Source organism: Halomonas sp. DP8Y7-3 (genome assembly GCF_019801675.1).
Classification (GTDB): Bacteria; Pseudomonadota; Gammaproteobacteria; order Pseudomonadales; family Halomonadaceae; genus Halomonas; species Halomonas litopenaei_A.
In genome coordinates this window covers 115,343-340,673 of the sequence record NZ_JAHVIO010000014.1, presented here as the reverse complement: position 1 = coordinate 340,673, position 225,331 = coordinate 115,343, and the positions used below count along the sequence as shown (strand labels likewise).

The 225,331-nt window shown below is 61.9% G+C and carries 210 protein-coding genes, 1 other RNA gene and 1 pseudogene (2 of these 212 cut by a window edge); 136 read left to right on the top strand and 76 right to left on the bottom strand.

What is annotated here, in order from left to right; genetic code table 11:
• The 3 genes in view from KUV86_RS16080 to KUV86_RS16070 are tightly spaced (at most 2 nt apart) and all read left to right on the top strand, a layout consistent with a single transcriptional unit that may run on beyond the window.
• Window positions 1-159 carry the end of a cupredoxin domain-containing protein gene (locus tag KUV86_RS16080; RefSeq protein WP_224852041.1) on the top strand. Its footprint begins 240 nt before the window's first position, so the window shows 159 of its 399 coding nt (coding positions 241-399); its start codon lies beyond the left edge, outside the window; the stop codon is at window positions 157-159.
• The gene (locus KUV86_RS16075) at window positions 156-995 is read left to right on the top strand and encodes an FTR1 family protein (protein WP_222485563.1); all 840 of its coding nucleotides are present in this window, start codon (window positions 156-158) and stop codon (window positions 993-995) included. Before KUV86_RS16080 ends, KUV86_RS16075 begins: the two co-directional genes overlap by 4 nt.
• 2 nt (window positions 996-997) lie before the next feature.
• Window positions 998-2,425: a 4Fe-4S binding protein gene (locus tag KUV86_RS16070; RefSeq protein ID WP_222485711.1), complete on the top strand. Its 1,428-nt coding sequence runs from the start codon at window positions 998-1,000 to the stop codon at window positions 2,423-2,425.
• A 27-nt stretch (window positions 2,426-2,452) separates the two neighbouring features.
• On the opposite strand, the gene bioA is transcribed toward KUV86_RS16070, so the two are convergent.
• The 13 genes from bioA to KUV86_RS16005 all read right to left on the bottom strand — a co-directional run bounded on the left by bioA (window position 2,453) and on the right by KUV86_RS16005 (window position 12,886).
• Complete coding sequence (gene bioA / locus KUV86_RS16065) at window positions 2,453-3,727, bottom strand: adenosylmethionine--8-amino-7-oxononanoate transaminase (protein WP_222485561.1); 1,275 nt, start codon at window positions 3,725-3,727, stop codon at window positions 2,453-2,455.
• Between the two features lie 95 nt (window positions 3,728-3,822).
• The gene (locus KUV86_RS16060; RefSeq protein WP_206937188.1) at window positions 3,823-4,347 is read right to left on the bottom strand and encodes a hypothetical protein; all 525 of its coding nucleotides are present in this window, start codon (window positions 4,345-4,347) and stop codon (window positions 3,823-3,825) included.
• A 63-nt stretch (window positions 4,348-4,410) separates the two neighbouring features.
• Complete coding sequence (locus tag KUV86_RS16055) at window positions 4,411-4,680, bottom strand: HPr family phosphocarrier protein (protein WP_222163229.1); 270 nt, start codon at window positions 4,678-4,680, stop codon at window positions 4,411-4,413.
• 2 nt (window positions 4,681-4,682) lie between these two features.
• Window positions 4,683-5,564 (bottom strand): RNase adapter RapZ, encoded by an 882-nt coding sequence (rapZ, locus tag KUV86_RS16050; RefSeq protein WP_222162993.1) that lies wholly within the window; start codon window positions 5,562-5,564, stop codon window positions 4,683-4,685.
• 231 nt (window positions 5,565-5,795) lie between these two features.
• Window positions 5,796-6,278: a PTS IIA-like nitrogen regulatory protein PtsN gene (ptsN, locus tag KUV86_RS16045; RefSeq protein ID WP_206937193.1), complete on the bottom strand. Its 483-nt coding sequence runs from the start codon at window positions 6,276-6,278 to the stop codon at window positions 5,796-5,798.
• A gap of 6 nt (window positions 6,279-6,284) precedes the next feature.
• Window positions 6,285-6,593, bottom strand: coding sequence for a ribosome hibernation-promoting factor, HPF/YfiA family (gene hpf / locus KUV86_RS16040; protein ID WP_206937196.1), 309 nt, complete (start codon window positions 6,591-6,593; stop codon window positions 6,285-6,287).
• A gap of 180 nt (window positions 6,594-6,773) precedes the next feature.
• On the bottom strand, window positions 6,774-8,186 hold the full coding sequence (locus KUV86_RS16035) for an RNA polymerase factor sigma-54 (RefSeq protein WP_222162995.1): 1,413 nt from the start codon (window positions 8,184-8,186) through the stop codon (window positions 6,774-6,776).
• A 194-nt stretch (window positions 8,187-8,380) separates the two neighbouring features.
• Window positions 8,381-9,106: an LPS export ABC transporter ATP-binding protein gene (gene lptB, locus KUV86_RS16030; protein ID WP_206937201.1), complete on the bottom strand. Its 726-nt coding sequence runs from the start codon at window positions 9,104-9,106 to the stop codon at window positions 8,381-8,383.
• Window positions 9,106-9,636, bottom strand: a complete 531-nt coding sequence (gene lptA / locus KUV86_RS16025) for a lipopolysaccharide transport periplasmic protein LptA (RefSeq protein WP_222485559.1) — start codon at window positions 9,634-9,636, stop codon at window positions 9,106-9,108. Before lptA ends, lptB begins: the two co-directional genes overlap by 1 nt.
• Before the next feature lie 44 nt (window positions 9,637-9,680).
• Complete coding sequence (gene lptC / locus KUV86_RS16020; protein WP_206937206.1) at window positions 9,681-10,256, bottom strand: LPS export ABC transporter periplasmic protein LptC; 576 nt, start codon at window positions 10,254-10,256, stop codon at window positions 9,681-9,683.
• Entirely contained in the window at window positions 10,253-10,819 is a 567-nt protein-coding gene (locus KUV86_RS16015) for a KdsC family phosphatase (RefSeq protein WP_222485557.1), read from the bottom strand. The genes lptC and KUV86_RS16015 overlap by 4 nt, the downstream gene beginning before the upstream one ends.
• Window positions 10,820-10,903: 84 nt before the next feature.
• Window positions 10,904-11,911 (bottom strand): KpsF/GutQ family sugar-phosphate isomerase, encoded by a 1,008-nt coding sequence (locus KUV86_RS16010; RefSeq protein ID WP_374107028.1) that lies wholly within the window; start codon window positions 11,909-11,911, stop codon window positions 10,904-10,906.
• Window positions 11,912-11,944: 33 nt separating this feature from the next.
• Window positions 11,945-12,886 carry a calcium/sodium antiporter gene (locus KUV86_RS16005; RefSeq protein ID WP_206937222.1) on the bottom strand — a complete coding sequence of 314 codons (942 nt, stop codon included), beginning with the start codon at window positions 12,884-12,886 and terminating at the stop codon, window positions 11,945-11,947.
• A 247-nt stretch (window positions 12,887-13,133) separates the two neighbouring features.
• On the opposite strand from KUV86_RS16005, the gene KUV86_RS16000 reads away from it, so the two are divergent.
• The 9 genes from KUV86_RS16000 to hisD all read left to right on the top strand — a co-directional run bounded on the left by KUV86_RS16000 (window position 13,134) and on the right by hisD (window position 20,177).
• Window positions 13,134-13,943, top strand: a complete 810-nt coding sequence (locus KUV86_RS16000) for an ABC transporter ATP-binding protein (RefSeq protein ID WP_206937225.1) — start codon at window positions 13,134-13,136, stop codon at window positions 13,941-13,943.
• The gene (gene mlaE, locus KUV86_RS15995; RefSeq protein WP_206937228.1) at window positions 13,940-14,722 is read left to right on the top strand and encodes a lipid asymmetry maintenance ABC transporter permease subunit MlaE; all 783 of its coding nucleotides are present in this window, start codon (window positions 13,940-13,942) and stop codon (window positions 14,720-14,722) included. The genes KUV86_RS16000 and mlaE overlap by 4 nt, the downstream gene beginning before the upstream one ends.
• Window positions 14,723-14,739: 17 nt before the next feature.
• Window positions 14,740-15,204, top strand: a complete 465-nt coding sequence (gene mlaD / locus KUV86_RS15990; RefSeq protein WP_206937232.1) for an outer membrane lipid asymmetry maintenance protein MlaD — start codon at window positions 14,740-14,742, stop codon at window positions 15,202-15,204.
• A gap of 33 nt (window positions 15,205-15,237) precedes the next feature.
• On the top strand, window positions 15,238-15,888 hold the full coding sequence (locus tag KUV86_RS15985) for a phospholipid-binding protein MlaC (protein WP_222162998.1): 651 nt from the start codon (window positions 15,238-15,240) through the stop codon (window positions 15,886-15,888).
• The gene (locus tag KUV86_RS15980; RefSeq protein WP_222485555.1) at window positions 15,885-16,220 is read left to right on the top strand and encodes a lipid asymmetry maintenance protein MlaB; all 336 of its coding nucleotides are present in this window, start codon (window positions 15,885-15,887) and stop codon (window positions 16,218-16,220) included. Before KUV86_RS15985 ends, KUV86_RS15980 begins: the two co-directional genes overlap by 4 nt.
• Window positions 16,221-16,481: 261 nt before the next feature.
• Window positions 16,482-16,736, top strand: a complete 255-nt coding sequence (locus tag KUV86_RS15975; protein ID WP_206937239.1) for a BolA family protein — start codon at window positions 16,482-16,484, stop codon at window positions 16,734-16,736.
• A 13-nt stretch (window positions 16,737-16,749) separates the two neighbouring features.
• Window positions 16,750-18,012, top strand: a complete 1,263-nt coding sequence (gene murA, locus KUV86_RS15970) for a UDP-N-acetylglucosamine 1-carboxyvinyltransferase (protein ID WP_206937242.1) — start codon at window positions 16,750-16,752, stop codon at window positions 18,010-18,012.
• 75 nt (window positions 18,013-18,087) lie between these two features.
• Window positions 18,088-18,738, top strand: coding sequence for an ATP phosphoribosyltransferase (hisG, locus tag KUV86_RS15965; protein WP_206937245.1), 651 nt, complete (start codon window positions 18,088-18,090; stop codon window positions 18,736-18,738).
• Between the two features lie 125 nt (window positions 18,739-18,863).
• Entirely contained in the window at window positions 18,864-20,177 is a 1,314-nt protein-coding gene (gene hisD, locus KUV86_RS15960) for a histidinol dehydrogenase (protein WP_222485553.1), read from the top strand.
• Between the two features lie 312 nt (window positions 20,178-20,489).
• On the opposite strand, the gene KUV86_RS15955 is transcribed toward hisD, so the two are convergent.
• Complete coding sequence (locus KUV86_RS15955; protein ID WP_222485551.1) at window positions 20,490-21,740, bottom strand: Do family serine endopeptidase; 1,251 nt, start codon at window positions 21,738-21,740, stop codon at window positions 20,490-20,492.
• Between the two features lie 113 nt (window positions 21,741-21,853).
• Between KUV86_RS15955 and KUV86_RS15950 the strand changes: the two genes are divergently transcribed.
• Window positions 21,854-22,615: a Nif3-like dinuclear metal center hexameric protein gene (locus KUV86_RS15950; protein WP_206937261.1), complete on the top strand. Its 762-nt coding sequence runs from the start codon at window positions 21,854-21,856 to the stop codon at window positions 22,613-22,615.
• Between the two features lie 171 nt (window positions 22,616-22,786).
• On the opposite strand, the gene KUV86_RS15945 is transcribed toward KUV86_RS15950, so the two are convergent.
• Entirely contained in the window at window positions 22,787-23,218 is a 432-nt protein-coding gene (locus tag KUV86_RS15945) for a YhcB family protein (RefSeq protein ID WP_206937263.1), read from the bottom strand.
• 204 nt (window positions 23,219-23,422) lie between these two features.
• Between KUV86_RS15945 and zapE the strand changes: the two genes are divergently transcribed.
• The 8 genes from zapE (at window position 23,423) to KUV86_RS15905 (ending at window position 30,563) form a co-directional block, all read left to right on the top strand.
• On the top strand, window positions 23,423-24,589 hold the full coding sequence (zapE, locus tag KUV86_RS15940; RefSeq protein WP_222485549.1) for a cell division protein ZapE: 1,167 nt from the start codon (window positions 23,423-23,425) through the stop codon (window positions 24,587-24,589).
• Window positions 24,590-24,831: 242 nt separating this feature from the next.
• Window positions 24,832-25,260 (top strand): 50S ribosomal protein L13, encoded by a 429-nt coding sequence (rplM, locus tag KUV86_RS15935; RefSeq protein WP_206939133.1) that lies wholly within the window; start codon window positions 24,832-24,834, stop codon window positions 25,258-25,260.
• Window positions 25,261-25,273: 13 nt separating this feature from the next.
• Complete coding sequence (gene rpsI / locus KUV86_RS15930) at window positions 25,274-25,663, top strand: 30S ribosomal protein S9 (protein ID WP_206937268.1); 390 nt, start codon at window positions 25,274-25,276, stop codon at window positions 25,661-25,663.
• Window positions 25,664-26,351: 688 nt separating this feature from the next.
• A complete protein-coding gene (petA, locus tag KUV86_RS15925; RefSeq protein WP_222163004.1) occupies window positions 26,352-26,951 on the top strand; it encodes a ubiquinol-cytochrome c reductase iron-sulfur subunit in 600 nt (199 codons plus the stop codon).
• Window positions 26,951-28,210 carry a cytochrome b gene (locus tag KUV86_RS15920; protein WP_222485547.1) on the top strand — a complete coding sequence of 420 codons (1,260 nt, stop codon included), beginning with the start codon at window positions 26,951-26,953 and terminating at the stop codon, window positions 28,208-28,210. Before petA ends, KUV86_RS15920 begins: the two co-directional genes overlap by 1 nt.
• Window positions 28,210-28,980, top strand: coding sequence for a cytochrome c1 (locus KUV86_RS15915; protein WP_222163005.1), 771 nt, complete (start codon window positions 28,210-28,212; stop codon window positions 28,978-28,980). Before KUV86_RS15920 ends, KUV86_RS15915 begins: the two co-directional genes overlap by 1 nt.
• Before the next feature lie 181 nt (window positions 28,981-29,161).
• Window positions 29,162-29,788, top strand: coding sequence for a stringent starvation protein SspA (gene sspA, locus KUV86_RS15910; protein ID WP_206937280.1), 627 nt, complete (start codon window positions 29,162-29,164; stop codon window positions 29,786-29,788).
• A 232-nt stretch (window positions 29,789-30,020) separates the two neighbouring features.
• Window positions 30,021-30,563 (top strand): ClpXP protease specificity-enhancing factor, encoded by a 543-nt coding sequence (locus KUV86_RS15905; protein WP_222485545.1) that lies wholly within the window; start codon window positions 30,021-30,023, stop codon window positions 30,561-30,563.
• A gap of 131 nt (window positions 30,564-30,694) precedes the next feature.
• On the opposite strand, the gene KUV86_RS15900 is transcribed toward KUV86_RS15905, so the two are convergent.
• Genes KUV86_RS15900 through KUV86_RS15885 form a run of 4 tightly spaced genes read right to left on the bottom strand, consistent with a single transcriptional unit; the run spans window position 30,695 to window position 34,077 of the window.
• Window positions 30,695-31,285 (bottom strand): BON domain-containing protein, encoded by a 591-nt coding sequence (locus KUV86_RS15900; protein WP_222163007.1) that lies wholly within the window; start codon window positions 31,283-31,285, stop codon window positions 30,695-30,697.
• Window positions 31,286-31,297: 12 nt separating this feature from the next.
• Window positions 31,298-31,891: a phosphoheptose isomerase gene (locus KUV86_RS15895; RefSeq protein WP_206937288.1), complete on the bottom strand. Its 594-nt coding sequence runs from the start codon at window positions 31,889-31,891 to the stop codon at window positions 31,298-31,300.
• Window positions 31,892-31,937: 46 nt separating this feature from the next.
• The gene (locus KUV86_RS15890; protein WP_261396065.1) at window positions 31,938-32,318 is read right to left on the bottom strand and encodes a YraN family protein; all 381 of its coding nucleotides are present in this window, start codon (window positions 32,316-32,318) and stop codon (window positions 31,938-31,940) included.
• Complete coding sequence (locus KUV86_RS15885; protein ID WP_222485543.1) at window positions 32,299-34,077, bottom strand: penicillin-binding protein activator; 1,779 nt, start codon at window positions 34,075-34,077, stop codon at window positions 32,299-32,301. The genes KUV86_RS15890 and KUV86_RS15885 overlap by 20 nt, the downstream gene beginning before the upstream one ends.
• Before the next feature lie 46 nt (window positions 34,078-34,123).
• On the opposite strand from KUV86_RS15885, the gene rsmI reads away from it, so the two are divergent.
• From rsmI to lpxC, 17 genes are all read left to right on the top strand, one after another.
• The gene (rsmI, locus tag KUV86_RS15880) at window positions 34,124-34,978 is read left to right on the top strand and encodes a 16S rRNA (cytidine(1402)-2'-O)-methyltransferase (protein ID WP_222485541.1); all 855 of its coding nucleotides are present in this window, start codon (window positions 34,124-34,126) and stop codon (window positions 34,976-34,978) included.
• 32 nt (window positions 34,979-35,010) lie between these two features.
• An RNA gene (rnpB, locus tag KUV86_RS15875) (RNase P RNA component class A) lies at window positions 35,011-35,363 on the top strand.
• Between the two features lie 140 nt (window positions 35,364-35,503).
• Window positions 35,504-36,460, top strand: a complete 957-nt coding sequence (rsmH, locus tag KUV86_RS15870) for a 16S rRNA (cytosine(1402)-N(4))-methyltransferase RsmH (RefSeq protein ID WP_222485539.1) — start codon at window positions 35,504-35,506, stop codon at window positions 36,458-36,460.
• A 9-nt stretch (window positions 36,461-36,469) separates the two neighbouring features.
• Window positions 36,470-36,793, top strand: a complete 324-nt coding sequence (gene ftsL / locus KUV86_RS15865) for a cell division protein FtsL (protein WP_206937299.1) — start codon at window positions 36,470-36,472, stop codon at window positions 36,791-36,793.
• Window positions 36,790-38,514, top strand: coding sequence for a peptidoglycan D,D-transpeptidase FtsI family protein (locus KUV86_RS15860; RefSeq protein WP_222485537.1), 1,725 nt, complete (start codon window positions 36,790-36,792; stop codon window positions 38,512-38,514). Before ftsL ends, KUV86_RS15860 begins: the two co-directional genes overlap by 4 nt.
• Before the next feature lie 23 nt (window positions 38,515-38,537).
• Window positions 38,538-40,040 carry a UDP-N-acetylmuramoyl-L-alanyl-D-glutamate--2,6-diaminopimelate ligase gene (locus tag KUV86_RS15855; RefSeq protein ID WP_222485535.1) on the top strand — a complete coding sequence of 501 codons (1,503 nt, stop codon included), beginning with the start codon at window positions 38,538-38,540 and terminating at the stop codon, window positions 40,038-40,040.
• A gap of 2 nt (window positions 40,041-40,042) precedes the next feature.
• Window positions 40,043-41,413 carry a UDP-N-acetylmuramoyl-tripeptide--D-alanyl-D-alanine ligase gene (gene murF / locus KUV86_RS15850; protein WP_222485533.1) on the top strand — a complete coding sequence of 457 codons (1,371 nt, stop codon included), beginning with the start codon at window positions 40,043-40,045 and terminating at the stop codon, window positions 41,411-41,413.
• Between the two features lie 9 nt (window positions 41,414-41,422).
• Window positions 41,423-42,505, top strand: coding sequence for a phospho-N-acetylmuramoyl-pentapeptide-transferase (gene mraY / locus KUV86_RS15845; protein ID WP_206937310.1), 1,083 nt, complete (start codon window positions 41,423-41,425; stop codon window positions 42,503-42,505).
• 7 nt (window positions 42,506-42,512) lie between these two features.
• A complete protein-coding gene (murD, locus tag KUV86_RS15840; protein ID WP_222485531.1) occupies window positions 42,513-43,928 on the top strand; it encodes a UDP-N-acetylmuramoyl-L-alanine--D-glutamate ligase in 1,416 nt (471 codons plus the stop codon).
• Window positions 43,925-45,169 (top strand): putative lipid II flippase FtsW, encoded by a 1,245-nt coding sequence (gene ftsW / locus KUV86_RS15835; RefSeq protein WP_222485529.1) that lies wholly within the window; start codon window positions 43,925-43,927, stop codon window positions 45,167-45,169. Before murD ends, ftsW begins: the two co-directional genes overlap by 4 nt.
• Window positions 45,166-46,251 carry an undecaprenyldiphospho-muramoylpentapeptide beta-N-acetylglucosaminyltransferase gene (gene murG / locus KUV86_RS15830; RefSeq protein ID WP_224908763.1) on the top strand — a complete coding sequence of 362 codons (1,086 nt, stop codon included), beginning with the start codon at window positions 45,166-45,168 and terminating at the stop codon, window positions 46,249-46,251. Before ftsW ends, murG begins: the two co-directional genes overlap by 4 nt.
• Window positions 46,252-46,333: 82 nt before the next feature.
• Complete coding sequence (gene murC / locus KUV86_RS15825) at window positions 46,334-47,764, top strand: UDP-N-acetylmuramate--L-alanine ligase (RefSeq protein ID WP_206939136.1); 1,431 nt, start codon at window positions 46,334-46,336, stop codon at window positions 47,762-47,764.
• Window positions 47,761-48,687: a D-alanine--D-alanine ligase gene (locus KUV86_RS15820; RefSeq protein ID WP_222485527.1), complete on the top strand. Its 927-nt coding sequence runs from the start codon at window positions 47,761-47,763 to the stop codon at window positions 48,685-48,687. Before murC ends, KUV86_RS15820 begins: the two co-directional genes overlap by 4 nt.
• Before the next feature lies 1 nt (window position 48,688).
• On the top strand, window positions 48,689-49,414 hold the full coding sequence (locus tag KUV86_RS15815) for a cell division protein FtsQ/DivIB (RefSeq protein WP_222485525.1): 726 nt from the start codon (window positions 48,689-48,691) through the stop codon (window positions 49,412-49,414).
• Between the two features lie 231 nt (window positions 49,415-49,645).
• A complete protein-coding gene (gene ftsA / locus KUV86_RS15810; RefSeq protein ID WP_222485523.1) occupies window positions 49,646-50,935 on the top strand; it encodes a cell division protein FtsA in 1,290 nt (429 codons plus the stop codon).
• A gap of 34 nt (window positions 50,936-50,969) precedes the next feature.
• A complete protein-coding gene (gene ftsZ / locus KUV86_RS15805; RefSeq protein WP_206937325.1) occupies window positions 50,970-52,157 on the top strand; it encodes a cell division protein FtsZ in 1,188 nt (395 codons plus the stop codon).
• A 122-nt stretch (window positions 52,158-52,279) separates the two neighbouring features.
• On the top strand, window positions 52,280-53,191 hold the full coding sequence (gene lpxC, locus KUV86_RS15800) for a UDP-3-O-acyl-N-acetylglucosamine deacetylase (protein WP_222163017.1): 912 nt from the start codon (window positions 52,280-52,282) through the stop codon (window positions 53,189-53,191).
• A gap of 326 nt (window positions 53,192-53,517) precedes the next feature.
• On the opposite strand, the gene KUV86_RS15795 is transcribed toward lpxC, so the two are convergent.
• Window positions 53,518-53,985: a DUF721 domain-containing protein gene (locus tag KUV86_RS15795; RefSeq protein ID WP_206937330.1), complete on the bottom strand. Its 468-nt coding sequence runs from the start codon at window positions 53,983-53,985 to the stop codon at window positions 53,518-53,520.
• A 95-nt stretch (window positions 53,986-54,080) separates the two neighbouring features.
• Here KUV86_RS15795 and KUV86_RS15790 point away from each other — a divergent pair, with 95 nt between their 5' ends.
• From KUV86_RS15790 to KUV86_RS15775, 4 genes are all read left to right on the top strand, one after another.
• A complete protein-coding gene (locus KUV86_RS15790) occupies window positions 54,081-54,428 on the top strand; it encodes a hypothetical protein (RefSeq protein WP_222238142.1) in 348 nt (115 codons plus the stop codon).
• 77 nt (window positions 54,429-54,505) lie between these two features.
• Window positions 54,506-57,232: a preprotein translocase subunit SecA gene (gene secA / locus KUV86_RS15785; RefSeq protein WP_206937335.1), complete on the top strand. Its 2,727-nt coding sequence runs from the start codon at window positions 54,506-54,508 to the stop codon at window positions 57,230-57,232.
• A 74-nt stretch (window positions 57,233-57,306) separates the two neighbouring features.
• A complete protein-coding gene (gene argJ, locus KUV86_RS15780; protein ID WP_222485521.1) occupies window positions 57,307-58,524 on the top strand; it encodes a bifunctional glutamate N-acetyltransferase/amino-acid acetyltransferase ArgJ in 1,218 nt (405 codons plus the stop codon).
• Window positions 58,525-58,664: 140 nt separating this feature from the next.
• The gene (locus KUV86_RS15775) at window positions 58,665-59,615 is read left to right on the top strand and encodes a Nudix family hydrolase (protein ID WP_222485705.1); all 951 of its coding nucleotides are present in this window, start codon (window positions 58,665-58,667) and stop codon (window positions 59,613-59,615) included.
• 95 nt (window positions 59,616-59,710) lie between these two features.
• Here the strand turns inward: KUV86_RS15775 and KUV86_RS15770 are convergent, their stop codons facing one another.
• Both KUV86_RS15770 and KUV86_RS15765 read right to left on the bottom strand, forming a co-directional pair.
• The gene (locus tag KUV86_RS15770; RefSeq protein WP_222485519.1) at window positions 59,711-60,613 is read right to left on the bottom strand and encodes a carbon-nitrogen hydrolase; all 903 of its coding nucleotides are present in this window, start codon (window positions 60,611-60,613) and stop codon (window positions 59,711-59,713) included.
• Window positions 60,610-61,659 carry an agmatine deiminase family protein gene (locus KUV86_RS15765; RefSeq protein ID WP_222485517.1) on the bottom strand — a complete coding sequence of 350 codons (1,050 nt, stop codon included), beginning with the start codon at window positions 61,657-61,659 and terminating at the stop codon, window positions 60,610-60,612. The genes KUV86_RS15770 and KUV86_RS15765 overlap by 4 nt, the downstream gene beginning before the upstream one ends.
• 140 nt (window positions 61,660-61,799) lie before the next feature.
• Here KUV86_RS15765 and KUV86_RS15760 point away from each other — a divergent pair, with 140 nt between their 5' ends.
• From KUV86_RS15760 to KUV86_RS15750, 3 genes are all read left to right on the top strand, one after another.
• On the top strand, window positions 61,800-63,041 hold the full coding sequence (locus KUV86_RS15760) for a lipoprotein-releasing ABC transporter permease subunit (protein WP_206937348.1): 1,242 nt from the start codon (window positions 61,800-61,802) through the stop codon (window positions 63,039-63,041).
• The gene (locus KUV86_RS15755; RefSeq protein ID WP_206937351.1) at window positions 63,034-63,768 is read left to right on the top strand and encodes an ABC transporter ATP-binding protein; all 735 of its coding nucleotides are present in this window, start codon (window positions 63,034-63,036) and stop codon (window positions 63,766-63,768) included. The genes KUV86_RS15760 and KUV86_RS15755 overlap by 8 nt, the downstream gene beginning before the upstream one ends.
• Before the next feature lie 116 nt (window positions 63,769-63,884).
• Window positions 63,885-64,055 (top strand): hypothetical protein, encoded by a 171-nt coding sequence (locus KUV86_RS15750; RefSeq protein ID WP_222485515.1) that lies wholly within the window; start codon window positions 63,885-63,887, stop codon window positions 64,053-64,055.
• Here KUV86_RS15750 and KUV86_RS15745 read toward each other — a convergent pair.
• Complete coding sequence (locus KUV86_RS15745; protein WP_206937354.1) at window positions 64,046-64,579, bottom strand: DUF2062 domain-containing protein; 534 nt, start codon at window positions 64,577-64,579, stop codon at window positions 64,046-64,048. The two genes, KUV86_RS15750 and KUV86_RS15745, sit on opposite strands and share 10 nt — an antisense overlap.
• 242 nt (window positions 64,580-64,821) lie before the next feature.
• Here KUV86_RS15745 and KUV86_RS15740 point away from each other — a divergent pair, with 242 nt between their 5' ends.
• From KUV86_RS15740 to murB, 7 genes are all read left to right on the top strand, one after another.
• Window positions 64,822-67,266 carry a ComEC/Rec2 family competence protein gene (locus KUV86_RS15740; RefSeq protein WP_222485513.1) on the top strand — a complete coding sequence of 815 codons (2,445 nt, stop codon included), beginning with the start codon at window positions 64,822-64,824 and terminating at the stop codon, window positions 67,264-67,266.
• A 70-nt stretch (window positions 67,267-67,336) separates the two neighbouring features.
• Window positions 67,337-69,232, top strand: coding sequence for a lipid A export permease/ATP-binding protein MsbA (gene msbA, locus KUV86_RS15735; protein ID WP_222485511.1), 1,896 nt, complete (start codon window positions 67,337-67,339; stop codon window positions 69,230-69,232).
• Entirely contained in the window at window positions 69,233-70,276 is a 1,044-nt protein-coding gene (gene lpxK, locus KUV86_RS15730) for a tetraacyldisaccharide 4'-kinase (protein WP_222163025.1), read from the top strand.
• 26 nt (window positions 70,277-70,302) lie between these two features.
• Window positions 70,303-70,515, top strand: coding sequence for a Trm112 family protein (locus tag KUV86_RS15725; RefSeq protein ID WP_206937364.1), 213 nt, complete (start codon window positions 70,303-70,305; stop codon window positions 70,513-70,515).
• Between the two features lie 12 nt (window positions 70,516-70,527).
• Window positions 70,528-71,307 (top strand): 3-deoxy-manno-octulosonate cytidylyltransferase, encoded by a 780-nt coding sequence (gene kdsB / locus KUV86_RS15720; protein WP_222485509.1) that lies wholly within the window; start codon window positions 70,528-70,530, stop codon window positions 71,305-71,307.
• The gene (locus KUV86_RS15715) at window positions 71,304-71,801 is read left to right on the top strand and encodes a low molecular weight protein-tyrosine-phosphatase (protein ID WP_261397673.1); all 498 of its coding nucleotides are present in this window, start codon (window positions 71,304-71,306) and stop codon (window positions 71,799-71,801) included. Before kdsB ends, KUV86_RS15715 begins: the two co-directional genes overlap by 4 nt.
• Window positions 71,798-72,799, top strand: coding sequence for a UDP-N-acetylmuramate dehydrogenase (murB, locus tag KUV86_RS15710; protein ID WP_222163026.1), 1,002 nt, complete (start codon window positions 71,798-71,800; stop codon window positions 72,797-72,799). Before KUV86_RS15715 ends, murB begins: the two co-directional genes overlap by 4 nt.
• Window positions 72,800-72,901: 102 nt before the next feature.
• Here murB and rne read toward each other — a convergent pair whose 3' ends face one another.
• Window positions 72,902-76,489, bottom strand: coding sequence for a ribonuclease E (gene rne, locus KUV86_RS15705; RefSeq protein WP_222485507.1), 3,588 nt, complete (start codon window positions 76,487-76,489; stop codon window positions 72,902-72,904).
• A 567-nt stretch (window positions 76,490-77,056) separates the two neighbouring features.
• On the opposite strand from rne, the gene KUV86_RS15700 reads away from it, so the two are divergent.
• From KUV86_RS15700 to sppA, 4 genes are all read left to right on the top strand, one after another.
• Window positions 77,057-78,004 (top strand): RluA family pseudouridine synthase, encoded by a 948-nt coding sequence (locus KUV86_RS15700; protein ID WP_222163028.1) that lies wholly within the window; start codon window positions 77,057-77,059, stop codon window positions 78,002-78,004.
• A gap of 161 nt (window positions 78,005-78,165) precedes the next feature.
• Window positions 78,166-79,392 (top strand): bifunctional alpha/beta hydrolase/OsmC family protein, encoded by a 1,227-nt coding sequence (locus tag KUV86_RS15695; protein WP_222485505.1) that lies wholly within the window; start codon window positions 78,166-78,168, stop codon window positions 79,390-79,392.
• A 73-nt stretch (window positions 79,393-79,465) separates the two neighbouring features.
• Window positions 79,466-80,110: an HAD-IA family hydrolase gene (locus KUV86_RS15690; RefSeq protein WP_206937379.1), complete on the top strand. Its 645-nt coding sequence runs from the start codon at window positions 79,466-79,468 to the stop codon at window positions 80,108-80,110.
• Between the two features lie 120 nt (window positions 80,111-80,230).
• Window positions 80,231-81,283 (top strand): signal peptide peptidase SppA, encoded by a 1,053-nt coding sequence (gene sppA / locus KUV86_RS15685; protein ID WP_206937382.1) that lies wholly within the window; start codon window positions 80,231-80,233, stop codon window positions 81,281-81,283.
• Window positions 81,284-81,400: 117 nt separating this feature from the next.
• On the opposite strand, the gene KUV86_RS15680 is transcribed toward sppA, so the two are convergent.
• Complete coding sequence (locus KUV86_RS15680) at window positions 81,401-81,991, bottom strand: Maf family protein (protein ID WP_222485503.1); 591 nt, start codon at window positions 81,989-81,991, stop codon at window positions 81,401-81,403.
• A gap of 146 nt (window positions 81,992-82,137) precedes the next feature.
• Between KUV86_RS15680 and KUV86_RS15675 the strand changes: the two genes are divergently transcribed.
• The 15 genes from KUV86_RS15675 (at window position 82,138) to KUV86_RS15605 (ending at window position 95,973) form a co-directional block, all read left to right on the top strand.
• Window positions 82,138-82,671 carry a YceD family protein gene (locus KUV86_RS15675; RefSeq protein ID WP_206937387.1) on the top strand — a complete coding sequence of 178 codons (534 nt, stop codon included), beginning with the start codon at window positions 82,138-82,140 and terminating at the stop codon, window positions 82,669-82,671.
• A gap of 25 nt (window positions 82,672-82,696) precedes the next feature.
• The gene (gene rpmF, locus KUV86_RS15670) at window positions 82,697-82,867 is read left to right on the top strand and encodes a 50S ribosomal protein L32 (RefSeq protein WP_010627954.1); all 171 of its coding nucleotides are present in this window, start codon (window positions 82,697-82,699) and stop codon (window positions 82,865-82,867) included.
• A 33-nt stretch (window positions 82,868-82,900) separates the two neighbouring features.
• Entirely contained in the window at window positions 82,901-83,935 is a 1,035-nt protein-coding gene (gene plsX / locus KUV86_RS15665; RefSeq protein ID WP_206937389.1) for a phosphate acyltransferase PlsX, read from the top strand.
• A 49-nt stretch (window positions 83,936-83,984) separates the two neighbouring features.
• Window positions 83,985-84,938 carry an ACP S-malonyltransferase gene (gene fabD / locus KUV86_RS15660; RefSeq protein WP_222238166.1) on the top strand — a complete coding sequence of 318 codons (954 nt, stop codon included), beginning with the start codon at window positions 83,985-83,987 and terminating at the stop codon, window positions 84,936-84,938.
• A gap of 78 nt (window positions 84,939-85,016) precedes the next feature.
• Complete coding sequence (gene fabG / locus KUV86_RS15655; protein WP_206937425.1) at window positions 85,017-85,760, top strand: 3-oxoacyl-ACP reductase FabG; 744 nt, start codon at window positions 85,017-85,019, stop codon at window positions 85,758-85,760.
• A 121-nt stretch (window positions 85,761-85,881) separates the two neighbouring features.
• Entirely contained in the window at window positions 85,882-86,115 is a 234-nt protein-coding gene (gene acpP / locus KUV86_RS15650) for an acyl carrier protein (RefSeq protein ID WP_021820799.1), read from the top strand.
• A gap of 244 nt (window positions 86,116-86,359) precedes the next feature.
• Window positions 86,360-87,598 carry a beta-ketoacyl-ACP synthase II gene (fabF, locus tag KUV86_RS15645; RefSeq protein WP_222238167.1) on the top strand — a complete coding sequence of 413 codons (1,239 nt, stop codon included), beginning with the start codon at window positions 86,360-86,362 and terminating at the stop codon, window positions 87,596-87,598.
• Window positions 87,598-88,398 carry an aminodeoxychorismate lyase gene (gene pabC / locus KUV86_RS15640; RefSeq protein ID WP_222485501.1) on the top strand — a complete coding sequence of 267 codons (801 nt, stop codon included), beginning with the start codon at window positions 87,598-87,600 and terminating at the stop codon, window positions 88,396-88,398. The genes fabF and pabC overlap by 1 nt, the downstream gene beginning before the upstream one ends.
• Window positions 88,399-88,489: 91 nt before the next feature.
• Complete coding sequence (gene mltG, locus KUV86_RS15635; protein ID WP_222163036.1) at window positions 88,490-89,494, top strand: endolytic transglycosylase MltG; 1,005 nt, start codon at window positions 88,490-88,492, stop codon at window positions 89,492-89,494.
• A 44-nt stretch (window positions 89,495-89,538) separates the two neighbouring features.
• Complete coding sequence (tmk, locus tag KUV86_RS15630) at window positions 89,539-90,216, top strand: dTMP kinase (RefSeq protein WP_206937441.1); 678 nt, start codon at window positions 89,539-89,541, stop codon at window positions 90,214-90,216.
• A complete protein-coding gene (locus tag KUV86_RS15625) occupies window positions 90,207-91,205 on the top strand; it encodes a DNA polymerase III subunit delta' (protein WP_261397671.1) in 999 nt (332 codons plus the stop codon). Before tmk ends, KUV86_RS15625 begins: the two co-directional genes overlap by 10 nt.
• Window positions 91,206-91,302: 97 nt before the next feature.
• The gene (locus tag KUV86_RS15620; RefSeq protein WP_206937443.1) at window positions 91,303-92,133 is read left to right on the top strand and encodes a TatD family hydrolase; all 831 of its coding nucleotides are present in this window, start codon (window positions 91,303-91,305) and stop codon (window positions 92,131-92,133) included.
• Between the two features lie 104 nt (window positions 92,134-92,237).
• Window positions 92,238-92,774 (top strand): DUF1285 domain-containing protein, encoded by a 537-nt coding sequence (locus tag KUV86_RS15615; RefSeq protein ID WP_222238173.1) that lies wholly within the window; start codon window positions 92,238-92,240, stop codon window positions 92,772-92,774.
• Window positions 92,774-95,029, top strand: coding sequence for an ATP-dependent helicase (locus tag KUV86_RS15610; RefSeq protein WP_222485499.1), 2,256 nt, complete (start codon window positions 92,774-92,776; stop codon window positions 95,027-95,029). The genes KUV86_RS15615 and KUV86_RS15610 overlap by 1 nt, the downstream gene beginning before the upstream one ends.
• Before the next feature lie 95 nt (window positions 95,030-95,124).
• Window positions 95,125-95,973: a sulfurtransferase gene (locus tag KUV86_RS15605; protein WP_222485497.1), complete on the top strand. Its 849-nt coding sequence runs from the start codon at window positions 95,125-95,127 to the stop codon at window positions 95,971-95,973.
• Window positions 95,974-96,024: 51 nt separating this feature from the next.
• Here the strand turns inward: KUV86_RS15605 and KUV86_RS15600 are convergent, their stop codons facing one another.
• Both KUV86_RS15600 and KUV86_RS15595 read right to left on the bottom strand, forming a co-directional pair.
• Window positions 96,025-97,266: a dicarboxylate/amino acid:cation symporter gene (locus KUV86_RS15600; RefSeq protein ID WP_222485495.1), complete on the bottom strand. Its 1,242-nt coding sequence runs from the start codon at window positions 97,264-97,266 to the stop codon at window positions 96,025-96,027.
• A 260-nt stretch (window positions 97,267-97,526) separates the two neighbouring features.
• Window positions 97,527-99,194 carry an electron transfer flavoprotein-ubiquinone oxidoreductase gene (locus tag KUV86_RS15595; RefSeq protein ID WP_222485493.1) on the bottom strand — a complete coding sequence of 556 codons (1,668 nt, stop codon included), beginning with the start codon at window positions 99,192-99,194 and terminating at the stop codon, window positions 97,527-97,529.
• A 681-nt stretch (window positions 99,195-99,875) separates the two neighbouring features.
• Here KUV86_RS15595 and KUV86_RS15590 point away from each other — a divergent pair.
• The 11 genes from KUV86_RS15590 to KUV86_RS15540 all read left to right on the top strand — a co-directional run bounded on the left by KUV86_RS15590 (window position 99,876) and on the right by KUV86_RS15540 (window position 108,865).
• The gene (locus KUV86_RS15590; protein WP_222163042.1) at window positions 99,876-100,628 is read left to right on the top strand and encodes an electron transfer flavoprotein subunit beta/FixA family protein; all 753 of its coding nucleotides are present in this window, start codon (window positions 99,876-99,878) and stop codon (window positions 100,626-100,628) included.
• The gene (locus KUV86_RS15585; RefSeq protein WP_206937461.1) at window positions 100,625-101,551 is read left to right on the top strand and encodes an electron transfer flavoprotein subunit alpha/FixB family protein; all 927 of its coding nucleotides are present in this window, start codon (window positions 100,625-100,627) and stop codon (window positions 101,549-101,551) included. Before KUV86_RS15590 ends, KUV86_RS15585 begins: the two co-directional genes overlap by 4 nt.
• A gap of 408 nt (window positions 101,552-101,959) precedes the next feature.
• Window positions 101,960-102,775, top strand: coding sequence for a DUF3450 domain-containing protein (locus tag KUV86_RS15580; protein ID WP_242520552.1), 816 nt, complete (start codon window positions 101,960-101,962; stop codon window positions 102,773-102,775).
• A complete protein-coding gene (locus KUV86_RS15575) occupies window positions 102,775-104,307 on the top strand; it encodes a MotA/TolQ/ExbB proton channel family protein (RefSeq protein WP_261389698.1) in 1,533 nt (510 codons plus the stop codon). Before KUV86_RS15580 ends, KUV86_RS15575 begins: the two co-directional genes overlap by 1 nt.
• Entirely contained in the window at window positions 104,285-104,824 is a 540-nt protein-coding gene (locus KUV86_RS15570; protein ID WP_206937464.1) for a MotA/TolQ/ExbB proton channel family protein, read from the top strand. The genes KUV86_RS15575 and KUV86_RS15570 overlap by 23 nt, the downstream gene beginning before the upstream one ends.
• On the top strand, window positions 104,817-105,227 hold the full coding sequence (locus KUV86_RS15565; protein ID WP_206937467.1) for an ExbD/TolR family protein: 411 nt from the start codon (window positions 104,817-104,819) through the stop codon (window positions 105,225-105,227). Before KUV86_RS15570 ends, KUV86_RS15565 begins: the two co-directional genes overlap by 8 nt.
• On the top strand, window positions 105,224-106,036 hold the full coding sequence (locus KUV86_RS15560; protein ID WP_222163043.1) for an energy transducer TonB: 813 nt from the start codon (window positions 105,224-105,226) through the stop codon (window positions 106,034-106,036). Before KUV86_RS15565 ends, KUV86_RS15560 begins: the two co-directional genes overlap by 4 nt.
• A gap of 32 nt (window positions 106,037-106,068) precedes the next feature.
• Window positions 106,069-107,223: a hypothetical protein gene (locus KUV86_RS15555; protein ID WP_261397670.1), complete on the top strand. Its 1,155-nt coding sequence runs from the start codon at window positions 106,069-106,071 to the stop codon at window positions 107,221-107,223.
• 105 nt (window positions 107,224-107,328) lie between these two features.
• Complete coding sequence (locus KUV86_RS15550; protein ID WP_261397669.1) at window positions 107,329-107,622, top strand: hypothetical protein; 294 nt, start codon at window positions 107,329-107,331, stop codon at window positions 107,620-107,622.
• A 67-nt stretch (window positions 107,623-107,689) separates the two neighbouring features.
• Complete coding sequence (locus tag KUV86_RS15545) at window positions 107,690-108,127, top strand: copper chaperone PCu(A)C (RefSeq protein ID WP_222485489.1); 438 nt, start codon at window positions 107,690-107,692, stop codon at window positions 108,125-108,127.
• A 141-nt stretch (window positions 108,128-108,268) separates the two neighbouring features.
• Window positions 108,269-108,865 (top strand): SCO family protein, encoded by a 597-nt coding sequence (locus tag KUV86_RS15540; RefSeq protein WP_261397668.1) that lies wholly within the window; start codon window positions 108,269-108,271, stop codon window positions 108,863-108,865.
• Window positions 108,866-108,972: 107 nt separating this feature from the next.
• Here the strand turns inward: KUV86_RS15540 and xthA are convergent, their stop codons facing one another.
• Together xthA and KUV86_RS15530 are read right to left on the bottom strand one after the other, a co-directional pair.
• Window positions 108,973-109,788: an exodeoxyribonuclease III gene (xthA, locus tag KUV86_RS15535; RefSeq protein WP_206937481.1), complete on the bottom strand. Its 816-nt coding sequence runs from the start codon at window positions 109,786-109,788 to the stop codon at window positions 108,973-108,975.
• Window positions 109,788-110,045: a hypothetical protein gene (locus KUV86_RS15530; protein ID WP_222485487.1), complete on the bottom strand. Its 258-nt coding sequence runs from the start codon at window positions 110,043-110,045 to the stop codon at window positions 109,788-109,790. Before KUV86_RS15530 ends, xthA begins: the two co-directional genes overlap by 1 nt.
• A 203-nt stretch (window positions 110,046-110,248) precedes the next feature.
• Here KUV86_RS15530 and rhlB point away from each other — a divergent pair, with 203 nt between their 5' ends.
• Together rhlB and dinG are read left to right on the top strand one after the other, a co-directional pair.
• Window positions 110,249-111,523: an ATP-dependent RNA helicase RhlB gene (gene rhlB, locus KUV86_RS15525; protein ID WP_206937487.1), complete on the top strand. Its 1,275-nt coding sequence runs from the start codon at window positions 110,249-110,251 to the stop codon at window positions 111,521-111,523.
• Between the two features lie 115 nt (window positions 111,524-111,638).
• Window positions 111,639-113,786 (top strand): ATP-dependent DNA helicase DinG, encoded by a 2,148-nt coding sequence (gene dinG / locus KUV86_RS15520; protein WP_222485485.1) that lies wholly within the window; start codon window positions 111,639-111,641, stop codon window positions 113,784-113,786.
• Window positions 113,787-113,896: 110 nt separating this feature from the next.
• Here the strand turns inward: dinG and KUV86_RS15515 are convergent, their stop codons facing one another.
• Window positions 113,897-114,970 (bottom strand): 3-deoxy-7-phosphoheptulonate synthase, encoded by a 1,074-nt coding sequence (locus KUV86_RS15515; RefSeq protein WP_206937503.1) that lies wholly within the window; start codon window positions 114,968-114,970, stop codon window positions 113,897-113,899.
• 301 nt (window positions 114,971-115,271) lie between these two features.
• On the opposite strand from KUV86_RS15515, the gene rpoE reads away from it, so the two are divergent.
• The 12 genes from rpoE to acpS all read left to right on the top strand — a co-directional run bounded on the left by rpoE (window position 115,272) and on the right by acpS (window position 126,959).
• Window positions 115,272-115,877 (top strand): RNA polymerase sigma factor RpoE, encoded by a 606-nt coding sequence (rpoE, locus tag KUV86_RS15510; RefSeq protein ID WP_206937507.1) that lies wholly within the window; start codon window positions 115,272-115,274, stop codon window positions 115,875-115,877.
• A 266-nt stretch (window positions 115,878-116,143) separates the two neighbouring features.
• Window positions 116,144-116,866, top strand: a complete 723-nt coding sequence (locus KUV86_RS15505) for a sigma-E factor negative regulatory protein (protein ID WP_206937510.1) — start codon at window positions 116,144-116,146, stop codon at window positions 116,864-116,866.
• Window positions 116,867-117,004: 138 nt separating this feature from the next.
• Window positions 117,005-118,048 (top strand): MucB/RseB C-terminal domain-containing protein, encoded by a 1,044-nt coding sequence (locus KUV86_RS15500; RefSeq protein ID WP_222485484.1) that lies wholly within the window; start codon window positions 117,005-117,007, stop codon window positions 118,046-118,048.
• Window positions 118,045-118,515 carry a SoxR reducing system RseC family protein gene (locus KUV86_RS15495; RefSeq protein WP_222485482.1) on the top strand — a complete coding sequence of 157 codons (471 nt, stop codon included), beginning with the start codon at window positions 118,045-118,047 and terminating at the stop codon, window positions 118,513-118,515. Before KUV86_RS15500 ends, KUV86_RS15495 begins: the two co-directional genes overlap by 4 nt.
• Before the next feature lie 158 nt (window positions 118,516-118,673).
• Window positions 118,674-120,098 carry a DegQ family serine endoprotease gene (locus tag KUV86_RS15490; RefSeq protein WP_222163049.1) on the top strand — a complete coding sequence of 475 codons (1,425 nt, stop codon included), beginning with the start codon at window positions 118,674-118,676 and terminating at the stop codon, window positions 120,096-120,098.
• Between the two features lie 210 nt (window positions 120,099-120,308).
• Window positions 120,309-122,126: a translation elongation factor 4 gene (gene lepA, locus KUV86_RS15485; protein ID WP_206937537.1), complete on the top strand. Its 1,818-nt coding sequence runs from the start codon at window positions 120,309-120,311 to the stop codon at window positions 122,124-122,126.
• Between the two features lie 92 nt (window positions 122,127-122,218).
• The gene (gene lepB / locus KUV86_RS15480) at window positions 122,219-123,022 is read left to right on the top strand and encodes a signal peptidase I (protein ID WP_206937539.1); all 804 of its coding nucleotides are present in this window, start codon (window positions 122,219-122,221) and stop codon (window positions 123,020-123,022) included.
• Window positions 123,023-123,079: 57 nt separating this feature from the next.
• Window positions 123,080-123,769, top strand: a complete 690-nt coding sequence (gene rnc / locus KUV86_RS15475; RefSeq protein WP_222163050.1) for a ribonuclease III — start codon at window positions 123,080-123,082, stop codon at window positions 123,767-123,769.
• A complete protein-coding gene (gene era / locus KUV86_RS15470) occupies window positions 123,766-124,665 on the top strand; it encodes a GTPase Era (RefSeq protein WP_206937566.1) in 900 nt (299 codons plus the stop codon). Before rnc ends, era begins: the two co-directional genes overlap by 4 nt.
• A 62-nt stretch (window positions 124,666-124,727) precedes the next feature.
• The gene (recO, locus tag KUV86_RS15465) at window positions 124,728-125,426 is read left to right on the top strand and encodes a DNA repair protein RecO (RefSeq protein WP_222485480.1); all 699 of its coding nucleotides are present in this window, start codon (window positions 124,728-124,730) and stop codon (window positions 125,424-125,426) included.
• Between the two features lie 294 nt (window positions 125,427-125,720).
• Window positions 125,721-126,530, top strand: a complete 810-nt coding sequence (gene pdxJ, locus KUV86_RS15460) for a pyridoxine 5'-phosphate synthase (protein WP_222485478.1) — start codon at window positions 125,721-125,723, stop codon at window positions 126,528-126,530.
• 27 nt (window positions 126,531-126,557) lie between these two features.
• Window positions 126,558-126,959 (top strand): holo-ACP synthase, encoded by a 402-nt coding sequence (gene acpS, locus KUV86_RS15455; protein WP_222485476.1) that lies wholly within the window; start codon window positions 126,558-126,560, stop codon window positions 126,957-126,959.
• Here acpS and KUV86_RS15450 read toward each other — a convergent pair.
• Window positions 126,956-129,799 carry an ATP-binding protein gene (locus KUV86_RS15450; RefSeq protein ID WP_222485475.1) on the bottom strand — a complete coding sequence of 948 codons (2,844 nt, stop codon included), beginning with the start codon at window positions 129,797-129,799 and terminating at the stop codon, window positions 126,956-126,958. The genes acpS and KUV86_RS15450 overlap by 4 nt on opposite strands.
• Before the next feature lie 143 nt (window positions 129,800-129,942).
• Between KUV86_RS15450 and cysM the strand changes: the two genes are divergently transcribed.
• From cysM to ppc, 5 genes are all read left to right on the top strand, one after another.
• Entirely contained in the window at window positions 129,943-130,839 is an 897-nt protein-coding gene (gene cysM / locus KUV86_RS15445) for a cysteine synthase CysM (RefSeq protein ID WP_206937626.1), read from the top strand.
• 1 nt (window position 130,840) lies between these two features.
• Window positions 130,841-132,310: a 23S rRNA (uracil(1939)-C(5))-methyltransferase RlmD gene (rlmD, locus tag KUV86_RS15440; protein WP_222485473.1), complete on the top strand. Its 1,470-nt coding sequence runs from the start codon at window positions 130,841-130,843 to the stop codon at window positions 132,308-132,310.
• The gene (gene relA / locus KUV86_RS15435; protein ID WP_222163056.1) at window positions 132,303-134,561 is read left to right on the top strand and encodes a GTP diphosphokinase; all 2,259 of its coding nucleotides are present in this window, start codon (window positions 132,303-132,305) and stop codon (window positions 134,559-134,561) included. The genes rlmD and relA overlap by 8 nt, the downstream gene beginning before the upstream one ends.
• The gene (mazG, locus tag KUV86_RS15430) at window positions 134,558-135,466 is read left to right on the top strand and encodes a nucleoside triphosphate pyrophosphohydrolase (RefSeq protein ID WP_222485471.1); all 909 of its coding nucleotides are present in this window, start codon (window positions 134,558-134,560) and stop codon (window positions 135,464-135,466) included. Before relA ends, mazG begins: the two co-directional genes overlap by 4 nt.
• Window positions 135,467-135,544: 78 nt before the next feature.
• Complete coding sequence (ppc, locus tag KUV86_RS15425) at window positions 135,545-138,193, top strand: phosphoenolpyruvate carboxylase (protein ID WP_222485469.1); 2,649 nt, start codon at window positions 135,545-135,547, stop codon at window positions 138,191-138,193.
• A gap of 119 nt (window positions 138,194-138,312) precedes the next feature.
• Here ppc and KUV86_RS15420 read toward each other — a convergent pair whose 3' ends face one another.
• The 8 genes from KUV86_RS15420 to KUV86_RS15385 form a co-directional block, all read right to left on the bottom strand.
• Window positions 138,313-139,734 (bottom strand): sigma-54 interaction domain-containing protein, encoded by a 1,422-nt coding sequence (locus KUV86_RS15420; protein ID WP_222238200.1) that lies wholly within the window; start codon window positions 139,732-139,734, stop codon window positions 138,313-138,315.
• A gap of 94 nt (window positions 139,735-139,828) precedes the next feature.
• Window positions 139,829-141,421 (bottom strand): sodium:solute symporter family protein, encoded by a 1,593-nt coding sequence (locus tag KUV86_RS15415; RefSeq protein WP_206937694.1) that lies wholly within the window; start codon window positions 141,419-141,421, stop codon window positions 139,829-139,831.
• A gap of 179 nt (window positions 141,422-141,600) precedes the next feature.
• Window positions 141,601-141,819 (bottom strand): hypothetical protein, encoded by a 219-nt coding sequence (locus KUV86_RS15410; protein WP_222485467.1) that lies wholly within the window; start codon window positions 141,817-141,819, stop codon window positions 141,601-141,603.
• Window positions 141,820-141,888: 69 nt separating this feature from the next.
• Entirely contained in the window at window positions 141,889-143,163 is a 1,275-nt protein-coding gene (locus KUV86_RS15405) for a peptidase (RefSeq protein WP_222485465.1), read from the bottom strand.
• Window positions 143,164-143,443: 280 nt separating this feature from the next.
• The gene (locus KUV86_RS15400; RefSeq protein ID WP_222485463.1) at window positions 143,444-144,700 is read right to left on the bottom strand and encodes a M20 family metallo-hydrolase; all 1,257 of its coding nucleotides are present in this window, start codon (window positions 144,698-144,700) and stop codon (window positions 143,444-143,446) included.
• Window positions 144,701-145,041: 341 nt separating this feature from the next.
• A complete protein-coding gene (locus KUV86_RS15395) occupies window positions 145,042-145,731 on the bottom strand; it encodes a hypothetical protein (RefSeq protein ID WP_222485461.1) in 690 nt (229 codons plus the stop codon).
• 649 nt (window positions 145,732-146,380) lie between these two features.
• Window positions 146,381-147,313, bottom strand: coding sequence for a ketopantoate reductase family protein (locus tag KUV86_RS15390; protein WP_222485459.1), 933 nt, complete (start codon window positions 147,311-147,313; stop codon window positions 146,381-146,383).
• Window positions 147,313-149,316, bottom strand: coding sequence for a DNA topoisomerase III (locus KUV86_RS15385; protein ID WP_222485457.1), 2,004 nt, complete (start codon window positions 149,314-149,316; stop codon window positions 147,313-147,315). Before KUV86_RS15385 ends, KUV86_RS15390 begins: the two co-directional genes overlap by 1 nt.
• A gap of 184 nt (window positions 149,317-149,500) precedes the next feature.
• Here KUV86_RS15385 and KUV86_RS15380 point away from each other — a divergent pair, with 184 nt between their 5' ends.
• Both KUV86_RS15380 and KUV86_RS15375 read left to right on the top strand, forming a co-directional pair.
• Complete coding sequence (locus KUV86_RS15380; protein ID WP_206937717.1) at window positions 149,501-150,766, top strand: ABC1 kinase family protein; 1,266 nt, start codon at window positions 149,501-149,503, stop codon at window positions 150,764-150,766.
• A gap of 48 nt (window positions 150,767-150,814) precedes the next feature.
• On the top strand, window positions 150,815-152,665 hold the full coding sequence (locus KUV86_RS15375; protein WP_222485455.1) for an SEC-C domain-containing protein: 1,851 nt from the start codon (window positions 150,815-150,817) through the stop codon (window positions 152,663-152,665).
• A gap of 109 nt (window positions 152,666-152,774) precedes the next feature.
• On the opposite strand, the gene KUV86_RS15370 is transcribed toward KUV86_RS15375, so the two are convergent.
• Window positions 152,775-154,130, bottom strand: a complete 1,356-nt coding sequence (locus KUV86_RS15370; RefSeq protein ID WP_206937724.1) for an AmpG family muropeptide MFS transporter — start codon at window positions 154,128-154,130, stop codon at window positions 152,775-152,777.
• Window positions 154,131-154,336: 206 nt separating this feature from the next.
• Between KUV86_RS15370 and rfaH the strand changes: the two genes are divergently transcribed.
• The 3 genes from rfaH (at window position 154,337) to ccoM (ending at window position 155,721) form a co-directional block, all read left to right on the top strand.
• Entirely contained in the window at window positions 154,337-154,879 is a 543-nt protein-coding gene (gene rfaH / locus KUV86_RS15365; protein WP_206937742.1) for a transcription/translation regulatory transformer protein RfaH, read from the top strand.
• 25 nt (window positions 154,880-154,904) lie between these two features.
• Entirely contained in the window at window positions 154,905-155,411 is a 507-nt protein-coding gene (locus KUV86_RS15360) for a peptidylprolyl isomerase (RefSeq protein ID WP_222485453.1), read from the top strand.
• Between the two features lie 196 nt (window positions 155,412-155,607).
• Window positions 155,608-155,721 (top strand): cytochrome c oxidase subunit CcoM, encoded by a 114-nt coding sequence (gene ccoM / locus KUV86_RS20105; protein ID WP_277987364.1) that lies wholly within the window; start codon window positions 155,608-155,610, stop codon window positions 155,719-155,721.
• A gap of 227 nt (window positions 155,722-155,948) precedes the next feature.
• Here ccoM and KUV86_RS15355 read toward each other — a convergent pair whose 3' ends face one another.
• Entirely contained in the window at window positions 155,949-157,670 is a 1,722-nt protein-coding gene (locus KUV86_RS15355) for a proline--tRNA ligase (protein WP_222485451.1), read from the bottom strand.
• 464 nt (window positions 157,671-158,134) lie between these two features.
• Between KUV86_RS15355 and KUV86_RS15350 the strand changes: the two genes are divergently transcribed.
• Window positions 158,135-158,572, top strand: coding sequence for a hypothetical protein (locus tag KUV86_RS15350; RefSeq protein ID WP_206937751.1), 438 nt, complete (start codon window positions 158,135-158,137; stop codon window positions 158,570-158,572).
• 24 nt (window positions 158,573-158,596) lie between these two features.
• On the opposite strand, the gene KUV86_RS15345 is transcribed toward KUV86_RS15350, so the two are convergent.
• A complete protein-coding gene (locus KUV86_RS15345; protein ID WP_222485449.1) occupies window positions 158,597-159,814 on the bottom strand; it encodes a benzoate/H(+) symporter BenE family transporter in 1,218 nt (405 codons plus the stop codon).
• 144 nt (window positions 159,815-159,958) lie between these two features.
• On the opposite strand from KUV86_RS15345, the gene KUV86_RS15340 reads away from it, so the two are divergent.
• Window positions 159,959-160,564, top strand: coding sequence for a helix-turn-helix domain-containing protein (locus tag KUV86_RS15340; RefSeq protein ID WP_222485447.1), 606 nt, complete (start codon window positions 159,959-159,961; stop codon window positions 160,562-160,564).
• Here KUV86_RS15340 and KUV86_RS15335 read toward each other — a convergent pair.
• The 4 genes from KUV86_RS15335 to KUV86_RS15320 form a co-directional block, all read right to left on the bottom strand.
• A complete protein-coding gene (locus KUV86_RS15335; RefSeq protein WP_261397666.1) occupies window positions 160,528-161,559 on the bottom strand; it encodes an N-acetylmuramoyl-L-alanine amidase in 1,032 nt (343 codons plus the stop codon). The two genes, KUV86_RS15340 and KUV86_RS15335, sit on opposite strands and share 37 nt — an antisense overlap.
• Window positions 161,560-161,592: 33 nt before the next feature.
• Window positions 161,593-162,771 (bottom strand): vWA domain-containing protein, encoded by a 1,179-nt coding sequence (locus KUV86_RS15330; protein WP_222485445.1) that lies wholly within the window; start codon window positions 162,769-162,771, stop codon window positions 161,593-161,595.
• Window positions 162,771-163,616 carry an AAA family ATPase gene (locus KUV86_RS15325; RefSeq protein WP_222485443.1) on the bottom strand — a complete coding sequence of 282 codons (846 nt, stop codon included), beginning with the start codon at window positions 163,614-163,616 and terminating at the stop codon, window positions 162,771-162,773. The genes KUV86_RS15330 and KUV86_RS15325 overlap by 1 nt, the downstream gene beginning before the upstream one ends.
• Before the next feature lie 63 nt (window positions 163,617-163,679).
• Complete coding sequence (locus KUV86_RS15320; protein WP_222485441.1) at window positions 163,680-164,576, bottom strand: NAD(P)-dependent oxidoreductase; 897 nt, start codon at window positions 164,574-164,576, stop codon at window positions 163,680-163,682.
• Between the two features lie 166 nt (window positions 164,577-164,742).
• On the opposite strand from KUV86_RS15320, the gene KUV86_RS15315 reads away from it, so the two are divergent.
• Both KUV86_RS15315 and KUV86_RS15310 read left to right on the top strand, forming a co-directional pair.
• Window positions 164,743-165,384 carry a LysE family translocator gene (locus KUV86_RS15315; RefSeq protein WP_206937772.1) on the top strand — a complete coding sequence of 214 codons (642 nt, stop codon included), beginning with the start codon at window positions 164,743-164,745 and terminating at the stop codon, window positions 165,382-165,384.
• Between the two features lie 22 nt (window positions 165,385-165,406).
• Window positions 165,407-166,204 carry a metallophosphoesterase gene (locus tag KUV86_RS15310; RefSeq protein ID WP_222485439.1) on the top strand — a complete coding sequence of 266 codons (798 nt, stop codon included), beginning with the start codon at window positions 165,407-165,409 and terminating at the stop codon, window positions 166,202-166,204.
• Between the two features lies 1 nt (window position 166,205).
• Here the strand turns inward: KUV86_RS15310 and KUV86_RS20020 are convergent.
• Window positions 166,206-166,331, bottom strand: a pseudogene (locus KUV86_RS20020) (nucleoid-associated protein); the annotation flags it as partial.
• Between the two features lie 91 nt (window positions 166,332-166,422).
• On the opposite strand from KUV86_RS20020, the gene KUV86_RS15305 reads away from it, so the two are divergent.
• The 15 genes from KUV86_RS15305 to KUV86_RS15235 all read left to right on the top strand — a co-directional run bounded on the left by KUV86_RS15305 (window position 166,423) and on the right by KUV86_RS15235 (window position 180,992).
• Window positions 166,423-167,685 carry a site-specific integrase gene (locus KUV86_RS15305; RefSeq protein WP_222485437.1) on the top strand — a complete coding sequence of 421 codons (1,263 nt, stop codon included), beginning with the start codon at window positions 166,423-166,425 and terminating at the stop codon, window positions 167,683-167,685.
• Window positions 167,686-168,985: 1,300 nt separating this feature from the next.
• Entirely contained in the window at window positions 168,986-170,458 is a 1,473-nt protein-coding gene (locus tag KUV86_RS15300) for a hypothetical protein (RefSeq protein ID WP_222485435.1), read from the top strand.
• Between the two features lie 57 nt (window positions 170,459-170,515).
• Complete coding sequence (locus tag KUV86_RS15295; protein WP_222485433.1) at window positions 170,516-170,998, top strand: hypothetical protein; 483 nt, start codon at window positions 170,516-170,518, stop codon at window positions 170,996-170,998.
• Between the two features lie 741 nt (window positions 170,999-171,739).
• Window positions 171,740-172,102 (top strand): hypothetical protein, encoded by a 363-nt coding sequence (locus tag KUV86_RS15290; RefSeq protein ID WP_222485431.1) that lies wholly within the window; start codon window positions 171,740-171,742, stop codon window positions 172,100-172,102.
• Window positions 172,095-172,364 carry a hypothetical protein gene (locus tag KUV86_RS15285; protein WP_222485430.1) on the top strand — a complete coding sequence of 90 codons (270 nt, stop codon included), beginning with the start codon at window positions 172,095-172,097 and terminating at the stop codon, window positions 172,362-172,364. Before KUV86_RS15290 ends, KUV86_RS15285 begins: the two co-directional genes overlap by 8 nt.
• The gene (locus KUV86_RS15280) at window positions 172,361-173,668 is read left to right on the top strand and encodes a hypothetical protein (protein WP_222485428.1); all 1,308 of its coding nucleotides are present in this window, start codon (window positions 172,361-172,363) and stop codon (window positions 173,666-173,668) included. The genes KUV86_RS15285 and KUV86_RS15280 overlap by 4 nt, the downstream gene beginning before the upstream one ends.
• Entirely contained in the window at window positions 173,652-174,005 is a 354-nt protein-coding gene (locus KUV86_RS15275) for a hypothetical protein (protein ID WP_222485426.1), read from the top strand. Before KUV86_RS15280 ends, KUV86_RS15275 begins: the two co-directional genes overlap by 17 nt.
• On the top strand, window positions 174,005-174,361 hold the full coding sequence (locus KUV86_RS15270; protein ID WP_222485424.1) for a hypothetical protein: 357 nt from the start codon (window positions 174,005-174,007) through the stop codon (window positions 174,359-174,361). The genes KUV86_RS15275 and KUV86_RS15270 overlap by 1 nt, the downstream gene beginning before the upstream one ends.
• Window positions 174,362-174,364: 3 nt before the next feature.
• Window positions 174,365-174,691, top strand: a complete 327-nt coding sequence (locus tag KUV86_RS15265; RefSeq protein WP_222485422.1) for a hypothetical protein — start codon at window positions 174,365-174,367, stop codon at window positions 174,689-174,691.
• 18 nt (window positions 174,692-174,709) lie between these two features.
• A complete protein-coding gene (locus KUV86_RS15260) occupies window positions 174,710-175,723 on the top strand; it encodes a major capsid protein (protein WP_222485420.1) in 1,014 nt (337 codons plus the stop codon).
• A gap of 82 nt (window positions 175,724-175,805) precedes the next feature.
• Window positions 175,806-177,344, top strand: a complete 1,539-nt coding sequence (locus KUV86_RS15255) for a phage terminase large subunit (RefSeq protein WP_222485418.1) — start codon at window positions 175,806-175,808, stop codon at window positions 177,342-177,344.
• Window positions 177,345-177,346: 2 nt separating this feature from the next.
• Window positions 177,347-177,757: a hypothetical protein gene (locus KUV86_RS15250; RefSeq protein ID WP_222485416.1), complete on the top strand. Its 411-nt coding sequence runs from the start codon at window positions 177,347-177,349 to the stop codon at window positions 177,755-177,757.
• Window positions 177,750-179,600, top strand: a complete 1,851-nt coding sequence (locus tag KUV86_RS15245) for a tape measure protein (protein WP_222485414.1) — start codon at window positions 177,750-177,752, stop codon at window positions 179,598-179,600. The genes KUV86_RS15250 and KUV86_RS15245 overlap by 8 nt, the downstream gene beginning before the upstream one ends.
• A gap of 3 nt (window positions 179,601-179,603) precedes the next feature.
• Entirely contained in the window at window positions 179,604-179,789 is a 186-nt protein-coding gene (locus KUV86_RS15240; protein WP_222485412.1) for a hypothetical protein, read from the top strand.
• Window positions 179,790-180,377: 588 nt separating this feature from the next.
• Complete coding sequence (locus KUV86_RS15235; protein ID WP_222485410.1) at window positions 180,378-180,992, top strand: hypothetical protein; 615 nt, start codon at window positions 180,378-180,380, stop codon at window positions 180,990-180,992.
• Between the two features lie 119 nt (window positions 180,993-181,111).
• Here the strand turns inward: KUV86_RS15235 and KUV86_RS15230 are convergent, their stop codons facing one another.
• From KUV86_RS15230 to KUV86_RS15215, 4 genes are all read right to left on the bottom strand, one after another.
• Window positions 181,112-182,260 carry a nucleoid-associated protein gene (locus KUV86_RS15230; RefSeq protein ID WP_206937776.1) on the bottom strand — a complete coding sequence of 383 codons (1,149 nt, stop codon included), beginning with the start codon at window positions 182,258-182,260 and terminating at the stop codon, window positions 181,112-181,114.
• Window positions 182,261-182,326: 66 nt separating this feature from the next.
• On the bottom strand, window positions 182,327-183,088 hold the full coding sequence (locus KUV86_RS15225) for an ABC transporter permease (RefSeq protein WP_222163075.1): 762 nt from the start codon (window positions 183,086-183,088) through the stop codon (window positions 182,327-182,329).
• Window positions 183,085-184,020: an ABC transporter ATP-binding protein gene (locus KUV86_RS15220; RefSeq protein WP_222163076.1), complete on the bottom strand. Its 936-nt coding sequence runs from the start codon at window positions 184,018-184,020 to the stop codon at window positions 183,085-183,087. Before KUV86_RS15220 ends, KUV86_RS15225 begins: the two co-directional genes overlap by 4 nt.
• Window positions 184,021-184,221: 201 nt before the next feature.
• Window positions 184,222-184,767 carry a cytochrome b gene (locus KUV86_RS15215; protein ID WP_222238231.1) on the bottom strand — a complete coding sequence of 182 codons (546 nt, stop codon included), beginning with the start codon at window positions 184,765-184,767 and terminating at the stop codon, window positions 184,222-184,224.
• Window positions 184,768-184,998: 231 nt separating this feature from the next.
• Between KUV86_RS15215 and KUV86_RS15210 the strand changes: the two genes are divergently transcribed.
• Window positions 184,999-185,520, top strand: a complete 522-nt coding sequence (locus KUV86_RS15210; RefSeq protein ID WP_222485408.1) for a cupin domain-containing protein — start codon at window positions 184,999-185,001, stop codon at window positions 185,518-185,520.
• A 160-nt stretch (window positions 185,521-185,680) separates the two neighbouring features.
• Here KUV86_RS15210 and KUV86_RS15205 read toward each other — a convergent pair whose 3' ends face one another.
• Entirely contained in the window at window positions 185,681-185,959 is a 279-nt protein-coding gene (locus KUV86_RS15205; protein ID WP_206937791.1) for a peptidylprolyl isomerase, read from the bottom strand.
• Between the two features lie 142 nt (window positions 185,960-186,101).
• Here KUV86_RS15205 and KUV86_RS15200 point away from each other — a divergent pair, with 142 nt between their 5' ends.
• Window positions 186,102-186,605, top strand: coding sequence for a DUF523 domain-containing protein (locus tag KUV86_RS15200; RefSeq protein WP_222485406.1), 504 nt, complete (start codon window positions 186,102-186,104; stop codon window positions 186,603-186,605).
• 142 nt (window positions 186,606-186,747) lie between these two features.
• Here KUV86_RS15200 and KUV86_RS15195 read toward each other — a convergent pair whose 3' ends face one another.
• Window positions 186,748-188,001 (bottom strand): ChaN family lipoprotein, encoded by a 1,254-nt coding sequence (locus tag KUV86_RS15195; protein WP_222485404.1) that lies wholly within the window; start codon window positions 187,999-188,001, stop codon window positions 186,748-186,750.
• Window positions 188,002-188,134: 133 nt separating this feature from the next.
• Here KUV86_RS15195 and KUV86_RS15190 point away from each other — a divergent pair, with 133 nt between their 5' ends.
• The 4 genes from KUV86_RS15190 to KUV86_RS15175 all read left to right on the top strand — a co-directional run bounded on the left by KUV86_RS15190 (window position 188,135) and on the right by KUV86_RS15175 (window position 192,825).
• Entirely contained in the window at window positions 188,135-189,589 is a 1,455-nt protein-coding gene (locus KUV86_RS15190; protein WP_224908798.1) for a Na+/H+ antiporter NhaC family protein, read from the top strand.
• Between the two features lie 6 nt (window positions 189,590-189,595).
• Window positions 189,596-190,702 (top strand): class II histone deacetylase, encoded by a 1,107-nt coding sequence (locus KUV86_RS15185; protein ID WP_222485400.1) that lies wholly within the window; start codon window positions 189,596-189,598, stop codon window positions 190,700-190,702.
• Window positions 190,699-191,538, top strand: coding sequence for a helix-turn-helix transcriptional regulator (locus tag KUV86_RS20100; protein ID WP_222485398.1), 840 nt, complete (start codon window positions 190,699-190,701; stop codon window positions 191,536-191,538). Before KUV86_RS15185 ends, KUV86_RS20100 begins: the two co-directional genes overlap by 4 nt.
• A gap of 81 nt (window positions 191,539-191,619) precedes the next feature.
• On the top strand, window positions 191,620-192,825 hold the full coding sequence (locus KUV86_RS15175; RefSeq protein ID WP_261397665.1) for an SAM-dependent methyltransferase: 1,206 nt from the start codon (window positions 191,620-191,622) through the stop codon (window positions 192,823-192,825).
• Window positions 192,826-192,912: 87 nt separating this feature from the next.
• On the opposite strand, the gene KUV86_RS15170 is transcribed toward KUV86_RS15175, so the two are convergent.
• Window positions 192,913-194,211 carry a cation:proton antiporter gene (locus KUV86_RS15170; RefSeq protein ID WP_206937822.1) on the bottom strand — a complete coding sequence of 433 codons (1,299 nt, stop codon included), beginning with the start codon at window positions 194,209-194,211 and terminating at the stop codon, window positions 192,913-192,915.
• 689 nt (window positions 194,212-194,900) lie between these two features.
• On the opposite strand from KUV86_RS15170, the gene KUV86_RS15165 reads away from it, so the two are divergent.
• The gene (locus tag KUV86_RS15165; RefSeq protein ID WP_206937824.1) at window positions 194,901-195,557 is read left to right on the top strand and encodes a DNA-3-methyladenine glycosylase family protein; all 657 of its coding nucleotides are present in this window, start codon (window positions 194,901-194,903) and stop codon (window positions 195,555-195,557) included.
• 67 nt (window positions 195,558-195,624) lie between these two features.
• Here the strand turns inward: KUV86_RS15165 and KUV86_RS15160 are convergent, their stop codons facing one another.
• From KUV86_RS15160 to pncB, 3 genes are all read right to left on the bottom strand, one after another.
• Window positions 195,625-196,098, bottom strand: a complete 474-nt coding sequence (locus tag KUV86_RS15160) for a secondary thiamine-phosphate synthase enzyme YjbQ (RefSeq protein ID WP_222485394.1) — start codon at window positions 196,096-196,098, stop codon at window positions 195,625-195,627.
• 75 nt (window positions 196,099-196,173) lie between these two features.
• Window positions 196,174-196,818: an isochorismatase family protein gene (locus KUV86_RS15155; RefSeq protein WP_222485392.1), complete on the bottom strand. Its 645-nt coding sequence runs from the start codon at window positions 196,816-196,818 to the stop codon at window positions 196,174-196,176.
• Between the two features lie 86 nt (window positions 196,819-196,904).
• On the bottom strand, window positions 196,905-198,179 hold the full coding sequence (gene pncB / locus KUV86_RS15150) for a nicotinate phosphoribosyltransferase (protein WP_206937830.1): 1,275 nt from the start codon (window positions 198,177-198,179) through the stop codon (window positions 196,905-196,907).
• A gap of 130 nt (window positions 198,180-198,309) precedes the next feature.
• Here pncB and KUV86_RS15145 point away from each other — a divergent pair, with 130 nt between their 5' ends.
• Both KUV86_RS15145 and KUV86_RS15140 read left to right on the top strand, forming a co-directional pair.
• Window positions 198,310-199,080: a hypothetical protein gene (locus KUV86_RS15145; protein ID WP_222485390.1), complete on the top strand. Its 771-nt coding sequence runs from the start codon at window positions 198,310-198,312 to the stop codon at window positions 199,078-199,080.
• Window positions 199,081-199,596: 516 nt separating this feature from the next.
• Window positions 199,597-201,690, top strand: coding sequence for an Ig-like domain-containing protein (locus tag KUV86_RS15140; protein ID WP_222485388.1), 2,094 nt, complete (start codon window positions 199,597-199,599; stop codon window positions 201,688-201,690).
• Window positions 201,691-201,815: 125 nt separating this feature from the next.
• Here KUV86_RS15140 and KUV86_RS15135 read toward each other — a convergent pair whose 3' ends face one another.
• From KUV86_RS15135 to KUV86_RS15115, 5 genes are all read right to left on the bottom strand, one after another.
• Window positions 201,816-202,640 carry a phytanoyl-CoA dioxygenase family protein gene (locus KUV86_RS15135; RefSeq protein WP_222485386.1) on the bottom strand — a complete coding sequence of 275 codons (825 nt, stop codon included), beginning with the start codon at window positions 202,638-202,640 and terminating at the stop codon, window positions 201,816-201,818.
• Entirely contained in the window at window positions 202,637-204,028 is a 1,392-nt protein-coding gene (locus KUV86_RS15130) for a M20/M25/M40 family metallo-hydrolase (RefSeq protein WP_222485384.1), read from the bottom strand. The genes KUV86_RS15135 and KUV86_RS15130 overlap by 4 nt, the downstream gene beginning before the upstream one ends.
• Before the next feature lie 20 nt (window positions 204,029-204,048).
• Complete coding sequence (locus KUV86_RS15125) at window positions 204,049-205,476, bottom strand: YfcC family protein (protein ID WP_222485382.1); 1,428 nt, start codon at window positions 205,474-205,476, stop codon at window positions 204,049-204,051.
• A 370-nt stretch (window positions 205,477-205,846) separates the two neighbouring features.
• A complete protein-coding gene (gene hutH / locus KUV86_RS15120) occupies window positions 205,847-207,382 on the bottom strand; it encodes a histidine ammonia-lyase (RefSeq protein ID WP_222485380.1) in 1,536 nt (511 codons plus the stop codon).
• Between the two features lie 175 nt (window positions 207,383-207,557).
• Window positions 207,558-208,955: a PLP-dependent aminotransferase family protein gene (locus KUV86_RS15115; RefSeq protein ID WP_222485378.1), complete on the bottom strand. Its 1,398-nt coding sequence runs from the start codon at window positions 208,953-208,955 to the stop codon at window positions 207,558-207,560.
• A 158-nt stretch (window positions 208,956-209,113) separates the two neighbouring features.
• Here KUV86_RS15115 and KUV86_RS15110 point away from each other — a divergent pair, with 158 nt between their 5' ends.
• Window positions 209,114-209,674: a LysE family translocator gene (locus KUV86_RS15110; protein ID WP_222163239.1), complete on the top strand. Its 561-nt coding sequence runs from the start codon at window positions 209,114-209,116 to the stop codon at window positions 209,672-209,674.
• A gap of 96 nt (window positions 209,675-209,770) precedes the next feature.
• Here KUV86_RS15110 and KUV86_RS15105 read toward each other — a convergent pair whose 3' ends face one another.
• The 13 genes from KUV86_RS15105 to KUV86_RS15045 form a co-directional block, all read right to left on the bottom strand.
• The gene (locus KUV86_RS15105) at window positions 209,771-210,109 is read right to left on the bottom strand and encodes an MliC family protein (RefSeq protein WP_222238249.1); all 339 of its coding nucleotides are present in this window, start codon (window positions 210,107-210,109) and stop codon (window positions 209,771-209,773) included.
• Between the two features lie 160 nt (window positions 210,110-210,269).
• Window positions 210,270-212,171, bottom strand: a complete 1,902-nt coding sequence (locus KUV86_RS15100; RefSeq protein ID WP_222485376.1) for a cation:proton antiporter — start codon at window positions 212,169-212,171, stop codon at window positions 210,270-210,272.
• A gap of 149 nt (window positions 212,172-212,320) precedes the next feature.
• Window positions 212,321-213,295 (bottom strand): hypothetical protein, encoded by a 975-nt coding sequence (locus KUV86_RS15095; RefSeq protein WP_222485374.1) that lies wholly within the window; start codon window positions 213,293-213,295, stop codon window positions 212,321-212,323.
• A gap of 15 nt (window positions 213,296-213,310) precedes the next feature.
• Window positions 213,311-213,499, bottom strand: a complete 189-nt coding sequence (locus tag KUV86_RS15090; RefSeq protein ID WP_206937860.1) for a hypothetical protein — start codon at window positions 213,497-213,499, stop codon at window positions 213,311-213,313.
• A 193-nt stretch (window positions 213,500-213,692) separates the two neighbouring features.
• Window positions 213,693-214,607, bottom strand: coding sequence for a hydroxymethylglutaryl-CoA lyase (locus tag KUV86_RS15085; RefSeq protein ID WP_222485372.1), 915 nt, complete (start codon window positions 214,605-214,607; stop codon window positions 213,693-213,695).
• Window positions 214,607-216,739 (bottom strand): acetyl/propionyl/methylcrotonyl-CoA carboxylase subunit alpha, encoded by a 2,133-nt coding sequence (locus KUV86_RS15080; protein WP_222485370.1) that lies wholly within the window; start codon window positions 216,737-216,739, stop codon window positions 214,607-214,609. Before KUV86_RS15080 ends, KUV86_RS15085 begins: the two co-directional genes overlap by 1 nt.
• Window positions 216,736-217,557: an enoyl-CoA hydratase-related protein gene (locus KUV86_RS15075; protein ID WP_222485368.1), complete on the bottom strand. Its 822-nt coding sequence runs from the start codon at window positions 217,555-217,557 to the stop codon at window positions 216,736-216,738. Before KUV86_RS15075 ends, KUV86_RS15080 begins: the two co-directional genes overlap by 4 nt.
• 14 nt (window positions 217,558-217,571) lie before the next feature.
• On the bottom strand, window positions 217,572-219,179 hold the full coding sequence (locus KUV86_RS15070; RefSeq protein ID WP_206937874.1) for a carboxyl transferase domain-containing protein: 1,608 nt from the start codon (window positions 219,177-219,179) through the stop codon (window positions 217,572-217,574).
• Window positions 219,180-219,266: 87 nt separating this feature from the next.
• Window positions 219,267-220,436, bottom strand: a complete 1,170-nt coding sequence (locus KUV86_RS15065; RefSeq protein WP_222238258.1) for an isovaleryl-CoA dehydrogenase — start codon at window positions 220,434-220,436, stop codon at window positions 219,267-219,269.
• Window positions 220,437-220,852: 416 nt separating this feature from the next.
• Window positions 220,853-221,356, bottom strand: coding sequence for a cupin domain-containing protein (locus KUV86_RS15060; protein WP_222163099.1), 504 nt, complete (start codon window positions 221,354-221,356; stop codon window positions 220,853-220,855).
• Window positions 221,357-221,499: 143 nt separating this feature from the next.
• Window positions 221,500-222,279: a substrate-binding domain-containing protein gene (locus KUV86_RS15055; RefSeq protein WP_224852051.1), complete on the bottom strand. Its 780-nt coding sequence runs from the start codon at window positions 222,277-222,279 to the stop codon at window positions 221,500-221,502.
• Window positions 222,280-222,454: 175 nt separating this feature from the next.
• On the bottom strand, window positions 222,455-223,180 hold the full coding sequence (locus KUV86_RS15050) for an ATP-binding cassette domain-containing protein (RefSeq protein WP_224852028.1): 726 nt from the start codon (window positions 223,178-223,180) through the stop codon (window positions 222,455-222,457).
• Window positions 223,177-223,875 carry an ABC transporter permease gene (locus tag KUV86_RS15045; protein ID WP_206937880.1) on the bottom strand — a complete coding sequence of 233 codons (699 nt, stop codon included), beginning with the start codon at window positions 223,873-223,875 and terminating at the stop codon, window positions 223,177-223,179. Before KUV86_RS15045 ends, KUV86_RS15050 begins: the two co-directional genes overlap by 4 nt.
• A 254-nt stretch (window positions 223,876-224,129) precedes the next feature.
• Between KUV86_RS15045 and KUV86_RS15040 the strand changes: the two genes are divergently transcribed.
• Window positions 224,130-225,020, top strand: a complete 891-nt coding sequence (locus KUV86_RS15040) for a helix-turn-helix transcriptional regulator (protein WP_222163101.1) — start codon at window positions 224,130-224,132, stop codon at window positions 225,018-225,020.
• Window positions 225,021-225,068: 48 nt separating this feature from the next.
• Here the strand turns inward: KUV86_RS15040 and KUV86_RS15035 are convergent, their stop codons facing one another.
• A protein-coding gene (locus KUV86_RS15035) for a hypothetical protein (protein WP_222485366.1) crosses the window boundary here: on the bottom strand, window positions 225,069-225,331 show its 3' portion. It continues 250 nt past the right edge of the window; the window shows 263 of its 513 coding nt (coding positions 251-513); its start codon lies off the right edge, out of view — the gene reads right to left on this strand; the stop codon is at window positions 225,069-225,071.

Genomic DNA, 225,331 nt, shown 5'->3' with positions numbered 1-225,331 from the left:
CGCTTGCGCCAGGAAAAGGTGATGGGCCCTGGCGTCCACTCCTTTGTGGTCATTCATCCGCTCAAGCCTGGTCGCTACGAGTATTTCGATGAATTCCACCTGCCCGAGGCGCAGGGTGAAATCATCGCGGTTGCCCCAGATGAGCAGGCTGCACCATGAATGGAGCGGCCTTCGTGGTGGTGTTTCGTGAAAGCATGGAAGCCATTCTGGTGCTGGGTGTCCTCTACACCTGGCTGGTTCGCGCCGAGCGCCGTGATGCCCTGAGGTGGCTGTGGGCGGGAGCCATGCTGGGCATCGCGCTGGCCATCTCGTTAGGCGCGGCCTTGATGGGCGTCGGCGACGTGCTGAGCGGAGACGCCCAAACGCTGTTTCAGGTGATCATGTCGGCCGTGGCGGCGCTTCTGATCGTGCATATGGCGGCGTGGATGCGGCGTCATGGCGCGACGCTCAAGGGGGTACTTGAGCGCGACGCCCAGCGCTGCCTGGCACCGGTCCGTCAGTGGGGTATCGCCAGCCTGGCGGCGCTGGCGGTCGCCCGGGAGGGCGCCGAGACACTGGTATTTCTCTATGGCATCGGTGTCGCGCAATGGCATCAGGGCACGCGCTGGGACTTTGTCCTGTCCGCCGGCCTGGGGCTGGTGATGGCAGCGCTATGTTTCTGGGCATTGCAATGGACGTCCCGGCGCTTTGCCTGGCGCCTCTATTTTGTGATCAGCGAAGCATTGTTGCTGCTGGTGGCGGCCGGTCTTTGGGTGTCGGCGCTGGAAGGGTTGATCAATCTGGGCTGGTTGCCCGCTGGCATGGATCCGCTCTGGGATACCAGTCAGTGGCTGGACGACGGTCAGGGAGTAGGGGGGATGTTAGCCTCCATCGCTGGCTATCGGGCTTGGCCGCCCTCCACCCTGGTGTTGGGCTACATCGCGTATTGGTGGCTGGTCATCATGTACCTGCAGGTTCCCCTGCGTAGGCAGAGCAGAGATCGGGTGGCATCGTGAGCATGCGTCGCTGTCTGTCCGCATCAGTCAAGCGCGGCGACGATGAGCGCTCGCGCCTGGATCAGCTAGGACATTGGCTGGCCGATCATCGTCGAGCGGTGCTGGGGCTGCAATGGAGCGTCGTGCTGTTCTATGCAGTGTTGCTGCTGATACCCCCCCTGTTGCCGCTGCCCGACTACCAGTCCCGCATCCTGGGACACCTTACCGTGTTCGCCGAATTCGTTTTCTGGGGTATCTGGTGGCCCTTCGTGATGGTCAGCATGGTCGTTGCGGGGCGGCTGTGGTGTGGCCTGCTGTGTCCTGAAGGGGCGATATCGGAGGCGGCCAGTCGCGTGGGTCTGGGTCGTGCGATACCGCGCTGGATGCACTGGGGAGGCTGGCCCTTGGTGGGTTTTGTCATGACCACCGTGTATGGCCAATTGATCAGTGTCTATCAGTACCCGAAGGCGGCACTGCTGGTGCTGGGAGGCTCAACCGTAGCCGCCGCCCTGGTGGGGGTGGTCTACGGCAAGGGCAAGCGTGTCTGGTGTCGTCATCTGTGTCCCGTCAGCGGCGTCTTCGCACTGCTTGCCAAACTCTCGCCGCTGCACGTTCGCACCGAGCCAGCCAGCTGGCACCGCTATGGCCAAAGACGGCGCAGGGGCGAGGTCGCTCGCCAACCGGCTCCAGACTGTCCCGTGCTGCTTCCACTCAAGCAGCTGGACAGCGCCAGTGATTGCCATCTGTGCTCACGCTGCACCGGCTACAAGAGCGCGATTCATCTAGAGCTGCGTGCCCCCGGGGCTGAGGTGATCGCTCCCCCTCCTCAGCGGCCAGCCACCGTGTGGGAGTACCTGCTGGTGGTGTTTGGGCTGCTGGGTGTGGCGGTGGGTGCCTTCCACTGGTCTGCGAGTCCCTGGTTCGTGGCGGCCAAGCAATCGAGCGCGGTGTGGCTCTACGGTCATGGTGCGGGCTGGCTGCTGGATGCCACGGCACCCTGGTGGCTGCTGACCCACTACCCTGAGCAACACGATGTGTTCAGCCTGCTCGATGGCGCTCTGCTGTTGGGCTATATCGGCGTGACGGCGCTGACCCTGGGAGGCTGGACAAGCGCGCTGCTGGGGTTGGCCAATCTGCTGCTGGGCAGGTGGTCCTGGCGGCGCCTGTGGCACCTGTCCTATGCGCTGATTCCTCTGGCCGGCGGAGGTGTGTTTCTGGGGCTGTCGATGACCACCCTGACGCTGCTGCGTGGGGAAGGCTGGCAGCTGCTGTGGGCCGATGATGTGAGAGCGTTGTTGTTGATGCTTGTGGTGGTGGTCAGCGCTTGCTTGAGCTGGGGCCTGCTCGGGCGTTACGTATCAGGCATGCGGCGTGGCCTGGCCATGGGGCTGATGGTGCTGGCCCAGGCGCCCGTGGTGGGCGCCTGGTGGTTGCTGTTCTGGGGCTGGTGATGACGGTATCGCTGGAGTGCGACAGGGCTAGGCGGCATCCAGAAAGGGCGCCTTCATGGCGTCGATGATCTGGCGCATCTCCTCGTCGGAGGTGATGTAGGCGGGCATGGTATAAAGCCATCGGCCGAAGGAGCGCAGCCACACTCCGCGTGAGCGGGCGATGTCAGCCGCATGGGCAAGAGAGGAGGCATCGTACACTTCGATGACTCCGGTAGCTCCCAGCACGCGCACGTCAGCGACAGCAGGATGCTGGCGCAGACTGTCGTCGCCGGCAAGCTCGCGGGTCAGGATGGCATTGAGGTGCGAGATCTTGCCCAGGTAGTCCTCCTCCTCGAACACTCGCAGGCTCTCCAGGGCCACCCGACAGGCCAGCGGGTTGCCCATGAAGGTGGGGCCATGCATGAAGGCATGCAGCTGGCTGTCACCGATGAAGGTGTTATGGACGCGGGTGGTGGCCAGGGTGGCGGCATGGCCCAGGTAGCCGCCGGTCAAGCCTTTGGACAGCACCATGATGTCGGGCGTGATATCGGCATGGTCGGCGGCGAACATCTTGCCGGTGCGGCCAAAGCCGGTGGCGACTTCATCGAACACCAGCAGGACATCAAACTCGTCACACAGCGCTCGTGCGCCGCGCAGATAGTGCGGTGACGTCATGTTGAGACCACCCGCCGCCTGCAGCAGGGGTTCCATCAGCAGGGCGGCTATCTCGTGGTGGTGCTGCTCTAGCACGCTGCGTAGCGCCGCCAGATCCGCCTCGACCTGTTGCGCAGTGGCGCCGTAAGGCGCCTTGGGTGCTGGCGCGAAGTGGTGTTCGGGCAGGTAGCCGGCAAACAGCGAGTGCATGCCTTCCTCCGGGTCGCACACTGCCATGCAGCCGGCGGTGTCACCGTGGTAGGCCTTCATCAACGACAGCATCCGGCGCTTGCCCGAATGGCCACGCAGATGGTGGTACTGGACGGCCATCTTCATGGCGACTTCCATGCCGACGGAACCGCTATCGGAGAAGAACACGTGCTCGAGTCCGTCGGGTGTGAGTCGCACCAGCTCCCGCGCCAGCTGATCGGCGGGATCGTGGGTCAGCCCGCCCAGCATGACATGGCACAGTGTGTCGGCCTGTTGCTTGATGGCGTCGACCAGGCGCGGATGGCCGTAGCCATGAATCATGCACCACCATGAGCAGGTCGCGTCGAGCAGAGATTCGCCGGTGTCCAGGGTGAAGCGGGTGCCGCGCCCGCCGACCACCCTGGGTGCGGCGGCTTGTGTCTTGAGGTGGGCGTAGGGGTGCCAGACGGGAGAGGGCATCTCGGCTCCTGAGGGTTTAGTAAACCAAAAATATTTCGGCGAGTTTACCATTGCTCCCACGGCTCCCACCAGCCGGGTAGGCTCCGTCAGGCCATTCAGGGATGCTGGGCGTCGACGCGCTTGAGGAAACGCTCGAACAGAAAGGACTCTTCGTTCTTGAGGGACCGGCTGAGGCAGTCGATGAACTCCCGGCGTGGATAGGTGAAGACGCGCGGGGCCTTGTAGGCATCCAGGTCGATGGCGATGATCGTACCGTCGACCACCAGGAAGTTGTCGGTATGCAGGCCTCGACAGTGAATGCGGTCACGATACAGCGCTTCCAGGATGTCCAGGTAGCGCTCCTGCAAGGCGGGATCATCGAGTACTAGCTGTTTCAGCGCCACACCATGGACGTTGGCGGTGACCAGACGGTAGCGCTGAGCGTCAAGAATGGTGGGCGTGTCGATTCCCAGGCGCTCCAGGCGACGGGCTACGTAGCGAAAGTTGTGTCCCGGGTAGCGGCGAATGCCCAGGCGGTAGCGCCAGCGATCGCTCGCCTTGGGTGTGAAGGTCTTGATAAAGGCATCCTGATCCGGGTCGTAGTGGACCTCGGTGTACTTGCCAGTCTGGATAAGCTGCATGATGTCCTTTGAAGCGAGGCGAAATCGAAGGGTAGGGCAGGGTCAGCGCAGTGGCCGAGGGCCTCAGGCGTCTTCGTCGAAGCGTGCGACGAACAAGGCCTCAAGGGCGTCGAGCACCGCATCGGCGTCGGGACCTTCTGCTTCCAGGGTCAGCACGGTGCCGCAGGGGGCCGCCAGCATCAGCAGGGACATGATGTTGGCGGCATCCCCACAGCGCTGACCGTGGTGCACGGTCACGGAGGCGTCGAACGCCTGACAGCAGGTGACCAGGCGAGTGGCCGCCCGAGCGTGCAGCCCGCGGCGATTGGTAAGGGTCAGCTCGCGTCTGGCCACGCTCATTGTGCCCCGCTGTCCAGACGACGTTGCTGGCCAAGCTCGCGGTGGCGCAGGCGTATTCTCGGGTGGTCGTCGACCAGCGCCGCGGCGATGCTCTCGGCCAGATAGACCGAGCGATGCTGCCCCCCGGTGCAGCCCACGGCCACCGTCAGATAACTGCGCTGGCTGGCCTGATAGCGTGGCAGCCAGTTGCGCACCCAGGTCAGGATGTCGCGCTTCATGTCGGCGACGTCTTGATAGTGCTCAAGGAAGGCGATCACGCTTTGATCGCAGCCGTTGGCATCCCGCAGCGATGGCTCCCAGTAGGGGTTAGGCAGGCAGCGTGCATCGAACACGATATCGGCGTCGGGGGGCACGCCACGCTTGAAGCCAAAGGACTCGATGGTCAGGCTCAGCTGGCCGCTGCGATGATCGGCCACCTGCTCGGCGATGCGTGAACGCAGCTCGTGTACGGACAGGCGGGAGCTGTCGATGATCAGATCTGCCAGGTCGCGAATGCCAGACAACGCCTTCTGCTCGGACTCGATGGCCTCGGCCAGGGTCATGTCGGTATTGCGGGTCAGCGGGTGACGGCGTCGAGTATGGGAGTAGCGTTCCAGCAGAATCCGCGCGTCGCTGGTGAGATAGACGACCTGGCAGTCGATGGGACCTTGCTTCAGCGCCGTCAGCTGCGCGGGAAAACGCTCCAGCGCCTCGGGCAGATTGCGCGCATCGACACTGACGGCAATGCGCTGTGAATGTCCATTCTCCAGCTCTTCGACCAGTGACCCCAGCAGCGTCGCTGGCAAGTTGTCGATGGCATAGAAGCCCAGGTCTTCGAGAGCCTGAAGCGCCACGGACTTTCCCGAGCCAGAGCGACCACTGATGATCACGAGCTGCATGTCCTGTCTCCTTGGCAGGGGGCGATAAGAGGGCAGTTGGTGTCAACCGCGCGGTGACGGCCAGATCACGCTCGATCAGAGCGTGCTATCTGGCTAGATGGTAATCAGCTAAATGGCAATCAGCTAGAGGTTAATCAGCGAGATCCCCATCAGCGAGGCGCCATTCTTCAAGGCGCCAGGCAAGGCGTGCGCCATCAAGACATAGGATCAAGGCGCTTTCGCTGCGTGCCGTCAGCTCGTGGCGTCGCCGGGGGCTTGCTGGCGAATCGCTTCCTGCAAGCGCTCGTGCAGCTCGCGCTGGGACGTCGCGTGGCGCAGACGATGTCGGGTATCGGCGTCATTCATGACCCCGGCCACCTGGCCCAGCAAGGCTAGGTGAGCATCATCCGCTTCTTCAGGCACCAGCAAGACAAAGACCAGGTCCACCGGTTCGCCGTCGATGGCGTCGAAATCAATCGGCTCTGCCAGCTTGAGAAAGCCAGAGATAGGGGCCTTGCAGTGAGGGTTGCGAGCATGCGGAATGGCCACGCCATTGCCGATGCCGGTGCTACCCAGACGTTCGCGGCCGATCAGGCGACTGAAGACTTCCTGGCTATCCAGGCTTGGTGTGTTCTGCGCAATGAAGGTGCTGAAAAATTCCAGCACCCTCTTCTTGCTGCCCCCCGGGACGTCAAATAGCGTGCGCTCGGGGGGGAGAATGGCATCCAATGTCATGAGAGGTCAGCGAATTCCGGCGCCTTGGGCGCGGGCTTGGGATTTTTCCTTGTGCTTGACGAGCTGGCGGTCCAGCTTGTCGGCAAGGGCGTCGATGGCGGCGTACATGTCGCCGTCCTGGGCTTCTGCATGCAGGTCTGCACCGGCAGCGTGAAGCGTACAGGCAGCCTGTTGGCGCTCCTTCTCCACCGAGAGGGTGACCTGCACATTGGTGATGTTGTCGTAGTGGCGCTCCACACGGGCGAGCTTCTCTTGTACGTAGTCACGCAGGGGATCGGTCAATTCGACGTGGTGGCCGGTAATGTTGACTTGCATGACAAGGCTCCTTGCTCTTGCGGGTGGTTGCTCGATTGTAACCCTTTTTCCGATCCTGCAAACCCCCCTGCTTCTACGCATTAAGACGCAGATGTCGTGCGATATTTCAAGCGCTTGCGCTTTTCATGTAACTGCGCTACGCGCTCTGCTCGCCGCCTGTCTCGAGCCATCTGACCGGGCTCAGCGCAGGCGCTTGCGCTCGCTTGAAGAGGGAATATTCATCGCTTCTCGATACTTGGCGACGGTGCGTCGGGCGACGTTGACACCGTCTTCGGCGAGCAGCTCCACCAATTTGCTGTCAGACAGCGGTTTGCGAGGCGGCTCCTGCTGGATCAGCGACTTGATCATGGCGCGTATGGCAGTGCTGGAATGGGCATCCCCATCCTGACCCACCTGGCTGGAAAAGAAATACTTGAGCTCGAACACTCCCCGTGGCGTATGCACGAATTTCTGGGTCGTCACCCGGGAGATGGTCGATTCGTGCATCTCGACCTTGGCCGCAATGTCTGCCAACACCAGTGGTTTCATGGCGGCTTCACCCTGCTCGAGGAAGTCGAGCTGCCGCTCCATGATTTCGCGTCCGACCCTCAACAGGGTGTCGTTGCGGCTTGCCAGGCTCTTGATCAGCCAGCGCGCCTCCTGCAGATGGTCCTTCAGAAACTGGTTGTCCTGGCTCTTGTCGGCCCGTCGGATCAAGGCCGCATAGTCGGGTTGAATGCGCAGGCGTGGCATCGCCTCAGGGTTCAGCTCGACGCGCCAGCCTTCTTCGGTGTGGCGGACCACCAGATCGGGAATGACATAGTCGTTGTCGCTGTCGCCGTACTGGCTGCCAGGCCTAGGGTCGAGGCCACGGATCAGTTCGATGACATCATCCAGCTGCTCTTCGGTCAGGCTCAGGCGGCGCTTCAGCAGACGACGATCACCGCTGGCCAGTGCCTCGAGAAACTGGCGTACCAGTCTTCCCGCCTGGGGCAGAAGGGGGGTGTCACGGGGCAGGCTGTCCAGTTGCAGCTGCAGGCATTCGCGCAAATCTCGGGCAAATACACCGGTAGGTTCGAATTGCTGCAGCCTGGCCAGCACCGACGCCACGTCCTGCAGGGGCGGGGCAGCAGCGTCGTCATCGGCCAGGCCCTGGGCGATATCGTCAAGGTGTCCCACCAGGTAGCCATCGCCGTTGACCGCGTCAATCAGGCACTCTGCGATGCGCCTGTCATTATCATTGAGGTCCAGCAGGGCCAGCTGCCAGCTAAGGTGGCCATGCAGGGATTGCCCGCTGGCCTGGCGCTCGAAGTCTGGCGCCTCGGCGCTGCCGGCCGGGGCGGTGCCAAGGTCCTGATAGGTATCGGACCAGTCGCTGTCGACCGTTAGCTCGGAGGGGATCTCGTCGGCCCAGTCGTCGTCCTTGCTGTCCTTGACCTGCAGCTCGCCGAATTCATCCTCCAGCTCGAGCATCGGGTTGGCCTCGAGCGCCTGCTGGACTTCCTGGCGCAGGTCCAGCGTGGAAAGCTGGAGCAGGCCAATAGCCTGTTGCAGCTGAGGGGTCATGGTCAGCTGGGTGCCGATCTTCAGCTGCAGTGACGCCTTGAGGGCCATGATGTGACTTCCGTTCGTGGAGCTGAAAAGCCTTACCCTAACGGCGGGTCAGGTACCATGCAAGCTTCTTGCCAACTTGTGGGCAGGGGGTGGCGCGCAGGGCTTGCTGTGCCCCGCATGCGCGTCAGTGCAAGGTCGAGCGGGCGCCATGAAGACCCTGCCTACATAGCGGCCCGGCAGCGCTAATATAGTGGTTAAAGGCGAAAGTTTTCGCCGAGATAGACTTCCTTGACGCGCTGGTTGGCAAGGATCGACTCGGCACTGCCTTCGGCGATGATCTGGCCGTCGCCGACAATGTAGGCGCGGTCACAGATGTCCAGCGTCTCGCGCACGTTGTGGTCGGTGATCAAGACGCCGATGTCACGAGCCTTGAGCTGGCGAATGATCGACTTGATCTCGCCGACGGAGATCGGATCCACCCCGGCAAAGGGTTCGTCGAGCAGAATGAAGGCGGGTTCTGTGGCCAGGGCTCGGGCGATCTCGACCCGGCGTCTTTCCCCGCCGGACAGGCTCATGCCCGGGTTGTCGCGAATGTGGCTGACATGGAAGTCTTCGAGCAGTTGCTCAAGGCGCGCCTGGCGACCTTCCCGGTCGAGGTCCTTGCGGGTCTCGAGGATCGCCATGATGTTGTCGGCTACGGACAGCTTGCGGAAGATGGAGGCTTCCTGGGGCAGGTAGCCAATACCCGCCAGTGCCCGCTGGTGCATGGCCGCGCGGCTCAGGTCGTCATCGTCGATGCTGATGGTGCCAGCATCCGCCCTGACCAGTCCGACGATCATGTAGAAGGAGGTGGTCTTGCCTGCGCCGTTGGGGCCCAGCAGGCCCACAATGCTGCCCTGTTCGATGGACAGGCTGATGTCCTGGACGACGCGGCGCTTCTTGTAGCTCTTGGCCAGATGGCGAGCGTGGAGAGTCTTCATCAGTTTCCTTGGCTTTCCGGCTCGAGGGTCATGCGAATGCGCTGCTGGCCGTCGACACCCTGTGCGCTGGAGCGAGCCTGGACAACGCGGCGATCCAGAAAGTACTCCAGGTAGGCGCCGTCGAAGGTGTCATTGGCCTTGTGCAATTCCGCCTGGTCGATGAGTTCCATGCGGCGCTCGGCAACATGGTAGACCACCTTCTTGCCCCAGCCCTTGACCACCGGCTCTTCCGGCGAAGGCTGCTGCTCCAGGTAGGCGCGGGAGCCAGTCGCCGTGGCGCGGGACAGCTGACCCTGGTCGTTGCGCTGAATTTCCACACGCTCACCGGTCAGGAGCATGCTGCCCTGTTGAATACGCACATCGCCGGTATACACCGCTGTGCCTGCGCGGTCATCCAGGTCCAGCTGGTCGGCCTCTACCTGAATGGGGGCGCTGCGGTCGCTTTCCAGCGCCAGGGTGACGGTGCTGGTGGCGACGCTCGTCAGGCCCAGGGCCAGGGCGAGCAGTAGCGCGGGACGGGAACGCATCATGGAAGTGACTCCTTGTTAGAGCTCGGGCTGAGAGCGGCTCTGGCTTATTGAGGCTCTGGCGGATGATAGCCGGTGACATTGTCGGTCAGACGGGCGGTATTGTCATGGATCCAGGCATCGAAGCGCTCGCCTCGCATTTCCTGGGGGGGCTGACGCAATACCGCAGGCGTCTCACTCCAGGCGTGGCCTGAATCGCTGTCATAGACCAGCACCTCGGTATCCAGCTGCCAGCGCTCGGCAGGGGCCTCGAGGTGGGCATCTCCGGTCAGTGTCAGAGGGTTGCCGTCCGGGCCAAGTTCGCCGTCGGTGGCAGTGGCGATCCACAGGCGGCCGCTGTCATCGACAAGCTCCATGTCAGGTTGGTCGACGCGGGTGATGTCATCCAGCGGGGTGTGCACCAGACGCGGGGTCGTGATGCGCTGATGGGGCGCACCCTCGGTGTCGAAGCGCGTCAGGGTGGCATCGATCAGGTAGTAGTCCGGCTCGCCGGCCTGATCGTCGGTGATCAGGTCAGGCACAGTGCCGTCCCGCGGGTCGAGCAGGGCCAGACCGCCGCCCAGCACGAGCAGCAGGATGACCAGCCAGAAACGGAAGCCGGGCCGCAGTGAGCGCCATGTCATATCAGGGGTCCGTCCTTCAGATAGCTGTCCACCACGCCGTCGAGGCGGCCCTGGGCAGCCAGCAAGGTATCCGTGATGTCGCGCACTGCGCCATGACCGCCGCCGCGCTCGGTGACCCAGCGGGCGCGTTCGCGAATGTAGAACGGGGCGCCTGGCACGCTGATGCCCACGCCACAGCGGTCAATGCACGGCAGGTCGGGCAGGTCGTCTCCGCAATAGGCCACCTCTTCCAGTGACAGCGACAGCTCGGCGCACAGCGATTCCAGCGCCGGCAGCTTGCGTTCGACACCTTGCTGGACGTGCTGGATGCCCAGCGCCTTGGCGCGCTGGGAGACCATGGGTGAGCTACGCCCGGTGATCAGAGCGACGTCGATTCCCGCGCGCCTGGCCAGTTTGATACCGTGGCCATCAAGGGTGTTGAAGGCCTTCAGTTCCGTACCGTCGGCATGAAAGATAAGCTGCCCATCGGTCAGCACGCCGTCCACATCCAGCGCCAGCAGCTTCACGCGGCCAAGTCGTTGCACCAGGTCAGGGGAGAGTGAGGCAAGTGGGTCGTGGGCCATCATGGCGATCCTTGATGTTGAGTGGGCAGAAGGTGTGACGGCAGCTGCCCGGCGGTAGCGCCCGGAGTGCCGTCAGGCCAGGCGTCAAATGACACCTGCTGCCAGCAGGTCATGCATGTGTAGCGCGCCAACCGGGCGCTGCTGGTCATCCACCACCGCCAGAGCGGTGATGCGACTGTCTTCCATCAGCTTGACGGCTTCCGCCGCCAGGGTGTCGGGACGGATGCGCCGTCCGGGACTGGTCATGACATCGTCCACGCTCAGGGTGCTGAAATCCTGGTGGCGGTCAAGGGTTCGGCGCAGGTCGCCATCGGTATAGACGCCCGCCAGGGTACCGTCATCGGCCACTACGCAGGTGAAACCGAGGCCCTGGCGAGTGATCTCGAGCAGAGCATCTCTGAGCGGTGAGCCAGTCGCCACGACGGGAAGTCTGTCGCCGGTATGCATCAGGTCTGCCACCGTCAGCAGCAGGCGTTTGCCCAGGCTGCCACCGGGGTGGGACAGCGCGAAGTCTTCCGCGGTAAAGCCGCGGGATTCAAGCAGTGCGACGGCCAGGGCGTCACCCAGGGCAAGCGCGGCCGTGGTAGAGGACGTGGGGGCGAGGTCGAGCGGGCAGGCCTCGCGTTCGACGCCGGCATCCAGATGGGCCTCGGCGTGGCGCGCCAGGGTCGACCCGGGCCTGCCGGTCATGCTGATCAGCGGAATGCCCATACGCTTCAATAGAGGCAGCAAGGCGGTAACTTCGGCAGTCTCGCCGGAATTGGACAGCGCCAGGACCACGTCACCTGGGGTGATCATGCCAAGGTCGCCATGGCTGGCTTCACCGGGATGAACAAAGAACGCCGGGGTGCCGGTGCTGGCCAGAGTGGCGGCAATCTTGCCGCCGATGTGGCCGGATTTGCCCATGCCTGTCACCACCACCCGTCCTTGGCAGGCCAGGATCAGCGTGCAGGCGCGCTCAAAGGCCTCATCGAGGCGCTGAATCAACGCATCGACCGCGTCGCGCTCCAGTTCCAGCGTGCGTCGGGCGATAGCGCGAACATTGATGGGTGTCGAGGGCGACGCCCCGTCGGGAAATTTGGTCATGGCCATGATTGTTGCCGTTTACCACCGTTGTCACAAGGGTCAGGCTGTCAGGGAGGTACCCAGCCAGAACAGATAGAAGGCGTAGCTGGCTGCCAGCAGCGCGCCGACGATGCGTCCGACGCGCCCGCGGCGCTGCCACAGCAGGATGGCCGCCAGCGCCAGCGTCAGGCCGAGCATGACCGGAAAGTCGCGCCCCGCGGCGTCAGGGTCGGTGGCCCCCGGTGCCAGCAAGCCAGGTACGGGCAGCACGGCCAGCATGTTGAACAGGTTGGAGCCGATGACATTGCCGATGGCGAGGTCGTGGTGACGCTTCAGGGCGCTGGCAACACAGGCGGCAAGCTCGGGCAGGCTGGTGCCGATAGCGACGACGGTCAGGCCAATGACCAGCTCGCTCACCCCGAAGGAGCGTGCCAGCTCGGTTGCGCCCCAGACCAGCCCGCGGGAGCTGGCGATCATCACCGCCAGGGTCACGACCAGCCAGACAAGGGCCTTGCCCAGCGCCATGCCGGGGATCTCGCCGGCGACGTCCTGTTGCCCTTCGTCTGCGCGAAACAGCCACCAGATGCTGAACACCAGCAGGGCCAGCAGCAGGGCCGCGTCGACGCTGTTCAGCTGGCCATCGGCCAGGGCATAGCCGGCCAGTCCGGTCGCGCCCAGCAGTAGTGGCAGTTCGCGACGAACGATGCTGAAACGCACCGGAATCGGCACGACCAGGGCGGTCACGCCCAGTACCAGCGCGATGTTGGCGATGTTGGAGCCGAGTGCATTGCCGGTAGCAAGGTCAGGCGTGCCATCCAGTGATGCCATCACCGACACGACGATCTCCGGGGCGGAGGTGCCGATGGAGACGATGGTCATGCCGACCAGCATGATGCTCATGCCGGCGCGATACGCGGTTGCAGCGGCCGCGCCAACGAAGCGATCGGCGCTCCATAGCAGGCCAACAAGACCAAGAGCGACAGCGACGAGCGGTAACAACATGCGGACAACCTGATGGTGAATATCGAGGGCGCCCATTGAACCCTGCCAACATCCTGCGCGCAAGCGCGCAGCCGCTGCACTGGCGTGGCATGTTTCAGTTAAGATACGATGTTCGAAAACCGAGCGCATGGCAACGCGCTCTATCATGTTTCCTGGTTCCATGGTCGTGGCGGAGCCCGTCTGCGTTTTGCAGCGAGCGAGGCAGCGGCGTTTGTTTCATGGCGACCATCATTGTTTGGGGACTGCGATGACGGCTTCCTCCTTGGTGGAGGTGGAGAACCTGCATTTCACGCGCGGCGATAGAGATATCTTTCGTGGCGTGGATCTCTCCATTCCCCGCGGCAAGATCACGGCCATCATGGGCCCCAGTGGTACCGGCAAGACCACTCTGCTGAAGTTGATCGGCGGGCAGCTGGCGCCGAGCGCCGGCAGGGTGCTGATCGACGGGCACGATGTGCACCGACTGTCGCGCAAGGATCTGTTCCAGATGCGGCGACGCATGGGCATGCTGTTCCAGAGCGGTGCGCTGTTCTCCGACCTTAGCGTGTTCGAGAACGTGGCGTTTCCCCTGCGCGTGCATACGGATCTTCCGGAGAGCATGGTGCGCGATGTGGTGCTGATGAAGCTCGAAGCGGTCGGGCTGCGTGGTGCTCGCGATCTGATGCCTTCGGAGCTGTCTGGCGGGATGACGCGGCGAGTGGCGCTGGCGCGTGCGGTGGCCCTCGACCCTGAGCTGATTCTGTATGACGAGCCATTCGTCGGTCAGGATCCGATCTCGATGGGTGTGCTAGTTCAGCTTATTCGTCGTCTCAACCAGGCGCTGGGCTTGACCTCGGTGGTGGTCTCCCATGATATCAAGGAGACCTTGTCCATTGCCGATTATGTCTATGTGGTAGCGGACGGAAGAGTCATGGCCCACGGTACGCCCGCTTCTCTGGACGTCGAGCAGGACCCCCGCGTCAGCCAGTTTGTACATGGCGAGCCGGATGGCCCTGTCCCGTTCCATTACCCGGCCAATGATTTCTATGACGATATTCTGGGGCAGGAGGAAGCATGATCGAGCGGATCAGTCGCCTTGGGCGGCGTGGCTGTGACCTGCTCGAGGCAGTGGGCCGGGCAGGGCTATTTCTAGCGCAATCGATGTTTGGCCGTCCCACCATGGGGGGCATCAGTCTGTGGATTGCCCAGGTCTACATGGTCGGTGTGCTGTCGCTGGCGATCATTCTGGTATCTGGCCTGTTTATCGGCATGGTGCTGGCGCTTCAGGGTTACACCATTCTGGTCGACTTTGGCGCGGCGGATGCGCTGGGGCAGATGGTGTCCCTGGCCTTGCTTCGCGAGCTGGCGCCGGTGGTGGCGGCACTGCTGTTTGCGGGACGCGCGGGGTCAGCGTTGACCGCCGAGATCGGCCTGATGAAAGCCACTGAGCAGCTGACCAGCATGGAAATGATCGGCGTCGATCCGCTGCGTAGAATCGTGGCGCCCAGACTGTGGGCTGGCTTTGTCTCGCTGCCGCTGTTGACCATCGGTTTCAGCGTAGTGGGCATTTATGGCGGTTATCTTGTCGGCGTCGAGTGGCTGGGGGTGTTCGAGGGCTCCTATTGGGGCAACATGCAGGCCAGCGTCGGGTTCTTCAACGACATTGGCAACGGCATCGTCAAGAGCCTGATGTTTGCCTTGGTCGTGACCTGGATCGCCGTGTTTCAGGGTTACGACCTGATCCCGACCTCCGAAGGTATCTCGCGGGCGACCACCCGGACCGTAGTGTATTCCTCCCTGGCCGTACTGGGCTTGGATTTCGTGTTGACCGCCGTGATGTTCGGCGGGCTTTCCTGATTTTTCGGAGACTGCCCATGAAGCGCAGCAAGACAATGGAATTGAGTGTTGGCCTGTTCATGCTGGCCGGCATATTGGGCCTGGTGTTCCTGGGGCTCAAGGTCAGCGGGCTCGACCTGCAGCGCGCCGACGACACCTTCGAGCTACGTGCCAACTTCGCCAACATCGGCGGTCTCAAGCCGCGGGCGCGGGTGACCATGGCGGGCGTTACCGTGGGTCGGGTCGAGAGCATTGACCTGAATACCGAGTGGTATGACGCCGAAGTCGTGATGTCTCTCGATAACGAACTTTCCGGCATGCTGCCGGACGACAGCACGGCCGCCATCTTGACGTCCGGCCTGCTGGGCGAGCAGTACATCGGTTTGTCCGTCGGCGGATCGCCGGAGATGATCGAGGACGGCGGTGTCGTGCGAGACACTCAGTCCGCGCTGGTGCTAGAGGAACTCATACAGCAATTCGTGTCCAACCTGACGAAAGACTGATCCGGCAGTTTCCGGACTGACAAGGAGGCTTCAATGACCCGTTCTCTGCACGCCATGGTTCAGCTGCGGCGCTGGATGGTAGCGCTGATGATGGTGCTGGTCAGCTTGCCCGCTCTGGCCCAGCAATCTCCCGAGCAAATGATTCGCGACAGCATCGATGGCTTGATGGGCAAGATCGATGGCCGTGAGTCGTATTACATGGAGCACCCTCAGGAGCTCAAGCAGGTGGTGGACGATAGCCTGCGCGGTGTTGCCGACTTTCGCTACATCGGCGCCAGCGTGATGGGGAGGTACTTCAACAACGCCACCCCGCAGCAGCGCTCTCGCTTCGTCGACGTCTTCAAGCAGACGCTGCTGGATACTTATGCCAAGGGCCTGGTGACGTTCGAGTATGACTCCATTCGGGTGCTCGACAACCAGTCGGCGGCTCGCTACGAGGATCAGGCCAGCGTCGACATGGAGGTGGTGGCGACAGATGGCACGGTTTACCCGGTCAGCTATACGCTGCGTCAGTCCAACGGCAAGTGGCAGGTGGTCAATGTGATCGTCAATGGCATCAACCTGGGCCTGACATTCCGCAATCAGTTTGACCAGGCGATGCGCCAGTACAACCGCGACTACGACGCAGTCATCAACAACTGGAGCCCCGACGTGGGTGTCGACGAGCTGGAGCGTGGTGCGTGAGCGTATTGATCGAAGTGGCGTCGGCCCGGTTGCTTGAGGACGAAGGCACCCTGAGGGTCTGCGGCAAGGTCAACTTCGAAGGCGCTGCCGAAATGGCGGAAGCAGGGCGTGAGTGGCTCGAAGAGCGGACGCCGGGCTCCCCTGTGTGTCTCGACCTCAGTGAGGTCGAGCACGTGTCCAGCGCCGCGCTGACGATGATGCTCGAATGGGCGCGAACCATGCGTCGCGCAGGACTGTCGTTGAACAGCATCAAGCTGTCGCCTCCGCTATGGCAGTTGACGGAGCTTGCGGGACTCGACGATCTGTTGCCATCGACCTGCGCACGCGCCTGACCGCTGTCGTCACTATCGTGCATGCCGCGCCCCCGAATGCGATGCGTATTCGGGGGCGCGCTGCTTTCGGGAGTCATCAGCGACAGGCCCCGTCGTGCCGTAGCCGGCTTGACCGCGGGCGGCACGTACCGAGCCTGGGGAAAGTGTTTACGTCATCGCCAAGCGCGTCGCTTTTCTTTACCATATGCCCTTTGTGTTTTTTCGGGCGCGGCGCACCCTCGTCGGCGCACCGTGTCTTACGCCAGTTGAAGGAGCAGGGGCATGCAACCCAGCGACGTTAAAGCGCTGCTCGAGAGCCGAGTCGACGGCTGCGAATTTCATATCCAAGGTGAAGGCTGCAACTTTCAGGTCATCGCCGTGGGCGAACGCTTCGCCGGACTGACGCCGGTCAAGCGTCAGCAGGTTATCTACGGCGCATTGTCAGAGGAAATTGCCTCTGGTGCCCTTCACGCCGTCAGTATCAAGACGTTTACCCCTTCCCAGTGGCAATCGGCCGCTGAGAACACTGGAGCCTGATGGTAGCGCCCGCATGGACAAATTGATCATTACCGGCAACGGACCCGCCGAGGGCGATGTCTGGGCCAGCGGTGCCAAGAACGCGGCTCTGCCGATTCTGTGTGCCACCTTGCTTTCCGAAGAGCCGGTAACCATCGGCAATCTTCCTCATCTTCAGGACATCACGACCACGCTCGAGCTGCTTGGCCATATGGGCGTGCAGGCCGTGATGGGCGAGAAGATGTGTATTCAGCTCAATGGGGCTCAGGTCAGCGATTGTCATGCGCCCTATGAGCTGGTCAAGAAGATGCGTGCATCGATTCTGGTGCTGGGTCCGCTACTGGCCCACTTCGGCAAGGCGGATGTGTCGCTGCCAGGTGGCTGTGCGATCGGCTCGCGTCCGGTGGATCTGCATATTCGTGGCCTGGAAGCCATGGGTGCCGACATTCGGGTCGAGGGCGGCTACATTCGCGCCAGCAGTGATGGACGGCTGAAGGGTGCCACCATCTTTTTCGATGTGGTCACCGTCACCGGCACCGAGAACCTGTTGATGGCGGCGACGCTGGCCGAAGGTACCACCATTCTGGAGAACGCCGCCAAGGAACCCGAGGTGGTGGATCTTGCCGAGTGCTTGATCAAGATGGGTGCGCGTATCCGTGGTCATGGAACCGACACCATCGTGATCGAAGGTGTCGAGCGCTTGCACGGGGCGCATCATGATGTGATGCCTGACCGTATCGAGACCGGAACCTTCCTGGTGGCAGCGGCGTTGAGCCGAGGTCGCGTCAGGGTCCGGCGTACCCGTGCGGACATCCTCGAGGCGGTGCTGGCCAAGCTTGAAGAAGCCGGTGCCAAGATCACCACCGGGGACGACTGGATCGAGCTGGACATGCAGGGGCGGCGACCGCGAGCCGTCAATATCCGCACCGCGCCTTACCCGGCCTTTCCCACCGACATGCAGGCCCAGTTCGTGGCCATGAATGCCGTCGCAGAGGGTTCCTCGCGGGTGGTGGAGACGATCTTTGAAAATCGCTTCATGCACGTACAGGAACTGAACCGCATGGGCGCGAACATCGCCCTTGAGGGAAATACCGCGGTGATCACCGGCGTCGAACGTCTGTCTGGCGCCCCGGTAATGGCCACCGACCTGCGCGCCTCGGCGTCGTTGGTCATCGCTGCGATGATGGCAGAAGGTGAGACCCTGGTGGACCGGATCTACCACATCGACCGCGGCTATGAGTGCATCGAGGAAAAGTTGCATCTTCTGGGTGCACGCATCAAGCGCGTTCCAGGTTAAATGCGTTGGCGGGGGCGTCCCCGCCCCACGCGCGACACGCCACCTCGACATCCATCCCGACAACCGGGCGAGATCATGAGTAAGCAATTGATAGTGGCGCTCTCCAAGGGGCGCATCCTCGACGAGACCCTGCCGTTGCTGGCCGATGCGGGCATTCGTCCGGCGGAAGACCTGCGCAAGAGCCGTAAGCTGTTGTTCGACACCAACCTGCCGGACGTCAAGCTGGTGGTGATTCGAGCCACCGACGTGCCGACCTATGTCCAGCTAGGGGCTGCCGACCTTGGCGTCGCCGGCAAGGATGTGCTGCTTGAGCATGGTGCGGAGGGGTTGTACGAGCCGCTGGACTTGAACATTGCGCGCTGCAAGCTGATGACGGCAGGCATTCAGGGGGCTGAGCCGGCTCGGGCCAGGCGCCGGGTGGCGACGAAATTCGTCAATGTGGCGCGACGTTACTATGCCGAGCAGGGTATCCAGGCAGAGGTGATCAAGCTTTACGGGGCGATGGAGCTGGCGCCGCTGATGAACCTTGCCGACGAAATCGTCGATATCGTCGATACCGGCAATACCCTGCGTGCCAACGGCATGGAGCCCAGGGAGCTGATGGCGCATATCAGCACCCGTTTGGTGGTGAACCAGGCCTCGATGACGATCAAGCATGATCGGATCAAGCCGTTGATCAAGCGCCTGAGTGATGCGGTGGACGCGCGTCGGCAAGCCGCTGGCTGATCGGCGGGCTTGAGCGCCGGGATCAGGTGGTATGCCCCTGCTGATACGGTGGCAAGTGACGTGATAAAGCGTGACACGAAGGCGGGTGAGAGAAGGTGGTTGGACAAGACTGCGGAGATGACCAGATGGCCCAGCAAGCGCCGATAGTGGCAAGACTTTCGACCAGTGATGGCGATTTCACAGCGCGGCTTTCCGAGCTGCTGGCGTGGGAGGGGGTATCCGACCATCAGGTGCAGCAGACGGTCAGCGATATCATCGCCCAGGTACGCGAACAGGGTGATGAGGCGCTGGTAGAGCTCAGTCGGCGCCTGGATCGTCTCGAGGTGTCGAGCATGTCTGAGTTGCTGCTCGGGCCGGACCGCTTGCAGGCGGCCTACGACGGCCTGGAGAGCACTCAGCGAGATGCGTTGACCACCGCCGCTGAGCGCATCCGCCGCTATCATGAGCGCCAGAAGCCAGAGTCGTGGCAGTACACCGAAGCCGATGGCACCGTGCTGGGGCAGAAAGTCACTCCGCTGGATCGTGCTGGCGTCTACGTGCCTGGTGGCAAGGCAGCGTATCCCTCATCGGTGTTGATGAATGCGGTGCCTGCCAAGGTGGCGGGTGTGGGCGAAATCGTCATGGTCGTTCCTACCCCGGATGGCGTGGTCAATGACCTGGTGCTGGCAGCTGCCCATCTTGCTGGGGTCGACAAGGTGTTTACCCTGGGTGGCGCCCAGGCGGTGGCTGCGCTGGCCTACGGCACGGCCAGCGTGCCCAGGGTCGACAAGATTGTCGGGCCAGGCAACATCTATGTCGCCACCGCCAAGCGCGCGGTGTTCGGGCAGGTCGGCATCGACATGATCGCTGGCCCGTCGGAAATCCTGATCGTCTCGGATGGCAAGACGGACCCGGAGTGGCTGGCCATGGATCTGTTTTCCCAGGCCGAGCACGACGAGATTGCACAGGCGATTCTGGTCAGCTGGGACGAACAGCACCTGGCCGAGGTAGAGCAGGCCATGCAGCGCTTGCTGCCCACCCTGGAGCGGGAAGAGATTGCCAGGGCGTCTCTGGCCAACCGCGGTGCGCTGATTGCCTGTCGTGATGAGGCGGAAGCGATTGAGCTGATCAACCGCATTGCCCCCGAACACCTTGAGCTGTCGGTGGAGAAGCCGGAGCTGATGGTCGACCAGGTGCGGCATGCCGGGGCGATCTTCATGGGACGTCACACGGCAGAAGCGCTGGGAGATTACTGTGCTGGCCCCAATCACGTGCTGCCTACCTCCGGCACGGCCCGCTTCTCCTCGCCGCTAGGGGTCTACGACTTCCAGAAGCGGTCGTCTCTGATCCAGTGCTCGCCAGAAGGGGCGTCAGTACTCGGTGAGACGGCGTCGGTGCTGGCCCGGGGCGAGTCGCTGACGGCTCACGCGCGCTCGGCAGAGTATCGCATCAAGCGCTGATCCTGGCGTCCAGGAGGACGCTGCTCTGCTTGGTGGTAGAACGCAAAAGGCCCGGAATTTCCGGGCCTTTTGTGTTCTTGGGCGTTGTTGCCTGGGCGTTGTGGTCAGAGCTTTTTATCAACGTCTTGTTGTCATCGCTTTGGAGGGGGCAGGGCGCCCTGGGCAGACGCTGGGGCTGTTCCAGGGGCGGTCCGCGCGGTTCTCCACAACGAATTTTCTACAGCGGCCTTTCCACGGCGGCCTTTCCACGACGGGCCTGGAGACTGCCCGCACTGGAGGTTCAGAGAACAGAGGGGTGCCGGCAAGCCCCTGTCAGTTGTCGGTGGCGGTTTCCTCATCCTGCAAGGCCTGTGACTGTGGTGTGGGGCGCTCGCCGACTTCCAGCGTGACGTTCAGTCGCTGACCCTTGCGTGCGACGCTGACGCTGAGTTCGGTTCCCGGTGCAACGGCGGCGATATCGCTCATGGTCCGCCGGGGGTCGATAACGGCGCGTCCGTCGACCTCCAGCAGCACATCCCCGGGCTTGAGACCCGCCTGATCGGCAGGGCCGTCGGAGACGACGCCGGCGATGATGACCCCAGCGGGAACCTGCAGTCCAAAGGAGGTCGCCAGCTCCTGGTTGAGCTCCTGGGCCTCGATGCCGAGCCAGCCGCGGATCACGCGACCGTGGGTCACCAACTCATCCAGGATGCTGCGTGCCAGGTTGGCAGGGATAGCGAAGCCGATGCCCTGGGAGCCTCCGGAACGCGAAAAGATGGCGGTGTTGATGCCGACCAGTGCTCCTTCAGGATTGACCAGGGCACCCCCGGAGTTTCCTGGATTGATAGCCGCGTCGGTCTGAATGAAATCCTCGTAGGCATTGAGCCCCAGATGACTGCGTCCTGTGGCACTGATGATGCCCATGGTAACGGTCTGGCCTACTCCAAAGGGATTGCCGATCGCCAATGAAACATCGCCCACCGCCACTTGGCGCGAGTCGGTCAGCTCGATCACGGGCAAATCGTCGAGATCGATCTTGAGCACCGCCAGGTCGCTTTCCGGGTCGGTGCCAATGACCTGGGCCAGTGTCTCGCGGCCATCGCGCAGGGCCACCTGTACCTGGTCCGCGCCGCTGATGACGTGGTGGTTGGTCAGGACGTAGCCGTCGGCGCTGACGATAACGCCAGAACCCAGGCTCGACAGCATGCGCTGACGGGAAGGGACGTCATTGTTGCCGAAGAACTGACGGAAGAAGGGGTCCGACATGAGAGGGTGTGTGTCGCGCTCGACCACCCGGGACGAATACACATTGACCACCGCGGGCGCCGCTTTTTCGACCGCCTCGGCGTAGCTTACCGGACCGCCCTCGCGGCTGAGGGGCGCTGCCTCGCGCACTTCCGGCGCGGGCCGCGGGGACGTCGTCGGCTCGACCGAGAGGGGTTGTTCGGGTGGGGTCAGTACCGGCGGCGATGTCAGCGTGGAGGGCGTGCGGCCCAGTCTCTCCGGGAAGGCATTGATCAGCACAATGGCCAGGAGGATGCCGGTGAGGACTGGCCAGAAATAGAGGGAAAGGGTGCGTCGCATGCGGCGGAGGTCCTTGTTTGGCGGTCGCGGGCTGGCGAGGCGGTGCGTACAATGTGCGGCATTGTAGCATCGCTGAGGTGATGCTTGTCTGGACCTGCTTCAGGAGAACCTGCATGACGCAACGTGATGAGCTGGTGGCGGCCTGTGACCAGCTGCTGAATGTGTCCCGCTTCAAGGACTACACGGAGAATGGCCTGCAGGTCGAGGGCCGTGCCAGCGTTACCCGGGTCATGTCAGGCGTGACCGCATCCCAGGCGCTGGTCGACGAAGCAGTGCGCTGGCAGGCAGATGTGCTGCTGGTGCATCACGGCTACTTCTGGAAGAACGAGCCGGTGGCGATTACCGGCATGAAGCGCAAGCGGTTGGGTGCGCTGCTGGGCAGTGACATCAATCTGCTGGCGTATCACCTGCCGTTGGACGCTCACCCTGAGCTTGGCAATAACGCCATGTTGGCGCACCGACTCGGCCTTAGCGTGGCGGGTACCCTTGATGCCCCCATGGGGGAAGGGTTGCTGTGGCACGGGCAATTGAAGCGTCCGTCGACGATCGCTGAGCTGGCTGGGGCAGTAGGTCAGGCGTTGGCGCGGGAGCCCTTGTTGGTCGAGGCACCGTCCCAGGCGCCGGTCAGTCGGGTCGCCTGGTGCACCGGTGGTGCGCAGGACATGATTGCTCAGGCAGCGGCGGCGGGGGCCGAGGTCTTTATCTCGGGTGAGATCTCCGAAAGAACCACGCATATGGCCCGAGAGTTGGGTATCCACTACTTGGCGGCAGGCCACCATGCCACCGAGCGTTATGGGGTCGAGGCGCTTGGGGAGTGGCTGAAGCAGCGCTTCGGGGTGGAGCACCGCTTTGTGGATATCGACAATCCTGCCTGACTCCATGTCGTAACAGGAAAGATAGCAAGGGCTGCGCTATATAAGCGTCTGGGCGGACCATGTGGTGCGGGCCCGGCGTCACCCTCGGCTGATGTCGACAGCCCTACGCAAGAGCCCGCATTATGCGGGCTCTTGCTGTTATGCGGGCGGGAGTGCGGTTAGCAGCTAGGGTCAGAAACGAGGCGGACGCGGCTCGTCCTCATTGGCGCTGCGCAGGCCGAAGTCTTCGGACAGTGTGCCACGGTTGCCGTCGGCGTAATCGCGAGGAATCGATAGATCTTCCTCGGCGGCAGCGGTGGGCTGCACGGTGTTCTCCTGGCTGATGGCCGTGCTGCCCAGCTGTTGGGCGGAGTCATGCAGCTGGCGGTTGAGTGCCTGTGCGTCCTGGCAGACTTTTTGTGTCAGCTGCTCCATGCGCTGAAGGTGCTCATCAACACCGTCCTTCCACTCGGTCAGCTGGCGTTCGCGTTCGGTCAGCTTGAGGCGCATGCGCTGGGCGCTTCGGGCGCCACCATTGAGCAGGTGGTAACCCAGTGCGCCGAGGCCGATGCCTGCCACCAGGCAAGCCGCTGCCAGGATCATGTTGAGGTTGCTTGGTTCCACTTGGTTCTCCCTGAGCACTTTCTGACGGCCGGGCGTCTCGCCCCGGGCGTCGGGCCATTATAGAGGCTTTGTCTCATAAAGGGTCAATGCCGTGTCCTGACCGTGGGCCCCGCCTGGGTGGTTACTCTCAGCACGGCGGTCCTGCCATTCTGTCGTGGTCTGCGTATAATGCGGCTCCGAACTTGTTGACAGCCAGGACGCTACATGAGCTCTTCTGTGTCGAGCGCAGGCCGCCCAGAAACCCCGCAGGAACGCTATCAGCGTGACCTGCAGCGCGCTGATTTTACCGAAGACGCCGCCCAGGCCAACGCAGTGGCGCAGCTGCAGCGGCTGTATGACGAGCTGGTCGCGGCGCCGACACCGCGAGCACCTCAAGCGGTGCAGCGAGGTCTGACATCGCGTCTAAAGGGGTTGTTCGGGCGTGACCAGGCGCCGGAGAAGCCGCCGGTGCCCGACATTCGCGGCCTGTACTTCTGGGGAGGCGTCGGCCGCGGCAAGACGTATCTCGTCGATACGTTTTATGAGGCCTTGCCCTTTCCGCAAAAGATGCGGACGCATTTCCACCGGTTCATGCAGCGCGTCCACAACGAACTCGACCATTGCAAGGGCGAGAAGAACCCGCTGCGGTTGGTCGCCGGCAAGTTCGCGGAAGAGGCGCGAGTGATCTGCTTTGATGAGTTCTTCGTCAAGGACATTACCGATGCGATGATTCTGGCGAATTTGCTGGAGGCGCTGTTTGAGCGGGGGGTGGTGTTGGTGGCCACGTCCAACATCGTCCCTGATGACTTGTACAAGGACGGCTTGCAGCGGGCCCGTTTCCTGCCGGCGATCGACTTGCTCAATCGCCACTGTGAGGTGGTCAATGTCGATTCAGGCGTGGACTACCGTCTGCGTGCGCTGGAGCGGGCCGAGATCTTCCATCATCCCCTGGACGATGCGGCAGATCAGGAGCTTGAGCGCAGCTTTCGCGAGATCGCAGGCCAGGAGGGCGAGCATCAGGTGCCCGTCGAGGTCAATCATCGGGTTCTGCATGCCCGTCGTCTTCACGAGGACGTTGTCTGGTTCGACTTCCTCGAGCTATGCGACGGACCGCGCAGTCAGAACGATTACATCGAGCTGGCGCGCGAGTTCCATACGGTGCTGGTGTCCTGTGTGCGCAAGATGGACGGTGCCACCGATGATCAGGCACGCCGGTTTATCAACATGGTCGACGAGTTCTATGATCGCGGCGTGAAGCTGCTGATGTCGGCTGAGGTGGAGGCCGAAGCGCTGTATCACGGGGGTAAGCTCGAGTTCGAATTTGAGCGAACGCTGTCGCGGCTGCAGGAAATGCAGTCACGGGAGTATCTGGCCTTGCCGCACAAGCCGTGAGCCACCGCCGTCGGCTGTCAGGAAAAGACCCCACTGGAGAAACAGAGGGTGACGTCGAGCGTGTGGTTGTGTAGAATGCGCGCTCGCTCGACCGTTGTGCCGACACCCCGATGGGTTGTGGTGTCGGGCAACCAAGAAAAATAGGGATGATCTCTGCACGGTGCTGCCTGGTATCGCGAGTATTCAAGCGCTATCAGGAGAAGGGCCGGGAGATCCAACACATCGAATTGGTGATTTCATCCATGAAGACGTTCAGTGCTAAGCCGCAGTCCGTCCAGCGCGACTGGTATGTCGTCGATGCCGCGGACAAGACGCTCGGTCGTCTGGCTACCGAAATTGCTCGCCGCCTGCGTGGCAAGCACAAGCCGGAATACACTCCCCATGTGGACACCGGTGACTACATCGTCGTCATCAACGCCGAGAAGGTGAAGGTGACTGGCAACAAGGCCAGCGACAAGATGTACCACCGTCACACCGGTTACCCGGGTGGCCTGCGCTCCATGACCTTCAATCAGCTGATCGACCACGCTCCTGAGCGTGTCATCGAAGGCGCCGTCAAGGGCATGCTGCCGAAGGGCCCGCTGGGTCGTGCCATGCACGCCAAGCTCAAGGTCTACGCCGGTTCCGAACATCCGCACGCTGCCCAGCAGCCGCAAGAACTGAACATCTGAGGGAATCTTCGCCATGACACAGCAGTATTACGGTACCGGGCGCCGCAAGACCTCTACCGCGCGCGTCTTCCTGAAGCCGGGCACCGGCAAGATCACCGTCAACAGCCGTGACCTGAACGAATACTTCGGCCGTGTTACCGGTCGCATGGTGGTTCGTCAGCCGCTGGAACTGACCGAGACTCTCGAGCAGTTCGACGTCTACGTCACCGTCAAGGGCGGCGGCGGCAGTGCCCAGGCTGGCGCTATCCGTCACGGCATTACCCGTGCCCTGATGCAGTACAACGAAGACTTCCGCAAGCCGCTGCGCGCAGCTGGCTACGTCACTCGTGACGCACGTGAAGTCGAGCGTAAGAAGGTCGGTCTGCGCAAGGCGCGTCGTCGCCCGCAGTTCTCCAAGCGTTAATCGATACGCTTGCCGATCGCACGGCGCCCGGGCCATTGGCCCGGGCGCTGTCGTTTTCGGATGCGGTTTTTGCGCGTGTGCGCGTGGCGTCTACGTCGGTAGCGAGCCCGAGTTCGGTCCCAGGGGCTGTCGCTCCGTGCGTTTCTCGTGTCCTCTCTGCGTCTCCCGCTTCTTGTAGATCTTCTTGTGCTTCTTCTTGTGTCTCTTCCTTTTATCCCTTCCTGTCGCTTTTTCTCTAGCTCGACCTCTGATGGTCTCCTTGCGCTGCCCCCTTCTTGCTAGCGTGCATCCCTCTTGGTTTCCAGTGCGCTACCCCTTTTACCACGCTGCGTCTGCCGCGAGTGCTGTACTCGACCAGGCCGGGCGTGTGCCTGGCGTGTTCCGCGATGCGACCGTTGGTGACGCTTCGATGGGGACTTTTGTGCTGATCCGCTAGCCGTCCTGTGAGGCTGGAGTTGCGGCCTTGATGCGCTTGAGGCCCTTCTTTTGCCGCAGGGCGCTCGGGCACATCGTCATAAAGTTGTTCCATGTCAAATGTATGGGGCTTGCACGGGGGGTCTTGCCCGGAGGTCTTCTTGTGCGGGTGGGGGGGATTTCCTAACATACAAGCCACTTGTATCCGTGGTCACGGACATTCAAGGGACCGTGAAAACAACAACGGATAAAGTCTGATGGGAGAAACCAGATCATGGCAGACAACGGCGTGAACAAGGGGCGGCGCCGTTTCCTCGTGGGTGCTACCTCCGTGGTTGGGGCGGTCGGCACTGTCGGGGTAGCGGTTCCCTTTGTGGCATCCTGGCAGCCGAGTGCCAGAGCGCGGGCGGCAGGGGCTCCCGTTCAGGCGGATATCTCGAAGCTCGAGCCGGGGCAGAGAATGACCGTCGAGTGGCGCGGGCGGCCTGTATGGGTCATCAATCGCACTCCGGAGATGATTGAGCGCACCGAGGCGCTGGGAGAAGACGTGCTGGCCGACCCCGAGTCTGCCAAGCCGCAGCAGCCCGGCTATGCCGGAGGCCATTTGCGCTCCATTCGGCCTGAGATCGGGGTGCTGGTGGGGATCTGTACGCACCTTGGCTGTTCGCCGCTGTTCAAGCCCGAACCCAATGCCGAAGGGGTGGGGGTAGAAGACTGGCCGGGCGGCTTCTTCTGTCCTTGCCACGGTTCGCGTTTTGATCTGGCGGGCAGGGTCTTTCGCAACGTTCCCGCTCCCGTGAACCTGGAGGTTCCGCCCTATTACTTTGTCAACGAGTCGGTCATCGTGGTCGGTGAAGACGGGGAGGGTGCGTAATGGCAAATCCCAACAAGGCCAAGGCCGAGCGCGGTCTCATGCGCTGGATCGACGATAGATTCCCGGCGACCCAGATGTGGCAGGAGCATCTGTCAGAGTATTACGCGCCCAAGAACTTTAATTTCTGGTACTTCTTCGGATCCCTCGCTCTGCTGGTGCTGGTCAATCAGATTCTGACCGGCGTCTGGCTGACCATGAGTTTCAACCCCAGCGCCGAGGGCGCCTTTGCCTCCGTCGAATACATCATGCGGGATGTGGAGTACGGCTGGCTGATCCGCTACATGCATTCCACCGGCGCCTCGGCATTCTTCCTGGTGGTCTATCTGCATATGTTCCGTGGTCTGCTCTATGGCTCCTACAAGGCGCCCCGTGAGCTGGTCTGGATCTTCGGCATGGCGATCTACCTGGCGCTGATGGCCGAGGCTTTCATGGGTTACCTGCTGCCCTGGGGGCAGATGTCCTACTGGGGCGCTCAGGTCATCATTTCCCTGTTTTCCGCCATCCCCGGCATCGGTCCGGACCTGGCCCAGTGGGTACGCGGAGATTACTTGATCTCCGGGATTACCCTGAACCGCTTCTTTGCCCTGCACGTGGTGGCGCTGCCGATCGTGATCCTGGCATTGGTGGTGCTGCACATCATTGCTCTGCATGAAGTGGGCTCCAACAATCCTGATGGCATCGACATCAAGGCCAAGAAGGATGAAACCGGCAAACCGCTGGACGGGATACCCTTCCATCCCTACTACACGGTCAAGGACATCGTGGGTGTCGCCGTGTTCCTGTTTGTCTTCTGTGCGGTGATCTTCTACTTCCCCGAAGGTGGCGGGTATTTCCTCGAGAAGCCCAACTTCGAGCCGGCGAATCCCTTGAAGACCCCGGATCATATCGCGCCGGTCTGGTACTTCACGCCGTTCTACGCCATCCTGCGCGCGATTACCTTCTCGCTGTTCGGTCTTGATGCCAAGTTCCTCGGCGTCATCTTCATGGGCGCAGCCATTGCGGTGCTGTTCGTGCTGCCCTGGCTTGACCGCTCGCCGGTGCGTTCGATTCGTTACAAAGGCTGGATCTCGAAGATCATGCTGGTGCTGTTTGCCATCAGCTTCGTGATTCTTGGTGTGCTTGGGGTATTGCCACCCACGGCAGGCCGCACGTTGCTTGCCCAGGTCTGCACGGTGATCTACTTTGCCTTCTTCCTGCTGATGCCGGTCTATACCCGGCTGGAGAAGACCAAACCCGTTCCTGAAAGGGTGACTGGCTAATGAAAAAGCAACTGTTCGCACTGCTCTTCGCGCTAGTCCCCATGGCCGCCTTGGCCGCGGGCGGAGAGGGGGTGCATCTGCGCAGCATGTCGCCGGACCTGGAAAACCAGGCGTCTCTGCAGAGCGGGATGAAGCTGTACGTGAATTACTGCATGGGCTGTCATTCGCTCGAGTACCAGCGGTTTTCACGGGCTGCAGAAGACCTGGATATGCCTCAGGATCTGGTCGAGGATAATCTGATCTTTTCGCCGGATCTCGGCTACAACGATCAAATGCACAAGGCCATGAGCGCCGAGGATGCAGAAGTGTGGTTCGGCAAGGCGCCACCCGACCTGACCTTGGAGGCAAGGCTGCGGGGTACCGATTGGATCTACACGTACCTGCTGAGCTTCTATCGCGACAGCGAGCGGGCGACCGGGGTGAATAATGTGGTGTTCCCGTCTGTAGGCATGCCCAACGTGCTGGAGCCTCTGCAGGGGGTTCAGGAGCAGGTCTGCGCGGCGTCTGATCATGCGGTAGGCGACGCCGAGCTGGACCCGCTGACGGGCAAGTTCCAGTCCTGCGAGACGTTGCAGATTACCTCGCCCGGCAGCATGGAGCCCAAGGAGTTCGAGCAGGCCGTGTATGACCTGACCAACTTTCTTGCCTACGTCGGCGAGCCGTCCAAGCTTCATGCCCAGGCACTGGGCCCCAAGGTGCTGATCTTCATATTTTTGTTCGGCATCGTGGCGTACTTCCTCAAGCGTGAGTATTGGCGCGACATTCATTGACGCAGTGACAGCACGGGCGGGCGTATGGGAGACCATGCGCCCGCAGTGCGTTGTGCGCTATGATGTGTCGCCCCGTGTGGCGAAAACGCTCGCGCGAGGGTGAAAGATGTCCCCTTCTTGCCCCCCGTACAGGGGGTTGTCGTGTTATCATCCCGGCTTGAACTGATGCGAGGATTGTTTCATGGGTGTAGTGGCCAAGCGGTCGTCGATGATCTTCTATTCCGGTGGCGAGGACCATTTCAGTCACCGTGTGCGGATCGTGCTGGCTGAAAAGGGCGTCGCAGTGGATATTGTCGAAGTGACTGACGACAAGCATCCCGAGGAGCTTGCGGACCTGAACCCGTACAACAGCGTGCCGACGCTGTTGGATCGTGACCTGGTGTTGTACGAGTCCAAGGTCATGATGGAGTATCTGGACGAGCGTTTTCCGCATCCGCCGCTGCTGCCGGTCTACCCCGTTGCGCGTGCTCAGAGCCGTCTTTGGATGCACCGCATCGAGCGCGAGTGGTGCCCGATGGTCGATCGCATCCTGTCCGGCAGCAAGAAGGAAGCCGACAAGGCGCGTAAGGAACTGCGGGAGAGCCTGATAGGGATCTCGCCGATCTTCGAAGACATGCCGTTCTTCATGAGCGAAGAGTTCACTCTGGTGGACTGCTGCCTGGCGCCGATTCTGTGGCGTTTGCCCGCGCTCAACATCGAGCTGCCGGAGAAGCAGGTGCGTCCGTTGATGAGCTACATGGAAAAAGTGTTTGCTCGTGATGGCTTCCGCGCTTCTCTGTCCGAAGCCGAGCGCGAAATTCGTCCCTGAAGGTAACCTGCCCGGTGAGAGTCGGTGCTGGGTGGCGACGCGCCGTTCGGGGCCGCGAGCGGTCCCGAAAGAATGACGGCGAGAGCGCTGCGGCCTCTCGCCTTTCTGCATGTTGCCGTGGTGCGGCTGCCTGGTTGCAGGCACGGAGTACGCCCAGTGTGGCGACACCCCGGGAAGCCGGCCTCGGTCGGGACGATCCGAGTTCCCATTTGCCAACCAAGAGGGCCAAAGTATGAAGTCCAGTCGACCCTATCTGGCCAGGGCGCTCTATGAGTGGCTGCTGGATAACGAATTGACCCCCTATATCGTCGTTGATGCCGAGTACGACAATGTCGAGGTGCCGAGACAGTTTGTCCAGAATGGACAAATCGTTTTGAACCTTGGCCCAAGTGCAGTGCGTGACCTGCATATGGGCAATGACATGATTCGGTTTTCCGCACGCTTCAGCGGCAAGTCAGAGCTCCTCTTTGTTCCCATCCCTGCGTTGATCGCGCTGTACGCTCGCGAAAACGGTGTGGGCATGGTGTTTGGTCATGAGCCTGAGTTGCCGACCGATGAGGCCAACGATGTTGATGAGGCGCCTGTGCTTGAGAGTGTCAAGCGCCCACAGGCAGGCGCCGAGCCGTCGGACCAGCACAGCGCTGAGTCCAGTGGCGAGGAAGAGCGGACCTCGGCGGCAGAGGCTGACGAGACCGACGCCGAGACCGACGCCAAGAGTGATGGGCAGGCGAAGCCTCCGCGCAAGGGGCGGCCTTCGTTGCGGGTCATCAAGTAACGCTGGGGCTCACCCCCGGTAGTGCGCTGCGCTGTCACCATGGTGTGGGTATCAGGCGGTAGCGCTGGCATTATTGCCAAAAAAACGGCGTCCCCATGGGGACGCCGTTTTTTTTCGCGGTGCCGGCAGCATCAGTCGATGTAGTCGAATACCTTGACGATGCGCTCCATTCCGCCCGCGTTGGAGACAATATTTACCGCACGGTCCGCCTCGGCGTGGGTGACCAGTCCCATCAGATAAACGGTGGCGTTTTCCGTCACCACGGTGATTCTTCCGGAGTCCACCTGATCGCTGGTGGCCAATGCGGTGCGTGCCTTGGTGTCTAGCCAGGCGTCATTGAGGCGCTGGCTGGTGGGCAGGTTTGCTGCCACGGTCAGTTCGTTGTGTACGCGGCGCACGTTGCGCACTTGGCTGACCACCTCTTCGGCGCGCTGCTTGAGTTCAGCACTGGGCACCTGGCCGGTCAGCAGGACCACGCCGTTGTAGCTGTCGACGTTGATACGGGCGTCGGCCAGTCGAGCATCGGTGCGTCCCAGGTTGTGAGCCGCCTTGGTCTCGATGCTCTCGTCTTCCACCGTGGCACCCAAGGTGCGTTCGCCGTAGTCCTCGTCAATGGTGCCGGGGTTGGTCACCGAGGTGACGGTGGTGCATCCCGCCAGGGCAACGGAGAGCAGCAGGGCGGCCAGCAAGGGGCGTGTGGGACGGGTGTGGGGTTGTTTCATGATATTCACTCGTTACTCGCTTGCACCAAAAAGTTGTTCGTCGATCAGATCGCACAGGCAATGGATGACCAGCAGGTGCACCTCCTGGATGCGCGCCGTGGACGTCGCTGGGACGCGAATCTCGCAATCATCCTGTCCCAGCAGCGAGGCCATGTTGCCGCCGTCGCGGCCAGTCAGGGCCACAACGGTCATGTCGCGATCATGGGCCGCCTGGATGGCCTGGATGACGTTGGCGGAGTTGCCGCTGGTAGAGATGGCCAGCAGCACGTCGCCGGGCTGTCCCAGGGCGCGAATCTGCTTGGAGAAGACCTCGTTGTAGCTGTAATCGTTGGCAATGGAGGTCAGCGTCGAGGTGTCAGTGGTCAATGCCAAGGCTGGCAGGCTGGGACGTTCGCGCTCGAAGCGGTTCAATAGCTCAGATGAGAAGTGCTGGCTATCACCGGCGCTGCCGCCATTGCCGCAGGCCAGGATCTTGCCGTCGGTGACCAGGCACTGGACCATCATCTGGCTGGCGACCTCGATGAACGGAGGAAGCACTTCGCTGGCATAGGTCTTGGTGTCGATGCTGTCGTTGAATTGTCCGAGAATTCGGCTCTGGAAATCCATGCTGCCTTCCTGGTCCATGGGGGCATCCGCGGGGACGCCCGGTGTGTCAGTTCGCTTCGAATGCATTGGCCAACCACTCGGTCTCAAGCTGTGGCGGGGCGCCGGTGATCGCCAGAACATCGAAGCGGCAGGGACATGATAGCCCGTTGTGCTGCAGATAAAAACGCGCCGCCCGGATTAGGCGGCGCTGCTTGGTCGTCGTGATGGTTTCCGCGGCCGAGCCGTGGCGGGTGGTGCGGCGATGGCGAACTTCCACGAAGACCAGGATGTCGCCATCGCGCATGACCAGATCGAGCTCTCCTCCCGGAAAGCGCTGGTTGCGCGCTACCGGGAGCAGGCCTTGCTGCTCAAGCCAAGCTTGTGCATAGCGCTCGATGGCCTGGCCGCGCTGAACGGCGTCCCTGGGGTCAGGGGGCCGCATTGTCATTGCTGGCGCCAGCGCTATCGCCGAGTCCGTCGCTGAACACCGGGGCCGGCACGCCGTCGCTGAACTGTGCCCATGGCAGCTCACGGTAGATGCGGCCGTCACCTGTGGTGCTCAGGGTGCCGGTAGCGCCCTGAATCCGCGAACCAGGCAGTGCCTGGATCTGGGGCATGCGACGAGCCAGCTCATAGGCGTCGACGCCCATGGCCATCAGGCGGAACATGGAGGGCGATCCTTGTTCCTTGAGTTCGCGGTAGCTGTCGTAGTAAGGCAGTGCCTCGGCGCCGCCCACCGCTGCGTCGGGGATGTTCCAGGGAATATCGGCGAATTGAACGCCGTTGAGGTCCTTGTCGAGGCGCGGCTGAGGGGAGCCTTCGTACAGGTGGGACGTCGCGTATACCGGCAGGTTGGAGGCCGAATAGTACTCCATGGTCGGCGGAACCTGGCGCGCGTAGTCTGGTAGAGCCAGCAGGAACAGCATGTCCGGACGCGGATTGCTGATGGCGCGGCGGGTGCTGTCGGTGGCCGGCGCCCCCGGGTTGTAGCGAACCGCGGTGGCAATGTCGCCGCCGAGCTCGCTCCAGGTGTTCCAGAAGGCTTCGCCAACACGCTGCCCCCAATCGTTGTCAGGCACCAGCATGGACGCACTGCGATGGCCATCCTGCCAGCCCCGGCGAGCCGCCTGGCGCGCTTCGTCTTCGGCAGACAAGCCGTACTCGTACAGGTTCTTGGTCTGGTTGGCAGCGGATTGACCGTAGTTGAGGGCCAGAGTGGGCAGCGGCAGCTCGGCCCGGCTTTCCAGCTGAGTCACGTCGCTCTTGTCGAGCGGACCGATCACCACCTGGGCGCCGCTGCTCTGGGCCTGCTGGTAGAGTTGGTCGAGGCTTGCGCTGGAGGCATCCAGGAAGCTCAGCTGGGCACCGTTGCCGCCACCGTTGACAACGTTGGACTGCTGGGTGCGGATGCCTTGCTCGATGGCGTCGGCAACTCCCGCCAGCGGGCCTGATTCAGGCAGCAGTACGGCGATGTTCTGCACGCTCTGGCCGCGCAGTTCGCGTAGCTTGCCAATCTGGCTGGGCAGGCGGCGATTGGCCGGGTGGTCTGGGTTGGCGACGCGCCAGTCATCAAGACGGGCAAAAAGCCCCTGGATGTCGCCGCCGCTGCTGTTGACCAGACGGGTCAGCTCCAGCCAGCCCGTCACGATGGCGTTGTCGGGCTGGGACAGGGCGTCCAGTTGGCGGTTGTTGAGCACGCTGAGCTGGTCCCAGATGGCGTCGTTGATGTCTTCCCGGCCGGTATCGCTCTGCACCTGCATCAGCGCTCGGGCGGCCTCCTGGGGCTGGCCCAGCTGACCCAGGGCGAGTCCCTGGCGCAGGCGCAGCAGGTTGGCATCGTCGCTTGCCAGCTGCAGGTCATCCAGCACGCCAGCCGCCTTGATCACCGCCTGGGGGTTGCCCTCGCTGTCACCCAGCTCAGAGAGCAGCATCGCCCAGTCACGCAGGCTCTCGCCAGAGAGCTGGCTTGCGTCCAGGTTGTTCAGTACCTCGAGCGCCTGGGGGCGCCGCCCGGAGCGTGCTAGGATATCGCCCGCTCGCAAGCGGGTCTCGGCGGCTTCTGTGCCTTGTTGCTGTGCGGCCTGAGCAAGAAGCTTATCCGGGTCGTCATCCATGGCCCGTTGCACGATGCTTGGTGTGAAACTGCAGCCGGCCAGAGAGATGGCCAGTACAGCAGCGGCCACGGGGCCGCGAGTCAAAGTCCTCATGAATCCTTCCTTGTCCGTGTTCCGGATGGCAGCCCAGGGAGCCAAGATGTCAGAAGTGAAAGCCGGTTCATTGTACGTGGTCGCCACGCCAATTGGGAATCTGGAAGATTTGAGTCCGCGAGCAGCGGCGGTGCTGGGGCGGGTGGCCCTGGTAGCTGCAGAGGATACTCGGCACAGCGCGCGCTTGATGCGCCACCTCGGTGTCGCGCCTGCGATGGTCTCCGTGCACGACCATAATGAGGCGTCCCGGGTAGAGCTGCTGAAGCGCCGCCTGCTCGAGGGTGATGACGTGGCGCTGATCAGTGATGCGGGGACTCCCTTGATCAGTGATCCGGGGTTCGTGGTGGTGCGCGAGCTGCGCCAGCAGGGCTTCTCGATCGTGCCGATTCCCGGTCCCTGTGCCCTGATTACCGCCTTGAGCGCCGCGGGGCTGCCCACGTCCTCCTTTACCTTTCATGGTTTTCTGCCCGCCAAGGGCAGCGGTCGGCGAGCTCGGCTCGAGACCTGGCGTGCCGATACAGGTACGCAGGTGTGCTATGAATCGCCACACCGCATCAAGGATCTGCTGGCGGACCTGGCCGCGCTGCTGGGGGATCGTCAGGTAGTGCTGGGGCGTGAATTGACCAAGACCTTCGAAACCTTCCTCGATGGCACGGCGGCGGAGCTTCTTGCGGTGATCGAGGAAGATCCCAATCAAGCCCGCGGCGAGTTCGTGGTGATGGTGGCCGGAGCGACTGAGGTGGCGTCCGCAGGGCAGGCGGTGGAGGAAGATGCCTTGCTGCGAGCCCTTCTCGACGAAGGTGTCGGTGTGAAGCAGGCGGCGGGTGTCGCCGCGCGGGTGCTGGGCGGAGCCAAGAAGACATGGTATGCCAAGGCCCAGTCACTGAAGGACGGGGATTGAGGGGGTGGCGGGGCACTGGTATGCTTGCCGCGGGAGTTGGCCAGACAGTCGCCGCCGCCGCAAGGCGGGGGAGGAAAGTCCGGGCTCCATAGGGCAGAGTGCCAGGTAACCCCTGGGCGGCGTGAGCCGACGGAAAGTGCAGCAGAGAGTAGACCGCCTACGTCTCCTCAGGGAGGCCGGCAAGGGTGAAAGGGTGCGGTAAGAGCGCACCGCGCGCCTGGCAACAGTGCGTGGCACGGTAAACCCCACTCGGAGCAAGACCAAATAGGAACCCGTTGGCGTGGCCCGCGCTGGGTTCGGGTAGGTTGCTTGAGGGCAGTGGCGACACTGCTCCTAGAGGAATGGCTGTCCTCGACAGAACCCGGCTTATCGGCCGACTCCCCCAGATGTTCTGTGCTCGGGCCTGCGGCCCGGGCATTGCCTCATGAATCTGTGCGGCCAGGAGCCCAGTGGCGAGAGAGTTCCACCGCTGACGGCGTCGTTGGCTGGCCGCGCGTTGGAATACCATCGTCGAACGAGAGCTGCATGCCGTCACCCTCCTCAGAAACGTCCGTGCGCGGCTTCGCCCATGAAAGCGTCTTGCTCGACGGTGCCGTCGATGCCCTGGTACATGATGCCGGCGGTACCTACCTGGACGGCACGTTTGGGCGTGGCGGACACTCCCGCGCCATCCTTTCGCGATTGAACGATAGTGGCAGCCTGCTGGCACTGGACCGTGATCCCCAGGCTATCGCCGAAGCGGCGTCCATCGATGACCCTCGTTTCAGCATTGAGCAGACCGAGTTCGCGCGGCTCAGGGAAGTGGCCCAGGCGCGCGGCCTGGATGGTCGTCTGTCGGGCATTTTGCTGGATATCGGGGTGTCGTCGCCTCAGCTGGATGATCCCGAGCGGGGTTTCAGCTTTCTACGCGATGGTCCGCTGGACATGCGCATGGATCCGACCCAGGGCGAAAGTGCTGCTGATTGGTTGGCACGTGTCGATGAAGCCGAGATGAGCTCGGTGTTCAAGCGCTATGGTGAGGAGCGTTTTGCGCGACGCCTCGCCAGGGCGGTGATCGAGCGCCGTCAGCAGCGTCCCTTCACGCGCACAGCTGACCTGGCTGAGGTGATCAAACAGGCCCATCCGGCCTGGGAAAAAGGCAAGCATCCGGCCACCCGGGTGTTCCAGGCCATGCGCATCCACGTCAATGGCGAGCTGGATCAGCTTGAACTCGCCCTTGACGCCGCACTCGAGGCGTTGGCGCCGGGTGGCCACCTGGTGGTGATCAGCTTTCATTCGCTGGAAGACCGCCGGGTGAAGCGCTTTATCCGCGACCACGTCAAAGGGGATACCAATGTGCCCAAAGGTATACCGTTGCGGGATGATCAGATCGCTCGTCGACTGGAATCCGTGGGCAAGGCCATGAAGGCGAACCCGCAAGAGGTCGAGGCCAACCCGCGTGCGCGCAGTGCCGTGATGCGTGTGGCGCGCAAGCGCTATTGAGGAAAGCAGATGGCTCAAGGACGACAGGATCTCAACGCCTTTGGCTGGCCGCTGCCGACAGCGCTGTCACCGAGGCTGTTGCTGGTGGCCGCGCTGCTGCTGGCGTGCCTGATGTCGGCGCTTGCCGTCATCAGCGTCAGTCATCAAACCCGCCAGCACTATGCGACCCTTCAGGAGCTCGAGCGAGAGCAGCAGCAGCTGCAGACCGAATGGGGGCAGCTGTTGCTGGAAGAGAGCGCCTGGTCGACTCCTTCGCGGATTGAGCGATTGGCGGTAGAGCGGCTCGAGATGCGCTTGCCGGATATCCATGACATCGAGGTGATTGGGCCATGACCGCGGAGCTCCCTCGGGGTGTGACGCCGCGACGACCACCGCCCATAGAGCCGATGGGTCGTGCGCGTTACATCGTCATGATGACGCTGATCCTGGTCGGGCTGGGGCTACTTGCCGGACGCATCGTCGACCTGCATGTGATCAATCGAAACTTTCTGCAGGTGCAGGGCGACGCGCGTACCCTGCGCACCGACCCGATACCCGCCCACCGGGGCATGATCACTGATCGCCACGGGGAGCCGCTGGCGATATCCACGCCGGTTGTCACGCTCTGGGCCAATCCCCAGGACCTGCCGGATGACAACATCCAGCGACTGAGGCTGGCTCAGGCACTGGGCCAGGACCTGGATGCGCTCAACGATCGCATCGAGCGGTATAGCGAACGAGAGTTCATGTATCTGCGGCGTCGGATGACCCCAGCCCAGGCCGAGGAAGTGCTGAAGCTGAGGGTGCCTGGCGTCCATGCCCGGGAAGAGTACAAGCGCTACTACCCGGCGGGAGAGGTGATCGCCCAATTGCTGGGAGTGACCAACGTCGACGATCAGGGGCAGGAGGGGCTGGAGCTGGCCTATCAGTCCTACCTGTCGGGAGAGCCCGGCAAGCGCCGCGTGCTCAAGGATCGTCGTGGCCGCCTGGTGCGGGATCTCGAGGTTCTTCAGGAAGCCGAACCGGGCGGCAACCTCACGCTCTCCATCGACCAACGCCTGCAATACATGGCATACCGCGAGCTGAAGGCTGCGGTGGATGAAAACGATGCCGACGGCGGCGTGCTAGTGATGATGGACGCACGCACCGGCGAAGTGTTGGCCATGGCCAACCAACCCTCGTACAACCCTAACAATCGCGCAGGCCTGGATCCTCAGGGCTTGCGCAACAGGGCCATGGTGGACGTGTTCGAGCCGGGATCGGTGATGAAGCCCTTGGCCATGTCGGCGCTGCTGGAAACCGGCCGGTTTCCCCCCGACCTGGTAGTCGATACCTCCCCCGGCTGGATGCGCATCGATCGCTACACGATCCGTGACGTATCCAACAACGGTGCCTTGACCCTGGCGGGTATCCTGCGCAAGTCCTCCAATATCGGCATGGCCAAGCTGACCTTGCAGCTCGATGATCCGGTGGTGCCTGACCGCTACCGCGCACTGGGCTTCGGGCAGGCGCCGGGCACCGGCTTTCCCGGCGAGGCCACGGGCAACATGCCGGCTCCTGCGGTCTGGTCGAGCAGTCAGTGGGCGGCCTTGTCCTACGGTTACGGTCTGTCGGTCACGGCGCTGCAGTTGGCCAGCGCCTATACCTCCATTGCCAATCACGGCGAACGTCTTCCGCCCTCTCTGCTGCGCCTCAGTCGCGAGCCCCAGGGGGAGCAGGTGGTCCAGCCGGACGTGGCTGACCGCGTCCTGGCCATGATGGATGAAGTCGTGGCACCGGGTACCGGCGCTCGCCGGGCCCTGGTTCCCGGTTACAGCGTGGCCGGCAAGACCGGTACCGTGCGCAAGAGCGGCAGTGGCGGTTACGAGCAAAATGCCTACCGTGCACTGTTTGTCGGCATCACGCCGGTGTCGGATCCGCGGATCATCACCGTGGTCATGATTGACCACCCACGGGGCGACGCCTATTACGGTGGTGCCATCGCCGCGCCGGTATTCTCGCGGGTGGCCGGCAGCGCCCTGCGAATTCTCGACGTACCGCCAGATCGCCCCGATGAGGAGGCCGGTACCCCATGATGCAGACCGCGACGGAGCCTGGCATGACCCTTTCTCTGGCACGCCTCAAGGGCGTGCTGCTGCAGTGTTGGCAAGACCTTCCGCTGACGCAGGACGATCAGGACGAGGCGCTGGCGGTGACGCTCAGCACCGACAGTCGCGAGATCGCCGAAGGCGATGTCTTTATCGCGATCCCTGGCGTGGCGGGCGACGGTCGAGCCTTTGTCGATCAGGCTCTGGCCCAGGGGGCACTGATGGTCCTCGCCGAGGCGAAGGAGGACCAGTCCAGGGTCGATGGTCGAGTGCTGTGGTTGCCAGGGCTCGCTGACAGGCTTGGCGAGTTTGCTCGCAGTGTCTACCAGGTACCCGACAGCCTGGAGCTGATCGGGGTGACCGGGACCAATGGCAAGAGTTCAGTGACCCATTATATTGCCGAGCTGTCAGCGGCCATCGGTGTCGACTGCGGGGTGATCGGCACCTTGGGTCACGGGCGCCCTGGCGCTCTTGCGCAGGGCATTCACACCACCCCCCAGCCCTTGGCACTGCAGCGCCAGCTGGGTGAGTTGGCGGCCTCGGGGCTGCAACGGGTGGCCATGGAAGTGTCCAGCCACGCTCTCGAGCAGGACCGCGTGGCGGGATGTCGCTTCCATGCTGCCGTGTTCACCAATCTCAGTCGTGACCACCTGGACTATCACGGCAGCATGGTGGCCTATGCGGCGGCCAAGGCAAAGCTGTTCAAGCGTCCTGAGCTCGGGCTGGCGGTCGTCAATGGTGACGATCCTCTGGCGCGATTGATGCTGGCCGGGGTGTCCCGTGATACCCGCGTACTGGCCTGCGGTGAGGCGTCTGACGTGTCGCTGCGAGTGCTGGACGTAGAACCGCATGCCAGCGGCCAGCGCGCGCTGATCGCGACCCCCGACGAAGAGCGAGTGCTGCAGCTGCCATTGCTGGGGCGCTTCAATCTCGACAACGTGCTGCTGGCGATGGCCAGCCTCTATGGGCTAGGCGCGGGCATCGACGAGCTGGTGGCTGCCGCCGAGCGCCTGACCCCGGTGCCCGGGCGGATGCAGGCCATCCTGCGCGAGCATGCACCGGTAGTGGTCATTGACTACGCCCATACGCCAGATGCCCTGGACAACGCACTGGCAGCGCTCAAGGCGCATCTGCCTGGGCGTGGCAAGCTATGGTGTCTGGTAGGCTGCGGTGGCGACCGTGACAGCGGTAAGCGCCCGTTGATGGCACAGGTGGCTGCCCGTCACGCCCAAGCTGTGGTGATCACCGATGACAACCCACGCAGCGAGGATCCTGCTGCCATCCGTGAGGCCATGCTGGAGGGGCTGACCGCCGAACAGCGCGCCAGCGCCTGGAATATTGCTGGTCGTGGCGTTGCGATTGCCCGAACGGTGGCGGAAGCGGGTCCCGATGACGTCATTCTGGTGGCCGGCAAGGGGCACGAGACCTACCAGGAAGTGCTTGGCGTCCGCCATGACTTTTCCGACCTGGATGAGGCGCAAGCCGCCCTCGACCAGCGCCCAAGGAGGCTTTAAGCATGCGTCGTGATGAGCTCACCACGCTGTCAGGCGTCTGTCGTGCGCTAGGCCTGTCCGAGGCGGATGTTGAAGACAGCGAGATGGCTTCGATCGTCACTGACACGCGTCAGCTGGTTCCCGGCTCGCTGTTCGTGGCGTTGCAAGGGGAGCGCTTCGACGCTCACGACTTTGTGTCCCAGGCGCGCCAGGCCGGTGCGATCGCGGCGGTGGTCGAGCGCGCGGTGGACGATCCGCTGCCACAGCTGGTGGTGGGTGATACGCGGATGGCGCTGGGGCTGCTGGCCAGAGCCCATCGTCGGGCATGGAAGGGTCCCATCGTCGCGGTGACGGGTAATAGCGGCAAGACGACCGTCAAGCAGATGCTGGCGACGCTGCTCGGCCGCGCAGGCTCGACCCTGGCGACCCAGGGCAATCTGAACAACGATATCGGCGCTCCATTGACGCTGCTGCGGTTGGCGCCCGAGCACCGCCAGGCGGTGGTGGAGCTTGGGGCCAACCATCTCGGCGAGATTGCCTGGACAACGGCACTGACCGAGCCCCAGGTGGCGGTGATTACCAATGTGACGGGAGCCCACGTCGGTGAGTTTGGTGGCATGGGACGGATAGCTCAGGCCAAGGGGGAAATCCTGGCCGGGCTGGCAGACTCCGGGATCGCCGTGCTGAATCGCGATGATCGCTACTTCTCGATGTGGTCAGCCTTGGCGGCGCCACGCGAGGTCATCGGTTTCGGCTTGACCCGAGAAGCACGCATGAATGCCTCGGAACTGGTCTGTGATGAGCTCGGGCGCTATGCTTTCACGCTGAATTTCGATGGCGGTGTGCTGGGGCGGGTGCAGCTCCCCCTGATGGGCCTGCACAATGTGTCAAACGCTCTGGCAGCCGCCGCAGCGGCCATGGCAATGGGGCTTTCCGGGGAAGAGGTGGTGGCTGGTCTTGCGCTGGTCACCCCGACGGCCGGGAGACTGACGGTCGAGCAGGGGCTGCGTGACAGTCGGCTGCTGGATGACACCTATAATGCCAACCCAGGGGCAGTCAAGGCGGCGATCGATGCGCTGTTGGGTCTGCCTGGCCCTCATTGGTGTCTGCTCGGCGCCATGGGTGAACTGGGAGCCGCGTCCGATGAGCTGCATGCGGACATCGGGCGCTACGCGCGGGAACGCGGTATCACATTTCTCGGCACCCTGGGAGAGGCGGCCAACCCTGCCGCCCAGGCCTTCGGTGAAGGTGGGTGCCATTTTTCTGATCAGGCGGCGATGGTCCGCCACGTGCAGCAACATTTGCCCCAAGGCGCCAGCGTGTTGGTGAAGGGCTCCCGCTCTGCGGGGATGGAGACTGTCGTGGCAGCCTTGCGCCCAGATGTTTCAAGGTGAACCTGATACATGTTGCTTTTCCTGGCTGAAGTGTTGGCGAACTATCAAAGCGCCTTCAACGTCTTTGGTTATCTCACTCTGCGGATGATTCTGGCGACCATCACGGCGCTGGTGCTGTGCCTGTGGTTCGGGCCGCTGATGATCCGCCGGTTGGTCGAACGACAGATCGGGCAGGCGGTTCGCGATGACGGTCCTCAGTCGCATCTGTCCAAGGCGGGGACACCGACCATGGGCGGTGCGATGATCCTGATGGCCATGGCGGTGAGCACGCTGTTGTGGGGGGACCTGACCAACCACTATGTGTGGGTGGTGCTGCTGGTGACCCTCGGCTTCGGTGCCATCGGTTGGGTCGACGACTACCGTAAGGTCGTGGAGAAAAACCCGCGGGGCCTGCCTGCTCGCTGGAAGTACTTCTGGCAGTCGGTGATTGGTCTGGCGGCTGCGGTGGTGCTGTACGTGACGGCGGCATCGCCGGTGGAAACCAGCCTGATCCTGCCCCTGTTCAAGGACTTCGTCCTGCCCCTGGGCCTGTTCTATATCCTGTTGACCTACCTGGTGATCGTCGGTGCGTCCAACGCGGTGAACCTGACCGATGGCCTGGACGGCCTGGCGATCATGCCCACGGTCATGGTGGCCATGGGGCTTGGGGTGTTTGCCTATGCCAGCGGTAATGCGGTGTTTTCCAGCTACCTGCAGATTCCGATGATTCCCGGTGCCGGTGAGCTGGCCGTGTTCTGCGCCACCATCTCCGGCGCTGGCCTCGGTTTTCTCTGGTTCAACACCTATCCCGCCCAGGTCTTCATGGGCGACGTGGGCGCGCTGGCCCTGGGGGCTGCGCTGGGTGTGGTCGCGGTGATTGTGCGCCAGGAGGTGGTGCTGTTCATCATGGGCGGCGTGTTCGTCATGGAAACCGTGTCGGTCATTCTTCAGGTGGGCTCCTACAAGCTGACCGGGCGGCGGATCTTCCGCATGGCTCCGCTGCACCATCACTTCGAATTGAAGGGATGGCCTGAGCCGCGTGTGATCGTGAGGTTCTGGATCATCACCGTGGTGCTCGTGCTGCTGGGTCTTGCAACCCTCAAGATTCGCTGAGGCTGACATGAACGCGAGTCGCTCACGCTTGCCGCAGCACCTGGTGGTGCCGGCGTCGATGACGGTGGTGGTGGGTCTTGGGGTATCGGGGATGGCTATCTGTCGTCATCTGGAGCGCCTTGGCCGAGAGTTCATGGTGGTGGATACCCGCGACGCCCCGCCTGGACTCGATGCGTTTCTGCGTGAGTTTCCCGAGGTGCCGTACCGCCTAGGCCCACTAGCGGGGCTCGTCCTCGATCACGCGCGGGAAGTCGTGCTCAGCCCAGGTGTCGACCCCCATCAGCCGTGCTTTGCAGCCCTTGCCGAGGATCGCCGGGACGATACGGGAGAGCCACGGCTGATCGGCGAGATTGCACTGTTTTGCCGCGCCTGCCAGGCACCGATCGCCGCCATCACCGGCGCCAATGCCAAGTCCACGGTGACCACCCTGGTAGGCGAGATGGCGCGTGAGGCCGGTCGCAAGGTCGCGGTGGGAGGCAATCTCGGTACCCCGGCCCTCGACCTGCTGATACAGGAGCCGTCGGCGGATCTCTACGTGCTGGAGCTGTCCAGCTTTCAGCTCGAGACCACCCCTTGGCTTGGCGCCGAGTCCGCTGCCTTTCTCAACCTGAGTGAGGACCACCTCGATCGCCATGGTGATATGGCGGGCTATCGTCGAGCCAAGCAGCGGATCTTCCGCGGTGCCTCCCATGCGGTCATCAATGCGGAAGACCCCGAGACCTGGCCGGAGTCGTCACTGCCTGCGTTGTCGCGCTTTGGGGTGATGCATCCCGCGCCCGAGCATGATGACTGGGGCGTGGCAGAGCACCAGGGCGAGCCGTGGTTCATGCATGGCCCGCGCCCGTTGTTCCCGGTTTCCCGCATGCGTCAGGTAGGACGCCATCATCAGGCCAACGCCTTGGCCGCCATGGCCATGGGGTATCGGCTCGGATTTCCACTGGAGGACATGGCCAGCGTGCTGGAGAGGTTTACCGGGCTTGCGCACCGCAGTGAGTGGCTGGCAACGGTAGGGGAGGTCGACTGGATCAATGACTCCAAGGGCACCAACGTCGGCGCCACGCTGGCCGCCATTGCCGGTCTCGGGCCGACCCTCAAGGGGCGGCTCATCCTGCTGGCCGGCGGTGTGGGCAAGGGGGCTGACTTCAGTCCCTTGGCGCAGCCGCTGGGGCACTACGCACGGGAGGCCGTGCTGTTTGGTCAAGACGCGCCGCAGCTGGCACAGGCGTTGGCCGAGCGGGTGCCGGTGACGCGGGTTGACGATCTATGCGCTGCGGTTGAGCGTGCCCGGCACATCGCCGAGCCGGGAGACGTGGTGTTGCTGTCGCCTGCCTGCGCCAGCCTCGACCAGTTCCCCAACTATCTGGCTCGCGGCGAGGCCTTCCGCTCGCTTGTTCACGCTCTGGCCAATGGAGGCCGCACATGAGTCGCCTGTCCCGAACCCGGCATCGTTTCGGTGTCCTGCGCGAGCACCTGTCGACTCGTGATCACAGCTTTGATGGCTGGTTGCTGGTCGCCACCCTGTCGCTGCTGTTGATGGGTTGGATCATGGTGACCTCGGCGTCTACCGAAGTAGCGACCAGCCTGACCGGCAATGCCTGGTACTTCAGTATTCGACACGGCATCTTTGTGCTGGGTGGCCTGACGGTTGGCGCTCTGGCGCTGCGAGTGCCGCTGGCCTGGTGGAAGGCCAATGGCCCGCTGCTGCTGCTGGTCGGGCTGGTGCTTCTGCTGCTGGTGCTGCTGGTGGGGCGTGAGGTCAATGGCAGCCGTCGCTGGCTGTCGATTCCCGGAGTGCCGTTCAATTTGCAGGCTTCCGAGGTAGCCAAGCTCTGCCTGATCACCTACATGGCCGGTTATCTTGAGCGGTTCTTGCCCCAGGTGAGGCGTCAGTGGGGAGCGTTCCTGCGTCCTCTGGTGGTGGTGGGCGTGGTCGCGGTGCTGCTGATTCTCGAGCCGGATTACGGCGGTGTCGTGGTCATGACCAGCTGTGTCATGGGGATGCTGTTGATGGCTGGGGCGCCCTGGGGACGCTTCATTCTGCTGTTTATCCTGGTGGGGTCTCTCGGCGCCATCCTGGCGGTGGCCGAACCTTACCGGATGGCACGCCTGACCAGTTTTATCGATCCCTGGGCGGACCAGTTCGCCAGTGGTTATCAGCTGACCCAGGCGTTGATCGCCTTTGGGCGCGGCCATTTGATCGGCATGGGCCTGGGTAACAGCGTGCAGAAGCTGTTCTACCTGCCGGAAGCACACACCGATTTCGTGTTTGCGGTGCTGGCTGAAGAGCTCGGCATGATCGGGGCCATCGCCGTGGTTGGCCTGTTCGCCCTGCTGGTATGGCGGGCAATGGCGGTGGGTCGCCGGGCTGAGCTTGCCAGAATGCCCTTCGCTGCGTACCTCAGTTATGGCATTGCGCTGGTGATTGGCGCCCAGGCATTTATCAATATTGCGGTCAGTACCGGCATGCTGCCGACCAAGGGGTTGACCCTGCCGCTACTGTCCTACGGCGGGTCCAGCCTGGTGGTGAGCTGTGTCATGGTGGCACTGCTGCTGCGGGTGGATGTCGAGACCCGCGAGCGATTGCGCCGGCAGTCTCCGACAGCCAAGCGCGAGTCGGGGCTCAGGGCGCCGAGACGAACCCAGGCTGCAGGAGTGAAGCCGTGAGCGAGCAACAGGGAAGGCGAGCATTGATCATGGCCGGCGGCACCGGGGGACATGTTATTCCCGCACTGTCGCTGGCGCGGGGCCTTCAGGCTCAGGGCGTTGAGGTGGCCTGGCTGGGTAGCCCCAGGGGCATAGAGAATCGTCTGGTTCCGGAGGCGGGCATCCCGCTTCACCAGATCGCTGTCAGCGGCTTGCGCGGTAACGGCGCTGCCGGCTGGTTGTTGGCGCCGGTGCGGCTGTCCCGTGCAGTGTGTCAGGCTCGCCAGGTCATTCGTGAATACGACCCCCAGCTGGTGGTAGGGCTGGGCGGCTTCGCCAGCGGCCCCGGTGGGCTGGCGGCGAAGTGGTGTGGCAAGCCACTGGTGATACATGAACAGAACGCGGTCGCCGGCTTGACCAACCGCGCGCTGTCGCGCTTGGCGCGGCGCGTCTATGCCGCCTTTCCCCAGGCCTTTGGCGGCAGGGCAGAGGTGATCGGCAATCCCGTGCGTGAGGATATTGCCGCGCTGGGCGACACCCTGCGCCAGGCCAGCGAGATGCGTGGCCGGCGACTGCGCCTGTTGGTGGTGGGTGGATCCCTGGGTGCCTTGGCGCTCAATCAACAGATGCCCGAGGCGCTGGCCTCGCTCCCGGAAGAGATGCGTCCCGAGGTCCGCCATCAAGCAGGGCGAGACAAGGACCAGGCGACCCGCGAGGGCTACGCCGCCAGCGGCGTCGAGGCACAGGTCAGTGACTTTATCGCGGATATGGCGGCGGCCTATGACTGGGCCGACCTGGTGGTCTGCCGTTCCGGTGCCCTGACCGTGGCCGAGCTGGCTGCGGCGGCAAAGCCAGCCTTGTTCGTGCCATTTCCCCATGCGGTGGACGATCACCAGACGGCCAACGCCCAGGCATTGGTCAGCGCTGGCGCGGCGGCACTGATTCAGCAACGAGACATGAACCCGACGTCTCTGGCACAGCGCCTTGAGACGTTGCTTGAGCCCGACACATTGGCGAGCATGGCGAGCAAGGCACGGGCTGAGGCCCATCTGGACGCCGTGGATCGACTGGTAGCGGGCTGTATGGAGACAGGCTTTGAGTAATCAGACCCAAGGGCCGGTACCCGGCCAAGTGACCCCATCTCCTCTTGCCGGACAAGGCCCGGCACCCGCACGTGGCCTGGGCATGCGCCGGATTCGTCGCATTCACTTTGTGGGTATCGGTGGCGCCGGCATGTGCGGTATCGCGGAGGTGCTGGCTAACCAGGGCTATCACGTCAGCGGCAGCGATCTGCGCCGCTCATCCGTGGTAGCTCGCCTGGAAAGCTGCGGCGCGCGGGTGTTCATCGGACATGCCGCGGAGCACGCCGATGGCGCGGACGTGGTCGTCGTGTCCACCGCAGTGGCCGAGGACAACCCAGAGCTCAAGTGGGCCCACGAACATCGTGTTCCGGTAGTGCGCCGGGCGGAAATGCTGGCTGAGCTGATGCGCTTTCGGCACGGCATCGCGGTCGCCGGCACCCACGGCAAGACCACCACGACGAGCTTGACGGCTACCCTGCTGGGTGAAGGCGGGCTGGATCCCACCTTCGTTATCGGCGGCAAGCTGACCAGTGCTGGCACCAACGCCCAGCTAGGCCAGGGTGACTACCTGGTGGCCGAGGCGGACGAATCCGACGCATCCTTCCTGCACTTGCAGCCCATGGTCAGCATCGTGACCAACATCGATGCCGACCATATGAGCACCTATGGTGGGGATTTCGAGCGGCTGAAGCACACCTTTATCGAGTTTCTGCACAACCTGCCGTTCTACGGCCTTGCAGTTTTGTGCATCGATGATGACAACGTGAGAGGCCTGCTGGACCGTATCAATCGCCAGTTTGTTACCTATGGCTTCTCTGCTGACGCTGACTACCGCATCGAGAACTTCGAGCAGAGTGCTGGTGAAGTCCGCTTTACGGCGGTGCGCCCGGGGGATCTTGAAGATCTCGAGGTGAGGCTGGCCATGCCGGGCCGTCACAACGCGCTGAATGCACTGGCCGCGATTGCCGTGGCGACGGATGCCGGGGTCGAGGCTGGCGCTATCCTCCGAGGGTTGGCCGGGTTTGCCGGTGTCGGGCGTCGGTTCCAGGTTCACGGCAACTTCCCTGCACCCCGGCGTGAGGGTGACGGCCAAGCCGAAGCAGACGTCATGCTGGTCGATGACTATGGCCATCATCCCCGTGAAGTGGAGATGGTGATCAAGGCGGTGCGTGATGGCTGGCCCAGCCGTCGTCTGGTCATGGTGTACCAGCCACACCGTTATTCCCGTACACGGGATCTCTACGAGGACTTCGTGCGCGTGCTGTCCAGCGTCGACACACTGGTGCTGCTCGACGTCTATAGCGCTGGTGAGGCGCTTTTACCCGGTGCCGACGGGCGCAGCCTGGCCGGATCGATCCGCCAGCGCGGGGAAGTGGACCCGATCTTTGCCCAGGACAAGACGGAGCTGCCGGCGTTGCTGGCCAAGGTGGTCAAGCCTGGCGACATTCTGATCACTCAAGGCGCGGGCGACGTGGGGGGTATTTCCCAGCGACTGGCCGATGCTCTGCTGCAGTTTGATGAGGTGACACTGTGAACCAACACGCGCAATCCCTTGGCCATGTTGTGGTTGTCTATGGCGGCCACAGCGCCGAGCGTGAGGTCTCCCTGAAGAGTGGTGCAGCGGTGCTGGCCGCTTGTCAGCGCCTGGGTCTGAACGTGACCGGCTACGACCTCGCCGACGGCGGCGTCGCCGGGCTTGAGGCGCTGAGCCCTGACCTGGTATTCATCGCTCTGCACGGCCGGGGCGGTGAGGACGGCTGTCTACAAGGGGCGCTGGAACTGGCAGGCATTCCCTACACCGGTAGCGGCGTGCTGGCGTCGGCGCTGGGCATGGACAAGATGCGCACCAAGGCGCTGTGGCAGGCGCTGGGGATGCCCACCCCCGAGAGCGTACTGCTGACTCCCTCAGCTGACTGGGATGAGGTCGTCGCGAAGCTGGGTCTGCCACTGGTCGTCAAGCCAGTGCATGAGGGATCGACCATCGGCATCAGCATCGTCAAGAGCCGTTCGGAGCTCGAAAATGCCTATCACGAGGCCGCCAGATTCGACGCCCGAGTGATGGCCGAGCGTTTTGTGAGCGGAGACGAATTTACCTTGTCGGTTCTTGGCGACAAGGCGTTGCCGGCCATTCGCGTCGAGGTGCCCAGCGGCTTCTATGACTATGAGGCCAAATACCTGTCCGACGAGACGATCTACCACCTCCCGTGCGGCTTGAGCGAGTCCGAAGAGACGGCGCTGGGCGAGCTGTGCGTCGCCGCTTTCGAAGCCATTGGTTGCCAGGGCTGGGGGCGTGTCGACGTGATGCGGGACGGCGACGGGCGTTTCTGGCTGCTTGAGGTCAATACGGTGCCGGGCATGACCGATCATAGTCTGGTGCCTCAGGCGGCAGCCCACGCCGGGATGAACTTCGACCAGTTGGTACTGGGGATCATCGATACCGCCAGGGAGCGCGGCTGACATGACCCGACGCGGCTCGTCGCTTGGCATCTTTCTGCTCGTCGTCCTGCTGGGGGCGGGCGGTCAGGCGTTATGGCTATGGCTTGATCGTCCCATCGAAAGAGTGTCCATTGGAGGTGAGCTGCATCATGTGGACGCTTCTTATCTCAAGCGACAATTGGCACCCTTGGTACAGGGCAAGACCTGGCTGTCGGTGGATCTGGAGGCCCTGCGGGAAGAGGCGCTCAAGGTCGGCTGGTTGAAGGAAGTGCGCATTCGTCGCGAGTGGCCGAATGCGCTCACCTTCGAGCTGGAAGAGCAGCGCCCGGTGGCCCGTTGGAACGATGACAAGCTGTTGAATGCCGAGGGCGAGCCCTTCGCCTACGCTCCGGTAGCGCCCCCTGACGGTCTGCCGGACATGGCGGGTCCGGTGGGGGCGGGCGCAGAGGTGCTGGCCTACTTCGCCACCCTGGAGCAGCGCTTGGAGCGGATGGGGCTCGACGTGCAGCAGCTGCGCCTCGAGCCACGCGGTGCATGGCGCTTCCAGTTGGCCAGTGGGGTCTGGATCATGCTCGGGCGTGGCGATCTCGAAGCACGCCTCGGGCGTCTCGAAGCCGCTTGGCGAGGTGAGTTGGGCAGTGTGGCGTCGCACATTCGCTACATCGATCTGCGTTACCCCAACGGGGTCTCCGTGGCCTGGCATGGTGAGACGGAGCCGGTCGATGGGGGCGAAGCGTCCAATGGCTGAGCGTCGCCTTTAATCGACAAAAGAACGACGGCGATTAAAAGTGGCGACACTCTTGCTGCTCAAAGACAGGTTTTCGAGGTTTCTTTTGTTTAAATGAGCCCGTATCGTGGAATGAATGAACGTCCTGGGCTGGCCGAACAAGTGCACTTGTTTCTATAATCGTCCCAGGTTTTTTTATAACAGCGGCAGGTTCCAAGGTTACGGAATCCGTTCAAGGAGATTTCCCGGCTCATGGCAGGTCCATCCAACGTGTCCAATATGGTAGTCGGGCTGGATATCGGAACATCCAAGGTCGTAGCGATCGTGGGTCAGCCCACCGACGATGGTGGCATCGAAATCGCCGGTATCGGCTCTCACCCTTCCCGAGGTATGAAAAAGGGAGTGGTGATCAATATTGAGTCCACGGTTCAGTCTATTCAGCGTGCGGTGGAAGAAGCGGAATTGATGGCAGGTTGCGACATTCATTCCGTGTATGTCGGCATTGCAGGAAGCCACATCAGTTCCATGAATTCCGACGGGGTCGTGGCCATCAAGGAGCGGGAGGTCGCGCCATCGGATATTGATCGCGTCATCGACTCCGCCAGGGCCAGGGCTATCTCAGAAGGGCAGCGTGTCCTGCATGTATTGCCCCAGGAATTCGCCATCGACACCCAGGGCGGAATTCGCGAGCCGCTGGGCATGTCCGGTGTGCGCCTGGAAGCCCGTGTTCACCTGGTCACCGCTGCGCTCAATGCGGTGCAGAATATCGAAAAGTGTGTGCGTCGCTGTGGCCTGGATGTGGACGCCATTATTCTCGAGCAGTTGGCGTCCAGTCATGCGGTGCTGACCGAAGACGAACGCGAGCTGGGTGTGTGCATGGTGGATATTGGTGGCGGTACCACCGATATTGCCGTATTCACCGAAGGCGCCATCCGTCATACTGCAGTGATTCCGATTGCCGGTGACCAGGTCACCAACGATATCGCCATGGCGCTGCGCACACCCGCGCAGTACGCCGAGGAGATCAAGGTCAAGTATGCCTGCGCTCTGACTCAGCTGGCCTCCAGCGATGAGATGATCAAAGTGCCGAGCGTTGGCGACCGTCCTGCACGGGACCTGTCACGCCAGTCCCTGGCCGAGGTGGTAGAACCTCGCTACGAAGAGCTGTTCACCCTGGTGCGTGACGAACTGCGCCGCAGCGGCTTCGAGGATCTGGTGGCTGCTGGCGTCGTGTTGACCGGCGGAACCTCGCGCATGGAAGGTGTGGTGGAGCTTGCCGAAGAGATATTTCACATGCCGGTCAGGGTAGCCTGTCCGCAGAATGTGAGAGGTCTCGCCGATGTGGTGCGAAATCCGATTTATTCGACGGGTGTCGGTTTGTTACATTACGCTCTACATGAAGCCCGTCAGGGTCGTGCTCACCAAGGGCAGGGTGGCACCACCTCGGCGCAACCGAGGCGCGAGGACGTCTCCCGGCGTGGACCAGAGGAAGGGATTCCGGCGCTGGAAAAGATAAAAGGCTGGTTCAAAGGAAATTTCTGAAAGGGCCGCTCAAGCGGCTCAGGAGACGGGGCAAATGTTCGAAGTCGTAGATAGCGCGCCCTCAAGCAGCGCGGTCATAAAAGTCATCGGTGTCGGTGGCGGCGGCGGCAATGCTGTCAATCACATGGTCGAGAGCAGCATCGAAGGGGTGGAGTTCATCTGCGCCAACACTGATGCTCAGGCGCTCAAGCGGGTGTCAGCCAAGACCGTTCTGCAACTTGGTGGCGAGATCACCAAGGGGCTCGGCGCCGGTGCCAATCCGGAAGTCGGCCGCCAGGCGGCCATGGAAGATCGTGAGCGCATCGCCGAGCTGCTTGGCGGTGCCGATATGGTTTTCATCACGGCTGGCATGGGTGGCGGTACCGGCACCGGTGGCGCGCCAGTGGTCGCCCAGGTGGCCAAGGAACTCGGCATCCTGACCGTTGCCGTGGTCACGCGCCCGTTCCCCTTCGAAGGTCCCAAGCGCATGCGCGCAGCCGAAGAGGGGATGAAGGAGCTGTCCGAGCACGTCGACTCGTTGATCACCATCCCCAACGAAAAGCTGCTGTCCGTTCTGGGCAAGAGCGCCACTCTGCTGACCGCCTTCAGTGCCGCGAATGATGTGCTGCTGGGTGCGGTTCAGGGGATTGCCGAGCTGATCACCAGTCCGGGCATCATCAACGTCGACTTTGCCGACGTCAGAACGGTGATGTCAGAGATGGGTATGGCGATGATGGGAACCGGTGGAGCCACCGGTGAAAATCGTGCTCGCGAAGCCGCCGAGAAGGCCATTCGCAGCCCGCTGCTGGAAGACATCGACCTGCACGGCGCCCGGGGCATTCTGGTCAACATCACGGCAGGGCCAGATCTCTCCATTGGCGAGTTCAACGACGTCGGTGCCACTGTCCAGGAGTTCGCTTCCCAGGACGCCACCATCGTCGTGGGTACCTCCATCGACATGGATATGACCGACGAGTTGCGCGTTACCGTGGTGGCAGCGGGCCTGGATGCGCAGGTGTCGCGTCAGCAGAAGCCTGCCAGCCAGCAGCAGACTCGACGTCCTGAGGCGCGTCAACGCCCCCAGCAGGGTGCGATCAATCGCAGCCAGGGTGGCGCCGGCGTCGCGGCAGCGAGCAAGCCTGAGCCGCAGGAGTCCGCGCGACCCCAGGCCGAGAAGCGCAAGTCACAAGAGCTCGACGATTATCTGGATATCCCGGCGTTCTTGCGTCGGCAGGCGGATTGATCGAAACGAGCGTAGAGTTTTCCGGGTGCGGGCATCGGAAGGCAAGGTTTTTTTGTTGAAACGTCCGTTCGGTGTTATAGTGAACGGTGTTTCATAACCAACGACTGCCTGGCGACTGCACAATGATCAGACAACGCACCCTGAAAAACGTCATCCGCGCGACGGGCGTGGGACTGCACTCCGGCAAGAAGGTGTATCTCACCCTTCGTCCTGCGCCGGTGGACACGGGCATTGTGTTCGTGCGCACCGACCTCGAGCCGGAAGTTCGCATCCCGGCCCAGGCGATGAACGTCACCGACACTACCCTGTGTACTGCCCTGTCCCAGGATGGTGAAAAAGTTGCGACGGTGGAGCACCTGATGTCCGCCTTCGCGGGTCTCGGTATCGACAATGCCTACGTGGATGTCAGCGCGCCGGAAGTGCCCATCATGGACGGCAGCGCCGGACCCTTCGTGTTCCTGATCCAGTCTGCGGGTATTCAGGAGCAGAATGCGGCCAAGAAGTTCATCCGCATCAAGAGCGAGATCAAGGTCACCGAAGGCGACAAGGAAGCGATCTTCCTGCCCCACAAGGGGTTCAAGGTGTCCTTCGCGATCGATTTCGACCATCCTGTGTTCGAAGATCAGAAGCAGACGGCCATGGTGGACTTTTCCACCACCTCGTTCGTCAAGGAAGTGTCCCGCGCGCGGACCTTCGGCTTCATGCGTGATCTCGAGTATCTGCGGTCCAACAATCTGGCCCTTGGCGGTAGCCTCGACAACGCCATCGTGGTGGATGATTACCGCATCGTGAACGACGGTGGTCTGCGTTACGACGATGAATTCGTCAAGCACAAGGTGCTGGATGCCATCGGCGACCTTTACCAGCTGGGACACAGCCTGATTGGCGAGTTCCGCGGCGTGAAGTCCGGGCATGCGCTCAACAATCAGCTGTGCCGTGCCCTGATCGAGCAGCCGGAGGCCTGGGAAATCGTGACCTTCGAGAGCGAGGCCGAGCCCGCTCCGATTTCCTACGCAGCGCCCGCCATGGCGTGATGTCGCGGGTGGCAGGGTGATGTGAGCGTCCCGCAGATCGCCAGTCTCACCTCGCTTGCCATTGCCTGTTGTTGCCCGTGCCCGTACTCGTGACCTGCATCGACGCCGCCCCCAGGGGCGGCGTTTTGCTGTTTGAGAGTTCCGTGGCGAAGGGAGAGTTCCGTGTCGAAGGGGGGCGGGCGAGCAATGCCGCAAACCGAGTGGACGTCACGAGCGTACGTTGCCAGTGCGCGTCGAGCGTGCTTGTTGCGGCTGGTCGCTAGCGCAGTGTGGTAGGTGGGGTGGCCGGTCGATGGGTTCGTTGCGCGGCCGTGGGCGACACGCTGCTAGCGGTCGGAGCGGGCTTCTGCATGGGCGGCCAGCCGTTCGAGGGCACGCTTCAGACGAGGGTCTTCGATGTCTGCCGCACAGCTCGACAGCTCATCTCCGGCCTCGGCCGGCAGCCGCCTGACCTGTCGGGGGGCGACCTTGGCAGGGCGTACCGGGCGGACCTTGAAGTGAAAGCCGGTGACCGCCTGAAACTCCGGCAGCTGGTGCAGGCTCTCCAGCAGTCGTGGCTGTTCGTAGCGCAGTCGTGTGAGCCAGGCCGCGCCATCGGTGATCAGGGTCAGGCGTCCGTCACGAAAGCCGCCGACAAACAGATGGTCGGCCAGGGGGGCTGTCAGCTCGCTACGCAGGTGCTCCTGGGCACGCTCGATCAGTCGTGCCATGCGCATCAGTCCGCCCAGTTCCCCGCGGCCTCCAAGAAGGCCGGTCATGGACTGGGCGCGGAACCGCTTAACCTTTATACTCATGAGCTTGTGTCTTGGGGTTTCCCAGGATCAATGGAGAGTGTGTCGTTGCCAATGGGTGGCACCGAGACTAGCACGCGACGGAGTTGCCCGACAGCATGACAGCCCTGGAATCACATCGTAGCTGCCCCCGCGAGGCGAGTGCCCGGCGTGTAGCACGGTGGTGGCTGGCCGGTTTGCTGGTAGGGTGTCTGTTACCGGCGAGCCTGGCGGCTGCCGAGTCGCCCAGAGCGACCGAGCGGCTGGTGCAGATATGTATCATGGCCCCGGCGGTCATACGCGCGCATACCATGCTCAAGGCCTGTCGGCATCGGCTGGCCACTCACCCGCGAGTCTCCCTCACCTATCACCCGGTACGCGCTGATCTGCGCCGGGATGCCTTTTATTTGCCTGCGGTCGCTGCACTGGATGTACGCGCGCCAAGGGCTCCCCCTGTCGTTGGCTGACATCAAGGACGTCGTTATTGCGTGAGTTTTCCGATGAGCGGAGAGCTCACTTCAGCCAGTCAATGTCAGGAAGTGTCATGATCAATTCCCTGTTGCGTAAAGTGGTCGGTTCCAAGAACGACCGTGACGTCAAACGTATGTTTCGCCAGGTGCGCGCCGTCAACGAGCTCGAGTCGAGCCTGGAGAGCCTGGACGACGCGGCCCTGAGTGCCCGCACGGCGGAGTTCCGTGAGCGTCTGGCCGGGGGCGAGTCGCTGGACGCGCTGCTGCCGGAAGCCTTTGCCACCGTGCGCGAGGCCAGTAAGCGGGTCATGGGCATGCGCCATTTCGATGTACAGCTCATTGGTGGCATGACCCTCAATCGCGGTCGGATCGCCGAGATGAAGACCGGCGAGGGCAAGACCCTGGTAGCCACGCTGGCGGTGTATCTGAATGCGTTGCCCGGCAAGGGCGTGCATGTCGTCACCGTCAACGATTATCTGGCACGGCGTGACGCCAACTGGATGCGCCCTCTGTATGAGTTTCTGGGGCTGTCGGTGGGGGTGATCTACTCCGGCCAGACGTCTGAAGAAAAGCGTGATTCCTACGCCTGCGACATCACCTATGGCACCAACAACGAGTTTGGTTTCGACTACCTGCGCGACAACATGGCGTTTTCGCTGGAGGACAAGGTTCAGCGTGACCTCTACTTCGCCATTGTCGATGAGGTCGACTCGATCCTGATCGATGAAGCTCGCACACCGCTGATCATCTCCGGTGCAGTGGATGAAAACACCGAGCTTTACAAGGTGGTGGATCGCCTGGCCCAGGAGCTTGCTCCGTGCACCGACGAGGAAGATCCCGAGAGCGGCGACTTCACTCTGGACGAGAAGCAAAAGCAGGTAGAGTTGACCGAGGGTGGTCACCATCGAGTGGAGGAGCTGATGCGGGCCCAGGGGCTGCTGGGCGAGGAGGACTCTCTCTACGCCGCGCAGAACCTCAACCTGCTGCAGCACATGCACTCGGCCCTGCGTGCACGACACCTGTACCACGTCGACGTGGACTATATCGTCAGTGACGGTCAGGTCGTGATCGTCGATGAGCATACCGGTCGTACCATGCCCGGCCGCCGCTGGTCGGAAGGCCTGCACCAGGCTGTCGAGGCCAAGGAGGGCGTGACGGTTCAGCGTGAAAGTCAGACGTTGGCCTCGACGACCTTCCAGAACTACTTCCGCCTGTACGAAAAACTGTCCGGCATGACCGGTACTGCGGATACCGAGGCCTTCGAGTTCCGTCAGATCTATGGACTCGACGTGGTGGTCATTCCCACCAATCGCCCGCTGGCGAGAAAGGACATGAATGACCTGGTGTACCTCAGTGCTGAAGAGAAGTACGAGGCCATCATCGAGGACGTCAAGGTACAGGTCGAGGCCGGTCGTCCGGTGCTGGTGGGTACCGCATCCATCGAGACGTCGGAGTATCTGGCTGAGCTGATGCGCAAGTCGGGCATCGACTTCAACGTGCTCAATGCCAAGCAGCACCAGCGCGAAGCCGACATCATCGCCCAGGCCGGTCGTCCTGGTGCCGTTACCATTGCCACCAATATGGCCGGTCGCGGTACCGACATCATGCTGGGGGGCAACTGGGAGGCGGAAGCAGCCACCCTGGACAACCCCTCCGACGCCGATGTCGAAGCGCTCAAGGAGGCTTGGAAAGAGCGTCACGAGGCCGTGCTGGCGGCCGGAGGCCTTCACGTTATCGGTTCCGAGCGTCACGAGTCGCGGCGTATCGACAACCAGTTGCGCGGCCGCTCCGGTCGTCAGGGTGATCCGGGCTCCACGCGCTTCTTCCTGTCCCTCGAAGACAATCTGATGCGTCTGTTCGGCTCCGAGCGTGTGCAGAAGCTCATGCAGGCGCTGGGACTCGAGCGGGGCGAAGCCATCGAGCACAAGATGGTGTCCAATGCGGTGGAGCGTGCCCAGAAGAAGGTCGAGGGTCGCAACTTCGACATCCGCAAGCAGCTGCTTGAATATGATGATGTGGCCAATGACCAGCGCCGTGTGATCTACGAGCAGCGCAACGAAATTCTGGCGGCCAGTGACGTGTCCGAGAATGTGATGGGCATTCGCGAAGAGGTGCTGGACGAGGCGATCAGTGCCTTTGTGCCGCCTCAGAGCCTGCCGGAGCAGTGGGACCTGGCCGGGCTTGAGGCTCACCTCAAGAGCGAGTACCAGCTCGAGGCGCCGGTGGTGCAGTGGGCGGAAGAGGATGACCGGTTCCACGAGGAGCAGCTGCGCGAACGCCTGCAGACTCAGCACCGCGAGACCTATCAGGCCAAGGTGGCCATCGCCGGTGAAGAGCTGATGCGTCGGTTCGAGAAGCAGGTCATGCTGCAGGTGCTGGACACTCGCTGGAAAGAGCACCTCCAGTCGATGGACCACCTGCGTCGCGGCATTCACCTGCGTGGTTATGCGCAGAAGAATCCGAAGCAGGAGTACAAGCGCGAGTCCTTCGAGCTGTTCCAGAATCTGCTGACCAACATCAAGGCCGACGTCACGCGTATCCTCAGTCACGTCCAGGTGCGTGCGCCAGAGGAAGTCGACGCACTCGAGCGCCAGCGGCGCGAAGCCTTGGCTCGGGAAAGCGCCCAGGCGGCCAGTCGGCATGACGAGGCGCCGGCAGCGGAGGACGATGGCCAGCGGCACGTGAATGAGATGGCTGACCAGCGTCCAGTGCGCCGCGATGCCCCCAAGGTCGGTCGCAACGACGCTTGCCCGTGCGGTTCTGGCAAGAAGTACAAGCAGTGCTGCGGCAAGCTCAGCTGAGCAAGCTGCACCGCCGATGATGACGACGACCCCGGGCAATGTCCCGGGGTCGTCTCGACAGCAGGAGACTAACGATGGCAGTGGGTGACAGCAGTTTTCCAGCAATGACGCCGATCGCTGGCGTGCGTCTCGGTACCGCCATGGCCGGGATCAAGAAGCCTGGCCGGCGGGATCTGGTGCTGATTGAGGTGGCCGAAGGGGCCTCTGTGTCGGGCACGTTCACCCGCAACGCCTTCTGCGCTGCGCCGGTGCATGTGGCCAAGGCGCATCTGGCCAGCGCGCCGGCAACTCGCTACCTGGTGATCAATACCGGCAACGCCAATGCGGGCACCGGTGAGATCGGCATGCGCGATGCCAGGGCCACCTGTCAGCAAGTGGCCGACATTGCCGGGGTGAGCAGCGAGCAGGTGCTGCCGTTCTCTACCGGTGTCATTGGCGAGCCTCTGCCCATGGAGCGCCTGCTTGCAGGCCTTCCTGAAGCGGTGGATCAGCTGAGCGACAGTGCCGAAGCCTGGCGCCAGGCCGCCGAAGGCATTCTGACCACAGATACCCGCATCAAGGGCGCCGCGCGCCGCGTGATGCTCAAGGGCGGCGAGGTGGTCATCAATGGGATCGCCAAGGGCTCAGGCATGATTCGCCCGGACATGGCCACCATGCTGGGGTTTGTCGCCACGGATGCGGCCATCGAGCAGGAGGCCCTGGATGCCTGGCTGCGGGACGGGGTGAAAAGGTCGTTCAACAGTATTACCGTCGACTCTGATACCTCGACCAACGACGCGTGCATGCTGATCGCCACCGGGCAAGCCGCTGCCGTGGCTGACGCCGAGGATGAGCGACGCTTTCGCCAGGCTCTGGATGAGGTGCTGGTGAGCCTGGCTCAGGCGATCATCCGTGATGGCGAGGGCGCGACCAAGTTCGTCACGCTGGCGGTGTCCGGCGCGCGCAGCGTCGATGAAGCGCGTGAGGTAGCGTTTACCGTGGCCCACTCCCCACTGGTCAAGACCGCGCTCTACGCAAGCGATGCTAACTGGGGGCGTATCCTGGCGGCGGTGGGACGCGCCCAGGTCAGTGACTTTGACGTGGACCTGGTCACCATCGACCTGGGGCCGGTGCGCCTGGTGGAGCATGGCGGCAGGGCGACAGGCTACACCGAAGAGGCCGGTAGTGCGGTGATGGCAGGAGAAGAGATCACCATCGCCATCGATCTCGGTCGCGGCGAGGCGTCGGCAATGGTGTGGACATCCGATCTGTCCCACGATTATGTCTCGATCAATGCCGACTACCGTAGCTGATTCATCCGCAAGGCATGATCTGCGGATGAATCTCGCTGTCTGAATCGGTATCCTATGCCGACTTTTATCCTGGCCCACCCGACTGAAAACTGGCGCGGGCATGGCCCGCGAATCCAAGCTGGTAACGTTGAATGAACACTATGGTGAAGAGAAGGGTGCATGTGGCGGCGGCCGCCATCATCAGCCCAGACGGTGACGAAGTGCTGCTGGCCCGGCGTCCTTCCAATGTCGACCACGGCGGCCTGTGGGAGTTTCCCGGCGGCAAGCTGGCGCCCTACGAGACCGGCCTGGAGGCGCTCAAGCGTGAGCTGCATGAAGAGCTCGGTATCGAGATACGTCGTGCCCAGCCGTTGATCCGCATCCACCACGAATATCCCGACAAGCACATCCTGCTCGATGTGTGGCAGGTAAAGGATTTCTCTGGTGAGCCGTTCGGGCGTGAAGGGCAAGCGGTGCGTTGGGTGCCCATGGGTGAGTTGATCGGCTATCCCTTCCCGGCCGCCAATCTGCCGATCCTGCGGGCAGTGATGTTGCCGTCCGAGTACCTCATCAGTGACGAAGAGGCCGATGAGGAGGTGTTTTCCGCTCGCCTGGAGCGTGCGCTGGTCGAAGATGCCGTGCGCCTGGTGCAGTTGCGTGCCAAGACGCTGGACACCGACGCGTATGTGGCGCGTGCCGAGCGGGCTCTGGAACTGTGTCGCCGCCATGGCGCACGGCTCATGCTCAATGGCGAACCCGAATTGCTCGACCGGGTTGATGCCGACGGCATTCACCTGACCAGCGAGCGCTTGATGGGCCTCGAGCGACGTCCGATTGCCGAGGGCAAGTGGTTGTCGGCGTCTACTCATGACAAGGCACAGCTGGACCAGGCCCACGTGATTGGCTGCGATTTCGTGACGCTGTCTCCACTGCGCACCACCCCGTCGCACCCGGAAGTGGCGCCCATTGGCTGGCACGATTTCCAGCAGCTGGTCGAGCGTGCCGGCATGCCGGTCTATGCACTGGGCGGCATGACCCGCCATGATGCCAATCACGCCCGTGCCGTTGGCGCCCAGGGCATCGCCTCAATTCGCGATTTCTGGAAGTCATAGCGGGCCGTTGAGCACGCATCAGGTTGCTATCATCAAAGAGCCCCCGCAGGTCAATGACCTGCGGGGGCTCTTGCATCATGCGCCGGGTGGTTGGCTCAGTCCCGGAAGCGGCGGGTCAGCTCGCCATAGGCATCGATGCGGCGATCTCTCAGGTAGGGCCAGATGCGTCGCACCTGCTCGCCGTGAGCCAGGTCCAGGGTGACCAGCAGGGTCTGGGCCTCTTCGCCGGCGTGCGCCAGCAGCTCGCCCTGTGGGCCAGCGACGAAGCTGCCGCCCCAGAAGTCGATGCCTGGGCTGACGCCGGAGTGGTCCGGTTCGTGGCCCACCCGGTTGGCGACCAGAACCGGTACGCCATTGGCCACAGCATGGCTGCGCTGGATGATGGTCCAGGCATCCTTCTGGCGTGTCTTTTCCGCGTCATCGTCATTCGGTGCCCAGCCGATGGCGGTGGGGTACAGCAGCACCTCGGCGCCGGCAAGGGCCATCATGCGTGCCGCTTCCGGATACCATTGATCCCAGCACACCAGGACGCCGAGTCGCCCGACCGAGGTGTCGATGGGGGTGAAGCCCTGGTGATGTGCGGGGTCATGATCTCCCGGGGTGAAGTAGAACTTCTCGTAGAAGCCGGGATCATCGGGAATGTGCATCTTGCGGTAGTGACCCACAGCGCCCTTGGCGCCGTCGTAGACCACCGCCGTGTTGTGATAGATGCCGGGCGCACGACGTTCGAACAGCGAGCCCATCAGCACAATATCGAGTTCGCTGGCGAGTGCCGCCAGGCGTGTCCCGGTGGGCCCGTCCAAGGGTTCGGCGAGATCGAACAGGTCAGGATCTTCGTACTGGCAGAAGTAGTGGGTGGCATGCAGCTCCTGCAGCATCACCAGCTTGGCTCCCTGGCCGGCCAGGGAGCGGATGGCCTGTTCGCTGGCATCCAGGCTGCGTGCCTTGTCGGGCCAGGCCGGTTGTTGCACCAGGCCCACGGTCAATTGGCGCGTCATTGGTGTGCTCCTTCAAGGTTGAGAGTGCCGCGGGGCCACTGCATGGTCAGGCAGTGCAGGCTGCCATGCTGGGTGATGGCGGCGCTGGCATCGATGGGAATGATGTCATGCTCCGGGAAGGCGCCTGCCAGGGCGTTGAGCGCCGCCAGATCCTGTCGATCGCCGTACACCGGCACCAAAACGGCACCATTGATGATCAGAAAGTTGGCATAGGTAGCCGGTAGCCGATGTCCGTCGTCGCCATCCCGGCACGCGGCTGGCCAGGGCAGGGGGATCAGACGGTAGGGCGAGCCGTTGGCCTGGCGCAGCGCCGTCAATTCCTGCTCCATGGCGTGCAGGTCGGCGTAGTGGGAGTCGGCGGGATCATCGCAGCGCACGTAGGCAATGGTCTCGGCATCGCAGAAACGGGCCAGGGTGTCGACGTGACTGTCGGTATCATCCCCCTCCAGGTGTCCATGGCGAAGCCACAATACTCGCGTAAGCCCAAGCTGGCTGGCGAGCCAGTCCTCGACCTGTTGCCGGGACAGGTCAGGGTTGCGATTAGGGTTGAGCAGGCAGGCTTCGGTGGTCAGCAGAGTGCCTTGCCCGTCGGTTTCGAGAGCGCCACCCTCCATGACAACATCGCTGGTGGTGACGGGGCAGCGTATCCAGCCCGCCGTGACCAGCTGCTGCGTGAGGGTATTGTCGCGATCAGCGCGAAACTTGCCGCCCCAGCCGTTGAAGGTGAGGTCGTGGAAATGCACAGCGTCGCCATCCTGGCTGGCCAGTGGGCCATGATCACGGGCCCAGGTGTCGTCCGCCTCGACCACGACGAGGTGTACTCTGTCGGTAGCGGCACCTCGGGCCATCAGGCGCTGGTGCAGACCATCGCCGCAGGCAGGGTCGGGTACCCCGATGATGACGTGCTGATAGCGGCTGATGACCAGCGCCAGCTGCTCCATCATGGCCTCGATGGCGGGCAGGGTATCGGCCCAGTCGCTGTCAGGGCGGGGCCAGGTCAGCTGGACGGCGTCCTGGGGATGCCACTCGGGAAGCAGGCGGTTCATGGCAGTGTCCTGGAGGTCGAAACGGCGAAATGTAGGCCTGCGAGCAGGAAGATGCAAGGATCTCGCAAATCCCATGCCGTGGCGATGCAGAGGCGTGCAAAAAACCGTACCATGGCGGCCTGCCGACAAGGAAAGAGTCCATGCTTGATCGATTGCCATTTCTGATCGGCTTGCGCTATGTGCGAGCCAAGCGACGCAACCACTTCATCTCCTTCATCTCGCTGACGTCCATGCTGGGGCTCACCCTGGGCGTGGCGGTACTGATTCTGGTGCTGTCAGTGATGAACGGTTTTGACCGAGAGCTACGCCAGCGGGTGCTGGGCATGGTGCCCCACACCCAGATCGAGCAGGCCGGTGGCATGACCGATTGGCAGCCTCTGGCCGAGCGTCTGACCCAGCGCGAGCACGTTATTGGTGCCGCGCCCTATATCCAGCAACAGGGCATGTTCTCCCAGGCCGGACGTAATCAGGGCGCCATGGTCAACGGCATCGATCCGCAGTGGGAAAGCCGCGTTTCCATTGTCGACGAGAACATGTCCCAGGGCTCTCTCGATGACCTGCAGCCGGGTGAGTGGCACATCGTGCTGGGGTCGATCCTTGCCAACAATCTGAGGGTCGATGTCGGTGACAGCGTGACCCTGCTGGTACCCGAAGCCTCGATCACTCCGGCTGGCGTATTCCCGCGTCTGAAGCGCTTCACCGTCAGCGGTATCTTCAGCGTAGGGGCCGACCTGGATGCCAACCTCGCCTATGCCAATATCGAGGACATGCAGACCTTGGCACGCATGGGCGATAGCGTTGGTGGCCTGCGTCTTGAGCTGGATGACCTGTTCCTGGCCGGTCAGGAAACCCAGGCCATCGTCAATGAGCTGGGCGCTGGCTATCGCGGCTACGATTGGACCTTTACCCGTGGCAACCTGTTCCAGGCCATCCAGATGGAGAAGCGCATGATCGGGCTGCTGCTGACGGTGATCATTGCCGTGGCCGCGTTCAATATCGTCTCTACCCTGGTCATGGTGGTGACCGACAAGCATGCCGACATCGCCATTTTGCGCACGATTGGCGCCACGCCTCGTTCGATCATGGGGATCTTCATGGTTCAGGGGATTGCCATCGGCGTGATCGGCATCCTGATAGGGGTTGCGCTGGGCATCTTGCTGGCGCTGACAGTGTCCGACATCATCGCTTTCGTGGAGTCCACACTGGGGATCCATTTCCTCGATGCCGGCGTCTACTTCATCAGCGACCTGCCGTCAGAGCTGATCTGGAGTGATGTGTATCAGATCGTTGCAGCCGCCTTTGTGCTGACCTTCCTGTCCACCCTCTATCCGGCGTGGCGAGCCGCCCGGGTCCAGCCTGCCGAGGTGCTGCGCTATGAGTGATGTTGTCAATCAGCCGGCAGCGACCGAGGCGCCGACTGCCCAGGCGCCCGGCAAGGTAATGCTGGAATGTCATCAGCTGTCCCGCGTCTACGACGAGGGGCCCGCCGACCTGGTCGTGCTGGATCAGCTGGAGCTCAAGGTGCACGCCGGGGAGCGCGTCGCCGTTGTCGGTAGCTCCGGGTCTGGCAAGACGACCTTGCTCAACCTTCTGGGTGGGCTGGATAGCCCCAGCGCTGGCGAGGTTCGTGTCGATGGAACGGTGCTGCATCAGTTGGGGGACGCCGAGATCGGCCGTTTTCGCAACCGCCACATCGGCTTCGTCTACCAGTTCCATCACTTGCTGGCCGAGTTCTCCGCGCTGGAGAATGTGGCGCTGCCGCTGATCATTCGCGGGAGTCGCAAGCGCGATGCCGAAGACAAGGCGCGGGCGCTGTTGCAGAAGGTGGGGCTGGGGCCGCGTGCGGATCACAAGCCCGGCGAGCTGTCCGGTGGTGAGCGCCAGCGCGCGGCCATTGCCCGCGCCCTGGTGACCGACCCCAGCTTGATGCTGATGGATGAGCCCACCGGGAATCTGGACAAGCACACCGCGGCCAGCATTCTGGCGCTGATGGATGAGCTGGCTGCCAGCGCGCGCTGCGCTTTCGTTATCGTCACCCACGACCCGGAGCTCGCCGCGCATCAAGACCGCGTGTTGCGCCTGGACAACGGCCGTCTCCAGCCCGACTGAATCGAGAGGCCGAGTCGATTGGCTGAGCCGATTGGCTGAGCCGATTGGCCGAATCAAGTGGCTTAGCCGAGTGGCTGAATCGAGTGGCTTAGCCGAGTGACCTGGGTCGCATATGAATGGCCCCGCTGCATCGCAGCGGGGCCATTTTCTTTGCCAAGGTTTTCTTTGCCAAGGTTTTCTTTGCCAAGGTTTTCTTTGCCAAGGTTTTCTTTTCCAAGGTCTGGCGCAGGCCTCGCCAAGGCTGGGAGAGCGTGCCGGCAGCTGAGCGGGCGCTGCGTCAGGAGTGAGCGCGGGCCTGACGGCGGCGGCGCCGCCGCGCCTTCCAGCTGCGCGAGACCTGCCAGCGCCATAGCAGTCGAATGACCACATTGGCGAGGGCGCCGACAATCACTGCAGCCACCAGCGAGCCAAACAGCAGTGACGGCAATATGTCCATCAGCTGTCCTTGCAGCCACTCTGTGGTCAGGCGATGTGGGGCATGCAGTGCCGGTTGCTGCAAGAGCCACGCGCCAAGGCAGTAGTTGCCATAGAAGATGATCGGCATGGTCAGCGGATTGGTGATCCATACCAGGGCGACCGACAGCGGAAGATTACAGCGACCGAGGCGCGCGCCAAGTGCCGCTACCACCATTTGGCACGGAATAGGCAGCAGGGCGCTGAACAGGCCGACGCTGAATGCGTTGGCCACGCTACGCCGTGTCAGCACCCACAGCGCGGGGTCAGCAATCAGGTGAGCCATGAAGCGCAACGAGCGCTGCCGACGCAGGGCGTCTGGCGAGGGTAGATAGCGCTTTAGTAGTCGACGCGGCATGGAGTATCAGCTCAAGGCTGCGGATGCGTGGCTATTATCCATACAAGCCGATGCCCTTGCCATGACGTCGGCCAACGCTGTGCCTGAAAGACCTGACCTGGCCGCCGGCAAGGTCTTGTCAGAGAGGAGCAAGTCGCTGTGCAGATGGGGGAGCTGAAAGGGCGCTGAACAAGGGCAGCCACCCGCGCCTCAAGCCCGTGTGACGGGGACAAGGAAGGTCCACCAGCAGGAGTGCCATGGACATGACGGGCGGTCGGTCACTGTATTGGCGTGGCGCTGCCAAGGCGGGACAGGGGTCGCGCCAGAGGCGCGGTGGTGGGCCTGCGTGGCCATCACCGGCTGTCAGTCTAGCCAGCGGCGCCACCTTGGGTGGCGCGCTGATCGGCGTGGCGGAGCCTGCCATGTACCTTCTGCTCGCGGTCGCAGTGGCCAGTCTTGCCGCGCGACGCTGGCGGCTGCTGCTGGGTGCATGGGTGGCGCTATGGGTGCTGCTGTCGCTGTTGCAGCAGCAAGGCGCGCGTCTTCCGGCGGGCCTTGCCGGAGTCACCTTGTTGGCCGATGTCCGTGTCGGCGCGGCACGTGAGCTGGCCGGGGCGCAGCGCCTGACGCTGGAGGTCGAGCGCTGTGAACCGATGCTGGCTGACAGGCTTGCCTGCGATCGCCTGGAGCGGGTTCGCGTCACCCATTACCTGGCGGCACATCAGGCAGCCGGTCTCGGCAGCCCGCTGCCGAGTGGACGCATGAGAGTGGGTGAGCGCTGGCGCCTGGCGCTGCGTCTGCGGCCGCCAACTGGCTTGGCCAACCCTGGCCGCTTCGACTATGAACGCTGGCTGTGGCAGCAGGGCATTCAGGCGATCGGTGCCGTGGTATCGGAACCCCCGCCGTATCGCCGGGCGCTGGCACCAGAGGATCTGCGCGAGTCGCTGCTGGCCACGCTGGAGGGTCTGGCCTTGGCCGAGCGCACTCGTCGCTGGCTGGCGGCGCTGACGCTGGGTCGGGGCGAGCGCCTGGAGGCACAGGAGTGGCAGCTGCTGAACAGCACTGGAACCACTCATCTGGCGGTCGTGTCCGGGCTGCACGTTGGCTTGGTGGCGGTGCTCGCACTGGGCTGTGGGCGCTGGCTGTCTCGGAGGATTCAGCCTGGACACTGGCGTCTGGTGCGCTGGCCATGGTGGTGGGCGGGAGGCTTTACCGCAGGCTTCGTCTGGCTGGTGGGTGCCGAGCCCCCGGCACTCAGGGCGCTGGTGATGATTGTCATCGCCCTATGGGTCGCCGGCGGTCGTCATGCGCCGTCGGCGTGGCAAGGCTTGGCGGTGGCCTGGACGCTGGTGGTACTTATCGATCCGCTGTCGCTCTGGCGTCCGGGGCTATGGTTGTCCTTTGGGGCGGTAGCCGCGTTGATCATTATGTGGCAAGGGCGCGGTCTGAAGCCGCACCAGCGGTCGGGCCGGGGCGTGCAGACGGCGTTGGTCACGCTGGTGCGTACCCAGCTTCTGCTGGCGCTTCCCATGGCGGGGCTGGTGCTGGCCTTTACGGGTCAAGTGTCGCTGGTGACGGTGCTGGCGAACCTGGTGGCGGTGCCGCTGGTGTCGCTGATACTGGTGCCGGCGGGCATGCTGGGTTGGGCGGTACTGCTCGTAGCTCCGCCGCTGGCACTGTGGTGGTGGAAGGGATGGGGGTGGGTGCTGGCGGCACTGCTTGAGCTGCTTGAGGGGCTGTCCTTGCCAGCCGCGATGCTGTGGCTCGATGTCGATATCCGGCTCTCGCTGGCGTTGCTGCTGTGGGGCATTGGCGTCGTCATCTGTCTGCCCGGCATTGGGCGCGGTCTCAAGGGGGGCGCAGTGATCGCTCTGGGCGTTGCCCTGATCAGTCTGGCGCCGGCACGGCCCGACCCCCGTACCGTTCGCCTGGTGGTGTGGGATGTGGGGCAGGGCTTGATGGTCGAAGTCCATACCGCTGGCCATCGGCTGCTGTATGACAGTGGCCCACGCTATGCCTCCGGCTATGCCCCTATCGACGGTATCTGGCCGTCACCCCAGCAGTTTGACCAGGTCATTATCAGCCATGCTGACCTGGACCACTCGGGTGGCGTGGCGCGCCTGGTCGAACAGCATGAGGTGGCGCACTGGTGGCATCCCGCTGGACGGATACCCGGTTTACCTGCTGAGCAAGCTGCCGACGGCTGCCACTGGGGGCAGCAATGGCGCTGGGAGGGCGTCGACTTTCGTTTTCTATGGCCAGGCTCGGATGAGGCTGTCGCGACACTGGAGTCCAATGACCAGTCCTGCGTGTTGCTGGTCAGCTCCCCTGGGGGGAGTGTGCTGATTACCGGCGACGCCAGTCGCCGGGTCGAGCGCTACCTCATCGCTCAGCTGCCCTCGCCGCCGGCGGTGCTGGTGGTCGGGCACCATGGCAGCGACGACAGTACCGGCGCCGCACTGATCGACGCCAGGGCGCCGCAGTTGGCGGTAGCCTCCAGCGCCGCCTTCAACCGGTTTGGCCATCCCCATGATGATGTGATTCGGCGGCTTCGGCAGGCAGGCAGCTGTATCCTCGACACAGGGCTCGATGGTCAGCTGGTGATCGATCTGGACAGGGCCGGCGTGCATCTGGTCAGCAGTGGACGCCGACGTCATCTGCACGGCGGTGTCGAAGGTCTCTGCCATGGGGTAGAATCTCGCCACTGAATCTCGCTGCCCTGTGCAACCTGCTGGTGTGCCAGCGAGCTGGCGTCGTCAACAGGCTCGGTCGCGGCTGATGCCGAAGAGGCTGAATGCTGCGCTGATCGACGTGCTGGTGGTCGACGTGCTGGCAGTTGACCTGTTGGCAGTCGACCTGCTGGCAGAAACGCAGCAGGTGAACCCAGCCAGGCTGGGTCATGCGACAGGGCTGATTCCCCTTGCAACTGGAGCCAACGTGAGCGAATACTCCGGCTGGGCGCTCTACAAGCGCCTCCTTGGTTACGTCAGGCCGTTCTGGAAGTCCTTTCTTGTCGCAGTGATCGGTTACGCGATCTACGCGGCCTCCAGTACGGCGCTGGCCGAGATGATGAAGCGCCTGATCGACGGCATTCAGAATCCCGACGCAGCGTTTCGACTGTTTTTGCCGCTGTTTGTGGTGGGCATGTTCGGCGCGCGCGGTCTCGGCACCTTCCTCGGCACCTATTTCATGAGCAATGTGGCGCGCAATATGGTTCATCGGCTGCGCTGCGATGTGTTCAATCACATGCTGAGACTACCGGGGCGATTCTTCGACAATCACTCCTCGGGGCATCTGATCTCCCGCGTCACCTATCACGTGGAGCAGGTGACCGGTGCGGGCACCAAGGCCATTACGGTGGTGCTGCAGGAAGGCCTGTTCGTGCTCGGCCTGCTGGGCTATCTGCTGTGGACGAACTGGATGCTGACGCTGCTGTTCATGGCAGTGACGCCATTGATTGGTGGCGTAGTCAGCTATGCCAGCAAGCGATTTCGCAAGATTTCCAAGCGCATCCAGCGCTCCATGGGGGATGTCACCCATGTCGCCTCCGAGGCGCTGACCGGCTATCGCGTCGTGCGCACCCACGGGGCAGAGCAATACGAGATGACCCGCTTCCATGACGCCAGTGAGGTCAATCGTCGACAGAGCCTCAAGGAGGCCTTGACCAAGGCCACCAGCACCCCGGTCATCCAGCTGTTGGTCGCCCTGTCGCTGGCGCTGCTGGTGTGGCTGGCGATGTCGCCTGCGCTGATGGACAACATGACCCCAGGCGAGTTCGTGGCCTTCATCACCGCAGCGTCGCTGATGGCCAAGCCCATCCGCTCATTGAGCGAGATCAACGGCACCATCCAGAAGGGGATCGCCGCCTCCAGTGAGCTGTTCGGCCTGCTGGATGAGCCCGAGGAAGTCGATAGCGGGAGCTTGGTCCCGGGTCGTCTGCGTGGTGACATTCAGCTCGAGCAGGTGCGTTTCGCCTATGGCAGTGAACAGCCGGAGGTGCTCAAGGGCATTGACCTTAGCGTTCGTCAGGGGGAAATGGTTGCCATCGTCGGACGCTCGGGCAGCGGCAAGTCCACCCTGGTGAGCCTGTTGCCGCGCTTCTATCAAGCCACCGGCGGTCGCATTCTGATTGATGACGTCGCCATTGAGGAGTACCAGCTGACGGCGCTGCGTCAGCAGATCGCCCTGGTCAGTCAGCAGGTCACGCTGTTCAACGCCACCATCGCCGAGAACATCGCCTATGGCGTCCCAGACGCGGATCCTGCCGCGATCGAGGCTGCCGCCAAGGCGGCCCATGCCCACGAGTTCATCGAGCGCATGCCCGGCGGCTACCAGGCGCTGGTAGGAGACAACGGCGTGATGCTGTCAGGCGGCCAGCGTCAGCGCATGGCCATCGCCCGGGCGATATTCAAGGATGCGCCGATCCTGGTGCTCGATGAAGCGACCTCTGCGCTCGACACGGAATCCGAGCGCCATATCCAGGCGGCTTTGGAAGAGGTCTGCAAAGGCCGCACGACGCTGGTCATCGCTCACCGCCTGTCGACGATTGAACGCGCCGATCGCATTCTCGTGATGGAGCAGGGGGAAATTATCGAGCAGGGCAGTCACAGTGAGTTGCTGGAGCGTGAGGGGGCTTACGCCGCCCTGCACCAGCTGCAGTTTCAGGAGGCCTGAATGGGGCTTGGTCAACGCTGGCTCGATGCCGCCTACCGAGGCTCGCCGTGGCTGACCTTGCTGCGCCCGCTGGAGCTTCTGTATCGGCGTGAAGTCGAGCGGCGCGCCAAGGCGTACCGACAGGGTTCTCGCCAGGCCTGGCGAGCGTCCGTACCGGTCATCGTGGTGGGTAATCTGACCCTGGGCGGTACCGGCAAATCCCCGCTGGTGGCCTGGCTTGCTCGGCGCCTGAAGGAGCAGGGTTGCCGCCCTGGAGTGCTCTCGCGCGGCTATGGCGGTAAGTCGGACGCCTATCCACTGCTGCTGACGCCCACCACTGAGGTAGCAGAATGCGGCGATGAGCCCCGGATGCTGGCGGATCAGACCGGACTGCCGGTGGTGGTGGATCCGGACCGCCCGCGTGGCGCTCAGCGCCTCATCGATGAAGGCTGCGACGTGATTGTCACCGATGATGGTCTGCAGCATCACGCCCTGGCTCGCGACATCGAGCTGGTCGTGGTGGATGGCAGGCGCGGGTTCGGCAATCGACGCTGCTTGCCCGCCGGTCCCTTGCGTGAGCCCTTGACCCGACTTTCCAGTGTTGACGCCCTGTTGATCAATGGCGATGGAGCTGCCAGCTTGCCCGCAGGGTACCGCATGCGGCTCGAGCCTTCAGGCTGGCGCCGGTTGGGGGATTCACGGGTCTATCCGCCGTCACCCTTGCCGTTCGACGGCCCAGTAGTGGCCGTGGCCGGCATCGGGCATCCGCAGCGATTTTTCGCCACCCTGGATGAGCTGGGGGTCGACTACCTGGCTCGGCCTTTCAGCGATCATCATCGTTATACCCCTGCGGATGTAACGACGGACAACGGGCAGCCAATGGTCATGACCGCCAAGGATGCGGTCAAATGCAGGGACCTGGCTCCGACAGATGGCTGGGTGCTGGATGTGGAGGCGCGTCCAGACCCTGACTTTATTCGCTGGTTCGATCAGCGCACGGCTGGTTGGTCGGATGGGCGCCGAGATACGGCGGCAGGCGCCTCCGGCGCTGACGGTATCCAATGACGAGATTCTGAAGTGGGGAGACGATGATGGACAAGGAACTTCTGGCAATGCTGGTGTGCCCCCAATGTCAGGGCAAGCTGCGCTATGACCGCGAGGCCAACGAACTGTGCTGTCTGTATGACGGCCTGGCCTATCCGGTACGAGACGGGATTCCGGTGATGCTGGCAGAGGAAGCCAGGGTCATGGACGTGGATGAGACGCTGAAGAGCCATCCAGGGCGCGGCGAGCCGCAAGGGTAGGGAGCAGTATCGATGCAGGATTTCATTGTCGTGATTCCAGCACGCTACGCCTCGACGCGGTTGCCGGGCAAGCCTCTTGCCGACATCGCCGGGCGTCCCATGGTGGCCAGGGTCTGGGATCTGGCCAAGCGCTCACTGGCAAGTCGAGTCGTGATCGCTACTGACGACCCGCGCATCGAGCAGACAATGTCTGACCTTGGTGCGGAAGTGGTGATGACCCGTGCGGATCACTCGACCGGCACCGATCGGCTTGCGGAAGTGGTCGATCTGCTGCATCTGAACGATGAGGCAGTGCTGGTCAATGTTCAGGGCGATGAGCCCTTGCTGCCGCCGGAGCTTGTCAATCAGGTGGCGATTCGCCTGATGCGGGACGAGGGGGCATCGGTCGCGACCCTGGCAGAATCCATTGGCGATGTGGACACCTTGTTCAATGCCAACGTGGTCAAGGTGACCCGTGCCGCCTCGGGGCGGGCGCTGACCTTTACCCGGGCGCCGATGCCGTGGGACCGAGAGGGCTTCCGTGAGCCCCCCAGCGTATTGACCACCGATGCCTGGCTACGCCATATCGGGCTGTATGCGTATCGCGCGAGCTTTTTGCGCGCCTACAGCGAGTGGCTGCCCGCTCCTATCGAGCAGCTGGAGCAGCTGGAGCAATTGCGCGCGTTGCACTACGGACACGCTATTCAGGTGGCTCTGGCAGAGCAGACGCCAGGAGCCGGCGTGGATACAGAGGAGGACCTCGCCCGCGTGCGCGCTCACTTCGAGCAGCGGGCGAGAGGAGCCACGCCATGAGACTGGACGACTCGCCCGCGAAGATTCGTGTGCTGTTTGTCTGCCTGGGCAATATCTGCCGCTCGCCGACCGCAGAGGGAGTGTTCCGTCAGCAGGTGCGCGCGTTAGGCCTTGATGACCGCGTCGAGATTGACTCGTGTGGCACCGGCGGCTGGCACATCGGCGAGCCCCCCGATGCACGGGCGCAGCAGGCGGCGAAGCAGCGGGGCATCGATATTTCCGGGTTGCGTGGTCGGCAGCTGTGCCAAGAGGATTTTTCGCGTTTCGATGTTGTACTGGCGATGGACCACGACAACCTCGCCGAGCTGGAGCGATGGATGCCGGCCGATAGCCAGGCTTCCATAGGCTTGTTGATGGAGTGGGCCGGTGAGCCTGGGGCGGCCGTGCCGGATCCTTACTATGAAGGTGGCTTCGATAGGGTCTATGCGATGATCGAGCGGGCCTCCCAGGCGCTTGCGGCAGAGCTGGAACAGCGCCTGGAGGCGGCGAGGTGAAGCTATCCATCGAGCACGACGTGATGCTGTCCGGGGCCAACACGCTCGGCCTGCCCTGCAGGGCGGAGCGAGTGGCAGTCGCCAGGGATCGTCAGCAACTGGCAGCACTGCTGGAGAGCAGCCGCGATGAGCCGGTGACGCTGTTGGCCGGGGGCAGCAACCTGATCCTGCCCAGCGTGCTTCCAGGACTGACGCTTCGGCCCCAGCTGGACTACTGGTGGATCGAGCGTTGCGGCAGCGAGGCCCTGGTGCACGTGGGGGCGGGGGTCAGCTGGCATCGGCTGGTGATGGCCCTGGCTCGCGACGGCTGGTGGGGGCTCGAGAACCTTGCCCTGATTCCCGGTCATTGTGGAGCGGCACCCATACAGAATATCGGTGCCTACGGCGTCGAACTGGCCGACGTGCTGGCCTCGGTGAGCGTTCTTCATCGCGCCGACGGCAGGGCGGAGACGCTGGACGTAGATGCCTGTGGCTTCGGCTACCGGGAGAGTCGCTTCAAGGGGGAGTGGCAGGGGAAAGTGATCATCACCGACCTGACCCTCAAGGTGACTCGCCATGGAGCTCCCAGGCTCGGATATGGCGATCTGGCCCAGCGGGTGAGTGCCAAGGCGTCGGCCCTGGAGGTCGCCGAGGCCGTCTGTCAGGTGCGTCAAGAAAAGTTGCCGGATCCGCAGGTCCTCGGCAACGCCGGCAGTTTTTTCAAGAATCCCGTGGTGGATGCGTATCGGGCTGAGGCATTGGCCGAACAGTTTCCCGCCATGCCCCGCTACCTGCTGGAAGATGGCAGGGTCAAGCTGGCCGCTGGCTGGTTGATTGATCAGTGCGGTTTGAAAGGCTGGCGCGACGGTCACTTCGGCGTTCATGACCGCCAGGCGCTGGTGCTGGTGCATCATGGTGGCGGCGATGCACGGGAGCTGCTGACTTTCGCCGACAAGGTGGCTGGACGGGTGGCAGAGCGCTTTGGGGTTACGCTGGAGAGGGAGCCCCGCCTGGCCTAGGCGATGGTGGCCACGGGCCAAGGTCGCTGAGCACGGTGTCTATCACGTCTGCACAAAAAAACGCCCGCAGCCTTGGCTGCGGGCGTTTTTGGTTGGCCGAGACTAGACGTTGTGACTATCGCCCGTCTTGTCCTGGCTGGCAGCCACCGAGCCTGACTCACGCTTTCGCTGTTCGCGCGGGTCGTTGTGGGCACGGCGACGGCGGCGACGAGCAGGCTTGTCCGACGCGCTGCTCTTGCTGTCGCTATCGTCTTCTGCCTTGGCTTCAGCTGTCGGGGCCTCAGCAGCCTTGCTCTCAGCTTCCGCCTTCGACTCTGCCGGCTTAGCATCAGCCGCCTTCGCTTCAGCCGTTTTGGTCTCGCTCGGCTTGGTTTCGCTCGGCTTGGGCTCGCTCGGCTTTGCTTCGGTCGGCTTGGGCTCAGCAGGCTTTGACGCAACAGCCTTGCTGTCAGTCACCGCCTTGCCTTCCGTCGGCTTCGTTTCAGCCGCTTTGGACTCAGCAGGCTGGGCCTCGACAGCCTTGGACTCGGCAGGCTTGGACTCAACAGCCTTGCTGTCAGTCGCCGCCTTGGCTTCCGTCGGCTTCGCTTCAGCCGCTTTGGCCTCAGCAGGCTGGGCCTCGACAGCCTTGGACTCGGCAGGCTTGGACTCAACAGCCTTGCTGTCAGTCGCCGCCTTGGCTTCCGTCGGCTTCGCTTCAGCCGTTTTGGACTCAGCAGGCTTGGCTTCAGCGGGCTTGGTCTGGGCAGGCTTGGACTCAACAGCCTTGCTGTCAGTCGCCGCCTTGGCTTCCGTCGGCTTCACTTCCGCTGTCTTGGTCTCAGCCGACTTGGTCTCGGCAGACTTGCTGTCAGTCGCCGCCTTGGCTTCCGTCGGCTTCACTTCCGCTGGCTTGGTCTCAGCCGACTTGGTCTCGGCGGGCTTGGACTCAACGGGCTTGGACTCAACGGGCTTGGACTCAGCAGCCTTGGTGTCAGCCGCCTTGCTGTCAGCTTCCGCCTTGGTGTCAGCTGGCTTGGCTTCGGTCGGCTTGGCTTCAGCGGTTTTGGTCTCAGTCGCCTTACTGTCCGCTTCCGGCTTGGCTTCAGCAGGCTTGGCTTCAGCGGTCTTGGTGTCAGCTTTCTGCTTGGGATCCGCTGCCTTGGCGTCGGTGGGCTTGGCGTCTGCCGTCTTGGCGTCAGCAGCCTTGGACTCAGTCTCCGCCGGGGCGTTGACGTTCTGGCCGGCCTTAGTGGCTGGGACCTTGGAAGCGTCAGTGGTGTCCGCTTCGGCGGACTGACCATGGTCGTCGCTAGCGGCAGCCTCTGCCTGCAGGCGCTGTTGCTCCTTTACGGCATCGGGATTGATCGCCTGCTTGCGGCTGCGATTGCGCGGATTGTTGCGGGTGCGCTTTGGCTTGGTGTCCTTGGGTGCGTCGCTGGCAGCCGGGCCGTCAGCCTGAGCGGCGCTCTGGCTGTTCTTGGCCGTGCTGGGCTTGGCACTGGATGCCTTGCTGTCGTCGCTCTTGCGAGACTCCTGCTGACGCGGCTCTTGTTGGCGTGACGCCTGCTGACGTCCGTCGTCGCGACGTGAGCGCTGACGGTTGTCGTTGCCATCGCTCTTGTCGTTACGGTTGTCGGCCTTGGGCTGACGACGATCCTGCTGGCGGCGGTCCTGACCACTGCTGTCACTGCGACGTTCCTGGCCGCTGTTGTCACTGCGACGGTCCTGGTTATCGCTGCGCCCGGCGCGTTGGCTGTTGCTCTGCTGGCGCTGGTTGGTCTGACCGTTGCTGCGACGATTGCGCTGACGTCCGCTCTCGCTACGCTGGCCGCCGTCAGAGCGCTGCTGCCGTTCGGAGGCGTTGGCGTTCGTCTTGCGCGTGTCGGAGCGAGCGCTGTCGCTGGTGTCTTCTTCGCCGCCGAGGAAGCGAGCGAAGCCTTTCACCAGGCGCCCAAACAGTCCCGCATTGTGCACGCCCGCCTGACTGGTATTGGCTGCCGGCTGGCGCTGTTGCCGCGCAGGGGTCTGGCGGCTGGCGCGCTGAGGCGCTGCCGGGCGCGCTTCCTTGGCCACTTCTTCCTCGTTGAGAGAAGCGGGGGCGGGAGCGTTATGCACGACGCTCTTCACCGCTGCCTCGGCGCGCTGCACCGGCTTGCCGAACGCAGCGTCGGGTTCCTTGCCGACCTCGGTGTCGGTGGACAGCTCGAAGCTGGAGGCGTGGGCGGTGCCTTCTTCATCGACGTGATCATCGCGCAGGCGCTGCACGTCGTAGTGCGGCGTATCCATGTCCGGGCTGGGCAGCACGACCACGCGCACGCCTTGACGACGCTCGATTTCGGCCAGCACGGCGCGCTTCTCGTTGAGCAGGTAGGTGGCTACCGGCACCGGCAGAATGGCGCGAATCTGCGCGCTGCGCTCCTTCATCGCCTCTTCTTCGATCAGGCGCATCACCGACAGCGACAGCGAGCGGACATCGCGGATAGTGCCCTGACCATCGCAGCGGGGACAGACCACGCCGCTGGTTTCGCCCAGGGAAGGGCGCAGGCGCTGGCGTGACATTTCCATCAAGCCAAAGCGTGAGATGCGTCCGATCTGGACCCGGGCGCGATCAAGCTTGAGGGCATCACGCGCGCGATTCTCGACCTCACGCTGATTGCGTGCGGGCCCCATGTCGATGAAGTCGATGACCACCAGGCCACCGATGTCCCGCAGACGCAGCTGTCGTGCGATTTCGTCGGCAGCCTCGAGGTTGGTCTGCAGTGCGGTCTCTTCAATATCGCTGCCGCGGGTGGCCCGCGCCGAGTTGATGTCGATGGACACCAGCGCCTCGGTGTGATCGATGACGATGGACCCACCGGAGGGCAACTTGACCTCCCGCTCGTAGGCCGTCTCGATCTGTGACTCGATCTGGAAGCGGGAGAACAGCGGTACCTCATCGGCGTACAGCTTGATCTTCTGCTGATAGGAGGGCATCACCTGGCGAATGAAGGAGAGCGCTTCCTGGTGAACCTCGGGGCTGTCGATCAAGACCTCGCCGATGTCCTGGCGCAGGTAGTCGCGCATGGCGCGAATAATGACGTTGGATTCGCGGTAGATCAGGAAAGGCGCAGAACGCTTGCCGGCCTCTTCGGTGATGGACTCCCACACCTGAACCAGATAGTCCAGATCCCACTGGAGTTCTTCCGGGGAGCGCCCGATACCTGCGGTACGGACGATCAGGCCCATCTTGTCAGGCACCGTCAGCTGGCCCATGGCTTCCTTGAGCTGGGCACGTTCCTCGCCTTCGATGCGACGCGAGATACCGCCGGCGCGGGCATTGTTGGGCATGAGGACCAGGAAGCGGCCAGCCAGGCTGACAAAGGTGGTCAGTGCAGCACCCTTGTTGCCACGTTCTTCCTTGTCGACCTGAACGATGACTTCCTGGCCTTCCTTGAGGACTTCCTTGATGCTGGGACGTCCTGAGGGCTCCTTGATGAAGTACTCGCGAGCGATTTCCTTGAGCGGCAGGAAACCGTGTCGCTCGGCACCAAAGTCGACGAACGCCGCTTCGAGGGAGGGTTCCACGCGGGTGATCTTGCCGCGATAGATGTTGGCTTTTTTCTGTTCCCGGGCACCGGATTCGATGTCCAGGTCGTACAGGCGTTGTCCATCCACCAGGGCGACGCGCAGCTCTTCAGGCTGGGTCGCGTTGATGAGCATCCGTTTCATGTTGTCTCGCAAAATGGGCGCGCCGGAGGGCGCCCATTGGCAACGGCAATGGTGAACCGCTGGTGCAGCGTGCTTGTGCTCAGCGCATGTCGCGGAAGCTGCGCCCGGCCACGACATCCAGCTGCGATCGCCGTGGCATGATCATGTTGAGTACGGGGCGGAGGGAGAACGTGTCTCGGTGGGGCCTTGCCCATCCGGTCCTGCCGTCACCGCCAACACCTGGCATTCAATCGATTCACCGTTGCCGGCCTCCGGCACGGTGTTGTACGTCTCCCGACGACAGTGGAGGGCGACCACTCAGGGTGGAGGCATGTCCGTTGCGTCGGGCGTGATGTTGTCACCTTTACATCGGCGGCGGGATCTCTCAGGGATCGTCGCGGCCTCTGCGGTAAACGCTGTGTCAGTCACATTTCGCTCAGGCCTGCGTGTCTGTCGTGCAGGCGCTTGCTGGGATCAATCGGACCCGGGGAGCGAGAGGGCAATATAACAGTAATGCCAAGGGTCAGCAATTGGCGACAAGCTGCGCTAGAATGGCGTTTTAATGCGGGTTTCCAGTGGAGTGACAGCGTGGCCGAAGGGCGTGACGTACAGTGGGTGGAAGTGACCGAGGGCCAGGTCGGCCAGCGCGTCGATAACTTTTTGATGAGTCGGCTCAAGGGCGCGCCGCGCTCGCTGGTGTACCGGATCGTGCGCAAGGGCGAGGTGCGGGTCAACAAGAAGCGGGTGAAGGCGGACACGCGTCTGGCGCTGGGGGATCTGGTGCGCATCCCGCCGCTCAAACTGGCGCCACAGGAGGCAGTGCGCGAGGTCAGTGACAACCTGCGCAACCTGCTGGCCGGCAGTGTGCTGCTGGAAGGGCCGGACTGGATGGTGCTGAACAAGCCCTCAGGGCTTGCCGTGCACGGAGGCAGTGGCGTCAAGATCGGCTTGATCGAGGCGCTCCGCCAGGTGCGGGAAGATCTGGATTTTCTTGAGCTGGTGCACCGACTGGACCGTGACACCTCCGGCTGCCTGCTGTTGGCCAAGTCGCGTCCTGCGCTGCTGTCGCTCAACCAGTCCTTGAAGCAACACAAGATGAACAAGCAGTACCTGGCGCTGGTGGCCGGGCGCTGGCCCGCCCGACGTGACTTCGTGAGTGCACGCCTGGATCGCTACGACGCCGGCAATGGCGAGCGACGGGTGAGAGTCGATGCGGCGGGCAAGGTGGCGCGTACTCGTTTCGCCGTGCGCGAAACCTTTGCCGGTGCCACCCTGGTCGAGGCTGAGCCGATTACCGGTCGTACCCATCAGATTCGCGTGCATGCGACCCATGGCGGCCATCCATTGCTTGGTGATGACAAGTACGGCAGTCGTGAGGGCGCTCGCCTGAGTCGCGAACTGGGTCTTGAACGGCTGTTCTTGCACGCGGCGTCACTGACCTTTCCTGAGCCGACCAGTCAGCGTCCGGTGCAGATTCGGGCGCCGCTGGATGACGGTCTCGAGGCGGTGCTCGAGCGCGCGAGAAGGCGTCAATAAGCCAGCTGGAGGAGGTCTCAGGCGGCCTGCTGGCATGTCCTTCAGGGGTATCTCGCCTGCACACCTTTTTGTGGCGGTGGCTGCTGCCATGACCAACTCTTCCGGTAAGGAGTCGGCGCCTTGCGGCGACGACTCAGGACAGCCCCAGAGGAGAGATGGCGATGCGTGTGTTGAGCGAGAAGGTGACCTTTGCCGGTCAGGATGGACAGCAGCTGGCGGCGCGCCTGGATCGCCCTGAGGGCAGCGAGCCCCAAGCCGTGGCGATCTTTGCGCACTGTTTCACCTGCACCAAGGATATTCTTGCCGCCAAGCGTATCGCCGCCGGACTGGTATTGCGCGGCGTAGCGGTGCTGCGCTTTGACTTTACTGGGCTGGGACACTCCGAGGGTGAGTTCGCCAACACCCACTTTTCATCGAATGTCGACGACCTGTTGGCGGCCGCTGCTTATCTGGAGGGAATGGGCTTGGCGCCAGGACTGCTGGTCGGGCACTCCCTAGGCGGAGCCGCAGTGCTGGCGGCGGCGGGTCAGCTGCCGGCGGTGAAGGCGGTTGCGACCATCGGTGCTCCGTTCGATCCGGCCCATGTGCTGCATAACTTTGGCGCAAGTCTGGAGCTCATTGAGCGAGAAGGCGAAGTCAAGCTGGAGCTGGCAGGCCGCCCCTTCACCATCCGCAAGACCTTTGTCGACGACCTGCGTGAGCAGCGCCAGCGTCAGCGTATCGAGGCGCTAGGGCGCCCCTTGCTGGTGTTGCATGCGCCGGGGGATGAGACCGTCGAGATCGAGAATGCCGCTGCGATATTCGGCGCCGCTCGCCATCCCCGCAGCTTTATCTCCCTGGATGATGCCGACCACCTGCTGACCCGGGCCGCCGACGCCGAGTACGCCGCCGAAGTGGTGGCCAGTTGGGCGTCCCGCTATCTGGGGCTGGTGGCGCCCAAGCCGCTGCCGGGGGTGCCCGAAGGGGTGACCCGGGTGTCCGAGGCGGACCCCGGCGGGTTTCGCCAGGATGTGCTGGCGGGGGCGCATCATCTGCTGGCGGACGAGCCGCTATCCTATGGCGGAACCAATCTGGGATTTACGCCGTATCAGCTGCTCGCGGCCGCCCTGGGCGCCTGCACGTCGATGACGGTGCGTAGCTATGCCAGGCGCAAGAAGCTGGCCCTCGATGATGTGACGGTGGATGTCAGTCACGACAAGATTCATGCCGTGGACTGTAGCGAATGCGAGGCGAGGGGTGGCAAAATCGTCCGCTTCGAACGTGTTCTCCACCTTGCCGGTGCCTTGACCCAGGATGAGCGTGATGCGCTGCTAGCCATCGCCGACCGTTGTCCTGTGCATCTCACCCTGGAAGGTCAGGCCCTGGTGGTCACTCGACTGGCGGGCTAACCCCGCTGAGGGGTGGCAGGACACGACCCATGCAGTGAGGGCTCCCCTGCGGTGCCCGCCGAGGAGCCATGTCTTGCGCTACGATCTGACCATATTTGATTGGGATGGCACCCTGATGGACTCCATCGCCCGCATCGTTTCCTGTATGCAGGCGGCGGCCCGAGAGGTCGAGTGGGGCGAGTTGGGTGCTGCCGAGGTGCGCAACATTATCGGTCTGGGGCTGCCTGAGGCGATCGCGACGCTATGCCCGGGCATCTCTCCCGACCACGCAGAAAGGCTGAAAGCGCGATACTCCTGGCACTTCGTCGAGGGAGATTCGACGCCGGTCACCTTCTATCCGGGGGTAGAGGCAGGGCTTGCTGAGCTCTCTCGGCAAGGCGCCTTGGCCGTGGCCACCGGCAAGAGCCGCAAGGGCTTGGATCGCATCTTTCGGCAAAGCGACACCGGGCGTTTCTTTGTGGGAAGCCGGACCGCCGATGAAACTCGCTCGAAGCCGCATCCGCAGATGCTGGAGGAGTTGCTCGCCGAGTGCGGCGTGCCGCCCGAGCGAGCGATCATGATCGGCGACACCGAATATGACATGGAAATGGCGCGGGCCATCGGCATGCCGCGTATGGCGGTCAGCTACGGTGTGCATGACGTGGCAAGGCTTGAGCGCACGCAGCCGGTGCTGATCGCTGATGACTTTGGTCAGGTGCTTGAGCACTTGCGCGGATAGTGGGATGGATCATCGGACGGCTAGCTGACGTCGTGGGTGCAATAGAGCGCCAGGTGGCGGTGATGAAGAGTGGACAGCTTGTGCCGCTGTCTGGCTATCCAGAGTGTCGAGGAGTGAGATATGGCAAACACGCCCAAGGATGATCCCTGGACCGAGGGGGAAGCGTCAGTGCAGCCTGCTGCGCCAGAGCGCGGGGGGGATGACAATGCTGAGGTCCTGCGAGAGCGTCAGAGGCTGGCGCAGATCGAGAGCATGGATCGCTGGATACAGGGCGTGCTGGTCGAGCAGCGGCGTGGGCGGCGGTGGAAGCTGTTCTTTCGCTTTGCCTGGCTGCTGCTGGTCGCGGGCGTCATTGCATCGGTGTGGTATGCGTTGACGATGACACCCGACGAGGATGCCGTGCAGGGGGAGCACCTGGCGCTGGTCAGTGTCGAGGGCGTCATCGACAGCGAGTCACCGGCGAACGCTGAACGCCTGATCGAGGGTCTCGAGGCCGCGTGGGAGGCGCCGGATGCTCGCGCCATCGTGCTTCACATCAATAGTCCGGGCGGCAGTCCTGTACAGTCACAGCGGGTGTACCGGGCGATTACGGCGCTGCGCGAACAGGGGGACAAGCCGATCATTGCCGTGATCGAGGACCTCGGCGCAAGCGGTGCCTATTATATGGCGGCGGCTGCGGATGAAATCGTGGCGGCCCCGTCCAGCCTGGTGGGATCCATCGGTGTGATCTATGCCGGTTTCGGGCTTGATCAAGTGATCGACGACCTCGGTGTCGAGCGTAGAGTGTTTACCGCGGGTGATAACAAGGCATTTCTCGACCCCTTCTCCGAAATGCGCCCTGATCAGCAGGTGTTCTGGCAGAACGTGCTTGATACGACCCATCAGCAGTTTATTGACGCGGTCAAGGCCGGTCGTGGCGAACGCCTTGCCGAAGACCCGAAGGTCTTCAGCGGGTTGATCTGGACCGGGGAACAGGCCCTGGAGCTGGGCTTGGTGGACCGCCTCGGCACTCTCGATGATGAGGCCCGTCACTGGCTGGATGAGCCGGTCATCGAGGACTATACCCCCTCCCAGGACCCGCTGGACCGTCTGGCTCGCCGCTTTGGCGTGTCGCTGGCGCATTGGATGGGGTTGCCCCAGGCAGCGTCGCCGCTGCGCTATCAATTACCTTGAGCCACTGTGCTGTCAGCTGCCTTGAACCGCGAGCGCTATGAGTTGCCGTGAGCCGTTGCCTGGCGTGTAACGCCGACCGCAGAGCACGATTCGCTGCCTTTGCCTCAAGGGGGCGGGTCAGGGCGTCGCCAGCAACGGATCCGCGCCTGCCTCTCGCAGCCATCGGCAGAGCAGGATCAGAGGTAGCCCAATCAGGCTATTGGGGTCGTCTCCCTCGAGTCGTTCGAACAGGGTGATGCCGAGGCCCTCCATGCGGAAGCTGCCGGCGCATTGCAGGGGTTGCTCGCGCTCGACGTAGGCGTCAATCTCGGCGGCGCTGAGCTGCCTGAAGACAACGTCGAAGTGCTGGTGTCCTACCCAGTGTCGTTGGCGGGCGGTGTCGAGCAGGGCGAGGCCGGTGACGAAGCGCACGCGCTCGCCGGAGAACTGAGCCAGCTGAGCGCGCGCACGCTCTGCCGTATGGGGTTTGCCCAAGATCTTGTCGCCAAACACGGCGACCTGGTCGGAACCGATGATCAGGTGCGACGAGTAGATGTCCGCCAGGGCCATGGCCTTGGCGGAGGATAGTCGCTGGACCAGGGTCGTGGGAGCTTCCTGTGGGCGCGGGCTCTCGTCAATCTCAGGGCTGGCCCAGGAGAAGGGCAAGCCCAGGCGCTCGAGCAGTTCGCGGCGCCAGGGTGAGCTGGAAGCCAGGACCAGAGGTGTCATGCCGTTTTCCTTGTCGACAGTGTGGGGTAAGGCCGAGGCGCGGCGGCGTTAACGCCGGGCGTGCCGCGGATGAAAGATGAAACATGGTAACCTATTGAGTACTGGGCTTTGACAGGGGGCAGACGAGTGCCTATCATTGCGCGCCTATGTTGACCTCACGATTGCCCGGCCGGGTCGAGCCCTATAAGCTCGCAGCCCAAGCCGAACACCTTGAAGGCCTGGTGGCACTGGCCGAAATGAGTCGCTTGACCGACGAAGTCGGCGCTCAGCAGGGCGATGCCAGCGCGTGGCTGGAATTCGCCATCGACGCCCAAGGGCGTCGGGTGATCCGGGGGCGCCTGGAGGCCGAATTGCAGCTGCCCTGTCGCCGCTGCCTCGAGCCCATGGCTCAACATGTCGCAAGCGACTTCCTGCTCGGGCTCGTCAGCAGTGACGACCTGGCCGCGGACCTGCCTAGCACCCATGAGCCGGTGCTGGTGGAAAATGAACAGCTGGATCTCCTGGGTGTGATCGAGGATGAACTGATCCTCAGTCTGCCCCAGGTGGTCTACCACGACGAGTCAGAGTGTCCTGTCTCGCGCGACCAGCTGAGCAGCGGGGCAGAGGCCGAAGTTTCGGAAGCGCCCTCTGGCAGCCCCTTTGACGTGCTCAAGCGCCTCAAGGGCAACACCGATACCTGATCGATATTTTGTGGAGTGATTTCCCATGGCAGTTCAACAGAACCGTAAGACTCGTTCCAAGCGCGGCATGCGTCGTAGCCACGACGCCCTGAGCGCGCCGACCCTGTCCCAGGACAAGGAAACTGGTACTACTCACCTGCGTCACCACGTGTCTCCGGACGGCTTCTACCGTGGTCGCAAGGTTGTCGACGTATAAGTCGACAACGGCTGATACTCGCTGGCCGCCGTAATGCGGATCGCCGTTGATGCCATGGGTGGGGACAAAGGTCCTCGCGCCACCGTGGCAGGCGCGGCCAGCGCTGTCATCGAAGACCCCCAGATCGATATCCAGCTGTTTGGCCCCAAGGCCCTGTTGGAAGATGAGATCTCACGCCTGCCGCGGCCTCTGGTCGCGGCGGCGTCGCATTTGCACCTCTGTGATGCCCCAGACGTCATCGCCGCCGATATGCGCGCCTCCCAGGCGCTGCGAAGCGGTGGCCGTTCGAGCATGGCGCGTATGCTGGAGAGTGTTGCAGCAGGTGATGCAGCGGTTGGGGTGAGTCCGGGCAACACCGGCGCTCTGATGGCGCTGTCGCGCCGAGCGCTGGGAATGGTGCCCGGCGTCCCGAGGCCTGCCATCAGCACCGCCATCCCGACGCGGGATGATGGGCGCTGTTATTTGCTTGACCTGGGTGCCAATGTCGATGTTTCGGCAGAGCGATTGGTGGACTTTGCCCTGATGGGCGATATTATGGCCCGCCACGTTGATGGCCTGGTCGCCCCGAGGATCGCGCTGTTGAATGTCGGCGTTGAATCCACGAAGGGTTCTGCCGTGGTCCAGGACGCTGATGCCATGCTGCGACAGCTGCCTGGGCTCAACTATCTGGGGTTTATCGAGGGCGATGGCGTGTTTGCCGGCGAGGCAGACGTCGTGGTCTGCGATGGCTTTGTCGGCAATGTGCTGCTCAAGGCCAGCGAGGGGCTGGCCAAGATGCTGGTCAGGCGCGTTCAAGCCACCTTCGAGGCGCACTGGGGTAGTCGTCTGGTGGGGCTGCTGGCGCGTCCAGCCCTTAAACGATTGAAGAGCGAACTGGATCCCGTTCGCTACAATGGCGCCAGTCTGCTTGGGCTGGCCGGGATCGTGATCAAGAGTCATGGCAGCTGTGACGCCCAGGGCTTTCACTACGCCCTGAGACGCGCGTCCCAGGAGGTGCGCCGTGACTTGCCGAGCCGGCTGCACGCCGAGCTCGACCATCGTCGTTTGGCACGGACGCGTACCCGCTGAGGGTGGGCGTGGTGCCGGGCGGCAGCCAACAAGAGCATAGGTGATCAAGATGACACAACCGCTTGCCCTCATCTTCCCTGGGCAGGGGTCGCAACAGATCGGCATGCTGCGCGATCTCGCCGAACGCTACAGCGTGGTGAGAACCACCTTCGAGGAAGCCTCCGAGGCACTGGGCTATGACCTTTGGCAGGTGGTCCAGGAGGGGCCGGAAGAGTCGCTGAATGCAACGGCATGCACGCAGCCAGCGCTGCTGGCATCCAGCGTGGCCATCTGGCGTGTCTGGCAGGAGCTTGAAGGGCCTCGCCCCGGTGCCATGGCTGGCCACAGTCTCGGCGAGTACAGCGCCATGGTGTGCGCTGGAGCGCTGCCGTTTGCAGAAGGTATTCGTCTCGTGCGTCTGCGCGGCGAGGCCATGCAGCAGGCGGTGCCTGCGGGGCAGGGCGCCATGGCGGCCATTCTTGGGCTGGACGACGCTGCGGTAGAGCAGGCCTGTGCGTCCGCCGCTGAAGGCGACGTGGTCTCGGCGGTCAACTACAATGCACCCGGTCAGGTGGTGATTGCGGGCAGCAAGGCGGCCGTAGAGCGTGCCATTGCGGCGTGTCAGGAGGCCGGGGCAAAGCGCGCTATGCCGCTGCCGGTATCCGTGCCGTCTCACTGTGCCTTGATGCGCCCTGCGGCCGAGAAGCTCGAGCAGGCCTTGGCCGAGGTCGAGTTGAAGGCGCCCCGCTATACCGTGATCCAGAACGTGGACGCGCAGGCTCACGCGGACGTGGCGACGCTGCGCACACGGCTGGTCGAGCAGCTGTATCAGCCGGTGCGCTGGGTCTCCTGTGTCGAGAAGATGGTGGCGGATGGCGCTGACGTCTTTATCGAGTGCGGGCCTGGCAAGGTGCTGACAGGGCTGAACAAGCGCATTTCTCGCGGTACGCGCGGGCTGGCGGTGAATGACCCCGACAGCCTTGCTGCGGCGCTTGAGCTGGCGCGTGAGGTGCCCGCGGTTTGACGGTGGCTGACGCCCTGACGCGTCGCCTTTTGGCCCGGCAAGAAGCCGGGCAGCAATGACCAAGCAATGGAAGTGACCATGACAACCGAGCCTAGAGTCGCCCTGATCACCGGAGCCAGTCGCGGGATTGGCCGAGCCATTGCCCACGAGCTGGGTCGGCAGGGTCGCATTGTGATTGGCACCGCCACGTCTGATGCTGGTGCAGACCGCATCGACGCGGACCTCAAGGAGCAGGGCATTCAGGGGGCGGGCCGCCGCCTGGACGTGACCGACATGGCCAGCATCGAAGCACTGATGAAGTCCATCAATGACGAATTCGGTGCGCCGACGATCCTGATCAACAATGCTGGCATCACCCGTGACAACCTGCTGATGCGCATGAAAGAGGATGAGTGGGACGGCGTGCTGGATGCCAACCTGAAGTCCGTCTATCGTCTCAGCAAGGCCTGCCTGCGCGGCATGAGCAAGGCTCGCTGGGGGCGTATCGTGTCGATCAGCTCCGTGGTGGCCACCATGGGCAACGCCGGTCAAAGCAACTATGCTGCCGCGAAGGCTGGCATGGAAGGGTTTACTCGCGCCCTGGCGCGCGAAGTGGCATCTCGGGATATCACGGTCAACGCCGTGGCGCCGGGCTTCATTGCCACTGACATGACCGATGCACTGTCTGACGAGCAGCAGGACAAGCTCAAGGGGCAGGTGCCATTGGCTCGTCTGGGCAAACCCGAAGAGATCGCTGCTGCGGTAGGCTTCTTGACCAGTGAGGGCGCAGGCTATATCACTGGTGAAACCCTGCACGTCAATGGCGGCATGAACATGCGTTAAATGCACGCTCTGCGTGTGTTGCGTCGACCCCAAGGGGTCTATAAACTACCCCGCAGTTTAGTTGCGGAATTAACCAGCTGGTCATCAGAACGGCTAACGTGAACGACTGGAGTATGTCTAAATGAGCACCATCGAAGAGCGCGTGAAGAAAGTTGTAGCAGAGCGCCTGAACGTCAAGGAAGAAGATATTCAGAACTCATCTTCCTTCACCGAGGACCTGGGCGCTGATTCCCTGGACACCGTTGAGCTGGTGATGGCGCTGGAAGAGGAATTCGACACCGAAATTCCTGACGAAGAAGCCGAGAAAATTACCACCGTTCAGGAAGCGATCGACTACGTCAACGCCAACCAGTAAGCCCGTCTCGATACGTCGAGTCGGTCTTGCGGTGGCGGATATGTCCGCTTGCTGAAAGGCCGGGGAGTCTACTCCCCCATGAGCCGCTCTGGTTATTCCAGGGCGGCTTTTGCGTGGTCGGCCAGGTAGCCTCGAACCAGGTTGCCGGGGGGAGCACAGTGGCATCTGTCTCGGGTATAATGCGCGCAACCGACGGTCCCCTGAGGGCAGGGCCGCAATTTCAAGGAAGTCTGGAGGAAAGCTGATGGCTCGCAGAAGGGTAGTGGTGACCGGCCTTGGTCTGGTCACGCCGGTGGGCAACACCGTCAAGGAAAGCTGGGACAGCATTCTGTCCGGCAAGAGCGGTATCGCGCCCATCGAGCACTTCGATGTCAGCGGCTTCAATACCCGCTTTGGCGGCTCGGTGAAGAACTTCGACATCAGCCCCTATCTCAATCCCAAGGATGCCAGGAAGATGGACCTGTTCATCCAGTACGGGATTGCGGCAGGCGCTCAGGCGATTGAGGATGCGGGCATCGAGTGCACCGACGAAAATGCCGACCGCATCGGTGTAGCCATCGGCTCGGGCATTGGCGGCTTGCCGATGATCGAGCACAATCACAACGCGCTGAACAAGAGTGGCGCCCGGCGTATCTCGCCGTTCTTCGTGCCGGGGTCCATCATCAACATGATCTCCGGCAACCTGGCGATTCAGCACGGCTTCCGCGGTCCCAATATTGCCATCACCACGGCCTGCACCACCGGCACTCACAACATCGGCTACAGTGCCCGCACGATTGCCTACGGCGATGCCGATGTGATGGTCTGTGGTGGCGCCGAGATGGCGACCACGCCGCTGGGTCTTGGTGGTTTCTCGGCCGCTCGTGCGCTGTCGACGCGCAACGACGATCCCCAGTCGGCAAGCCGCCCCTGGGACAAGGATCGCGATGGCTTTGTGCTCTCCGACGGCGCTGGCGTGGTGGTCCTGGAAGAGTACGAGCATGCCAAGGCCCGTGGCGCCACCATCTACGCGGAGCTGATCGGTTTCGGCATGAGTGATGACGCCTACCATATGACGTTGCCACCGGAAGATGGTCGTGGTGCGGCGGCCTCCATGGCCAACGCCATCAAGGATGCCGGTATCGATGCCTCCGAGATCAACTACGTGAACGCTCACGGTACCTCGACGCCTGCCGGTGACCTTGCCGAGAGTCGCGCGGTCGAGAAGGTCATGGGTGCGGCGGCCAATCAGGTGGCCGTCAGTTCCACCAAGTCGATGATCGGTCATCTGCTGGGGGCCGCCGGTGCCGTAGAGGCCGTCTTCAGCATCCTGGCGATCCGTGATCAGGCGCTGCCGCCGACCATCAACCTGGACAACCCCCAGGAAGGCTGCGTGCTGGATTACGTTCCGCACACCGCTCGCGATGCCAAGGTGGATGTCACGCTGTCCAACTCCTTTGGGTTCGGCGGCACCAACGGCACCCTGGTGTTCAAGAAGGTGTAATGGAAGAGCCCGTGCTGCCCCTGAGCGATCGGGGGCTTGCTTATGGTGACGGCCTGTTCGAGACGATTCTGGTGCGTGATGGCCGGCCGCTTCTGTGGGCCGAGCACGTGGATCGGTTGCTGCGAGGGTGTCGAGCGCTGAGTCTGCCGCCTCCGGGGTCGGCCGAGCTGACCGACAGCCTGGCATGTTGCGGCCCGGGGTTGGGGGTGCTCAAGCTGGTGTATACCCGCGGTAGCGGTGGCCGAGGCTATGCGCCCCCCCCGTCGGTGACTCCGCGCCTGGTGTCGACCTGGTCTTCATTCACGCCGGACGCCCGGCGTTGGCACGAGGGCGTGCAGGTGCGCCTCTGCCGGCTGCGGCTGGCCGCACAGCCGGCGCTGGCGGGCATCAAGCACTTGGCGCGTCTGGAGAATGTCCTGGCACGCAATGAATGGCACGACACCGAGATCGCCGAGGGTCTGATGCTGGATGAGCATGGCGCGGTAGTGGAAGCGACCGCCATGAACGTGTTCTTGCGAGCGTCTGAAGAGGCTCCTGTGGTGACGCCGCCACTCGATCGCTGCGGCGTGGCGGGCACGCTGCGCCAGGCCTTGATCGCGGCCGGAGCGGTCAGCGAGGCGCCGCTGGACGTCGATCAACTACAGGCGGGAGCGTCGCTGTGGGTGGGCAACAGCGTCCAGGGTGTCTGGCCGGTCAAGCAGCTGAGTGACAGCCAAGGGCGGCAACTATCGCATTGGACGGTCACGCCGTCCGGTAGCTGCCAGTTTCAGCAGCAGGCGCACGCCCTGCTGGGTTATTGAGATGCCGCTGGCTTTCCCTCCGCTTCCCCCTCATGCGGTGCCAACGGATGTTGACCTGCGTCGAATCGGCGCAACCTGATAAGGAATGATCATGCGCACAGCGCTGAAAGCTCTGTTGATTCTTGTGGTGCTGGGTGCCGCCGCGATGTTTGGTGGTTATCAGTACTGGCAGCAGCGCCTTGGGGCCGAGATTACGCTGGACCAGCCCATGCTGTACGAGGTCTCTCCCGGCGACGGATTCAACCGCGTGGTGAGTGAGCTTGAACAGCAGGGCGTGCTGGCCGATGCCTGGGCCTTCAAGTTGCTGACTCGGATCGAGCCCGATCGCGTGCCGTCGCTCAAGGTCGGCGAGTATCTGCTGGAGCCGGGCATGAGCGGCATGCAGGTGCTGGATAAACTGGCCAGCGCCGATGTCGTGACCTATAGCGTGACGATTCCGGAAGGCTGGACCTTTCAGCAGATGCGCGACGCTCTCGACGGTGCCGAAAAGCTGGCCCACCTGACGACCGACATGTCCAGCGATGACCTCATGGCAGAGCTTGGGCGAGAGGGTGATCACCCTGAAGGGCGCTTCTTTCCAGACACCTACACCTATCACAAGGGAGTGTCGGACCTGGAAATCCTGCGTCAGGCCATGAAACAGATGGATGACCTGCTAGCCGGCGCCTGGGCCGAGCGCGACGACGACCTGCCGCTGGCGACGCCGTATGAGGCGTTGATCATGGCTTCATTGATCGAGCGCGAGACCGGTGCTCCCGAGGAACGTCGCGAGATCGCTGGCGTGTTCAAGCGACGGATGGAGCGCGGTATGCGGCTGCAGACGGACCCCACGGTCATCTACGGCATGGGAGAGCGCTATGAGGGCAACATCACCCGTGCCGATCTGCGTGAAGCCACCCCTTACAACACCTATGTCATCGATGGCCTGCCGCCGACGCCCATTGCGCTTCCAGGGCGTGCCGCCATTGAGGCAGCGGTGCATCCGGCCGAGGGCGAGACCCTGTATTTCGTGGCGAAAGGGGATGGCACGCATCATTTCTCGCGGACCCTTCGCGAACACAACAACGCCGTCAACCGTTACATTCGTGGCCGCTGACGATAGCGCCATGGGTTGATCCCCTGTTTCCACTACGGTGCTTCATGACTCACGACAAGCAAGAAAAGGCCGGGTTGCCGCGCGGTCGTTTCATCACCCTGGAAGGAGGAGAGGGGGTCGGCAAGTCCACCAACGTCTCCTTCGTGGTTGCCGAGCTCGAGGCGCGCGGTATCGAGGTGGTGCAGACCCGAGAGCCCGGCGGCACGCCGCGGGCCGAAGCCATACGTGAGCTGCTGCTGGCGGCCGCCGAGGAACCCCTGGACAGCGATGCCGAGCTGCTGCTGGTATTCGCCGCCAGGGCGCAGCATCTCGCTCAGCGGATACGTCCGGCGCTGGCGCGGGGTGCCTGGGTGGTCTGCGATCGCTTTACCGATGCCACCTTTGCCTATCAAGGTGGAGGTCGAGGGCTGTCCTTTGAACGTATTGCGCTGCTTGAGCGGCTGGTGCAGGCGGAGCTGACTCCCGACCTGACGCTGCTGCTCGATATGCCGTTAGAGGTCGCCGAGCAGCGCCTTGCGGCGCGGCTGGATCGCACCAAGACCTCGCGCGATCGTTTTGAACAGGAGCAGCGCGACTTTTTTGAGCGGGTGCGCCTGGCCTATCTCGCGCGGGCTGAGCAGGATTCACGGCGGGTGGCGACCATCGACGCCGACGGCAGTCTGGACATGGTCCAGCAGCGTATCCGCCTGGTGCTGGACGAGCGAGTGCAGCAATGGACGTAAGGCATGCCATGGCCGAGCCGATGCCGTGGCTGATGCCGCGCTGGCAGGAGTTGGTGAGGTTGATGGACAGCGCAAGGCTGCCCCACGCGGTGCTGCTGTCGGGACCTCGTGGGCTTGGCAAGCAGACCCTGGCAGAAGCGCTTATCGCCCGTGCTCTTTGTGCTGCACCTGGCGAGACGGCCTGCGGCCACTGTCACGGCTGTCATATGCTGGCGGCAGGCTACCATCCTGACCTGCTGCGCGTGACGCCTGACGAGGGCAAGCGAATGATCCGCATCGACCCGATTCGTCAGGTCAATGCCTTCGTTTCGCAGACGGCCCAGCAAGGCGGGCGTCGGGTGATCGAGATTCGTCCTGCAGAGGCGATGAACGTGGCCGCCTCGAACGCATTGCTGAAAAGCCTCGAGGAGCCGGGTGAGGATACCCTGTTCGTGCTGGTGTCCGATATGCCGTCCCATTTGCTGCCGACCATTCGTTCTCGCTGCCAGCAGTGGAGCTTGAAGCCCCCCGCGTTGGAGGAATGCCTGCCATGGTTGTCCCGTGAGCTTGGCTCCGACGAGGAAGCGCGTTTCTGGTTTCGCGCGGCCGGAGGCTTGCCGCTGGCCGCCCGTGAGCTGGCCGAGCCAGGGTCACGCAGCCTGCGCCAGCAGCTGCATGAAACCTTTGATGCCCTGGTGCGAGGCGCCGAGCCGGTGGCCGAGGCGGCACGCCTGGACCGCCAGGCCATCGATGCCATCCTGTGGTACGGTATCGCCTGGCTCGAGGACTTGATTCGTCTCGGCCTTTCCGGAGAAGCCTCGGAGCTGCGCAACCCGGATCTGGCGCCGCTGTATCGGCAGGCCGTCAAGAATGCCCGGGTCCGGGACTGGTTTCGCCTGCTAGATTACGCCCGTGAGCAGCGTCGGCTGCTGGCCGAGGGGGGCAACCCCAATCCCCAACTGGTGCTCGAAGCCTGGCTGGTGCGCTGGGCTGCCCTGTTGCGCTCCTGAACGGCGTCAACGTGCGTTGATATCACTTTACCGAGCAGGCGGCGCTCACCTGGTCGGGTGATCCCTGCCTGCTGTCAGTGTCCGACAAGAGATTCCGATGTTCATAGATTCCCATTGCCATCTCGATCGCCTTTCCGAGGATACCCACGGAGGAGATCTCGACGCCGCCCTGGAGGCGGCGCGTCAGCGTGGTGTGCAGCAGTTCCTGGCGATCAGTGTGACCCTTGAGGGAGCGCAGAATCTTGCCGCCATTCGGGCCCGGCATGCTGACGTCGTCATGTCGGTAGGCGTGCATCCGCTGCATTCGGTCGAGCACGAGCCCACGGTTGCCGATATCGTTGCCTGCGCCAAGGCGCATCAAGCGGTCGCGATTGGCGAGTCCGGCCTCGACTATCATTACGACAGCGTACCGGTCGATGTGCAGCGAGAGCGCTTTATTCGTCATCTCAAGGCGGCGACCGAGCTATCTCTGCCGATCGTGATTCATACGCGTGAGGCGCGGGAGGAAACGCTGGCCCTGATGCGCGAGCATAGCGACCCCTCGGTAGGTGGGGTGCTGCACTGCTTCACTGAAGACCTGGATATGGCCAGGGAAGCCGTGCGGCTAGGGTTCTACATCTCGCTGTCAGGGATCGTCACCTTCCGCAACGCCAAGCAGGTGAAAGAGGTGGCCCGCCGGGTTCCTCTCGATCGTCTGTTGATCGAGACCGACAGTCCTTATCTGGCTCCGGTGCCACACCGCGGCAAGCCTAATGAACCGGCTTGGGTGGTCGAAGTGGCCCAGTGTATCGCCGACGAGCGGGGGATCAGTGTCGAGGAGGTGGCCATGCAGACCACCGCCAACTTCTATCGTCTGTTTCCTGCGGCAGCCCCCGAGGCGCCGGAGGAAATCAAGCAGGCCTTACGTGATGCTGGCTTCGTCGAATAGCTGGCCGTCTTCAATGAGTAGCCGCCCGTGTTTATCGAGTCGGCGCCTGTCTTCATTGAGTAGCCGCCTGTTTTTATCGAGTAGGCGTTAGGGAGAACACGTTCATGCGACTGGATCACATCCTCCAAGGCATTGCCGAATTTGGCGAGCGTCCGCCCCTGGACGAGTGGGCTCCCGCGCTCAGCGGCGAGATGGATCTGGTCATCACCCGTGATGGTCGTTGGGTGCACGAAGGCCGTGATATCGAGCGTCCTGAGCTGGTCAGGCTCTTTGCACGCATCCTACGGCGTGAGTCAGACGGTCAGTACTATCTGGTCACTCCGGTCGAGAAGTGGCGAATACGGGTGGAGGACACCGCGTTCGTCGTGGTGGATGCCGACTATGTCGACCCATGCTGGTGGCTGACGACCAATGTGGGCGAGCGTGTGAGTCTGGGGAAAGCGGCGCGGCTGACCCTGACCACCACGCCCATGGGGGAGTGGGTGCCAGAGGTGGGACTGCCGTTCGGACTGAGTGCGCGTCTCGGACGCAACGTGTTCTATCGGCTGGTGGAGCTTGCTGAGGTGAAGGAGGCGGATCTGGGCATCCATAGTGAGGGTGTCTGGCAGCCGTTGGGGCGGCTGGAGGGCGAGTCGCGCTGATGTCTGCTGTTGGTGATAGGTTTCCCTCTTCTTCCGCGGACGCTCAAGCGGGCACGCTGTGGTCGACGCTAACCCCGGAGCAGCAGGCCGTGGTGTCACATCAGCGCGGTCATGCCAGGGTGGCGGCGGTCGCCGGTGCCGGCAAGACCACCACGCTGGTCGCCAGGGTGTTGCACCTGCTGGCCGGTGGCGCCCAGGCTCGGCGCATGATGGTGCTGATGTTCAACCGAGCCGCGCGGGAAGACTTCCAGCAGCGCTTGGCCGCGATGGCGCCGGCGGGTATCGAGTTGCCCGAGGTGCGCACCTTCCATTCCCTCGGCCATCGACTGACGTCCAGTCTGGTGCGCTGGGGCGCCTTGCCTCGACGGGAACTGCTGACCGCCGACTGGCAGCAGGAGCGGCTGTTACGTCAAGCGACCCTTCAGGCCCTGGAAGACGTCGACGAAGACCGCGACGCGGCGCTGGAGCCAGATCGCATCGAGGAGCTGGCGCATTTCTGCGCGCTGGCCAAGGCCGAGGTCATCGAGCCCCAGATACTGTATGAGCGACTCGAGCTTGGCGATGGAACCCGCCATTTTGTCAGTGCCTTTCACTGTCTCGAAACCCTGATGGCCGACAATGGCGTCATGACCTACTCGGATCTGCTGTTCCGTCCCTTGCTGGCACTGGAAGGAGACGAGGGGTTGCGGCGTCGCGTGCAGGGGTTTCTCGACCACGTCATTATCGATGAATACCAGGACATCAATGCTGCCCAGCAGCGGTTGCTGGCAGTGCTTGCCGGTGCCCGGGCAGATGTCATGGCCGTGGGAGATGCCAACCAGTGCATCTATGAGTGGCGAGGGGCGCATCCCGACGCCATGCTCGATAACTTTACCCAGGTATTTGGCGCGGCGACCGACTACCCGCTGTCCACCACCTTTCGTCATGGTCATGCCCTGGCCCTGGCCGCCAATCACGCCATTGCCGGCAATGGCCGGGGGGCGGACCAGCTGTGTATCGCCGGGCCCAGCACGCCGCAGACCAGCCTGTCGGTGGCCCGAGGCGCGAGTGCCTTTCTGGAGACACTGGCGGCGTGGCAGCAGCAGGGCCGCTGTCTCAGCGACGCCTGCCTGCTGGTGCGCAGCTGGACCCTGTCGGTGCCGCTGCAGCTGGCGCTGTTGCGAGAAGGCATTCCCTTTCGCCTGGCCCGCGAGGACCGGTTCGTCTTTCGGCTTCCGTTGGTCGAGGCCCTGGCCGGTTATCTATCCCTTGCCCTGTGGCCGGAGCAGCTGCGCGATCCTGCCGCGTTGATGCCGATGTTCGCCCAGCCGACCTGCTTTGTGCCCCGGGAGGTGCTGTCCTCGCTGGTACAGCGCCTGGCCGAGACCCAGGCTTGGCCGGGGCCGGGTGACGCCCTGCTTGAGCGACTCAAGCCTCATCAGAAGCGCACGCTGAAGCGTCGCTGGGCGCTGCTGTGCGAGCTGCCTCGACTGTCGCGCCTGAGTGCGGATGCGCTGCTGGAGCACGTTGTTGCCGAAGTCGAGGCCGAAAAGGTGCTCAAGCGAGCCGCATCGCGACGTGACAAGGGCGAAGAGGATGTGCGCCTGCTCGACGTGCTGATCGAGCAGGCGCGCGAGGTCAAGGACGTCGCCACCTTCATCGAGCTGTTGCGACGGCCGGTGGAAAACCAGGAACAGGGCGTGCTGATCAATACCGTGCATGGCGCCAAGGGACTGGAATGGCCGTTGGTGATCGTCGGCTCCGTCAATGAAGAAGACTTCCCGCACTACAGTCGCGACAACCCGCTATCGCCTCAACGGCTCGAGGAAGAGCGTCGCCTGTACTACGTCGCCATTACCCGCGCCATCGAGCGGCTGGTCGTGTTGCATGACGGTGGCGACCACCGGCCGAGTCGTTTCATTCAGGAAAGCGCCTGCCAGGACGCCAGCGCGGTGGCCGAGGCTCTGTATGCTGGCACCAGTGAAGCGCCGCCGGCAGCGTCGGAGCCTCTCAAGGTGGCGGCGCCGGCTCTGATCCAGCGCTACCTGGCGGCGATCGGTCAGAGCCTGACGCTCTCCGCGGCGGAGCGGGCCCGCGCTGACGGCGAGTATCGTGTCGGTGAGCGTGTTCGCCATGGGGTCTTTGGTGACGGCGAGGTCGCCGTCGTCGAAGGAGATCCTGCCAATCCGGTCATCGAAGTGCGTTTTGACCACGCCGGCAAGCGCCGACTGATCGCTCGCCGTGCCCCCATCGAGCGGCTGGGCCATCCCGCCTGAGCGTCCGTCTTCCAAGGGTGACGCTAGCCTGTGACGTTGGCGTTGTGGACGGCAACGCCTATGCTGTCGGTTCCTTTGTCGAAACGGAGTTCGCCATGGTGCATCCATTGATCGATGCCGAGACCCTGCGCCAGGCGCTGGAAAGCGAGACACCGCCGCTCGTGCTGGACTGTCGGGTTCGGCTTGGAGATCCCCAGGCTGGCGCGGCGTTGTGGCGACAGGCCCACGTGCCGGGTAGCCTGCATCTCGACCTGGACCGTGATCTATCCGGTCCGAGCGACGGTCCTGGCGGGCGGCACCCGCTGCCCACCCAAAGCGATTTTGCCGCCTCCCTGCAGCGGCTCGGGGTATCGCCACAGCAGCCGCTGGTAGTGGTGGATGACACCTCCGGTCAGCTGGCCGCTGCACGGGCCTGGTGGATGCTGTCGATATGGGCGGGTCACCCCCATGTCAGGCTGCTGGATGGCGGCCTGGGCGCCTGGGAAGAGATTGCCGGGGACTGGGAGGTTGGCGAGGCTGCTCCGCGGGAGCCGTCGAGCTGGCAGCCTGAGTTCGACACCAGCGGCATCGTCTCCCTGAATGAGCTGGTGGCAAGCGAGGTGCTGAAGGTGGATGCCAGGGCAGGAGAGCGGTTTCGCGGTGAAGTGGAGCCGCTGGACCCCCGCGCGGGCCACATACCCGGCGCCGTCAGCCGGCCCTGCAGCCTGAATCTGGACGAACATGGACGCTTCAAGCCGGCCGAGGCGCTCGACCGCGAATTGCCCCAGGCCGATAGCATCGTCGCCTATTGCGGTTCTGGGGTGACCGCCTGTCATAACCTGCTGGCCTATCGGCTTGCCGGACGTCCGCTGCCCCGGCTCTATGTCGGTTCCTGGAGCGAGTGGAGCAGCGATCCGGCGCTGCCCGCCGAGGTAGGCCCGTCAGCATCACCATCGCCGGACTGACGTGGGATGGTGAGCGCTGACGGGGCAGGCGAGGGCGTCAGTAGGAGGGTGTCAGGAGGAGGGCGACCGGGGGGCTGAACTGGCCGGTACCTCGTCGCCAGGGCGCCGTTCTAGTCGCGCCAGCAGCATGGCGTTGGCGGTGTTCCCCATCACGTTCAAGGCGGTGCGGAAGCCATCGGTAAAGCGGTCCACGCCGGCCACGACCGCAACGCCTTCCAGCGGCAAGCCTGCGGCAGACAGCACGGTGCTCATGGCGACCAGGCCGGCACCGGGCACTCCGGCGGTGGAGAATGACACCAGCAGGCCGGTCGCAAAGATGGTGGCCGCCAGCGTAAGCGTGATGTCGACTCCGAACAGCTGGGCAACGAACAGCGCGTTGAAGCCTTGCAGCACCGCGGCACCATCACGCTTGAGCGCCGTGCCGAAGGGTAGGGCAAAGGCGCTCAGCTGACTGGGTGCGCCGTAATCTCTGGCGTTGTTGAGCGCGATGGGTAGGGTGGCATTGGAACTTGCCGTACCCAGGGCGAAGCTCAGCGCCTCGCCGAAGTGGCGCAGGTAGGCCAAGGGGCGCGCACCGGCAACGGCCAGCAGCGCCAGGTAGAAGACCGCCATGGCCGCAATGGCCGCAAGCAGACCGATGACGTAAAGCCCCAGCTTCAGTAGCAGGTCGAAGCCTTGGGTCGCCACCACCGAGGCGATCAAGGCAAACACCCCGATCGGGGCCAGGCGCAGCACCATCGACAGGATCTTCAGGGTGATGTCGTAGCCGCTCTGCAGCACGTCGATCAAGGGGCGGCTCTGCTCCGGTAGCTGGCGTGCAGCAATGCCAACCATGGCCGCTGCCAGGATGATCTGCAGCAGGTTGGCCTGGGCCAGAGCTTCAAAGGGATTTTTCGGTACCAGGCCCACAAGCCATTGGGCGAGGGGCGTTGGGTCCCTTGCCTCGATGCTGGCAGAGCCGGCGCCGTCGACGCCGAGGCCAGGTGTCAGCCAGGCGGCGACCCCCATGCCGATGGCCAGAGCGACGGCGCTGGTGACAACGTAAAGCAGCAGCAGTTTGCCGGCGTAGCGGCCAACGTTCTCGCTGCGATCCACCTGGGTAAAGCTCAGTACCAGAGCGCAGAAGACCAGAGGCACCACGATGAACTGCAGCAGGCGCAGGAAGATCTGGCCCAAGGGGGTCAGCAGCTGGGTATCCAGCGCCGCCGCGAGCTCAGGAATGAACAGATTGATACCACCGCCGGCCACGATCCCGAGGATCAGGGCCAGCAGTATTTGACGGGTATGGGCCATGCTATCTCCCGGTGAAGAGGTTCGAGTTGGGGCTCACCCCCCGAGTGGCGAGCAAGCCAGTCGTCTACAGAGGTGGCTCTGGCTCAGCGTTGAGGGCGTCTGGCCCAGATGAGCGGGGGCACACTATTGAGTGCCGCCAAGCGCTTGGCAAGCGTTCCAATAGACCGATTTGTTATGACGTTAATGTCTTGTCACGAAACAAAAAAGCGGACGGGGTTTGCCCGTCCGCTGATGTCTTGCAGTGCCGCCTAAGGCGAGCGTCACATATTGGGGTAGTTGGGCCCACCGCCGCCCTCTGGGGCGACCCAGGTAATGTTCTGGGCAGGATCCTTGATGTCACAGGTCTTGCAGTGCACGCAGTTCTGGAAGTTGATCTGGAAGCGTGGGCTGCCGTCTTCACCTTCGACCACTTCGTAGACACCAGCCGGGCAGTAGCGCTGTGCGGGCTCGGCGTACTCGGGGAGATTCTTGTGAATCGGAATGGCCGGGTCGGTCAGGCGCAGGTGGCAGGGCTGGTCTTCCTCGTGATTGGTGTTGGAGAGGAACACCGAGGACGATTTGTCGAAGGACAGCTTGCCATCCGGCTTGGGGTAGTCGATCTTCTCGAACTGACTCGCCGGCTTGAGTGCAGCGTGATCCGGCGTGGTGTCATGCACGCGTGGAAGCTTGCCGCCAAGAAGCTGATCAACGAAGTTGTAGGCGCCGCCGCCGACGGTGCCATACTTGTGAATGGCGGGGCCAAAGCTGGCGCTTTGCTCGAGCTCCTTGTAGGCCCAGCTGTCCTGCCAGCGGTGCTCGAAAGTGCTCAGCTCGTCGCCACCTTCAGAGGCCTGTGCCAGGGCGTCAAAGACGCTTTCGGCCGCCACCAGGCCGGACTTCATGGCGGTATGGATGCCCTTGATCTTGGCGAAGTTCAGGGTGCCGGCGTCGCAACCGATCAACAGACCACCCGGGAAGGTCATCTTGGGCAGGCAGTTGAGCCCGCCCTTGGCAATCGCGCGGGCGCCGTAGGCCACTCGCTTGCCCCCCTGCAGATGCTGGCTCAGCACGGGATGGTGCTTCATGCGCTGGAATTCGTCGAAGGGCGAGAGGTACGGGTTCTGGTATCCCAGGTCCATGATCAGGCCGACGACGACCTGCTGGTTCTCGGCGTGGTAGAGGAACCAGCCGCCATGACTGTCCTTGTCGAGAGGCCAGCCAGAGCCATGCAGGACGAGGCCGGGTTGGTGCTGCTCGGCGGGCACATCCCACAGCTCCTTCAGGCCAATGCCGTAGTGCTGGGGGTCCTTGCCGGCATCAAGCTGGAACTCGCGAATCAGGCGTTTACCAATGTGGCCCCGTGCGCCCTCTGCAAACAGCGTGTACTTGGCCCGCAGTTCCATGCCGGGCATGTAGCCGCCTTTTTCGCTGCCGTCTGCGGCGACCCCCATATCGCCAATAAGAATGCCGCGGACCACACCATCCTCGACGATGGCGTCCTGTGCGGCGAAGCCGGGGAAAATTTCCACGCCCAGTGATTCGGCTTGCTCCGCCAGCCAGCGGCAAAGATTGCCGGCGCTGATGACATAGCGGGTCAGGTCGCCACCGGTGTTGTGCATGGACTTCGGCACCAGCGCGTTGGGCAGTTTCTGGGCCTTCTCGGCGTCCTTGAGCAAGTAGACTTCATCGCGGGTGGCTGGAGTGGACAGCGGAGCGCCGCGCTCCTCCCAGTCGGGGAACAGTTCAAACAGGGCGCGGGGCTCGAGCACTGCACCGGAAAGAATATGAGCGCCGACCTCTGAGCCTTTCTCGACAACGCACACCGTAAGTTCCTGCTCTGCCTCATTGGCTTGCTGCATCAAGCGGCATGCGGCGGCGAGGCCAGAGGGGCCGGCGCCAACGATGACCACATCAAACTCCATGGTGTCGCGTTCTACTTGTTCTGACATCTGGTGCTTTCCTCCTCAGGAAGACGCCGGCTGCCACCAACGTCTTACAGATTTTAAACGGTCGTTTGCTTCACGGTATAACTCATGATAGGCATAATAGCGTCGTCAGGTCATCCTTACGATGGTCGACTGTTGGCACAGCGCAGGGCGCCTTGCTGGGGATTGTTGCGCACGGCCGGGCTGTGGCACATTGAAGGAGCCGCTGCAGGCCCTATCAAACGCTTGCGTGAAGCGCCGCGACCTCGGGGCCGAGTCCACGCAGACGCCGGAATGAAAGGCGTTGGCGCGTTGGAGCGAGGTTGTTGGTGGGCCACGACGACGGTGGGAGAGGACCTGGCAGCGCTGTGTCAGGCAGGTAGCGGATGCTGCCCAGGGTGTTGCGTTATGCGCTAACTCCATGAGTGCATAGCGAAATGTTCTTGAATCGGCGGCTTGATGCAAGACGTCGAAGGGTGAGTCGATAGATAGTCGGCTTGCCGGTGTAGCGCTCAAGTGTGCAGAGGAAGCGTCGGTAGCGGGGAGTGCCCCAGCGGCGTCGGGGTCAGGGCAGCGCCCGGTGCTCGGCCGTGCTGTATGTCGGCGAGCGTGGCGGCTCCGTCGGGGGCGACACACCGTGCCAGCGTTTTCTTGAGGATTCCTTCCTTTTATTCAGGGTTCCCCAGTGAACCAAGTGAGGACGACATGAAAGTACTCGTCGCGGTCAAACGCGTCATTGATTACAACGTCAAGATTCGCGTCAAGCCGGACGGCAGTGATGTGGACCTGACCAACGTCAAGATGGCCATGAATCCTTTCTGCGAAATCGCCGTGGAAGAGGCCGTCCGACTCAAGGAGCAGGGCGTAGCGACCGAAGTCGTGGCGGTGACCGTTGGTCCCAAGGCGGCCCAGGAGCAGCTTCGCACCGCCTTGGCGTTAGGAGCTGACCGTGCCATTCACGTCGAGAGCGACGAGCGAGTGGAATCCCTGGGCGCCGCCAAGGCGCTGGCCAAGGTGGTCGAGAAGGAGGCGCCGCAGCTGGTGATTCTCGGCAAGCAGGCCATCGATTCCGACAACAACCAGACCGGCCAGATGCTGGCGGCCCTGACGGGCATGCCTCAGGGTACCTTCGCGTCCGCGGTGGAAGTGGACGGCGAGACACTGAAGGTGGTGCGCGAGATTGACGGCGGACTGCAGACCGTGGCGCTCAAGCTGCCGGCCGTCGTGACGACCGACCTGCGCCTGAACGAGCCGCGCTACGCCAAGTTGCCTGACATCATGAAGGCGAAGAAGAAGCCCCTGGACGTGCTGACCCCGGCAGAGCTCGGAGTCGAGGTGGCCAGCGGGCTTACCCTGGTCAAGGTCGAGCCGCCGGCCGAGCGCCAGGGCGGTGTCAAGGTAGGCTCCGTGGATGAGCTGGTCGACAAACTGAAGAACGAAGCGAAGGTGATTGCATGAGCATCCTGGTTCTCGCAGAACATCATGACGGTCAGCTGGCTGACGCCACCGCCCACGTGGTTGCTGCTGCTCAGGCCATCGGTGGCGACATCGACGTGCTGGTGGCGGGTCAGGATCTGGGCAGTATTGCCGAGGCAGCGGCCAAGCTGGACGGCGTGGCGCGGGTGCGGGTAGCCGACAGCGAGGTCTTTGCCCATCAGCTGGCCGAGCCTCTGGCGGACCTGTTGGTCTCCCTGGCGGATGATTACAGTCACGTTCTGGCGGCGGCCTCCACCACCGGCAAGAACGTGCTGCCACGCTTGGCGGCATTGAAGGACGTTGCGCAGATCTCCGAGATTATCGCGGTGGAAAGCGCCGATACCTTCAAGCGCCCGATCTACGCAGGCAACGCGATCGCGACCGTCCAGAGCGGCGACGCGCTGAAGGTGATTACCGTTCGTTCCACCGCCTTCGACGCCGTGGCGCAGGAAGGCAGTGCCAGCGTGGAAGCAGTCGACGCCGCTGTCGATAACGCACTTTCAAGCTTTGTCGGCGAGGAGCTGGCCAAGAGCGACCGTCCCGAGCTGGGTGCCGCACGAGTGGTCGTCTCCGGCGGCCGCGGTATGGGAAGCGGCGAGAACTTCAAGATTCTCGATAGCGTTGCCGACAAGCTGGGTGCTGCCATCGGTGCCTCGCGTGCGGCCGTGGATGCGGGCTTTGTCCCCAACGACATGCAGGTCGGCCAGACCGGCAAGATTGTCGCACCGGATCTGTACATTGCCGTAGGCATCAGTGGCGCCATTCAGCACCTGGCGGGGATGAAGGATTCCAAGGTCATTGTGGCGATCAACAAGGATGAGGAAGCCCCCATCTTCCAGGTCGCTGACTACGGTTTGGTGGCGGATCTGTTCGAAGCGATTCCGGAGCTCGACAGCAAGCTGTAAGCGCACTTTCTATGCGCCTGGTAAGACGCCGCGGCCATTGGGCCGCGGCGTTTTTTTTGGCGCTGGCGCCGCAGCAGGGGACGGGCTCAGCAGGGGGGCAGATCGCGTGGCCTGCTATACCCGAGGCTCCTGCGGGGACGACAGGACAGCCGGCAGCGCTCCTGGAGGCGTGCCGGATGTCTGCAGGCTCGGCCTAGGCTGTGCAGCACCGCAACTCCAGGGGATGGCGTTCGGCGATTGATGCGCCGACGGCCCTGGGTGGGAGAGGCATCTGGACAGGGGGAAGCGGGGTATGTCCTTGTCTCGCATTGATAACTATTCGTGTTTCGGGTACTGTCTCTGCATTTGACGCGGCACGTCGATCCGACCGGGATGCGGCGGGCGAGACGGTATGGCGGAGGCCGAGGAATGGCGAAGACAGATCTGCGGGCATGGCTCAATGTCGGCACGGCAAGCTCAGGGCGAGCGGCGGTCAGCGCAGTGGCGTTGATGGTGGGGCTCGGCGTGAGTGGGGCAGCATGGGCGCAGTCAGAGCAGGCCAGTGGCGATGGTGAGGCCTTGGAGGCGCAGCGCACTCAGGCCGAACTGCAGCAACGTATCGACGCTGCCGACGAAACGGTTCGCGAACGCATCGCCGAGCTGCGTCAGGCCGAACAGGAAGCGGAGCGTCTGGCGGCTTACAACGATTCGCTGGCGCCCCAGCTCGAGCGGTTGGCCACTACCCTGGACGAGCGCCGGGCGGGCATGGCCACCATGTCGGCGACCAGAGAAGCCTTGCCGGGTGTGCTCAGCGAGATGACCGAGCGTCTGGACCGATGGGTAGAGCAAGACATTCCCTTTCTGCACAGCGAGCGTAGCGCCCGGGTGACATCACTCGAGAACAGTCTGTCGAGTCCACAGCTGTCTAGCGCTGAAAAGCTGGAGCGGGTGGTCGCGGCCTGGCAGGCCGAATTGGCCTATGGGCGCGAGCTGGATGCATGGCGCGGCACCCTTGAGCAGGCGGATAGTCGTCGCGAGGTGGACTATCTGCGCCTGGGGCGGGTCGGCTGGTACTACCTGACGCCTGACGGCCATGAGGGCGGCGTGTGGCAGCAGGGCGAGTGGCAGCCTTTGAGCGCCGCGCAGCGCGATCAGGTCGAGAAGGGCATGCAGATTGTTCGTGATCAGCGTGCCCCGGACTTGCTCGAACTTCCCCTGTCACAATTAGGCGAGGAGGCCAACTGATGTTCTCTCCGATGAATGGCTCTCGTCATGGCGACGCCCACACCCGCAATGCGGGGGGAGTCGTGTCCCGCCCGTCCATGGCATGGTGCCGCACAGCGTTGGTGGCGGCGCTGTTGTCGACCGTCTCGCTGGCGGCGACTGCGCAGCAGAATAATGAGCAAGCACAGCAGGATAATGGCCAGGCGCAGCAGAATAGTGAACAGACGCAAGTCGGCGAGCTGCCGCTCGCCACGTTCAAGCTAGAGCGTGAGGCCGCAGAGGCACGTGATCGAGAGCGCCTGGCTGGGCTCGTAGATGACAGCGAGGCGCTTGCCGCCGCTCTTGCGGACGCGCAGCAGCGCCGCGACGCCGCCCGCGCCGAACGTGAGCGGCTGGAGTCCGACATGGCCGAGACTCGCGCTGCGTTGGACGAGATCTCCGCCGCGCGAGACGCCGAGGGAGGAGACTTGACCGCGGTATTTTCCGCAGTGGCAGGTGCCACTGGCGAGCTACGAGATGAGCTGGGCCAGAGCTGGCTGACGTTAGGTGCCGAGACAGCGTTGCCGCCGCGTCTCGACGATGAGGCGATTCTCACCGTCCAGCATATCGAGGCGCTTGCCGATAGCCTGATGGGCATGACCGCAGAGACTGCCAAGGTGCGTCAGATAGAAGCGCCGGTGGCGGCATCCAATGGCGAGGTCGCCAGTCGTCCGGTGACCCGGGTGGGTGATCTGATGGCATTTTCTCAGGGCGAGCTGCTGGAACGGGTTGGCGAAGAGGGTCGCCTGGCGGCGGTGGAGCACACGCCGACGGCGGTGCGTAAAGCACTGACCGCCTACCAGGCCGGGGAGTCCGCCAACCTGCCCGTCGACCCTGCTGACGGTCGCGTTGTCGAGGCACTGTCGCGTCAGCCCAGCCTGGTTGAGCGCTTCCACCAGGGCGGAGCGGTCGGCTATGTGGTCGTGGCGCTTGGTGTGCTGGGGCTGCTGGTAGCGGTTGGCCAGTACCTCTATCTGCTGAGGGTCAGCGTGACGACTCGACGTCAGCTCTCCAGCATGGAAAGCCTGCGCTCCGACAACCCGCTCGGGCGCGTGCTGTCCCGTTTCCACGCCTTTGGTGCAGATCATGCGCCGGAGGCGCTGGAGGCGCGCCTGGACGAGTGTCTGCTGGCGGAACAACCTCGCCTGGAGCGCGGCCAAGCGCTGGTCAAGATGCTGGCGGCGGTGGCCCCGTTGCTCGGCCTGCTGGGTACGGTGACGGGCATGATCGTGACGTTCCAGTCAATCACGGTGTTTGGTACTGGAGATCCTCAGCTGATGGCGGGGGGGATCAGCCAGGCGCTGGTGACCACCGTGCTGGGCTTGATCACTGCGGTGCCTCTGCTGTTTGCCCACACTGCGCTGTCGTCACGTTCACGCTCGCTGATCGGCACGATGGAAGGAAAGGCCAGTGCCGTGTTGGCTGACCGTCTGGAAACTCGCGCGGCGCCGGTGAGTGGGACCTCCACACAGCAGCAAGGAAGCAGGCAGCATGCCGACTCACCCCTGGCTTGAGCCCCTTTATTGGCTAGTCGACGCCGGTGGGCCAGTGCTGGTGGGTATCGCCGTGGTCGCCATGCTGCTGTTTTCGGTCGGGCTCGAGCGCTGGTGGTTTTTCCGCTTTCACTATCGCCCCGCGCGGGCCGCACTGATGCGGCGCTGGGTAGAACGTCATGATCATGTCAGCTGGAGCGCTCGCACCCTGCGTGAGACCTGGGTGACGGAGTTGATTCGGCGTCTGCGTGGACCGCTTCCCTGGCTCAAGCTGCTGGTGGTGATCTGCCCGTTGCTGGGCCTTCTTGGCACGGTGACCGGCATGATCACGGTGTTCGACAGCCTGTCCCTGGCGGACAGCAATCAGGCCCGAGCCATGGCGGATGGGGTGGCGAGAGCGACGCTCCCGACGTTGACCGGCATGGCGGTGTCCGTGGTTGGCCTGCTGTTTATCACACGACTCGAACATATCATCCGGCGCGAGGATCAGCGGTTGCATGATCGCCTGGCCCGTGCCGCGGAGGACGCACATGCGTAGACGTCGACTGTCCGCCGGCGCCGAAGAATCCAGCGAGGTCAATCTGACCCCCATGCTGGATGTGGTCTTCATCATGCTGATCTTCTTCATCGTCACCACCAGCTTCATCAAGGAGAGTGGTGTCGAGATCGAAAGGCCAGAGTCATCGGCCGCGTCGGCAAGGCCTGACGTGCAGGTGCTGGTGGCCATTACTCCGGAGGGAGCCCTCTGGGTCGATGGGCAGCCCGTGGATATTCACCGTGTAGGCACGACAGTGGCCGGCATGCTGTCTGATGACGGTTCCGTGGTGATACAGGCGGATCGTAACGCGGCGACCGGTGTGCTGATCGAGACCATGGACCGTTTGCGTGATGCTGGCGTGGACAAGGTCGCGGTAGCGGCGGAGAGGAGCTCCGACGCATGAGGCGAGTGGGAGCCCTGATCGCGGGAGGCCTGTTGACGCTGGCACTGTTTGCGCTGCTGGCACTCCTGGTGTTGCCGCCGGAGTCGGAGCCTGAGCTGAGAGAAGAGATCACGCTGTCGCTGGCCGAGCCGGTGGCACCCCAGGCAGAGGCGCCGGCGGAGTCATCAGCGGCATCGTCGGCAGCGCCACCGCCGCCGCCCCCGGTGCAGGCCGCACCAGCGCCACCTGCACCGGCGCAATCGGCAGTCAGCGAAATACGCTTGCCGGACCCGGAAGTGGTGCCGCCCAAGCGGGAGGTCCAGACCCTGGACAGTCGCTTGCCGGAGCTGACAGAAACGCCGCCGGAGCCCAAGCCGCAGCCGCGACCAGAGCCGCGACCAGAGCCTCAGCCTGAGCCCCAACCTCGCCCCGAGCCGACACCGCAGCCGGTGGCGACCCCGGCACCTTCGCCTTCGCCTGCGCCCACCCAGGCGTCCAGCGGCAGCGGCAGTGCCGCCAGCGCGGGGGCCGGGGCAGCAGCGCCCGCGTCCAATGAGCCGGTCGATGTGGGGACGTCAGCCCGTGCCACGCGCAAGGTGCCGCCGGAGTATCCGCGTCGGGCGCAGCGTCGGGGACTCGAAGGTTACGTGGTCATGCAGTTCATTATTCGTTCCGACGGCAGCGTCGATCGCGGCAGCATTCAGGTGGTCGATGCCAGTCCACGAAGAGTGTTTGAGGACGCCGCACGGCAAGCCATTGCAGGCTGGCAGTTCGAGACAGCCTCCGGCCTGCGCCGGGCGCGCCAGCGTCTCGAGTTCCAGTTGAGGTAACGCCGGTGATGAAACCAGCAAGCGAGGTAGCCATGTCGACAACACCGCTGGCGGGACGAGCCCTGCGCAGGTTGCTGTCCATTGCAGTGGGGGCAGCGCTGCCTGTTGCAGCGTCGACCGCGCTAGCCGCACCGACCCTGTCAGGGGGCATCATTGCCGATCTCAAGGGGCTCGAGCAGCAACTTGCAGATGATCCATCTGCGGTTGAGGACAAGGCCGAAAGCCAGGCTCAGCGGCTCAGTGCCGGCAATGCGGCGGATCGCTGGGCGGCTGCCTTGTACCTGCAGCTTGCGGCAGGTGCCGAGTCCGCCCAGGGGCGGCATCAGCAGGCCGCAGAACATCTTGCCGCAGCACGGGAACTCGACGGAATAGAGGCGCAGCAGCGTGACCGCTGGCAGCGCCAGGAAGCCGAACTGCGCATCCAGGCAGGCCAGTCGTCTCGCGCGGCGGTGCTGCTCGAGGACTGGCTCCAACGCCATCAGGACAGCGATGCACTGTGGCTGATGGCCGAACTGGCCGCCGAGCAGGAAGCGTGGGACGAGGCCGCAGACTGGGTCGAGCGGGCCAGGCAGCAGGATGCCGACCCGACGGCTGAACGCCGGCAGTTCGCCGGCGCCGTCATGCAGCGCAGCGGCCGGCTGGATCAGGCATTGGCGGACCTGGAGGCTGCCTTGGCTGATCACCCCGCCAATAGCGAAGGCTGGCGGCGCGCGGCGGCCATGGCTCAGCGTCTGGGACAGCCGCAGCGGGCTGCTGCATTGTGGGAGTCTGGCTGGCGCCATGGTGCGCTATCCGGAAGTGATGACCTGGAGCAGCGCATCCAATTGCACCTGGCGGCAGGTACGCCCGCCCGCGCGGCTGAGCTGCTGGCCATCGCCATTGAGCAAGGTGTGCTCGAGGCCACCGAGAGCCGTCAGCGCCAACTGGCCGAAGCCTGGTTTCGTGCCCGCGATCGCCAGCGTGCCCTGGCCGCCTGGCAGGCATTGGCCAGCGACCATGACCGGGGTAGCGACTGGCTGCGCTTGGGACAGATTGCCGCAGCCTGGGGGCAGGAGTCCGTCGCGGTAGGGGCGCTGAAGCGAGCGCTCGAAAAGGGAGAAACCGACGCAACGTCTTGGTTGGCGGCACTTTCCGAGGAGACTCCACCAGCGGACGAAGGCTCTGACATGGGCGGCACAGACAGCTGAGCGATCGCCGCCCGCAGCGCGATTGGGTTGTCGACGATCAGCGTTCAACCGTAGACTTTGCGCATGAAAACACTTCGAAGCCCTTTATTACTGGTCGTTGTTCCAATGGCTGCGATTATCGTGCTGGCGGCGGCGATCTTTGGCTCCCAGGCGCTGTCGGACAGTCGCCTCGATGACGACGCTCGGCGTGCCTTGGCCTCGGCGCTGGGCACTTCCTCTTCCATCGAGCTGGCTCAGTTGCAGGAAGTACGCTATGGCTACGGTCTATGCGGCTCCTATCGCCTGTCACCCGAGCAAGGGTTTGCGTCCTTCTACATGGACACCACGACAGGGGACGTTGAGCTAGACGTCAATTCTCGTCGTTTCAACACGCATTGTGGTCTGTCAGCGCTCTGCTGACAGGCGATGCAGTGCTTCCCAGGTGTCAGCCCTGATGCTGTCTCTGCCCATCGTCTGGAGTTCTCCTATGCGTTTCATGTCTGCTGCTGTGTTTCTTGGTCTGGCTGGCCTGTTGCTGGCTACCCCTGTCGTCGCCGCTGAGCTGGAGATCAGTGACGCGCGTCTTCGCGTGCTGCCTGGAGACAGGCCTGGCGCCGGCTACTTCCAGCTGCACAATCCGGGCGAAGCGGCTGTCGCCGTGGTAGGCGCCGAGACCGATGCCTACAAATCGGTGGAACTGCACATGAGCATGGAACAGGACGGCATGGCCATGATGCACGGTGTCGAGCGCTTCGAGGTGGGGCCGGGCGAGACGCGAGAGTTTGCGCCGCAAGGCTACCATCTGATGTTTATGCAGCCCCAGGCGACCCTCAACGTCGGAGACGATGTCGACGTGACGCTGTTGCTGGAAGGTGGGGGAGACGTCGCGGCCACCTTCGAAGTGGTGTCTCCGGCAGCGCTCTGACACCTCGGGTCATCGCACGGGCTCTGGGTTGCCACGCAAGCAAGTTCCAGCGGTGGTGGCCCGCCGTCGCCTGGGTTATGACGTAGTTATGATGTAGTTATGACGTGGTGATGACGTAATGATGCTAGGCATGGGGGTAGGATGACGTCGTTTGGGAAGCGCGCCTTGGGGGTGTGTCTTGGGCTAGGGTGGCTTGCGCTCGCGGGCTGCGAGGATGCCAATTGGCGTGGCACGGACATTTCGGAGACCATGCCGCCGTTGGACTTCGAGCTGGTCAGCGAAAGTGGTGCCGGGATCAATGAAGGGGATGTCGCCGGCGACACGGTGCTCGTCTATTTCGGCTTCACCCATTGTCCCGATGTCTGCCCGACCGCCTTGGCGCGCCTGTCCGCCGCACTGCGGGAACTGGACGAAACGGTTCGCGAGGATGTCACGGTGCTGTTCGTCTCGGTGGATCCCGAGCGCGATACTCCTGAGGTGCTAAAGGCCTACACCGAGGCCTTTGGCCCCCGCTTTGTCGGCGTCACCGGGGACAAGGCAGCCTTGGATGAGGTCACCAATCGTTATCGTGTCAGCTATCGACTGGGGGAGCCAGAGGCGGATGGCAGCTACGACGTTGATCATTCCAGCGCCATCTTTGCCTTCGATGCCGGTGGTGATGCTCGGCTGTTGATGCGCGACAGCGACTCGGTAGAGGCCATCGCGGCGGATATTCGTCGCCTGGCGCAGCAGGGCTAGCCCGCGCTAGCAAGCCGCTACATACACGCCGCTACATGAAAAGGGCCGCCCGATGGGCGGCCCTTTTCTGTCATGCAACAGATATCGCCAGCGGCGCCAGGTACTGCCTACAGGTCAAACTCGGTCCACACTGGCGCATGATCGGACGGCTTTTCCATGCCGCGCAGGTCATAGTCGATGCCGGCCTGGGTGGCGCGTTCGGTGAGGCTTGAGGTGGTCAGGATATAGTCGATTCGCAGGCCGCGCTTGGGCTCACGATCAAAGCCCTTGGAGCGATAGTCGAACCAGCTGAAGCGATCGTCCACGGTGGGGTACAGGTGACGATAGCTGTCGACGAGTCCCCATCCCTTGATACCGCTCAGCCACTCGCGCTCCACCGGCTGGAAGCTGGTCTTGCCCTCGCGCAGCCAGCGCTTGCGGTTGGATTCACCGATGCCGATATCGATGTCTTCGGGTGAGATATTGAAATCTCCCATCACCGCGAGGCGCTGCTCGGGCGAATGCTGCTGGTCGAGCAGCTGTTGCAGCTGAGCGTAGAACGCGCGCTTGTGGGGAAACTTGGTCGGATGGTCGACGCTCTCGCCCTGGGGAAAGTAGCCGTTGTAGACCCAGACGGACTCGCCGTCGGCGCATGGCAGGCGTGCGCCAATCATGCGCCGCTGAGCGTCCTCATTGTCATCGGGAAAGCCGTAGCGGATTTCCTCTGGCGTCTGACGCGTCAGCAGAGCGACACCGTAGTGGCCTTTCTGACCGAAGAAATAGACCTGGTAGCCCATGGCCTCCACCGCCTCGCGGGGAAACTCGCTGTCCTGAACCTTGGTCTCCTGCAGCCCAATCACGTCGGGCTGGTGGGCCGCAATCAGGGCTTCCAATTGATGCAGGCGGGCGCGAATACCGTTGATGTTGAAGGACACCAGCCGCATCAGGAATCTCCCTTGCCAGCATCGTTGTCAGGTGTGTCCGGACGAGAGGGGTGGATCTCGATGTTGGGGGCAGCGCGCATACGTTCCAGGCGCTTGGCCGCCTGGTTCTTGCGCTGCTGCTTTTTCTTGGCTGAAAAGCGCCGGGACGAGGTCACTTCGTCGGGGTTTTCGTGGCGCCATTGCTTGTAGTCCTTGCGCCGACCGGTGCGAATGGTCACCTTGTCGGCCAGCGAGCGGGTCTTCTTGCGGCGTGTCATGACGCGGGGCTCCTCTCTATAATGTGCGCATTCTAACAGGGCGAGGGCTGACGGGGCAGCCGTCGTCGTGCAACGAATACGCATCAGGCAAGCCCAAACCGCCAGAGGCTGTTACAATGGCCGGCTTGAGTCAGGACATGAGAGCAGCCGCTCTGCGTGTCCCGTTTGCATTCACCTCCCGAGACGGACACACAGCACAGCCTATGAGCGAGTCGGAACAGACCACCGCACCGGCCGAGAGCCGCAAGCCCAAGCGTCGCCGTCGCAAGCCGCGGCGCCGTCAGTCCAACTGGGACCTGCGCCAGTTCCAGGTGCCCGCCGTGGCGGGCAAGTGGCGGTTCCATGACTTCGATCTGCCGCTGCCGCTGATGCGTGCCATTCATGCCCTGGGCTTTGAATATTGCACGCCGATTCAGGCCGAGGCGCTGACCCACACGCTGCTGGGTGGGGATGTGGTCGGCAAGGCGCAGACCGGGACCGGCAAGACGGCCGCCTTCCTGATTTCCATGCTGGCCTACTTTCTGGAAGAAGAGGCGCCGGACGGTCAGAAGGCTGGCGCCCCGCGCGCGCTGATTGTGGCGCCAACCCGTGAGCTGGCGCTGCAGATCGAGAAGGATGCCAAGGCCCTGGCACGGTTCACCTCACTCAAGGTGACCAGCGTTGTTGGTGGCATGGATTATCAAAAGCAGCGCGATGGTCTGGCAGGCAACGTGGACATCCTGGTCGCGACGCCTGGTCGCCTCCTGGACTTCCAGCAAAAGCGGGACATCGATCTGAGTCAGGTCGAGGTGCTGGTGCTGGACGAGGCCGACCGCATGCTGTCGATGGGCTTCATTCCGGACGTGAAGCGTATCATTCGCTACACCCCCAAGCCCGAAGAGCGCCAGACGTTCCTGTTCTCGGCGACCTTCACCGAGGACATCCTCAATCTGGCAAGCCAGTGGACGCATCAGCCTTCCCACGTGGAAATCGCGGTGACCGTGGACAACGCCGCGAACATTGATCAACGCGTCTACATGGTCAGCGATGACGACAAGCAGCGGCTGCTGGTGCAGTTGTTGCAGCAGGAGTCGTTTGATCGCGTCATGGTGTTCGGCAATCGTCGCGACCTGGTGCGCAAGCTTCAGGACCTGCTCAAGAAGGCCGATATCAACGTGGCGATGCTCTCTGGTGATGTGCCCCAGAACCAGCGCATCCGCACCCTGGAGCAGTTCCGCGAGGGCGAAATCCAGGTGCTGGTAGCAACGGACGTCGCCGGGCGAGGGATACACATCGAAGACGTCAGCCACGTCATCAACTACACCCTGCCGGAAGATCCCGAGGACTACGTTCACCGGATCGGCCGGACCGGCCGTGCGGGAGCCAAGGGCGTCTCGATCAGTTTTGTTGGTGAGGAAGATGCCTTCTCGCTGCCCGAGATCGAACGCTTCATCGGTGACAAGCTGCCTTGTGAACACCCACCGGAAGGGCTGCTTTAAGCTCAACTGGGTGAACGGGTTGCCTGTGTGACAGGGCCGGCTCAGTGCCGGCCCTGCTTGTCTGTGGGCAATGCCTGCCCGACCTCCGTGATCGCCGAACATAGCGGGACCCGCCATGCTGGATGATGCCCTAAAACGCGAGATTCAGACCGCTTATCGCCGTGTGCTGGAGGCGTTGGAGCTAACGCCTCGCTACGGTCAGCGCCTGATGATCGCTGAAATTTCGCGCACCCTGGCCTCCATCGAAACGGATGAGGACGGCAAGCGCACGAGCGACGAGCATGTCTGCGTGCTGGAGGCGGGCACCGGTACCGGCAAGACCCTGGCCTACCTGCTGGCGGCATTGCCGGTGGCCAAGGCGCGGGGCAAGCGGCTGGTGCTGGCGACCGCGACGGTGGCGCTGCAGGAGCAAGTGCTGCATCAGGATCTTCCTTCGCTGAAGGCCCATAGCGGACTGTCCTTTGACTTTGCCCTGGCCAAGGGGCGGGGGCGCTATGTCTGTGTGGCCAAGCTTGATGCCGCCATGGACGGGGTAGAGGACAACCCCACGCTGTCGCTGTTCGAGCAAAGCCTGGACAGCGCCAGTGGCGACGACTTCAAGGATCTGGTCGCCGCCATGGGCGACGCCTACGGCAACGGTCGCTGGGAAGGGGATCGCGACAGCTGGGGTGAAGCCATCGACGATGCGCACTGGCGGCGCCTGACGGTAGATCATCGCCAGTGCACCAATCGTCGTTGTGGCCACTTTGGCGCCTGTGCGTTCTTTCGCGCTAGGCGCGATCTTGATCAGGCCGATGTCATCGTCGCCAATCACGATCTGGTGCTGGCGGACCTGGCGCTCGGGGGCGGCATGGTGCTGCCTGATCCAGCGGACTGCATCTACGTCTTTGACGAAGGGCACCATCTGCCGGACAAGGCCATCTCGCACTTTACCCATCGCTTCAGCGTGGGTGGAGGCTTGCGCTGGCTGCGCAATCTCAAGGGTTCGCTGACAGAGCTCAATACAGCGTTGGGCGTGCAGCCCACCTTGGCGCGGCTGCTGGCGGCGCTGCCGGTGGCCATGGATGCCCTTGAGCCAAGACTGGGTGAGGTTTTTGCGCTGGGGCACCAGCTCGCCGAACGTCCTCACGGCCTGGCCGACGAAGAGGATGGTGCCCAGCACCGCTTCGAGATGGGGCGCGTGCCAGAGGCCTTGCGCGCCCAGGCTGAAGGGTTGGTCGTGCCCTTCGCTGAGCTCTGCCGTCACCTGGAGTCGATGACCGATATCCTGCGTGAAAGCCTGGATCCCGAGAAGTCCACGGGGCTGGCGCGTGAGCAGGCAGAGGCCTGGCTGCCCCTGTTGGCACTGTTGCACGGCAGGGCGCTGGAAGCCCATGCGCTGTGGCAGGCCTTTGCCGAGATGGATCCCGCGGACGCGCCGCCCAGGGCCCGCTGGCTGACGCTCGAGCGCTTCCAGGGGGAGCCCGAGCTGATCTTTTCGGCTAGCCCGGTGTCGGCGGCGCATACCTTGGCGCGCTCGCTGTGGGGGCGCTGCCACGGTGCCGTGGTGACCTCGGCGACATTGACGGCGCTGGGTCGCTTCGAGCGCCTGCAGGAGCGTGCCGGTCTGGCCAATCGTTATCGTTACCAGCGACTGCCGAGTCCGTTCGACTATTCGCGGGCCGTCTTGAGTGTGCCTAAGGAAGCGGTGGATCCGTCTGACCGTGAAGGGCATGAGCGGGCCATCGTTGACTTCGTCGAGGCTCTCGATGCCAGCGAGGCGGTGCTGGTGCTGTTTTCTTCTCGTGCACAGCTGCGCGGGGTAGAGAAGGCGCTGTCACGGGAGCGTCGCGAGCGGGTGCTGGCGCAGGACCGGTTGCCCAAGCGCGAGCTGGTCACCCGTCATCGACAGCGGGTCGACGACGGCGAAGGCAGCATCCTGTTTGGTCTGGCAAGTTTTGCCGAAGGCATCGATCTGCCCGGGGATTACCTGACGCATGTGGTTATTACCCGCTTGCCCTTCGCGGTGCCTGATGATCCGGTAGGCGCGACCCTGGCCGAGTGGATCGAGAGCCAAGGCGGCAATTCGTTCATGCGCATCAGCGTACCCGATGCGTCGATCAAGCTGGTGCAGGCCTGCGGCCGGTTGATCCGCAAGGAAGCCGATCGTGGCCGGATTACGCTGCTCGACCGCCGTGTGCTGACCCGTCGTTATGGTCGGGCACTGCTTGATTCACTGCCGCCCTTCGTGCGCGAGGTGGACGGAGTGCGCCAGTCAGGTTGAGCTGGCTCAGGCGGCAATGATGGGGTGTGTCAGCACAACGCAACGAGCCCGCCATTGGCGGGCTCGTTGCGTGAAGACGCTGGTGCAGCCAGCTCTCTGGCTTGGTGGGGCTAGCCGAGGCGCTTGGTCAGTACCGGGGCCAGGCGCTCGTTCATGCCGCGCAGCGCTTCCACGGTAGTGTCCCAGTCGATACAGGCATCGGTGACCGAAACGCCGTAGGCCATTTCGCTGCGATCCTGCTTGATCTTCTGGTTGCCCCAGCCGATGTTGGACTCGACCATCAGCCCGATGATCGAGCGATTGCCGTCCAGAATCTGGTGGGTGACGTTGTCGAGCACCAGTGGCTGCAGGGCAGCGTCCTTGTTGGAGTTGGCGTGGGAGCAGTCGATCATGATGTTCGGCTTCACCCCAGCCTTCTTCAGCTCTTGCTCCGCCAGCGCCACGCTGACGCTGTCATAGTTAGGCTTGCCGTTGCCTCCGCGCAGAACCACGTGGGCATAGGCATTGCCACGGGTGCGGATGATGGCGACCTTGCCCTGCTGGTCGATGCCGAGGAAGTTATGGGGGTGAGCCACCGACTGCAGCGCATTGACCGCCACGTCCAGGCTGCCGTCAGTGCCGTTCTTGAAGCCCACCGGACAGGACAGGCCAGACGACATTTCGCGGTGGGTCTGAGACTCGGTGGTGCGAGCACCAATCGCCGACCAGCTGATGCAGTCCTGCAGGTACTGAGGGGAGATCGGGTCAAGCGCTTCGGTGGCCAGTGGCAGGCCAAGCTCCGACAGTTCCACCAGCAGGCGCCGAGCGATGTGCAGTCCTTCCTCGATCTCGAAGGAGTCGTTGAGGTGAGGGTCGTTGATCAGTCCCTTCCAGCCAACGGTGGTGCGCGGCTTCTCGAAATACACGCGCATGACGATGAACAGGCTGTCCTTTACCTCATCGGCGAGGCGGCGCAGACGGCGCGCGTAATCCAGCGCTGCGTCGACGTCGTGGATGGAGCAGGGGCCGACGACCATCAGCAGGCGCGGGTCGCTGCCGTCGAGAATATTCTGGACGGTCTTGCGGCCTTCGATCACCGTGGCCTCTGCCTCGGCGGACAGTGGAATTTCCTGCTTCAATTGCTCTGGGGTGACGAGAACATCCTGGGCCAGGACGTTGAGGTTGTTCACCTGCTTGTCGGACATGAGGTCTACCTGTGTGTATCGTGTCAGCGCTGACGTTTTTGCGTGGTCCTACTATCCCTTGAGGCAAGGGAAACTTCAATCGTTCAACGGAACCTTGTCGCGCATCCGCTGTCCGACCGGCTTCAACAAATAGAGCCAGAGAACGCTTGATGCGAGACACGGAAACAGGAACACTTGTGCCTTTTATCATGACGAGTCTTATGACCTATACGTCGCCGACGGGTGAAAGGGGCTTCCCTGTTGCCACGGGCCAGTCCGAGGGTCCGGCGCCGTCAGCCCGACACCGTCGGGGAGGAGAGAGATGACGGCCAAGGAAACGGACCAGCAACTGGTAGCGCGAGCCCAGAAGGGCGATACCCGCGCCTTTGATCTTCTGGTCAAGAAGTATCAGCACAAGATTCTCGGACTGATCGGGCGCTACATCAATGATCATGCCGAGGTGCAGGACGTTGCTCAGGAGGCCTTTATCAAGGCCTATCGCGCACTTGGCAAGTTTCGGGCCGAGAGTGCTTTCTATACCTGGATGTACCGTATTGCCATCAACACCGCCAAGAACCACCTGGTATCACGTGGTCGGCGTCCGCCGGGCAGTGATCTGGACATCAACGATGCCGAGATTCTGGACATGAGCGGTCGGCTTGCTGACATCGAGACGCCCGAGGCCTCGATTGCTCGGGATCAGCTAGAGTCAGCCGTGTTCGAGGCCATCGAAAATCTGCCCGATGACCTGCGTACCGCGATCACCCTGCGTGAGCTCGACGGTCTGTCCTATGAAGATATTGCCCAGATCATGCAATGTCCGGTCGGTACCGTGCGATCGCGCATCTTCCGCGCGCGGGAAGCAGTGGATCAGCATATTCAGCCGCTGATGACCACGTCGCGCAATGCGGAATCCCTGTCTGAATAGGTGGCAGGAGCGGCTTTAGTGGCCTGGGGAAAAGGGCAAATCATGCGACTTCCCCATTTTTTTCAAATTGAGATGAACTGTTGGCGAGAATGGGCGTCTTACCCAGTGACTGACCGATACATGCATTGGGCTTCCATTGCCTCACGCCGCACGCTGTAGCTGGCTTCAAGGCGGCAGAACTAAGGCAGTTCGGTAGTGGAACCTGACGCCGATTCTAGGGTCTTGGACCTGTAGGCGTGACGCTTCGTCGAAATGAGGTGTGGAGAATGAGTCTGAACGCACGGGAATCGCTTTCAGCCCTGATGGACAATGAAGGTGACGAGCTGGAGCTGCGTCGGGTGCTGAAGGCACTGGATGGCGACCAGGACAGCGCAGAAAGCTGGCGCCGTTACCATCTGATGCGGTCTGCTCTGCGCCGCGAGACAGATACCGATCCCTCCGTGGATCTGTCGGCCGGCATCATGGCCCGACTGGAGGATGAGCCTGCTCCGCTGGTGGAGTCGTCCCCACAAGGCACAGCGCAGCGTGGAGGCATTGGCCTGGCGCGCGGAGCTGGCATTGCGGCGGCGGTGTCGTTGATGGTGATCAGCGGCGTGCAGTTCTACAACTCGTCCTTTGATGCCGCGCCTGCCGCTGGCACTGCAGGCTTGGCCGCCGGAAACGGTGCCGCCCAGCCGGCCAGCGTGTCCAATGCCAATGCCGGCGCGGAGCTGGCCAGCGTGGCGGCCTCGCGTCCCTCGCTGATGGATTTGCCGATGTTCCAGTCCGGGGCCGGCAATGGTGCAACGAATAGCGGGTTGATGACGGTCGGTGCGCAGGTGGCGTCGCCGATGATGCTGTCACCTTCGGCCCAGCAGTCCCGGGTCAGTGATCAGGCCCAGGCACAGCTGTTGCAGTCCTACCTTGATCGGCATGCCCAGGGCGCCGCCTTCAGCAGCGCCGACAACTGGATGCCGATGCTGCGCAGTACGCCCGTCGAGGCGCGCTGAACAGACGCGGATTGCCGCAGCGATGACTGTCGCTTGCGCACATGATGGATTTGTCCGGCCCCTGATGGGGCCGGGCGTCGTTAATGACAAGCCTGTCGGGACACACCTCCTATGCCATATGCAGGGCCGCATGCTTCCGTGACGGGTCGGCTGACGCTCCTTCTCGCCTGCCTGTGCCTTTCTCCGCTGACGCTGGCGCAGAGCGCGCCCGTCTCCTCCAGCCCTGCGCTTGCCGGGGCGCCGTCTGAGGCGGCTGACGTTCAGAGCGTCTATGACTGTGCCGCGCTACCTGCACTGGCGCCTCCCTCTGAACCGGGAGAATGGTTCGAGCGCAGTGTGTGGGCATCCCATTGCTACCAGTATCAGGCCCGCGCGGTGCGGATTGTCGATGACGAGGTGGTTACCCTGTCGGTAGCGCGAGACATCCGTCAGGGGGTGGAGCGAGATCGCCTGCACTTTCTTGATGGACCTAATCGTTCGCTGCTGCGAGAGGGCGGTGCCTTTCGCTTCGAACTGCCTTCCCCGGAGGGTGCTGCACCGGCTTCCCCCGAGGCCCTGGTCAAGCATCTGAGCCATTTCTATCGCCTGCGACTCGACGGTGAAGAGCGCATTGCCAACCGGGCCTCGGTGCGGCTCGAGCTGCTGCCCCTGGATGACATGCGCTACGGCTATCGCATGTGGCTGGACCGGGAAACGGCGATTCCTCTAAAGCGTGCGCTGATCGATGACAACGGGCGCGTGCTGGATACCTTCCAGGTCGTCGCGATGACACCGCCGCAGCGCTATCAGGGCAGGGTCGAACTGAAGCGCCCCGCGTCCTCTGCGACCCTCGCCTGGCGCGCCGGCTGGCTGCCGGGTGGGTTCGTTGCCCAGCCCCTGATGGCGATGGCGGATGATACCGATGAGCCCCGTCGTCACAAGCTTTACAGTGATGGCCTGTCGACCATCAGCCTGTTTGTCGAGCCGGTTGCCGGGGCGCGGGCGCTGCGTCCTGGGGTGCACCGACTGGGCGCCAGTCACGCCGCGGTACGTCGGATTCAGCAGCAGGGACAGTTGCTCCAGGTGGTGGCCGTCGGTGAGTTGCCCCCCAGCGTATTGATCCGAGTGGTCGAGACCCTGGAGATGGGAGAGGCGTCATCGGCTCCCTCGTTGACGACTGACGGCCAGAGCGCGTCATCATGAGTGGGTCCTGCGCCACCGCAGAGGCGACCGTGATCGGCTGGACCCGCGACGGTATTCGGGTGGCGGTGAAGCCTCAGCCTGGCTGCGGGCAGTGTGCTGCGCGGGGCGGTTGCGGCGCCCGTTGGCTGTCCCAGGACACGCCTGAGCGCCGTGAGCTTGAGGTGGCGAGCACATCCCGGCCTCCCATTGGCAAGCCTGTGACGATCAGGCTGGCCTCGGCGACGCTGGTGCGAGCCAGCGTGTTGATGTACGGGCTGCCGCTATGGGTGGCGTTGGGCCTGACCCTGCTGGTGGAGCTGGCCTGGCCGGAGCACTGGTCATCTCCTCTCGCCTTTGTTGCTGGGCTGGTGGTCGGCGCGGCGTTGCTGCGTCGTCATCTGCAGCGGCAGGGAGCACAGTTTCGCCCTCAGTTGGTGGGCGCGCCTGTCGATGTGTCGGACGAGGCGGCCGAGGTGCGGTCTCGTTAAGGGTGGCTTGCTCGCTAACGATTGAACCTTTTGCGCTGGCGACGGTAAAACATGTAGCGACCCCAGGGACGCATCGAATAGATGACGCACAGAGCGGTGTATTCCGTGCCTCTCTCAGGTCGCTTCTCTCGCAATCAGAGTCCTAGCAGGAGCCTTGCATGAAGCCGATGACTCGCACCCTGTCCACGTGGATGGCGCTGATGGTGGGCATGGTCGTAGCCCAATCCAGTCTGGCCAGGGATCTTCCCGACTTCACCGAGTTGGTCGAAGAGGCCGCCCCAGGCGTCGTCAATATTTCCACGACCCGCGTGACAGAGGGGTATTCAACGCCCTTTGGCAACTTTGGCGGTCAGGAGATTCCCGATATCTTCCGTCACTTCTTTGGGGATCGCTTTCCGGTACCCCCGGGCGGTGGCGGTGGTGGCCACACCGAAGAGCGCCAGTCGCTCGGTTCTGGTTTCGTGATCGATGCCGATGGCTACATCATGACCAATGCCCATGTGGTGGAGGGTGCCGACGAGATCATGGTTCGCCTCAATGATCGTCGGGATCTCAAGGCCGAACTGGTCGGTGCTGATGAGAAGACCGACGTGGCGGTGCTCAAGGTCGACGCCAGTGACCTGCCGACGCTGTCCCTGGGGGACTCCGATGACCTCAAGGTTGGCGAGTGGGTAGCGGCCATCGGCTCGCCCTTCGGCTTTGATCATTCGGTGACGGCGGGCATCATCTCTGCCATCAACCGCACCTTGCCGCGGGATGCCTATGTGCCCTTTATCCAGACGGACGTGGCGATCAACCCCGGGAATTCCGGCGGTCCGCTGTTTAACCTGGACGGCGAGGTGATCGGTATCAACTCGCAGATCTTCACCCGTAGCGGCGGCTTCATGGGCCTGTCGTTCGCGATTCCGATCAACGTGGCCATGGACATTGCCGATCAATTGCGTAGCGAAGGCCATGTCACCCGTGGTTGGCTGGGCGTGATGATTCAGCCGGTCTCCAAGGATCTGGCAGAGTCCTTTGGCATGGAGCGGCCAGAAGGCGCCTTGATCGCCGATGTCGACCCGGATGGTCCTGCCGCCCGGGACGGTCTGGAAGCGGGGGATATCGTGCTGGAAGTGGACGGCGAAGCCGTCGAGCGTTCCAGCAGCCTGCCGCGCTTGATTGGTCGCGTGGCCCCGGACAGTGAGGTTGAGCTGAGCGTGCTGCGTGGAGGAGATCGGCAAACCCTGACGGTCACCGTGGGCGACTGGCCTGAAGCGTTGGCTGGGGGCAGTGGTGAGTCCTCCAGCAGCGCCTCGCCGGCCCGTCTGGGGATTGCGGTGCAGGCGCTGACAGAGGCGGAGCTCGGCAAGTACGGCATCGACGCTGGTGTGCGGGTCAGCGATGTGGACCCCCGTGGCGTGGCGGCGGCTTCCGGTATTCGCCCTGGTGACATCATCGTCAGTGTGGATCAGACGCCGGTGGAAAGCGGCCGCCAGTTGAGCCAGCTGGTGCGTGAATTGCCCGCTGATCGTGCGGTGCCGGTGCGCCTGTATCGCGATGGGCGCTCGCTGTTCGTGGCGCTGCGCCTGGCCGACGACTGAGCGCCAACAGGCATTTTTTGCTGGTGACGAACGCCCGGGTTCACCCCCGGGCGTTGTCGTCTTCTGCCACGCGACAACAGCCCGCCGATGCGGCTTGGGATGCGCGGGGCAGGGGATGCCGGTACAATGGCGCCAACTTTTTCTCGGCGTCACCCAGGCAAGGTTGTTCTCGTTGCCCTTCGGCGCGTTCTCAAGATGGAATCATCCAGCATGTCAGAACCTGATAACCGCAAGGTAATCAATAATATACGCAACTTCTCGATCATCGCGCATATTGACCATGGCAAGTCTACCCTGGCCGATCGCCTGATCCAGAACTGCGGAGGCCTGACCGAGCGTGAGCTCAAGGATCAGGTGCTGGATTCGATGGATCTGGAGCGTGAGCGCGGTATTACCATCAAGGCCCAGTCGGTGACGCTGGATTATCATGCCAATGATGGCCAGACCTACCAGCTCAACTTCATCGATACGCCAGGGCACGTCGACTTTTCCTATGAGGTGTCGCGTTCGCTGTACGCCTGTGAGGGCGCGTTGCTGGTGGTCGATGCCGCTCAAGGGGTGGAAGCTCAGTCCGTCGCCAACTGCTATACCGCCATCGAGCAAGGCCTCGAGGTGTTGCCGGTGCTTAACAAGATGGACCTGCCCCAGGCGGATCCGGACAAGGTGGCTCACGAGGTAGAGGAAATCATCGGCCTCGACGCGACCGATGCCTGCCAGGTTTCCGCCAAGAGCGGCATGGGCATTGACGCCTTGCTGGAGCGCCTGGTGCGCGACATCCCGCCGCCCAAGGGGGATCCCGAGAAGCCGCTGCAGGCGCTGATCATCGATTCCTGGTTCGATAACTACCTTGGCGTGGTATCCCTGGTCCGTATCTTCGATGGCGTATTGAAGAAGGGCGAGAAGATTCGCATTCTGTCGACCGGGCGTGACTGGCAGGCCAACGAGGTGGGGATCTTCACGCCGCTGCGCAAGGAAACCGATATCCTGCGCGCCGGCGAGGTGGGCTTTGTGGTAGCCGGTATCAAGGACATCCACGGGGCGCCGGTGGGGGATACGATTTCCCACGCCAAGACTCCTGACGTCAAGCGTCTGCCCGGGTTCCAGAAGGTCAAGCCTCAGGTGTACGCAGGCATGTTCCCGGTCAGCGCAGATGACTACGAGGACTTCCGTGACGCCCTGGAAAAGCTGGCACTGAACGATGCTTCGCTGGACTATGAGCCGGAAAACTCGGATGCCCTTGGCTTTGGTTTCCGCGTCGGCTTCCTCGGCACGCTGCACATGGAAATCGTTCAGGAGCGCCTGGAGCGCGAATACGACCTGGACCTGCTGACCACCGCTCCCACGGTGGTCTATGAACTGGGAATGAAGAACGGCGAGGTTCGCTACGTTTCCAACCCGTCGAAGCTGCCTGACATGGCGGACGTCGAAGAGATGCGTGAGCCGATCGTTCGGGCCAGCATCCTGGTGCCCCAGGAGTTTGTCGGCAACGTGATCAGCGAGTGCGAACTGCGCCGCGGTACCCAGAAGGACATGCTGTTCCTGGGCAGCCAGATCCAGCTGACCTACGAACTGCCGATGAGCGAAGTGGTCATGGACTTCTTCGATCGACTCAAGTCGATCTCCAAGGGCTATGCCTCACTCGAGTACAATTTCGAGCGCTTTGAAGCGGCCAAGCTGGTGCGTCTTGACGTCCTGATCAACGGTGATCGGGTCGATGCGCTGGCGGTCATCATCCATCGTGATCACGCCCACAGCCGCGGCCGGATCCTGGTGGAAAAGATGAAGGAGCTGATTCCCCGTCAGATGTTTGACGTGGCGATTCAGGCTGCCATCGGTGGTCAGGTGGTGGCGCGCTCGACCGTCAAGGCACTGCGCAAGAACGTCACCGCCAAGTGTTACGGCGGTGACATGACGCGTAAGAAGAAGCTGCTCGAGAAGCAGAAGGCCGGCAAGAAGCGCATGAAGCAGGTCGGTCGCGTGGAAATTCCTCAGGACGCCTTCCTCGCCGTACTCAAGGTGAACGACTAGCGTTCCCCTCGGGCGTGGTGCACGCCCCGGCGTAGTTGCCGGGGCCATCCGCCCGATCCCTATTGTCTATCAAGCCACCTGGAATGACTGATATGGACTTCTCCCTGTTGCTGGTGATCGCGGTTGCCGTCACTGGCCTGATCTGGCTGCTCGACCTGGTCTGGTGGCGTCCTCGCCGTCGAGCCCACACCGAGATGGCCGAAGCCGGCACCACCGAAGGGGTAGGCACCACAGCGCGGACCCTTGCCAGCAAGGAACCCTGGCCGGTGGACTATGCCAGGTCCTTCTTTCCAGTGCTGCTGGTGGTGCTGGTGCTCAGAAGCTTTGTGGTGGAACCGTTTCAGATTCCCTCGGGCTCGATGCGTCCGACCCTCGAGATCGGCGACTTCATTCTGGTCAACAAGTTTACCTACGGCCTTCGGCTGCCGGTGAGCAATACCAAGGTGCTGGACGTCAACGAGCCGGAGCGGGGAGACGTGATGGTGTTCCGCTTTCCCCAGGATCCCTCGGTGAATTTCATCAAGCGGGTCGTGGCGGTGCCGGGAGATACCCTGCGCTACGTTGACAGGCAGCTTTACGTCAATGGCGAGGCCGTGCCCAAGACGTTGCTCGACGATGCTCCCGACAGTGCTCCAGGCGAGCTGCTGTTCTCCGAACAGCTGGGCGAGCATCAGCATCAGATCTACAATAATCCTCGTGCTACTAGCCCGTTGGTCCATGATGTGGTCGTGCCTGAAGGCATGTACTTTGCCATGGGTGACAACCGGGACCATTCCAATGACAGCCGCTATTGGGGCTTCATCCCCGAAGAAAACATCGTCGGCAAGGCCTTCGCAGTGTGGATGCATTGGGACGGTGGATTGCCGAGTTTCGCCAGCGTGCGGTCGATTCCTTGAACGCATCCTGGCGGCCAGGTGTCCCCATCGTCAGATTACAGAATTAACAGGAGCGTCGTGAGCAATCCCCTGATTCCCTTCAGTCGCCGAATTGGCCATGATTTCCAGAACCCCGATCTTCTGGAATTGGCCATGACCCACCGCAGTTACGGTGGTCGAAATAACGAGCGCCTCGAGTTCCTCGGTGACTCGATCGTCAACTTTGTCATTGCCGAGGCCTTGTTTGCCCGTTTCCCTGAAGCTCGGGAAGGGCAGTTGTCGCGTCTGCGGGCCCGCCTGGTGAAGGGACAGACGCTGGCGGAACTGGCCCGGGAGATGCGCTTCGGGGAGTGTCTGCGCCTGGGCTCCGGCGAGATGAAGAGCGGCGGCCATCGCCGCGAGTCGATTCTGGCCGACGCCGTCGAAGCGGTGATCGGCGCGATCTATCTGGATGCGGGTATGGACACGGTCAGAAGCCGTGTGCTGGCCTGGTTCGAGGAACGTCTGGGGCGTATTGACCTCAAGGAGTCCCAGAAGGACCCCAAGACCCGCCTGCAGGAATTTCTGCAGTCCCGTCAGGCGCCGCTGCCGCGTTACGAGGTGACCTCGGTGGAGGGTGAGGCGCATGCCCAGACCTTTACCGTCGAATGCCACGTCGAGATGCTCGACGAACACACGACCGGCACCGGAGCCAGCCGTCGCCACGCCGAACAAATGGCGGCAGAAAGCGCCTTGAAGCGTCTTGATCCGAAGGGAGCCAGCGCATGAGCCAGACCTGTGGATTTGTGGCCATTGTCGGTCGACCCAACGTCGGCAAGTCGACACTGATGAATCGCATTCTTGGCCAGAAGATATCGATCACGTCACGTCGCCCGCAGACGACGCGCCATCAGGTGCTCGGGATCAAGACCGAAGGCGAAGCCCAGACGATCTTCGTGGACACGCCCGGTATCCATATTCTCGGCAAGGATCGCAACAAGGCCATCAACCGCTTCATGAACCAGGCGGCGGTGCAGGCCCTGCGTGATGTGAACTGCGTGGTGTTCCTGGTCGATCGTACGCGCTGGACGGAAGAAGACCAGATCGTGCTGGACCGTCTGGCCAACGTGAAGGCACCGGTTATCCTGGCGGTCAACAAGGTGGATCGTCTGCAGGACAAGGCGTCATTGCTGCCTTGGCTCGCGGAGCTTGGCAACAAGCGTGAGTTTGCCGCCGTTGTGCCGATTGCTGCCCAGCACGGCACCAACGTGCCCGAGCTTGAGGCCGAGATCGACAAGCACCTGCCTGAAGGCATTCACTACTTCCCGGAAGACCAGGTTACCGACAAGAGCATGCGCTTCCTGGCCGCCGAGATGGTGCGCGAGAAGGTCATGCGTCAGTTGGGTGATGAGCTGCCCTACCAGATGACGGTGGAGATCGAGGAGTTTCGCGACGAGGCCCGGGTGGTGCACATCAGCGCGCTGATCCTGGTGGAACGCCAGGGGCAGAAGAAGATCCTGATTGGCGAGAGCGGCGATCGGATCAAGAAGATTGGCCGCGAAGCCCGCCTGGACATGGAACGGGCGCTCGACAAGAAGGTCATGCTCAACCTGTGGGTCAAGGTGAAGCGTGGCTGGTCCGATGACGAGCGAGCGCTGAAGAGCCTCGGCTACGACCTCGACTGAAGCCCTCCGCCGCCGGCCAGGCCGGCGGCCCCTTCGCTGCCTCTTTTCGGACGCGACGCGACATGCAGCCGCAACCCGCCTTTCTCTTACACAAGCGACCCTATCGCGAGACCAGTGCCCTGGTCGAATTGCTGACCCTGGACCACGGCCGCGTGCGCGCCGTGGCTCAGGGCGTGCAGCGTCCCAAGAGCCGAGCACGCGGTCAGCTGCAGCCGTTCGCCCCATTGCACCTGACCTGGCAGGGGGAGCGTGAGCTGAAGCGCCTGAGACTGATGGAGTCTCGCGGCCCAGCGGCAATGCTGGTGGGTGAGGGGCTGCTGTGCGGGTTGTATGCCAACGAGCTGCTGACGCGCCTGCTGCCGGTGGAGTTGCCCGTGGCCCAGGTCTTTGCGTTCTATGCCTCGGCCGTCGACGCACTGGCCGTGCCCGCCAGCCGCGCGTCAGCTCTGCGCCGCCTGGAGTACGCCCTGCTTGATGCGCTGGACGCTTTACCGCGCTTTAGCGTGGCGAGCGGTGCCAGTCTGGATCCTCAGGCCCGCTATCGATTTGATCCAGCGAGCCGAACCTTTGTGGCCGCGGACGGCGGGCTTGATGGTCGCACCCTGAAGCTGCTGTCGTCTGCCGACTGGGGCGAGCCTGGCCTTGCCGGTCCCGCCAAGGTTCTCAGCAGGGCAGCCCTGGCCCCTTTGCTGGGGGACCGACCGCTGCGCTCGCGCGGGTTGATGGTGTCCATGGCGCAACGCCGCCGGCAACAGCCTTGAGCGCGTTGGGCAACAGCCTTGAGCGATACGGGATATAGCGAGCCCTGAGCGTTGTGGGATACGGCCTTGAGCGTTGTGGGATACAGCCTTGAGCGTTGTGAGAAACAGCCTTGAGCGTTGTGGGATACAGCCCTGAGCGTTGAGAGAAACAGCCCTGAGCGGTACTGATGCTCGCCCCGAACCTCGCAAGCGATCGATGCATGGGGGTGATACCATGCGCGCTAGAGCAGCGCGTTCGGCTTGCCGGTACCGGTGATGGCGCGCCGCTCATCACCCTCTAGACGGAGAACTCTGATGCACCCCCCAAGACTGCTGCTGGGCGTCAACATCGATCACATTGCCACTCTGCGTCAGGCCCGAGGAACTCGCTACCCTGATCCGGTCCAGGCTGCCTTGTTGGCAGAAGAAGCGGGTGCCGACGGGATTACCGTGCATCTACGTGAGGACCGTCGCCATATTCAGGAGCGTGACGTACGTGTGTTGGCTGAAGTGCTGAACACGCGCATGAACCTCGAGATGGCGGTGACCGAGGAGATGCTGGCCCTGGCCGAGGAGGTCCGTCCGGCACACGTCTGCCTGGTGCCCGAGAAGCGCGAAGAACTGACCACCGAAGGTGGCTTGGATGTGGTCGGTCAGTTTGACGCGGTCAAGGCCGCCTGCGAGCGTCTGGCAGCGGTGGGCTGCGAAGTGTCCCTGTTCATCGATGCCGATCCCGACCAGATTGTCGCTGCCCGGCGTGCCGGGGCGCCTGTGATCGAGCTGCACACCGGGGCCTACGCCGAAGCGACATCGGACCTGGAGTCACGCCGCGAGTATCAGCGTATCGTGGCTGGCGCCGAGATGGCCGTGGAGCTAGGGCTGATCGTCAATGCGGGACATGGTCTGCATTATCACAATGTGGAAGCGGTGGCGGCCATTCCCGGGCTGCACGAACTTAACATCGGTCACGCCATCATCGCGCGCGCGCTGTTTGTGGGGCTCAAGGAGGCCGTGGCAGAGATGAAGCGGTTGATGCTGTCGGGCTACGAGGCCGGCCTGGTGGCGGCCATCGAGGAGTTTGACCACGACCACGACCACGACCACGACCACGATCATGCCCATTGATGTCAGCGTGTCAGGGGGGCGCGGCTGATGATTCTCGGAATCGGTACCGACATCGCGCGGATTGAGCGCTTCGAGGCCGCCGTGGTCCGCCATGGGCCGCGCTTTGCCCAGCGTATCCTGGGGCCCAAGGAATTGTTGCGCTACCCCCATGCCCCGCGCCCCAGCGCCTTCCTGGCCAAGCGTTTTGCGGCCAAGGAGGCATGGGTCAAGGCGCTGGGCACGGGCCTGCGCCAGGGCATGCGCTGGACCGAGATCGAGGTCGTCAACGATGCTCTTGGGCGCCCCCATATTGCGCTGTCGGGAGAAGCCCTGCGCCTTGCGGGGGAAGCCGGCATGTCGCGCTGCCATCTGTCCTTGAGCGATGAAAGCGATGTGGTGGTCGCCTTCGTCGTGATCGAGGGCGGCGATCTCTCCAGGCGGCCAGACTAGCGGTGTGACTCGCGGTCCCTTGGGGCTTCCAGGGGCACTTCGCCGGAGGATGCCTGCCAGCGTTCGACCTGTTCCATGGCGTGTTGCAGGCTGGGTAGCAGGGGGCGGACGTCGTCGATACCGCGGGAGCGCAGGCGCGTTTCGAGGGTCTCGACCAGCAACGCCATGCGCGGTACGCCGCAGTATCGGCAGGCACCGTTCAGCGCATGGATGGCGTCGAGCAGGGCTTCCTCGTTCTCGTCCTCCAGTGCCGCCTGAATTTCCTGGCGGGTCTGCTCGAGGGAGGCCGCCAGGGTCGCCAGCAGTTGACGCGCCAGGGGCTCGCGTCCCCCCGCCAGTCGCGCTCCCAGCGCGATATCGATGTCCGGAAGGTCTTCTTCGCGGGTGGGTGCAGTGGGGGGCGCTTGCGGTGTCTCTTCCTCCAGTCCACTCCCCAGTCTGAGTGTCAGCAGCTCATCGAGTCGGGTCGTATCCAGCGGCTTGATCAGTACGTCATTCATGCCGTTGGCCAGCAATTCCCTCCGCTGGCTCTCGAGTACGTGGGCGGTCACCGCGATAATCGGTCGTTCGGCCCACTCGGCACTGAGTTGCCGGATCGCACGGGCTGTCTCCACGCCATCCATGCCGCCCATGCGAATGTCCATCAGTACCAGGTCATAGAGTTGCTGTTGGGCGAGCGCCAGAGCCTCTTCGCCGCTGCTGGCCAGGGTAACCCGTCGCCGCGGGCTTTCCACCAGCTCGCGCAGCAGCAGTCGGTTGGTTTCGCTGTCGTCCACCACCAGTAGCTGTGCCGTCTCGCTGGTTGCGTGATCGTCACTAGCGACAGCTCCGCCGGGCTGTGGTGTTGCTGCGTCGCTGTTGATCTCTGTCTGACGGTCCCGTGGCGCGTTCGCCGGTCCAGCGGTGCCGGCAGCGTGGTCGACTGTCAGTGCCTGCTCGTTGGCCGGCGGTGGCAGGGCGGCCTCCGGTGCAGGCAGTGCCGTCACCGAAGGCGTCTTGGTCAGGGCGATGATCGGTTCCAGCGCGTTGGCCAGCGCCTGGCGTGCGAGGGGCTTTGACAGCACTCGCACATGGTGCGGTAGCTCCAGCGCCGGGATGTCCGGCAGGCCCGCGTTGATCAACAGCAGGGTGGGGCAGCTGCGGCCATTCAGTCGCTCACGCAGTTGGACGAGCTCTGGGCCTTCCAGCTCCTCGACAGGTATCGCCTCGAGCGCCAGGCGCGCCTGCTGTGGGCTCTCCACGACGCGGCCTTCCCATTGGTTGAGCAGGTGCAGCAGGGCGCGGCGGGTGGCGCCGTGGGGTTCCTCGACAAAGATCGGCATCTGGTCAAGGGACAGCTCTGGCGTGCGGCTGCCTCCCGTGATGCCGGCCAAGGGCAGGGTGAAGTGAAAGGTCGAGCCCCGTCCAGGACTGCTGTCGACGCCGATGATGCCGCCCATCTGTTCCACCAGCTGGCGCGAAATGGCAAGCCCCAGACCCGTCCCGCCGTACTGGCGGGTATGGCTCGCAGCGGCCTGACGGAAAGCCTGAAACAGACGTCGTTGTTGGCTGTCACTGAGTCCGATACCGGTGTCACTGACGCTGATCCGAAGCTTCATGGGCTCATGCTGGGTGTCTTCGACCATGACCCTGACGATGATATCGCCGCGCTCGGTGAACTTGATGGCGTTGTTGACCAGGTTGGTGACGATCTGGCGGATGCGCAGGGGATCACCAATGAACTCCTCTGGCACGTCATCGTAGACCAGGCTCAGCAGCTGCAGGCCTTTTTGTTGAGCCAGCGGGGCCTGCAGTCCCAGCACTTCGTCGACCAGCGACTGAATGTCCACCGGCACGTTTTCCAGAATCAGCTTGCCCGCTTCCAGCTTGGAGAAGTCCAGCACATCGTTGACCAGAGACAGCAGGTTGTCGCAGGCGCGCTGTACCTGATCGAGCCACTCCCGTTGGCGGGTGTCGAGAGAGGAGCGACCAATCAAGCGGCAGAAGCCGATGATGCCGTTCAGGGGGGTGCGAATCTCATGGCTCATGTTGGCCAGGAATTCCGATTTCACGCGGTTGGCCTCCACCGCCTGTCGGTGGGCCAGATCCAGCTCGATGTTCTGCACCTCGATGGTTTCCATCGACTCCTGCAATTCTGCAGTGGCGTGCTCAATCTGCTGTTGAAGGTCGTCTCGCGCCTGGGCCTGGTGGTCGATCAAGGCGTTGACACGACTGCCCAGCGCCGCCAGCTCCCGAGGCTGGTCCAGGGCAAGATGGCTAGGCTGGCGGCCTGCGGCCAGCTGATCCAGCAGGTGGGAAATGTCGTCCATGGGCCGGGTCAGGCGTCGGCTCAGGGTCAGCGCGACCAGAAACAGCAGCAGCCCACTGACCAGCAGCGCCACCGCGGCTCTGGCCAGGTGGCTGTAGGTGGCCAGCAGCAGGAGTGATGCGTCGACGTCGAGGATCAGGTAGGCGGCGGTGACGCCCGGGACCGGTACCGTCATCACCCATTGGCGGTAGTGTCTGGTCAGTTGGGCCTGGCCCCCTGGGGTGGCGTCCAGAGCGGCCCCTCGCAGGCGTCCAAGCTCAATTACGCTCTGGTCGCGATGGATCAGGCGCAGTGCGCGAATGCTGGTGATATCCATCAACCGGTTGGCCGCGGCCTGCACCCCCGGCGTATCCCCCAGCGACAGCGCCGAGCCGAGCGTCGGCGCGACCAGCTGGGTGGCGGTAACCAGGTTCTGTTCCAGTGCCGATTGACGCAGGTCATGCTGTTGCTGCACGGTCAGGCCGACGGCCAGGCTGAGCAGCACCAGCGGCAGCCCCACCAGGGCCAGCATCAACCTTGTCTTCACGCTCATGGCACAGTCCTTGCCGAGTTACAGGTGTGCCGGGGCGGGAACCCGTCACGGCGCACGTTCCATGTCACCCCAAGTGAGCACGCCTGTCCAGTCGCGAGGGGCGTCGATATAATGGCCGCAGACGACGTTACAAGGAAAGCGTGATGGATTTCCCCTATCTCGAACAGCTGGTCGGTCATACGCCGCTGGTTCGGCTCAAGCGAATCACCGCAGGTCGCAACAATGTGTTGCTGGCCAAGCTGGAAGGCAACAACCCGGCGGGGTCGGTCAAGGATCGGCCGGCGCTGTCGATGTTCGACGAAGCCGAGCGGCGAGGCGATATTGCCCCGGGAGACACCCTGATCGAGGCGACCTCCGGCAACACAGGTATCGCCTTGGCGATGGTGGCCGCGATGAAGGGCTATCGTATGGTTCTGATCATGCCGGAGAGTGCGTCGAGTGAGCGTAAGCAGGCGATGGCAGCCTACGGTGCGGAGCTGATCGAGGTCAGCAAGGAAGGTGGCATGGAGGCGGCCCGAGACCTGGCCGACACCATGGTCGCCAAGGGCGAGGGCAAGGCACTGGACCAGTTTGCCAATCCCGACAATCCGCTCGGTCACTACCGCACCACGGGACCAGAGCTGTGGCAGCAGACCGATGGTCAGATCACGCACTTCGTCAGTTCCATGGGGACCACCGGGACCATCATGGGCGTGTCTCGCTATCTCAAGGAGCAGCGCGACGATATCCAGATCATCGGCCTGCAGCCGGAGGACGGTGCCAGCATCGCCGGTATCCGTCGTTGGCCAGCGGCGTATCTGCCGAAGATTTTCGAGCCAGAACGGGTCGATCGGGTGCTCGATATTGGCCAGCAGGAGGCCGAGGTTCACATGCGCCGCCTGGCCCGCGAGGAGGGCATTCTTGCCGGAGTGTCTTCCGGTGGCGCCCTGGCGGGCGCCCTGCGGGTGGCAGAGCAGGTCGAGAACGCCGTGATCGTGTTTATCGTCTGCGACCGGGGGGATCGCTACCTGTCCACCGGCCTGTTGGCTCCGGAGGCTTGACGTGGGATTGGGAAAACGCCGTCCGCCGCGTTGTGCCTCTGGTGGCTCTGGACTTTCCGGCCAGCAGGCCAGGGAGCGTCAAGCGGCTCCGTCGCAAGCTGCCAAGGGAATGGTACACCAGGAGCTGGCGCAAGAGGGCCTGGTCGACGTTCACGGCCTGGCCCATGATGGCAGAGGAATTGCCCGCGGCGCGGACGGCAAGACGGTCTTCATCGACGCTGCCCTGCCTGGCGAGCGCGTCGAGGTGGCGGTTCACCTGACGCGCAAGCGTTTTGATGAGGCGCATGTACGCCAGCTGATCGACCCCTCGCCGGACCGGGTTACGCCACCGTGCCCCTACAATGACCGCTGTGGCGGCTGTGATCTGCAGCACCTGTCCCGCAGCGGTCAGCGCCGGCACAAGGCCGCGGTGTTGTCCGATCTGCTGGCTCGCCAGGGGATCCAGGCAGAGATCGACAGTATCGAGGTGCTGGCGACCGATACCGAGGGGTATCGGCGTCGCGCGCGTCTTGGCGTCAGGGTCGATGCTGAAGGCGTCGTCCACATGGGGTTTCGTGCCAGGCGCAGTCACCGCTTGGTGTCGGTGACCTCGTGCACCGTGTTGGTGCCAGAGCTGGCGGCACTGCTGCCAGCGTTGCACCAGCAGCTGTCGGCCCTGGCATCACCGCGACTGGTGGGACACGTGGAACTTCTCGCCAGTGACGATCAGGTGACGTTGGTGGTCCGCCAGCTGCGCGAGCATGCGCAAGATCTCGACCTCTGGCAGCAATGGGCACAGCACCACGGGGTGGCCCTGGCGCTGCTGTCCGGCCGGCAGTCTCCGTCCTTCGCCTGGGTGATCGAGCCCCGCGCCGCGCTCACCGTGCAGGTGCCATCCGCCCAGGGCAGCATGGCGCTGGGGATTGCGCCTGGCGATTTTCTGCAGGCCAATGACGAGGTCAATCGACTGATGGTGGCGACCGCCCTGGCGTGGCTCGGCGCGCCTGGGGCGCCAGACGAGCCCCTGTTGGACCTGTTCGCGGGCATCGGCAATTTCAGCCTTCCCCTGGCGGCGGCCGGGTATCAGGTCGCGGCCTGGGAGGGCGCTGCGCAGATGGTCGAGCGCTTGCACGACAATGCCCAGCGCGTTGGCGTTGATGTGGCGGCCGGCCAGGCCAATCTGCATGACCAGACCCAGGTGGAGAGGCTGTTGCAAGACCCGTCCATCGGCGTGGTGGTGCTTGACCCGCCCCGTGATGGCGCCGAGGCGTTATGTCGGGCACTGGCCAAAAGTACGGTGCCCAGGGTCTTGTATATTGCTTGCGATCCCTCCACCCTTTCTCGCGATACGGCACATTTGTTGCAGGGAGGCTATCGTCTGCGACGAGTGGCCATGGCAGACATGTTCGTGCACACCTCGCACCTGGAGTCGATGGTGTTGCTCGAGCGTCCAACGTCGTCGCCACGCCAAGGAGTCAGGAGAGATGGTTAAAGTGCGGGAAGACCAGCCGCTGAATGCGGAGGGTCGGGTCGATATCGACCAGTGGGTGGCGCGGCTGCAGGAGGATGTCAAACTCGCTGACGCCAGTGAGCTTGCTGAGGCCTGCCGCTTGGCGGAGTCGCTGGAACAGACGTCGGAGCGCCCCCACAAGTCCTGGCTGAAGGATGGCTCAAGCTTCCGCATGGGGCTCGAGATGGCGGACATTCTGGGTGAGCTGCGGCTGGACCAGACCGCCATCGAGGCGGCGGTGCTCTATCGTGCCGTGCGTGAGAAGCTGATCCAGCCCGAGCAGGTGGCCAAGCGCTTCGGTGATGAGGTTGCCCGCTTGATTCAAGGCGTGCTGCAGATGGCTGCCATCAGCAACACCCAGACCAGCACACCGGGGCTGCAGCAGCAGGATCAGCAGGATAATCTGCGCAAGATGCTGGTCAACATGATCGATGACGTTCGCGTGGCATTGATCAAGATCGCCGAGCGTACCTGCGCCCTTCGTCAGGTCCGGGACGCGCCGCGGGAGAAGCAGGTTCGGGTCGCTCGAGAAGTCTTCGATATCTATGCACCGCTGGCGCATCGTCTGGGCATCGGTCACCTCAAGTGGGAGCTCGAGGACCTGTCGTTCCGCTACCTGCATGAGGACGACTACAAGACCGTGGCGCGGCAGTTGGCCGAGAAGCGCCTGGACCGTGATCGTTATATTCAGGAAGTGGTGGACACCCTCAAGACGTTGATGTCGGCGCAGGGTATCCATGATTTCCAGGTGGATGGGCGGGCAAAACATATCTTTTCGATCTGGCGCAAGATGAAGCGCAAGCGGATCGACTTCTCCCAGGTCCATGACGTTCGCGCGGTCCGTATTCTGGTGCCGAGCGTCCAGGACTGCTACACCATGCTCGGCATTGTCCATTCCCGCTGGCACACGGTGCCGGACGAGTTCGACGACTACATCGCCAATCCCAAGAAGAACGGCTACCAGTCGCTTCATACGGCGGTCATCGGTCCGGAAAACAAGGTGCTCGAGATCCAGATTCGCACCTTCGCCATGCACGAAGAAGCGGAGCTGGGCGTGTGTGCCCACTGGCGCTACAAGGGCCACGACACCAACGCCCGCAGCGACAGCTACGAAGAGAAGATCGCCTGGCTGCGCCAGGTGCTGGAATGGCACGAGGAGGTCGGCGAGTTCGGCGATCTGCGAGAGGGCCTGACCAGCGATGTGGCTCCGGATCGCATCTATGTGTTCACCCCGGATGGCCATGTCATCGACTTGCCACGGGTCGCCACCCCCATCGACTTTGCCTACCGGGTGCATACCGAGGTCGGCCATCGCTGTCGCGGTGCCAAGGTCAACGGACGCATTGTGCCGCTGACGTACAAGCTCAAGACTGGCCAGCAGGTGGAGATCCTTACCGCCAACAAGAGCGCGCCAAGCCGTGACTGGCTCAATCCGAACCTGGGCTTCGTGCGCACTTCCAGGGCCAGGGCCAAGATCCAGTCCTGGTTCAAGCACCAGGCCAGAGACCAGAACGTCGAGGAAGGCAAGGCACTGTTCGAGCGTGAGATGAAGCGTCTCGATGTGCACGACATGGATCTGGACACCCTGGCGAAGAAGGTCAACTACGCCAACGCAGATGACATGTATGCTGCGCTTGGCGCCGGGGATCTGCGCATCGGTCAGGTGCTGCATCAGGCCCAGCAGCTGTTCGGCGACAGCGACGAGCAGGAACACCTGGACCGACTGCTGGCCAAGCAGCGTCAGCGTCCCGCCAAGACCCCGGATGGCGACATCACGGTGCTGGGGGTGGGCAATCTCAAGACCAACATGGCCAATTGCTGCCATCCGATGCCCGGGGAGCCGATTGTCGGCTTTATTACCCAGGGGCGTGGGGTGTCGATTCATCGTCAGGACTGTCCCAATATCTTGCAACTGAGGGTCGACGAGCCCCAGCGGGTCATCGAAGTCGAGTGGGGGTCGCGGGCGAGCAACCAGTATCCGGTCGACATCGAGATCCTTGCCTGGGATCGATCCGGCCTGCTGCGGGATGTCACTGCCGTGCTGGGCCAGGACAAGGTCAACGTGCTGTCGGTGAATACGCGCACCGATACCGACGATGGCATCGCCAGGCTGTCGATCACCGCCGAGGTGGATGGTCTGGAGACGCTGGAGCGACTGTTCTCGCGGATCCAGCAGTTGCCCAACATCATCGAGGTCAAGCGCAAGCGCGCCCAGGGGAGGTCGCGAGGATGAGTCGACGCTACGACATCGACGATCTGCTCACGCTGATGCGCGTGCTGCGGGACCCTCAACAGGGCTGCCCGTGGGACGTCAAGCAGCACTGGGACTCCATCGTGCCCCACACCCTGGAGGAAGCCTACGAGGTGGCTGACGCCATCGAGCGCCGGGCGTTTGACGAGCTTCCTGGTGAGTTGGGGGATCTGCTGTTTCAAGTGGTCTACTACAGTCAGTTCGGCCGCGAGGAAGGGCGTTTCGATTTCCATGATGTGGTGCATGTGCTGACCGACAAGATGCTCAAGCGCCACCCACATGTGTTTGTGGACGGCACCCTGGAGTCTCGCCGGCAGGGTGAGTCCGCGGCCGAGGTCGAGACGCGTCAGGTGAAGTCGCGCTGGGAGTCGCTGAAGGCGGCCGAGCGGGAGAGCCGTGCCGAGGGCGAGGCCCGTCATGTATCGGCGCTGGATGATGTGCCGCGCACACTGCCTGCCCTCAGCCGCGCGTCCAAGTTGTCCAAGCGGGCGGCGCGGGCCGGCTTCGACTGGCCCGATGCGGTTGGAGTGATGGACAAGCTGGAGGAAGAACTGGCCGAGGTGCGCGAGGCCCTGGAGGCCGGCGATCACGACCACGCGGCCAGTGAGGTGGGGGATCTGCTGTTTGCCACGGTCAACCTGGCACGCCGGCTTGGCGTCGACCCGGAGGCCTGCCTCAGGGGCACCAACGGACGCTTCGAACGGCGCTTTCGTTATATGGAAAGGGCACTGGTGGAGCAGGGCACGGCGCTGGAGCGTGCCTCCCTCGAACAGATGGAAGAGCGCTGGCAGGAGGCGAAGCGGCTGGAGCGCGAGCAGCCTGAACGCAAGCAGCCAGAACGCGAGCAGGCCTCGCCGCCACACCAGGGCTTGGCTGGCGCCGACTGATCCACGGGCACCTTACCACCACAACGTAGTGGGGCCGGCGTCAGGGGTCCCGCTGGACACAATAGACAAGGAGACCCCATGAGCCACGACCTGCACGAATCCCTGCGTGACAACGTCCGCATTCTTGGTGACAGCCTGGGACGCACGATTGCCGATGACCTCGGCCCGGGGTTTGTCTCGCGCATTGAAACGATTCGCGGACTGGCCAAGCGGGGACGCCAGGGAGAGGAGGCCGGCCAGCAGGAACTTATCGAGTATCTGCGTCGCCTGCCGGAGAAGGACCTGTTGCCGGTCACCCGCGCCTTCAATCAGTTCCTCAATCTGGCCAACATCGCCGAGCAGCACTACCGCGCGCGCTTTCGTCGGGTCGAGGACTACAAGCCAGGGATGCAGCCGGTACTGGGCGAACTGCTCGAGCGGGCGCGCCAGGAGGGTCATACCCCGCGCAAGCTGGTCGAGACGCTGGCCAACATGCGCGTCGAGCTGGTGCTGACGGCGCATCCGACGGAGGTCATCCGGCGCACGTTGATCCAGAAGTACGACGCGATCGATGACTGCCTGACCGCGATCGAATCCTCTGGTGAATACCCCGAGCGCGCGGCACGGGCCAAGGGACGGCTCGAAGAGTTGATCAGCCAGGCCTGGCACACCGACGAGATTCGCCACGATCGGCCGACCCCGGTGGACGAGGCCAAATGGGGCTTCGCGGTGATCGAGAATTCCCTGTGGCAGGCGGTGCCGGATTTCCATCGAGACCTCGACAACCTGTTGCTGGAGAGCGCCGGTGAGCGCCTGCCGCTGGACGCTGCGCCGCTGCGCTTCGCTTCGTGGATGGGCGGCGATCGCGACGGCAACCCCAATGTCACCGCCCGGGTTACCCGGGAAGTGCTGCTGCTGGGGCGCTGGATGGCGGCGGATCTCTATCTGCGTGATCTCGAACAGCTCAAGATCGAGCTGTCCATGTGGAGCACCAACAGTGCCCTGCGTGCCGAGGTCGGCAATGTCGCTGAGCCCTATCGGGAGCTGCTCAAGCGCCTGGTGACGAAGGTCGAGGCGACCCGCGACTGGGCCAAGGCAGAGCTGGACGGCAAGAGCTACGACGGTGGGCCGATCATCGAGACCCGTGATCAGCTGTATGCGCCGCTGCTGGCCTGCTATCGCTCGCTGTGTGACGTCGGCCTGGACACCATCGCCAACGGCGTGCTGCTGGATACCCTGCGCCGGGTGGCGGTATTTGGCGTCACTCTGACCAAGCTGGATCTGCGCCAGGAAGCCGGACGTCACGCCCAGGTGATGGAAGAGCTGACTCACGACCTGGGGCTTGGCAACTATCGCGACTGGAGCGAGGAGCAGCGCCAGGCCTTCCTGCTGGCGGAGCTTGAATCCGCGCGGCCGCTGATTCCGCGTCGCTGGGAATGTTCGGCGGAGACCCGCGAGACCCTGGACACCTTCCAGGTGGTGGCCGCCGAGCACGGCGAGGCACTGGGCACCTATATCATCTCCATGGCAGGCCAGCCCTCGGACGTGTTGACGGTGGCACTGCTGATGAAAGAAGTCGGCGGTCGCGTGGGCATGCCCATCGCGCCGCTGTTCGAGACCCTCGATGACCTGAACCGTGCGGGCGATGTGATCGACCGGCTGCTGGCGTTGCCTGGCTATCGCCAGTTTGCAGGTGACAGTCAGGAGGTGATGATCGGTTATTCCGACTCGGCCAAGGATGCCGGGCAACTGGCAGCGGCCTGGGCGCAGTATCGCGCCCAGGAAGCGCTGGTCGACGTGTGTCAGCGGCACGCGGTCGATCTCACCCTGTTCCACGGTCGCGGTGGTACCGTGGGTCGCGGCGGTGGTCCTTCCCACGCGGCGATCCTTTCGCAGCCGCCGGGGTCGGTCAACGGCAGCCTCAGGGTGACCGAGCAGGGCGAGATGATTCGCTTCAAGTTTGGCCAGCCGGACATTGCCCTGCGTTCCATGGAAATCTATGCCTGCGCGGTGCTCGAGGCCTCGCTGCTGCCGCCGCCCAAGCCCAAGCCCGCCTGGCGTGACGAGATGGACCGGCTGGCCGAGATCGCCCACGGTGCTTATGTCGGCGTGGTGCGCAAGGATCCGGACTTCGTGCCGTACTTCCGCGCGGTCACCCCGGAAGGTGCGCTGGGTCGCCTGCCCCTGGGCTCGCGTCCGACCAAGCGGCGCCAGGATGGTGGCGTCGAGACCCTGCGCGCCATTCCCTGGATCTTCGCCTGGACCCAGATTCGCCTGATGCTGCCCGCCTGGCTGGGCACCGGCGAGGCCTTCGCCACGCGCCTGGCCGAACCAGGTGGCCTGGATGTCCTGCAAGAGATGCGTGAGCAGTGGCCCTTCTTCGGTACCTACCTGGATATGCTGGAGATGCTGCTGGCCAAGGCCGACGTGGAGCTGGCGGCCTACTACGAGCATCGACTGGTCGACGAACCCAGTCTCGAGGCGCTGGGTCAGCGGCTGCGGGAGCGTTTCCGCAAGCTCCATGAAGAGCTGCTGAAGATCCTCGACCAGCAGGAATTGCTGGAGAAGACGCCGTTGATTCGTCAGGCCATCGAAGTGCGCAATCCGTACATCGATCCGCTGCACGGCTTGCAGGCCGAACTGCTGCAGCGTAACCGTGACGCGGACGGTGCCATCAGCGCGGATCTGTCCCGTGCCCTGATGGTCACCATGGCAGGTATCGCCGCCGGGCTGCGTAACACCGGCTGACGAAGAGCATGTAGCGCGCTGTTAGCGATGCCCACACTATCTGCCCGGCCATATGGCCGGGCAGATAGTGTGAGGTCAAGGTATGCCAGCCCACAGGGATATGCGCTCAACTGAGGTCTTCACCCCTTCCTGAGGCGGCGCATCAACCAGGATTGGCTGACTCCCAGTGCCTCGGCGGCCTTGCGCGTGCTGCCATGCTGTTCGAGGGCCTGATCGATGGCCGCCCGCTCCAATGCCGTCAGGCGCTCAGGTAGTGGCCGTGGGTCACTGTCTTCAAGCGTTGCCAGCAACGCGCCGTGGGACGTCGTGGCATCAGCGGCGGTACTCGGCTCCAGTTCGGGTAGGTCCAGGGCCAGATCGGCCACGCCGATGGTGCTACCTTCGCAAAAGACGCTCATGCGCTCCAGCAGGTTCTCCAGTTCGCGCACGTTACCCGGCCAGTGATAGCGGCTCAGCGCTCTCAAGGCGGCTCGTTCAAGGCTCAGGTGACGCTTGTGGCGTTGTGCAATGTCCTTCAGCAGCTGCGTGGCAAGGCGGGGTATGTCCTCGGGGCGCTCGCGCAGTGGCGGCACCTCGATGGGCACGATATTGAGGCGATAGAACAGGTCAGGGCGAAAGCTTCCGTCCTGGACCCGGGTCGCCAGGTCAGCATTGGTGGCAGCCACGATACGCACGTTGGCCTTCTGCACCTTGCCCCCCAACGGATGGTACTGACGTTCCTGCAGCAGTTGCAGCAGCTTGGGTTGCAGCGGCAGCGGCAGCTCACCGATCTCGTCGAGAAACAGCGTGCCGCCTTCTGCCAGGGCGACATAGCCGACGCGACCATCACGATGGGCGCCGGTAAAGGCGCCACTGCGGTGGCCGAACAGTTCGGCCTCCAGCAGCGCTTCGGGGATGGCGGCGCAGTTGACGTGAATCAGCGGTTTGTCGGAGCGCGGGCTGTACTGGTGCAGGCGATTGACCAGCCAGCTCTTGCCGACCCCGGTTTCCCCCGTGACCAGCACGGTGGTATCGCTGGCGGCGGCTCGGTCCAGGCGTTCGAGGCACTGGCGATAGCGCGGACTGCGGCTGGGAGAGGCCGGACTGGTCTCGCTGGCGACCTGCTCTTGGCGAATGCGCTTGAGCTGGTGCATGACATGGTCAAGTAATGCTTGCGTGGTGTCCGGGGAGCGGGAGGCCAGCACGTCACGGTCCAGATTGCGTGTCTGTACCAGCACGGCATCGGGCTCGGCGGGAGAGCCTGAGTTCAGGCAGAACAGGCTGCCGTTCACCAGATAGTCCTTGCCGCGATAGCGGTGCACGACACTGACGGGCCTGCGTTCATCGATCACGAAGCGGGTGACCGACGGAGAAAACACGCCTTCCTGCTCCAGAGTGTAGACGTCGCTGGCATACAGCCGTGCTTCGGTGGTCTCGAGCTGGGACAGGCTGGCCTGGTTGACCCACAGCACGCGTCCCTCGAGGTCGGTAATGAAAATGCCATCCTCGAGTGCATTGAGGATGGCCAGCAGTTGATCGGGCATGAGGGTGCCGTGGTTCATCGAGGCTCCGGACAGTGACGAGGTGGGTCATGGTGTGCCCGGAGCGAGCGTTAGTAAAGATGGGAGAGGGGCTCAGCAGCCCCTCGACCTGCTGTTAAAGCCCAAGCTGGCTGAACAGGTAGCCCCACAGCGCGCCGGCGATGACCACGAACAGCACCATGATGAACCACACCTGGCGGTATTCGCGGATAAGTGCCTTGGCGCCGTTCGGGCGGGCCAGGATGTCGCGGATGGTGGTGTCGGACAGCCGCCGGGCGCGGATGTCGTCGAACACCTTCAACTCATAGTCCGAGGGCTGGCTCTTGAGTCCCACGGCAATCAGCGCCAGGGTGCCGAGCAGAATGGCGACCTGCAGGTTGTCGATGTGCAGCGGCAGTGCCAGCAGACCATGACGTTCCAGTTCGCCCACCACAATGAAGGTGATCGAGCCCACCAGCATGCAGGCCAGCGCGGCGTTGGCGCTCATCCGGCGCCAGTGGAGCGCAGCCACGATGGTCGGCAGCCAGGCCACGGCGAAGATGGCACCGGCATAGATGGAGATCCAGTAGATGCCGGCGGGGCGCGAGATCGCCACCGCGCAGACGATCAGTGCCACCACCGCCTGGGAGATGCGACCCAGGACGACCCCCTTGCGCTCGCTGACCTGGCGGTCAAACAGCTTTTCGTAAAGGTCTCGCGCCAAGGCAAAGCCTGTCAGCACGAACAGGGTGGACGCCGTGGACATGATGGAGGCCATCAGACCCGCCAGGCCGATGCCCGCCAGGGTCGGATTGGTGTGTTCCATGAAGCCGACAATCATGGCCCGGTCAGTCGGCTCGATACCCGGCTGGATGACTTGCATGGCGGCGGCGGCAAGAAACACCAGCAGCTGCATGGCGGGGGCAAAGAACACCCCGATCACCGCGACCTTAAGGATCACGAAGTCGTTCTTGGCCGGAAACACGCGGGAGACCAGTGCAGGGGTACAGGCGAAGAACAGGATCCACACCAGGAACTGCGAGATGGACCAGCCCAGCGGACGCTCATTGGCGCCACCGATGGTCCAGAAGCCGGGCAGCGTTTCGCCAAGGCCCTTCATGGCATCAAAGCCCGCATCGCCGATCAGTAGCGGGGCAATGACGAAGGCTATGGCCAGCATGGTGAAGAACATCATGGTGTCGGTGTAGACGACGCCATACATGCCGGACAGCGAGCAGAAAGCCAGCAGGGCCAGGGTGAAGGCGACGATGATCACCGGGAACGGGATGTCGATGATCTCGGCCAGTACCAGGCCCGCACCAATCAGCTGGATGATGCCATAGCCGAGCAGGCCCACGACCATCAGGATCAACGCCACCACGCTGACCCATTTGTTGTTAAAGCGATAGTCGAAGAAGTCCATCATGGTGCGGCAGTTGAGCGCCTTGAGCTTGCGCCCGATGAAGACCACCGCGATCAGGGTGCCGACCCAGGCACCGAAGGAGCCTAGCGCCGCGATCACCAGGGGCCCCTCGCTGTAGGAAATGCCGGCGATGCCCATCAGGGTCACCGCACTCAGGAAGGTCGCAGCCAGGGTGCCGACGATCAGCAGCGTCGAACCCTGCTCGCCCATCACATAGAAGTCGTCCTTGTTCTTGATACGACGGGCGAGCAGTGCCGCCACCGCCACGTAGGCGGTGAGTACGGTAGCGAAGATTGCCAGAGTCATGGCAGGTCTCTCTTGTTACAGGTTGTGGTTGTGTCAGGGAAATGCGGCAGCAAATGCCTGCGCCGCCAATTCGCCGCGCTGCCAATTCACTGCGCCGCCAATTCGCTGCGCTGTGGGCGCTTGGCGTCTCGTGGCGCTGGACCGATGTCTTCAGCACTTCCCTTGGGTTGGCAAATGGGTCAGCCCCGGGAAGTCTCGGGCTGTGGTGACGGGCTCCTGGTTTGCTGAGGGGTGGGCTGCCCAGATTGAGGCGCGCTGTCGGGTTGAGCGCCTTGCTTGAGCCGGCGAATGGTCGGGCGATACTCCCTGACCAGAATGACGCCGACAATCGCGACGGAAAGTGCCGTCGTGAGGAAGGCGTTGGCAAACAGAAACAGCACGTGGGGGTGGAAATCCATCGAAAAGCCTCTTGTTGTGGGGCGGGTATAGCGCGCACGCCTAGCCCGTCCTGTCATCGGGTCAGCGGATCAGGTGTCGGCCAGTTCACACCAGTCCATCAAGGTCAGCGCCATGATTTCGGCCACGGTAAAGACATCGTCCAAGCGAATGTGCTCATCGGGATGGTGGGCCAGTCGCGTGATGCCTGGGCCGAATACCAGCGCCGGAATGCCGTACTGGGACAGCAACCCGCCATCGGTTCCCCAGGGCGAGGCCTGCACCGCCGGCTGGCGGCCGTGGACCCGCTCGAAGGCATCGGCGAGCTGTGTCACCAAGGGGTTGTCCATATCGATGCCCCCTGGCTGCCAGCAGGCACCGTAGAAGGTGACGTCTATCGGGTGGTCGATGAACCAGTCGTCGACCTCTGCCAAGGCTGCCATGGCGTCCCGCAGGGACTGTTCGGCAGCCGCCACGGTCTCACCGGGGCCGACACCGATACGGCCTTCCATGGTGATATCGTCCGGCACGCTGGACGGCCAATCTCCACCGGCGATGCGGCCGAGATTGATCGGCAGAGGAATCGGTACACCGGCGTAGAGAGGGTCATCCAGCTCGGCGTTGCGGCGTGCCTCCAGGGCCTGGATCGCCTGAATCACGGGAACGCTTTTCTCCAGCGCGCTGACGCCCTCATAGCGGGTACCGCCATGCGCCTTGACCCCGGACACCGTCAGCCTGAACCAGCGCGACCCTTGCTGGCGCGGAAACAACTTCTGCTCGCTGGGCTCGGGGATCAGCGCCGCATCCGCGGTGTAGCCTCGCTCCAGAGCCGCCAGGGTACCAGCGCCGCCAGCCTCTTCCTCGACCACGCTTTGCACAATGACGTCGCCCTTCAGGCGGATGCCCAGTGCCATCAGGGTTTCCACCGCTATCAAGGCAGACAGGTTACCGCCTTTCATGTCGGTGACGCCGCGACCGAACAGGCAGCCGTCGCTGACATGGCCAGAGAAGGGGTGATCCTGCCACTGGTCATGATCACCCTCCGGCACTACGTCGACGTGGCCATTGAGGATCAGCGAGCGGCCACCGCCAGCGCCTTTCCAGGTGCCCACGACATTGGGGCTACCGGCCAGGCTATCTCTCTGGCAATGGAAGTAGGGGTTGTCAGCGAGGGTGTCGATATCGATTTCCCACAGGTCGGTATCCAGCCCCAGCGCTTGGTAGCGCTCAGCAATGCGCTGCTGATAGTGCTGCTCGTGGCCGGGAAGCGTCGCCTCCTGAACCCATTCGCTCAGTAGTGAGATGTAGTCATCACGCCGTTCGTTGATGAGCGTGCGAATCTGATCATGCATCGAGACACTGCTCATGGGAGCCAGACTCCCTGTTGGGTTGTCGTTGTAGGGACCATCGTTGTAAAGACCATTGTTGTGAAGACTGTGGCTGTGAAGATTGCTGTGAGGACTGTGGCTATGACGATCGACACGGTGAACGAGCGTGACGGGGAGGCCCGCCGCCATGAAGATCATGGCGTGCATCGTCATAGCGGTGGTTGGCGTTGTGAGCGAGGGGACAGCGCATCTCTGCCCACCTCGCTAGAGCTCGTTTGAGTCTATATCAACTCATTCGAGTCGAATTAGACTCGGTTGCTCAGCTATCCTCACGCTCGGCCCTGGCGATGACGGCATCGCACAGCAGCTGGGTACCCAGTGCACAGTGCTCCGGCTCCGCGTACTCTGCCTCGTTGTGGCTGATGCCGTCGCGGCAGGGCACGAAGATCATGACCGTCGGGGTGACATGGGACAGGTGCACCGCATCGTGGCCTGCGCCACTCATCATGCAGGGAGCATCGAGTTGGCGGGCCTCGACGGCATCGCGCAAGGCGTCGATCAGCACCGGGTCAAAGGGCGTGACCGGGGAATGCCAGCGCCGCTCGAAGCTCAGCGTCACGCCCTCGGCCTCGGCGGACTCGTGGGCGATGCGCTCAAGCGCAGCGTCCAAGGCGTCAAGCTCGCTATCGCTGACATGACGAAGGTCGATCGTCAGCTCCACCTCACCGGGCACCACGTTGCGGGAAGGCTCGATGACCTTGAAGTCCCCCACCGTCAAGCGCGCGGCACCTTCGGAGTCGGCCATGACCTCCTCGCGCATGCGCTGTATCAACCGATTGGCAGCCAGCAGCGGGTCGTGCCGGTAGCTCATCGGGGTGGGGCCAGCGTGAGCCGACTGTCCCGTCAGACGGATGTCGTACCAGCGAATACCTTGCACGCCGGTGACGATACCCACGGCATGGCCTTGTTCCTCAAGTACCGGTCCTTGCTCGATATGCAGCTCGAAGTAGGCGTCAAGGTCGGGTTCGCCCAAGGCTTGATCGCCGGCCTCGCCGCAGGCCTCGATGGCGTCGGCCAGGGTGATGCCCTGGCTGTCCTTGGCGTTGAAGAAGGTGGCGGCGTCCAGGCGGCCGGACCATACGCCACTACCGCCCATGGCAGGAGCGAAGCGGCTGCCTTCCTCGTTGGTCCATACGATCAGTTGCAGTGGACGCCGGGTGACGATGTCGCGCTCATGCAAGCTGCGCAGTACTTCCAGGCCGCCAAGCACGCCGAGAATGCCGTCGAATCGACCTCCCAGGGGCTGTGTATCCAGGTGGCTGCCCATGGACACTGCCGGCAGTTCGTCCTCGCGGCCACTGCGTCGGATAAACAGGTTGCCTGCCTTGTCCCGGCTCCAGCTACAGCCGATGGCTTCAATCCAATCCAGCAGCAGACGCCGACCTGCTGCGTCTTCCTCAGTCATGGCAAGTCGCCGGTTGCCGCCGTTGGGTGACGGGCCGATCTTGGCCATTTGCATCAGGCTGTCCCACAACCGCTGGGCATCGATATCGACAGGGCGCGACGAAGACGTCATGGCAGCAATTCCTTGTGATGTTGTGTTATGCCACAGCATCTAGCAAATCATGGGCCATCTCGAGTAAAGTTTTTATAAAACAAAGATATATGGTCTATTGCATGGTGTGTCTTACGGCAGAAAGTGGCTCGTGGCTACCGCATCAAGCTTCTCTGAGTCGATATCGACTCGGCGGCGAGTGGCAAATTCAGGGCAACCAGGTCTTCAGCTGCCTCGGGGGCGTCCGTGAGTGGGCGAAGTGCTGGGAGAGTGCTGGGAGAGCGCTGGGAGAGTGCTGGGAGCGTGCTGGCAAAGTGCGGACGAGTGCAGCAGAGGACCTTCCGATGGACCCCGGGGTGGGGTTAGAAGGGCAAGTGAAAGGAGGCGGTGATCATGTTCAGGTGCTCCAGCTCGCGGTCATCCACTTCCTCGAACTCGACTTGCCCGATCCAGCTGGATGTCATCCAGCGGGCACCAAATCCCTGAACCCGGGTAGAGCCGCTGGTGGAGTCGAAGGTGTTACGCCCGGTAACTGGATCGCTGATCCATTGTGCCATGCCGGTCTTGCCGTAGACCCCGAACTGTCCGATCCGGTAGCCGGCCACCAGGCTGCCACCCAGGCTGGTAACGTCCTGCACGTGTTGACTGTCGCTGGCGGTCATGGGGACATCGTCGCTATGTCGATAACGCAACTCGGCGCCCAGGTCCCAGCCGGACACATCTTCTGGAGCCATACCGGCTGTCAGGCGGAATCCAGAGGTATAGCCGTCAGGTGTATGTACCTTGTCACCCTGTACCAGCACGCCGCTGTCGAGTCTGACGATTTCTTGACCCATGCCAGAAAAGGCCGGTGTCGCCCCCTGGCCCGCGTCGTTGTCAGCCAGGGTGGACGTGGTGGTGTTTTCGTTGGCGCAGACCCCTTGGGCCGCCAGCGTCATCAGGCTGACCAGCAGGAACAGGGTGATCGAGCTTCTCCGCGCGAGCGGTAAGCGTGATGGCGAATCGCTGTGGGCGATGCGCATAGGTGACATCAAGAAGCGTGGAGCTGTCATGATGGTTGTCCTGGCGGAGCCTCTCCGCTAATGGCGACCCTTCCTGGGGCGGGTCGTGCCTCGTTAATACAGGCCCCGTGCACGCTGCCGTGCTCGGCGGGGCCGGAATCTCGCTGCTTGACGACTGTCGCTCTTCACAAGCGCCGCTCTTCACAAGCGCCGCTCTTCACAAGCGCCGCTCTCAACAAGCGCCGATTTCTACGACGTACCGCCAAGGAGGTAGCGCGTGGCGACTGTGACGAATCTCAAGCCGTCACCAGACAGCTACTATCACCGGACTGCCTCTATCGCCAGACAGCTACTATCACCGGACGGCCTCTATCACCTGACAGTCTCTATCGCCAGACAGTCTCTGTCGCCGGACAGTCTTTATCGCCGGACTGCCATCATCGGCAGAGCCTTGCTGAGCATGGATAGCCATTCACTATAGACAGTAGCGACCGTAGTATCTACGACTATCGTCGTGGCTGTCCTGTCTGATCTACCTTGCCGTTTGCCTTGCCGCGTATTAGTCGCCGGTGGTCTGGTTGTCGCGCTCTGCCGCATCAAACGTCGCGGGGCCGAGTGCTGCCCTGGCCTGCACCCAGGCTGGCGTTGGAGCTAAAAATAGCAATCGCTGCCCGTGGATGCTACTCCAGGCTTGCCTGATTCAAGCATTCAGGAAGTGCCAATACGCCGTCAGCCGAGGGCAGGGAAGGTTCGCGTCGCTCGCGGCGTCGAGCAGCGGGCCGAGGATGGCATCGTGCTCGGTGGGGCGACCCGCCTCGATGTCCTGAAGCATGGAGGCGCGATTGGCGGCGGTGTGCGCAATGACCTGCCAGACCCTGGCGTGCCAGGCGCTGTGTCCGTGCTGCTGCGGGTACGACCCGTCCAGCGCTGTTGCGGGAGGGGGGATGTCCAGGGCCGCCAGGATCAGACGGATTTCATCGATGACGGTGTTCACCTCATCGCGATAGGGGGCTTGTGCCAACTCGCCGTTACGGACTCGGTGGCGTGCCACCAGGGGATTGATGGCGGCATTGACGGCCAGCTTGTGCCATAGCCTGACCGAGATGTCTGCGACGGCCCGGGCATCCAGTCCGGCGTGGCGGAGTTGAGCGGCCAATGCCTCGGCAAGCTCAGTGTCGCTTGGGTTAGCGGTGCCGTCCAGATGACCGATCACTGTTTGCCCGTGACCGGCATGTACCACCCCGTGGTCGTCCTCGAGATAGGCGCCTTCGGTGGTGGAGGCGCATAGCACTGGCCCGGTCCAGGCCTCGGTGATGGGGCGCTGAACGCGCAGGCCGTTTTGCCACAGGATCACCGGTGTTTGCGGGGCAAGGTGTGCGGCGACGGCGGCAAAGGCGTCCAGGGTAGCGTATGACTTGGTGGTCAGCATGACCCGCTCGACGCCTTGGCAGGCCTCGCCGGGATCCGTGCTGATGGTGAGTAGCAGTCGCTGGTGCTGGCCGTGGGGGTCTGTCAGTGATTGTTGCCGGGGGAGCGGACGTCGGCCGAGCAGCCGCACGGACTGCCCTGCAGCGCTAAGGCGACATGCCAGCAGGCGGCCAATGGCGCCCGGTCCCACGATCAGCGTGCTCATCAGGTGTTCCCCTTGCGTGGCGAGCGACGCCCCCGGCCGCTGCTGGACGTGCGGTTGGCGCCGCCGTCGGAGGTGGCGCTGGAGGCGTCTCGGGCGCTGGTTCCTTTTTTGGCCCTGGGCTGGCTCCGGCGCCGGCGAGTGCCAGCCCGCTTCGCGGGCGTGGCGGTGACGACTTCACCCTGAGCGGAGCGCAGGGCGGACTGCAACCGCTGGCTATCGGCGCTGGCCACCAGCGCAGTGAGGTCGACCACCAGCTGAGACACGAAGGGATCGGGCTCCGCTCGGGCTTCAGCGATATCCTCCAGGCGCTGCTCCCACAGCGCCGTCCGTTCAGGCCTGCTGACCGCATCCGGCAAGGAGTGAATCAGGCCGACGCCCAGGCGGGTCGCTCGCAGAGTCTTGGCCTTGCGCACCAGGTAGCCACGCTCGATCAGTGTCTCGATGATGCCGGCGCGGGTTGCTTCGGTGCCCAGCCCATCGGTGTCTCGCAGGGTGCGCTTGACCTCGGCGTCTTCCACGTAGCGGGCGATGTTCATCATGGCCTTGATCAAGCTGGCGTCGGTGAAGGGTTCTGGCGCACGTGTCTCGCGCTGTTCCACCTCGGCATTGATGGCCTGGCAGGTTTCTCCCTGGTGCAGGGCGGGCAGCGGAGGCGCCTCGTCACGGGTAGTGAACAACGGCTTCCAGCCAGGTACCAGCAGTGTCTGCCCCGACGCCGCAAAGCGCTCATCCAGGAGTTGGCATTCTGCCTTGACCTCCTGGGTCTCGAGGGCCGGGTAGAATTGTGCCAGGACGTTGCGGGCGATCAGCCGATAGACGTCGGCTTCCTGGGCGGACAGCCGCTCTGCGCTGAAGGGTTTGCCGGTCGGGGCCAGAGCATGGTGGGCGCCGACCTTGCTGTCATCGAAGGCGCGCGAGCGCAGCTGCATGTCGGCGTTGGCCAGCCAGCGTCCCAGCGTCGCATCATCTCGACAGGCGCTGGCCAGCTGCCCGGGCAAGCTCTTCAAGTGCTCTCGGGGCAGGTAGCGGCAGTCGGAGCGTGGGTAGGTGATGAGCTGGTGACGTTCGTACAGGCGCTGGCAGATATCCAGCACCGCCTTGGCCGACAAACCATGACGACGGGCGGCATCGACCTGCAGTGCTGACAGCGAGTATGGCAGCGGGGGAGGCTGGCGCCGGTGACGGGATTCAACCTTGGTCACGACACCCTGGCTGCCTGGCAAGCGCGCGGCCAGGGCCTGGGCCGGGGCCTCATCGAGCAGCCGGCCGCGTTCATCCAGCCGATGCTGTTCGGACGGTACCCACCAGGCCTTGAAGGTCCCTGCGGCGACGCGCACCTCTGCCCACAGCACGTGGAACGGATAGGGGACGAACTGGCGAATTTCCTCGTCGCGGCGCACCACCAGCCCGAGCACCGGTGTCTGTACACGGCCTACCGACAGCACACCATCGTGACCCGCCTGTCGCCCTATCAGGGTCCAGGCTCGGGTCAGATTGATGCCATAGAGCCAATCGGCACGCGCCCTGGTCTGGGCAGCGCGATAGAGAGCATGGTAGTGCCGATTGTCGCCGATACGTGACAATGCCCTGACGACCGCCGGGCGGTTGAGGTCATTGATCAGCAGGCGTGCTACGTCGCCTTTCCAGCCCAGATGCTCGATGACCTCCTGGACCAGCAGCTGACCTTCTCGGTCCGGGTCGCCGGCGTGCACGAGTTGGCTGGCGCGCTTGATTCTGGCGCGGATGACGGCCAGCTGACCTCGTGCCTTGGGCCGCGGTACCAGTTTCCACTGACTCGGCACGATGGGCAGGTGGTCCCTTCGCCATGGCTTGAGCGCTGGGTCATAGGCATCCGGGGGCGCCTGTTCCAGCAGGTGCCCGAGACACCAGGTGACCTCGGTGTCACCGACGGACAGGTAGCCGTCATGTTTCTGTGCAGCCCCGGGCAAGGCATCGGCGATGGCGCGCGCCAGGCTAGGTTTTTCCGCAATGATCAATCGCATGGCGCACCACAGAAGGGATGTTTCTGGATATTCTTCCAGTATCTGAAGAGCGATGCCAGGTGTACCATGACGTGATTGATGTACAACTCTTATATCATTTTTTTATGCATCGAGAGTGGGCTGACCAGGCAGTCTGGCCATCTCGAGCGCCGCGACCGCTGCCGTTGGTGGCACGAGGAGCATCATGCGACAGGCTGGAAGAACGCGCCGTATGTTGGGTCTGTCGGTGCGCACGGGGACCACGCTACTGCGATCCCGGGTAGGCGGCAATGCCGACTGGCAGGCGCTTGGCGAGTCGCTGTTCGACGGCTTGTCGGAGCTGAAGGGGCCAGCCATGAAGCTGGCTCAGGTCATGTCCCAATGGGATGACCTGCTGCCCCCTGAACTCGCCGAGGAGCTGGCTCGCCTTCAGCGCAATGCCACTCCGGCGCCGTGGGAGGATATTCGGACGACGCTTGAGCAGGAACTGGGGGAGCTGCAGGCACTGTTTCGTCATGTCGAGCCCGCGCCCTTCGCCAGCGCCTCCATGGGGCAGGTGCATCTTGCCACCACCCTGGAAGGGCAGCAGGTGGTGCTCAAGGTACAGTACCCCGGCCTCGAGCAGGTGCTGGAGCAGGACCTGGCACAGGTCCGCCGTATCCTTCGCCTGGGGCGCTGGTTCAAGGTCTCCCAGAGTCGCCTCGATGCCCTGTTCGATGAATTGGCCGAGAGCCTGCGCCAGGAGCTCGACTACGTCGCTGAGGGCAACATGTTGAGGCGCTATCGTCAGCGCTATGACGCCTGGGGCAATATCCGCATTCCCGCACCTGTCGACTCCCTCTGCACGTCTCGAGTGCTGGGCATGGAGTATGTGCCGGGAACACCGCTGCGCGAGATCGAGCAGGTCGATGACGAACGACGGCAGCACGTGGCCAGCACGCTGGCGGACTGGCTGACAGAGGAACTGTTCGTCCATGGCGAGGTGCATGCCGATCCTCATGCCGGTAATTTTGCCGTGGATGATCAGGGTCGCTTGATCCTGTACGACCTGGGGGCGGTGATAGCGGTGCCGCCGGAGCGACTGAGGGGCATGCTGGCGCTGCTGTCGGCGACCCTGGAACGGGACCCTGTGGCCATGGATGAGGCCCTTCGAGGACTCGGCGGGCGGCAGGGCGAAGGCGCGCCCTTGGCGTTGTATCAGGAGTCGGCCGAGGCCATTGCCCCGCTGTTTGCGCCGGGGCTGCAGGATTTTGGCGATGTGCGTGTCCATCGGCGTCTGCGCGAGCTGAGTCCCAGAGTATGGAGCGCGCTGGACCGTCTCCAGCCACCGCCCGGCATGTTGATGTTGGCGCGCACGCTCAACGGACATTACTGGAACCTGGTGCGTCTCGAGGCGCGCCTGGATATGCAGAATCGAACAGCGCAGGTCTTTCAGACCTACGCCGGCCAGGGCGTGGGTCTGCCAAGCTGAGCTCTGCACTGTTAGACTGTGCCGTTTTTAATTTCAGGGGAGAGGGCGATGCTGGCGTTATGGGTGGATCAACTGCTGGGCTATGCCTCTGGCGCCCTGGCAGCCATTCGGCAGGATGAACGCTATCCCAGCCTGATGAGCTGGGCGCGGGAGCAAGGCCCGGACTGTGTGGGTGGCGACAAGTCGCTGGCCCAGGCGCTGGCGCCGGAGCTGTGGTCGCAGACGCCGCTGGCTCGGCTCGATTTCGCCTGTGAAACCCTGGCGCGCCCCGGCCGCAACGAGCCTTGCTGGTGCGACTCCGGACGCAAGATGAAACAGTGCTGTGGTGCGGTCAGTCTGCCGGGCCACCTGCCTCCACACCTGATGTGGATGCTGTCGCTGCGCGAGTGGAAGGGCGACGCACTGAAAGCGGCGCTGGCCAGCGGTCGAGCCCCCGCCCAGGCGCTGCTCGAGGCGGGCCTGATCGCGGCGGAGTCCGGTCAGCGCGGCCGTGCCCAGCAGATACTGGAGTCCCTGTTCACCAATGCGGACTGGGATCGATTGCCCGAGCAGGCGGAGCCGGCCTTCGAGATACTGCTCGACCTGTTCCAGGAGCGCGGCTTCCATCGCAAGCGGGAGGCGCTGCTGGACGAGGTGCTGGAGCGAGGTCCGATGTTCCTGCGCGGGGTCGCTCTCGAGCGGCTATGCCTGATGCATCTGGACAATGACGATCTGGATAGTGCCCGCGCAGCCTTCGTGCGTGCGCAACAGGCCCTGCCAGACTCGCCGACCTTGGCATACATCGAGGCTATGCTGCTGCTGCATGAAGGCAATGACGAGGAGGCGGTGGAGCGCTCACGCTTCTGGCTGCGTCGTCTGACCCGGCAGGGCGACCTCGATCCCGAGCAGTTGCAGTTTCTTGCCGACCTGGCCGACAACCCCGGCGCTACCCTGGCTGACCAGCTATTGAGCGCTGAAGAGGATCTGGCCGAGCCGCTGGTGGGGCTGCAGACCCTGCTGGCTGAGCTGCCGACGCCTCCGCCGATCAAGGTCGAACAGCAGGATGGTGTGCTGGTGTATCGCTCCACGGCACGGGAAGACACCCTGTTTGCGGCCTTCCAGGAAGGCTTTCAGGTGGACGTGGACCCGGACGCTCCCATGGGGTTTCTGGGAGACCCCTGGATCAATGCCAGCGTCTGGTTGCCGGCGCTGTGTGCCAATCCCGAACAGCTCGATTCGCCGGCAGTACTGCAATCGGTGTCGCTGGCATTGACCAGTCGCTTCGGCAGCCTGCCGTGGATGGCGCCCAGTCTGTTCGAGCCGCTGGCCGAACGGCTTGAGCGCTGGTTGCAGCAGGTCAGCCAGAGCGGTGACGGTCCCTTCCAGTGGGATCAGGCGGACAACGCGCAGCTGCTGCGCGCGGGGCTGGCCCTGGTGGTCGGCATGGAGCGCGGATCGCGCCAGCATTCCCGTGAGTTGGCCGAGTTGCTGCTGTCGCTGGACGAGCAGGACAGCCTCGGCTTGCGTGAGCTGGTGCTCGACCAGTTGCTGCGTGAAGGCCGTGACGGCGAGGCGTTGTCGATGAGTCGGCAGGCGCTGGAGCAGGCAAGCGAAACGGATGCCGCTGAACAGGATGCGCCGCTGTTGGGCATGTACATGGGCCAGGTGCTGGCACTGTACCGACTGGGGCAGCTCGACGACGCGGCGGCCGCGTTGGAGAGTGCCAAGCGCCATAACAGCCATGCGGTCTCTCTGCTGTGCAGCGACAACCCCCAGCGCGCGGCGACGCCTCCCAATGGACAATTGGCAGAGCCTGGCACCCGTGCCGAAGCCTGGCAGTACCGCACCCTGATGCGTGACCAGTGGCGGACGACTCCAGGGGCGCTGGACTGGTTGCAGGAACGCGGTTCTCGCCGCTGAAGTGACCGCCCGGCGAGTGAACGTCAGTCGCACCTGCGCGTCTGACGTTCGCTACCGGTATCAGGCCTCGGCGCTGGAGGTCTCTTCCTTCACCTGGAGGCCTTTACCTTCACTTGGAGGCCTCTTCCTTCACATAGTGCCGTTTGATCCACAGCGCCATCGCCACCGCCGGAAGGCCAAGAAGCGAGGCCAGCACGAAGAAGCTGGGGTAGCCCCAACCCTCCACGACCAGTCCGCCAAAGCCTGACAGAAACTTGCCAGGCAAGGTCATCAGTGACGAGAACAGCGCATATTGAGTGGCCGTGTAAGCGCGAGACGTCAGGCTTGAAAGAAACGCCACGAACACCACGCTGGCCAGACCGTTGCTGAGGTTATCGCCCATGATAGTCAGCACCAACAACTCTTTCTGAGCGCCGCTCATGGCGAGCCAGGTGAACATCAGGTTGGTGAGCACGGTGGCGGCAGCCCCTATCACCAGGATGCGTCCGATGCCGAAGCGCACGACCAGGACCCCGCCGAGCAGTCCCCCCAGTAGGCTCATGACCACGCCAAACACCTTGGTCACGGTGGCGATGGTGTCCAGACTGAAGCCCAGGTCAACGTAGAGCGGATAGGCCATCGACGCCATCGCCAGGTCGCTGATGCGGTAGATGCCGATGAACACCAGCAGTCCCAGGGCGCCTAGCCCAAAGCGCGAGAAGAAATCCAGGAAAGGGCAGACCACCGAGCCGATCAGCCAGGCCCCGGTGCGCCTGAACCAGGCGGGTTGGCCTTGGCTGGCACGCAGGAAGCTCCTGACCCTGGGTTCTGCGCTGAGGCGCTGTGCCAGGGGCTTGCGGGGAGGCTCGGGGCGCAGCAGCACGGTGATCATGCCAATGGCGGTCAGTGCGGCCATGCACTGATAGGAAAGCTGCCAGGAGCCCAGATCGGCCAGGTACAAGGCTCCTGCGCCGGCCATGATCAGGCCACCGCGATAGCCAATGATGTAAGTCGAGGCCATGGCTGCCTGCACATCGTCTTCCGCTGACTCGATGCGAAAGGCGTCGATGGCGATGTCCTGGGTGGCGGAGCCGAAGGCGACCATCAGGGCGAACAGCGCCACGCTGCCAAGTTGCTGTGCAGGATCAAGCGTTGATAGGCCCACCAGTCCGGCCATCATCAGCGTCTGGCCGGCCAGCATCCAGCTGCGTCGCTGGCCCAGCCAGCGTGTCAGCAGAGGCAACCGAAAGGCGTCGACCACAGGCGCCCAGAAGAACTTTATCGAATACAGCAGTCCTATCCATGAGAAGAAGCCGATGGCTGCCACCTCGACGCCAGAGGTGCGCAGCCAAGTCGTCAGGGTGGAAAACACCAGCAGGAACGGAAGGCCGGCAGAGAAGCCCAGAAACAGCATGGCCAGTACAGGCGGCCGCAGATAGACGCCAAGGGCCTCGATCCAGCGGCGCATGGCCGAAGGGGTGGGCATGTGAAAGCCTCCTTGCATGATGGTCGGCGATCCGAATGGTAAAATGCGCTCAGTATCCCGGCGCTGCTCGGCGAATTGTTGCAAAGCCGCAGGGACGATACCAGCGGCGCGCGACAAGCCGCGTCGGTGGCGAGCCGGAAACTGAGACCAAGACAGGCCCCCAGGTCATATCCTTGTCCGCCTGGTGGGTGCCCGGAAGGAGTTACATGAGTCACAGCATCAACGAGACGGTCACTGGTGGCGATTCCACGCCGCGCTGGTACGTAATCCAGTGCAAGGGTGGAGAGTCCTTTCGCGCCGCTCAGCATCTGGCCAATCAGGGCTACGAACTCTTCCATCCGGTGCTTGAAGTGCAGAAGAAGCGCCGCAACAAGCTGACCTGGGTCGAAGAGCCACTGTTTCCTTACTACCTGTTTCTTCGCCTCGACCAGGTCGAAAGCAACTGGCGCCCCATTCGCTCGACCCGGGGGGTGTTGAAGATCGTCACCTTCGGCCTGTCGATGCCGGTACCGGTCAGCGACGAGCTGGTCGAGCTGTTGCGTCGGCACGGGCAGGAGAAGGACGAAGGTCCGGGGCAGCTGTATTTCCGCGCCGGCGAGAGCGTCGAAATCACCGACGGTCCGTTCAAGGACCTGAAGGCAGTGTTCGATAGCCACAAGGGGGAGGAGCGCGCCATCGTGCTGCTCAACATGCTGCATCGCCAACAGCGCCTTGAAATGCCTGTCGCCGCCTTGAAGCGTCAGGACTGAGACTTATCTCCGAAAGGAACGCATCATGATGATTGCCCCTCAGAAAGTGGCCCAGCTCCATTATGTGCTCAGCAATAGCCACGGTGAGGTGCTCGACGACTCGCGTCAGCGAGGCGAGCCACTGGAATACCTTCACGGCCACGACAACCTGATGGCGGGGCTCGAGCGAGTGCTCGAAGCGACCGAGCCGGGTTCTCGTGTCGATGTCACCCTGGCCCCTGATGAAGCATACGGACGCAGGGATGAGTCCCTGGTGCGTGAGGTGGGGCGTCAGGCGTTCCCCACGGCGGAATTGCGCCCTGGGATGTGTTTTCAGACCCCCGGCGATGCCGGTCCCCAGATCGTCACCGTGGTCGAGGTGAAGGACACCACGGTGGTGATCGACACCAATCACCCACTGGCGGGGCAGACCCTGCGCTATCAGGTCGAGGTGCTGGAGGTACGCGACGCGACCCGCGCGGAACTGGCGAAGGGGCACCCACTGCCCGCGGGTACCGAAGCCTCATCGGTGGAAGATCGCAAGGTGCTGTAGGCCGCTGGCTGACCACCGCTTGCGCTGTCCGCGATCGCCAGAAAAAGCCGCCCTTGGGCGGCTTTTCGCGTGAATGGACGACGGCTGATATGGCGGCGGGCGAATGTCGCACAGGGACCCTTGACTCAGGTCAGCACAATTCATCAGGAGGGCGGCTAAGCTTGAACCATCAACACAGCAAGGGGAGGGCAGGGCCATGTATCTCGATGATGCAGTGATCTTCGGTCTGGGGGCTGTCGCCCTTTCTGTGGTCTTCATGGCGGGCTGGATCGCCTTTGTCATTCGCGACAGTCATCGTCGCAAGCGATAGGTTCCGCTTAGACAGGTTGGGTGTCATGTGCACAGAACCCAGCCATTGACCAGCGTCAGGGGAGGGGGAGTCATCCCCCTTTTTCAACCGGCCCTTCGGGGCCGGTTTTTTTTATCTGCAGGAGTCACAGCACGGCATGAGCAGCCCTGCGGCTGTCGCGTCGCCGCCAGGTCAGACCTGTACCAACGGCCCGGACGCCTCAGCGCCCGGGACCGTTGAGGGCCCTGTTACAGGGCGATGCGCTGCTTGAGGAAGTCGACGATGGCGTCGGCGGGCACCATGGTGGCGTCACTGTCGCGGCGCCCCTTGTACTCAAGCTCGCCCTTGTCCAGGCTACGGTCTCCCACCACCAGGCGATGGGGAAGGCCCATCAGCTCCTGGTCGGCAAAGCGCACGCCGGGACGCAGATCACGATCATCCAGCAGCACGTCGAAGCCTGCCGCGGTGAGCTCGTCATGCAGGCGATCGGCCGTTTCGCGCACGCGCTGGGACTTGTGTGCGTTCATCGGCACAATGGCCACATGGAAGGGGGCGATCGCATCGGGCCAGATGATGCCGTTGTCGTCGTGGTTCTGCTCGATGGCAGAAGCCACCACCCGGGTCACACCAATGCCGTAGCAGCCCATCCACGGGTGGATGGCACGACCTTCGTCACCGAGCACGGTGGCATTCATGGCTTCGCTGTACTTGCGGCCCAGCTGGAACACGTGACCGACCTCGATACCGCGCTTGATCGACAGTACCCCCTTGCCGTCCGGCGAGGGGTCGCCTTCGACCACATTGCGGATGTCGGCCACCTGGGGCAGCGCCACATCACGCTCCCAGTTGATGCCGAAGTAGTGCTTGCCGTCGACGTTGGCGCCGGCGCCGAAGTCGCTCATCAGCGCGACGCTGCGGTCGATCACGATCGGCATGTCGAGTCCCACCGGTCCCAGTGAGCCAGGCCCTGCGCCAACTGCAGCACGGATCTCTTCTTCGCTTGCCATGGTCAGCGGGGTGGCCACCTGCTCCAGATGCTCGGCCTTGACCTCGTTGAGCTCGTGGTCGCCGCGCACCAGCAGCGCCACCAGACCGCCTTCGCTGCCCTTGACCATCAGTGTCTTGATGGTCTTTTCGATGGCAAGGCCATGCTGTTCCACCAGGGTGGCGATGGTCTTGGCGTTGGGGGTGTCGACCAGGCGTAGCTCCTCGCTGGGCGCTGCACGGCTGGCGTCACTGCCCAGCGGCGCCGGCAGCGCTTCAGCCTTCTCCATGTTGGCGGCGTAGCTGGACTCGGTGGAGAACACGATGTCGTCTTCGCCGGAGTCGGCCAGTACATGGAACTCGTGGGAGCCGGTGCCACCGATGGAGCCGTTGTCGGCGATCACCGGACGGAAGTCGAGACCCAACCGCGTGAAGATGCGCACATAGGCGTCATACATCTTCTGGTAGGTATCCTTGAGGGACGCCTCGTCCTGATGGAAAGAGTAGGCGTCCTTCATGATGAACTCGCGCGAGCGCATGACCCCGAAGCGCGGACGAATCTCGTCACGGAACTTGGTCTGAATCTGGTAGAAGTTGGCTGGCAGCTGCTTGTAGCTGGCAATTTCCTTGCGCACCAGGTCGGTAATGACTTCTTCATGGGTCGGGCCGACACAGTAGTCGCGCTGGTGCCGGTCCTTGAGGCGCAGCAGCTCAGGTCCATACTGCTCCCAGCGGCCAGACTCCTGCCACAGCTCAGCAGGCTGTACGGCGGGCATCAGCAGCTCCTGGGCGCCGGCGCGATCCATTTCCTCGCGCACGACTCGCTCTACCTTGCGCAGGGTGCGCAGGCCCAGTGGCAGCCAGGTGTACAGGCCAGAGGTCAGACGGCGGATCATGCCCGCACGCAGCATCAGCTGGTGGCTGACGACTTCAGCGTCGGCAGGCGTTTCCTTGAGGGTACTGATCAGCAGTTCGGTGGCGCGCATGGGTCCGCAGATTCCTTCACATCGAGTCGATAGATCGTAGAGCGTCGAGGGATACGGCAGAGTCTTCTATTGCCGGTGATCAGGCGCTGCCTGATATCGGTCGACGCTCGCAATGGAGAGTGTGGTGTGTTGACGATGTCACTCATCGAAAGTGTCGAGCATTGTACGGTGAAGCCGTCGCGGCGGCAAAGCAGCGTCATCCAGGGAAGCCAATCTTGGCAACCTGCGCAACGCCAGACCACCGTTGGGGCGAACCGGCATCTACGTGCCGCAGCGGAGTCGACAGCGGGAGTGCTGCGCAGCGTTGGCCAGGTCAGCTAAGTGGTGCAGAAAAACGTGCTAGGATGCGTGCGAGTTTTCTCATGGAAGATGTCGCCAAGGCGGCGGGATGGCCTCCACGGTCGCCCCAGGCAGCGACATCGACCTTGTTATTATCGCGCTAGAAACAGCAAAGGAAGTTGTTCATGTTACGTCCACCCCGTCTGCTTACCGGCCTGGTCCTGGCCACTACCCTGACCTCACTCGCCGGCTGCGGCACCGTCTTTCATCCGGAGCGCAAGGGGCAGATCAGTGGACGTATCGACCCGGTGGTGGCCGTCGCCAACGGTGTGGGCCTGCTGTTCTTCATCGTGCCTGGCGTGATTGCCTACGCGGTAGATTTCTCCAACGGCACGATCTACCTGCCCGGCACCAGCACCACCTCGGTCGATGCACTGCCCATGGGCGAGGCCCGTGATCTGGCGAGCCTGGAGCAGCTGATCAGTGAACGCGCCGGCACCGCGGTGAGCCTGAGCAATGAGCTGGTGCGCGTCGAGCAAGTGGCGACCCTGGACGAGGCGCTGGCGATGGTGCGTATGGCCAGTGACGAGGCGTCGCATGGAGCAGCGCCCACCTCCAGCTAGCTTGGTAACGCGCCTGGGGCCTTCTCAGGCGCGGCGCCATGCCCCCAGGGCAACGATGACCAGTCCAGCGATCAATCCCCAGAAGGCCGATCCAATTCCCGCCAGGGTCAGGGGAGAGGCGGTGACCGCAAAGGTCACCAGCGCCGCGTCCAGATGGCGAGCGTCGGAAAAGGCGGTGGTCATCGCCCCACCCAGGGTGGCCATCAGTGCCAGTCCCGCCACTACCGCAATCAATCCCTCAGGCAAGGCAGCGAACAGCGCGGCCACGGTAGCGCCCAGGGTCCCCAGCACCAGGTAGCCGATGCCGGCTGCCACGCCGGCGGTGTAGCGGCGATGCGGGTCAAGGTGGGCCTCTTCTCCCAGGCAAGGCGCCGCGCTGATGGCGGCCATGTTGATGCCATGCCCAGCGAAGGGAGCCATCAGCAGCGACGCCAGCCCCGTGGTGCCCAGGCAGGCGCCGACAGGAGGCGAGTAGCCCGCACTGCGGACCATGGCCAGGCCCGGCAGATGCTGAGTGGTCAGGGCCACGGCGAACAGCGGCACCCCAATGCCCAGACAGGTAGCCAGGTCAAACGCCGGGGAGACCCATTCAGGTCGCGTCAGCATCAGCGAGACCTGGGCGACCTGGAAATCCCCCCGCGCCAGGCTTATCGCGATCCCGGCCATCAGCACCGCGATGATGGCAAGCCTTGGCAGCCAGCGTCGGCACAGGATCCATACGCTCAATAGCAGCAATGGCATCCAGGGATCGACACGGACAGTAGCGAAGATATCGAGAACGAACGGCAGCAGAATGCCCGCCAGCATCGCTGAGGCCAATGCTGCCGGGACGATGGCCATGATCCGAGTGACCACGCCGCTGGCGGCGACCAGCAGCATGCACACCGAGGCCACGATGAATGCGCCCACGGCCTGGTCGAAGGCGACCCCCGGTAGCTGGGTGACCAGCAGGGCTGCGCCCGGCGTCGACCACGCCGTCAGCAGCGGCATGCGATAGCGCCAGGACAGTCCCAGGGTGGTCAGGCCCATGCCGATGCCCAGGGCCCACATCCAGGAGCCGATCTGTGATGGGGGAATTGCCGCCGCCTGGGCGGCCTGGAAGATGATGGCGGCGGAGCTGGCGTAGCCGATCAGTACCGACACCAGCCCTGCTGCCACGGTGGAAGCATGCAGGTCGTTGGCCAGCTGACGCTTTTCGGGGGGAGTCGCTGGCTCAGCAAGAGTGGAAGACGGCTCGGTCATGGGGCGTGTCGCTGTGTGTTGGGAAGGGCGGGTAGGTTGTGCGTTATAACGTCCAAGGCTAGCAGTGGGCGTTATAACGCACAAGCGCTGTGGGCTCGAGCCTCTGTATACTGGTGCGCGTCACGCATTTTCATGAGAGACGACATGTCGGACACTGCCCACCACATCGGCCACCATATCGCCAGCTCCCTCAAGGGGCTGCGCCAGGCGCGGGGCTGGAGCCTGGCACATACCGCCAGGGAGACCGGGGTCAGCAAGGCCATGCTGGGCCAGATCGAGCGTGGGGAGTCGAGTCCTACGGTGGCGACGCTGTGGCGCATCGCCAGTGGTTTTCGGGTGAGTTTCTCGTCGTTGTTCGGTCAAGGCCCCGGCACCGATGACTCGCCGCTGGAGCAGCGCCACTGCAGTACCAGTGATTCGGTGTGGGGGCAGGACAGCGCGGGTATGCAGGCAAAGTTGTTGTTTCCGTACGATCCCCTGCTGGGCTTCGAGATGTTCGAGATTGAACTCGCCGCAGGCGCTGAAAGCGCCTCCAGCCCCCATGCGCCTGGGGTGGTCGAGCACCTGGTCGTGCTCGAGGGCACGCTGGTGTTGGCTGTGGGCGATGAGTGGCACCGCTTGACGGCGGGGGAAGGGCTACGTTTCTGTGCTGACCGGCCGCACCTGATGCGCAACGAAGGGCCCGCGGTGCTGCGTTTTCACGACGTGCTCCATTACCTGCCCGGCGCGGCTGGTGGGGCAGCTGGTTGAGGAGCGGCTGGTTGAGGCTCGGCTGGTTGAGGCTCGGCCAGTGTCGCCAGCGCCTCTGGCAGGTATCGCTCCAGTAGAGCCCACAGGCGTGCGCAGGTGTCTGCGTCGAGATTTCCGCTGAAGTCGGCGGGACGAAAGTGAAGCTGGAACGCTCGCAGGGTGGCGCGGGTCGCGTCATCCAGCACGCCGCTGACCTCGATGTCATAGCCCCAGGCACGCAGCGCCCGCTGCACCGTCTCAATCGAGGGGAGGCTTCCTCCTGCGATGCGTTGGCGAGCGTCGAAGCGCTGGGCATAGTGGGCCACCCGCTCCGGCTCGGGCCAGGCACCAATGCCGGCATCATGCAGCCGTTTCCAGGGAAACGCCGGGCCCGGGTCCAGCTTGCGCGTGGGCGCGACGTCAGAGTGTGCCAACACGTGCCTGGCCTCGATGCCATGCCGCTCGATGATATCTCGGGACAGGGCGATCAGCGCTTCAATCTGGCTGTCGGGGTAGGGCATCCAGCCGACCCCCTCGGGGGGCTCCAGCTCGCTGCCGACCCAGGGCTGGTCGGGGCCCTGATTGACAATCTCGATGCCGATGGAGGTATCGTTGAGGCCGATGCGGTTGCCCCAACGGCTGGCGCCGGCGTGCCAGGCACGACGAGGCTCGGGCACCAGCTGAAACACCACGGGTGAGCCCTGGAGTCGACGTGTTGGCAAAGGCAGTAGATAGTGGCTGGAGACCCGTGGTCCAGTGAGTGCGCGCAGCGAGTCCGCCTGGTTTTCATCGGTATAATGCAGGATCAAGAAATGCACGCGGCTGTTATGGCCCCGGGCGGGGTGACGATGGTCCACCACATAGCCGTCACGGGGTTCCAGAGCGGGCTTAGAGTAGGAGTGGATCAGCCCTTGTGTGGCGACCCCGGTGGCCATATCGCAGCCGGCCAGCCACACCAATGCGCCGGCAAGCAGCAAAGGTCTGAGTTGGCGAAGTGGCTGCGGCAGGTGGGGCATCGACGGGTCCTTGATCAGATCCGGGGTCGTGGTCTAGCGAGCCAGCTCGCGCATGGCCTCGTCGAGTCCTTCCAGCGTCATGGCGTACATGCGCTCCTGCACCAGCTCGCGGATGATCCTGGTCGAGGGCGTATATTCCCAATAGCGTGGCGGGTTGGGGTTGAGCCAGACCAGTCGCGGGTAGCGCTCCACCAGTCGCTTCAGCCAGATGCCGCCCGGCTCCTCGTTGAAGTGCTCGACGCTGCCGCCGGGGTGGGTGATCTCGTAGGGAGACATCGACGCATCGCCCACGACCACGACCTGGTAGTCCGCGCCGAAGGTGCGCATCAGCTCCAGCGTGGAATACCGTTCCTTGTGACGGCGCGCATTGTTTCGCCACACGCCTTCATACAGACAGTTATGGAAGTAGAAGTGCTCCAGGTGCTTGAACTCGGAACGCGCCGCCGAGAACAGCTCCTCGCAGACGCGAATGTGGTCATCCATGGACCCGCCCACGTCCAGAAACAACAGCACCTTCACCGCGTTGTGGCGCACCGGTCGCATGCGCAGGTTCAACAGGCCGGCATCCCGAGCGGTGTCGCGAATCGTGGCGTCGATATCGAATTCTTCCAGTGCACCCTGTCGAGCGAAGCGGCGAAGACGGCGCAGTGCCATCTTGATGTTGCGCGGACCCAGGGCCTGATCATCGTCATAGTCGCGGAAACGGCGTTCATCCCAGACCTTGATCGCACGACGATGGCGCGAGCTATCCTGGCCGATACGCATCCCCTCGGGGTTGTAGCCATAGGCGCCGAAGGGGCTGGTGCCGCCGGTACCGATCCACTTGTTGCCACCGGCGTGGCGTCCCTGCTGTTCCTTGAGGCGTTGCTTGAAGGTCTCGATCAGCGCCTCGAGTCCGCCCAAAGATGTGACCTGCGCCTTTTCCTCGTCGCTCAACTGGCGCTCGAACTCCCGGCGCAGCCACTCCTCGGGGATCAGTGCGTCAATGGCCGCATCGAGGCTTTCCACCGACCCGATCCAGGCGGCGAAGGCGCGATCGAAGCGGTCGAAGTGGCGCTCATCCTTGACCATGATGGTGCGGGCCAACTGATAGAAGGCGTCCACATCGGCAAAGGCAATGCCGGAGTCCACGGCGGCATGCAGGTCCAGCAGTTCGCGCAGGGATACCGGGACCTGCTGGCGCCTGAGACTGTCGAACAGATCGAGAAACATCAGCGCCCCTGACGCCGCACCATAAAGGCCAGGCGCTCCAGCAGGGCCGTATCCTGCTCGTTCTTGACCAGGGCGCCGGCCAGGGGCGGCAGACTCTTGGCTGGATCGCGCTGGCTCAGGGCTTCCCGCGCCACGTCGTCGGCCATCAGCAGCTTCAGCCAATCCACCAGCTCCGACGTGGAGGGGCGCTTCTTGAGGCCCGGCGCCTCGCGCAGCTCAAAGAACACTTCCAGGGCCTGGCTGACCAGCCTTGGGGCGATGTCAGGGAAGTGCACGGCGACGATACGCTCCATGGTGGCGCGGTCGGGAAACTCGATGTAGTGGAAGAAGCAGCGGCGCAGGAAGGCGTCGGGCAGCTCCTTCTCGTTGTTGGACGTGATCACCACGATGGGGCGGTGGTGCGCTCGGATCGTCTCGCCGGTCTCGTAGACAAAGAATTCCATCCGATCGAGTTCCTGCAGCAGGTCATTGGGGAACTCGATGTCGGCCTTGTCGATCTCGTCGATCAGCAGTACCACCCGTTCGTCGGCGGTGAAGGCTTCCCATAGCTTGCCGGGGCGCAGGTAGTTGGCCACATCCTCGACCCCGTCGATGCCGAGCTGAGAATCTCGCAGACGGCTGACCGCGTCGTACTCGTAGAGGCCCTGGGCGGCCTTGGTGGTGGACTTGATGTGCCAGGTCACCAGGCGGGTGCCCAGGGACGCGGCGAGTTCTTCTGCCAGCAGCGTCTTGCCGGTGCCTGGCTCGCCCTTGATCAGCAGCGGGCGCTCAAGGGTGACGGCCGCATTGACGGCCTGCTTGAGCGCATCGGTAGCCACGTAAGTGGCGGTGGAGTTGAACGCCATGGAAAAGCATCCTGTAACTGATGGCGGATGTCGAACGAGTGTACGGCGCCGCCGCAGACGGGTCTAGCTACGCTGCGCGTCGTCACGATAGAGCCGAATCAACGTCGCCGGATCGCTCTCGCCTTCGCCCCTCGCCAGTCGACTGCGCATCAGCTGGGCGGCCAGCGCAGCCATCGGCGTGGCGCTGGCTTGCCGATAACCCTGAGCGGTGGCCATGTCGACATCCTTGAGCAGGGTGCGCAGGTGCCAGCTAGGCGCCTTGAAATCACGCTCGGCCATGCGCGGTACCAGCATGCGAAAAGGCGTTGAGTCGGCAAAGCCGCCCGCCAGGGCCTCTGGCAACAGGCCGGCATCGACACCGCTGGACTCGGCCAGTGCCACCATTTCGGCGATCGCTGCGGTATTGCAGGCCACCAGCAGTTGATTGCACAGCTTGGTGACCTGGCCTGCGCCTACCGGACCCATATGGGTGATGCGCGAGGCCAGTGGTTGCAGGATCGTCCTGGCGGTGTCCACGTGGGCTCGGTCGCCTCCACACATGATCGCCAGGCTGCCGGCCTCGGCTCCCGCCACGCCACCGGAGACCGGGGCGTCGACCCAGCTGAGGCCGGATTCGTCGGCCAGCTGGGCAAGCTCCCGGGTGGTGGCCGGATCGGCGCTGGTCAGGTCGATGATGGCGCCACCGGGACGCGCGTTGGCGATGACCCCCTCGGCCCCGAGCATCAGCTCGCGCAGCACCTCGGTATTGGCCACGCAGGTGATCACCACGTCTACCTGAGCGGCCAACTGCGCCACGCTATCGGCGACCCTGGCGCCGGTCTCCGCAGCGACGGCGTCGGCCTTGGCTCGAGTGCGGTTGTAGAGGACCAGCGGATGACCGGCCTTGGCTAGCCGGCGGCTTAGCGGGTCGCCCATCAGACCGATACCGATAAAGCCGAGGCGGGGCAGCAACGCGGACATGGTAGAACTCCTTGGCAGGGGAGAAGGGAGCGGCGTCTTGAGTTGGCCGGGCAAGGGAAGACAGCATGCAGCAAGGTGTGTTTCTGGCTCAACTGGGTTGCGCGCTGAGGCCCCGTCGCCTAGCGTGGAAGGCTTTGCTACCGACGCTGCCGCCACGAGATCCGCCATGCTCGAGTATACCTTGGCCCACTGGGTCACCTTTCTGTCGGCAGCCTTGCTGCTGAATCTCTCACCGGGGCCTGACATGGCTTTTGTACTGGGCCAGACCGCGCGACATGGCCGCCGTGGGGGCTTTGCTGCGATGTTCGGGGTATGGAGTGGGGCGGGCGTGCATGTGCTGATGGCGGCGCTGGGTTTGTCCGCCGTGCTGGCAACGTCCGCGGTCGCCTTCGGCCTGATCAAGTGGGTCGGCGCGGCGTACCTGCTGTGGCTAGGCATTCAGGCGTTGCTCGCCCGCCCGTCCAGCGAAACGGCGGCGCCGGCCCCGTCTCTGCCTGGGGCTGCCAGCATCTATCGCCAGGGCGTCGTGATCTCTCTGTTGAACCCGAAGGTCGCCATCTTCTTCCTGGCCTTTCTGCCTCAGTTCGTGGTGCCAGGCGCAGGGCCGGCCAGCCTCCAGCTTGCCCTGCATGGGTTCTTGATCATTGCGGTGGCAGGACTGATCGAGCCGCCGCTGGTGATCCTGGGCGCCAGGCTGGTCACAGCGCTACGCGGCAATCGTCGTCTTGGTCTATGGTGTGAGCGAGGGTTGGGGGCGCTGTTCATTGGCCTGGCGGCCAGGCTGGCCATGAGTGAGCGCAGCCCATAACGCTTAAGCCGGAGGCGAGCTCATGCGCCTGAGAATTCTGTCGGACCTGCACCTGGAGCACTTCGAGGGGGATCGCCTGCTGCCCGACATCGAGGCCGATATGGTGATCCTGGCAGGTGATATTCATCTAGGCCTGCAGGGAATCGAGTGGGCTGCTGCGCGCTTTCCCGATCATCCGGTGATCTACGTGCCGGGCAATCACGAATTTTACAAGCATCGCATGGAGCCCCTGCGCAAGGAGATGCGTGAGCGCGCGGCCACGCTGGGCATTCACCTGCTCGACAATGCACGGTTGGAGCTCGGCGGCGTGCGCTTTCTGGGGACGACACTGTGGACCGACTTCGCGCTCTACGATGAGCGTCCCGACCCGCAGGACATCCCTGCGGAGACGCTGTCCGCTGCACTCAGGCAGATGCCCGACTTCGCGATCATCGAAGAACCTGATGGCGAGGTCTTCTCGCCGGAGCGCAGCGTCGAGCTGCACCGCGAGAACCGGGCCTGGCTTGAGACCGAGCTAGCCAGGCCCTTCGCCGGCGCCACGGTGGTGGTCAGCCACCATGCTCCCCTGGCCGAGTGCATTCCTGCCCACTATCAGGGCGACCCGCTGTCGCCGGCCTTTGCCTCGCGCCTCGAGTCGCTGATGGAGGGCGTGGCGCTGTGGGTTCATGGCCACGTCCACGACCCGGTGATGCTGACGCTGGGGGACACCCGCGTGGTGGCCGTGCCCGGCGGCTATCCCGGCGAGCGTTCGGAGGACGAGCTGCGCCTGGATCGGGTGGTCGAGGTCGAGAGTATGGCGTCGCAATCCCGGCAGGCCTGAACTAGCCCCCCTGAAGCTGCTCCTTGAGCTTGCTGGGCAGCTTCTTGATGATCAATCGGTCATGTTCTTCGTCGTACTCGATGCTGTTGCCCAGCAGGTGGGAGTCGAAGCTGATCGATGCTAGACCTCATTAAGAACTGAGAAAGCTATTCTAAAACAGGTGCTTACCTTTCCTTATCTACCAGAAACCTCGATAGGTGGTACAAGGAATAGGGCATATGGCTTACCTGATGAAAGACAGGAACGGGACATTCTATCTAAGAATCGTTCTCAGTAAGGCTCAGAAGGCTTCCTATGGACGTAGGGAGTACAGAAGGTCTCTCTCTACCAAATCTCAACGTGAAGCGAATAGAAGGCTTCCTGAAGCGTATATGAAGGCCATTCATGAGCTTTCTTGTGGAGTAATGCCAAGCACTCACCAGAAGACACCACCATTTGTACCCGGTAGACCTCTGTTAGCTGGTATTTTTAAGGACTACAAAGCTCAGTTGAAGCTTTCTGGATATACGGGTAGGACCATCGATGGAAAGGATTCTGCACTAGAATTTCTCTATAAAGTGATTGGTAACAAAGCTGTTGATGCCTACACCAGACAGGATGTTAAGCAGTTGCAGGATACGTTACTGAAGATGCCCCCTAATTTTCAGAAGCGTCTAACGACTGGTCTATCTGTACAACAGGTGATTAACCTGAATAGGAATGGGAAGACTCTATCAACCATAACCTTCAATAATTACATGGCGATGTATATCGCTGTCTTTAACTATGCAATCAAAGAAGGATACATTGAGAATAACCCCTTCAGGAAGACAAGAATACACCAGAAGAAACTTAAGTCTTCGTATAGAGACGTATTCAGTACCAGTGATCTACACAAGATATTCTCTTACGTGGAAGGTAAGCTTGATATTGGTGATAGAAACTTCTCTGATCCTTCTAAAAAAGTGTTAAGGGCTGATAGGTACTGGTTAACTTACCTTTGTTATTACACAGCAGGAAGGCTCAATGAGCTTGCTCAGTTGTACACCAATGATATCTATCAGGTGAATGGTATCTGGTGCATCCATATCAGGGCTGGTAATAAGTACCAACGTATAAAGAATCTTAACAGTGAAAGAGTAATACCGATTCACCGTAGTCTGATAAGCTTAGGATTCTTGCAATACGTACAGCAACAGGATGGTCATATCTTTCCTATGTTAACGTACCTTGAGAAGAACGGTTATGGGCATCATGTATCTGCTTGGTTTACTAAAACAATTAGAAAGCTGAATATTAGTAATGGAAGAAAGTTATCAATGCACTCATTTAGACATACTGGTGCTAATTTGCTCAAGCAACAAGGTATTGAAGCTCACTTGATATCTGGACTCTTAGGGCACTCTACAGGGACTATTAGCCTAGACAGGTATGGTAAGACTCTGAATCCTGAAAGTCTGATAGAGGTAGTGAACAAGATTACTCCTGTGGATAACTTGTGAATAACTATAAATTCCCCATACAATGAGATAACACTACAGGATAATACTTATATAACCCTAGAAGCTCCTGTAAGGTTTTATAAGCAACGATATATCCCAACATGATAAATCACCCATGTTAAGTATAGAAACGCTTAGAGAGCCTTACAGAGAGTTTTAGAGCTATATAGGGTATTTTATACCTTAAAAACGACGATCTATTCTGAGATGGTAAATTATGCCTCTTAAAGATAGCAACAGAAATAGGGTATAGAATTGCCTAGAAATGGTTTTATAGGTTATTGGTAAGACATGTTGAAGGCTTGTCTCCGACAGGGACACCAACAGGATACACCAAGGAGTATAAAGACCTAGAAGGATTCTTCTAATGGAACACGATGGTTGATGACATACAACCGTGTTCACTTTATAAGGTATTTACAATGTCTGTTAAGTACACTGTCGGTAGACAAGGATTAACACGGTGGTGTAAGGAATGTTGAGAAAATGTATTGAGACAGAGAGGTGAGATAGTGACAGAAGGAACCTCTCGTACTGATACCTTCTTAAGTATATTTAGAAGGATCTCTACAGATCACTGTCGTTAGACACGGTACTGTAGGTGTCTTCTAACGATCTTTAAGAGAGACTTTCTAAGAGGGGAGGGGATTGTATCCTGTTTCCCTCCCTTTCCTTCTAGTGTCCTCTCTAGTCCTTGGAACCATCGTGCTAAGGTACTTGGCGTAAGCCATAGCTTTAGCAGAACCTTCCAAGAATCTTAAAACCTTATTACCCTTTCTAGGGATGTAGCATTTTTCACTTCTGACGAGATCGTGCTTATAAGTGTTTGTAAATAGACGCTAAAATTCACTATCTTCCAAGTACACTCTTCGTAAGGCTGAAATTCCAAAAGGCGGTTGTATCATTTTTGAGGTGTCCTAGAAGGGTATTCAACAGATGAGAATCGTTATTAACTGTTGACAGAATGCAATCTCTTCTGTACATTGACGGGTATAACGCGTAATAAAAGTATTGACAGATTTACGTTGCAAATGTTATGATGTTCATAGATAGAAGAGAAAGAGTTAGCATCTAGCGTAAGAAATCTATTGACAATATTATGATATTGCCATATACTTATGACTAGATAGCGGTAAAAAATTAAGCACCAGTCAACCAGATGATGTCTTCAAAAGAGGACTATAGTCTGGTTATTCTTGTGTCTGAAATAAACTAATCGAGAATCTTTATCATATACACTGTGACTAGCCATCACTGGTGGGAGATTCCTATGCCATAAAAACTACAGGAGAGATTAACAATGAAAGTACAAGTTTTATCAGCAATCATGTCTTATGGGAAGTCCACTTCTGCAATCAAGATGATCAGTTCTGAGCCTGACAATTTCTACTTTGTCATGCTGCCATATCTTGATGAGGTGAAGCGTTACCAGTGCGAAGAGAAGGGCGCTAACCAGTATCTTCCTGAAGGTAACAAGCTTGTTGAACCGTGTGATGAGAAGACAACCAAGTCTCAAGACCTTCTGAATATCCTTAAGCAGCGTCAGGGATCAGTGGTGACTACTCATGCGATGTTTGAGAATCTAACTCAAGAGCACTTCAACAGCATTAAGAATCTTCCCATGCGTCGTGGTGAGAAGGTGCTTGTACTTGATGAAACAATTGACCTTGTTAAGCCTGTCAATGACAACCGCCTTAGCAGTAAGGCTCTTCAGGCTGATGTAGAGAATGAATACATCATCGTTAACGAAGACACTGGCAAGGTTCAGTGGAACTCTTGTAAGGAATTTGAAGGGAATCAAGGTGCATATCACCATCATGAGCATCTAAAGAACCTTTGTGATACTGGTATGCTTTACTTCATTGAAGGTCGTTACGTGGTGATGGAAGTAAGCATTAATTTCCTTGAGTGCTTTGATCGTGTATTGGTGCTTACCTATCGGTGGGAATCATCCATCATGGCAAATTACCTCAAGGTCCAGGGTGTTGATGCTGAAATTCTAGACCTTGATGAAGATCGTGTTCTAGATATTTACAAGTACATTGCCGATCATCTGGTTATCCCTGATGACTACAGCATTGAAGAGTATCGTCTTAGCAAGGAAGGTATGAAGAACAATGTTGGTCCTATCCGTAGTGAGATCAACAAGCATATCAAGCAAGCCATGAGAGACTATGAGATTGGCCTTGATGAAACCTTGTTCACCACCTTCAAGAATCCAGATGGTGAGAGCACTATTGATTGGCTTAAGACTGTGAAGATTGGACAATCTACCAAGCTGGACTCACAAGGTAAGGAGGTTCCTGCTTGTTTCCTGTCTCATACAACGCTTGGAACGAATGAGTATCGCCATTGTAGGTTGATGGTGTATGGCCTTGATAAGCGCATTCAACCGGCTGTACAGAGCTATTTCAGTCGCAATGGTTCATCTATGCCTGCTGCTGAATGGGAGCTTTCTAGCCTTATCCAGTGGCTTTTTAGGGGTTGTATTCGTGACCAGCAGAGTGGCAAGGAAATGATTGCAGTAATCCTTTGCCCACGTATGCGTAAGATGGCCCAAGACTGGCTTGAAGGAATTAAACGCCAAGTACGTGAAGGTAAGGTTGCTAAGGCTTCAGAAGCTATCAGCATTGATTCGAAAACACGGCGTACCAAGATGCAACAGTTTAACAAATGGAAAAAGAATAATCCCGGTGGTGAATCATTCAGTTTTGATGACTACTTAATCTATGGTGGTCCAAAGCTTAAGAGGATGCTTAAAGAAGCTGCCTAAGAAACATCCCCTATGAGTTGTGGGGTGTGGGGAATCGACTTATAGGGGAACCTAACAATGATGAATATCACAAAGAAAGAGATGTACAAAGCAACGGCAGTAATGGATGACACTGATGAAATCTACTCATTATCCAAGGATTATAGGCACCTAAATCGTTCTGGCGCTCCAAAGTTCAGTAAGCCAAAGTACCAGCTTATCAAAGCTTTGATCAGTAAAATCTCCTACGAAAACGTAGTAGAGATCGAGGTTAAAGAACTTTGTGAGATGCTGGGAACTGATAGATCAAATCTGCATAGGCGTCTGAATATCGCTGGAAGCCTAATCGAATACGAATCATGTCGAGACAATAAGGCGATTGAGAAAGGTCAGTGTAGAATCCATATCAATCCTAATTATGCTTGGAAGGTGTCTTATACGAAGTCTCGTGAACAAGCCATTAAAGAATGGTATCTCTTCAAAGATCTCTCAGAAGAAAGTAAGACAGACTTCTCAATCAATCCCGCCTACGTTGCTTTGAAAGACCTCAAGGTCTCTTAAGAATTAGCCCAATCAGGCTATGCGGAGAATTGCCCACCAACTGCCAGGGTAGTTTTCAGCGTCCATTCTGCGTCCTCCTAAGCGCTATATGGGCACCTATTCAAATTTGAGAGTGCGTTCTTGTAAGACAGGCGTGCTTTCAATGGACTTCATCATTTGTGTAATCGCTATGCGGTGGGTTCTAGTACTCCTTCCCATTAAGCTGCTTGGTAGCGATGATGATGCGGTCTAAAGCGGATAATCATTTCCATTCAGAGGCTATGGTTTTCGGCGGGCATCCTGAGTCGCTTGCTCCTCTCTACATGCCCAACCTATTTCAAAGTGCTTTGCTAGGTTTCTAATCCTCCTACTAGCAGAGCTAAAGCCGTCCTAAGTGGCTCTTAGGGCGCACCCTTCCAAAGATTAGCCTGATTGGTCTTGCTATCAATCCTCCTGATTCACTTCGGTGAACTTCGGCAGAGATCCTTTTTATTCCGTGTCTTCATAGGCGGGGGTCTCTGTCACTTTTTTATCAGGACTTATCAGGGTGATCTTTTAAAGAAAGCCAATATAAAAAATAACTCTATGGAGAATTGAAGCAATGAACAAACAGAATATCTATATCTCACGTCAAGATGCCTTGCGACTTGGTTTCAAGTTCTATATCGGTGGGTTTTGCAAGAACTGCCAGCAGAATAAGACAATTCGATATACCTGCAATAGCTGCTGCGTAAACTGCAATGGAAAGAAGAAGGGGGAAGAATGATGGATTACAACGCATTCGAAGGCATTCCCGATGCTATTATCTTCCTTTGTATGGTCTGTGATCAAAAGCCCCTTGAAGGTCTACCTGTTGGTGTTAAATGCCTTGGTAAGAAGCGCTTTGCGCCTTTCTACGTTCTTCCTAGTGGTAAACACCATGTTGTTAAGAAGCCCCGTTGTAGGACTCCTGAAGACGCTCATAAGTATTACCAGTGGCTGATTCTCGATGCTGGACAGCGCTCTCTGGAACAGTGGAAAGAAGAAGCAACGTTCAATCTTCATCTCGCCAATTATATCTTGCACGGGATTCTTGAGCCGCTTGCTAATGACTGGGAAGCGGGTAGGGAGACTGTGTATGGCTAGAGAGAAAACCCCTTACAAGAACCTTCAAGAGCTTCCCCCGCATATCTTCCGTGACGTTCAAATGCGTGATCCTGTTGGTAAGGAATTTCGAGAATATCTTAGGTACATGCTGGAACATCATCCCGAAGATTTAATCTACATCCATCGTAAATCGCAGAGGTATGTAGATCATGGCGGGGCTTTCTATGAAACCTTTCCCCAGTGGCGTACCAAGCTTAAAAACAAGTTGAAGAAATATGAAAAGGAGGATGGTATTAAATGACCCAATTTACAAAGCAATACTCACGACCTATCGAGATTCATAACAGTATTCAGGCGTGTGAGAAAGAAGACCTTAAGCTTTCTAAGGCCCATAAGACATACCGTGCAATGCTTGAAGACAGCACGATCAGTGGTTCTACCAGTTTCATTAAGTCTCTGCTGAATCGTAAGTTCACTCTTAAGCCTCATCTTCGTTCTACCAAAGCAGAGAAAGAACTGGTAGAGGCATTGAATAAGTCTCTTGAAGACCTTAAGCCTTACAACTTCAATCGTACCATGTCAAATATTCTCAGCCTCGTGGAATATGGTACAAGCATCCAAGAAGTAACGTTCCATCGTAAGAATGGTAAGCAGGTATTCAAGACCTTCAGTCCTATTAGCCTTCAGTCTGTAAAAGAGTATGTATATGACAAAGGGGTACTGGTAAGGCTCGAACTTAATCCTCCTATGAACGATGGATTGATTAGGAACGTAACCAAGTCACCTACCAGTGTTGATGGTTCCAAGGTTCTAATGTTCTCTTTCATGGCAGATAGCGATAATCCCCTTGGAAGGTCTTTGCTTAGGGGATGCTATTCAAGCTGGAAGGAACTCACAGCCTACCGTGAATTGCAGCTTATCGCAGCTTCTAAGAACCTTGGTGGTGTCTTGAAGGTAGAAGTCCCTTCAGAATATCTAGCATCGTATTACAACGATCCTACAAGTGACCATGCCGTAATGGTAGACCAACTTATTCATCAAGCCAAGATGATGGGGCAGGGCTTGACCAGCTTTGTAGCACTTCCCTCAGACACTACCGAAGGCAATGCTAAGCTGTTTGACGTTCAGCCTATCAAGGGCGTTGATGGTAACGGCTTTGAAATTGAAGCATCCATTGCACGCTGCCAACGAAGCATCCTCATGGCTCTTCAAAGTAGTGTTCTTAGCCTTGGTCAAGATGGTGAATCAAGTGGTTCATATGGCCTTTCTAGCACTAAGAGCGTCCTTCTTAATACCTTCCTTAGCGCTATTCAGGACACCATTGCAGCAGAGTTTATGAAGGCTGTACGCCTTGCTTTTGAGCTTAATGGTCTTACTGACAATCATCTTCCTAGTGTTGTTTGGGAAGACATGACAGAGCCGACTTGGGAAGAGTTTACCAGTGGTATCAAAGAGATTGGTATGTCAGGGCTTGTCGAGCCTACTGGTGAGATGGATCAGTGGATTAAGCAGAGTATTGGTGCACCTATTGCTGGTGGTACATCTGGTAAAGCTGCCGGAATGATGCGTGAAGCAAGGGAGGCTAGTAATGCCAACGATGAATGATATTGATCAAGTACGCCTTTATATCGGCGATACAGACCCTGATGAGCCTTACCTGTCAGATGACTCTATTGCATTCCTTCTTTCAGAAGCTGGTAACGATGTTCTTCAAGCATCCGTAGATTGTCTTGAGGTGATCATTAATCAGATTGCTCTCACCCCGACCCGCTGGGAAATCGGTGATGCTTCTGAAACAAGGGCAACTGTTGAAGACCTTGAGCGACGCTTACAAGACCTACGTATCAAGGTTAACACCAGAAAGAATAAAGCTGTACCAATCATCCTGCATTCTGGAAGGAAAGACTGGTGCGAGTTTGAAAAGATTTTTGGAGATCACTGATGAATATCCTAGACCGTCTGCGCAAAGCCAAGACACCACCTAAAGAAGAAGAGACTGTAGAAGAACCTAAAGAACGTATCTCAGAGCGTGAGCTTACAGAGCGCCTTACAGGCTTCCTATACAGCGAAGACATTGTTCAAGACTACCTTCCAGTGTTTCGTAAGCTTTACCAAGACCCTGAATTCAGCAAGGTGATGGAGCTTATCGAAGCTAAGGAACAAGAACTTAATTCTCTCAATGGCTCTAAAGAATACTTTGAACAAGTGACAGAGCCTGATGAAACGACTTCAGAAACTACTGAAGAGGGTAATGAAGATTACCTAATGACAATCCTAAATGAACGATATGGAGAATAACCAATGACCAAAATCAATACTATCAATCCTAAAGGCGACATCTTTCTTGTCCATTGTGATGATTACGATGTTCAATTTGATGCAGTAAATGTAACCGTTGCAGGTGTTGCTGGTGACGTACTGGAAAATGCCTCCACCAAGGTTAGCGCAACCTCTACTGAAGTGCTGGGCATCCTCGCAGAAGATACTGACGGTACTCAAGGTAATGTCCGCGTTATGGTTCGCGGCAACCCTTCAACTGTTGATGCAGAAAAGATCAACACTTTCGATTCTACCGATGCCCTGGAGCTACTCAAAGCCAAAGGTATCGTTGCAGTTAACGAACAATAATTTAAGGAGTAAAGAATAATGCTTATTGATAACGAATACGTGATGGACCGTACCGAAGCCATCAACAAGATCCCTGCTAAGCCGTCCCTGATTGGCTCTATGGGCTTCTTCAAGACCCGTAGTGTTGCTAGTGACTATATCACCTTCGACGTTCGAGAAGGCTCCCTGAAGGTGCTGGATGATAAGCTGCGTAGTGTTGCTGACAAGAATACGCGTGACCAGTCTGGTTTTGATCAGCACGTCCTTAAGATTCCTCACTATCCGATTGAATCAACTATCACCCGTGATCAGCTTGCAGGTGTACGTGACTTCAATAGCGAATCTGAGAAGAGCCTTGCTAAAGCTGTTGCAGAACATCTCGAAGATCATTCCGATATGATCGATTACCATCACGAGTATCAGCAGGCAAAGATGCTGTTTAACGCTCAACTGGTGACTGACAATTTCGGCACCTATGACCTTGCTTCAGAGCTTGGTGTTTCTCAAGGTTCCCAGACCCTGTCCTACGCTGCTGATGGTGACGTGCTGAAGCAATTCCGCGCTATGCAGAACGCTTCTAAAGCTGGCCTGATGAGTGGTTCTGCCCGTGGCTTCGTGATGTTCGCTGGTAATGACCTGTACGAATGGCTCCTGACTGTACCGGACCTTACCAAGGCTATGCAGATGAATGGTTGGGCAGGTGCTAACCCGCTGCTGGGTCAGGTGGGTGAGGTTGGTGCAGGCTATTCAAGCTTTACCTTCGGTGGTGTGACCATCGTCAATTACAACGATTCCTTCACCAAGGCTGATGGTACTCAAGACCAAATCCTTGCAGATGCTGAAGGTCTCTTTGTACCGCGTGCACAGCTTGGTAAGCACTTCTTCGGCCCTGAGAACACCCTTACAGGTCTGTCTGGCGGTGGTCAGCGTGCTTTCTCCCGTACTGTTCGGGATGATCGTGATCGCTTCATTACCGTGGAATCCGAGACTAACAGTCTGCCGATTCTTGAGAGTGTTGGTAGCACCATCAAGGTTGATTTTACTGACGCTTAAGTAAGCACCTAAAGAGGGCTGGCTGGCAATTGCTGGTCAGCCTTTTTTATTGCCTAAAAATAACACTGGGGGAGATGATGCCATGGCAAGAACACCAAACAAAAGAAATTACACCTTCCATATCGATCAAGAAACACTGTATGAAGAGGTTGAGATTTACGCACCATTATCAAAGAAGCAAGCTGTATACCTGAATGATGATGATCACGATATTCTACTATTCGGTGGCGCTTCAGGTTCAGGAAAGAGCTATCTAAGCCTTCTAAAGCTTCTCATTGACTGCTTTGAAGACCCTGATTATAACGCCATGCTTCTACGTGAATCATTGGTACAAATCAAGGCTCCGGGTTCTATTTGGGAAGAAGCTAATAAGCTATTCAGTAAGGTTGGTGCGAAGTCTAACAACATTCAGAACCAGATACGCTTTCCTAATGGTGCCTTCGTAAAGTTTCACTATCTCAAAGATAACCAGAATGACTTCCAAGGCTCACAGCTTACAGGGGTACTGATAGACGAAGCATCTCAAATCAAAAACATTGATGATGTATGGTATATCACAAGCCGTCTTAGGGGGAAATCTAAGAAGCGTAAGACCCTTCGAATGACAGCTAACCCTGATAGAAATTCCTTCCTTTGCGATTGGCTTACCAAAGCAGGCTATCTAGATGAGAAGGGTTTCCCAGATGAATCCATGGATGGTGTCACCACCTACCTTATCCAGCTTCAAGGTGATTTTGAGTTCTTCAAATCCCGTGAAGAGATCAAAGAGAAATATGGTGATGCCGCTGCAAGGTCAGCATATTCATTCGTTTACCATTCAGCGAATATCTACAACAACCCAATATATCTTAAGGATCAACCAGAGTATGTATTCAAGCTAGAGAACCTTAAGAAGCTAGAGCGTGACAGGTTGTTATATGGAAACTGGTTTGCTTCTCAAGGTGGTCTAGGCTACCTCAAGCGTGAAGACTTCAAAGAGATTGATGCTTCAGAAGTCCCGTTAGGGCTAACAATGATCCGTAGTTGGGACTTGGCAGCAACCAAACCAGACCCTAATAAATCCGCTAAACAAGGTGGTGATCCAGACTGGACAAGAGGTGTTAAGTGCGCCTTTGACAAGGAGACTGGCAATTTCTACATCCTTGATATGAAGTCCATGAGGGATAGATCCGCACTTGTAGAGAACCTAGTCTACAAGACCGCTAGGGAAGACTTACAGCTTTCTGATAACACCTATACAAGTATCAGCCAAGACCCTGGGAGTGCTGGTAAGGCTCTAGCAGAAACCAAACGTACAAAGCTTATTGCTCTAGGTGCCAAGCCAGTCATCCTAAAACCTCGTAAGTCTAAGTTAACCCGTGCTCAAGGTTTCATGATAGCTGCCCAACAAGGCAACGTCTACGTGGTCAAAAATACCTTCAACGAATCCCATTATACAGAGCTTGAGCATTTCGATGGTGATAAGTGTAGTGGCTATCACAATGACATTATGGACTGTCTTTCTGATGCTTATGAAACACTGGTTAATGGTCGTCTACTGCCCAATATCAAGGTCAATCGTAATAACCCAAGACTACGCAATATGATTGGTCCTACCGTCCTTTCTAATCGGAGAATATAACAATGCCTAACAAGAATTTCTATCGGGATTATGTAGCGTTTTACGCTGAATATGGTTATCGAGACCCCCTAACAGGCAGCTGGATTGAAGGCTATACCGATCCAGTGATTCAAAGGGTCAATATCCAGCCTTTTAAAGATGGTGAAATGCTTACCTTTGCAGAGTCCACCACGTATTACCAGAAAGGATACAAGAAGGTTTACACCAAAGAATTACCCGTATTTCCAGAGAATCCCCCTGAGAATTCTGCAATCCTCTTTTACTTCAATGGTGAGTTTTATCAGGTGAAAGGGAGTATGGATTATACAACACCGGGTAGAGGACCAAAGCATTACAAGCTACTCGCTACCATGTATCCCAACGGTACTGAACCTGATATTGAACCCCCTGAAGAGGTGATTAACAATGGCTGATACAGTTGCACAGCTTAAGGCTAGACTGTCATATGATATTGACTTTCGAAACTTAAAGAGATTCGAGAAATCCCTAGAGAATGCTAACAAGAATCTTGAGGCATATCGTAAGAAGCTTAATGACTTCCAGACCAAACGAGTAAAGAATCTCGATACTGAATTCAAGAGTCTTGATAAGAATCTAAAGAACTATTCCCGCCACCTTCGCGACGTTAGCTTTACTGAAGATCGCCTTGCAAGAGGCATGAGAGACGGTAACAAGAGCCTTGAGAGGCGTTCCCGTATTGTTACTGATATGTCCTATCAAATGCAGCGATTCCAGCGCTTTAACAGGGACTTCAATGCAGGCATGAGCCATGGTAGATCAGGTATGCCGTACCACGTCGAAGGAGGCTCTACAGGCGCTAATATGCATGGCAGGGCGGCAGGTATTGGAGCAACAATTGGTGGTGCTATGCGGGCTATGTCTGGGCCTGCTATCGGTGCTGCTGTAGTGGCTGCTGGTGCCTATATGAGCAACGAACAGTACCAACGCTTCCAACGTATTGAGAGTGCTTTTACGTCCCTTGAAGGGTCTTCTGAAGCCGCTGCAAGGCGTATTGAGCAGATTTCCGCTATCAGTGATTACATGGGTACTAACTTTATCCAGTCTGCTGAAGGCTACAGGGACTTTGCAAATGCTTTGAAGGGTAGTGCTCTTGAAAGCCAATCTATGAGATTCTTCACGCAACTCCAAGCCTATGCAACAGCTACTGGCGCTTCTCAAGAAAGGCTCGGAAGAATCCAGCTTGCAGCCTCGCAAGTGGCCAGTACGGGTAAATTGATGGGCGACGAGTTGCTACAATTCGCAGAAGCTGGCATTTCAAGAGAGCTTATCGCATCCTCTATGGGATTGAGCCTTAAAGAGTTCACAGATAAGCAACAATCAACACGAGGCATTCTTGCTACAGAACTCTTACCAGCACTGTTCAGTGTCATGGGGGAACGTTCACAGATTGGTGGTGCTCTCGATCAACGAAGGAATAGTACCCAAGCACAGCAGAACAGGGCACTTAATCAAGCGTTCTTCAGCAACAATCTAATGAATAGGGTTGGTCTTGATAACGCGATGAACAACGCTTACCAAGGTATCCTAAGCGCTATCAGGAAGTCTGAAGGTCTCTTTGAAGAGATTGGTGAATTTGCTGACAGCATGGCACCTATCCTTAAGAACCGCTTTGAAGCATTCGGAAATATTCTTGCTTCTGTCGGGAACGTATCTGATGCATTGGATGGTGTAGACTTTGAATCTCCATTCAGGTCCCTAGCAGATGTGATGAATGAAGTCGCTGACTACATCAATAGTGTTGCAGATGTTATTGAGATCATCCGTAGTGATACAGCATGGCGTGATAAGGTCTCTAATATTGGTGATATTGTCGCAGGACACCTTAAAGATATTGCAGAGAACTTTGTCAATTCCATCATCTCAAGCGTTAACTTTATCCTTCCTAAAGCCTTTGAGATTGGTCATGTTAACTTCGGTCCTCAGCTTTCACCTAATATGATGATGCTGAACCCTGACGTATTGGAATCTCTTAACAGTAAGGCTCGTGAGACCATTGCACCAATGCTAAATGCTCAAGGTGGTATTAGTGATCCTAATCAGGTTCCTTTCGGACCACCTATCGACCGTAATGGCAATCCCATGAATGGTACAACCAACGTCTATCACCAGACCATCTCACCAACTCTAGAGATCAATGGTGCACAAGATGTTGAAGCTATTAAATATGAGATTGGTCACTATTTAGATCAGGTTATTCGTACAACATCAATGTCACAGCCCAAGACAGAGAGGTGATAGATGCATATCAAGATTCTCTATGCTCTTCTAGCAACACTGTTATTAGTGATTGGCTATGATGCTTACAGTGACCATAAAGATAATATCCTTCAGCATGACTGGACAGATGGTGATGAAGTCTTCCAGAGTCAACAGATTGATGACTTGATGGATAGGATTGTTATCTTAGAAAATAACATGGAATGAATATTTAGCCATTATCTTGTAAGTGTCGCTATTAAGCAACACCGTCAGGATAGTGGCTTTTCTATTTCTATTGTTAGTACACCTATGGAATAGATTGGAAAGATATTGCTCATTTATCGGTGATTTAATAGGTTAAATGGCGATATATCTTTAAAGGTATACTTATGCGTGCTCATGGGTTAGTCCCCCAATACTATCGCTTTTCACCTTACAAATATCCTTCACAATCCTTCATAACAACTTGAACATTACTCATGACGTATTTACCAGTACCTTAGCAGGGCAGGGGAGAGGTGCTAACCAATCATTCTAAGCATATTACCGATGCAATTTAACATAAGATTGTTTACTGGAATAACTGTTAAGGATACTTGGCAAGTCTTGGTCAAGTGATTGGTGAGAAGTCAACAGGTTTGATAGTAGTATTTCCCTATGATTTTTCTATTTCTCATAAGCTATCACGATTATGGAGATTAGAAAAGGTAGGGGGGAGTGTTGGGGACTAACCGTCATATTCCAATGGATAGGGGGCTTCATTAGCATTCTCTGCTATGATGGTGGTGTCAATCACTGCTTAAGGTATATACGATGCTAAGCGAACATTCTCATTACATTAGCAATGGCATTAGGTGTCTCATATCAAAAGAAACTCATCCTAATATCTATCCTTTCTTTGTTAGCCATATTCATTCCATAGAGAGTAATTCGGGCATAATAAATTATCAGTACATTATTGCTAACGGTCCTTTTGATAATGATGGTCTTGCAGTTTTTAAGCGTTTTGCTGATGATCTGGAAAGTAACTTTAGCACTGATGAGATGTATAAGCTTGTGGCATTTACGTGGGTAAGCTTAGACTTCAATCAGTTTTTACGGCGTCATAATGAAGAGCAAGTGATATCAGCTATCTACGCTTGTGTCGATGAGTGGATTTTGCTTAGTAATACTTTCGAAGGCGAAGAGCTTGAAAAAGAATGGGAAGCATTTGTTCTAAATAAAGCCGATGATCTTCTTGGTATTCTTGATCAAAGAGCAGGATCAGGAAATCCCAACTTCATTTATGGGTTTAACACCCTAGGTGTCGATAAGAAAATCCCTGAGGGCTTTACTGGTTATGTTCGCTATGCGCTTTATAAAATCCTTCAGCACCGTGCCATGGTGGAGGTGTTGAGCATAGGTGGTACAACAGGTGGTACAAGTTAAGCATTCTTAGGTAATGACCTTGGAGGCTGATGCTGTGGAAGTCATGCCAAATACATCACCAGCCTCTTTGGTATAATGCTTGTTAGGATTGGTATAAATCCTGTTTTATCAGTAGCTTACTAGCCCCCCTGCAGCTGTTCCTTGAGCTTGCTGGGCAGCTTCTTGATGATCAATCGGTCATGTTCTTCGTCGTACTCGATGCTGTTGCCCAGCAGGTGGGAGTCGAAGCTGATCGAGACGCCCTCGGCGCGGCCGGTGAAGCGGCGGAACTGATTGAGGGTGCGCTTGTCTGGCGGGATTTCCGGTGACAGGCCGTAGTCGGCGTTGCGAATGTGCTCGTAGAAGGCCCGCGGATTGTCATCGTTGACCAGGGCGGAGAGCTCATCCAGGGTCATCGCTTCACCACGACTTGCCTGGTCCTGGGCGTAGTCGATCAGCGCATCGGTCTTTTCCCGCGACGCTTCCTCCTCCATGTCTTCCTGCTCGACATAGTCGCTGAAGGCCTTCAGCAAGGTACGGGTTTCGCTCTTTGGATCGACGCCTTCGCTGGCGCCCAAAAGGGCCTGCAGGTCGTCGGCCAGCTTCTTCGCGCCGCGATCTGCCAGCATCGACAGGTACTGACTCGACGGGCCGCCGTCCTGCCATTGGGTCAGGTTGAGGCGGAAGGCCAGCGACATCTGACTGTGATTGAGCTGCCCGGTGATGCCGACGCGACCGTCTTCACCGATGACGAAACCGTCCCGATGGTGAACCAGTGCGACGAACAGGTGGCGGGTCTCGCCCTGGCGCTGGTCGACCATGAGCAGGTGGCCTCCGGTGGGCAGGTGCGCGTCGACCACGCCCTTGATGGCCTCGCCAAGCTCCCTGGCCAGTGCCTGAAAGTCTCGCTCGCCGTCGAGGAAGGCACGAAACTCGGCAGGGAAGCGGCTGGTGGTCGCCACTACCGGACCTTCATCAGAGGCGGCCAGGCCAGAGGAGCCTGCACCAGAGGTCCCTGTCGCGGAGGAGTCCTCGTCGTCCCAAGGGGCGACATCCTCGCCGCTGGCGTCGCTATTCTGCACGCTCGGGCGATCCGTGGTGCTGGGGGGAGCGTGCTCATTGAGCCGGCCCCAGCGCTTGGCTTTGCCGTGGTAAGCGTCGGTCAGGCGGGTGACCAGGCTGTCCAATGCGTCGCTGTCGGGATGCAGCTCGCTGGCATGCTTAAGCGTTGCCGGGATGTCGCTGGCGCTCTTGTCCAGGCGCTGGATGACGCAGGCAGAGATCGGCATGGAAACCTCGTGACCAAAAAACGGCGGCAGATGATAGCGTACTTGGGGCGTCAGACCGAAGCCGATTCATGGCTTGAGGCGATAGCCGCTGCGGAAGATGGCATGGATGACCGCCAGCGCCAGGGCCATGAACAGCAGAATCATGCCCAGACTGACCCATACGCTGACATCGCCGAGTCCATAAAAGCTGTAGCGGAAACCCGACACCAGGTAGACCACCGGATTGAACAGGGTCACCGTTTGCCACAGGGGAGGCAGCATGTCGATGGAGTAGAAGGTTCCGCCGAGGAAGGTCAGCGGCGTGATGACCAGAAGCGGCACCAGCTGCAGCTTCTCAAAGCCATCGGCCCAGATCCCGATAATGAAACCGAGCAGGCTGAAGGTCAGTGCGGTCAGCACCAGAAACAGCAGCATCAACAGCGGGTGCATGATGGTAAAGGGCACGAACAGGCTGGCCGTTGCCAGCACGATCAAGCCGAGCACAATAGATTTGGTGGCGGCAGCGCCGACAAAGCCCAGCACGATCTCCAGCGGCGAGATGGGAGCCGATAGAATCTCGTAGACCGACCCCGAAAAGCGTGGGAAGAAGATCCCGAATGAGGCATTGGAGACACTCTGGGTCAGCAGCATCAGCATGATCAGCCCCGGCACGATGAAGGCACCGTAGGGAATGCCCTCGACCTCACTGATGCGTGAGCCAATGGCGGAACCAAAGACCACGAAGTACAGCGAGGTGGATAGCACGGGGGATACCACGCTCTGCAGCACGGTGCGCAGGCTTCGGGCCATCTCTGCCAGGTAGAGCGTCTTGACCGAGGTGATGTTCATGGTCGCTCCTTGACCAGATTGACGAAGATTTCCTCCAGCGAACTCTGGCGAGTGTGCAGGTCCTTGAATGCGATGCCGGCGGCGTCGACGTCTGCGAGCAAGTCGGCGATGCTGCTCTCACCGTCGTCTGCACCGTCATAGTGGTAGACCAGCGCATGGCCCTCGTCGCTCAAGGCCAGGTGGTGGTGAGCCAGGGCGTGCGGCACAGCGTCGAGGGGTTCGCGCAAGTGCAGGGTCAATTCCTTGCGGCCGAGGCTCGCCATCAGCGCCTGCTTTTCCTCCACCAGCACCAGCTCTCCGGCACGAATGACGCCGATGCGCTCGGCCATCTCTTCCGCTTCCTCGATGTAATGCGTGGTGAGGATAATGGTGACGCCGCTCTCTCTGAGGCCTCGCACCACCTCCCACATGTCACGGCGCAGTTCGACGTCGACCCCGGCGGTGGGCTCATCCAGAAACAGTACCTGGGGTTCGTGGGCCAGTGCCTTGGCGATCAGCACCCGACGTTTCATGCCGCCGGACAGGGTGATCAGCCGGTTCTTGCGCTTTTCCCACAGGCTGAGCTGGCGCAGCACCTTCTCGATATGCGCCGGATCCTTGGGCTTGCCGAACAGGCCGCGGCTGAAGGATACCGTGTCCCATACGGTGGAGAAGGCTTCACTGGTCAACTCCTGGGGCACCAGCCCGATCAGCGAGCGGGCAGCACGGAAGTCATCGAGGATATCGTGGCCGTCGACCCTGACGTGGCCTGATGAGGGATTGACCAGCCCGCAGATGACGCTGATCAAGGTGGTCTTGCCTGCCCCGTTGGGGCCAAGCAGGGCAAAGATCTCGCCGCGCTTGATGCTCAGGTCGATGCCCTTGAGCGCCTCGAATCCGCCGGCATAGACCTTTGTCAGCGCCTGGACATCAATGATCGGGGAGTCGCTCATGGGTGCCTTCCCCCGGGGGCAAGGTCTTGGTGCGGCGGGTGAGGCAGTCCTGATGAATGCTCCATGCTGACGTCCTTATCGATGGCCTTCGCCCATCCTAGCGCGGTTGTCTGCATCTGCACACCGGCCCGATCCACGCCCTGGCCGGTGTGTCCCCTCCGCCGGGGCCGCAGGTTCATGCCGTCCTTGGCTGCGGCGGACTTATTTCCTGGCGCTGACGTCAAGCATGCGGGGCAGGACATCCTGCTGCCTGGGATTCATGCGGTGATGAACCGCCATCAACACGTGCCCCAGGGCCATCGCGAACAGCGCCCACCCCAGCCAGCCGTGGAGCAGATTGGCAGGGAGCATCATCCACTCGATCTTGTCGCCGTCAAAGCCTGACATGAGCTCGATGCCGAAGGGCGAAAAGGCGCGCCCGGAACCATATTGGCGCATCAGCGCAATCGACGGAATCACGACCAGCAGGGCGTATAGCGCGAGATGACCCAGATGCGACGGCAGGTTGAGGCTGGATGGGCGGCGGCGCTGGTTTAACAGCGCCCAGGCCACCCGGCCCAGCATCAGGATCAGAATCAGCAGGCCCACCGGCTTGTGGGTAGCCCAGGTCAGTTTATCCAGCCAGGAATCTTCGAACAGCACTGTGGTGGTGGCCGTGACGAGCTGCCACAGCACCAGGGCGGCGATGCTCCAGTGGAAGAAACGGCTGATACTGCCATAACGTTCGGGTGAATCGATGATCGACATAGGGGACTCCTCATCCTCGGTCGGGGCGGTCGATGGTTGTTTTTGCATAGCCTAACTCGGCCCAGCGGGCAGGACTGGGGAATTTTCCCAATAGAATGTGCACGAAGCTGCAGCCGTGGGTCGAACATGCCGTTCGGCACGGGACGTTACCGGGGCGGATGTAAGGAAGGCGGTGGTGGCGTCATCCAAACACTCTCGTCACCGACGACGTTGTCCCAAGAGGTCTCCTCCATGTTTCCTGAGTCTCCCCTGACGTTGAAACGAATGACCAGCAAGAACAAGGCGTGCGGTGCTGTGCCTCTGCCCCAGTCGTCCGGGCGCTCGCTGCGGTTGGCGACGCGGTTGGCGTTCGCCCTGACGCTGCTGATTGCGGTGACGCCCCAGGCGTCGGCACAGAGTGGCGATCAGGTAACGCCCAGCGTGTCCCAGAACATCATGCAGCAGAAGTGGGTGTCAGACGATTCCAACCTGATCTCCACCGTCGTACTGGTTACCCTGGACCCCGGGGCCAGTCTGCCGCCCCATCGCCACGCAGGGCCAGCCTACGTCAAGGTGGCCGCCGGCGAGGTGATCTCACAGCTTGAGGGTGGGGAAGAAGAACGCTTTGGGCCTGGCGACGAGTGGCGAGAGCCGGAGGGCGTGCGTCATGTGAAGCTGGTCAATGCCAGCGATGAGAGTGCTGCGGAATTGATCGTGGTGATGATCCACACTCGCGGTGAACCCCTGACCCGAGTCGAGAAGACAGTGGAGTAGATAACAGCGGCAGGAAGGGGGGCAGAAGAGGCTGCCTAAGACACTGTCTTAGACACCAAGGCCACGCTTTGGCGTGGCCTTGGTTTGACTAGCATGGTTTGACTAGCATGGTTTGACTAGCTCGGTGTGGCTAGATCGGTGTGACTCGCTCGGCGGGATATCAACCGCGGCTGGTGACTTCCAGCAGGTGGTAGCCGAACTGGGTCTTGACCGGGCCCTGGACCTTGTTCAGCTCGGCGGAGAACACGACTTCGTCGAATTCGCGCACCATCTGGCCGGGGCCGAAGCTGCCCAGGTCGCCGCCCTGGCGGCCGGACGGGCAGGAGGAGTGTTCGCGGGCGGCGTCGGCAAAGTCACGACCGTTCTCGATTTCGGCCTTGAGGGCCTGGCACTTGTCTTCGCTGTCAACGAGGATATGGCGAGCAGTAGCTTGAACCATGGGAAACTCCAATTGAGTGCTGCGGGAATCAAAGGTGGGCGGAGCTTAGCATGCTGCGGCACACAGGGCATCCTGTCGTCGAGCGGAGGTAGCCGCCAGCGATGCCATGTTGACGATAGAAGTGATGGTGAGGAGTTGCCACGTGAACAAGGTTCTGGTCAGTGCTTGCCTGCTGGGAGACCCGGTGCGCTATGACGCCAGTCACAAGGCCCTGGGCGATGCGCGTCTGAGGCGCTGGCGCGAGGAGGGGCGGCTGGTACCCATCTGTCCGGAAGTGGCGGGAGGGTTGCCGACGCCCAGACCTCCCGCCGAAATCCAGGGAGGGCAGGGACGTCAGGTGCTGCACGGGCAGGCAAGGATCGCGGATGACGCCGGGGACGATCCCACCGAGGCCTTTATCCGGGGTGCAAAGCTTGCGCTGTCCGCGGCCAGGCGCCATGGGGTTCGCCTGGCCCTGTTGATTGACCGCAGCCCCTCCTGCGGCAGCACCCAGATCTACGACGGCCATTTTGAGGGCACTCTGGTGGCCGGTGAGGGAGTCACCACGGCGTTGCTGCGTGCCTCTGGCATTGAGGTCTTCGCTCCCCACCAGCTGGACGCCCTGGGAGAGCGGCTGGCCCAGCTCGACGCAGACGAGGCGTTTTGAAGGGCCGGCGTCAGTGAGGGGCTACGCTCAAGGCTCGGACTGCCTGGCTTCCTCAGCTTCCTGTCGTTGCGGGACCGGCCTATGGGGTCGCGCGCTATTCCTCAACCTATCCCTCAACCTATCCCTCAACCTATCCCTCAACCTATCCCTCAACCTCGGTGGGCGCTGGCGGAAAACTGACTGTCAGCGTGTGGTGGGCCCGTTCGCGCCTTACCTCGACTCTCGCCTGGGTCCCCGGCATTACGCGGTTCACCAACGCCTTGAGCTGCGCAGGCTGGTCAAGGGGTTGGCCAGCAAAGCGCAGCAGGCGATCACCGACACGCAGCCCCGCAGCCGCGGCGGGGCTATCGGGTGCCACCTCGCTGACTACCAGACTGCCTTCGTCCATGTCGACGTCAACCCCCAGTCGCGGTCCATGCTGAATCATGTCGTTGTGCACCACAAAGATCACATCGGCAAGCCCGTCGTCGGCCGTGCAGGCCTCGTCCACCGTCAGCGGTAGCAGGCTCGACACCGCGCGGATATCCCGGTGTGAAAGCTGCGTCTCGATGCCCTCGCCGTAGCTGGCATGTCCCATTCCCACCAGGCCCACCGCCAGGTAGCCGTCCTCTACCAGCTCGGTAAGCCCGTACGCCATGGCCGTGTCCCAGACCTGCTGGGCGTAGACGAAGTCATCGATCATTCCGGCATCGAACGCGCGATTGCCGGTTTCGTCACCAAGTTCGGCCGCGTGCTGGGCCAGGCTCTCTTCCAGGCGCTGCCGGTAGGAGGGCGATGCCGGGGCGGGTTCCGGGATGCCGTGACGCTCAGTGGGTGGTACGGCCATGACACCTTGCTCGACCAGGCGTCGGCGCAGCTCCGGCGTGACGTTGAGTGCCTTCAGCGGCAGGCGATGGTCACGGGCAAAGTGCAGTATCGGCAGGTAGAGCGCGGCGTCAAAGCCCCAGTAGCGATACCACTGGCTCTGCTTGAGCAGCTCTGTCTCGTCGATGTTTCCAGCCACCCAGGCATCCAGCGCCGCCTGGCTTTCCCTTGGCAGCATCTCCAGGCCGATGGCCAGGCGCGGCTGCTGGGCGTGCAGGGCGCTGATCGCCGCCAGCTGAAAACGATGGTGGGCAGGCTGGTCGTGGCGCTCGCCCAGCAGTACCACCTGCTCGTCCGCCAGCGCCGCCCAGCCCATGGGAGGGGAGCGGCTGGTCAGGCTGTCTCCTGGCGTTCGCCAATCGCCGGGGAGGGCACAAGCGGTGCCCGGGGCGCCTGTCGAGGGGGCGGCGACGGGTGGCTGGGTGTCATCGCCCATGGGGGATGCCAGGGCCATGTTCAGCGGTGCCGACAGTGATACCAGCATCGACGCCAGCGCTGGCAGACATAGCCGGACATGGCGGTGTTGGGACATGGGATGAGTCTCCTGACATCGAGGGTCTTGAGTGTGGCGATGGTCCCCATGGGGATATCGCCGCAGTTGCTAGGGCAGTGCTATCAAAGGCATCGCACGGTCACATTTCAACAACAACCCGATGGTGACGACAGTGGATCATAGTCTTTCAGAGCTGGCGAATCGTCGCCAGGACCCCAATCGCGGCCTGCGTCGCGGCTTGCTCTTTCTCAGTGTGGTGCTGGTTGCCAGCCTGTCCGGCCACTGGCTGATCCAGGATGGCCACTATGGCGCCTACGCGCTGGTGCCCACGGTGGTCGTCATTTCCATGGCGCTGATCACCCACCGTACCCTTGAGGCGCTGATGGCTGGGTGTCTTAGCGGTTTCATCATCCTGTCACCTTCCAGCGCCATTCAGGACATGGCGCTGGCGGGGCTGGAGGTCATGCAGCAGCCGACCATGGGCTGGATCGCCCTGGTCTGTGGGCTGCTGGGTGCCTTGATTGGCCTTTTGCAGTTCGTCAGGGGCACCGAGGCCTTCAGCGATAGCGCGGGCCGCCTGTTGACCACGCGCAGACGGGCCATGCTGGGGGCCACGGGTCTTGGCATCCTGATCTTCATCGACGATTACCTCAATGCCATGACGGTATCGGCGGCGATGAAGAAGCTGTTCGATCGACTCAAGATTTCCCGCTCGATGCTGGCCTATATCGTCGATTCCACCGCGGCGCCGATCTGTCTGCTGATACCGTTCTCGACCTGGGCCATCTATCTGGCGGGACTGCTGGAAAGCCAGGGCATCGCCTCAACCGGAGAGGGCTTCGCCACCTATCTCGGCCTGATACCGATGCTGTTCTACCCCTTGATTGCGCTGCTGGTGGTACTGCTGGTAGCGCTGGGGGTGTTGCCTGCCCTTGGGCGCATGCGCGCGGCAGAGGCGGGAGATGAGCTGGTGGATGATAGCAGCGCCGAGCAAGCCGACGAGGTGCAGCGCCAGATCACGCCCCGCTTGATCAATTTCGTACTGCCGGTGACCACGCTGCTGCTGGCGACCTGGTGGTTCGGTATCGATGCGCTGATCGGCGTTGGCTTCGCCCTGCTGGTTGCCCTGGCGCTGTATGCAGCGCAGCGGATCGCGCCACTCAATCGCATGTTTGATGAGCTCCTGAAGGGCTTTCAGCAGATGCTGCTGCCCCTCGGCATTGTGTTCGCCGCCTTCCTGCTGCAAACGGTGAACCAGAACCTCGGCCTGACCGAGACGCTGGTGGCCTGGGTCGAACCTTTGATGCAGGGAAGCTGGTTGCCGGGCGTCACCTTCCTGCTGCTGTCCGGACTGGCCTTTGCGACGGGGTCCTTCTGGGGCGTCTACGCCATCGCCTTTCCCATCGTGATTCCCCTGGCCGAGGCGACAGGGGCCTCCATGGGGCTGACCCTTGGGGCGATGATTTCGGCCGGTGCCTTCGGTTCCCACGCCTGTTTCTTCGGTGACTCCACCGTGCTCAGTGCACGTGGCTGCGGAGTGACGCCGATCCAGCACGCCCTGACACAGCTGCCGTACGTGCTGCTGGCGGCAGGTGCCAGTGCCATTCTTTATTTCCTGCTGGGGTAGCCACGAATGCAACGACGTACGGCCTTTGCCTTTCATGAGCACTGCCTGTGGCACGACAACGGTCCCTGCTCGGTCTTTGCGACGCCTGGTAAACATGTCCAGCCTGCGGCCGCGGTGGAACACCCGGAGACCAAGCGACGCCTCAAGAATCTGCTGGAAGTCACCGGACTGATGGATGAGCTGGTGCCGATCAAGGGGGCCCCTGCCGATGAGAGCGATCTGCTGCGTTTCCATACCGCCGAGTATCTGGCGCGGCTGGCGCAGATGAGCGAGTTTGGCTTTGGTGATGCCGGGGAGTGCGCGCCGCTGCGGCGTGACAGCTACGACATCGCCCGTCGCTCCACCGGACAGGCGATTGCCGCCATGGATGCCGTGCTGAGAGGCGAGGCCGACAACGCCTATGCCCTGTGTCGCCCTCCAGGGCACCACGCCGAGCGGGACCGAGGCCGCGGTTTCTGTCTGCTGGGAAACATCCCGATCGCGGTCATGACCATGATGGCGCGCCATCCGCTTAAGCGTGTCGCGGTCATCGACTGGGACGTGCACCATGGCAACGGCACCGAGCAGGCATTCTGGGAGCGCGATGACGTGCTCACCCTGTCGCTGCACCAGGACCGCAACTACCCCGTCGACAGTGGAGACATCGAAGATATCGGGGGTGGTGTCGGCCGCGGCTACAACCTGAACGTGCCGTTGCCGCCGGGCTCGGGTATCGGCGCCTACCAGGCGGCCATCGAGCGCGTGGTGGTGCCGGCGCTGGAGCGCTTTCGCCCAGAGCTGGTGGTGGTGGCCTGTGGTTACGATGCCAGCGCCATGGATCCCCTGGGCGGCATGATGCTCAATAGCCAGGCCTATACGGAGATGACGGCCAGGCTGCTCGATGTGGCGGACAGACTGTGTCAGGGCCGCCTGGTGATGGTGCATGAGGGAGGCTACAGCGAGGGCTACGTGCCGCTGTGTGGTCATGCGGTCATCCAGACCTTGGCAGGATCAGCGATCCAGGCCGATGACCCCATGAACGACGAGATCGCACGCTGGGGCCAGCAGACGTTGCAGCCGCATCAGGAGGCTTTGCTGGCACGCCTTGATGGCTTGGTCAGACACCTGGGGTGACGTATTCTGACCCGATGGATGTTTGCCGCCCCTGCCGTTTGCCCTCGAAGGTGCTGCCACCGAGCGATCTTGCGCCGGTGGCGCGCCTTGCCGACCGCGTGCGTTCGCCCAATTTTCTCGAGGGGTTAGGGGAGGTGCTGGGTGCCTATGCCCCGGGGATCAGCTATGCGGTGATGCACTTCCCCGGCGTGGGTAGGCCCACGGTGCTGGCGCATAACCTGTCGGCGGTGCTCGATCGTCGGGTGCTGTTACCCTACGTGGAGCGCATGTACCTGCTCGACCCGTTTCATCAGCATTGGCAGTCCCAGGCGGCACCAGGGGTGTGGTGGCTTGAAGAACTGGCACCCGCCGGCTTCCGCGAGACAGAATACTTCGCGACCTACTACCGCAACCTGGGCCTTGAACGGGAAGCCGCCGCGTTCTTTTCGCTGGGAGAAGGGGATGGCATCACGATGTCCTTTGGTGCCTCCGGTGCCCTGGAGGAGGGCGCCGATCACGTCACCCTGATGGCGCAGGTGGCCTATCTGTTTCCTCTGCTTGAGTCACTGGTTCGCCAGTTCTGGCTGGTGTCGAGTCTGCACCTGCCGCGGGAGGAACAAACGCCAAGCCTGCTGGCGAGCTTTGGACAGGATCGCCTGAGCGAGCGTGAGCGAGAGACCGCCTGGCTGATTCTGCGGGGACATACCAGTCCGGAGATCGCGAGCAAGATGGGAATTTCTACCGGCACCGTCAAGAATCATCGCAAGCGACTGTATGCCAAGCTGAACATCTCGAGCCAGGCAGAGCTGTTCCGGCAATTTATGCTATTTCAGCACCAGTCCGATGGACGCGCCTGACAGGCCCCGTGTCTGCTACCATGGCGCGCCTGTCCCCTTGACCACACGACCGATGTCGTCCTTGCGCGCATGACTGCCAGCTTGAGCCACACCGAGCGCCTCGCGGCGCTGACCCGCCTGCTTGCCGAGTGGCACTGGCTGTGGTCGCCGACCCCCTTCACCCACGCCTCCATCCCCTGGCCCGACCGCGCGCAGGCCGGGGATATCGCTGCCTGCCTCGAAGCGCTGGATGACCAGCGCTGCCAGCGGCTGCAGCAGCGGCCCTTCGACGACTCGCCGCTGGCGGCCTGGCTACCGGTGGCCGAGCTGAAGCGACTTATCGACGTTGCCCCGGGGCCGCCGGCGATCAACGCCCCCGAGGCCTGGGCGTCCCACGTGGGTGGTCGCAAGTGGGCGCAGATGCTGGCCTTTGCACCTCAGGTCGATCCGTTGCGTGGCCCGCGCCTGGTCGAATGGTGCGCCGGCAAGGGCCACCTGTCGCGGCTGTTGGCGCGCTGGCACCATGGCCCGGTGCGTGCTCTGGAGTGGCAGCCAGAGCTCTGTCGCAGTGGCCAGGCGCTGGCCGATCGCCAGGGGCTTGAAGTGAGTCTGGTGGAGCAGGACGTGATGCAGCCAGGTGCGGCCGAGCAGCTTGACCACGCCGATCAGGTGGTGGCGCTGCATGCCTGTGGCGATCTGCACGTGCGCCTGCTGCAGTTGGCGCGGGACAAGCGCGTGGCGGTGACGCTGGCGCCATGCTGCTACCAGCGGACCCGGGATGAACGCTACCGGCCGTTGTCCGCCCAGGCGCGATACCAGGCTGAGCTGCATGGTCTGGCGCTGGATCGTGAGATGCTGGCCATGGCGGTGCAGGAGACGGTGACCGCCAGTCGAGGAGAACAACGCAAGCGCGAACGGGCCAACGCCTGGCGGCTCGGCTTCGATGAGCTGCAGCGGGAGTTGCGCGGGACGGACGACTATCTGGCGGTGCCGAGTCTGGCCTACGGGAAGATGCCGGCACGCTTCGAGGACTTCTGTCGCTGGGCAGCAGCGCAGAAGGGGATAACGCTGCCCTCTGACGTCGATTGGCGCGCCTTCGAGCGACGCGGTGTGGCGCGGCTGGGGCGAGTCAATCGATTCGAGCTGGTGCGCCACCTGTTTCGCCGGCCACTGGAGCTATGGCTGGTCCTGGACCGGGCCCTGTGGCTCGAGGAGGCCGGCTTCGAGGTGCGCTTGAGCGAGTTCTGTGAGCGAGCGCTGACTCCCCGCAATCTGGCCCTGGTGGCCACCCCGCAGCCGCCAGCCTGACCGGGCGCAGAGCCCCTGGGCCGCGCTGAATCGCCGTCGTTGAGTCGTCGCGCCGCCGCGGCTGGGCCCCGGCGGCGCGACCTGGGTTCAGCTGCGCTTGCCTCGACGGAACTGCTCGACTTCCCAGGCCTTGGCGCGCTGGATCAAGGGGGTGATGCTGGAGCCCTGGATCAGGATCGAGAACACCACCACCGAGTAGGTCATCACCAGGATGATTTCACGCACATCGATGTTCTTGTCGGGGATCACGTCAATGCCGGCGGGAATGGACATCGCCATCGCCAGCGCCAGACCACCACGCAGGCCACCCCAGGTCAGGATGCGCACGGAGTATGGGTTGTAACGGCGGAAGCGATGGAAGCCAACATAGGCGACGCGCACGCTGAGATAGCGCGACAGCAGTACCAGCGGTACGGCGGCGATCATCAGCACCCAGTCTTCAGGGTGGAAGCTGAACGATAGCATGGTCATGCCGATCAGCAGGAACAGCACGCCGTTGAGGAATTCATCGACCAGCTCCCAGAAGTGATCGAGATGCTGCTGGGTCTCCTCGGAGAAGCCCTTGCGCCGGGTCCTGTTGCCGATGATGATGCCCGCCACCACCATGGCCAGGGGGCCCGAGACCTCCAGGAACTCAGCGAACACATAGCCGGAGGTGGGCACCAGCAGGGTCAGCATCAGCTCCATGGAGTGATCCTCGGTATGCCGGATCAGGTAGTGGAATAGCTGGCCAAGGACGAAGCCGTAGAGGATACCGCCCAGTGCTTCCTGCAAAAACAGATGGCCGACGCTCATGACGGTGGGGGTCGCACCGCCAAAGGCGATGGCAAACAGCGTGACAAACAGCACCAGTCCAAAGCCGTCGTTGAACAGCGATTCGCCCTCGATCTGAGTGGAGATGCGACGCGGCGCGTTCATCTTCTTGACGATGGCCAGTACCGCGATGGGGTCGGTGGGCGAGATCAGTGCACCAAACAGCAGGCAGTAGATCAGATCGAAGTCGATGCCCAGCCAGCCGACCAGCAGCCATAGGGTATAGCCGATAAAGAAGGTGGAGAACAGGGTGCTGCCCATCGCCAGAATGGCGATTTCCCACTTCTGATCACGCAGGTGGGGGAGCTTGATCCCGAGAGCGCCGGCAAACAGCAAAAATCCGAGGATCCCCTTCAGCAGGAAATCCTCGAAATTCAACTGGTTGATGGCATTCTCTGCGGTTTCATCAAGGGCAAACCAGCCCGCGTGCCCAGCGATGACAATGGCAAGTGACAGTATCAGCGCCCCGGCAGTGATGGCGATGGTGGTCTGGAACTTGCCTATCTTGCCGTTGATCAAGGAGATCACCATCGCCATCGCGGCGAGCAGGCATAGGGTGTCGTACACCGACATGGAGTGAAGCCTCTGAAGTGGTTGGGGTAGGGGGAGAGATAGCGGTGGAAAGCAGCGTCGGCAGCGCGGTTGGGAGCTCGACGGAAATAGGATGGGTAACAGGGGCTGACACGGCTGGCGAGACAGCGGCGGTAGCAGCGGATGAGACAGGGGCAGAGACGTCGGATGAAGAAGCCCCCGAGACCGCTATGGCGCTGGCCCGAACCTTGGCCCGACCACCTGAGATGCGGTGACGACCGAATACGGCAGACGGGATGAACATTGCTGTGATACCCGCATGATATGAATGCGTGGCGGGCAGAAGAGGCGATAATGACATGTCCATCGCGACAGCCGGGTCCTGAGCATGAGGCGCGTTCACGCGCCTTGCTGAAAGCGAAAAAGGGCTGCAAGCAGTGGGGTTCAGGGGCTCGCTGGCTCCTGCCTGGTGGAAGCGTTCCCGGCGGAGGTCAGGCGCCGGTTAAAGGGCGCATCTGGGGTCCTGTCCACTGCATTTCGCAGCGCAGCAAAGTATACGCGGCTCACGTGTCGGTTACAGCCCGGATGTCGCATTTTTTGAAGCTAAAGTGCATGGGCTGTCAGAGATGGCGGACAGCTGCTACCAAGGTATGATGAGCCAGACCGAAACGATCGGACAGCGCTCCTTTCGAGGGCCGCTGCACCGCCCCCAATAACCCGCAGGAGTCCTCATGCCCGAGCATGATATCGCCCGCCATCTGAGCGCCGGCCAGGCCCACCTTCGCGGTATTGATTCCGCCTGGGCGCGACTTGTCGACCAGGTCGGAGACTGCCGACTCACGACCGCAGTGGAGCGCAGTCCCTACGAGTCCCTGGCGCGGTCGGTGGCCTACCAGCAGCTGCATGGCAAGGCCGCCGCGGCCATCGTGGGGCGTCTTGTCGCACGGTTCCCGGGACAGGATTTTCCCTCGCCTCAGCAGTTGGCGGCGCTGGCTCCGGAGACCTTGCGGGAATGCGGCTTTTCCGCGCGCAAGGTAGCGACCCTGCAAGGCCTGGCCAGTGCCGCGATGGCAGGTGACATACCGGGGCGGGAAGAGGCCGCCGAGATGGACGACGAGGATCTGGTCAAGCGCTTTACCCGGATCAAGGGCATTGGGCGCTGGACGGTGGAAATGATGCTGATCGGGACCCTTGGGCGGCCGGATATCCTGCCGGTAGACGACTTCGGCATCCGTGACGGCACGCGCTACCTGTTCGGGCTGGATCACATGCCAACCCCCGCCGAGACGCGGCGACGTTGCGAGCCATGTCGCCCCTGGCGCACGCTGGCATCCTGGTATCTCTGGCGCGCCAACGAACAGCCGGACTATCGGCGTCTCGGTCAGTAGAAACCGCCACGAAAAGACTGACATGAAGTAACAGGTCAGGCGGTGCCGTCCACCCTCGCGATCGTTGTCAGTCGCGCCGGCGGTAAGGATCGGGCATGGCCTGCTCTGGCCGCCAGCGTGAGCGCTCGCCATTGAGCGTCACGATAAGCTGGCGCGGCCCGCCATGGTCCCGATGCTCGCAAAGATAGATACCTTGCCAGGTGCCGAGCTTCAGCTCGCCATCTCCCACCGGTATGGTCAGTGCGGGCCCCAATAGACTCGCCTTGAGATGGGCGGGCATATCGTCCCTGCCCTCATCGGTATGGCGGTAGTAGGGAGCGTCCTGGGGCACCATTTGATTGAAATGGCGCTCGAAATCGCCGCGCACGCTGGGGTCGGCATTCTCGTTGATGGTTAGCGACGCAGACGTATGCTGGATGAACACATGCAGCAGCCCGACGCGCATCGCCGGCAGGTCTGGGAGTGCCTTGACGATCTCGTCGGTAATCAGGTGAAACCCCCGTGGACGGGCGGAGAGGCGAAGGCTGTTCTGGAACCACATGGCGGTCGATCTCGAAGCAGAAAAGGATAAACGCTCAGAAGGTAACATCCCGAGAGCTCAGGGTGTGAAGCGTCGTCACAGCAGCGCGGCCAGTTCTGCTGCGTCGGCGGCCACCACCACACCTGCGCCGCGCATGCGGTCCAGTGCCTGCTCGCATTGCTGTGGGTCGATGCCGCGACAACCTGCCAGATTTAGGTAAACCTGAAAGTCGGCTTCGCGAAGCTGCATCACCGTCGTGACGACGCAGTAGTCCAGGGCCAGTCCGCCGACGATCACCCTGTCGACGCCGCGCCCCCGCAGGAATTCGATGACACCGGTGCTGACCCGATCATTCAAGTCGTGAAAGCAGGCGCCGTAGGGGTGGCAGTCGGGATCGAGGCCCTTGCTGACCATGTAGTCGTAGCCCTCCACCGGATGCGGCAGGCCGTCCAGCAGTTCGAAGCCGCGGGTGCCGACAACCGCATGACGGTACCAGCGGACATCGACATTGGGGCCGGCAATTGCGCTGTCGACCGGCGTCAACAGCTCATCCTGATGCTTCGCCAGCCAGACCGGGTTGGCCGGGTGGGCGTCCCGGGAGCCTACACGCAGATCGGCAAGCCTGGCCTGGGCGTTGAGCTCGTCCACGATGGCATCGCCATCGGCTACCGGCAGCTCGTCGGGACATAGCGGGGTAAAGGTCTTCTGGGGATCGACATCGAAAGAGGCAATCTGGCTCATGGGACGCTCCTGAGTAACAGGCTCTGCCGGGAAGCGGGGCTTCTGACTAGCAGCTTCACAACTAGCGGGGCTTCTGACGAATGGACTCACGCGCTGGCGAAATGCTGCCTCAGCGTTGCCACATAGGTGTCATCGATGCTCATGCTCTTGCCAGGGTCGTCGGAGATCTTGGCCACCGGCTGGCCGTTGCACTCGACCATCTTCATCACGATGCTCAGCGGCGTGTAAGGGACGCCCTGCTCGGTGGCATAGTCGCCGAGATCATTGGTCAGATAGGTGCCGATGCCAAAAAAGGTCTGGGTCCTGCCCTGAAAGTGTTGGGCGATGTCGAGCGCTCTATCGAAGGTCAGGGAGTCGCTGAAGGTCAGCGTTCGCTCCATCGGATCGATACCAAGTCGCTCGAAGTGAGAGATGAATTTTTCGCCCCAGCGTATCGGGTCGCCGCTGTCGTGGCGCACTCCCTGGTACTGCTGGCTGCGTCTGGCGTCGAAGTCCTTCAGGAAGGCATCGGATGAGATGGTATCGGTCAGCGCCACGGCAAATTGGCCGCGATAGACATCGCTCCATACATCGAGGGCGCGTCTCTGGCTTTCCTGCGCGGGCACCAGTGCCTGGTGCGCCATGATGAATTCGTGGGCCATGGTGCCGATGGCCGGCAGCTGAAACTCCCGGGCCAGATGGTAGTTCGAGGTGCCCGCGAAGTGCTCGGGAATCTCGTTGACCATGTATTCGACGACTTCACGTTGGATGGCATAGGAGAAGCGTCGACGCGTACCAAAGTCGGCGAAACGGAACTCGGTCAGACCCCTTCGCTGCACTTCCGTCTTGAGCCGCTCGACCTTGTGGCGCAGGGTGCGTCCGATCGCCTCCTCAGGGACCTCTCCAAAGCGCCGACGGTTGCGTATCTCGCTGACGATGGCCAGGACCGGTATCTCATAAAGAATGGTGTCTAGCCAGGGCCCCTCGACCTCGATCGCCAGTTGGCCGGCGTCGATGGCTACTGTGACGTGTCGCGCCGGGTCGAAGCGGAAGCGCTTGAGGTAGTCGACAAAAGCTGGCTTGATCTCGCCCCGGGTGCGCAGGTAACGCAGTTGGTCATCGCTGAAGCGAAGTCGCTGGAGCTTGAGGATCGCCTGTCTGACGTCGTCGGCGTAGGCGGCCAGGTTTTCCTGGCTGCGGCAGTGAAAGCGGTACTTGACCCAGGCAGTGGGGTAGCGCTCGAAGACCACCTGCATCATGTGGATCTTGTAGGCGTCTGTGTCCAGTAGGCTGGTGATCAGCTCGTCGCGGAACAGCGAGCGGTTGACGCCGGCAACCATCGGGTTGCGCTTTCCAGCAGGGAACCTGGGCAGGCCGTTCATGGGGGCGCTCCATACTGTCAAGTATTTTGACTAAATGCAGTCTGCGTGTTGCATGTTCTTTTGTCAAACAGTTTGACTGTAGTCCGGTGTCCTTTACACTGGCGGCACAGCATCTGCCTTGAGGTACGCCATGATCGTCACCCTGGATTTCGTCTGCATCCGGCTCCATCCAGAGTCTCGGGCACCGGAAGTGCTGTTGCGAAAGCGGGAGACGTCACCCGAACCTGGGAGCTATGGCCTGGTCGGCGGCTGGATCCGCGAGCAGTCCCAAGGACCGATCCAGCCACAGACCCAGCCACAGACCCAGGAGCGGACCCAGAAGCCAGGCGAAGGAGACAGCTGTCTCGATGATGCTGTGCATCGTATCTTGCGCGACAAGGTGGGGCTAGCGCCCAGCTATCTGGAACAGGTCAGGGCCCAGGGCAGTCTCTACCGCGACATAGCGCGAGGATGGTCCGTCACCATTCCTCATCTTTGCCTGTTCAATCGCACCGAGAACGATCGTCTTGCCCTCCAGGATCACCTGCGTTGGGCCTCGCTGTGGGACCTGTTGGACAGCAGGGTGCCTCTGCCGTTTGACCACCTGACGCTGGTCAGCAGTGCATATCAGGCCTTCGTCAACAAGATCAAGTACTCGTCGTTGTTGCTCTACCTGCTGCCGTCCGAGGTAACCATCGGTGAGATCGTCGATGCCTACGCCACCTTCGGTATCGAGGTGAAGAAGCAAACCGTCATCAACCGCTGGATCAAGGCAGGCCTGCTCGAAGAAACCGGCACCACCAGAGCGGTCAGCAGCAAGGGGCCTCCCGCGCGCCTGTTTCGCCTGACGGAACCCACCCTCAGCTACTTCGAGAGCGCCATTGGTAAAAGCCTGCCCGCCGCGCCAACTACCATTGCCTAGGTAGCGCTGCCGGGACGGTAGTGAGGAGAGCTCTCCTGTCAGTAGGGGAGAATAGCGATATTGTCACTCCGCTATTGGTGACAATAGGGCGCTGTCTTTGCCGTCATCTGGCTGGCGCGTTCTAATGCTTGGGTTCCACATTGTCCGCTATGTATGCACTGCCGTGACGACCTTAAAAAGATATGTGCATGATATCTATGCTCCCAGGAGCAGATATTCGGCCAGTCATAAAAGACTGATCCCTTGAAATTGGAACAAACCTTTGAGGTGAGATCCATTATCGCAACATCTGCCGTCGGGTAGTAGCGTGACAGTGCATCGATTCATCGTGTTATTGCTCTTGGAGTGAAACAATATCCGCGTGGTAATTGACCAAAAAAGTGTGCTGAAGTGAAGAATTGTCCCTGCGTGCAGGTTCAATAGGACAATGCTGAAATTCTCACCATCGCATACGCTTGAGTATGGTCGGCACTAGTGGGTAGGCCATAGTACCTGGTGGCTCTTCTGGAGGCGGATATGAACGGTGAGGATACGATGTCACAGACTTCAGTGAATGTTGGTGCGCGATCTGTACTTGACAGCGATGGAGCGTTGGGTGAGGACAAGGGGGTAGCGAGAAGCGAGCTCCCCAGTAGCTCAGTTATCATTGATAACCGCGCAAGCTATGAGGGGTATCTCAACTATAGCTTTGGTGCTCTCGAGCCTGCGGAAACGGGCGCGTTTCGCTGGTCGACGGAGAGTCTGCCTGCACTGACGTCACGCGGAGAGAAACTGTCCTACGTGGTATCGAATGACGGCTTAACACTCACCGCGGAAACCCCTGACGGTATGAGGGTCTTTGAAATAGTGGTGGATAATGTGCTGTCTGGCCACTTCAATGCTACCAGATATAGAGGCTTGGATCATGATAACCCATTGTTACAAGATGGGTTTTCTTTCAACGTTGGCGACTCGCTTATCGTCGATGCTGAGTACGTCCTGACCGATAGCGAGGGTAATACGGCGTCCAGTGCATTGCGTCTACAGTTTAACGACAGTCGGCCTTCTACGCATAGCGATCACGTGGATGCCAATGAAGGTGCCACCTCGGTCTCCTGGAATGTGCTGGACAATGATTCTGGCCGTTTAGATGGGTTAGCGCTCTATCGAGCAAAGGTAGAAGGTGGTGATGAGGTCGGCCAGGTAAGTTTTACCACTGACGGAGAGATCACCTTTATTCCGAATAATGAGTTTGTTGGCCTTGCAACGATTTTGTATGATGCGGTAGACGGTGATGGGGATATGGTTAGGGAGGTTTTCACCGTCCTTATCATTCCTGGCCCCGATAAGCCGGTAACGCCCGACTTGGACGGTGATGACAGTACCCGTAACCCGGCTGTGGTTCTGTGGGAATCACACATTGATGACGTCAAGGGGGTGTTGGTCAAGCAGGGATTTCTCGGCTATGACTTTGGGCTCGATGGACCGGGGCGCTTTACTTGGCACATAGATGACCTTCCTGATCTGACGACGGAAAGCGGAAGCTCGGTGACCTGGTCCATAACGCGTAACGGCCGCCAGATTGCCGGTCATGATGATAATGGTGATCGCGTCATCTTGATTCAGCTGCCGGACGTGGAAAATGGCGCTTTTAAAGTGGCCCTGTTCCAGCCGCTGGATCACGATAGTGTCGGAGCGGAGTATTTGAGCTTTCCTGGAAATATAGATCTGGACGTTGGCTATACGATTTACGATAGCTACGCGGTTAACAATAGCGAGGGGGATAGCGCATCCGGCGTGCTTCATATTAATATCCGGGATAACCCTACCGTGGCGTCTGCGCGGGCATATCGCGCAGATGACGACGTCACCGCTGAGCCCTCTGTCGCTACCTCTGACGTTAGTGCGCTTGTAGCTCCTGTGGCCAGTGCTCTCGTTAGCCCCGACATCAGTGTCCTCGCCAGCCCTGTCGACACCCCTGTGGCCGCTCGTTTTTCTGGCAGTGCATCTTCCACTATTGAGGTGGAGACAGATCGGCTGATCGAGGACGGCTCCAGCTCTGAAGGTAGTTCCAGCTTTGAGGGCAGTGCCAGCTTTGAGGGCAGTTCTAGCTTTCAGGGCAGTTCTAGCTTTCAGGGCAGTTCCAGCATCGAGGGTGGCTACAGCTTCAATGCCAATGCCAGCTTTGATGCCAGCACCAGTGCAGGCTACTTCTTGAATATGGGTTCCGGCTTTGATGCCAGTTCCACTATCAGCTGGGAGGGGCGCTTTGGTGACAAGGTCGTCACGTTTGACCTGGATGCCGAGCGAGTGGCCGAGGTAGGGGAGGGTACGCTGACAAGCAGCGGTTCGGTTGAGGTAGCGCTCAGCATTAGCGACCTATTGGATGACTCCGACGAGGGCGATGTACTGTTGACCATGGAGGCGTCACAGGATAGCCATCTGGAGAGCCAAGTGGCTGGTCATGTGACGGGCAGCAGCGGTCAAGGGGCCGATTCCACCTCCAGCATCGACGCCCAGGCCAGTAGCAGTGTCCAGGCGCCGGGTCTTGCCTTGGCCTCTGGCTTCCAGTGGGGCAGTGACAACCCCCTCGGCCAATGGCTTGGGGAGAGCAACCTGATCCACGAATGATGACGATCGATACCCACGCACCCTGCCACGGCAGGGTGCGTTGTCCTGTTCTAGGAGGCTTTTTCAAGGTGTCGTGGCAAACATGGTGTCGCAGTGTACAGATCAAGATACCTGGATAACGACAATCACTCGACCAGCAATGGGAATAGAGGATGATCCATGGGGCTTCCTGCCGGCAGCTGTTCATCCAGGCCTGGAAAAGGAGGAGAGGTCGTCCAGCGTCGCGGGGCGTGGACCATGTCATCGCCGAGCAGCCGGACGGAGAAGGCGCGGCGACGTTGCGGCCCCCTGACCCCACCTGCTGCATGCAGCGTCAGCATGTTGAAGAACACGGCGTCGCCGGGCTCCAGCGCCCAGCCCACAATGGGGTAACGCTCGCGATGGGCCTCGATGTCAGGCAGGTCGGCAAGACTGCCTTCAGGAAACCACTTCGCTTCGTTGTCCATGAAGGTGCGGGGCATCAGCCACGGACCCTTGTGGGACCCCGCCACGAATTCGAGGGTTGAGGCCCGCGGTACCGGGTCGACCGGCAGCCACATGCTCAGGTTCTGATGACCCTCCACGTTGTAGTAAGGCTGATCCTGATGCCAGGGGGTGCGCTGTCGGGTGCCTGGTTCCTTGACCAGCACATGGTCATGGTAGAGGCGCACCTGGCGCGAGCCCATCAGTCGCTGGCCGATCAACCCCAAGGGCGATTCAAAGATAAAGTGACGATAGGCCGGGTTGTCTTGCCAGTTGCAGAAATCCTCGAAGAACCAGCCTGGATCGTCTGGACGACTGGCCACCTTGGCGCGGGGGCTCGGGTGCTGGATGTTGTGCTCGATGCCTTCTGCCAGTCGGGCGAGTTCTTTTGGACAGAAGATGCCCCGTAGGCAGATGGCGCCGTCTCGCTGAAAGTCTGCCACAACGTCGTCATCGACGATGGTGTCAGGATGTATACGTAGGTTCATGTGCACTCCGCTTCAGCTGAGCCAGGTATTGGGAAGGCGAGCGCTGCCAATAGACGGGTAAAGAACTGCTCGCACTGAATGACCTGCTCAAAGGTGATGTATTCATCGGGCCGGTGGGCCTGGTGGATGCTGCCGGGGCCACAGATGACCGTCGGCGCACCCAATTGGGCAAACAGCCCAGCCTCACAGCCGAACCCCAGCGCCATAGGCTGGGCGGGGCTGCCGGCCAGGTCGGCGATCCAGCGCGGGAACTCGCGTCGCCGCTCATCAAGTGCCGGATAGTGCCCCAGGCTTTCGAGCTTCAGGGCTCCGCGCTGAGTTCGGCCGGCCTGCGTTGTGTCTGTTGCCGACCCAGCGGGGGACGGTGGTTCAATAGGAAATGAGGCGCAGGCCCCGGGCAAAGAGGCCGTGCTGTGAGAGCCCGTGTCGTGAGAGCCCGTGTCGTGAGAGCCCGTGTCGTGAGAGCCCGTGCTCAGGCATCCATGAGGTCGGGATGCATCGATCTTGGATTCCAGCGGGTCACCAACTGCGGAAGGCGGATAGAGCCTTTGCAGGTACTCGCGCAGTTCCTCGACACGCTGATCGGGCAGGCAGCGCATCTCGATATCCATCTCGCAGCGTTCCGGGATGCGGTTAAGGACGGTGCCGCCGTGAATGGTGCCGACGTGCACGGTGGACCAGGGAGGGTCGAACCGAAGGTCGTGCAGGGCCTGCTGGCGTTTTTCCTGAGCCAGCTGGCGCAGATCAAGTAGCACATCGGCGGCCAGGTCGATGGCATTGATGCCGCGTTCTGGATAGCCGGAATGGCCACCGACGCCGTTCAGGACAGCGCGAAGACCCACGTGGCCCTTGTGAGCAGTGGCAACGCGCATCTCGGTGGGTTCGCCGATGATGACGCCCCTTAGTCGCTCCTGTTGCCTGGCCAGCACTGGCAGCATCAGCGGGGCGCCCTGGCAGCCCACCTCTTCATCGAAGGACAGGGCCAGGATGACTCCATGGCGTGAGCGATGTCGCTGGTGCCAGGCCGTCAGTCGGGTCAGCGCGACGCCAACAAATCCTTTCATGTCAGCGGTGCCGCGGCCGTAAAGCCGGCTCCGGTGTCGACGCGGAGTAAAGGGTGGGGTGATCTGCCAGTTTTGGCCGTCCGCGGGCACCACATCGGAGTGTCCCGAGACGATGATCGCCGGCGCCTCCCTGGGTCCAAATTCGGCGATAAGGTTGGCCTTGTCGCCCGTGCCGTTACGACACAGCGTGACGGTCACGCCTCGCCGTTCCAGCCAGCCTGCGATGAACTCGATCATCGGCAGATTCGAGTGTCGACTCGTGGTATCAAAAGCCACCAGGCGTTCGATCATTGGCACGCTGGCAGGTAACGCGATATCGGCCAACCCTTGTCTCCTTGCAGGTGTCAGGCAGCAGGCCACACGACCGTGGTGGCCAGCAGGACCAGTAGCGCGCCCAGTCCATACAGCAGCGCGATCAAAGGCAGCATGAAACGAATCCAGCGGGTCCAGGGAATGCCCGCGATGGTCAGGCCAGCCATCAGCCAACCTGCTGTCGGGGTAAACGCATTGGAGATGCCGTCGCCAAACTGGAATGCCAGCACGGCCACCTGCCGATTGACCTCGGCCAGGTCGGCCAGCGGCGTCATGATAGGCATGGTCAGGGCGGCCTGGCCGCTGCCGGAGGTGACGATGAAGTTCATCGCGCTCTGCATCGCAAACATGCCCAGGGCAGCGGCGCTGGAGGAGGTGTCGCCGATGATGGACGACAGGGCGTGGATGATGGTGTCGATGGTATCGCTTTGCTGAACGATAACGACGATGGTAAAGGCCATTCCTACCGCCAGGGCACCGTCCACCATGTCCTTGCACCCGGTGGAAAACGAGGCTGCCAGGCGGTTGGCGCCCATGCCGGCAACTCCGCCGGTAACGATGCCGAGCACCAGGAAGACCCCAGCCATTTCCTTGAGGTACCAGCCGAAGGCACTGACACCGGCGATGATGGCAATCAATGCCAGTGCAAAGGCGCCCAGGATGATCAGGTGACGAGGGGTCAAGTGGATGTGTTCGGCACTGACTTCGCTGGCCTCGGGGGGGGCCAGGCCATAGACCACGCTGCGATCCGGCGAGGCCTGAACGCGGCGCGCATAGAGCATGACGTAGCCAATGCTGACGGCGACAAAGGCTAGCCAGCAGATGATGCGGTAGCCCATGCCGGAAAACAGCGGCAGTTCAGCAATGCTCTGGGCAACACCGACATTGAAGGGGTTGAGGAAGGAACCGGTGTAACCGATGGCGGTTCCAATCAGCGGGATGGCGGCGGCGACCACGGCGTCGTAGCCCACCCGGCGTGCCAGGGGCAGCAGGATGAAAATGTAGACGATGCTGCCTTCGATCATGCCGTAGGTCCCGGAGCACACGGCGAAGAAGGTCATCATCAGCGGGATGATCAGAATTTCCCGGCCCTTCAGGCGCTCCAGCAGGAAGTTGACCAGCCCCTCCACGGCGCGGGATTGGCGCAAGACGCCAAAGGTGCCGCCGACAATAATCAGAAAGAAGATGATGGAGGAACCACTTTTCATGCCCTCGAAGAAGGCATTGAAGAAGTCGAAAGGACCGATGCCGTGGTTGTCGATCAGTCGGTAGGTGCCTTCCACGATAACGGAACGGCCCTGGGCGTTGGTCTCGCGCTCATAGCTGCCACTGGGGATGAACCAGGTCACCACGGCGGCCAGCACCGCCAGCAGAAACAGGATGACAAAGGCGTGGGGGAGCGTCTGATTGGCATTCATGCTCGGCCGGGCGGCCGCATTTCCCTGCGGGTCTTGAGTCATCGCTGATATCTCGCTGGCTAGAATGTCGGTAGACGCGGGCCCGCCTTGTTTTGTACTGCCTTGTCGTTCTCTATCGCTTCTTGTCGCCCCCTGTCGCTCCCTGTCGCTCCTTGTCGCTCCTGTTAGGGCCCTAGAGTCAGTCTGTCCGAGTTAGCTCACCGAGATGCGGTTACGATGCGGTTACATAGCAGCCAGGAAACCCCCCAAGGACGCTCTGCCAAGGACGGGGCCGTGGTGTTGCTACGGGGCATCCTTCACGAGATAGGTCGACTCATAAGCCCTGACTGAACGTGAATGGCAGGCAGTGTAAAAGGGTATGGTCCGTATCATTCTTTGGGTTTAGCTCGCCGTGGCACGCTGTGTCGAGCCATCAGGCTCGACTGGGCAGAATGGCGCCAGATATCAGCTGATAAAGCGCACCACGATCAAGCAACTCGATGGCGACCTGGATGTCGGGGGCGAAGTAACGGTCGTGATCGTAGTGCGCCACGTGCTGGCGCAGGCTGTGTCTGGCCTGCTCCAGCAGCGGCGTCGTGGTGAGTCCGTCGCGCATGTCCAACCCTTGGCAGGCGGCCAACCACTCGATGGCCAGCACGCCTCTCACGTTGGCGGCCATGTCCCCGAGTCGGCGCGCCGCGGCAGGAGCCATCGAGACATGGTCCTCCTGATTGGCAGAGGTCGGCAGGCTGTCGACGCAGTGAGGATGGGCCAGTGCCTTGTTCTCGCTGGCCAGTGCGGCGGCGGACACCTGCGCGATCATGAAGCCGGAGTTGATACCTCCGTTGTCGACCAGAAAAGGCGGCAGCTGCGACATATGAGTATCCATCATCAGTGAAATCCGGCGCTCGGACAGGGCACCGATCTCCGCCAGTGCCAGGGCCAGGTTGTCGGCGACCATGGCGACAGGTTCGGCGTGGAAGTTGCCGCCCGACAGAATGTCGCCGCTGTCGGCAAACACCAGAGGGTTGTCGCTGACGGCGTTGGCTTCGATATCGAGGATGCGGGCGGCGTGGCGCAGCTGATCCAGTACCGCCCCCATGACCTGTGGCTGGCAGCGCAGCGAGTAGGGGTCCTGGACCCGGTCGCAATTGGCGTGGGAGTTGCCCACGGCGCTCTGATCCTCAAGCAGTTCGCGGAAGATCCGTGCCACGTCGATCTGGCCTTGCTGGCCGCGCAGCTCGTGAATACGCGCATCGAAAGGCGCCCGTGACGCCAGGCTGGCCTCGACGCTCAGCGCACCGCAGACCAGCGCACTTGCCAGCAGGTCTTCCGCCTCGAACAACCCTTTGAGCGCCAGCGCGGTAGAGACCTGGGTGCCGTTGAGCAGCGCCAGCCCCTCCTTGGGGGCCAGGGTCAGCGGGGATAGACCGGCCACGTCCAGCGCGTCCCGTCCACTTAGCACCTCACCGCGATGGCGGGCCTGGCCCTCACCCAGCAGCACCAGGCTCATATGCGCCAAGGGCGCCAGGTCGCCAGAGGCGCCGACGGAGCCCTTGGCCGGAATCAGCGGTGTCACCTGGGCGTTGACCAAGGTGATCAAGGCCTCGATCACCTCCCGACGTATCCCGGAAAAGCCTCTGGCCAGGCTGTTGACCTTGAGGGTCATGATCAGCCGCACCAGAGCGTCGTCCAGCGGCTCGCCAACGCCGGTGGCATGGGACAGCACCAGCGAGCGCTGCAGGTCGTTCAGGCGGTGTCGATCGATACGGGTGTGGGCCAGCAGGCCGAAACCGGTGTTGATGCCATAGGCGGTGCGATCTTCGCGTATCACCGCATTGACCGCCTCGACCGAGGCATCGATGGCGGCCTTGGCGGTAGGCGGCAGGGCGATGGCGAGGGGGCTCTCCAGCTGGCGCCGTGCGTCCTCCAGGCGAAGTTGACCGGGGGTAATGACGAGGGTGGGCATGCTGATGAACTCCCTGTGAGGTGACGCGATGAGCGGGCGTTACCTCGAGTCTAATGTATATACATTAGACGCTCCATGCTTCGCGCTGGAGGTGTCTGTTCCAGCACGACATGGCCGCAGTTCTACGCTGCAACGGCAGCTGACTGGACGGCAGCCGCTTTGGCGAAAGACTTGGCTACAGGGTGGCCCAGGGACTGGTGTTGCCCTCGTCAAGCACCCGCCGCAACGTCGTCAGTGCCGTTGTCAGCCGTGCTCTGCTGGTGGCGGCGCCGACACACAGACGGATGGCCTGTGGTGCGGGGTCGCTGCCGCTGCAGAAGGGCTCAGGTGTCGCGACCAGCACTCCTTCTCGTTGCAACAGCGTCTGCACTTCGCTGGCGCGACGGCCCTCCGGCAGCGGCAGCCAGAAGTTGGCGCCATAGGGCAGACTGCGCGGTTCCAGGTCGGCCAAGGTGCTCTGAGCCAGCCGCTGGCGAGCGGCCAGCTCCTGCTCCTGCCAGGCCAGCAATGTGGTATAGCGAGGTGAGTCGATCCAGCGACAGGCGACCTCGGCCATCAGCGGTGGACACATCCAGGACTGGGCGCGCATCAGGCTGCCGATGCGCTCGCGCAGCGTGGCTGGCATCTGCAGAGTGCCGACTCGAAGCCCGCCGGAGAGAATCTTGGAGGTGCTGAATATCTGTAGCGTGCGATGGGGGACCAGACTGACCAGTGATGGGCCCCGGTGCGCTGCCGGCACATATTGCACCGCATCTTCCACCACCCAGAAATCGTAGCGTTCGGCCAGCTCGGCCAGACGCTGACGTCGTTCGCTCGACATCACCGCGCTGGTGGGATTGTTCTGATCCGGTGTGACGTAGATCAGTCGGGGCGCCTGTCGCCTGCAGCGCTGCTCCAGCGCATCGGTGTCCAGGCCATGTTCATCCAGCGGAATGGCCATGGGCCGCAGGTGAGCATGGCGGCTAGCGGCATTGAAACCAGGATAGGTGAGGGCATCCGCGGCGACATGGTCGCCAGGGCGGGTCAAGGCTCTTAGACACAGGTCAAGGCCGTGCTGTCCTCCCTGGGTGACCGCCAGCACCTCGTGCAGTGGGAAGCCAAGGGCCGCCAACCATTGGCTGAGGGCCTGGCGGTGGGCCGTCGTGCCGATATCCGGCTGGTAGGCAGCCGCCATGGCAATAGCGGCGGGATCCTGGCTGACCTCCACCAAGGCGTCGCGCAGGCACTCGTCGCGCCATGGATGGGGGGGCGCAAAGCTCAAGCTCAGGTCAATCACGCCGGACTGATCATCCGCGACGTGAACGCTGAAAGGCGGCTCGTGAGAGTCCGTATCACGGACATAGGTGCCACTTCCCACCCGTGACATCACCCAGCCCTGCTGCTGCGCCTCGGCGTAGGCGCGGGTAATGGTGCCCACGGTGACGCCCAGCGCGTCGGCCAGGGTCCGTTGCGGGGGCAGTCGATCGCCGGCGGCGAGTCGGCCTTGGTCGATGGCATCACCGATGGCCGCGGCGATCTGGCGATAGCGGGCCGATCGGGAGTCGAGCTCGAGGGAGGGGATCCAGATTGTCATGGTGACAATAAACCCTTTGACGCCAATTGTGGCCTGAGTATGCTTTCTTCCATGGGGGCAATTTGCCGTGATTCACACCATAATGCAAAAAATGTAGGGGTACAATTGTGGAAGAGACCGTTAGCCAGCTCGCCTACCTGCTACCCGCGGCGCTGTTCATGGTGTCCATGACCATCACGCCAGGTCCCAATAATGTGATGCTGACCGCCTCCGGCGCCAACTACGGCTTCCTGCGTACCCTGCCGCACCTGTTCGGTATCCTGGGCGGCTGTTTTGTGCTGTTCGCCTCGATTGCGCTCGGGCTCGGGGTGGTGTTCGAGCGCTATCCGGTGGTGCAGGGCGGGCTCAAGCTGATTGGCAGCCTGTACCTGTTGTACCTGGCCTGGAAGATCGCAACGGCCCCGCCGCCGGATCTGCGGGTCGGCGATGCCCGCCCGTTGACCTTCGTGCAGGCGGCGGCATTCCAGTTTGCCAACCCCAAGGCGTGGGTCATGGGCATCGCATTGATGGCCGGGTTTCTTCCGGACGGTGGCAACCCCTGGGTCAACGCCCTGTTGCTCGCGGGCGTGGCGGAACTGGTGGGGCTCCCGTGCATTGCCCTGTGGGCAGGGTTTGGCACCGCCATCGGCCGCCTGTTGACGACCGACCGAGCCTGGCGAGTGTTCAACGGGCTGATGGGCGCTCTGACCGCAGCTTGTGTAGTGATGATCCTGCGCTGAGGGTCAGGCCGGGGAGCGTTACCTGCCCCGGCAAGATCGACAGTTCTGGCAAGCCAAGCAGTTGGAGTAAGCCCAGCGATAGGCGAGTGAAGGGGCTTAGCCGCTGACTTCGCAGTTGACCGGCATGCGCCTGCCAATTGTCCAGGTGGCTTCATTACCCTTGCCGCGGAACACATGCTGGCCATTTTCCGAGGCGTAGCTCATGCCCGAAGCGACAGGCTGACGCTCAAGAGGATAGCGATCGCCGTGCATCCGGACTTCCGCCGAATCGGGACTGTCGAAGACAATCGTAAACTGGCTGCCATCCTGGCAGATGTAATCGGCGGAGGGTGAAGCTGCCTCATCTGCCGGGGGCTCATTTCCTTGCTGTCCAGTGCCAGCGCAGCCGGTTATCAGCAGGGCGAGGGCAGCAGCGGGAATCCAGCAAACCTTCATGACGTTTCTCCTTGTCGAAAGTCCTGTCGCAGAGGGTGGCGGCCATCGCTGGCCGCCTTAGCTTGGTGTGCTCGAGGAACGTTAAGTTCCGCGGCGGCGCTGTCCATGATGAGCCGTCCCGGCCGCTGGCGCCAGGGTGTGATGGCACCTGGCGGGGCCATCAGGAGCCAGAGTCGGAGCCTGGAGCCTCGCCGTCATCGCTGACGTTGCTCTCGTCCCTGGTGTTGGCTGACGGCTGAGCCGAGGCGCGCTGTTGCCTGGTGCGCTGGCGCTGGGCCTTGTCTTCATGGGTGTCGTCGGGCACCAGGGCGAGCAAGGTTTCACCGGTGTCCGCATCGAAGCTCTCGTCCTTGTGCATGACCCTGACGTCGCCGTCTTCGGCATAGGCGGAGATCACCCGAGCATCCGGGTTGTCTCGGCGATAGTCGTCGAATGAGTAGCTGTCGCTAAGGCGTGTCAGGCGCACGCACCAGCCTTGGCGAATCCGTGAATTGGCCTCTTCATAGTCGAGCTCCTTGGCGAAGAAACGCCCTCCCAGCGTCTGCTCGAGCTGGTCGCCGCCGACGCCTCCGCCGGGAGCAAAGCGATAGACCCGGTGATGTCCGAACTCCGGAGCGTAGTGCATGCACAGCAGCGCGTTGTAGTCATCGTTGTCGGTCAGCGCAACCATACTGTCGAAGCGATTGAGCTCCAGCGTCAGCTCGGCTTCCTCGGTGAGCACTTCGCCGTAGTAGGTCGGGATATCGCGTCCTCTGACCTGGCGCAGGTGATTGTAGTTGCGGTCCGCGATCAGCACCGGTCTTCCCTGGGCCTGAATTGCCTCGGCCAGGGCCGCGGTAAAGGGATTGGCGCCGACGATCAGCAGCCCCTTGGTATCGGTGGACTGCAACTTGAGCCGGCGTGCCAAGGGCTGCAGCGAAAAGCCATGCAGCAGGACGGTCACGGCGACAATGGCAAACGCCAATGGCGAGAGCAGGGCGGCGTCCTCGACGCCAACATCGCTGAGGCGGGCTCCAAACAACCCGGCGATGGCTACCGCCACCACGCCTCTCGGGCCGATCCAACCCACGATCAGCTTTTCCGAGAAGGGCAGGTCGACCCGGATCAAGGCCAGGAATACCGCCACTGGCCTGACCAGCAGCAGCACGACGGCGACGAACACATACTCGCGCATACTCAGGGAGGCCAGGGTGCCAAGATCCACCTGGGCGGCCAGCAGGATAAACACGCCCGACACCAGCAGGACGGTGATGTTCTCCTTGAAGCGTCGAATCTCGTCCAGGGACGACAGCGACGAATTGCCGATCACTACCCCCATCACCGTGACCGCCAGCAGCCCGCTTTCATGGAGCAGGGCATTGGGTAGCGTGTAGGTCGCCATGACCAGAAAGATCATGACCGGGACTTTCAGGAATTCGGGAATCTGTCCGGCCTTGATCGCGCGTATCAAGCCCCAGGCCGTGGCCAGTCCGACCGCGGTGGCGACGACAATGCCCAGCAGCATATGGCCCAGGGTCACCGACAGGTCGTGGGATGAATACATCACGATGGTGATCTCGAAGGCCAGCACCGCTGCCAGAGCGCCGACCGGATCGTTGAGAATCGCCTCCCAGCGCAGGATCTCACCGGGGCGCCGCTTGAGACTGGCCTGGCGCAGCAGCGGGATGATGACGGTGGGGCCGGTCACGATCAGGATGCCGCCCAGCACCGATGCCGAGGCCCAGGACAGACCGCCGATGTAGTGTCCCGACAGCGTAGCCAGGCCCCAGACCAGCGGCCCGCCGAGAAACACCAGACGCTTGACGGCGAGCTCTGCTCCTCTCAGGCGGGTCAGGTTGAGGGTAAGACCGCCCTCGAACAGAATCATGGCCACGGCAACGGCGACCAGGGGTTCCAGCAGGTCGCCGAAGACGGCGTGGGGGTCGAGCACCCCGCTGACCGGGCCGATGAGCACACCGCTGAGCAGCAGCAGGACAATGGCGGGCACTTTCCAGCGCCACGCCAGCCACTGCGCACCGATACCGAGCGCCGCTATCAAGCTGAAGGCGAGAACCGGGGACATGGTGACTTCCTTGTTGTGAAAATTGTGGTGAAAATTGTGGTGAAAACAGAGACCTTTGATCCACACGCTAGGCGGCTGCAAGGCGAATCACAAGGCGCGGTGTAAACGCTTGCCTGGGGTAGGTGAAGCCAGGTCGTCGCGACACTGGATCAGCGAATGGTACGGCGGGAGCTCGTGACTGGCGTGTCGCTGATATCGCTGGGGGGAAGCAGTCGAGGGTAGGGACGACTGGGAAAGGTAAAGCCCGAAATAGAGATGATCTTGTCTCGTGTCAGCGACAGGGTATTGGTCGGTAGCGGGGCGGCCAGGTCAAAGTCATGTCCGCCGGTAATGACGATACGACGCCTTTTGTCTCGATATCCCGAGCGTACCGGAATCACACCAATGCCTCGGGAAATCACGCTCTCTTCATCTGGCTCCGGTAGCAGGGTAGGTAGCCCGATATACACTTTGTCGTTCTCGAGGCTAATTAGAGCGTAGGTGACCTGTCGATACGTTAGCCGTTTCAGTATCGCGGCCAGTGCGGCCCTGTCCTCCGGGTCATGTCGCTTGATCTTTCCGCAGCGTAGATGGGACAAGACGTCTCGTCTGGCACGGTAGATCGCGGCATTGTGGGCGAAGTCAATCTTGGCCTGTGTCTTGATGGTGATGAGCTGGTGTTCGATGGGGGCCTTATCTTCGAGCAGCAGCTCCACTTGTCGCTTTCTGGCCCGACGAAGCCTCTGGGCACCTAGCCAGTTGACCCGTTGGCAGGTGAAAGCGGTCAGCCAGGTCAGCACGATGGAGCAGAAGGACAGGGACGCCAATTGTAGCGACGCCAGGGTGGACGGATCGAGCTGACGACCCGGGTACAGGCCCGACCCCATCAGGTTTGCCAGGTACAGAAACAGGTGGGTGTCAGGTAGAAGGGTAATGCCTGTCCAGTGCCCGATAGACGTGCCAATGGCAGGAAGCAGATAGCCAAAAAGTGCCGCAACGAAGGCAACGATCAGAATGCCGAACTTGGCAGCCCGGATGTACAACAGCCAGCCATGATAGAGGCTGATGCGAATCTGCTCCCTGGGGCTTTCGGTGATGTAGATGTAGCCGCAGACCAATACGGGAAAGATCAGCAGGCCGATCATGGTCAGCGACTGGCGCTAGAGAATATCGTGATCAAGCCGCTGCCGCTCCAGTTCAGCGGCGTCCTTGCTGGCGTACTTGCGGACCACGATGGTACCCGATGGCGTCACTTCGACGTCATCCCAGCCGACCGTTTCCGCAGCCTCGATGGAGGTCGTCAGCTGCTGTTGAATCTGTTCCAGTACGAGCTGCCCTTCGCTACTCATGGCAATGCCTCTTTCTTAGCGTACCTTGGATAGTGGCTTCGCGTACCTTGGATAGTAGCATGTCCGCGGCGCCGCATAGCGAGCAAAACACCGCGAGCAGGGCGTCCAGGGCAGGGCGCCGATGGCAAGATCAGGGAAGCGGGCATCAGCGATCAGCGGCCCCTGACGGCGCCGCCGATCGCTCAGGTGTTCGTTAGCCTTTGGCGACCATCGCCACCCCCGCCTTGGAGCGATTCGGGCGGCCGATGGTGTGGGTGATCCAGTCACCGACGGCGGCGATGCGAGCGAGATCGACCCCGCAGTCGATGCCGAGTCCCTCCAGCAGATACACCACGTCTTCGGTGGCGACGTTGCCGCTGGCGCCCTTGGCGTAGGGACAGCCCCCAAGGCCGGCCACCGAGCTGTCGATGACCTGGACACCGTCTTCGAGCACCGCCACCAGGTTGGCCAGGGCCTGGCCATAGGTATCATGGAAATGGGCCGCAAGTCGGGTGACCGGCACATCCCGGGCGACGGCTTCGAGCATGCGCCGGGCTTTCAGCGGTGTGCCGGTGCCGATGGTATCGCCCAGTGATACCTCGTAGCAGCCCATGTCATCCAGCGCTCGTGCCAACTTGGCCACCTGCCCAGGCGCGATGTCACCCTCATAGGGACAGCCCAGGACACAGGACACATACCCCCGTACCTGGATGCCCTCGGCCTTGGCACGTTCGACCACCGGGGCAAAGCGCTCGAGTGATTCGGCGATGGAGCAGTTGATGTTCTTCTGCGAGAACGATTCAGAGGCCGCGCCAAACACCGCGACTTCCTGTACGCCACATTCGATGGCAGCCTCCAGCCCCTTGAGGTTTGGCGTCAACGCCGAATAACGCCGTCCTGGCTGTGCTGCTCCCTCCTGCATCAGGGCCCGCATGACCTCGCGATGATCGGCCATTTGCGGCACCCACTTGGGGGAGACGAAGCTGGCCGCCTCGATATGGCAGTGTCCCGCCATGGCCAGACGCTCGATCAGTTCGAGCTTGGTTGCCGTGGTGATCGGGTCCGGCTCGTTCTGCAGGCCGTCCCGCGGGCCCACCTCGACAATCCGCACACTGTCGGGAAAGGCCATCAGAGAGCCTCCTTGTCATGAACGCTGTCTGCGGACTGGGCAGTGAAGTCGAGCAGCACATCGCCCTGGCCGACGGTGTCGCCAGCGGCGTAGCGAAAGGCCTCGACCGAACCGTCGGCAGGCGCGGTCAGCGTGTGCTCCATCTTCATGGCTTCCATGACCATCAGCGCGTCGCCCTTGCTGACCGCGGCGCCAGGCGCCACCAGCAGTGCCACGACGGTGCCATGCATCGGCGCGGTGAGCGTCGATTCCACCTCGTGCTGGCCATGATCGATGGCATCAATGCGACGCCAGCAGAGGCGCACTTCACCCTCAGGGCTGGACAGCACAATGGTATTACGCTGCTGGCCTTGCCCCAGCAGGCGAGCCTGGAGCCGGCGGCGATGACCGTCCAGAGTGATCGCCACCGCGTCGCCGGGCAGCTCAGTCAGGCTGGCAGATACCTCGGCACGAGATTCCCCGGGACCCCGGATGCTGAGCTGCCATGCCTGATCGCTGGCGGCGTGCCGTCCTTCCACCACGCAAAGGCTGGATGGCTCGGCCTCAGCGGCCTCCCGTGGATCGCACAGCGCGATGCGGATTTGACGGGGGCCATTGACGCGGAAGCCATCGTGGCGATCCCAGGGAGAGTCACTTTCCGACTCCCGGGACAATTGATGCAGTGCCACCAGGGCCGCGCTGGCCAGGCTCTGCTGGTCCAGCCCGCGGCTGGCAAACAGGCTTTCCTCATGGCGCTCGATAAAGCGGGTGTCGAGATGGGCGGCCTGAAAGTCCGGGTGGTTCGTCAGCCGCTGCAGAAAGCCTCGATTGGTGATCACTCCCTGCACGTCCAGGGCGGCCAGCGCGCGATTGAGACTGGCCAGGGCAGAGGCACGATCCGGGCCGTGGGTGATCAGCTTGGCCAGCATCGGATCATAGTGCATCGATACCGTGTCGCCAGTGGCCACCCCGCTATCCAGGCGCACCTGAGCGGAGGTCAGGTCGGCCCCGACCAGATCCAGCGCGAAGCGATCGAGCACGCCGGTGGCAGGCAGAAAGTCCTGGTCGGCATCCTCGGCGTACAGGCGCGCCTCAAAGCTATGGCCATCGATGGACAGCTGGTCCTGGCGCAACGGCAGCGGCTCATTCATCGCCACCCGCAGCTGCCATTCCACCAGGTCCTGGCCAGTGATCATCTCGGTCACCGGGTGCTCGACCTGCAGCCGCGTGTTCATTTCCATGAAATAGAAGGCGCCGTCCTGCTGTTGCGAAGCGCCGGGCGTAGCGTCGAGCAAAAATTCCACGGTGCCCGCGCCGACGTAACCGATCTCCTGGGCGGCGCGAACCGCGGCATCGCCCATGGCACGTCGTAGCGCTGCCGTCATGCCGGGGGCGGGCGCTTCCTCCAGTACCTTCTGGTGACGGCGCTGGACACTGCAGTCCCGTTCGAACAGGTACACCCCATTGCCGTGGCGGTCGCAGAACACCTGCACCTCAACGTGGCGGGGTTGGGTCAGGTACTTCTCGATCAGCATGCGATCGTCATTGAAAGCGGCTCTGGATTCCCGGCGGCAGCCTTCCAGCGCCGCCTGAAATTCGCTGCCGCTCTCGACCACACGCATACCCTTGCCGCCGCCGCCGGCGCTGGCCTTGAGCAGTACGGGGTAGCCGATGGCATCCGCCTCGCGCTTGAGCAGAGCGTCGTCCTGGTCATCGCCGTGGTAACCCGGAACCAGTGGCACGCCGGCATCCATCATGCGTGCCTTGGCGGCGGACTTGTCGCCCATCGCCTTGATGCTGGCCGCGGGAGGGCCGACGAAGACAATGCCGGCGTCCTCGCAGGCCCGCACAAAGGCTTCGTTTTCCGACAGGAAACCATAGCCCGGATGAATGGCGTCGGCGCCGCTGCGGCGAGCAGCGTCGATCACCTTGGCAATATCCAGATAGCTTTCCCGGGCGGCCGCCGGGCCGATATGGATGGCTTCGTCGGCTTCGCGCACGTGGCGGGCGTCGGCGTCCGCATCTGAATAGACGGCGATGGTCTTCAGGCCCATGGCGCGTGCGGTACGCATCACGCGGCAGGCGATCTCACCGCGATTGGCCACCAGCAGGGTGTCGAAGCGCAGCTGGTCAGCAGTGGGGGTCGAGCTCATGAGGCGCTCCCGCTATGGTTGGAGGTGCCCGCCCAGGCAGGGCGGCGCTTGTCGAGGAAGCTGGAAAGCCCTTCCTGGCCTTCGTCGCTGACGCGCAGGCGGCTGATGACCAGGCAGGTGCGCTCCCGCGTGGCCTGTTCGTCCGGCGCTCGAGCGACCTCAGCGAGCAAGGCCTTGGTCGCTCGACTGGCCTGGGAAGAGGTGGCCAGCAGGGTCTCGAGCATGCTCTCTACCGCGTGGTCCAGGGACTCGGGTTCAACGACCGTGTGCACCAGATCCAGTGCCTGCGCTGTCGTGGCGTCCATCACCTCTGCGCTGAGCGCATAGCGGCGCATCTGGCGGCTGCCGATGGCGCGCAGCACGTAAGGGCTGATGACAGCTGGCGACAGGCCAATCTTGACCTCGGACAGGCAGAACCTGGCGCGCTGGGACGCCAGCACGATATCGCAGCAGGCGGCGAGGCCCACGGCTCCGCCAAAGGCGGCACCTTGTACCCGGCACAGGGTGACGCAGGGCAGGGTGTCCAGTCCGTGCATCAGGCGCGACAGCTCGCGGGAATCGGCCAGGTTGTCGTCGACGCTGTAGTCGACCATGCGCTTCATCCAGTTGAGGTCGGCACCGGCGGAGAAGCTCTTGCCCTCCGAGCCGAGCACCATGACCCGGACCTCGCCGCGCTCTGCGGCGGCGCGAACTCGGTCCAGGTGGCGATTGAGCTCGCCGATCAAGGCATCATCGAAGGCGTTATGGACCTCCGGACGCGTCAGCGTCAGCCAGGCCACCCCCCTGGCATCAATGTCTAGTGTCGATGTCTGAGACATGTCTGCATCCTCGGTTACATGCGGAAGACGCCGAAGCGCGTCTCTTCGATCTCGGCATTCATTGCGGCGGCCAGTGACAGCCCAAGCACGTCGCGGGTCTGGGCGGGGTCGATGACGCCGTCATCCCAAAGCCGCGCGCTGGCGTAGTAGGGGTGACCCTGGTGCTCGTACTGCTCTCGGGTCGGCTGCTTGAAGGCCTCTTCCTGCTCTGCTGTCCAGGACTCCCCGGCGCGCTCCAGCTGCTCGCGCTTGACCTGGGACAGTACCCCGGCCGCCTGCTCGCCCCCCATCACCGAGATTCTGGCGTTGGGCCACATGAACAGCAGGTTGGGCTCGAAGGCGCGGCCGCACATGCCGTAGTTGCCGGCACCGAAGCTGCCGCCGATCAGCACCGTGAACTTGGGCACCCGGGCACAGGCCACCGCAGTGACCAGCTTGGCGCCGTGCTTGGCAATGCCTTCATGCTCGTACTTCGAACCGACCATAAAGCCGGTGATGTTCTGCAGGAACACCAGGGGAATGCCGCGCTGGGCGCACAGCTCGATAAAGTGGGCGCCCTTGACCGCGCTTTCCGAGAACAGCACGCCGTTGTTGGCCACGATGCCAACGGGGTGGCCGTGGATATGGGCGAAGCCGGTGACCAGCGTATCGCCGTAGTAGCGCTTGAACTCATCGAAGTCGGAACCGTCGACAATGCGGGCGATGACCTCACGTACGTCGAACGGCTTCTTCAGGTCGGTGCCGACGATACCGTACAGCTCGGCCGGATCGAGGGCGGGAGGACGCGGGGGCTGCATCGCCAGTCGGCCACGCTTCTGCCAGTTCAGTCGGGCGACACAGCGCCGGGCGAGCTGCAGGGCATGGGCATCATTGTCGGCGTAGTGGTCGGCAACGCCGCTGATCTTGGCGTGGACATCGGCGCCGCCAAGATCCTCGGCGCTGATGGTTTCACCGGTGGCAGCCTTGACCAGGGGCGGACCGCCAAGAAAGATGGTGCCCTGTTCGCGCACGATGATGGACTCGTCCGCCATGGCGGGCACGTAGGCCCCCCCGGCGGTGCAGGAGCCCATGACCACGGCGATCTGGGGAATACCCTCGGCCGATAGGGTGGCCTGGTTATAGAAGATGCGGCCGAAGTGGTCTCTGTCGGGGAACACCTCGTCCTGGCGTGGCAGAAAGGCACCGCCGGAATCGACCAGGTACACGCAGGGCAAGCGATGCTTGCGGGCGACTTCCTGGGCACGCAGATGCTTCTTCACCGTCAGCGGGAAATAGGTGCCGCCCTTCACGGTGGCATCGTTGGCCACGATCACACACTCGACGCCGCTGATGCGACCGATCCCGGTGACCAGGCCCGCCGCCGGCACATCGCTGTCGTACACGCCGTGGGCGGCCAGGGCCGACAGCTCCAGAAAGGGCGACCCCTCGTCGATCAAGTGATCGATGCGGTCGCGTACAAACAGCTTGCCGCGGGATTCGTGGCGACTGCGTGCCTTGTCACCGCCGCCGCGACGAATGGCATCGGTCAGTTCGTTCAGCTTGCCGACCTCGGCACGCATGGCCGCATCCCGAGCCACAAAGTCTTCGGAACGCGGATTGATTGCGGTATCCAACATGGCCATCTGGTGGCTCCGTAGGCAAAAGAGGGGCGACGTACGCCAGCATTCACAAGGCGCTGAACGCGCTCTGCTCCGGGATCAACGTCGGGTTCAGGCGGACTCGTTGAACAGCTCGCGGCCGATCAGCATGCGCCGGATCTCACTGGTGCCCGCGCCGATCTCGTACAGCTTGGCGTCGCGCAGCAGGCGACCCGTCGGGTACTCGTTGATGTAGCCATTGCCGCCCAGCAGCTGAATGGCATCCAGCGCCACCTGGGTAGCCTTCTCGGCGCAGTAGAGAATGACCCCGGCGGCGTCCTTGCGTGACGTCTGACCGCGATCGCAGGCCGCGGCCACCGCATACAGGTAGGCGCGGCAGGCGTTCAGGGTGGTGTACATGTCGGCAATCTTGCCCTGCACCAGCTGGAATTCGCCGATGGACTGGTTGAACTGCTTGCGTTCGTGGATGTAGGGCACGACCACATCCATGGCGGCCTGCATGATGCCGATAGGGCCCGCCGCCAGCACGGTGCGCTCGTAGTCGAGGCCGCTCATCAGCACGCGCACGCCCTTGCCGACTTCGCCCAGCACGTTCTCCGCGGGGACCGCGCAGTCCTCGAACACCAGTTCACAGGTGTTGGAACCCCGCATCCCCAGCTTGTCGAGCTTCTGGGCGGTCGAGAAACCGTCGAATCCTTTCTCGATGATGAAGGCGGTGATGCCCTTGGACCCGGCGTCCGGGTCGGTCTTGGCATAGACCACCAGCACATCGGCGTCAGGGCCATTGGTGATCCACATCTTGTTGCCGTTGAGGATGTAGCGATCGCCTTCCTTGCGCGCGCGCAGCGACATAGACACCACATCGGAACCGGCTCCCGGCTCGGACATGGCCAGTGCGCCCACGTGCTCGCCGGATATCAGCTTGGGCAGGTACTTGGCCTTCTGCTCGGCGTTGGCGTTGATCTTCAGCTGATTGACGCACAGGTTGGAATGGGCGCCGTAGGACAGTCCGACGGATGCGCTGGCGCGGGAGATTTCCTCCATGGCGATGCAGTGGGCCAGGTAGCCCATGCCGCTGCCGCCATCTTCGTCGGGAACGGTGATGCCCAGCAGGCCCATGTCACCGAATTTCTGCCACAGGTCAGCGGGAAATTCGTTGCGCTCGTCGATCTCGGCGGCGCGAGGGGCGATCTCGTCGCGGGCAAAGGCATTCACCTGATCGCGAAGCATGACCAGGGTTTCATCAAGGCCAAAATCGAGCGGGGTATAGGGGCTGAACATGGCGGGCTCCAAAGCGTCTTGAATGGTCGTTGCGGTGGCGGTCAAGACCACGACCATCGGCGGTGATGTAGGGCTGAAAAAGCCGATCAGCGGCCGTCGAGGCAGCGGCTGGCGGAATGCTAAGAAGACTAGGCAAAGTTGACGTTAACGTAAAGTGCAGCTTTTGCCGCTTGCGACCAAAGTGGGGGGCGACATCGTCTGCAGGGGGGAATCGATGGACCTGGGGGGAACCGCGGGCAGAGTAGCAGTCGGCGCACAGATCAAGCTGCCCTTAGAGGCCTCTTGGCGTTGGGCTAAGGCCTCTTGCCTCAGAGGACTCTTGGCTTTCTGCCAAGGCCTCTTGGCCTTGGGCTAATTGGGCTAAACCCCTGGCGAAGCCGGCCAGGTCGGCTGATGGTCAGCCGGCTCAGCCAGCGTCAGTCCTCGCCCTGCCAGTAGTCCACGGTATCCTTGCGCAGGCCGGTGTGCTCGAAGCCGCGGCTGGCCTTGTCGCCCCCCGGGGCCGAGCCGGTGACGACCTGGAACTTGCCAGAGTCCGGATACTCCGTCACGTCCGGGGCATTCATGCTGCTGATGCATAGATAGGTGAGGGGCTCGTCGGAGTCGTTGATGATCTGATGGGCGCAGTCGGGGTCTGCGGCAGGTGCCGCGATCAACTCGCCTTCGACGATCGGATAGCGCTTGTCGCCCAGGCGCACGCTGCCCTTGCCCTTCAGCACCACAAACATCTCGTCGTTATTGTGATGGAAATGAAAGGGCCAGGCGTGGCAGCCCGGCGCCAGGGTGACCCGGCGACAACCAAGATCGCGCATGCCCAGCACCGGCGTCAGGTTGATGATGCTGGCGTCGACCTTGTCGCCGTGCTGGTGGTGTTCTCGGGCAATCGGGCAATGGCAGAGAGAGAGGATGCGTGCGCGCATTGAGGGTCCTTGTGTGTGCAGCGGACGGACGAGCAGCCCGCAAGTCGGGCGTCGTCCGTCCTGCGTCGGTCCTCATTGCAGCCTAGACGCCGGAGCCATGCAGCGCTATTTCGACAGGGCTCGCGGCGTCGATCAGGATAGGCTTACTGGGCGTCAGCGTTGGGGAAGAACAGCTGCTGACCCTTGACCTCGAAGTCACCGATCGCCTGCTGGCCTTGTTCGGACAGCAGCCAGTCATGCCACTGGTCCGCCAGGTCATGCTTCAGCTCCGGGTGGCGCTCCCGTGACAGCTTGAGGCTGCCGTACTGGTTGAACAGAACGTCATCGCCTTCGAACAACAGCTCAAGGTTCTGGCGGTTATCAAAGGCGACCCAGGTCGCGCGGTCGGACATGACGTAGGCATCCATACCCGCGGCAGTGTTGAGGGTCGCGCCCATGCCGCTCCCCAGCTCGCGATACCAGTCACCGCCAGGCTCAACGCCAGCGGCATCCCACAGGCGCAATTCAGCCCGATTGGTGCCGCTGTCGTCGCCGCGAGAGGTGAAGGGGGCTCCACTCTCTGCGATCAAGCTGAAGGCAGTGGCTGCACTGTCGGCGTCGCGGATGCCGGCCGGATCGTCGGACGGTCCGATCAGTACAAAGTCGTTGTACATGACGTCATCGCGCTGACTGGCGTAGCCGTCCGCCACGAAGGCTTCCTCACCGGCAGTGTCGTGTACCAGCAGGCTGTCAGCGTCACCGCGACGGGCGATTTCGAAGGCCTGGCCGGTGCCCACCGCGACCACGTGCACGTCGATGCCGGTGCTGTCGGTGAAGGTCGGAATAATGGCGTCAAACAGTCCAGAGTTCTGGGTGGATGTGGTCGATGCGAGGGTGATGAAGGGGGCCTCGTCCTGGGCCAGTGCGCTGCTGGCACCGAGCATCAGCGCGCACGCCGCGGCAGCGCTGGTGGCCGCACGACGAACCTGCATGGAAGACAGCCTGCGCGACGATGGGGTATGGCGATGTGACATGGTGCAGTTCCTTGCGTAGATCGCACGACGGGTGTCGTGCGGTGGATGAATGGGCCTGAGGCGTGGTCACCACCGTGGCCTCTATCTAGTCCAGTAGCTCTCCTGCGATAAAAGCGCTGGCTTCCTGGGTGACGGGGCGGCTGAAGAACAGGTTGGCCGGGCTTTGTTCGACCAGTCGGCCCCGGTGCAGCAGGATGACGTCGTCGGCCAGACGGCGCGCCTGGTGCATGTCGTGACTTGACATGACAATCCGCACGCCTTGCTGATGAAAGGTCTCGATGGCACTCTCCACCGCCCGAATGGCGGCGGGGTCAAGCGCCGAGGTCGGTTCGTCAAGGAACAGCACCTCGGGCTCCAGCAGCCAGGCCCGGGCCAGTGCCAGACGCTGCTGCTCTCCACCTGACAGCACTCGAGCCGGGCGTTTGGCCAGGCTTTCCAGACCAAAGCGCTCGAGGGCGGCGATGGCGCGCTGGCGCCGCTGTCGGCGTGGCACATGATTCACCGCCAACGCATACTCGAGATTGGCCAGGGCGCTACGTCTGAGCAGAACCGGACGCTGAAATACCATGGCCTGGCGGGGAGCCGAACCTTCCCATTGCAGCTGTCCCTGGGTGGGCGAGAGCAGGCCATGGGCAAGACGCATCAAGAGGCTTTTGCCCGCTCCATTGGGGCCCATGATCAGGGTGCGCCGATGACCGTCGAGAGTCAGTGACAGGGGGCCCAGCAGGCGTTGACCAGCGGTCGAGAAGCCGACCCGGTCGAGGGTGAGGCGAGGGGCCGAGGCTGGCGCCGACAGCGTCATCGTGGTCATCCCAGCTGCCTCCTGGTGGACTCGCCGATCAGGTGGGCGAGGGCGTTGATCAGCCCTACCAGGGCCAACAGCACGATGCCCAGACCCAGCGCCAGGGGCAGGTTGCCCTTGCTGGTCTCGAGCACGATGGCGGTGGTCATCACCCGGGTGACGCCGTCGATGTTGCCGCCGACGATCATCACGGCGCCCACCTCGGCGCTGGCTCGTCCAAAGCCCGCCAGCATGACCGTAATCAACGCGAGACGGGCGTCCCACAGCAGCGTCGGGATACGGCGTACACGGGAAATCCCCATGGATGCCAGCTGCTCGGCGTATTCGCCATGCAGCTCCTCGACCTTCTGCCGGGTCAGCGAGGCCAGAATCGGCAGGACCAGAATGACCTGTGCCACTACCATGGCGGTGGGGGTAAACAGCAGGCCCAGGGAGCCAAGGGGCCCAGCCCGGGACAGCAGCAGATAGACGCTGAGGCCCGCCACCACCGGTGGCAGGCCCATCAGCGCGTTAAGGGCGATGATCAATGGGGCTCGACCGGGGAAACGGTACAGTGCCAGCGCCGCGCCAAGGGGCAACGCCAGCGCGGCAGCGATGGCGACCGCCGTCAGCGAGATGCGCAGGGACAGGCTGACGATGGCCAGCAGGTCGGGATCCAGTCCAACAATCAGGTCCAGGGCGGTGGCAAAGGCGGAGTCGGTCATCACGGCTCGGGTCAGGTAGGGTCAGAACGGCGCCGCGGTCGCGGGATGCCCTTGATATACCAGCATAATGTGATGAAACGTCGGCATGCGCATCCGTGCGCTGAAATTTATGCAGCCTGAAACATCTTCGTGCATAGTTACCGGCTACATCTTTCGGCTAGTAGCTCGTTCTGAACCAGTGAACCAGCGCTTCAATACAGACGATGGGCGAGCTAGAGACGACCAGCCCCGTAGAGCAAAAGGGAGGCAGGACCATGGATGACGTAGCGTTCCCGACCTATCTGACTACCTCGGAGGTGGCGGACTACCTGCGGCTGAAGCCGCGCAAGGTCTATGACCTGGTACGCCAGGGGCAGATTCCGTGTAGCCGGGCCACTGGCAAGCTGCTGTTCCCGCGGCAGGCGGTGGATCTGTGGGTCATGAATCACCTTGAGGGGGATCAGGCAGCCAGCGTGGGGCCTCAGGAAGTCCTCGGTGGCAGTCAGGATCCGCTGCTCGACTGGGCCATGCGCGAGAGCGGCTGTGGTCTGGCCAGCCTGTGCCAGGGCAGTGGTGACGGTATCCAGCGACTGCTGGCCGGCAAGGCGAGCGTGGTCGGTGCGCACCTGCTGGATGCCGATGGCGGCTATAACGATCCTGCGCAGCTGGGACTGGGAGGCATGCGTGACCTGGTCGTTGTCCACTGGGCACGTCGTCAGCAGGGGTTGATGCTGGCGGCGGACAATCCGCTGGGTATCTCGGGTCTTGGTGACCTGACCCGAGGCGATGTCCGGGTGGCACGTCGACCGCAGGGCGCAGGGGCCCATCGCCTGCTGCAAGGACTGCTGGATCGGCAGGGCATCTCGATGGACGCCCTTGGCCTGCTGGAGCAACCCGCCATGAGCGAGGATGATCTTGCCCTGTCGATTGCCCAGGGCAGGGCAGACGCGGGCCTTGGTGTCGAAGCGGCCGCGCGACGTCAGGGGCTCGCCTTCCTGCCGCTGCAGCAGGAGTCCTTTGATCTGCTGCTGCGCCGCAGGAGTTACTTCGAGCCGCCGCTGCAACGGCTGCTGGCGTTCGCACGGCAACCCCGCCTGCGTGAGCAGGCCGAACAGTTCGGCGGTTACGACGTCTCTGACCTGGGAGCCGTTCGCTTCAACGCCTGATAGCGGTGTGACGCCGTCCCGCGAGTGCAGCGCAGGCTAAAGCGTGGCTCAAGGCTGCCGGTCCGTTGTGCGATGAATGATCTGTGGTACCAGCCGCTCCGAGAACCCCGCGGCAAAGGACCAGAAGATCAGTTTGGCGACGTCCTCTCCCTGGGCGGGATAGGTTCGCGAGAGAAAGTGCAGAATGTCATCCGTGGTAGGCGGTTCGGGGAAGGCGGCGATGTGATAGCTGGGGAACAGGTGCCCTTCGATCAGGCCGGCCAGGGTAAGCGCGTAGAACACCAGCGCAAAGGTGCCTCCGTAGATGGGCA

Excerpts from the sequence above, each read along its gene's own strand:
- rsmH (WP_222485539.1), top strand. The coding sequence starts at position 35,504 with ATGCCGTCACCCTCCTCAGAAACGTCCGTGCGCGGCTTCGCCCATGAA.
- KUV86_RS15770 (WP_222485519.1), bottom strand. The coding sequence starts at position 60,613 with ATGACGCGCCAATTGACCGTGGGCCTGGTGCAACAACCGGCCTGGCCC.
- KUV86_RS15315 (WP_206937772.1), top strand. The coding sequence starts at position 164,743 with ATGCTCGAGTATACCTTGGCCCACTGGGTCACCTTTCTGTCGGCAGCC.
- KUV86_RS15115 (WP_222485378.1), bottom strand. The coding sequence starts at position 208,955 with ATGACAATCTGGATCCCCTCCCTCGAGCTCGACTCCCGATCGGCCCGC.
- KUV86_RS15905 (WP_222485545.1), top strand. The coding sequence starts at position 30,021 with ATGAAGTCCAGTCGACCCTATCTGGCCAGGGCGCTCTATGAGTGGCTG.
- KUV86_RS15310 (WP_222485439.1), top strand. The coding sequence starts at position 165,407 with ATGCGCCTGAGAATTCTGTCGGACCTGCACCTGGAGCACTTCGAGGGG.
- KUV86_RS15490 (WP_222163049.1), top strand. The coding sequence starts at position 118,674 with ATGAAGCCGATGACTCGCACCCTGTCCACGTGGATGGCGCTGATGGTG.
- KUV86_RS15125 (WP_222485382.1), bottom strand. The coding sequence starts at position 205,476 with ATGACTCAAGACCCGCAGGGAAATGCGGCCGCCCGGCCGAGCATGAAT.
- rfaH (WP_206937742.1), top strand. The coding sequence starts at position 154,337 with ATGAGTCACAGCATCAACGAGACGGTCACTGGTGGCGATTCCACGCCG.
- KUV86_RS15580 (WP_242520552.1), top strand. The coding sequence starts at position 101,960 with ATGGCGAAGACAGATCTGCGGGCATGGCTCAATGTCGGCACGGCAAGC.
- KUV86_RS15090 (WP_206937860.1), bottom strand. The coding sequence starts at position 213,499 with ATGAGTAGCGAAGGGCAGCTCGTACTGGAACAGATTCAACAGCAGCTG.
- KUV86_RS15915 (WP_222163005.1), top strand. The coding sequence starts at position 28,210 with ATGAAAAAGCAACTGTTCGCACTGCTCTTCGCGCTAGTCCCCATGGCC.
- KUV86_RS15060 (WP_222163099.1), bottom strand. The coding sequence starts at position 221,356 with ATGCGCGCACGCATCCTCTCTCTCTGCCATTGCCCGATTGCCCGAGAA.
- KUV86_RS16010 (WP_374107028.1), bottom strand. The coding sequence starts at position 11,911 with ATGGCCATGACCAAATTTCCCGACGGGGCGTCGCCCTCGACACCCATC.
- KUV86_RS15790 (WP_222238142.1), top strand. The coding sequence starts at position 54,081 with ATGACAGCCCTGGAATCACATCGTAGCTGCCCCCGCGAGGCGAGTGCC.
- mlaD (WP_206937232.1), top strand. The coding sequence starts at position 14,740 with ATGAAGCGCAGCAAGACAATGGAATTGAGTGTTGGCCTGTTCATGCTG.
- pncB (WP_206937830.1), bottom strand. The coding sequence starts at position 198,179 with ATGAACGGCCTGCCCAGGTTCCCTGCTGGAAAGCGCAACCCGATGGTT.
- KUV86_RS15410 (WP_222485467.1), bottom strand. The coding sequence starts at position 141,819 with ATGGATTTCCACCCCCACGTGCTGTTTCTGTTTGCCAACGCCTTCCTC.
- KUV86_RS15975 (WP_206937239.1), top strand. The coding sequence starts at position 16,482 with ATGCAACCCAGCGACGTTAAAGCGCTGCTCGAGAGCCGAGTCGACGGC.
- KUV86_RS15335 (WP_261397666.1), bottom strand. The coding sequence starts at position 161,559 with ATGCCCCACCTGCCGCAGCCACTTCGCCAACTCAGACCTTTGCTGCTT.
- era (WP_206937566.1), top strand. The coding sequence starts at position 123,766 with ATGAGCCAGACCTGTGGATTTGTGGCCATTGTCGGTCGACCCAACGTC.
- KUV86_RS15855 (WP_222485535.1), top strand. The coding sequence starts at position 38,538 with ATGACCCTTTCTCTGGCACGCCTCAAGGGCGTGCTGCTGCAGTGTTGG.
- KUV86_RS15505 (WP_206937510.1), top strand. The coding sequence starts at position 116,144 with ATGAGTCTGAACGCACGGGAATCGCTTTCAGCCCTGATGGACAATGAA.
- KUV86_RS15285 (WP_222485430.1), top strand. The coding sequence starts at position 172,095 with ATGGCTAGAGAGAAAACCCCTTACAAGAACCTTCAAGAGCTTCCCCCG.
- KUV86_RS15765 (WP_222485517.1), bottom strand. The coding sequence starts at position 61,659 with ATGAACCGCCTGCTTCCCGAGTGGCATCCCCAGGACGCCGTCCAGCTG.
- KUV86_RS15560 (WP_222163043.1), top strand. The coding sequence starts at position 105,224 with ATGAGGCGAGTGGGAGCCCTGATCGCGGGAGGCCTGTTGACGCTGGCA.
- KUV86_RS15620 (WP_206937443.1), top strand. The coding sequence starts at position 91,303 with ATGTTCATAGATTCCCATTGCCATCTCGATCGCCTTTCCGAGGATACC.
- ftsZ (WP_206937325.1), top strand. The coding sequence starts at position 50,970 with ATGTTCGAAGTCGTAGATAGCGCGCCCTCAAGCAGCGCGGTCATAAAA.
- KUV86_RS15750 (WP_222485515.1), top strand. The coding sequence starts at position 63,885 with ATGGCCCCGCTGCATCGCAGCGGGGCCATTTTCTTTGCCAAGGTTTTC.
- KUV86_RS15145 (WP_222485390.1), top strand. The coding sequence starts at position 198,310 with ATGATCGTCACCCTGGATTTCGTCTGCATCCGGCTCCATCCAGAGTCT.
- hpf (WP_206937196.1), bottom strand. The coding sequence starts at position 6,593 with ATGCAAGTCAACATTACCGGCCACCACGTCGAATTGACCGATCCCCTG.
- sppA (WP_206937382.1), top strand. The coding sequence starts at position 80,231 with ATGGCAAACACGCCCAAGGATGATCCCTGGACCGAGGGGGAAGCGTCA.
- KUV86_RS15420 (WP_222238200.1), bottom strand. The coding sequence starts at position 139,734 with ATGAACCACGGCACCCTCATGCCCGATCAACTGCTGGCCATCCTCAAT.
- KUV86_RS15235 (WP_222485410.1), top strand. The coding sequence starts at position 180,378 with ATGCTAAGCGAACATTCTCATTACATTAGCAATGGCATTAGGTGTCTC.
- KUV86_RS15185 (WP_222485400.1), top strand. The coding sequence starts at position 189,596 with ATGCAACGACGTACGGCCTTTGCCTTTCATGAGCACTGCCTGTGGCAC.
- lptC (WP_206937206.1), bottom strand. The coding sequence starts at position 10,256 with ATGACATGGCGCTCACTGCGGCCCGGCTTCCGTTTCTGGCTGGTCATC.
- KUV86_RS15100 (WP_222485376.1), bottom strand. The coding sequence starts at position 212,171 with ATGTCCCCGGTTCTCGCCTTCAGCTTGATAGCGGCGCTCGGTATCGGT.
- dinG (WP_222485485.1), top strand. The coding sequence starts at position 111,639 with ATGCTGGATGATGCCCTAAAACGCGAGATTCAGACCGCTTATCGCCGT.
- plsX (WP_206937389.1), top strand. The coding sequence starts at position 82,901 with ATGCGGATCGCCGTTGATGCCATGGGTGGGGACAAAGGTCCTCGCGCC.
- KUV86_RS15680 (WP_222485503.1), bottom strand. The coding sequence starts at position 81,991 with ATGACACCTCTGGTCCTGGCTTCCAGCTCACCCTGGCGCCGCGAACTG.
- lepB (WP_206937539.1), top strand. The coding sequence starts at position 122,219 with ATGGACTTCTCCCTGTTGCTGGTGATCGCGGTTGCCGTCACTGGCCTG.
- KUV86_RS15370 (WP_206937724.1), bottom strand. The coding sequence starts at position 154,130 with ATGCCCACCCCTTCGGCCATGCGCCGCTGGATCGAGGCCCTTGGCGTC.
- lpxC (WP_222163017.1), top strand. The coding sequence starts at position 52,280 with ATGATCAGACAACGCACCCTGAAAAACGTCATCCGCGCGACGGGCGTG.
- acpP (WP_021820799.1), top strand. The coding sequence starts at position 85,882 with ATGAGCACCATCGAAGAGCGCGTGAAGAAAGTTGTAGCAGAGCGCCTG.
- rhlB (WP_206937487.1), top strand. The coding sequence starts at position 110,249 with ATGAGCGAGTCGGAACAGACCACCGCACCGGCCGAGAGCCGCAAGCCC.
- KUV86_RS15600 (WP_222485495.1), bottom strand. The coding sequence starts at position 97,266 with ATGGCCCATACCCGTCAAATACTGCTGGCCCTGATCCTCGGGATCGTG.
- recO (WP_222485480.1), top strand. The coding sequence starts at position 124,728 with ATGCAGCCGCAACCCGCCTTTCTCTTACACAAGCGACCCTATCGCGAG.
- murF (WP_222485533.1), top strand. The coding sequence starts at position 40,043 with ATGCGTCGTGATGAGCTCACCACGCTGTCAGGCGTCTGTCGTGCGCTA.
- KUV86_RS15795 (WP_206937330.1), bottom strand. The coding sequence starts at position 53,985 with ATGAGTATAAAGGTTAAGCGGTTCCGCGCCCAGTCCATGACCGGCCTT.
- KUV86_RS15330 (WP_222485445.1), bottom strand. The coding sequence starts at position 162,771 with ATGTTTCTCGATCTGTTCGACAGTCTCAGGCGCCAGCAGGTCCCGGTA.
- KUV86_RS15695 (WP_222485505.1), top strand. The coding sequence starts at position 78,166 with ATGCGTGTGTTGAGCGAGAAGGTGACCTTTGCCGGTCAGGATGGACAG.
- KUV86_RS16070 (WP_222485711.1), top strand. The coding sequence starts at position 998 with ATGCGTCGCTGTCTGTCCGCATCAGTCAAGCGCGGCGACGATGAGCGC.
- fabF (WP_222238167.1), top strand. The coding sequence starts at position 86,360 with ATGGCTCGCAGAAGGGTAGTGGTGACCGGCCTTGGTCTGGTCACGCCG.
- pdxJ (WP_222485478.1), top strand. The coding sequence starts at position 125,721 with ATGCACCCCCCAAGACTGCTGCTGGGCGTCAACATCGATCACATTGCC.
- mltG (WP_222163036.1), top strand. The coding sequence starts at position 88,490 with ATGCGCACAGCGCTGAAAGCTCTGTTGATTCTTGTGGTGCTGGGTGCC.
- KUV86_RS15450 (WP_222485475.1), bottom strand. The coding sequence starts at position 129,799 with ATGAGCGTGAAGACAAGGTTGATGCTGGCCCTGGTGGGGCTGCCGCTG.
- KUV86_RS15515 (WP_206937503.1), bottom strand. The coding sequence starts at position 114,970 with ATGTCCGACAAGCAGGTGAACAACCTCAACGTCCTGGCCCAGGATGTT.
- lpxK (WP_222163025.1), top strand. The coding sequence starts at position 69,233 with ATGGGGCTTGGTCAACGCTGGCTCGATGCCGCCTACCGAGGCTCGCCG.
- KUV86_RS15355 (WP_222485451.1), bottom strand. The coding sequence starts at position 157,670 with ATGCGCGCCACCGAACTGCTGATCAGTACCCTCAAGGAAACGCCTGCC.
- KUV86_RS15715 (WP_261397673.1), top strand. The coding sequence starts at position 71,304 with ATGAGACTGGACGACTCGCCCGCGAAGATTCGTGTGCTGTTTGTCTGC.
- hisD (WP_222485553.1), top strand. The coding sequence starts at position 18,864 with ATGGCCCAGCAAGCGCCGATAGTGGCAAGACTTTCGACCAGTGATGGC.
- KUV86_RS15625 (WP_261397671.1), top strand. The coding sequence starts at position 90,207 with ATGGACGTAAGGCATGCCATGGCCGAGCCGATGCCGTGGCTGATGCCG.
- KUV86_RS15165 (WP_206937824.1), top strand. The coding sequence starts at position 194,901 with ATGCCCGAGCATGATATCGCCCGCCATCTGAGCGCCGGCCAGGCCCAC.
- KUV86_RS15400 (WP_222485463.1), bottom strand. The coding sequence starts at position 144,700 with ATGACGTCTTCGTCGCGCCCTGTCGATATCGATGCCCAGCGGTTGTGG.
- KUV86_RS15585 (WP_206937461.1), top strand. The coding sequence starts at position 100,625 with ATGAGCATCCTGGTTCTCGCAGAACATCATGACGGTCAGCTGGCTGAC.
- KUV86_RS15195 (WP_222485404.1), bottom strand. The coding sequence starts at position 188,001 with ATGTCCCAACACCGCCATGTCCGGCTATGTCTGCCAGCGCTGGCGTCG.
- rapZ (WP_222162993.1), bottom strand. The coding sequence starts at position 5,564 with ATGCAGCTCGTGATCATCAGTGGTCGCTCTGGCTCGGGAAAGTCCGTG.
- KUV86_RS16035 (WP_222162995.1), bottom strand. The coding sequence starts at position 8,186 with ATGGCCCTCAAGGCGTCACTGCAGCTGAAGATCGGCACCCAGCTGACC.
- KUV86_RS15375 (WP_222485455.1), top strand. The coding sequence starts at position 150,815 with ATGCTGGCGTTATGGGTGGATCAACTGCTGGGCTATGCCTCTGGCGCC.
- KUV86_RS15900 (WP_222163007.1), bottom strand. The coding sequence starts at position 31,285 with ATGAAACAACCCCACACCCGTCCCACACGCCCCTTGCTGGCCGCCCTG.
- KUV86_RS15220 (WP_222163076.1), bottom strand. The coding sequence starts at position 184,020 with ATGAGCGACTCCCCGATCATTGATGTCCAGGCGCTGACAAAGGTCTAT.
- secA (WP_206937335.1), top strand. The coding sequence starts at position 54,506 with ATGATCAATTCCCTGTTGCGTAAAGTGGTCGGTTCCAAGAACGACCGT.
- KUV86_RS15565 (WP_206937467.1), top strand. The coding sequence starts at position 104,817 with ATGCGTAGACGTCGACTGTCCGCCGGCGCCGAAGAATCCAGCGAGGTC.
- KUV86_RS15305 (WP_222485437.1), top strand. The coding sequence starts at position 166,423 with ATGGCTTACCTGATGAAAGACAGGAACGGGACATTCTATCTAAGAATC.
- KUV86_RS15140 (WP_222485388.1), top strand. The coding sequence starts at position 199,597 with ATGAACGGTGAGGATACGATGTCACAGACTTCAGTGAATGTTGGTGCG.
- pabC (WP_222485501.1), top strand. The coding sequence starts at position 87,598 with ATGGAAGAGCCCGTGCTGCCCCTGAGCGATCGGGGGCTTGCTTATGGT.
- xthA (WP_206937481.1), bottom strand. The coding sequence starts at position 109,788 with ATGCGGCTGGTGTCCTTCAACATCAACGGTATTCGCGCCCGCCTGCAT.
- KUV86_RS15760 (WP_206937348.1), top strand. The coding sequence starts at position 61,800 with ATGCTTGATCGATTGCCATTTCTGATCGGCTTGCGCTATGTGCGAGCC.
- ccoM (WP_277987364.1), top strand. The coding sequence starts at position 155,608 with ATGTATCTCGATGATGCAGTGATCTTCGGTCTGGGGGCTGTCGCCCTT.
- KUV86_RS15390 (WP_222485459.1), bottom strand. The coding sequence starts at position 147,313 with ATGAGCACGCTGATCGTGGGACCGGGCGCCATTGGCCGCCTGCTGGCA.
- ppc (WP_222485469.1), top strand. The coding sequence starts at position 135,545 with ATGAGCCACGACCTGCACGAATCCCTGCGTGACAACGTCCGCATTCTT.
- KUV86_RS15210 (WP_222485408.1), top strand. The coding sequence starts at position 184,999 with ATGTTTCCTGAGTCTCCCCTGACGTTGAAACGAATGACCAGCAAGAAC.
- lepA (WP_206937537.1), top strand. The coding sequence starts at position 120,309 with ATGTCAGAACCTGATAACCGCAAGGTAATCAATAATATACGCAACTTC.
- KUV86_RS15345 (WP_222485449.1), bottom strand. The coding sequence starts at position 159,814 with ATGACCGAGCCGTCTTCCACTCTTGCTGAGCCAGCGACTCCCCCCGAA.
- zapE (WP_222485549.1), top strand. The coding sequence starts at position 23,423 with ATGAGCTCTTCTGTGTCGAGCGCAGGCCGCCCAGAAACCCCGCAGGAA.
- KUV86_RS15380 (WP_206937717.1), top strand. The coding sequence starts at position 149,501 with ATGCGACAGGCTGGAAGAACGCGCCGTATGTTGGGTCTGTCGGTGCGC.
- KUV86_RS15415 (WP_206937694.1), bottom strand. The coding sequence starts at position 141,421 with ATGACTCTGGCAATCTTCGCTACCGTACTCACCGCCTACGTGGCGGTG.
- KUV86_RS15265 (WP_222485422.1), top strand. The coding sequence starts at position 174,365 with ATGACCAAAATCAATACTATCAATCCTAAAGGCGACATCTTTCTTGTC.
- KUV86_RS15350 (WP_206937751.1), top strand. The coding sequence starts at position 158,135 with ATGTTACGTCCACCCCGTCTGCTTACCGGCCTGGTCCTGGCCACTACC.
- KUV86_RS15155 (WP_222485392.1), bottom strand. The coding sequence starts at position 196,818 with ATGAGCCAGATTGCCTCTTTCGATGTCGATCCCCAGAAGACCTTTACC.
- KUV86_RS15300 (WP_222485435.1), top strand. The coding sequence starts at position 168,986 with ATGAAAGTACAAGTTTTATCAGCAATCATGTCTTATGGGAAGTCCACT.
- KUV86_RS15815 (WP_222485525.1), top strand. The coding sequence starts at position 48,689 with ATGACCCGACGCGGCTCGTCGCTTGGCATCTTTCTGCTCGTCGTCCTG.
- KUV86_RS15095 (WP_222485374.1), bottom strand. The coding sequence starts at position 213,295 with ATGATCGGCCTGCTGATCTTTCCCGTATTGGTCTGCGGCTACATCTAC.
- KUV86_RS15105 (WP_222238249.1), bottom strand. The coding sequence starts at position 210,109 with ATGAAGGTTTGCTGGATTCCCGCTGCTGCCCTCGCCCTGCTGATAACC.
- KUV86_RS15885 (WP_222485543.1), bottom strand. The coding sequence starts at position 34,077 with ATGAGGACTTTGACTCGCGGCCCCGTGGCCGCTGCTGTACTGGCCATC.
- KUV86_RS15270 (WP_222485424.1), top strand. The coding sequence starts at position 174,005 with ATGAATATCCTAGACCGTCTGCGCAAAGCCAAGACACCACCTAAAGAA.
- ftsA (WP_222485523.1), top strand. The coding sequence starts at position 49,646 with ATGGCAGGTCCATCCAACGTGTCCAATATGGTAGTCGGGCTGGATATC.
- sspA (WP_206937280.1), top strand. The coding sequence starts at position 29,162 with ATGGGTGTAGTGGCCAAGCGGTCGTCGATGATCTTCTATTCCGGTGGC.
- KUV86_RS15290 (WP_222485431.1), top strand. The coding sequence starts at position 171,740 with ATGATGGATTACAACGCATTCGAAGGCATTCCCGATGCTATTATCTTC.
- murD (WP_222485531.1), top strand. The coding sequence starts at position 42,513 with ATGAACGCGAGTCGCTCACGCTTGCCGCAGCACCTGGTGGTGCCGGCG.
- KUV86_RS15170 (WP_206937822.1), bottom strand. The coding sequence starts at position 194,211 with ATGTCGGTGTACGACACCCTATGCCTGCTCGCCGCGATGGCGATGGTG.
- rpoE (WP_206937507.1), top strand. The coding sequence starts at position 115,272 with ATGACGGCCAAGGAAACGGACCAGCAACTGGTAGCGCGAGCCCAGAAG.
- KUV86_RS15590 (WP_222163042.1), top strand. The coding sequence starts at position 99,876 with ATGAAAGTACTCGTCGCGGTCAAACGCGTCATTGATTACAACGTCAAG.
- KUV86_RS16015 (WP_222485557.1), bottom strand. The coding sequence starts at position 10,819 with ATGGCCCACGACCCACTTGCCTCACTCTCCCCTGACCTGGTGCAACGA.
- KUV86_RS15205 (WP_206937791.1), bottom strand. The coding sequence starts at position 185,959 with ATGGTTCAAGCTACTGCTCGCCATATCCTCGTTGACAGCGAAGACAAG.
- KUV86_RS15065 (WP_222238258.1), bottom strand. The coding sequence starts at position 220,436 with ATGTTCAGCCCCTATACCCCGCTCGATTTTGGCCTTGATGAAACCCTG.
- KUV86_RS15920 (WP_222485547.1), top strand. The coding sequence starts at position 26,951 with ATGGCAAATCCCAACAAGGCCAAGGCCGAGCGCGGTCTCATGCGCTGG.
- KUV86_RS15250 (WP_222485416.1), top strand. The coding sequence starts at position 177,347 with ATGCCTAACAAGAATTTCTATCGGGATTATGTAGCGTTTTACGCTGAA.
- rpsI (WP_206937268.1), top strand. The coding sequence starts at position 25,274 with ATGACACAGCAGTATTACGGTACCGGGCGCCGCAAGACCTCTACCGCG.
- fabD (WP_222238166.1), top strand. The coding sequence starts at position 83,985 with ATGACACAACCGCTTGCCCTCATCTTCCCTGGGCAGGGGTCGCAACAG.
- KUV86_RS15110 (WP_222163239.1), top strand. The coding sequence starts at position 209,114 with ATGGTGTCCATGACCATCACGCCAGGTCCCAATAATGTGATGCTGACC.
- KUV86_RS15550 (WP_261397669.1), top strand. The coding sequence starts at position 107,329 with ATGGCTGCGATTATCGTGCTGGCGGCGGCGATCTTTGGCTCCCAGGCG.
- fabG (WP_206937425.1), top strand. The coding sequence starts at position 85,017 with ATGACAACCGAGCCTAGAGTCGCCCTGATCACCGGAGCCAGTCGCGGG.
- KUV86_RS15615 (WP_222238173.1), top strand. The coding sequence starts at position 92,238 with ATGCGACTGGATCACATCCTCCAAGGCATTGCCGAATTTGGCGAGCGT.
- KUV86_RS16075 (WP_222485563.1), top strand. The coding sequence starts at position 156 with ATGAATGGAGCGGCCTTCGTGGTGGTGTTTCGTGAAAGCATGGAAGCC.
- KUV86_RS15385 (WP_222485457.1), bottom strand. The coding sequence starts at position 149,316 with ATGCGATTGATCATTGCGGAAAAACCTAGCCTGGCGCGCGCCATCGCC.
- KUV86_RS15040 (WP_222163101.1), top strand. The coding sequence starts at position 224,130 with ATGGATGACGTAGCGTTCCCGACCTATCTGACTACCTCGGAGGTGGCG.
- hutH (WP_222485380.1), bottom strand. The coding sequence starts at position 207,382 with ATGCCCACCCTCGTCATTACCCCCGGTCAACTTCGCCTGGAGGACGCA.
- KUV86_RS15895 (WP_206937288.1), bottom strand. The coding sequence starts at position 31,891 with ATGGATTTCCAGAGCCGAATTCTCGGACAATTCAACGACAGCATCGAC.
- KUV86_RS15075 (WP_222485368.1), bottom strand. The coding sequence starts at position 217,557 with ATGTCTCAGACATCGACACTAGACATTGATGCCAGGGGGGTGGCCTGG.
- KUV86_RS15540 (WP_261397668.1), top strand. The coding sequence starts at position 108,269 with ATGACGTCGTTTGGGAAGCGCGCCTTGGGGGTGTGTCTTGGGCTAGGG.
- KUV86_RS15215 (WP_222238231.1), bottom strand. The coding sequence starts at position 184,767 with ATGTCGATCATCGATTCACCCGAACGTTATGGCAGTATCAGCCGTTTC.
- msbA (WP_222485511.1), top strand. The coding sequence starts at position 67,337 with ATGCCGAAGAGGCTGAATGCTGCGCTGATCGACGTGCTGGTGGTCGAC.
- KUV86_RS15050 (WP_224852028.1), bottom strand. The coding sequence starts at position 223,180 with ATGACCACGATGACGCTGTCGGCGCCAGCCTCGGCCCCTCGCCTCACC.
- mlaE (WP_206937228.1), top strand. The coding sequence starts at position 13,940 with ATGATCGAGCGGATCAGTCGCCTTGGGCGGCGTGGCTGTGACCTGCTC.
- KUV86_RS15775 (WP_222485705.1), top strand. The coding sequence starts at position 58,665 with ATGGTGAAGAGAAGGGTGCATGTGGCGGCGGCCGCCATCATCAGCCCA.
- lptB (WP_206937201.1), bottom strand. The coding sequence starts at position 9,106 with ATGAAGACTCTCCACGCTCGCCATCTGGCCAAGAGCTACAAGAAGCGC.
- rne (WP_222485507.1), bottom strand. The coding sequence starts at position 76,489 with ATGAAACGGATGCTCATCAACGCGACCCAGCCTGAAGAGCTGCGCGTC.
- mazG (WP_222485471.1), top strand. The coding sequence starts at position 134,558 with ATGAGTCGACGCTACGACATCGACGATCTGCTCACGCTGATGCGCGTG.
- KUV86_RS15570 (WP_206937464.1), top strand. The coding sequence starts at position 104,285 with ATGCCGACTCACCCCTGGCTTGAGCCCCTTTATTGGCTAGTCGACGCC.
- KUV86_RS15955 (WP_222485551.1), bottom strand. The coding sequence starts at position 21,740 with ATGCGACGCACCCTTTCCCTCTATTTCTGGCCAGTCCTCACCGGCATC.
- KUV86_RS15255 (WP_222485418.1), top strand. The coding sequence starts at position 175,806 with ATGGCAAGAACACCAAACAAAAGAAATTACACCTTCCATATCGATCAA.
- rsmI (WP_222485541.1), top strand. The coding sequence starts at position 34,124 with ATGTCAGAAGTGAAAGCCGGTTCATTGTACGTGGTCGCCACGCCAATT.
- KUV86_RS15495 (WP_222485482.1), top strand. The coding sequence starts at position 118,045 with ATGAGTGGGTCCTGCGCCACCGCAGAGGCGACCGTGATCGGCTGGACC.
- relA (WP_222163056.1), top strand. The coding sequence starts at position 132,303 with ATGGTTAAAGTGCGGGAAGACCAGCCGCTGAATGCGGAGGGTCGGGTC.
- ptsN (WP_206937193.1), bottom strand. The coding sequence starts at position 6,278 with ATGACATTGGATGCCATTCTCCCCCCCGAGCGCACGCTATTTGACGTC.
- KUV86_RS15295 (WP_222485433.1), top strand. The coding sequence starts at position 170,516 with ATGATGAATATCACAAAGAAAGAGATGTACAAAGCAACGGCAGTAATG.
- KUV86_RS15405 (WP_222485465.1), bottom strand. The coding sequence starts at position 143,163 with ATGAGCAGTGTCTCGATGCATGATCAGATTCGCACGCTCATCAACGAA.
- murC (WP_206939136.1), top strand. The coding sequence starts at position 46,334 with ATGCGCCGGATTCGTCGCATTCACTTTGTGGGTATCGGTGGCGCCGGC.
- KUV86_RS15135 (WP_222485386.1), bottom strand. The coding sequence starts at position 202,640 with ATGAACCTACGTATACATCCTGACACCATCGTCGATGACGACGTTGTG.
- rpmF (WP_010627954.1), top strand. The coding sequence starts at position 82,697 with ATGGCAGTTCAACAGAACCGTAAGACTCGTTCCAAGCGCGGCATGCGT.
- KUV86_RS15575 (WP_261389698.1), top strand. The coding sequence starts at position 102,775 with ATGTTCTCTCCGATGAATGGCTCTCGTCATGGCGACGCCCACACCCGC.
- KUV86_RS15160 (WP_222485394.1), bottom strand. The coding sequence starts at position 196,098 with ATGTGGTTCCAGAACAGCCTTCGCCTCTCCGCCCGTCCACGGGGGTTT.
- bioA (WP_222485561.1), bottom strand. The coding sequence starts at position 3,727 with ATGCCCTCTCCCGTCTGGCACCCCTACGCCCACCTCAAGACACAAGCC.
- KUV86_RS15275 (WP_222485426.1), top strand. The coding sequence starts at position 173,652 with ATGCCAACGATGAATGATATTGATCAAGTACGCCTTTATATCGGCGAT.
- KUV86_RS15055 (WP_224852051.1), bottom strand. The coding sequence starts at position 222,279 with ATGCTCGGTGCCAGCAGCGCACTGGCCCAGGACGAGGCCCCCTTCATC.
- rplM (WP_206939133.1), top strand. The coding sequence starts at position 24,832 with ATGAAGACGTTCAGTGCTAAGCCGCAGTCCGTCCAGCGCGACTGGTAT.
- KUV86_RS15245 (WP_222485414.1), top strand. The coding sequence starts at position 177,750 with ATGGCTGATACAGTTGCACAGCTTAAGGCTAGACTGTCATATGATATT.
- murA (WP_206937242.1), top strand. The coding sequence starts at position 16,750 with ATGGACAAATTGATCATTACCGGCAACGGACCCGCCGAGGGCGATGTC.
- kdsB (WP_222485509.1), top strand. The coding sequence starts at position 70,528 with ATGCAGGATTTCATTGTCGTGATTCCAGCACGCTACGCCTCGACGCGG.
- argJ (WP_222485521.1), top strand. The coding sequence starts at position 57,307 with ATGGCAGTGGGTGACAGCAGTTTTCCAGCAATGACGCCGATCGCTGGC.
- KUV86_RS15755 (WP_206937351.1), top strand. The coding sequence starts at position 63,034 with ATGAGTGATGTTGTCAATCAGCCGGCAGCGACCGAGGCGCCGACTGCC.
- KUV86_RS15395 (WP_222485461.1), bottom strand. The coding sequence starts at position 145,731 with ATGACAGCTCCACGCTTCTTGATGTCACCTATGCGCATCGCCCACAGC.
- hisG (WP_206937245.1), top strand. The coding sequence starts at position 18,088 with ATGAGTAAGCAATTGATAGTGGCGCTCTCCAAGGGGCGCATCCTCGAC.
- KUV86_RS16000 (WP_206937225.1), top strand. The coding sequence starts at position 13,134 with ATGACGGCTTCCTCCTTGGTGGAGGTGGAGAACCTGCATTTCACGCGC.
- KUV86_RS15950 (WP_206937261.1), top strand. The coding sequence starts at position 21,854 with ATGACGCAACGTGATGAGCTGGTGGCGGCCTGTGACCAGCTGCTGAAT.
- KUV86_RS15080 (WP_222485370.1), bottom strand. The coding sequence starts at position 216,739 with ATGAGCTCGACCCCCACTGCTGACCAGCTGCGCTTCGACACCCTGCTG.
- KUV86_RS15860 (WP_222485537.1), top strand. The coding sequence starts at position 36,790 with ATGACCGCGGAGCTCCCTCGGGGTGTGACGCCGCGACGACCACCGCCC.
- KUV86_RS15610 (WP_222485499.1), top strand. The coding sequence starts at position 92,774 with ATGTCTGCTGTTGGTGATAGGTTTCCCTCTTCTTCCGCGGACGCTCAA.
- KUV86_RS16005 (WP_206937222.1), bottom strand. The coding sequence starts at position 12,886 with ATGTTGTTACCGCTCGTCGCTGTCGCTCTTGGTCTTGTTGGCCTGCTA.
- ftsL (WP_206937299.1), top strand. The coding sequence starts at position 36,470 with ATGGCTCAAGGACGACAGGATCTCAACGCCTTTGGCTGGCCGCTGCCG.
- cysM (WP_206937626.1), top strand. The coding sequence starts at position 129,943 with ATGGATTTCCCCTATCTCGAACAGCTGGTCGGTCATACGCCGCTGGTT.
- KUV86_RS15890 (WP_261396065.1), bottom strand. The coding sequence starts at position 32,318 with ATGACAATGCGGCCCCCTGACCCCAGGGACGCCGTTCAGCGCGGCCAG.
- lptA (WP_222485559.1), bottom strand. The coding sequence starts at position 9,636 with ATGATGCGTTCCCGTCCCGCGCTACTGCTCGCCCTGGCCCTGGGCCTG.
- KUV86_RS15745 (WP_206937354.1), bottom strand. The coding sequence starts at position 64,579 with ATGCCGCGTCGACTACTAAAGCGCTATCTACCCTCGCCAGACGCCCTG.
- KUV86_RS15085 (WP_222485372.1), bottom strand. The coding sequence starts at position 214,607 with ATGGCCTTTCCCGACAGTGTGCGGATTGTCGAGGTGGGCCCGCGGGAC.
- KUV86_RS15320 (WP_222485441.1), bottom strand. The coding sequence starts at position 164,576 with ATGTCCGCGTTGCTGCCCCGCCTCGGCTTTATCGGTATCGGTCTGATG.
- KUV86_RS15605 (WP_222485497.1), top strand. The coding sequence starts at position 95,125 with ATGGTGCATCCATTGATCGATGCCGAGACCCTGCGCCAGGCGCTGGAA.
- ftsW (WP_222485529.1), top strand. The coding sequence starts at position 43,925 with ATGAGTCGCCTGTCCCGAACCCGGCATCGTTTCGGTGTCCTGCGCGAG.
- KUV86_RS15340 (WP_222485447.1), top strand. The coding sequence starts at position 159,959 with ATGTCGGACACTGCCCACCACATCGGCCACCATATCGCCAGCTCCCTC.
- KUV86_RS15725 (WP_206937364.1), top strand. The coding sequence starts at position 70,303 with ATGGACAAGGAACTTCTGGCAATGCTGGTGTGCCCCCAATGTCAGGGC.
- acpS (WP_222485476.1), top strand. The coding sequence starts at position 126,558 with ATGATTCTCGGAATCGGTACCGACATCGCGCGGATTGAGCGCTTCGAG.
- KUV86_RS15595 (WP_222485493.1), bottom strand. The coding sequence starts at position 99,194 with ATGTCAGAACAAGTAGAACGCGACACCATGGAGTTTGATGTGGTCATC.
- KUV86_RS15240 (WP_222485412.1), top strand. The coding sequence starts at position 179,604 with ATGCATATCAAGATTCTCTATGCTCTTCTAGCAACACTGTTATTAGTG.
- tmk (WP_206937441.1), top strand. The coding sequence starts at position 89,539 with ATGACTCACGACAAGCAAGAAAAGGCCGGGTTGCCGCGCGGTCGTTTC.
- petA (WP_222163004.1), top strand. The coding sequence starts at position 26,352 with ATGGCAGACAACGGCGTGAACAAGGGGCGGCGCCGTTTCCTCGTGGGT.
- KUV86_RS15280 (WP_222485428.1), top strand. The coding sequence starts at position 172,361 with ATGACCCAATTTACAAAGCAATACTCACGACCTATCGAGATTCATAAC.
- KUV86_RS15545 (WP_222485489.1), top strand. The coding sequence starts at position 107,690 with ATGCGTTTCATGTCTGCTGCTGTGTTTCTTGGTCTGGCTGGCCTGTTG.
- mraY (WP_206937310.1), top strand. The coding sequence starts at position 41,423 with ATGTTGCTTTTCCTGGCTGAAGTGTTGGCGAACTATCAAAGCGCCTTC.
- KUV86_RS15045 (WP_206937880.1), bottom strand. The coding sequence starts at position 223,875 with ATGACCGACTCCGCCTTTGCCACCGCCCTGGACCTGATTGTTGGACTG.
- KUV86_RS15740 (WP_222485513.1), top strand. The coding sequence starts at position 64,822 with ATGACGGGCGGTCGGTCACTGTATTGGCGTGGCGCTGCCAAGGCGGGA.
- KUV86_RS15530 (WP_222485487.1), bottom strand. The coding sequence starts at position 110,045 with ATGACACGCCGCAAGAAGACCCGCTCGCTGGCCGACAAGGTGACCATT.
- KUV86_RS15985 (WP_222162998.1), top strand. The coding sequence starts at position 15,238 with ATGACCCGTTCTCTGCACGCCATGGTTCAGCTGCGGCGCTGGATGGTA.
- KUV86_RS16060 (WP_206937188.1), bottom strand. The coding sequence starts at position 4,347 with ATGCAGCTTATCCAGACTGGCAAGTACACCGAGGTCCACTACGACCCG.
- KUV86_RS15260 (WP_222485420.1), top strand. The coding sequence starts at position 174,710 with ATGCTTATTGATAACGAATACGTGATGGACCGTACCGAAGCCATCAAC.
- KUV86_RS15675 (WP_206937387.1), top strand. The coding sequence starts at position 82,138 with ATGTTGACCTCACGATTGCCCGGCCGGGTCGAGCCCTATAAGCTCGCA.
- KUV86_RS15555 (WP_261397670.1), top strand. The coding sequence starts at position 106,069 with ATGTCGACAACACCGCTGGCGGGACGAGCCCTGCGCAGGTTGCTGTCC.
- KUV86_RS15225 (WP_222163075.1), bottom strand. The coding sequence starts at position 183,088 with ATGAACATCACCTCGGTCAAGACGCTCTACCTGGCAGAGATGGCCCGA.
- KUV86_RS15325 (WP_222485443.1), bottom strand. The coding sequence starts at position 163,616 with ATGGCGTTCAACTCCACCGCCACTTACGTGGCTACCGATGCGCTCAAG.
- KUV86_RS15360 (WP_222485453.1), top strand. The coding sequence starts at position 154,905 with ATGATGATTGCCCCTCAGAAAGTGGCCCAGCTCCATTATGTGCTCAGC.
- KUV86_RS15230 (WP_206937776.1), bottom strand. The coding sequence starts at position 182,260 with ATGCCGATCTCTGCCTGCGTCATCCAGCGCCTGGACAAGAGCGCCAGC.
- KUV86_RS15070 (WP_206937874.1), bottom strand. The coding sequence starts at position 219,179 with ATGGCCATGTTGGATACCGCAATCAATCCGCGTTCCGAAGACTTTGTG.